This window comes from Streptomyces sp. MJM8645, from assembly GCF_001625365.1.
Lineage (GTDB): Bacteria > Actinomycetota > Actinomycetes > Streptomycetales > Streptomycetaceae > Kitasatospora.
On record NZ_LJJF01000001.1, the window covers coordinates 1,024,558 to 1,255,243 of the forward strand.

188 protein-coding genes, 8 pseudogenes and 1 riboswitch (2 of these 197 running past the window's edge) are annotated in these 230,686 nt (G+C 72.9%); of the genes and pseudogenes, 103 read left to right on the top strand and 93 right to left on the bottom strand.

All coding sequences use genetic code 11. From position 1 onward, the window contains the following. Positions 1-190, top strand: partial view of an NUDIX domain-containing protein gene (locus tag A6F73_RS04075; protein WP_063346495.1) — the 3' portion only. 263 nt of this gene lie to the left of the window's left edge; the window shows 190 of its 453 coding nt (coding positions 264-453); its start codon lies off the left edge, out of view; the stop codon is at positions 188-190. Between the two features lie 58 nt (positions 191-248). Here A6F73_RS04075 and A6F73_RS04080 read toward each other — a convergent pair whose 3' ends face one another. From A6F73_RS04080 to A6F73_RS04090, 3 genes are read right to left on the bottom strand one after another with little or no spacing between them, the layout of a single operon-like run. After that, positions 249-2,489, bottom strand: a complete 2,241-nt coding sequence (locus tag A6F73_RS04080) for an FtsX-like permease family protein (RefSeq protein WP_063346496.1) — start codon at positions 2,487-2,489, stop codon at positions 249-251. Next, entirely contained in the window at positions 2,486-3,202 is a 717-nt protein-coding gene (locus A6F73_RS04085) for an ABC transporter ATP-binding protein (RefSeq protein WP_063346497.1), read from the bottom strand. Before A6F73_RS04085 ends, A6F73_RS04080 begins: the two co-directional genes overlap by 4 nt. Next, the gene (locus A6F73_RS04090; protein ID WP_063346498.1) at positions 3,199-3,723 is read right to left on the bottom strand and encodes a PadR family transcriptional regulator; all 525 of its coding nucleotides are present in this window, start codon (positions 3,721-3,723) and stop codon (positions 3,199-3,201) included. The genes A6F73_RS04085 and A6F73_RS04090 overlap by 4 nt, the downstream gene beginning before the upstream one ends. A gap of 533 nt (positions 3,724-4,256) precedes the next feature. Here A6F73_RS04090 and A6F73_RS04095 point away from each other — a divergent pair. Next, positions 4,257-4,925 carry a hypothetical protein gene (locus A6F73_RS04095; RefSeq protein ID WP_063346499.1) on the top strand — a complete coding sequence of 223 codons (669 nt, stop codon included), beginning with the start codon at positions 4,257-4,259 and terminating at the stop codon, positions 4,923-4,925. A gap of 48 nt (positions 4,926-4,973) precedes the next feature. Here the strand turns inward: A6F73_RS04095 and A6F73_RS04100 are convergent, their stop codons facing one another. From A6F73_RS04100 to A6F73_RS04110, 3 genes are all read right to left on the bottom strand, one after another. After that, complete coding sequence (locus A6F73_RS04100; protein WP_063346500.1) at positions 4,974-5,651, bottom strand: YoaK family protein; 678 nt, start codon at positions 5,649-5,651, stop codon at positions 4,974-4,976. A gap of 59 nt (positions 5,652-5,710) precedes the next feature. Next, positions 5,711-6,445, bottom strand: a complete 735-nt coding sequence (locus tag A6F73_RS04105; protein ID WP_063346501.1) for an MgtC/SapB family protein — start codon at positions 6,443-6,445, stop codon at positions 5,711-5,713. A gap of 111 nt (positions 6,446-6,556) precedes the next feature. Then, positions 6,557-8,197: an NRAMP family divalent metal transporter gene (locus A6F73_RS04110; RefSeq protein ID WP_347878561.1), complete on the bottom strand. Its 1,641-nt coding sequence runs from the start codon at positions 8,195-8,197 to the stop codon at positions 6,557-6,559. A 368-nt stretch (positions 8,198-8,565) separates the two neighbouring features. Further along, positions 8,566-8,743, bottom strand: a riboswitch (M-box (ykoK) riboswitch). Positions 8,744-8,882: 139 nt separating this feature from the next. Here A6F73_RS04110 and A6F73_RS04115 point away from each other — a divergent pair. From A6F73_RS04115 to A6F73_RS04130, 4 genes are all read left to right on the top strand, one after another. Beyond that, the gene (locus A6F73_RS04115) at positions 8,883-9,779 is read left to right on the top strand and encodes an ABC transporter ATP-binding protein (protein ID WP_063346503.1); all 897 of its coding nucleotides are present in this window, start codon (positions 8,883-8,885) and stop codon (positions 9,777-9,779) included. Continuing rightward, the gene (locus A6F73_RS43875; protein ID WP_063346504.1) at positions 9,776-12,526 is read left to right on the top strand and encodes an FtsX-like permease family protein; all 2,751 of its coding nucleotides are present in this window, start codon (positions 9,776-9,778) and stop codon (positions 12,524-12,526) included. Before A6F73_RS04115 ends, A6F73_RS43875 begins: the two co-directional genes overlap by 4 nt. A gap of 146 nt (positions 12,527-12,672) precedes the next feature. Then, complete coding sequence (locus A6F73_RS04125; protein ID WP_063350923.1) at positions 12,673-13,041, top strand: BlaI/MecI/CopY family transcriptional regulator; 369 nt, start codon at positions 12,673-12,675, stop codon at positions 13,039-13,041. Further along, positions 13,038-13,961 carry a M56 family metallopeptidase gene (locus A6F73_RS04130; RefSeq protein WP_063346505.1) on the top strand — a complete coding sequence of 308 codons (924 nt, stop codon included), beginning with the start codon at positions 13,038-13,040 and terminating at the stop codon, positions 13,959-13,961. Before A6F73_RS04125 ends, A6F73_RS04130 begins: the two co-directional genes overlap by 4 nt. A gap of 38 nt (positions 13,962-13,999) precedes the next feature. On the opposite strand, the gene A6F73_RS04135 is transcribed toward A6F73_RS04130, so the two are convergent. Both A6F73_RS04135 and A6F73_RS04140 read right to left on the bottom strand, forming a co-directional pair. Beyond that, positions 14,000-15,019: an acetamidase/formamidase family protein gene (locus A6F73_RS04135; protein WP_063346506.1), complete on the bottom strand. Its 1,020-nt coding sequence runs from the start codon at positions 15,017-15,019 to the stop codon at positions 14,000-14,002. Positions 15,020-15,262: 243 nt separating this feature from the next. Continuing rightward, entirely contained in the window at positions 15,263-16,333 is a 1,071-nt protein-coding gene (locus A6F73_RS04140) for a C40 family peptidase (protein ID WP_063346507.1), read from the bottom strand. Between the two features lie 302 nt (positions 16,334-16,635). Between A6F73_RS04140 and A6F73_RS04145 the strand changes: the two genes are divergently transcribed. Genes A6F73_RS04145 through meaB form a run of 3 tightly spaced genes read left to right on the top strand, consistent with a single transcriptional unit; the run spans position 16,636 to position 21,719 of the window. Continuing rightward, a complete protein-coding gene (locus A6F73_RS04145) occupies positions 16,636-18,504 on the top strand; it encodes a methylmalonyl-CoA mutase family protein (RefSeq protein WP_063346508.1) in 1,869 nt (622 codons plus the stop codon). After that, positions 18,501-20,705 (top strand): methylmalonyl-CoA mutase, encoded by a 2,205-nt coding sequence (gene scpA, locus A6F73_RS04150; RefSeq protein WP_063346509.1) that lies wholly within the window; start codon positions 18,501-18,503, stop codon positions 20,703-20,705. The genes A6F73_RS04145 and scpA overlap by 4 nt, the downstream gene beginning before the upstream one ends. Positions 20,706-20,717: 12 nt before the next feature. Continuing rightward, positions 20,718-21,719: a methylmalonyl Co-A mutase-associated GTPase MeaB gene (meaB, locus tag A6F73_RS04155; RefSeq protein ID WP_063346510.1), complete on the top strand. Its 1,002-nt coding sequence runs from the start codon at positions 20,718-20,720 to the stop codon at positions 21,717-21,719. Positions 21,720-22,017: 298 nt separating this feature from the next. On the opposite strand, the gene A6F73_RS04160 is transcribed toward meaB, so the two are convergent. Both A6F73_RS04160 and A6F73_RS04165 read right to left on the bottom strand, forming a co-directional pair. Continuing rightward, on the bottom strand, positions 22,018-22,491 hold the full coding sequence (locus A6F73_RS04160; RefSeq protein ID WP_063346511.1) for a DIP1984 family protein: 474 nt from the start codon (positions 22,489-22,491) through the stop codon (positions 22,018-22,020). 114 nt (positions 22,492-22,605) lie between these two features. Continuing rightward, positions 22,606-23,433, bottom strand: coding sequence for a hypothetical protein (locus tag A6F73_RS04165; RefSeq protein ID WP_063346512.1), 828 nt, complete (start codon positions 23,431-23,433; stop codon positions 22,606-22,608). Between the two features lie 527 nt (positions 23,434-23,960). Here A6F73_RS04165 and A6F73_RS04170 point away from each other — a divergent pair. Then, positions 23,961-24,197 carry a hypothetical protein gene (locus A6F73_RS04170; RefSeq protein WP_063346513.1) on the top strand — a complete coding sequence of 79 codons (237 nt, stop codon included), beginning with the start codon at positions 23,961-23,963 and terminating at the stop codon, positions 24,195-24,197. 228 nt (positions 24,198-24,425) lie between these two features. Here A6F73_RS04170 and A6F73_RS04175 read toward each other — a convergent pair whose 3' ends face one another. Then, the gene (locus tag A6F73_RS04175) at positions 24,426-24,911 is read right to left on the bottom strand and encodes an ATP-binding protein (RefSeq protein ID WP_159398350.1); all 486 of its coding nucleotides are present in this window, start codon (positions 24,909-24,911) and stop codon (positions 24,426-24,428) included. A 218-nt stretch (positions 24,912-25,129) separates the two neighbouring features. Between A6F73_RS04175 and A6F73_RS04180 the strand changes: the two genes are divergently transcribed. Continuing rightward, the gene (locus tag A6F73_RS04180) at positions 25,130-26,374 is read left to right on the top strand and encodes a helix-turn-helix transcriptional regulator (RefSeq protein WP_107452818.1); all 1,245 of its coding nucleotides are present in this window, start codon (positions 25,130-25,132) and stop codon (positions 26,372-26,374) included. 12 nt (positions 26,375-26,386) lie between these two features. Next, positions 26,387-26,860, top strand: coding sequence for a hypothetical protein (locus A6F73_RS04185; protein ID WP_063346516.1), 474 nt, complete (start codon positions 26,387-26,389; stop codon positions 26,858-26,860). 21 nt (positions 26,861-26,881) lie between these two features. Here A6F73_RS04185 and cyaB read toward each other — a convergent pair whose 3' ends face one another. The 3 genes from cyaB to A6F73_RS04200 all read right to left on the bottom strand — a co-directional run bounded on the left by cyaB (position 26,882) and on the right by A6F73_RS04200 (position 29,271). Beyond that, positions 26,882-27,451, bottom strand: a complete 570-nt coding sequence (gene cyaB / locus A6F73_RS04190) for a class IV adenylate cyclase (protein WP_063346517.1) — start codon at positions 27,449-27,451, stop codon at positions 26,882-26,884. 112 nt (positions 27,452-27,563) lie between these two features. After that, positions 27,564-28,145, bottom strand: a complete 582-nt coding sequence (locus A6F73_RS04195) for an HD domain-containing protein (protein WP_063346518.1) — start codon at positions 28,143-28,145, stop codon at positions 27,564-27,566. Between the two features lie 13 nt (positions 28,146-28,158). Continuing rightward, positions 28,159-29,271: a helix-turn-helix domain-containing protein gene (locus A6F73_RS04200; RefSeq protein ID WP_063346519.1), complete on the bottom strand. Its 1,113-nt coding sequence runs from the start codon at positions 29,269-29,271 to the stop codon at positions 28,159-28,161. A 268-nt stretch (positions 29,272-29,539) separates the two neighbouring features. Between A6F73_RS04200 and A6F73_RS42815 the strand changes: the two genes are divergently transcribed. Together A6F73_RS42815 and A6F73_RS04205 are read left to right on the top strand one after the other, a co-directional pair. Beyond that, positions 29,540-29,716: a hypothetical protein gene (locus A6F73_RS42815; RefSeq protein WP_244293278.1), complete on the top strand. Its 177-nt coding sequence runs from the start codon at positions 29,540-29,542 to the stop codon at positions 29,714-29,716. Then, the gene (locus A6F73_RS04205; protein WP_244293279.1) at positions 29,713-30,900 is read left to right on the top strand and encodes a methyltransferase domain-containing protein; all 1,188 of its coding nucleotides are present in this window, start codon (positions 29,713-29,715) and stop codon (positions 30,898-30,900) included. The genes A6F73_RS42815 and A6F73_RS04205 overlap by 4 nt, the downstream gene beginning before the upstream one ends. Positions 30,901-31,006: 106 nt before the next feature. Here the strand turns inward: A6F73_RS04205 and A6F73_RS41280 are convergent, their stop codons facing one another. Both A6F73_RS41280 and A6F73_RS04210 read right to left on the bottom strand, forming a co-directional pair. Beyond that, the gene (locus A6F73_RS41280) at positions 31,007-31,381 is read right to left on the bottom strand and encodes a hypothetical protein (protein WP_159398351.1); all 375 of its coding nucleotides are present in this window, start codon (positions 31,379-31,381) and stop codon (positions 31,007-31,009) included. A 101-nt stretch (positions 31,382-31,482) separates the two neighbouring features. Continuing rightward, positions 31,483-32,085: a superoxide dismutase gene (locus tag A6F73_RS04210; protein ID WP_063346520.1), complete on the bottom strand. Its 603-nt coding sequence runs from the start codon at positions 32,083-32,085 to the stop codon at positions 31,483-31,485. A gap of 175 nt (positions 32,086-32,260) precedes the next feature. Here A6F73_RS04210 and tsaD point away from each other — a divergent pair, with 175 nt between their 5' ends. After that, positions 32,261-33,313 (top strand): tRNA (adenosine(37)-N6)-threonylcarbamoyltransferase complex transferase subunit TsaD, encoded by a 1,053-nt coding sequence (tsaD, locus tag A6F73_RS04215; protein ID WP_063346521.1) that lies wholly within the window; start codon positions 32,261-32,263, stop codon positions 33,311-33,313. Between the two features lie 211 nt (positions 33,314-33,524). Then, positions 33,525-35,810 (top strand): M9 family metallopeptidase, encoded by a 2,286-nt coding sequence (locus tag A6F73_RS04220; protein WP_063346522.1) that lies wholly within the window; start codon positions 33,525-33,527, stop codon positions 35,808-35,810. 74 nt (positions 35,811-35,884) lie between these two features. Here A6F73_RS04220 and A6F73_RS04225 read toward each other — a convergent pair whose 3' ends face one another. Further along, positions 35,885-36,373, bottom strand: coding sequence for a DUF5990 family protein (locus A6F73_RS04225; RefSeq protein ID WP_063346523.1), 489 nt, complete (start codon positions 36,371-36,373; stop codon positions 35,885-35,887). A 506-nt stretch (positions 36,374-36,879) separates the two neighbouring features. Between A6F73_RS04225 and A6F73_RS04230 the strand changes: the two genes are divergently transcribed. Together A6F73_RS04230 and A6F73_RS04235 are read left to right on the top strand one after the other, a co-directional pair. Beyond that, positions 36,880-37,926 (top strand): cytochrome P450, encoded by a 1,047-nt coding sequence (locus A6F73_RS04230; protein ID WP_063346524.1) that lies wholly within the window; start codon positions 36,880-36,882, stop codon positions 37,924-37,926. A gap of 39 nt (positions 37,927-37,965) precedes the next feature. Then, positions 37,966-38,991: a cupin domain-containing protein gene (locus A6F73_RS04235; RefSeq protein WP_063346525.1), complete on the top strand. Its 1,026-nt coding sequence runs from the start codon at positions 37,966-37,968 to the stop codon at positions 38,989-38,991. 129 nt (positions 38,992-39,120) lie between these two features. Here the strand turns inward: A6F73_RS04235 and A6F73_RS04240 are convergent, their stop codons facing one another. The 3 genes from A6F73_RS04240 to A6F73_RS04250 all read right to left on the bottom strand — a co-directional run bounded on the left by A6F73_RS04240 (position 39,121) and on the right by A6F73_RS04250 (position 45,029). Then, positions 39,121-41,103: an ABC transporter ATP-binding protein gene (locus A6F73_RS04240; protein ID WP_244293280.1), complete on the bottom strand. Its 1,983-nt coding sequence runs from the start codon at positions 41,101-41,103 to the stop codon at positions 39,121-39,123. A gap of 359 nt (positions 41,104-41,462) precedes the next feature. Then, entirely contained in the window at positions 41,463-44,675 is a 3,213-nt protein-coding gene (locus A6F73_RS04245; protein ID WP_063346526.1) for a type 2 lanthipeptide synthetase LanM family protein, read from the bottom strand. 174 nt (positions 44,676-44,849) lie between these two features. Beyond that, positions 44,850-45,029 (bottom strand): hypothetical protein, encoded by a 180-nt coding sequence (locus tag A6F73_RS04250; protein ID WP_063346527.1) that lies wholly within the window; start codon positions 45,027-45,029, stop codon positions 44,850-44,852. 368 nt (positions 45,030-45,397) lie between these two features. Here A6F73_RS04250 and A6F73_RS04255 point away from each other — a divergent pair, with 368 nt between their 5' ends. Next, complete coding sequence (locus A6F73_RS04255) at positions 45,398-45,997, top strand: hypothetical protein (protein WP_063346528.1); 600 nt, start codon at positions 45,398-45,400, stop codon at positions 45,995-45,997. 16 nt (positions 45,998-46,013) lie between these two features. On the opposite strand, the gene A6F73_RS04260 is transcribed toward A6F73_RS04255, so the two are convergent. Then, positions 46,014-48,413, bottom strand: a complete 2,400-nt coding sequence (locus A6F73_RS04260; RefSeq protein WP_063346529.1) for an ABC transporter permease — start codon at positions 48,411-48,413, stop codon at positions 46,014-46,016. Continuing rightward, a complete protein-coding gene (locus A6F73_RS04265) occupies positions 48,410-49,099 on the bottom strand; it encodes an ABC transporter ATP-binding protein (RefSeq protein WP_063346530.1) in 690 nt (229 codons plus the stop codon). The genes A6F73_RS04260 and A6F73_RS04265 overlap by 4 nt, the downstream gene beginning before the upstream one ends. Positions 49,100-49,305: 206 nt before the next feature. Here A6F73_RS04265 and A6F73_RS04270 point away from each other — a divergent pair, with 206 nt between their 5' ends. Together A6F73_RS04270 and A6F73_RS04275 are read left to right on the top strand one after the other, a co-directional pair. Continuing rightward, a complete protein-coding gene (locus A6F73_RS04270; protein ID WP_244293281.1) occupies positions 49,306-50,559 on the top strand; it encodes a histidine kinase in 1,254 nt (417 codons plus the stop codon). After that, the gene (locus tag A6F73_RS04275) at positions 50,556-51,248 is read left to right on the top strand and encodes a response regulator transcription factor (protein ID WP_063346531.1); all 693 of its coding nucleotides are present in this window, start codon (positions 50,556-50,558) and stop codon (positions 51,246-51,248) included. Before A6F73_RS04270 ends, A6F73_RS04275 begins: the two co-directional genes overlap by 4 nt. Before the next feature lie 117 nt (positions 51,249-51,365). On the opposite strand, the gene katG is transcribed toward A6F73_RS04275, so the two are convergent. Beyond that, complete coding sequence (gene katG, locus A6F73_RS04280; protein WP_063346532.1) at positions 51,366-53,600, bottom strand: catalase/peroxidase HPI; 2,235 nt, start codon at positions 53,598-53,600, stop codon at positions 51,366-51,368. A gap of 200 nt (positions 53,601-53,800) precedes the next feature. On the opposite strand from katG, the gene A6F73_RS04285 reads away from it, so the two are divergent. The 7 genes from A6F73_RS04285 (at position 53,801) to A6F73_RS04315 (ending at position 62,446) form a co-directional block, all read left to right on the top strand. Continuing rightward, positions 53,801-54,214 carry a Fur family transcriptional regulator gene (locus A6F73_RS04285; RefSeq protein ID WP_063346533.1) on the top strand — a complete coding sequence of 138 codons (414 nt, stop codon included), beginning with the start codon at positions 53,801-53,803 and terminating at the stop codon, positions 54,212-54,214. A 128-nt stretch (positions 54,215-54,342) separates the two neighbouring features. Further along, a complete protein-coding gene (locus A6F73_RS04290; protein WP_244293282.1) occupies positions 54,343-54,744 on the top strand; it encodes a GNAT family N-acetyltransferase in 402 nt (133 codons plus the stop codon). Between the two features lie 157 nt (positions 54,745-54,901). Next, positions 54,902-55,447, top strand: coding sequence for an SRPBCC family protein (locus A6F73_RS04295; protein ID WP_063346534.1), 546 nt, complete (start codon positions 54,902-54,904; stop codon positions 55,445-55,447). Positions 55,448-55,675: 228 nt separating this feature from the next. Next, positions 55,676-57,247, top strand: a complete 1,572-nt coding sequence (locus A6F73_RS04300) for a class I adenylate-forming enzyme family protein (protein WP_167745846.1) — start codon at positions 55,676-55,678, stop codon at positions 57,245-57,247. Positions 57,248-57,320: 73 nt separating this feature from the next. Beyond that, positions 57,321-59,312, top strand: a complete 1,992-nt coding sequence (locus tag A6F73_RS04305; RefSeq protein WP_063346536.1) for an FAD/NAD(P)-binding protein — start codon at positions 57,321-57,323, stop codon at positions 59,310-59,312. Beyond that, positions 59,309-60,805: an adenylosuccinate lyase family protein gene (locus A6F73_RS04310; protein ID WP_079135420.1), complete on the top strand. Its 1,497-nt coding sequence runs from the start codon at positions 59,309-59,311 to the stop codon at positions 60,803-60,805. Before A6F73_RS04305 ends, A6F73_RS04310 begins: the two co-directional genes overlap by 4 nt. A 72-nt stretch (positions 60,806-60,877) precedes the next feature. Next, on the top strand, positions 60,878-62,446 hold the full coding sequence (locus tag A6F73_RS04315) for a class I adenylate-forming enzyme family protein (RefSeq protein WP_063346537.1): 1,569 nt from the start codon (positions 60,878-60,880) through the stop codon (positions 62,444-62,446). A gap of 76 nt (positions 62,447-62,522) precedes the next feature. On the opposite strand, the gene A6F73_RS04320 is transcribed toward A6F73_RS04315, so the two are convergent. The 6 genes from A6F73_RS04320 to A6F73_RS04345 all read right to left on the bottom strand — a co-directional run bounded on the left by A6F73_RS04320 (position 62,523) and on the right by A6F73_RS04345 (position 69,338). Further along, positions 62,523-63,380: an arylamine N-acetyltransferase gene (locus A6F73_RS04320; RefSeq protein ID WP_063346538.1), complete on the bottom strand. Its 858-nt coding sequence runs from the start codon at positions 63,378-63,380 to the stop codon at positions 62,523-62,525. Between the two features lie 35 nt (positions 63,381-63,415). After that, entirely contained in the window at positions 63,416-65,371 is a 1,956-nt protein-coding gene (locus tag A6F73_RS04325; protein ID WP_079135421.1) for an anthranilate synthase family protein, read from the bottom strand. After that, a complete protein-coding gene (locus tag A6F73_RS04330; RefSeq protein WP_063346539.1) occupies positions 65,368-65,997 on the bottom strand; it encodes an isochorismatase family protein in 630 nt (209 codons plus the stop codon). Before A6F73_RS04330 ends, A6F73_RS04325 begins: the two co-directional genes overlap by 4 nt. A gap of 42 nt (positions 65,998-66,039) precedes the next feature. After that, positions 66,040-66,810 (bottom strand): 2,3-dihydro-2,3-dihydroxybenzoate dehydrogenase, encoded by a 771-nt coding sequence (locus tag A6F73_RS04335; protein ID WP_063346540.1) that lies wholly within the window; start codon positions 66,808-66,810, stop codon positions 66,040-66,042. Positions 66,811-66,920: 110 nt separating this feature from the next. Next, positions 66,921-68,093, bottom strand: coding sequence for a 3-deoxy-7-phosphoheptulonate synthase (locus A6F73_RS04340; RefSeq protein ID WP_063346541.1), 1,173 nt, complete (start codon positions 68,091-68,093; stop codon positions 66,921-66,923). 495 nt (positions 68,094-68,588) lie between these two features. Beyond that, entirely contained in the window at positions 68,589-69,338 is a 750-nt protein-coding gene (locus A6F73_RS04345) for a 50S ribosomal protein L11 methyltransferase (protein WP_063350930.1), read from the bottom strand. A 262-nt stretch (positions 69,339-69,600) separates the two neighbouring features. Between A6F73_RS04345 and A6F73_RS04350 the strand changes: the two genes are divergently transcribed. Beyond that, positions 69,601-71,529 carry a helix-turn-helix domain-containing protein gene (locus tag A6F73_RS04350; RefSeq protein ID WP_063346542.1) on the top strand — a complete coding sequence of 643 codons (1,929 nt, stop codon included), beginning with the start codon at positions 69,601-69,603 and terminating at the stop codon, positions 71,527-71,529. Positions 71,530-71,568: 39 nt separating this feature from the next. On the opposite strand, the gene A6F73_RS04355 is transcribed toward A6F73_RS04350, so the two are convergent. After that, positions 71,569-72,798: a transposase gene (locus A6F73_RS04355; protein ID WP_244293283.1), complete on the bottom strand. Its 1,230-nt coding sequence runs from the start codon at positions 72,796-72,798 to the stop codon at positions 71,569-71,571. Positions 72,799-73,071: 273 nt separating this feature from the next. On the opposite strand from A6F73_RS04355, the gene A6F73_RS04360 reads away from it, so the two are divergent. The 4 genes from A6F73_RS04360 (at position 73,072) to A6F73_RS04375 (ending at position 78,106) form a co-directional block, all read left to right on the top strand. Then, on the top strand, positions 73,072-74,058 hold the full coding sequence (locus tag A6F73_RS04360; protein ID WP_063346543.1) for an NADPH:quinone reductase: 987 nt from the start codon (positions 73,072-73,074) through the stop codon (positions 74,056-74,058). Positions 74,059-74,192: 134 nt separating this feature from the next. Beyond that, positions 74,193-74,672 (top strand): Rrf2 family transcriptional regulator, encoded by a 480-nt coding sequence (locus tag A6F73_RS04365; protein ID WP_063346544.1) that lies wholly within the window; start codon positions 74,193-74,195, stop codon positions 74,670-74,672. 77 nt (positions 74,673-74,749) lie between these two features. Continuing rightward, positions 74,750-75,970: an MFS transporter gene (locus A6F73_RS04370; RefSeq protein ID WP_063346545.1), complete on the top strand. Its 1,221-nt coding sequence runs from the start codon at positions 74,750-74,752 to the stop codon at positions 75,968-75,970. A gap of 258 nt (positions 75,971-76,228) precedes the next feature. Continuing rightward, positions 76,229-78,106 carry an acetolactate synthase large subunit gene (locus tag A6F73_RS04375; protein ID WP_063346546.1) on the top strand — a complete coding sequence of 626 codons (1,878 nt, stop codon included), beginning with the start codon at positions 76,229-76,231 and terminating at the stop codon, positions 78,104-78,106. A 107-nt stretch (positions 78,107-78,213) separates the two neighbouring features. Here the strand turns inward: A6F73_RS04375 and A6F73_RS04380 are convergent, their stop codons facing one another. Beyond that, the gene (locus A6F73_RS04380) at positions 78,214-79,053 is read right to left on the bottom strand and encodes a helix-turn-helix transcriptional regulator (RefSeq protein WP_063346547.1); all 840 of its coding nucleotides are present in this window, start codon (positions 79,051-79,053) and stop codon (positions 78,214-78,216) included. 402 nt (positions 79,054-79,455) lie between these two features. On the opposite strand from A6F73_RS04380, the gene A6F73_RS04385 reads away from it, so the two are divergent. Then, positions 79,456-80,169, top strand: a complete 714-nt coding sequence (locus tag A6F73_RS04385; RefSeq protein WP_279634876.1) for an NAD(P)-binding domain-containing protein — start codon at positions 79,456-79,458, stop codon at positions 80,167-80,169. Between the two features lie 57 nt (positions 80,170-80,226). On the opposite strand, the gene galK is transcribed toward A6F73_RS04385, so the two are convergent. Next, the gene (gene galK / locus A6F73_RS04390; protein WP_244293284.1) at positions 80,227-81,393 is read right to left on the bottom strand and encodes a galactokinase; all 1,167 of its coding nucleotides are present in this window, start codon (positions 81,391-81,393) and stop codon (positions 80,227-80,229) included. Next, on the bottom strand, positions 81,390-82,490 hold the full coding sequence (galT, locus tag A6F73_RS04395) for a galactose-1-phosphate uridylyltransferase (RefSeq protein WP_063346549.1): 1,101 nt from the start codon (positions 82,488-82,490) through the stop codon (positions 81,390-81,392). The genes galK and galT overlap by 4 nt, the downstream gene beginning before the upstream one ends. A 188-nt stretch (positions 82,491-82,678) precedes the next feature. Between galT and A6F73_RS04400 the strand changes: the two genes are divergently transcribed. Continuing rightward, positions 82,679-83,503 (top strand): DeoR/GlpR family DNA-binding transcription regulator, encoded by an 825-nt coding sequence (locus tag A6F73_RS04400; RefSeq protein WP_063346550.1) that lies wholly within the window; start codon positions 82,679-82,681, stop codon positions 83,501-83,503. Between the two features lie 8 nt (positions 83,504-83,511). On the opposite strand, the gene A6F73_RS04405 is transcribed toward A6F73_RS04400, so the two are convergent. The 9 genes from A6F73_RS04405 to A6F73_RS04445 form a co-directional block, all read right to left on the bottom strand. Further along, entirely contained in the window at positions 83,512-84,612 is a 1,101-nt protein-coding gene (locus A6F73_RS04405; protein WP_063346551.1) for a LacI family DNA-binding transcriptional regulator, read from the bottom strand. Positions 84,613-84,669: 57 nt separating this feature from the next. Further along, positions 84,670-86,391, bottom strand: a complete 1,722-nt coding sequence (locus tag A6F73_RS04410; RefSeq protein ID WP_063346552.1) for a glycoside hydrolase family 36 protein — start codon at positions 86,389-86,391, stop codon at positions 84,670-84,672. A gap of 2 nt (positions 86,392-86,393) precedes the next feature. Continuing rightward, a complete protein-coding gene (locus tag A6F73_RS04415; protein WP_244293285.1) occupies positions 86,394-87,299 on the bottom strand; it encodes a carbohydrate ABC transporter permease in 906 nt (301 codons plus the stop codon). Beyond that, positions 87,296-88,216, bottom strand: coding sequence for a sugar ABC transporter permease (locus A6F73_RS04420; protein WP_063346553.1), 921 nt, complete (start codon positions 88,214-88,216; stop codon positions 87,296-87,298). Before A6F73_RS04420 ends, A6F73_RS04415 begins: the two co-directional genes overlap by 4 nt. Next, entirely contained in the window at positions 88,213-89,556 is a 1,344-nt protein-coding gene (locus tag A6F73_RS04425) for an extracellular solute-binding protein (RefSeq protein WP_063346554.1), read from the bottom strand. Before A6F73_RS04425 ends, A6F73_RS04420 begins: the two co-directional genes overlap by 4 nt. Before the next feature lie 201 nt (positions 89,557-89,757). Continuing rightward, positions 89,758-90,984, bottom strand: coding sequence for a radical SAM protein (locus tag A6F73_RS04430; protein ID WP_063346555.1), 1,227 nt, complete (start codon positions 90,982-90,984; stop codon positions 89,758-89,760). Between the two features lie 20 nt (positions 90,985-91,004). Further along, a complete protein-coding gene (locus A6F73_RS04435) occupies positions 91,005-91,739 on the bottom strand; it encodes a hypothetical protein (RefSeq protein ID WP_063346556.1) in 735 nt (244 codons plus the stop codon). Between the two features lie 306 nt (positions 91,740-92,045). Continuing rightward, positions 92,046-92,642 carry an isochorismatase family protein gene (locus A6F73_RS04440; RefSeq protein ID WP_063346557.1) on the bottom strand — a complete coding sequence of 199 codons (597 nt, stop codon included), beginning with the start codon at positions 92,640-92,642 and terminating at the stop codon, positions 92,046-92,048. 110 nt (positions 92,643-92,752) lie between these two features. Further along, the gene (locus A6F73_RS04445) at positions 92,753-93,691 is read right to left on the bottom strand and encodes a MerR family transcriptional regulator (RefSeq protein ID WP_079135422.1); all 939 of its coding nucleotides are present in this window, start codon (positions 93,689-93,691) and stop codon (positions 92,753-92,755) included. Between the two features lie 63 nt (positions 93,692-93,754). Between A6F73_RS04445 and A6F73_RS04450 the strand changes: the two genes are divergently transcribed. Beyond that, the gene (locus A6F73_RS04450; protein ID WP_244293286.1) at positions 93,755-94,522 is read left to right on the top strand and encodes a maleylpyruvate isomerase family mycothiol-dependent enzyme; all 768 of its coding nucleotides are present in this window, start codon (positions 93,755-93,757) and stop codon (positions 94,520-94,522) included. 56 nt (positions 94,523-94,578) lie between these two features. Here the strand turns inward: A6F73_RS04450 and lysA are convergent, their stop codons facing one another. Both lysA and A6F73_RS04460 read right to left on the bottom strand, forming a co-directional pair. Further along, positions 94,579-95,970 carry a diaminopimelate decarboxylase gene (gene lysA / locus A6F73_RS04455; protein WP_079135423.1) on the bottom strand — a complete coding sequence of 464 codons (1,392 nt, stop codon included), beginning with the start codon at positions 95,968-95,970 and terminating at the stop codon, positions 94,579-94,581. A 50-nt stretch (positions 95,971-96,020) separates the two neighbouring features. Further along, on the bottom strand, positions 96,021-96,224 hold the full coding sequence (locus A6F73_RS04460; RefSeq protein WP_063346558.1) for a hypothetical protein: 204 nt from the start codon (positions 96,222-96,224) through the stop codon (positions 96,021-96,023). A 382-nt stretch (positions 96,225-96,606) separates the two neighbouring features. Between A6F73_RS04460 and kdpB the strand changes: the two genes are divergently transcribed. Both kdpB and A6F73_RS04470 read left to right on the top strand, forming a co-directional pair. Then, positions 96,607-98,853 (top strand): potassium-transporting ATPase subunit KdpB, encoded by a 2,247-nt coding sequence (gene kdpB / locus A6F73_RS04465; RefSeq protein WP_079135424.1) that lies wholly within the window; start codon positions 96,607-96,609, stop codon positions 98,851-98,853. A gap of 183 nt (positions 98,854-99,036) precedes the next feature. Then, positions 99,037-99,525 carry a universal stress protein gene (locus A6F73_RS04470; RefSeq protein WP_063346559.1) on the top strand — a complete coding sequence of 163 codons (489 nt, stop codon included), beginning with the start codon at positions 99,037-99,039 and terminating at the stop codon, positions 99,523-99,525. A 71-nt stretch (positions 99,526-99,596) separates the two neighbouring features. Here the strand turns inward: A6F73_RS04470 and A6F73_RS43880 are convergent, their stop codons facing one another. From A6F73_RS43880 to A6F73_RS04490, 4 genes are all read right to left on the bottom strand, one after another. Continuing rightward, positions 99,597-100,955, bottom strand: a complete 1,359-nt coding sequence (locus A6F73_RS43880; RefSeq protein WP_063346560.1) for an ATP-binding cassette domain-containing protein — start codon at positions 100,953-100,955, stop codon at positions 99,597-99,599. Positions 100,956-101,121: 166 nt separating this feature from the next. After that, on the bottom strand, positions 101,122-102,309 hold the full coding sequence (locus A6F73_RS04480) for an alpha/beta hydrolase-fold protein (RefSeq protein WP_063346561.1): 1,188 nt from the start codon (positions 102,307-102,309) through the stop codon (positions 101,122-101,124). Positions 102,310-102,368: 59 nt separating this feature from the next. Further along, positions 102,369-105,104, bottom strand: a complete 2,736-nt coding sequence (locus A6F73_RS04485; RefSeq protein WP_063346562.1) for a molybdopterin-dependent oxidoreductase — start codon at positions 105,102-105,104, stop codon at positions 102,369-102,371. After that, positions 105,101-106,000, bottom strand: a complete 900-nt coding sequence (locus A6F73_RS04490) for an FAD binding domain-containing protein (protein ID WP_079135425.1) — start codon at positions 105,998-106,000, stop codon at positions 105,101-105,103. Before A6F73_RS04490 ends, A6F73_RS04485 begins: the two co-directional genes overlap by 4 nt. Positions 106,001-106,503: 503 nt before the next feature. Here A6F73_RS04490 and A6F73_RS04495 point away from each other — a divergent pair. After that, positions 106,504-106,956: a hypothetical protein gene (locus tag A6F73_RS04495; protein ID WP_063346563.1), complete on the top strand. Its 453-nt coding sequence runs from the start codon at positions 106,504-106,506 to the stop codon at positions 106,954-106,956. Between the two features lie 10 nt (positions 106,957-106,966). Here A6F73_RS04495 and A6F73_RS04500 read toward each other — a convergent pair whose 3' ends face one another. Both A6F73_RS04500 and A6F73_RS42830 read right to left on the bottom strand, forming a co-directional pair. Continuing rightward, a complete protein-coding gene (locus tag A6F73_RS04500) occupies positions 106,967-107,623 on the bottom strand; it encodes a hypothetical protein (protein WP_159398352.1) in 657 nt (218 codons plus the stop codon). A gap of 113 nt (positions 107,624-107,736) precedes the next feature. Next, positions 107,737-107,958, bottom strand: a complete 222-nt coding sequence (locus A6F73_RS42830) for a cupredoxin domain-containing protein (protein WP_244293287.1) — start codon at positions 107,956-107,958, stop codon at positions 107,737-107,739. A 10-nt stretch (positions 107,959-107,968) separates the two neighbouring features. Here A6F73_RS42830 and A6F73_RS42835 point away from each other — a divergent pair, with 10 nt between their 5' ends. After that, positions 107,969-108,196, top strand: coding sequence for a hypothetical protein (locus A6F73_RS42835; RefSeq protein WP_244293288.1), 228 nt, complete (start codon positions 107,969-107,971; stop codon positions 108,194-108,196). Here the strand turns inward: A6F73_RS42835 and A6F73_RS04510 are convergent. From A6F73_RS04510 to A6F73_RS04520, 3 genes are all read right to left on the bottom strand, one after another. Beyond that, the gene (locus A6F73_RS04510; protein ID WP_063346566.1) at positions 108,186-108,653 is read right to left on the bottom strand and encodes a hypothetical protein; all 468 of its coding nucleotides are present in this window, start codon (positions 108,651-108,653) and stop codon (positions 108,186-108,188) included. The genes A6F73_RS42835 and A6F73_RS04510 overlap by 11 nt on opposite strands. Before the next feature lie 432 nt (positions 108,654-109,085). Then, positions 109,086-110,033, bottom strand: a complete 948-nt coding sequence (locus tag A6F73_RS04515) for a hypothetical protein (protein WP_079135426.1) — start codon at positions 110,031-110,033, stop codon at positions 109,086-109,088. A 232-nt stretch (positions 110,034-110,265) separates the two neighbouring features. Next, complete coding sequence (locus tag A6F73_RS04520; RefSeq protein WP_063346567.1) at positions 110,266-111,912, bottom strand: metallophosphoesterase family protein; 1,647 nt, start codon at positions 111,910-111,912, stop codon at positions 110,266-110,268. A 262-nt stretch (positions 111,913-112,174) separates the two neighbouring features. On the opposite strand from A6F73_RS04520, the gene A6F73_RS04525 reads away from it, so the two are divergent. Then, complete coding sequence (locus tag A6F73_RS04525; RefSeq protein ID WP_063346568.1) at positions 112,175-113,293, top strand: NAD-dependent epimerase/dehydratase family protein; 1,119 nt, start codon at positions 112,175-112,177, stop codon at positions 113,291-113,293. A gap of 39 nt (positions 113,294-113,332) precedes the next feature. Then, positions 113,333-114,874, top strand: coding sequence for an AMP-binding protein (locus A6F73_RS04530; RefSeq protein ID WP_244293289.1), 1,542 nt, complete (start codon positions 113,333-113,335; stop codon positions 114,872-114,874). A gap of 95 nt (positions 114,875-114,969) precedes the next feature. Here the strand turns inward: A6F73_RS04530 and A6F73_RS04535 are convergent, their stop codons facing one another. Together A6F73_RS04535 and A6F73_RS04540 are read right to left on the bottom strand one after the other, a co-directional pair. Further along, positions 114,970-116,142 carry a HAMP domain-containing sensor histidine kinase gene (locus A6F73_RS04535; RefSeq protein WP_063346570.1) on the bottom strand — a complete coding sequence of 391 codons (1,173 nt, stop codon included), beginning with the start codon at positions 116,140-116,142 and terminating at the stop codon, positions 114,970-114,972. Beyond that, positions 116,139-116,924, bottom strand: a complete 786-nt coding sequence (locus A6F73_RS04540) for a response regulator transcription factor (RefSeq protein ID WP_244293290.1) — start codon at positions 116,922-116,924, stop codon at positions 116,139-116,141. Before A6F73_RS04540 ends, A6F73_RS04535 begins: the two co-directional genes overlap by 4 nt. Before the next feature lie 239 nt (positions 116,925-117,163). Between A6F73_RS04540 and A6F73_RS42450 the strand changes: the two are divergent. The 3 genes and pseudogenes from A6F73_RS42450 to A6F73_RS04550 form a co-directional block, all read left to right on the top strand. Further along, a pseudogene (locus tag A6F73_RS42450) lies at positions 117,164-117,841 on the top strand (glycosyltransferase family 2 protein); the annotation flags it as partial. Positions 117,842-117,976: 135 nt separating this feature from the next. After that, entirely contained in the window at positions 117,977-118,504 is a 528-nt protein-coding gene (locus tag A6F73_RS42455; protein ID WP_244293582.1) for a DUF2064 domain-containing protein, read from the top strand. After that, positions 118,501-119,157, top strand: a complete 657-nt coding sequence (locus tag A6F73_RS04550; RefSeq protein ID WP_063346571.1) for a class I SAM-dependent methyltransferase — start codon at positions 118,501-118,503, stop codon at positions 119,155-119,157. The genes A6F73_RS42455 and A6F73_RS04550 overlap by 4 nt, the downstream gene beginning before the upstream one ends. Positions 119,158-119,479: 322 nt before the next feature. Here the strand turns inward: A6F73_RS04550 and A6F73_RS04555 are convergent, their stop codons facing one another. Then, positions 119,480-120,088, bottom strand: a complete 609-nt coding sequence (locus A6F73_RS04555) for a cytochrome b/b6 domain-containing protein (protein WP_063346572.1) — start codon at positions 120,086-120,088, stop codon at positions 119,480-119,482. Continuing rightward, on the bottom strand, positions 120,072-120,785 hold the full coding sequence (locus A6F73_RS04560) for a molybdopterin-dependent oxidoreductase (RefSeq protein WP_063346573.1): 714 nt from the start codon (positions 120,783-120,785) through the stop codon (positions 120,072-120,074). Before A6F73_RS04560 ends, A6F73_RS04555 begins: the two co-directional genes overlap by 17 nt. 265 nt (positions 120,786-121,050) lie before the next feature. Here A6F73_RS04560 and A6F73_RS40310 point away from each other — a divergent pair, with 265 nt between their 5' ends. The 3 genes from A6F73_RS40310 (at position 121,051) to A6F73_RS04575 (ending at position 125,579) form a co-directional block, all read left to right on the top strand. After that, a complete protein-coding gene (locus A6F73_RS40310; protein ID WP_244293291.1) occupies positions 121,051-121,524 on the top strand; it encodes a hypothetical protein in 474 nt (157 codons plus the stop codon). Between the two features lie 317 nt (positions 121,525-121,841). Next, on the top strand, positions 121,842-123,068 hold the full coding sequence (locus tag A6F73_RS04570; RefSeq protein WP_079135432.1) for a glycosyltransferase: 1,227 nt from the start codon (positions 121,842-121,844) through the stop codon (positions 123,066-123,068). Positions 123,069-123,158: 90 nt separating this feature from the next. Beyond that, positions 123,159-125,579 carry an ATP-binding domain-containing protein gene (locus A6F73_RS04575; RefSeq protein WP_347878512.1) on the top strand — a complete coding sequence of 807 codons (2,421 nt, stop codon included), beginning with the start codon at positions 123,159-123,161 and terminating at the stop codon, positions 125,577-125,579. Here A6F73_RS04575 and A6F73_RS04580 read toward each other — a convergent pair. Then, positions 125,500-126,945: a glycosyltransferase 87 family protein gene (locus A6F73_RS04580; RefSeq protein ID WP_279634877.1), complete on the bottom strand. Its 1,446-nt coding sequence runs from the start codon at positions 126,943-126,945 to the stop codon at positions 125,500-125,502. The two genes, A6F73_RS04575 and A6F73_RS04580, sit on opposite strands and share 80 nt — an antisense overlap. 113 nt (positions 126,946-127,058) lie before the next feature. Between A6F73_RS04580 and A6F73_RS04585 the strand changes: the two genes are divergently transcribed. After that, entirely contained in the window at positions 127,059-128,162 is a 1,104-nt protein-coding gene (locus tag A6F73_RS04585) for a molybdopterin-dependent oxidoreductase (RefSeq protein WP_063346574.1), read from the top strand. Beyond that, positions 128,162-128,584 (top strand): hypothetical protein, encoded by a 423-nt coding sequence (locus A6F73_RS04590; RefSeq protein WP_063346575.1) that lies wholly within the window; start codon positions 128,162-128,164, stop codon positions 128,582-128,584. The genes A6F73_RS04585 and A6F73_RS04590 overlap by 1 nt, the downstream gene beginning before the upstream one ends. Here A6F73_RS04590 and A6F73_RS04595 read toward each other — a convergent pair. Next, entirely contained in the window at positions 128,559-129,410 is an 852-nt protein-coding gene (locus tag A6F73_RS04595; RefSeq protein WP_063346576.1) for an S-methyl-5'-thioadenosine phosphorylase, read from the bottom strand. The two genes, A6F73_RS04590 and A6F73_RS04595, sit on opposite strands and share 26 nt — an antisense overlap. Before the next feature lie 243 nt (positions 129,411-129,653). Here A6F73_RS04595 and A6F73_RS43885 point away from each other — a divergent pair, with 243 nt between their 5' ends. Continuing rightward, on the top strand, positions 129,654-130,298 hold the full coding sequence (locus tag A6F73_RS43885; RefSeq protein ID WP_063346577.1) for a transglycosylase family protein: 645 nt from the start codon (positions 129,654-129,656) through the stop codon (positions 130,296-130,298). A 76-nt stretch (positions 130,299-130,374) separates the two neighbouring features. Here A6F73_RS43885 and A6F73_RS04605 read toward each other — a convergent pair whose 3' ends face one another. From A6F73_RS04605 to A6F73_RS04615, 3 genes are all read right to left on the bottom strand, one after another. After that, positions 130,375-132,378 carry an APC family permease gene (locus tag A6F73_RS04605; protein WP_063346578.1) on the bottom strand — a complete coding sequence of 668 codons (2,004 nt, stop codon included), beginning with the start codon at positions 132,376-132,378 and terminating at the stop codon, positions 130,375-130,377. A gap of 237 nt (positions 132,379-132,615) precedes the next feature. Next, positions 132,616-134,220 carry a multicopper oxidase family protein gene (locus A6F73_RS04610; protein WP_063346579.1) on the bottom strand — a complete coding sequence of 535 codons (1,605 nt, stop codon included), beginning with the start codon at positions 134,218-134,220 and terminating at the stop codon, positions 132,616-132,618. A 98-nt stretch (positions 134,221-134,318) separates the two neighbouring features. Then, positions 134,319-134,729 carry a DUF6153 family protein gene (locus A6F73_RS04615; protein ID WP_063346580.1) on the bottom strand — a complete coding sequence of 137 codons (411 nt, stop codon included), beginning with the start codon at positions 134,727-134,729 and terminating at the stop codon, positions 134,319-134,321. A 198-nt stretch (positions 134,730-134,927) separates the two neighbouring features. On the opposite strand from A6F73_RS04615, the gene A6F73_RS04620 reads away from it, so the two are divergent. The 4 genes from A6F73_RS04620 (at position 134,928) to A6F73_RS04635 (ending at position 138,144) form a co-directional block, all read left to right on the top strand. Next, positions 134,928-135,329 (top strand): hypothetical protein, encoded by a 402-nt coding sequence (locus tag A6F73_RS04620; protein WP_159398354.1) that lies wholly within the window; start codon positions 134,928-134,930, stop codon positions 135,327-135,329. A 3-nt stretch (positions 135,330-135,332) separates the two neighbouring features. Beyond that, complete coding sequence (locus A6F73_RS04625) at positions 135,333-137,045, top strand: alpha/beta hydrolase (RefSeq protein ID WP_063346582.1); 1,713 nt, start codon at positions 135,333-135,335, stop codon at positions 137,043-137,045. After that, positions 137,042-137,569 (top strand): hypothetical protein, encoded by a 528-nt coding sequence (locus tag A6F73_RS04630; protein WP_063346583.1) that lies wholly within the window; start codon positions 137,042-137,044, stop codon positions 137,567-137,569. The genes A6F73_RS04625 and A6F73_RS04630 overlap by 4 nt, the downstream gene beginning before the upstream one ends. A gap of 173 nt (positions 137,570-137,742) precedes the next feature. Continuing rightward, positions 137,743-138,144, top strand: a complete 402-nt coding sequence (locus A6F73_RS04635; RefSeq protein WP_063346584.1) for a YccF domain-containing protein — start codon at positions 137,743-137,745, stop codon at positions 138,142-138,144. A gap of 115 nt (positions 138,145-138,259) precedes the next feature. On the opposite strand, the gene A6F73_RS04640 is transcribed toward A6F73_RS04635, so the two are convergent. The 7 genes from A6F73_RS04640 to A6F73_RS04670 form a co-directional block, all read right to left on the bottom strand. Beyond that, positions 138,260-139,891: an AMP-binding protein gene (locus A6F73_RS04640; protein WP_063346585.1), complete on the bottom strand. Its 1,632-nt coding sequence runs from the start codon at positions 139,889-139,891 to the stop codon at positions 138,260-138,262. A gap of 138 nt (positions 139,892-140,029) precedes the next feature. Further along, positions 140,030-140,269 carry a chaplin gene (locus A6F73_RS04645; RefSeq protein WP_063346586.1) on the bottom strand — a complete coding sequence of 80 codons (240 nt, stop codon included), beginning with the start codon at positions 140,267-140,269 and terminating at the stop codon, positions 140,030-140,032. Positions 140,270-140,361: 92 nt separating this feature from the next. After that, on the bottom strand, positions 140,362-140,772 hold the full coding sequence (locus tag A6F73_RS04650) for a hypothetical protein (protein ID WP_063346587.1): 411 nt from the start codon (positions 140,770-140,772) through the stop codon (positions 140,362-140,364). Continuing rightward, on the bottom strand, positions 140,769-143,336 hold the full coding sequence (locus A6F73_RS04655; protein ID WP_063346588.1) for an Hsp70 family protein: 2,568 nt from the start codon (positions 143,334-143,336) through the stop codon (positions 140,769-140,771). Before A6F73_RS04655 ends, A6F73_RS04650 begins: the two co-directional genes overlap by 4 nt. 31 nt (positions 143,337-143,367) lie before the next feature. Next, positions 143,368-144,114 (bottom strand): nucleotide exchange factor GrpE, encoded by a 747-nt coding sequence (grpE, locus tag A6F73_RS04660; protein ID WP_063346589.1) that lies wholly within the window; start codon positions 144,112-144,114, stop codon positions 143,368-143,370. Then, positions 144,111-144,536, bottom strand: a complete 426-nt coding sequence (locus A6F73_RS04665; RefSeq protein WP_063346590.1) for a hypothetical protein — start codon at positions 144,534-144,536, stop codon at positions 144,111-144,113. The genes grpE and A6F73_RS04665 overlap by 4 nt, the downstream gene beginning before the upstream one ends. Before the next feature lie 157 nt (positions 144,537-144,693). Continuing rightward, positions 144,694-148,830 (bottom strand): hypothetical protein, encoded by a 4,137-nt coding sequence (locus A6F73_RS04670; protein ID WP_063346591.1) that lies wholly within the window; start codon positions 148,828-148,830, stop codon positions 144,694-144,696. A gap of 242 nt (positions 148,831-149,072) precedes the next feature. On the opposite strand from A6F73_RS04670, the gene A6F73_RS04675 reads away from it, so the two are divergent. Continuing rightward, positions 149,073-150,863 (top strand): protein kinase, encoded by a 1,791-nt coding sequence (locus A6F73_RS04675; protein WP_159398355.1) that lies wholly within the window; start codon positions 149,073-149,075, stop codon positions 150,861-150,863. A gap of 153 nt (positions 150,864-151,016) precedes the next feature. On the opposite strand, the gene A6F73_RS04680 is transcribed toward A6F73_RS04675, so the two are convergent. The 3 genes from A6F73_RS04680 to metF form a co-directional block, all read right to left on the bottom strand. Continuing rightward, positions 151,017-153,266: a heavy metal translocating P-type ATPase gene (locus tag A6F73_RS04680; RefSeq protein ID WP_063346593.1), complete on the bottom strand. Its 2,250-nt coding sequence runs from the start codon at positions 153,264-153,266 to the stop codon at positions 151,017-151,019. Positions 153,267-153,470: 204 nt separating this feature from the next. After that, a complete protein-coding gene (locus tag A6F73_RS04685; protein WP_063346594.1) occupies positions 153,471-154,634 on the bottom strand; it encodes a permease in 1,164 nt (387 codons plus the stop codon). Positions 154,635-154,773: 139 nt separating this feature from the next. Further along, positions 154,774-155,715 carry a methylenetetrahydrofolate reductase [NAD(P)H] gene (metF, locus tag A6F73_RS04690; protein ID WP_079135433.1) on the bottom strand — a complete coding sequence of 314 codons (942 nt, stop codon included), beginning with the start codon at positions 155,713-155,715 and terminating at the stop codon, positions 154,774-154,776. A 252-nt stretch (positions 155,716-155,967) separates the two neighbouring features. On the opposite strand from metF, the gene A6F73_RS04695 reads away from it, so the two are divergent. Further along, positions 155,968-156,315, top strand: a complete 348-nt coding sequence (locus A6F73_RS04695) for a cation transporter (protein WP_063346595.1) — start codon at positions 155,968-155,970, stop codon at positions 156,313-156,315. 249 nt (positions 156,316-156,564) lie between these two features. Then, a complete protein-coding gene (locus tag A6F73_RS04700) occupies positions 156,565-157,776 on the top strand; it encodes a cytochrome P450 (protein WP_063346596.1) in 1,212 nt (403 codons plus the stop codon). 69 nt (positions 157,777-157,845) lie between these two features. Here the strand turns inward: A6F73_RS04700 and A6F73_RS04705 are convergent, their stop codons facing one another. Beyond that, a complete protein-coding gene (locus tag A6F73_RS04705) occupies positions 157,846-159,057 on the bottom strand; it encodes a Dyp-type peroxidase (RefSeq protein WP_063350945.1) in 1,212 nt (403 codons plus the stop codon). A gap of 31 nt (positions 159,058-159,088) precedes the next feature. Here A6F73_RS04705 and A6F73_RS04710 point away from each other — a divergent pair, with 31 nt between their 5' ends. Then, a complete protein-coding gene (locus tag A6F73_RS04710; protein ID WP_244293292.1) occupies positions 159,089-160,453 on the top strand; it encodes a right-handed parallel beta-helix repeat-containing protein in 1,365 nt (454 codons plus the stop codon). A 51-nt stretch (positions 160,454-160,504) separates the two neighbouring features. Here A6F73_RS04710 and A6F73_RS04715 read toward each other — a convergent pair whose 3' ends face one another. Beyond that, positions 160,505-161,269, bottom strand: coding sequence for a hypothetical protein (locus A6F73_RS04715; protein WP_063346597.1), 765 nt, complete (start codon positions 161,267-161,269; stop codon positions 160,505-160,507). A gap of 134 nt (positions 161,270-161,403) precedes the next feature. After that, entirely contained in the window at positions 161,404-164,109 is a 2,706-nt protein-coding gene (locus tag A6F73_RS04720) for an SdrD B-like domain-containing protein (protein ID WP_167745847.1), read from the bottom strand. A 477-nt stretch (positions 164,110-164,586) separates the two neighbouring features. Between A6F73_RS04720 and A6F73_RS04725 the strand changes: the two genes are divergently transcribed. After that, positions 164,587-164,961 carry a helix-turn-helix transcriptional regulator gene (locus A6F73_RS04725; RefSeq protein WP_079135435.1) on the top strand — a complete coding sequence of 125 codons (375 nt, stop codon included), beginning with the start codon at positions 164,587-164,589 and terminating at the stop codon, positions 164,959-164,961. A 59-nt stretch (positions 164,962-165,020) separates the two neighbouring features. Here A6F73_RS04725 and A6F73_RS42130 read toward each other — a convergent pair whose 3' ends face one another. The 3 genes from A6F73_RS42130 to A6F73_RS04735 all read right to left on the bottom strand — a co-directional run bounded on the left by A6F73_RS42130 (position 165,021) and on the right by A6F73_RS04735 (position 166,749). Beyond that, entirely contained in the window at positions 165,021-165,185 is a 165-nt protein-coding gene (locus A6F73_RS42130; protein ID WP_167745848.1) for a hypothetical protein, read from the bottom strand. 39 nt (positions 165,186-165,224) lie between these two features. After that, positions 165,225-165,503 carry a helix-turn-helix transcriptional regulator gene (locus A6F73_RS04730; RefSeq protein ID WP_079136201.1) on the bottom strand — a complete coding sequence of 93 codons (279 nt, stop codon included), beginning with the start codon at positions 165,501-165,503 and terminating at the stop codon, positions 165,225-165,227. Positions 165,504-165,870: 367 nt separating this feature from the next. After that, a complete protein-coding gene (locus A6F73_RS04735) occupies positions 165,871-166,749 on the bottom strand; it encodes a LysR substrate-binding domain-containing protein (RefSeq protein ID WP_063346601.1) in 879 nt (292 codons plus the stop codon). Between the two features lie 124 nt (positions 166,750-166,873). Between A6F73_RS04735 and A6F73_RS04740 the strand changes: the two genes are divergently transcribed. Further along, the gene (locus A6F73_RS04740; protein ID WP_063346602.1) at positions 166,874-167,926 is read left to right on the top strand and encodes a bile acid:sodium symporter family protein; all 1,053 of its coding nucleotides are present in this window, start codon (positions 166,874-166,876) and stop codon (positions 167,924-167,926) included. Positions 167,927-167,942: 16 nt separating this feature from the next. On the opposite strand, the gene A6F73_RS42850 is transcribed toward A6F73_RS04740, so the two are convergent. Continuing rightward, on the bottom strand, positions 167,943-168,146 hold the full coding sequence (locus A6F73_RS42850; protein ID WP_063350947.1) for a cold-shock protein: 204 nt from the start codon (positions 168,144-168,146) through the stop codon (positions 167,943-167,945). A gap of 554 nt (positions 168,147-168,700) precedes the next feature. Here A6F73_RS42850 and A6F73_RS04750 point away from each other — a divergent pair. From A6F73_RS04750 to A6F73_RS04760, 3 genes are all read left to right on the top strand, one after another. Then, complete coding sequence (locus tag A6F73_RS04750) at positions 168,701-169,255, top strand: hypothetical protein (RefSeq protein WP_159398356.1); 555 nt, start codon at positions 168,701-168,703, stop codon at positions 169,253-169,255. Positions 169,256-169,553: 298 nt separating this feature from the next. After that, complete coding sequence (locus tag A6F73_RS04755; protein WP_063346604.1) at positions 169,554-170,927, top strand: radical SAM protein; 1,374 nt, start codon at positions 169,554-169,556, stop codon at positions 170,925-170,927. Beyond that, positions 170,924-172,051 (top strand): arginase family protein, encoded by a 1,128-nt coding sequence (locus A6F73_RS04760; RefSeq protein ID WP_063346605.1) that lies wholly within the window; start codon positions 170,924-170,926, stop codon positions 172,049-172,051. The genes A6F73_RS04755 and A6F73_RS04760 overlap by 4 nt, the downstream gene beginning before the upstream one ends. Before the next feature lie 27 nt (positions 172,052-172,078). Here A6F73_RS04760 and A6F73_RS04765 read toward each other — a convergent pair whose 3' ends face one another. From A6F73_RS04765 to A6F73_RS04775, 3 genes are all read right to left on the bottom strand, one after another. Continuing rightward, complete coding sequence (locus tag A6F73_RS04765; protein WP_063346606.1) at positions 172,079-173,377, bottom strand: MFS transporter; 1,299 nt, start codon at positions 173,375-173,377, stop codon at positions 172,079-172,081. Positions 173,378-173,585: 208 nt separating this feature from the next. Continuing rightward, positions 173,586-174,539 carry a Gfo/Idh/MocA family oxidoreductase gene (locus A6F73_RS04770; protein WP_063346607.1) on the bottom strand — a complete coding sequence of 318 codons (954 nt, stop codon included), beginning with the start codon at positions 174,537-174,539 and terminating at the stop codon, positions 173,586-173,588. A 52-nt stretch (positions 174,540-174,591) separates the two neighbouring features. After that, positions 174,592-177,198 (bottom strand): tetratricopeptide repeat protein, encoded by a 2,607-nt coding sequence (locus A6F73_RS04775; protein WP_063346608.1) that lies wholly within the window; start codon positions 177,196-177,198, stop codon positions 174,592-174,594. 406 nt (positions 177,199-177,604) lie between these two features. On the opposite strand from A6F73_RS04775, the gene A6F73_RS42460 reads away from it, so the two are divergent. Together A6F73_RS42460 and A6F73_RS04780 are read left to right on the top strand one after the other, a co-directional pair. Next, a complete protein-coding gene (locus tag A6F73_RS42460) occupies positions 177,605-177,742 on the top strand; it encodes a hypothetical protein (protein WP_159398357.1) in 138 nt (45 codons plus the stop codon). After that, on the top strand, positions 177,736-180,345 hold the full coding sequence (locus A6F73_RS04780) for an FtsX-like permease family protein (RefSeq protein WP_079135436.1): 2,610 nt from the start codon (positions 177,736-177,738) through the stop codon (positions 180,343-180,345). The genes A6F73_RS42460 and A6F73_RS04780 overlap by 7 nt, the downstream gene beginning before the upstream one ends. A gap of 192 nt (positions 180,346-180,537) precedes the next feature. Here A6F73_RS04780 and A6F73_RS04785 read toward each other — a convergent pair whose 3' ends face one another. Beyond that, positions 180,538-181,353 carry an SAM-dependent methyltransferase gene (locus tag A6F73_RS04785; protein WP_063346609.1) on the bottom strand — a complete coding sequence of 272 codons (816 nt, stop codon included), beginning with the start codon at positions 181,351-181,353 and terminating at the stop codon, positions 180,538-180,540. Positions 181,354-181,794: 441 nt separating this feature from the next. Between A6F73_RS04785 and A6F73_RS04790 the strand changes: the two genes are divergently transcribed. Together A6F73_RS04790 and A6F73_RS04795 are read left to right on the top strand one after the other, a co-directional pair. Continuing rightward, a complete protein-coding gene (locus tag A6F73_RS04790; RefSeq protein WP_063346610.1) occupies positions 181,795-182,355 on the top strand; it encodes a sigma factor-like helix-turn-helix DNA-binding protein in 561 nt (186 codons plus the stop codon). After that, on the top strand, positions 182,352-183,014 hold the full coding sequence (locus A6F73_RS04795) for a hypothetical protein (RefSeq protein WP_244293293.1): 663 nt from the start codon (positions 182,352-182,354) through the stop codon (positions 183,012-183,014). Before A6F73_RS04790 ends, A6F73_RS04795 begins: the two co-directional genes overlap by 4 nt. A gap of 247 nt (positions 183,015-183,261) precedes the next feature. Here A6F73_RS04795 and A6F73_RS04800 read toward each other — a convergent pair whose 3' ends face one another. Then, on the bottom strand, positions 183,262-183,804 hold the full coding sequence (locus A6F73_RS04800; RefSeq protein WP_063346611.1) for a hypothetical protein: 543 nt from the start codon (positions 183,802-183,804) through the stop codon (positions 183,262-183,264). A 249-nt stretch (positions 183,805-184,053) separates the two neighbouring features. Here A6F73_RS04800 and A6F73_RS04805 point away from each other — a divergent pair, with 249 nt between their 5' ends. Together A6F73_RS04805 and A6F73_RS04810 are read left to right on the top strand one after the other, a co-directional pair. Continuing rightward, positions 184,054-184,284 carry a DUF397 domain-containing protein gene (locus A6F73_RS04805; RefSeq protein ID WP_063346612.1) on the top strand — a complete coding sequence of 77 codons (231 nt, stop codon included), beginning with the start codon at positions 184,054-184,056 and terminating at the stop codon, positions 184,282-184,284. 95 nt (positions 184,285-184,379) lie between these two features. Beyond that, positions 184,380-185,315 carry a helix-turn-helix transcriptional regulator gene (locus A6F73_RS04810; RefSeq protein WP_063346613.1) on the top strand — a complete coding sequence of 312 codons (936 nt, stop codon included), beginning with the start codon at positions 184,380-184,382 and terminating at the stop codon, positions 185,313-185,315. On the opposite strand, the gene A6F73_RS04815 is transcribed toward A6F73_RS04810, so the two are convergent. The 4 genes and pseudogenes from A6F73_RS04815 to A6F73_RS39035 form a co-directional block, all read right to left on the bottom strand. Beyond that, entirely contained in the window at positions 185,309-186,151 is an 843-nt protein-coding gene (locus A6F73_RS04815) for an SAM-dependent methyltransferase (protein WP_347878513.1), read from the bottom strand. The genes A6F73_RS04810 and A6F73_RS04815 overlap by 7 nt on opposite strands. A 196-nt stretch (positions 186,152-186,347) precedes the next feature. Further along, positions 186,348-186,794: a hypothetical protein gene (locus A6F73_RS04820; protein WP_159398358.1), complete on the bottom strand. Its 447-nt coding sequence runs from the start codon at positions 186,792-186,794 to the stop codon at positions 186,348-186,350. After that, positions 186,781-187,893, bottom strand: coding sequence for a helix-turn-helix transcriptional regulator (locus A6F73_RS43890; RefSeq protein WP_159398359.1), 1,113 nt, complete (start codon positions 187,891-187,893; stop codon positions 186,781-186,783). Before A6F73_RS43890 ends, A6F73_RS04820 begins: the two co-directional genes overlap by 14 nt. 1,056 nt (positions 187,894-188,949) lie before the next feature. Beyond that, a pseudogene (locus tag A6F73_RS39035) lies at positions 188,950-189,114 on the bottom strand (pirin family protein); the annotation flags it as partial. Between the two features lie 92 nt (positions 189,115-189,206). On the opposite strand from A6F73_RS39035, the gene A6F73_RS04830 reads away from it, so the two are divergent. After that, complete coding sequence (locus tag A6F73_RS04830; RefSeq protein ID WP_244293294.1) at positions 189,207-190,361, top strand: site-specific integrase; 1,155 nt, start codon at positions 189,207-189,209, stop codon at positions 190,359-190,361. Positions 190,362-190,419: 58 nt separating this feature from the next. Here the strand turns inward: A6F73_RS04830 and A6F73_RS04835 are convergent, their stop codons facing one another. Then, positions 190,420-190,611 carry a helix-turn-helix domain-containing protein gene (locus tag A6F73_RS04835; protein WP_063346617.1) on the bottom strand — a complete coding sequence of 64 codons (192 nt, stop codon included), beginning with the start codon at positions 190,609-190,611 and terminating at the stop codon, positions 190,420-190,422. A gap of 428 nt (positions 190,612-191,039) precedes the next feature. Between A6F73_RS04835 and A6F73_RS04840 the strand changes: the two genes are divergently transcribed. The 7 genes and pseudogenes from A6F73_RS04840 to A6F73_RS43900 form a co-directional block, all read left to right on the top strand. After that, positions 191,040-194,009, top strand: a complete 2,970-nt coding sequence (locus tag A6F73_RS04840; RefSeq protein ID WP_159398360.1) for a type I restriction endonuclease subunit R — start codon at positions 191,040-191,042, stop codon at positions 194,007-194,009. A gap of 221 nt (positions 194,010-194,230) precedes the next feature. Beyond that, the gene (locus A6F73_RS04845) at positions 194,231-196,918 is read left to right on the top strand and encodes an N-6 DNA methylase (protein WP_159398361.1); all 2,688 of its coding nucleotides are present in this window, start codon (positions 194,231-194,233) and stop codon (positions 196,916-196,918) included. Between the two features lie 12 nt (positions 196,919-196,930). Then, positions 196,931-198,577 (top strand): AAA family ATPase, encoded by a 1,647-nt coding sequence (locus A6F73_RS04850; protein WP_063346620.1) that lies wholly within the window; start codon positions 196,931-196,933, stop codon positions 198,575-198,577. A gap of 14 nt (positions 198,578-198,591) precedes the next feature. After that, positions 198,592-199,752 carry an HNH endonuclease gene (locus A6F73_RS04855; RefSeq protein WP_159398362.1) on the top strand — a complete coding sequence of 387 codons (1,161 nt, stop codon included), beginning with the start codon at positions 198,592-198,594 and terminating at the stop codon, positions 199,750-199,752. Positions 199,753-199,839: 87 nt separating this feature from the next. Beyond that, positions 199,840-200,211, top strand: a pseudogene (locus A6F73_RS44345) (IS21 family transposase); the annotation flags it as partial. Between the two features lie 53 nt (positions 200,212-200,264). Continuing rightward, a pseudogene (locus A6F73_RS43895) lies at positions 200,265-200,417 on the top strand (ATP-binding protein); the annotation flags it as partial. A gap of 121 nt (positions 200,418-200,538) precedes the next feature. Continuing rightward, a pseudogene (locus A6F73_RS43900) lies at positions 200,539-200,928 on the top strand (ATP-binding protein); the annotation flags it as partial. A gap of 220 nt (positions 200,929-201,148) precedes the next feature. Here A6F73_RS43900 and A6F73_RS04870 read toward each other — a convergent pair. The 3 genes from A6F73_RS04870 to A6F73_RS04880 are packed head-to-tail and all read right to left on the bottom strand — an operon-like array spanning position 201,149 to position 207,026. Continuing rightward, positions 201,149-204,220 carry an HsdR family type I site-specific deoxyribonuclease gene (locus A6F73_RS04870; RefSeq protein ID WP_063346623.1) on the bottom strand — a complete coding sequence of 1,024 codons (3,072 nt, stop codon included), beginning with the start codon at positions 204,218-204,220 and terminating at the stop codon, positions 201,149-201,151. A gap of 3 nt (positions 204,221-204,223) precedes the next feature. Then, a complete protein-coding gene (locus A6F73_RS04875) occupies positions 204,224-205,459 on the bottom strand; it encodes a hypothetical protein (RefSeq protein ID WP_159398363.1) in 1,236 nt (411 codons plus the stop codon). After that, positions 205,452-207,026, bottom strand: a complete 1,575-nt coding sequence (locus tag A6F73_RS04880) for a class I SAM-dependent DNA methyltransferase (protein WP_063346624.1) — start codon at positions 207,024-207,026, stop codon at positions 205,452-205,454. The genes A6F73_RS04875 and A6F73_RS04880 overlap by 8 nt, the downstream gene beginning before the upstream one ends. 316 nt (positions 207,027-207,342) lie before the next feature. On the opposite strand from A6F73_RS04880, the gene A6F73_RS04885 reads away from it, so the two are divergent. Next, entirely contained in the window at positions 207,343-208,290 is a 948-nt protein-coding gene (locus A6F73_RS04885) for a DUF5655 domain-containing protein (protein WP_063346625.1), read from the top strand. A gap of 84 nt (positions 208,291-208,374) precedes the next feature. Here the strand turns inward: A6F73_RS04885 and A6F73_RS04890 are convergent, their stop codons facing one another. After that, positions 208,375-209,121, bottom strand: coding sequence for a site-specific DNA-methyltransferase (locus tag A6F73_RS04890; protein ID WP_063346626.1), 747 nt, complete (start codon positions 209,119-209,121; stop codon positions 208,375-208,377). Between the two features lie 576 nt (positions 209,122-209,697). Here A6F73_RS04890 and A6F73_RS04895 point away from each other — a divergent pair. From A6F73_RS04895 to A6F73_RS42870, 24 genes and pseudogenes are all read left to right on the top strand, one after another. Continuing rightward, positions 209,698-210,879, top strand: a complete 1,182-nt coding sequence (locus A6F73_RS04895; RefSeq protein ID WP_063346627.1) for a C40 family peptidase — start codon at positions 209,698-209,700, stop codon at positions 210,877-210,879. 79 nt (positions 210,880-210,958) lie between these two features. Continuing rightward, a complete protein-coding gene (locus A6F73_RS04900) occupies positions 210,959-211,267 on the top strand; it encodes a DUF6112 family protein (RefSeq protein ID WP_063346628.1) in 309 nt (102 codons plus the stop codon). Beyond that, positions 211,267-211,962 (top strand): hypothetical protein, encoded by a 696-nt coding sequence (locus A6F73_RS04905; RefSeq protein ID WP_063346629.1) that lies wholly within the window; start codon positions 211,267-211,269, stop codon positions 211,960-211,962. The genes A6F73_RS04900 and A6F73_RS04905 overlap by 1 nt, the downstream gene beginning before the upstream one ends. A 15-nt stretch (positions 211,963-211,977) precedes the next feature. After that, positions 211,978-213,429, top strand: a complete 1,452-nt coding sequence (locus A6F73_RS04910; protein ID WP_063346630.1) for a hypothetical protein — start codon at positions 211,978-211,980, stop codon at positions 213,427-213,429. Between the two features lie 143 nt (positions 213,430-213,572). After that, on the top strand, positions 213,573-215,042 hold the full coding sequence (locus A6F73_RS04915) for an SCO6880 family protein (protein WP_063346631.1): 1,470 nt from the start codon (positions 213,573-213,575) through the stop codon (positions 215,040-215,042). Between the two features lie 36 nt (positions 215,043-215,078). Beyond that, entirely contained in the window at positions 215,079-215,528 is a 450-nt protein-coding gene (locus A6F73_RS04920) for a DUF6238 family protein (protein ID WP_063346632.1), read from the top strand. Positions 215,529-215,551: 23 nt separating this feature from the next. Continuing rightward, positions 215,552-217,057 carry a hypothetical protein gene (locus A6F73_RS04925; RefSeq protein ID WP_063346633.1) on the top strand — a complete coding sequence of 502 codons (1,506 nt, stop codon included), beginning with the start codon at positions 215,552-215,554 and terminating at the stop codon, positions 217,055-217,057. 31 nt (positions 217,058-217,088) lie between these two features. Beyond that, positions 217,089-218,363 (top strand): hypothetical protein, encoded by a 1,275-nt coding sequence (locus tag A6F73_RS04930; RefSeq protein ID WP_159398364.1) that lies wholly within the window; start codon positions 217,089-217,091, stop codon positions 218,361-218,363. A gap of 101 nt (positions 218,364-218,464) precedes the next feature. Then, on the top strand, positions 218,465-219,574 hold the full coding sequence (locus tag A6F73_RS04935; RefSeq protein WP_063346635.1) for a hypothetical protein: 1,110 nt from the start codon (positions 218,465-218,467) through the stop codon (positions 219,572-219,574). Positions 219,575-219,669: 95 nt separating this feature from the next. Beyond that, positions 219,670-220,422, top strand: coding sequence for a hypothetical protein (locus A6F73_RS04940; protein WP_063346636.1), 753 nt, complete (start codon positions 219,670-219,672; stop codon positions 220,420-220,422). A 132-nt stretch (positions 220,423-220,554) separates the two neighbouring features. After that, a complete protein-coding gene (locus tag A6F73_RS04945) occupies positions 220,555-221,295 on the top strand; it encodes a hypothetical protein (RefSeq protein ID WP_159398365.1) in 741 nt (246 codons plus the stop codon). Between the two features lie 83 nt (positions 221,296-221,378). Next, a complete protein-coding gene (locus A6F73_RS04950; protein WP_063346638.1) occupies positions 221,379-221,876 on the top strand; it encodes a hypothetical protein in 498 nt (165 codons plus the stop codon). Positions 221,877-221,955: 79 nt separating this feature from the next. Further along, positions 221,956-222,459: a hypothetical protein gene (locus tag A6F73_RS04955; RefSeq protein WP_063346639.1), complete on the top strand. Its 504-nt coding sequence runs from the start codon at positions 221,956-221,958 to the stop codon at positions 222,457-222,459. Between the two features lie 116 nt (positions 222,460-222,575). Continuing rightward, positions 222,576-223,802, top strand: a complete 1,227-nt coding sequence (locus A6F73_RS40320; protein ID WP_107452822.1) for a hypothetical protein — start codon at positions 222,576-222,578, stop codon at positions 223,800-223,802. A 36-nt stretch (positions 223,803-223,838) separates the two neighbouring features. Then, a complete protein-coding gene (locus A6F73_RS04965; RefSeq protein ID WP_063346640.1) occupies positions 223,839-224,495 on the top strand; it encodes a hypothetical protein in 657 nt (218 codons plus the stop codon). A 24-nt stretch (positions 224,496-224,519) separates the two neighbouring features. Beyond that, the gene (locus A6F73_RS04970) at positions 224,520-224,939 is read left to right on the top strand and encodes a hypothetical protein (RefSeq protein WP_063346641.1); all 420 of its coding nucleotides are present in this window, start codon (positions 224,520-224,522) and stop codon (positions 224,937-224,939) included. Positions 224,940-225,039: 100 nt separating this feature from the next. Then, positions 225,040-226,831, top strand: a pseudogene (locus A6F73_RS04975) (TraM recognition domain-containing protein). A gap of 130 nt (positions 226,832-226,961) precedes the next feature. Further along, the gene (locus A6F73_RS39060; RefSeq protein WP_079135442.1) at positions 226,962-227,195 is read left to right on the top strand and encodes a hypothetical protein; all 234 of its coding nucleotides are present in this window, start codon (positions 226,962-226,964) and stop codon (positions 227,193-227,195) included. Beyond that, positions 227,195-228,373, top strand: a complete 1,179-nt coding sequence (locus tag A6F73_RS04980; protein WP_063346643.1) for a DnaB-like helicase N-terminal domain-containing protein — start codon at positions 227,195-227,197, stop codon at positions 228,371-228,373. Before A6F73_RS39060 ends, A6F73_RS04980 begins: the two co-directional genes overlap by 1 nt. Further along, the gene (locus A6F73_RS04985) at positions 228,370-228,960 is read left to right on the top strand and encodes a hypothetical protein (protein WP_063346644.1); all 591 of its coding nucleotides are present in this window, start codon (positions 228,370-228,372) and stop codon (positions 228,958-228,960) included. Before A6F73_RS04980 ends, A6F73_RS04985 begins: the two co-directional genes overlap by 4 nt. Further along, on the top strand, positions 228,957-229,544 hold the full coding sequence (locus A6F73_RS42465; RefSeq protein ID WP_063346645.1) for a hypothetical protein: 588 nt from the start codon (positions 228,957-228,959) through the stop codon (positions 229,542-229,544). Before A6F73_RS04985 ends, A6F73_RS42465 begins: the two co-directional genes overlap by 4 nt. A 5-nt stretch (positions 229,545-229,549) precedes the next feature. Continuing rightward, positions 229,550-229,723 (top strand): annotated as a pseudogene (locus tag A6F73_RS43905) (DNA methyltransferase); the annotation flags it as partial. Next, positions 229,665-230,093: pseudogene (locus A6F73_RS42865) on the top strand (DNA cytosine methyltransferase); the annotation flags it as partial. The pseudogenes A6F73_RS43905 and A6F73_RS42865, both read left to right, overlap by 59 nt. Positions 230,094-230,252: 159 nt before the next feature. Beyond that, on the top strand, positions 230,253-230,686 hold the 5' portion of the coding sequence (locus A6F73_RS42870) for a hypothetical protein (RefSeq protein WP_244293750.1). The gene runs 58 nt beyond the window's last position; only the first 434 of its 492 coding nucleotides appear in the window; its start codon is at positions 230,253-230,255; its stop codon lies beyond the right edge, outside the window.

The window sequence follows — 230,686 nt, forward strand, 5'->3', positions numbered from 1 at the left end:
GCTGGCGCCGCCGAGCCTGGCCGAGGCGGTCGTCACCGAGCCGCACGCCTGCGGCGGCTGGGAGCGCGTCGCGCTGGACGCGCTGCCGGAGCCGATGTTCTACCCGTCCTCGCTGGTCCTCGGCAGCTGGCTGCCGGAACGGCCGTCGGCGGTCCGGGCCGGAACGACCGGGTACCCCGTCACCCGCTGAGGGCGACGGGGTACGCCCGGGCGGCGACGGTCCAGCCCACCCGGGCGGCGGCGGGCCGTCAGCCGTTGCGGGCGGCCTCGGGGCCGGTGATCCGCTTCAGCAGCGGCAGCGTCGAGGCGATGATCCCGACCGAGGCCACCACACCGAGAGCGACGAAGCCGAAGTACACCGCGCCCGGCGACACCAGGTGGTAGTCCATCTGGGAGCTGAGGAACAGGGCCGAGGCGGCGAGGGCCGCGCCGATCGAGATCACCGCCACCGACAGCAGCGGCAGCACGCTCTCCAGCGCGATCACCCGCTGGAGCAGGCGCAGCGGCGAACCGGTGAGCCGCAGCATCGCGAACGGCCGCCTGCGGTCGGAGAGTCCGGCCACCACGCTGACCGCGAGGCTGCACCCGGCGATCGGGAGCGTGGTCAGCAGCACCACGTTCGCCAACTGCCGCCATCCGGCGAGCCGTTGCTGGCCTTCGGTGGCCCAGTCACCGACCGTGTGCGCGTCGTGGTCGGGCCACGCCGCGGTGAACACCGTCCGGACCTGCTCCTTCGCCGCCGTCGATCCGTCGGTCGTGGCGTAGAGCAGTTGGACCGGGAGCTTCGCGACCTCCTCCGCGGAGACCGGGACGGCGGGCCACTCGGCGTCCGGGTGCGAGGTGAGGTTGAGGAACTCGCGCGACGGGACGGCCGCCACGCTCGCCCCGGCCGCGCAGTGGCCGACCACCGGGACCTCGGCGAGGTCCGCGCAGGACACCAGGCCGGGGGTGAGGAGCGGAGCATCCGGGCGGGGACTGACCGGGATCTTCCCGAGGCCGGCCGGGTTGGTGTGGAGCACCGCGAGACCCCGCAGGCCCGGCACGGCCCGCGCCTGTGCCAGGACCTGCTCCGGCACCGCGTCCGTCAGTTGCCTGCCGTCCCGGTAGTCGCCCTGCACCACGGACGCGCGGGACGACTGGTCGCCGTCCAGCGAGCCGCGGTTGGCGTTGATCGTGCCGATGACGCAGACCGTCGACGTGGTGACGAACAGCGCCAGGATCAGGCCGCTGACCGCGCGGAATCCGGCCTTCGGGTCGTCCGCGAGCCGGCGCACCGCGATCAGCGTGGCCGGACGGCTGGTGCGGCGGGCGACCGCACGGGCGGCGACCATGGTCAGCCACGGCCCGGCGATCACCAGGCCGAGCATCACCAGCAGGAACCCGGGCAGGTAGGCCGCCGCCTGTCCGTTCCCGGTGGCCGGGCGGCGGCCGAGGAAGTACAGCAGCTCCGCGAGCCCGGCCAGCAGCGGGACCAGCCGCCAGGCCCGGGGCGGCCGCGGGGTGACCCGGCGGCTGACGCCCAACGGGGAGACGGTGACCCGGCGCAGCGCGAACCGGGCCGCCACCGCCGAGGCGAGCGGCACGGCCAGGACGGTGCCCAGCACCTGGAGGCCGGTCAGGCTCAGGTCGTCGAGGTGGAAGCGGCCGCCGGTGAAGGGCACGTCGGCCACCAGCGGGCGCAGCGCCAGGTAGAGGCCGAATCCGGCGGCCGTACCGGCCACCGCGGCGACGGTGGACTCGACCGCGGCGATCACCGAGATCTGCCGCGGGGTGGCACCGACCAGCCGCATCGCGGCGAACCGCTGCTCCCGGGTGGCGGCGGACAGGCGGGTCGCGGTGCCGATGAAGATCAGCACCGGGAAGATCATCGCACCGCCCACCACCGACAGGATGAGCGTCATCGCGTCACCCCGGATGCCCCGGCTCAGGCAGTCGCCGTTCCCGCACTCGGGCCGGGTGGTGGCGATGGTGGTGACGGCGACGGCGCGGGGCGCGGCCTCGACCTCGCCGACCGTCCGGCCGACGACCACGGCCAGCGTGTCCGGAGAGGGCATCGCCGAGTCGTTCAGGGTGCCGGCCATCCGGCCCGGGAAGCGGTCGCCCAGCTCGACGGCCGGGACGGTGCGCAGCAACGCGGCCAGCGCCGGGGAGGCGTAGTACTCGCCGGGGGCCGGCACCCGGTCGAGCCCCGGCGGGACGGGCGAGGTCGGCCCGGTCGCGGCGACGTCGATCTCGCGGATCTCCGAGCCGTCGTAGTAGTCGTTGTGGGGCTGCCACCACAGCGGGTCGACCTGCGCGCTCTCGGTCCGGCTCCGGGCCCCGGAGTCGAGCCAGACCTGGCGCTGGTTGGCGCGGTCGATCGCGTTCATGCTGGCGAGCGTGGACAGCAGCAGCCCGACCCCGATCGCCACCGCCGCCGCGATCATCAGCAGCCGGGCGAGCGCCTCCCGGCCGCCGCTGACCGCCAGCCGGAGCGAGAACCGGATCACGAGGCCACCGACCCGGCTCCGGCCCCGGCCCCGGCCCCGGCCCCGGCGGAGAGCGTGCGGGCCTGGCCGTCGCGGACGATCGCCTCGCGGTCGGCGTAGGCGGCGACCCGCGGCTCGTGGGTGACCAGGATGACGGTGGTGCCCTGCTCCCGGGCCGAGCCGACCATCAGTTCCATCACCTGCTCGCCGGTCAGCGAGTCCAGCGCGCCGGTCGGCTCGTCGGCGAACAGCACCTGCGGCCGGGCCACCAGGCCCCGGGCCAGCGCCACGCGCTGCGCCTGACCACCGGACAGTTCGCCGGAGCGGCGCCGCTCCATGCCGTCCAGGCCGAGCCGGGCGAACCACGGCCGGGCCTGCGCGAGAGCGTCCGCACGGCGCACGCCGTTCAGCAGCAGCGGCAGCGCCACGTTCTCCTCCGCCGTCAACTCCGGGACGAGCTGGCCGAACTGGAACACGAAGCCGAACTTGTCGCGGCGCAGGGCGCTGCGCCCCGCCTCGTTCAGGGTGTCCAGGCGCTGCCCGTTGAACAGCACCTCGCCCGCGTCGGGCACCAGGATGCCGGCCAGGCAGTGCAGTAACGTCGACTTTCCCGAGCCGCTCGGGCCCATGATAGCGAGCACCTCGCCGGCCTCGACGGACAGGCTCGCCCCGCGCAGGGCGGGGGTTTCACCGAAGGACAGGGCGACGTCGCGGGCCTCGATCACGGCGGTCATGAGCGCACCGCCTCGGCCAGCGCGTCCAGGCGGGCGGCGGTGAGGTCGATCCAGCGCAGGTCGGCGTCCAGGTGGAACAGGCCGTGGTCGGCGAGCAGGGCGTCCACCAGGGCGCCGGTGCGGCGCAGTTCGGTGAGTTCGCGCATCCGGCGCAGGTGGGCGGCGCGCTGGGTGTCCAGGTACTCCTCGGCGTCGCGGCCCAGCATCAGGGCCAGCACCACCTTGGTGAACAGCACGCTCTGCAGGTTGGGTTCGGGCGCGACCGGATCCCGGAGCCAGGTCTCGAACTCCGTCACCCCCGCGTCGGTGATCACGTAGCGCTTGCGTTCGGGTCCGTCGCCGGGCTCCGCCTCGCCCGCGACCACCTTGCCGTCCCGGGCCAGCCGGCCGAGGGTCGCGTACACCTGTCCGTACGGGAGGGGTTTGCCGCGGCCGAAGAGGGAGTCGTAGTCGCGCTTGAGGTCGTAGCCATGGCTCGGCTCCCGCTCCAGCAGCCCCAGCAGGGTCAAAGGAACACTCATGGGGGAGACCATACCCCACGCGTATACTCTGAGTGTATAGCTGGCGAGAATACGGCCCCTGCCTGCGGAAACCCCGTCAGAACCCGGGCGAGACCCGGGCGGAAGCCGGTCGGAACGCGGTCAGAGCGCGGTCAGAACACGGTCAGGGCCCGGGCGGAAACACCGTCACCCGGGTGCGGGCGGGCAGGAGGCAGCCCCACGCTCACCCCCTGCACCGCACCACGGCCCGGCACCCCCACGGTCAACCGGGCCAAGCCGTCCCCTGGCACGAAGGATGCGGCCGGACCCCAGCCTGCCCGCCCGCCCGGCCGCTGCCGAGGGCCGAACGTCCCGGGTGCGCGAAGGGGCGCCGGGCGGCCGCGCACCCGGGCGCGACCCGGAACGCGACCGGCGCGCGGCGGCGCCGTCCGCAGGTCCCGGTGGTACGAGCCCGCACGACTCTTGTGCGCGGGCGGCCACCGGGTGGAAATTGGGTGACGAAGCCTCACGACCTCACCACCGCGCCGCCCCAACCCCCCTGAGGAGCCGTCGACGTGTCCAGCACACCCCGCCCCGCCCGGCCTTCGTCGCGCCCGCCGCGAACCGGCCGCCGGCTGCGGCGGGCCTTCGGTGCCCGGCACGAACCGCTGGTCCGGCCCGTCGACCGGGCCCGCGCCCGCGCCTGGCTGCTGAGCGCCTTCGGGGCCCTGCTCGCCCTCGCCTTCGCCACCGGCAGCTCCCTGCTCGCCTACCACGCCACCGCACCCCAGGCCGACAGCGACCGCCTGCGCCTCCACAAGGTCGACGCCGTGGTGCTCACCCTCCCCGACCACGGCTCCGGCACGGGCACCGGCGCCGGAGGACGCTTCGGCGCCGGCTACAGCACCCGCGTCGACGCCGAGGCCTCCTGGACCTACCCCGACGGCCAGCCGCACACCGGTACCGTCCAGGCCCCCCGTACGGCTGTCACCGGCACCGTCGTCCCCGTCTGGGTCGACCCCGCCGGAGCCCTCTCCTCGCCCCCGACCAACCGCGCCGCCGTCGCCGTCTCCGCCGTCTGCACCGGCGCCGGCGCCCTCCTCGCCCTCCTGGCCCTGCTCACCCTCGCCCTGCGCCTTCGCCTGCACGTCCTCGACCGCCGCGCCGACGAGGCCTGGACCCAGGGCTGGGCCCGCCTCGAACCCCTCTGGAGCGGCCGCGCCGGCCACCGCCAGGACGACTGACCCCTGTGGACGAGCGGGAACCGGCGAGCAGCGGGACGCGGCGCCGGGTCAGAGCGGGTGGGTCCAGTCCGGGGCGGGGTGGGCTCCGGCGGCCCGGTGGGTGAGGGCCGCGACGGCGACGAGGAGAGCCAGGGCGAGGGTCAGGGCGATGGGGACGTCGGCCTGGCGGATGAGGAGGGCGCCGACGAGGGCGCCGACGAACATCCAGACGGCGGAGGCCAGACGGCGGGGGCCGGTGCGGTCGGCGGCGAGGGCCGTGATGGTCATGGTGAGCACCGTGGTGGTCAGGTCGGGGACCTTGAGGGAGCGGACCACCGCGTTCTGGCCGCCCATGGCGAAGGCCAGCAGTCCGATGAGGCCGTAGCGGGCCGGGTCGGAGGTGTAGCCGGCCACGGTGGCCAGGGCGATGCTCGCGGCGACGAACACCGTCTGGGCGACCACCGCTGTGGTCAGCAGCCGCCCGCGGTGGTCGGGCAGCCGTCGGGCGAGGTGGCCGCCGACCAGGGCGCCGAGTACGAAGGCGGCGAGGGCGCTCAGCGAGGCGGTGGCGGAGAGTCCGGCGGCACCGGCCAGGGCGAAGCCGAGGAAGACCACGTTGCCGGTCATGTTGGCGACGAAGACGTGGCCGAGCCGGAGGTAGCTGACGGCGTCCACCAGTCCGGTGACGACGGTGAGCACCAGCAGCATCGGCACCAGCGGCCCGTGCCTGGGGTCGGGGGTGAACATCGGGACCTCCTGGTCGGCCTCGTGACGGTGCCTCCGTTCTACCTCCCCCGGGCCGCGCCCTAGGCGAGCGCCGGGCGGCTCGGGTCGTCGGGTTCGTCGTCGAGGTGCCAGTGCAGGTCGCGGACGCCGGGTTCGAGGGAGAGCCTGCTGACGACCTGTTCGAGGGCCGGGGCGACCTGCCCGGTGATGGCCACCGTGGCGCGCAGGCTGGTGGCGTCGCCGCTGTCGGTGCGGCGGGCGCGCAGGCCGGTGGGGGCGAGGCCGGAGGCGGACAGGGCCTGGAGCAGCAGGGCCCGGATGTGGGTCTCGGCCTTGCGCTCGCATTCCAGGTGGACGGTGGCGCGGACGGTGGAGTCGGGGTCGCTGCCGGACTGCGGGGCCCGGTCGAGCATCCGGCCGGCCGGGCGCAGGATCAGGTGGACGGCGAGGACGCCGAGCGTGCCGAGGACGGCGAATTCGAGCTTCCCGGCGGCGGCGAGCACCCCGACGGCAGCCGAACACCACAGCGTGGCGGCGGTGTTGAGGCCGCGGACGCCGGCGCCGTCGCGCAGGATGACGCCACCGCCGAGGAAGCCGATGCCGGAGACGACGTAGGAGGCGACCCGGGTGGGGCTGGCGGCGTCGCCGACGGCCTCGCTGTACAGCACGAACAGGGTGGCGCCGGCGGCGACCAGGGCGTTGGTGCGCAGGCCGGCCATCCTGGCCCGCCACTGGCGTTCGACGCCGATGAGCGCGCCGCAGGCGACCCCGGTGGCGAGCCGGACGAGGAAGTCGGCGGTGGTCAGGGTGTGCACGACGGCACCTCCTTCACTGGGAGAGCTGGTAGAGCGGGGAGAGCGGGGAGACGGACGGACGGGTGGCGGGCCGCTGCCCACCACCCGTCCGTTCGGGCTGCGGTCTGCGGCTCAGTGGTTGAGCGCGGTCTGGACGATCTTGATGATGACCATCACCATCGCGACCAGCAGGTAGGCGCGCAGGGCGCCCATGCCGACCTTGCGGGCGGTGGACATGACCGGCTTGCCGAGAGTCTCCAGCGGGGGCATCCGCCATTCCTCGCGGCCGGTGCGGTCGATCGGGTCCTCCTTGGTCCCCCGACGGCCGAAGGTGAAGAAGTATCCGGCGACCAGGACGCCCGCCACGCCGCAGCCGGCCATGATCCACAGGATCGCCTGCGAGCTGATGTCGGGCCAGACCACGGCGGCGGTCAGGATCAGCGACAGCATCACCAGGACGCCGACCACGGCGGAGGTGAAGGCGTTGGTCTTGGGCCCGTTGACCCAGGGCCCCAGGACGGCCTTGTCGTTGCACAGCAGCAGCAGGAACACCGTCGCCGAGGGCAGCAGCACACCGGCCAGCACCTGGACGAACTGCGTCATCAGGCCCTGGGTGTAGCCGGTGGACAGCAGCGTGATCGCGGCCGCCGCGACCACCAGGCCCGCGTAGATCGCGTAGAAGCCCTTGGCGCCCTTGACACCCCGGTGCAGCGAGTGCCTGATGCCGAACACGTCGCCGATCGCGTAGGCGGTGGACAGCGACACGGCGAAGGCGCCGATGATCGAGGCGTCCAGCAGCGCGATGGCGAACAGCACACCCACCACGTGCCCGGCCTTGTCCTCAAGGCCCTTGGCGACGGCGGCCGCATCCGAGAACTGGCCGAAGCCGTCGGTGCCGGCGAAGGCCGCGGCGGTGAAGCCCATCATCGCGGCGGCGCCGATGATGACGATGGCGATCCCGATCCACAGGTCGACCTTCTCGTACTTCATGAACCGCGGCGTGATCCGCTTGTCGATGACGTACGACTGCTGGAAGAACAGCTGCCACGGGGCGACGGTGGTGCCCACGATGGAGACGATCACCAGCATCACGGCCGCCAGCTGGCCGGAGCCGCCCGGCATGCTCGGCACCGTGAAGTCGTGCGCCATCTGCGAGGTCTTCGGGTGGACCATGAAGTAGATCGGCACCAGCAGCAGCGAACCCACGCACAGCGTGACGGCGACGCGCTCGAAACGCCGGAACGAGCCGGTGAACGCCGAGGCGATGATCACCACCGCCGCCAGCACCACCGCGGCCACCTTCGGCAGCCCGAGGTATCCGGCCGCCAGGGTGACGCCGATGAACTCCGTGACCAGCGTCAGCGCGTTGAGCAGGAACAGGTCGATGACGCTGAACGCGCCCCAGAACTTCCCGAAGCGCTCCAGGATCAGCCGGGCGTGGCCGACACCGGTGACGGCGCCCAGTCGCAGCACCATCTCCTGGTTCACGTACAGCACCGGGACCAGCATCAGCAGCGTCCACAGCAACTGCGTGCCGTAGTTCTGCCCCGCCTGCCCGTACGTCGAGAACGCGCCCGCGTCGTTGTCGCCGACCATCACGATCAGGCCGGGGCCCACGATCGCCAGCAGGGTCTTGAGCCGCGCGGACAGGCCGTGGCGCGGCGTGGTGTCGTCGAGCCGGATGGTGCCGAGCGCACCCCTGATGTCGCCGACGTGGGCGTCGTCGAGCACGGCGGTGCGGGTGGTGGTGGTGGGGACCTTCGGGTCCAGCATCACGTTGGTCATGGCAGGGCCTCCCTGCCCCCTTCCTTGAGGGGGCGACAGGGGGCACGCAGCAGCGATCCTCCCTGCGAGCGCACGGCGTCGGACCGCACGGCGGCGCTGAGCGGCGGCGGCCGTGAGGGCATGACGGAGCGTCAGACGTTGTGCGTCGGGGCGCGGTTGAGCGCATGACGCAGCGTCAGGTGAACGCGCAGGGAAGGTTGTTACCGCGTGCCAGAGGTGATCGAGAGCATGCGGGGGTAGGGGCGACTATGGCCCGGACTATCGCAGTCCATGTCTCTCGCCTCCTCCCGGTCGGGGGTGCACCGTCTGTGCACCGCATCGCGACACGGCAAGGAGCGGACCAGCCCTACGGGACCGGCACACCCCAACTCGTCAGAGCTTTGGCACTCCACGGCGTGTCCAGCCCGGTCGGGCCGGAAGCCACTTCGGATCAACCCTTAGGTCGGGAAGATCTGTCCTAACCCTGGGCGTCTCTCGACGTCGTCGGATCAGTGGCCTGTGTCCGTGAAGAAGCCTCACCGAACGAGGTGCCTTCTTCAAACCTCGTCAAGCATAGACCCTCCCTTTCACCCGGATAGCGGCGTCTCGACCGAACTTCGACAGCTTTGTAGAAGCTTGACCAAACCCACCCCTCGACGTGCACCCCCATCCGGCATATATAGTTCACCGACATATGCAGCTCAACAGCTCACGAGGGGGAAGTGTGTCCCACAGCGATCCGACCCGATCCGCACCCGTCCTGCACCTGGCCAACGTCACCCGGGTGCACGGGCGGGGCGCCGCCGAGGTACACGCCCTGCGCGGCGTCGAACTGGCCGTCCACCCCGGCGAGTTCGTCGCCGTCATGGGCCCGTCCGGCTCCGGGAAGTCCACCCTGCTGACCCTGGCCGGCGGACTCGACGCGCCCAGCGAGGGCGAGATCCTGGTCGAGGGCGTGGCCCTCGGCGGCCTCAGCCGCGGCCGGCTCGCCGACCTTCGGCGGCGCTCCATCGGGTACGTCTTCCAGGACTACAACCTGATCCCCGCCCTCACCGCCGCCGAGAACATCTCGCTCCCCCGCGAACTCGACGGAGTCTCCGGACGCACCGCCCGCCGCGAGGCGCTCGCCGCCCTGGAGGAACTCGGCATCGGGGAACTCGCCGACCGCTTCCCCGACGACATGTCCGGCGGCCAGCAGCAGCGCGTCGCCATCGCCCGCGCGCTGATCGGCGAGCGCCGGCTCGTCCTCGCCGACGAACCGACCGGCGCCCTCGACTCCGCCACCGGCGAGGCCGTGCTCGCCGTGCTGCGCGCCCGCTGCGACGCCGGGGCCGCCGCGATGATGGTCACCCACGAGGCCGCGCACGCCAGTTGGGCGGACCGGGTGGTCCACCTGAAGGACGGCGCGGTCGACTCCGAGAGCCACGGGCGGCGCACCGGCAAGCGCCGACTGACCGGCGAGCCGCTCAGCGCCCCGGCCGACGGCTACGGCCACGCGGCCGACGGGGCCGGGCACTCGACCACCGGCACCGGCCACACGTCCGGCGACTTCGGCCACGCGGCCGGCGGCTTCGGCGAGGTGACCCGATGAGACTCGGCGCCTGGAAGGTCGCCCTGCGCATCGCCCGCCGCGACGCGCTGCGCGCCAAGGGCCGCAGCGCCCTGATCGTCGCCATGATCGCGCTGCCCGTCCTCGGCGTCACCGGCGCCGACGTCGTCCACCGCAGCGGGCAGCTCACCCCGGCCGAACGGGTCGAACGGGTGCTGGGCGGGGCGGACGCCCTGGTCACGTCGCTCGCCCCCGGCCGGACCGTCGAGCAGGCCCCGGTCGCCGAGGACGGCGCCTTCGCGGTCCAGCCCCGCCCCGGGCAGCCGCCCACGGCCGAGCAGCAGAAGGGCGCCGGCACCGACCCCGTCGCCCTGGTCACCGGGCTGCTGCCACCGGGCAGCGTGCTCACCTCCGCCCGGCAGGGCCCGGAGACCGGCGCGACCTCCCCCGAAGGCCTGGTCCGCGCCCTCACCACCGAGGCCGACCTCGCCGACCCGCTCTGGCACGGCCGGCTCGACCTGGTCGACGGCCACGCCCCGGGCAGCCCGCGCGAACTGGCCGCCACCCGGGCCTTCCTCGACAACTCCGGACTGGCCGTCGGCGGCACCACCACCTTTCCCGGCCTGGAGCGGACCACCTTCACCATCACCGGCGTCGTCGAGCACCCGGACGACCTCCGCCGGGTCGAACTCGTCGCCCAGCCGGGCACGTTGCTGAGCCAGCTCGCCGCCGCCACGCCTCCCGGCAACCCGGCCGCGGCAGCGCCGGAGCCCGAACGCGGCGCCTGGCTGGTCCGGCTCCCCGCCGGGGCCGCCCTGGACTGGGCCAAGGTCCAGGAGTTCAACGCCCACGGCTACACCCTCACCGCCCGCTCGGTCGCGCTCGCCCCGCCGCCGCGCGCCGCCGTCCCCTACTACCGGGACGCCTACCGCTCCTTCGGTCCCTCCGCCGACGACAACACCAAGGTCGTGGTGGCCACCGTCACCGGCATGGGCCTGCTGGAGGTCGCCCTGCTCGCCGGCCCCGCCTTCGCGGTCGGCGCCCGCCGCTCCCGCCGCCAGCTCGCGCTGCTCGGCGCCGCCGGCGGCCGGCGGACGCACGTCGGCGCGGTGGTGCTCGGCGGCGCCCTCGTCCTCGGCACGGCCGGGGCCGTGGTCGGCGTGGTCCTCGGCGGCGGCCTCGTCGCCGGGCTGCGCCCGTGGATCGAACGGGCCGGCGGCGCCCGCTTCGGGCACTTCGCCCTGCCGCCACTGGACCTGCTCGCGATCGGCGGGATCGGCCTGCTCACGGCGCTCCTCGCGGCCGCGCTGCCCGCCCGGCAGGCCGCCCGCAGCAGCGTCACCGCCGGACTCACCGGCCGGGACACCGTCCAGGCCCCGAACCGCTGGGTCACCGTGCTCGGTGTGCTGCTGCTCGCCGCCGGCGCCGCCCTGGCCCTGTACGGCGCGAGCGCGGTGCAACACGGCGGCGTGCCCGTCGTCAGCACCTACGACACCCGCACGCTGACCGTGCTCGGCGGCTCCGTCATCGCCGAACTCGGCCTGCTCGCCTGCACCCCCGCACTCGTCGCCCTGCTCGGCCGGCTCGCCAAGCGGCTGCCGCTCGGCCCCCGACTCGCCCTGCGCGACTCCGCCCGGCACCGCTCGCGCACCGCGCCGGCCGTCGCCGCCGTGATGGCCGCCGTGGCCGGGGCCGTCGCCATCGGCGTCTACAGCACCAGCACCGACGCCGAGAACCGCCGCGACTACCGGCCGCAGGCCCCGTACGGCGCCGTGCAACTCCTCTCCACCGCCGACGGACCGCAACTCGACGGCCTGCGCGCCGAGGTGGGCAAGCAGCTGACCGATCTGGGGCCGCGCGCCGACCTCGGCGAAGCGGTGTACCAGTTCTGCGCCAACTGCTCCAGCACCGTCCAGCTCAAGGGCACCGTGAACTGGCGCACCGCGTCCGGCCCGCCGCACCTGGCCTCCGGGGACGCCGCCATGCTCCGCACCCAGTTCGGCATCCACGACCCGGCCGCCGAACAGGCCCTGGCCGCCGGGAAGATCCTGGTCTTCGACCGCGCCTTCCTCGCCGGCGACGGCCGGGCGGTGCTCCAACTGCGCGGCAGCTCCGGCACGCCGCTCCAGCCCGGCGAGATCCCCAAGCCCGACCTCCAGGAAATCCCGGCCGACGCCGTCCTGGTCGAGAACCCGAACGCCGCCCGCTTCGCCCAGGGCCTGATCCTGCCCTCGGCGCTGCCCAAGCTCCTGCCCGGGCTCGCCGCGAGGCCCACCGGCGCGATCTGGGTGCCCGCCACCCCGCCCGACCGCAAGGCCCAGCAGCGCGCCGAGGCCGCCGTGGTCCGGCTCGACCGGGCCGCCCAGCTGGAGGTCGAGCGCGGCTTCCAGCCCCGCGGCGACGCCCTCACCCTGGCGCTCAGCGGCTTCGCCGGACTGGTCGTCCTCGGCGCCGCCGGCATCGCCACCGGCCTGGCCGCCGCCGACTCCCGCCAGGACCAGGCCACCCTGGCCGCCGTCGGCGCACCACCGCGGATCCGCCGCACCATGGCGGGGCTGCAGTGCGCGATGATCGCCCTGCTCGGGGCGCTGCTCGGGGCGGTCAACGGCTTCGTCCCCGCGGTGGGCCTGCTGAAGTCCCGGGCGAGCGGGTTCGGCGGCCACCCGGCCCTGATCACCGCCCCCTGGGGCCAGCTGCTGCTGGTCGTCCTGGTGCTCCCGGTGCTGGCGGGGCTGCTCGCCGCCCTGCTGACCCGCTCCCGCATCCCGATGGGGCGGCGGCTGTCCTGACCCCCGGCGCACGCCGAAGCCCGCCCTCCGAAATGGAGGGCGGGCTTCGGCGTGCGCGGGCGACCCACACGCGAGAGGGCCGTACCATGGGCGGGTTCTAGCGGGCGAAGGGCGCCGGCGGGTCGGCGAGGGAGAGAACGGCGGTGCTGCGCGGGTTCGGCGACCTGGAGGCCGAGATCATGGACCGGCTGTGGTCCTGGGGTCGGCCCGCCACCGTACGCGAGGTGGTGGACGACCTCCAGCGTCAGCGGCCGGTCGCGTACACCACCGTCACCACGGTGGCCGACATCCTGCACACCAAGGGCTGGCTGCGCCGGGACAAGGTGGGCCGGGCCTGGGCGTACGAGCCGACCTGCACCCGGGAGGCGTACACCGCGCAGCTGATGCGCCAGGCGCTGGAGACCACGCCGGACCGGGCGGGTGCGCTGCTGCACTTCGTCGACGGGATGAGCAGCGACGAGGCGTCCGCGCTGCTGGCGGCGCTGGAACAGGTGAAGGCCCGGGACGCCGAGTGACCCTCGCGCTGCTCGGCCTCCACCTGGCCGTGACCGGGGTCCTGCTGCCGCGCCGGCTGGCCGGCTCGGCCCGGTTGCAGGCGCGCCCGGCGGCGGGCGCCGCGCTCTGGCTGGCCCTGATGGCCTCCTTCCTGGTCGCTCTGCTGCTGGCGGCGCACCACGCGGTGGAGCCGTTCGCCCACGAGCCGGCCGGGCTGGTCGGGCTGTTCCCGCACCCGGAGCCGGTCGGGCCCGTCGCCCCGCACACCCACGACTGGTGGCTGCTGGCCGCCGCCGGGGCCGCGATCGCCACGGTGGTGACGGCCGTCGGCGTCCGGGCCGGGCGGGCGCGCCGGCGGCACCGGGCGATGCTGGACCTGGTCGCCGTCCGGGACGGGCGCTGGGGCGCCCTGATCCTGGAGCACGCCCACCCGACCGTCTACTGCCTGCCCGGCCGCAGCTCCCGGGTGGTCCTGTCGCGCGGGGCGCTGCGGCTGCTGGACGAACGGCAGTTGGCCGCGGCGGTGGCGCACGAGCACGGGCACATCCGCGGCCGCCACCACCTGTTCCGGCTGCCGGCGGACACCTTCGCCCTGCTGTTCGGCCCGCTGCCGCTGGCCCGACACGGGCGGGCGGAGGTGGGGCTGCTGCTGGAGATGGCGGCCGACGACGCCGCGCTGGCGCGGGTGTCGCGCAGCGAACTGGCCTCCGCGCTCTGCGCCCTGGCGACGTCCGGGGCCCCGACGGGCGCCGCGCCGGGCGGGCCACTGGGCCCCGCATCGGGCGGGGCGCTGGCGGTGGCCGCCACCGGGGTGCTGGCCCGGGTCCGCCGACTGGCCCGCCCGGGGCACGGTCGGCGCGGGCGCCAACTGGCCTTCTGGATGGCGGTGTCGGCGCTCCCGCTGCTGCCGTACCTGCTGGCCTGCGCGCCGCACCCGTAGGGCGTCCGCCGCCCCCCGGTCACGATGCCGGGCGGACCCTACCGGTGCCGCAGGTACGCCTCGGCGGTCTCGCGCAGGCGGTCGTGCAGGCCGTCGTAGGCGCGGACCCGCCCGAGCAGGCTCTTCGGCAGCTTGGCGACCATCGTGTAGTTGGTGTCGCAGACGTTGGCGGCCGGCGCCAGCCCGGCCTGGCTGACCAGTTGGTAGGCGTCGAGCTGGTCCAGGCCGAGCAGGTGCCCGGTCCAGCCGACCAGGTCGTGCTGGCTGATCCGGAACGCGTCCTCCAGGGGGCGGGCGGAGCCGGTGCTGATCAGGAAGCGGTCGTCCTCCAGCCGGGGCCAGGCCGGTCCGCCGCCCTTGACCAGGTCGACGATCACGGTGGTGCGCATGGCCGCCTCCACCGCCGTCCCGCACACCTCCCCCTCCCCCTGGCGCGCGTGGCCGTCGCCGATGGCGAGCAGCCCGCCCGGGACGTTGACCCCGAAGTAGGCGGTGGTGCCGGCCCTCATCTCGGGGGTGTCCAGGTTGCCGCCGTGCGCGCCCGGCGTGATCGAGGCCAGCACCTCGCCGGCCGCCGGGGCGACCCCGACGGTGCCGTGCATCGGGTCGAGCGGGAGGTCCACCGTGAAGTCGCTGTTGCGGGCCCGGAATCGGCAGACGCCCGCCTTGAGGTCCAGGTCGTAGACCCAGACCCGCTCCTCCAGCGGCGGGTGCAGCATCGCCGTGCTGTGGGTCGCGGTCAGCGCGCCGAAGTGCGGGAAGGTGCTGGAGACGCCGTAGTCGCGGGCCGGGGTGATCTCCACGAAGTGCACCGCGAGGACGTCGCCGGGCTCCGCGCCCGCCACCGCGATCGGCCCGGTGACCGGGTTGAGGTAGGGGAAGACGCACACCTGGCTGGGCAGGTCGCCGGTGCCGCGCACCTTGCCGCCGAAGCAGTCCTCGGTGGTCAGTTCGACGATGGTGCCGGGCTGCACGGTGACGAGCGGTGCGCGCCCGCCGAAGGTGTAGGCGTAGTCGGCCGGGGCGGGGGCCAGCTGGACGGTCTCGGGCAGGCTCACGGGTTCTCCTCGCGGGTGGTGGGCGCGGGCGTGTCAACCATGGTGCTCTCTCTCCGTGACGACCCTGGGGGTGTGGGGAGACTGCGGAGGCAAGTATGTCCAGATGGCGGCCCCGGAGAACGCGAAGGCCCGCCCCCGCCGAGGCGGGAGCGGGCTGCCGGGCTGCCGGGCTGCCGGGCTGCCGGCCACAGCACACAGCACACAGCACACAGCTGCAGCCACGGACTACGGCTACGGCTACGGCTACGGCCGGACGGCGCCCACGTACGGCATGGCGCTGATCGGGAGGACCTCGACGTTCTTGCCGGTGCGCGGGGCGTGGATCATCTTGCCGTCGCCGATGTAGATGCCCACGTGGTGGATGTCGGGGTAGAAGAAGACCAGGTCGCCGGGCTGGAGGTCGGCGCGCTGGACGCGGGAGCCGGTGTTCCACTGGTCCTGGGACATCCGGGGCAGCTTGACGTTGCCCGCGCGGTAGGCGCCGCCGGTGAGACCGGAGCAGTCGAAGCTGTTGGGGCCGGTCGCGCCCCAGCCGTAGGGCTTGCCGAGCTGGGCGTAGGCGAACTGGAGGACGGCGGCGGCGCGACCGCTGGCGGGCGGCGCCGGGGTGTTCATGTTCGGGCGCTCCGAGGAGCGGGAGGCCCGGTCGGCGGCGGCCGCCGCCTGGGCCTCGGCCTTGGCCTTCTCGGCGTTCTGCTGGGCGTTGATCTTGGCGCGGTCCTCGGCGCTCAGCTTGTTGAGCATGCCCTGCGCCTGGGCGAGCTTGACCTGGATCTGCTTCTTCTTCTCCCCCAGCTCGGTGCCGACGGAGTCGAGCTGGGCCAGGGTGGCGGTGGCCTCGGCGCGGTCCTGGTCGAGCTTGCGCTGCTCGTTCTGGGCCTGCTTGAGCAGGGATATCTGGGAGTCGGCGAGGTGGTTCTGGACCGAGGCGCGCTCCAGGTAGGCGGCCGGGTCGGAGTCGAGCATCAGCTGGAAGGACGGGTCGATGCCGTTGGTGCGGTACTGGTCGGCGGCCACCGCGCCGAGCTGGGAGCGCAGCTCGTTCATCGCCTCCTGCCCGCGGGCGACCTTCTCCTGGATCTTGCTGGCGTCGCCCTGGAGCTTCTGCTGCTTCTCCTGGAAGCCGTTGAACTGCTCGACGGCCTGCTCGGCCTCCTCGTTGAGCTTGTCCACCTGCTCCTTGACGGAGGCCAGGTTGGGGGCGGGCTCGGCGTGGGCGGTGCCGGAGGCGAGGACGGCGCCGCCGGCCATGGCCGTGGTGAGGACCGCCATGCGGGCCCGGCTCGGGGGGCTGGGCTTGCGACGCTTTCCCATGGCGGGGGGCTCTCCTTCGGGGGACGGCAGGGGACGGCGAAGGCGGGCGAGGACCTACGGGGGTTCGGTCCCCGCCCACCTTCTTCGAAGTAACTTAATAGATGAGTGGAGGGGTTCCGCAATCCCCCTGTTCCGGGCCGTTCCGGGCGATCGATCGTGGCCCCCGGCACCGGCGTTGACCTCGGGTGCCACCGTCCGCGGCACTCCTCGCCGCCCGGAGTGCTGAGAACGTGCCAAATCGAGGGAAAGGTCACACGGGCCGCCCCTCCTGCGGGCCTGCGAACGAGCGCTAACCTGCGGTCATGAACGTCCTGCCCGAAGGGCTCCCCCTCGCCGCCGAATTCCCGGCCGCACACCGCGAGCAGTGGCAGCAGCTCGTCGAGGGCGTGCTGCGCAAGTCCGGCGCGCAGCCCGCGGACGGCGCCGCCGCCGAGCGGGCGCTCACCACCGAACTCCCGGACGGGCTGCGCGCCCGCCCGCTGTACACCGCCGAGGACGCCCCGGCCGAAGCCGGCTACCCCGGCTTCCCCCCGTTCGTCCGCGGCGGCCGGCCGCAGGGCGCGGCCGTCGCCGGCTGGGACGTCCGCCAGCGGCACGCCGACCCGGACCGCCGGCGCACCAACGAGGCGGTCCTGGCCGACCTGGAGAACGGCGTCGGCTCGCTCTGGCTGGAGCTCGGCGGCGCGGGCCTGCCCGTCACGGCCCTGCCCGAGACGCTGACCGGCGTGTACCTCGACCTGGCCGCCGTGGCACTCGACGCCGGGCCCGAATTCACCGCCGCCGCCGAGCAGTTGTTCGCCCTGTACGAGGAGCGCGAGGTCTCCCCCGGCGCCGCCGCCGGCAACCTCGGCGCCGACCCGCTGGGCCTCCAGGCCCGCACCGGCGAGACCGGACGCACCGCCGCGCTGCTCGCCGAGGCCACCGCGCTGGCCGCCCGCTGCGCCGCCGAGTACCCCGGCGTCCGGGCGCTGACCGTGGACGCCCTGCCCTACCACGAGGCCGGCGCCTCGCCCGCCCAGGAGCTGGGCTGCTCGCTCGCCACCGGCGTCGCCTACCTGCGGGCGCTCACCGCCGCCGGGCTGTCCGTGGACGCCGCGCTCGGCCAGCTGGAATTCCGCTACGCGGCCGACGCCGACCAGTTCCTCACCATCGCCAAGTTCCGTGCCGCGCGCCGCCTCTGGTCCCGCGTCGCCGAGGTGTCGGGGGCCTCCGCGGCCGCCTCGGCGCAGCGCCAGCACGCCGTCACCTCCCGGGTGATGATGACCGCCCGCGACCCGTGGGTGAACATGCTGCGCACCACCGTCGCCTGCCTCGCCGCCGGCGTGGGCGGCGCCGACGCCGTCACCGTGCTGCCCTTCGACAACGCCCTCGGCCTGCCGGACGCCTTCGCCCGCCGGATCGCCCGCAACACCCAGTCGATCCTGCTGGAGGAGTCCCACCTCGCCCGGGTGATCGACCCGGCCGGCGGCTCCTGGTACGTCGAGCAGCTGGGCGAGGAGCTGGCGGCGGCCGCCTGGGCCTGGTTCCAGGAGATCGAGCGGGCCGGCGGCCAGCAGACGGCGCTCACCGACGGGACGGTCCGCGAGCGGATCGCCGCGACCTGGGCGGAGCGCTCCGTCAAGCTCGCCAAGCGGCGCGAACCCGTCACCGGCGTCAGCGAGTTCCCGCACCTGGAGGAGCGGCCGCTGGTCCGCGAACCGGCCCCGGCCGCACCGGTCGGCGGGCTGCCGCAGGTGCGCCGCTCCGAGGCGTACGAGGCGCTGCGCGACCGCTCGGACGCGCAGCTCGCGGCCACCGGCGAGCGGCCGAAGCTGTTCCTGGCCTCGATCGGCACCGCCTCCGCGCACACCGCGCGCACCACCTTCGCCGCCAACCTGTTCCAGGCCGGCGGCATCGCGACGACCTCGCTGGAGTCCGTCGACCCGGCCGCCTTCGCCGAGGCCTTCACCGCCTCCGGCGCCACCGCCGCCTGCCTGTGCTCCAGCGACGCGCAGTACGGCGAGCACGCCGAGGCCGTCGCCGGCGCGCTGAAGGCGGCCGGAGCGGGGCGGGTGCTGCTGGCCGGTCGACTCGGCGAAGTCCCGGCAGGAGTAGACGAGTTCATCCACGCGGGCGGGGACGCCATCGCCGTCCTCACCTCCCTGCTCGACCAGATCGGAGTGGCACGATGATCCCCGACTTCACCGGAATCGGGCTGAACGGGGATCCCTCCGGGGACGTCACCGACGGCCAGTGGCGGGCCGCCTGGCGGCAGTCCACCGGCAAGGACGTCGACGAACTGGTCTGGGACACCCCCGAGGGCATCGGCGTCAAACCGCTGTACACCACGGCGGACCTGGCCGGCCTGGACTTCCTGGAGACCTACCCGGGCATCGCCCCGTACCTGCGCGGGCCGTACCCGACCATGTACGTCAACCAGCCGTGGACCGTCCGCCAGTACGCGGGCTTCTCCACCGCCGAGGAGTCCAACGCCTTCTACCGCCGCAACCTGGCGGCCGGCCAGAAGGGCCTCTCGGTCGCCTTCGACCTGCCGACCCACCGCGGCTACGACAGCGACCACCCGCGCGTCACCGGCGACGTCGGCATGGCGGGCGTGGCGATCGACTCGATCTACGACATGCGCCAACTCTTCGACGGCATCCCGCTGGACAAGATGTCGGTGTCGATGACCATGAACGGCGCCGTCCTGCCCGTCCTGGCCCTGTACATCGTGGCCGCCGAGGAGCAGGGGGTGGCACCCGAGAAGCTGGCGGGGACCATCCAGAACGACATCCTCAAGGAGTTCATGGTCCGCAACACCTACATCTACCCGCCGCAGCCGTCGATGCGGATCATCTCGGACATCTTCGCGTACACCTCGCAGAAGATGCCCCGGTACAACTCCATCTCCATCTCCGGCTACCACATCCAGGAGGCCGGGGCCACCGCCGACCTGGAGCTGGCCTACACCCTGGCCGACGGGGTGGAGTACCTGCGCGCGGGCCTGGACGTGGGCCTGGACGTGGACGCCTTCGCGCCGCGGCTGTCGTTCTTCTGGGCGATCGGCATGAACTTCTTCATGGAGGTCGCCAAGCTGCGCGCGGCCCGGCTGCTGTGGGCCAAGCTGGTCAAGCAGTTCGACCCGAAGAACGCCAAGTCGCTGTCGCTGCGCACCCATTCGCAGACCTCCGGCTGGTCGCTCACCGCCCAGGACGTGTTCAACAACGTGACCCGCACCTGTGTGGAGGCGATGGCCGCCACCCAGGGCCACACCCAGTCGCTGCACACCAACGCGCTCGACGAGGCGCTGGCCCTGCCCACCGACTTCTCCGCCCGGATCGCCCGCAACACCCAGCTGCTGCTCCAGCAGGAGTCCGGCACCTGCCGGGTCATCGACCCGTGGGGCGGCTCCGCCTACGTCGAGAAGCTCACCCACGACCTGGCACGCCGCGCCTGGCAGCACATCCAGGAGGTCGAGGCGGCCGGCGGCATGGCCAAGGCCATCGACGCGGGCATCCCGAAGATGCGCGTCGAGGAGGCCGCCGCCCGCACCCAGGCCCGGATCGACTCCGGCCGCCAGCCCGTCATCGGCGTCAACAAGTACCGGGTGGACAGCGACGAGCAGATCGACGTGCTCAAGGTCGACAACTCCTCGGTACGCGCCCGCCAGCTCGAAAAGCTGCGCCGGCTCCGGGAGGAGCGCGACGAGGCGGCCTGCCAGGACGCGCTGAACGCGCTCACCCGGGCCGCCGAGGCCGGCCCGCAGCGCGGCGGCTCGCTCGACGGCAACCTGCTGCACCTGGCCGTCAACGCGGCCCGGGCGAAGGCCACCGTCGGCGAGATCTCGGACGCCCTGGAGAAGGTGTACGGCCGGCACAGCGGCCAGATCCGTACCATCTCCGGTGTGTACCGAGACGAAGCGGGCCCCTCGGCCTCCCTCCAGCGCACCCGCGACCTGGTCGAGCGGTTCGAGCGGGCCGAAGGCCGGCGCCCGCGCATCCTGGTCGCCAAGATGGGCCAGGACGGCCACGACCGCGGCCAGAAGGTGATCGCCACCGCCTTCGCCGACCTCGGCTTCACCGTGGACGTCGGCCCGCTCTTCCAGACCCCCGACGAGGTCGCCCGCCAGGCCGTCGAGGCGGACGTGCACATCGTCGGCGTCTCCTCGCTCGCCGCCGGGCACCTCACCCTGGTCCCCGCGCTGCGCACCGCACTCGCCGAGGCCGGCCGGGAGGACATCACCATCGTGGTCGGCGGGGTGATCCCCCCGCAGGACTTCGACGCGCTGTACGAGGCGGGAGCGGCGGCGGTCTTCCCGCCGGGCACCGTCATCCCGGACGCCGCCTACGACCTCCTCACCTCGCTGGCGGCCGACCTCGGCCACGAGCTGTGAGATTTTGATCGTATGCCTCCGCGGACGATCGACCTCGACAGCTATGTGACGGGTGTCCTCGACGGCTCGCGCGCCTGGATCGCGCGCGCCGTCACCCTCGTCGAGTCCACCCGGCCCGACCACCGCGCGCTCGCGCAGCAGTTGCTCCAACGGCTGCTGCCGCACGCGGGCGGCGCCGTCCGGGTGGGCATCACCGGCGTCCCCGGTGTCGGCAAGTCGACCTTCATCGACTCCTTCGGCACCATGCTCACGGGGCTCGGCCACCGGGTCGCCGTGCTCGCCGTCGACCCCACGTCCAGCCGAACCGGCGGCTCCATCCTCGGCGACAAGACCCGGATGGAACGCCTCGCCGTCGACCCGCACGCCTTCGTCCGCCCCTCGCCCACCTCCGGGACGCTGGGCGGCGTCGCCAAGGCCACCCGGGAGTCCATGGTGGTGATGGAGGCCGCCGGCTACGACGTGGTCCTGATCGAGACGGTGGGAGTCGGCCAGTCCGAGACCGCCGTCGCCGGGATGGTCGACACCTTCCTACTGCTCAGCCTCGCCCGCACCGGCGACCAGTTGCAGGGCATCAAGAAGGGCGTCCTGGAGCTGGCCGACGTCATCGCCGTCAACAAGGCCGACGGCCCGCACGAACCCGACGCCCGCGCCGCCGCCCGCGAACTCGCCGGCGCCCTACGGCTGTTGCAGGCCCCCGACGCGGCGTGGACGCCCCCGGTGCTGACCTGCAGCGGCCGCGACGGCGCCGGACTCGACGTGCTGTGGGAACGGCTCCAGCAACACCGCAAGGTCCTCGACGCCACCGGCGCACTGGCCGCGAAACGGCGGGAACAGCAGGTCGAATGGACCTGGACGATGGTCCACGACCAGCTCTACGCGCGGCTGCACGAACACCCCGAAGTGCGGCGGCTCGCGGTCGAGTTGGAGGCCCAGGTGCGCGCCGGCACCATACCGGCGGGGCTGGCCGCGCAGCAGATCCTGGACGCCTTCTTCGGCTTCTTCGGCGCGCCCTGACGGGAGACGCTTCTCGGGTGGCCCTGGGGAGGAAAAGGTGCGAGGGCCGTGCTGGTGTGCACGGCCCTCGCACCGGGTGTGGGGCGCCCCGTTCCCGCCCTCGTCGCCCGGATCTGCACGTGGTGGTGAGCTGTTCGGTGTGCTCTGTCACCTGTACGCGATGCTGAGCTGCATTGTTTGATGAGGAATCGAACCCCCTGCGTTGCTCTTCACGCGCCAAGGACCGGATAAACCGCCGGCCCGCGGTGTGTGCACGCCTCCGTGGCGACTACCTGCTTCCCACACCCAGCTGGTGGGGTCAGTCCTCGATCAGGTCGATCTCCCAGTTGGTGCGCTGGATCAGGGTGTCCACCTCGCGGATCTCCTTCGCCAGGGCGTCCGCCTGGGCGCGGAGCTCGGCGACCGGCAGGGCGGAGAGCATCCTCAGTTCGGACCGCAACTGCCGTACGGCGCCGCGCTGGTCGCGCCCGGAGGCGGCGTCGGCGGCTGCGGTGATCACCGAGTGGCGCAGCCGCAGGACGTCCCGGCGGGCGAGGGCGTCGGTCAGCGTGCCGCCGCCCTCGATGAGCGCGGTGGAGTTGGTCCGGTTGATCTGACGGATCAGCCGCTCCAGCTCGTCCAGCACCTCTCCGGCCTGGGCCAGGACCTCCGCCGCGGGCTCGGCCGGCTCCTCGCCCTCCTGGTAGCGGGCACTGCCGACGACGCGCGCCCGCAACTGCTCCACCCGCCGCACCGCAGCCGCGCGCTGCGCGAGCGCTTCAGCCAGTTTCACCGCGTCATCACCTCTACGTCCTACTGATCGTCCGGCAAGTATGCACGTCAGTGCCTGCCGGCACGGTTCGCGGGGTGGGGTCGGCCAGGCCGACCCGGCAGGCGCCGGGCGGGTTCATGCCTCTCGACGGCGTTCGGCCGCTGCCCGTACGTCCGCCAGCGCCCTCGCCCGGTCGACCGGCGGGGGCGAGAAGCGTCCGGGCGCCGCCAGGACGTGCTCCTCCCAGCGGTCCTGCCAGAACTCCACCGTCCAACCGGGCCATCGCTGCGGCATCTCGTACGCCTCTGCCGACGCCCCGAGCACCCACCAGCCCACCCGCCGACGCAGCGGATCGACGTGGATGCCGGCATCGGCCGACGCCTCGCAGACCCCGTGCTCGGGGCCGCCCGCCAGTCGGTCGAGCAGCGCAGCCCCCTCCCGGACCGGATGGTCGTTGACGTTCGCCAGCACGTAGCAGTGCTCCGTCCCGACCGCCCTGACCGTCACCACCGCAACCATCGGCTCGGGGTCAGCCAGCTCCTCGTCGCCCGGTTCGAGCAGCGGCCCCACCGCATGCCCGCGCCCACGAGCACGGACGTGTTCGGGGTCCAGCCCCAGGTACGTCCGCAGCTCGGCAGGGCCGTCGTACATCCACCGGACGTCCCACCCCACCCATGCCTCCCGCAACAGCTCCAGAGTGGCCGCCCTGTGGCGCATCTCGGCGCTCGGCCCTTCCCAGGCGAACAGCATCAGCACCTTCCGGCCGAGGTCGATCAGCGCCGCACCCTGGCAGTGCACATCGTCCAGCCACCAGTCGACCGCTCTCAGGCGCCGGACCATCGAGAGCGCCTCCGCCGGCCCGGCCAGGAGGTCGAGGTCGATTCCTACCGCCCCGAACCGCGACAGGTACAGCTCGAACTCACCGCTCTCGCGGACAACGACAAAATTCGCACGATCACCCATCCGCCCAGGATGACCACCCCCAGCACCGGGCCGCCACCACATTTGACGCACCCACGTGGGCACGACCCCAGGGCCGTCACTCGATCCACCGGCATCACCTGACAACCGATCAAAATCACTTGCCGAGGATGCTCGGGCGGCTCACCCCACCCCGACGCATTACTCAGTGGACTGACCACCACCGACACCCTCTGAGCCAATCGGGCACAACCGCCAGCACAGGGCCTGACGTCGATGTCTCTGAGCCGGGGCACGATAGGTGGAACTGACGCGGTGTGGTGACCTGGCCGTTTCGACCCGGTGGGACACGTTTGTTGGAACCATCTGGCCATTCTTCTTGCCACCTGCGGTGGATTGCCATTCATGTTGGAACCAGTTCCGAACTACCCGGGCTCGCGGCGTCCGTGGCCGCTCCTCTGAGGGCTTGGAACCGAGCGAGCGCGTACGCAGGACAACTGGAGCGGCGGGGACGACAGCGGTTCAGCCGTTGTAGTCACACCGCGCCGCTTGGGACCTATCCTGAACCAATGCTTCACGAGCTGTGGGACGAAGGCGAGGAGGGAAAGATGTTCTGCCTGGCCGGACCGCGCGGAGACGGGGCTCGTGCGCTCTTGTCCGAAGGTGCCCGGCTCGTGTGGACCGTTGAGGCCGCGAGCTACTTCGACGCGATGACGTTGTACTACCAGCGCATGGGCTGGGGCACCTACACCACAGAACACCCGGAGTGGGACAACCGGACCTACGCCGAGCACGGCTGGGAATGATCAACCCATTTCACGCCTTCAGTCACACACGCCTCACGAACTACAGCTGGAGTAGTAGCCCCAAGAGCGATTCCGGCGCTGGGGCACTCCGCTTCCAACAACCGTGACCAAGTCCCAGCCAACGTGTCCTGGCTCAGTCTCGGCAGCAGCCGAGACACCGACGCACAAGCCGATTCCTTACTGTCAGTCAACAATCCGTCACAGTCGCGAGGCGCCCGACGGTCGCCACTACGCCACCTCGCGCAGAGCGTGAAGGTCCAGCGCCGTGCCCCATCCATGCGTGGGGCACGGCACTTCGGCGACTTCCAGGCACTCGAACCAGACCACCTTGCCCACCCCCGCCGGGCGCCAGCCCCATGCGTGCGCCAGCGCTTCGACGAGCAGGAGGCCACGCCCGCTGGTCGATCCGGCGTCACGCTCGCGCTTCGGGAGTTCCGGGCACCGATCGGCGACCTCCACCCGTACCCGCCCGACACACCACCGGACGGTCACGGCACAGCGCTCCCTGGTGTGCACGAGCGCATTGGCGATCACCTCGCTGGCGCACAGCTCCACCTCCTGAAACCCGTCCGCCGACAGCGGCACACCCCACTCCCGCACGATCGCCCCCACCAACCGTCGCGCCACCGGCACGGCGTCGGCCCCGGGCGGCTCACCCCACTCCAGCGGAACCGGAAACCGCGCATTACTCAGTGGACTGACCACCACGGACACCCTCCAAACCAGCCGGGCACAACTGCCAGCACAGGGCCCGACGTTGGTGTCTCGGCAGCAGCCGAGACACCAACGCACAAGCCGATTCCTTACTGTCAGTCAACAATCCGTCACAGTCGTGAGACCATTGATCATGCGGTGCCCGCATACGGATATGCGAGGAACGCATCGGATTGCACCATGTGACCTGGCAGGCCTCGTAGCGTTGGGATGGGCTGTTGAACTGGAACTCGGCAGCGATCCGGGATGCCTCCCGGACGAGGAACTACGGCAAGATCATCGAGCTGGCTCGAACGTACCAGCGCATGACGCAGGTGCAGTTGGGCGAGGCATGTGGACTCTCACAATCAGCGATCTCACGACTGGAGAAGCGAGGCATCGCCCCCTACGCCATGGACGTGCTACTGCGACTGTCACAGCACCTGGGAATTCCAGCAGCTCTGCTCGGCCTCGCCGAAAATACGGTTCAGACGCGAATCGGAACTGAGAACGTGGAAAGACGTCAATTCCTGGGAGCAGCCGCAGCAATCGCGGCATCCCCCGTATTCACTGCCGCCGCGGGATCCACGGACGAGGCCGAGCAGCAAGCTGTCGCACTCCGAGTTGCCACCACCTCCTACCGTCGACTTGACGGGTCGACGCCCTCACGGGAGCTTGCCGATGTCGTCCACTCCCATCTGCGGTTGATCCAGGGGCTGATTGGCGCGGCACGGACCGATGCTCATCGGATCAGGCTCGCCGCCATCGCGAGCGAGGCGGCGAGCCTGGCCGCTTGGCTGGCGTGGGACATGGGAGACCACGGGTCCGCGCGGTCGTTCTACGGAGCTGCGATCAAAGCCGCGCGGTCAGGAGCACACCCACTGCTTGCCGCGTACCAGTCCGGAAGCCTCGCGCAGTTCGAAGCTCACACCGGCAACGCGGTCCAGGCGCTCAGTCTCACCCAGCGAGCCCGCAGCTTCCTGGAGCCTGCGCTTCCCGCAGTCGCCGACGCGTGGCTTTCATCGGTTGAGGCCCTCGGACATGCAGCCGCAGGCGACCAGCGCAGCGCCGACCGCGCCTTGACACGTAGCCGAGCCGTGCTTCAGGCAGACATCCGGGAAGAACCACCCCCATGGCCCTGGGTGTTCACCTTCGACGAGTCCAAAGTGGCCGCTGCCAGAGTGGCCTGCGGCGCGAAACTCGGACTCTCCAGGTGGGCATCAGAAACGGCGATCCCGGTCCCGGCGACCAGTCATGCGAAGCAACGCGCGCTGCTGTTGCTGGACATTGCAGCAGGCCATCTGGCCGCAGGACGGATCGAGACGGCATTCGCCCTCGCCACGCAAGCTCTGGAGATCGGACTCCAGTACCGTTCAGGTCGAATCGTCGAGAGAGGCCGCGCACTTCGACGGTCGTTCAGCACTTCCTCGCCGTCCAAGGTCGTGAGGGAGTTCGACGAGCGCCTGCACGGTGTCTATCTCTAGGAAGGGATCGCAGTGCGAATCGGAATCACGGGGCACCGGGGGCTGGCGGCCGGGGTGGAGGAGCAGGTTCGACGGCTGCTCGAAGACGCTCTCGCGGGCGAGGACCTGACTGGGCTCACGGTCGTGTCCTGCATCGCGGACGGGCCGGACGCGTGGATCGCGGAGATCGCGCTCGAACGGGGGGCGCGGCTGGAGGTCGTCATTCCGGCGGATCAGTACCGGGATGGGCTGCCGGGCTGGCATCACCCCGTCTACGACCGGCTGTTGAGCAGTGCCGACGCCGTTCACCGAACTGACCGGGTGGAGTCCGACGAAGCCGCCCACATGGCGGGGAGCGAGGTCCTGGTAGCCCAGGTCGACAAGCTCCTCGCCGTCTGGGACGGCCTGCCGGCCCGCGGCCACGGCGGGACGGCGGACGTGGTCGCCTACGCCCGCCAGCGCGGCGTGCCGGTTGAGGTGCTGTGGCCCCAGGGGGCACGCCGGTGAATGCGGAATGAGGTCTATCAGTCAGGCCGGTCGCACCGCCGCGACCGCGTCGGCGTACAGATCGGTGGTCAAGTCGGCGTCGCTGATGCCGAGTTCGGACAGCACCGCACGCACCAGGGCGAGGGCCGGCGCGAGGTCGGCCTCCGTGGCGGCCGTCGTCTCGACCTCGATGAACGTGGCGTCGTCCAACTCGGGAACGCGAACGAGCGTGGCGAGCAGGTGCCTCCCGTCGCGCTGGAAGCCGTAGTTGCGGCACCGCTTCTCGAACGCGATGCGAGGGGTGAAGCCCAGGCCCCGGATGATCTCGTGCGCGGCGTCGGCGTCCTCGACCTTCGTCTCGGACTCCGGCTTCGACCCGGACGCCTCGTCCACCCGGGCCCCCTTGTACGTGAGCACCGTGCGCCTGCCGTCCGGGCTGTGCACGGTACGGATCCGCAACTCGCGATCGGCGCCCATCAGGCTGCCGTCCGGGGCGTCGTAGTACGTGTCGCGGTAGACCTCGGCGCGGCCGGCACCGTGCCGGGCCTCCAGTTGCCTGCGCACGCCTTCCGGGTCGCGCACGACCGCCTTGAGCTCCGCTTCGATCGCCATCCTCGCCCCTCCGTCAGATCACGCGCTCGGCGCCGTCCACCATCACATCGAACTGCCGCCGCAAGACCGATACCGCAAGGTGCCGCCTTCAAGGCACGATCCGCGACCCGTGTCAGCTCGACTTCTCGCCGAGGGCAGCACGGAGCCAGTCGAGGGAGTCGGTTGCCAGGACGGCGTCGGCAAGTGCGTTGGCGGTCTTCGTGATGAGACGGCCACGGCTGTTGTCGATCCAGCGCTGAGCGTTCGCATAGCCCTGAGCCTTGTACTCGACGCCCTGGATCAGGCACTCCAGCTTGTCGGCATCCCGCGCGCAGACCGCCTCCGGAGAGTCCTTCGCTTCGTACTCCGCGACGAGATCCCGGATGGTCGAGGCGAGGATCTCCGGCATTCCGCCGACCTGGTCGGCCGTCACCGCCGCCGGGTCGGCGCCGGGCGCGTACTTCTTCCCCAGATGGTTGACGTCCCCGGTGCGCGTCTCCTGGGAGTCGTGCCAGACCGCGAGGAAGGCGGCCTGCGCCGGGTCCGCGCCTTCGAGCTTGGCAATGATCGAAGCGATCAACGCGGTTCGCCAGGAGTGTTCGGCGACCGATTCGGGATCGCGGACGCCGGCCATCCACCAGCCCGTACGCTTGGTCTGCTTGAGCGTCCCGGCTTCGAACAGGAACCTGGCCACCGGCGTCAGGTCGTCTGTCACTGTCTGGCTCCTCTCACGCCTCGACAAGGCGGATCGCGTAGCGGATGCTGTCGAGTTCGCGTCGCCCGCGCCGCGACAGCTCCCGACCATCCAACAGCACCGGGAGCCGTTCGCGCAGGGCGCGGGCCGCAGTTCCGGAGCGCAGCAGATCCGGCCGGACCTGGAGCAGTGACCACACACTGTGGATGTTCAACTCGGCGTACCCGCACTGCGGGCCGAGGCCCTGAACGAGGTGCGCGAGGAGCTTGTCGCCGGGCCACGGGCCCGGCGACCGGGCAGCGATGAAGTCGTCGGAGAGTTCGAGGTACGGGGCCTCGCCGACCCAGTACGCCCAGTAGTTGAGGTTCGCCATCGCGCCCGCCTCATCGGCGAGGGCCGTTTCGATGAAGTGGCTCATCCGATCCCGGTCACCGTGGCGGGCGGAGACCATGGCGACGGAACGGGAGTTGAGCCAGTGACTCAGCCAGTCGTTCGGCCGCTCGGAACGCTGCTGGTGGGCGAGCCACTCCCGCGTGTCACCCTGTTCGTCGTATCCGGCCAGGTACAGCGCTTGGCGGCGGGCGAGGAACTGGTCCGCTCCACGCGCTTCCTCGGCCGCGCGCCGCAGGTGCGTGTAGAACCGGGTGCGGTCGGGGGCGAGAAGTTCCGGTCCGGCCGGCGCTGGGCCCTTGCGTGGACGCGGCGGGGCCGGGAGGTCGCGAACAGTCTGCGGCGCTGCACCGCTGAGCGGCCACATGAGAATCTCCACGAGGTCGCGCCGTATCACCATCGCCCCGAGGGGGCTCCCGGCAGCCGGCGACTTCTCCTCAACGATGCCGGCGAGCAGGATGTCCGCCTCGAAGGATCGCTCCAGTGTTTGGAGGAGTGCGGGCGCTGCGCCCACCTGCATCAGCCGATGGCGGTAGGTGAACATCTGCCCGACAGGTACGGCCGTGAGCGGGCGCCGACCACTCTCACATCCGGCGATCGTGTCGGTCGACACGGCCAACCGCTCGGCGAACTCGTCCTGGGTGGCCCCACACTGTTCTCGTATCACCCGAAAGACGTACCCGGAGATAGTGCCCACGCGTGGGCGCCGAGGCCTCCCCTGACTATCAGTCAGGGACTGATGCGGGCTTGGCTGCATGAGAGCCCCCCACTTCGGGAGTTCGTGCCAACGTACCTGTACTCGTGGTCACTTCAGGTTCCGACTCCGGGACCCTACCGTCGTAGGCGTCCCCGACCGAGAGCGGTCGGAGACCCGTCGGCAGGTCTCGCTCCCTGCGACGGCGGCCCCGCTCTCATCAAGGAGCCTATCGGCCCGGCGGCACGCCAGTTGGTCGCTGTCACGTCCGTACACCTGGGCAAGCGCTCCACACGACAATCATCGCGAACAGGACAGATAGGAGGCACCCATGGGATGGGGAACCGGCAAGGACGGAAGCTCCGGTGGCGGCAGCGGGGGCAACGACGGCGGGCAGGGCAAGCACGCGAACAAGGACCGGAAGGACTTCGGGAAGGACAAGACGACCCCGGACACCTCGTCCGGGTCGTCGGCCGCCAAGCACCGCAAGGACGGCGACGGGAAGTGACGAGCCCGCAGAACGACCTGGAGCAGGCCGCCACGAAAGGCCTGCTCCGCGCGGTATCCCGCTCCCTCGGCCACGATGTGTCCGATGAGTGGCGAAGGGCCGCAGAGGCGACCCCGCGCCATCGTTTCCTCCCGGACCGGATCTGGCTTGCCGACGGTGACGGCTACCGGCTCTGCGACCGTGAACGTGAACCCGACCGCTGGCTCGCCGCCGCCGGTTCGGACGTTCCCGTGGTGACACAGGTCAACGACGGAGCGGAGCCGATGGACGTAGCCGATGCGTGGCCGTCGTCCTCCGCCTCCGAGCCGTCGATCGTCTTCCAGATGCTCGAACTCCTGGACATCGCACCGGGGATGCAGGTTCTTGAGATCGGCGCGGGCACCGGGTACAACGCAGCCCTGCTCTCCCACCGCCTCGGTGGGGCGAACGTGACGACGATCGAGATCGACGCCGCCGTGGCCCACCGCGCCCGGACCAACCTCGACGCCACCGGCTACGCACCCACCGTCGTCTGCGGCGACGGAAGTCTCGGCTGGAATGCCGCGTCGCCGTTCGACCGGATCATGGCCACCTGCTCCGTGAAGCGCGTTCCGGGCGAGTGGATCAGCCAGACCAGGCCGGGCGGGCAGATCCTCACCCCTTGGTACGACGAGTGGAGCTGCGGCGGGCTCCTCCGCCTGACCGTCACCGGCGACGGTACCGCCACCGGGCGGTACACCGCCGACAGCGCCTTCATGCTGATGCGTACCCAGCGCCGCGACCTCCGCCTCTTTCGGGACGTCGTCATGGACGAGCACGTACCGGACGAGTCCACGACCACGCTCGACCCCTGGGCCGTCGCAGACTCGGAGTTCGAGACCCAGTTCGCCCTCGGGCACCGCCTCGGCGACCTCTGGTACGCCTGGCACCACGACCCCGATCTCGACGACGTCGAGACGCGCCTCTGGGTGGCCACGACCGACGGCGGCTCCTGGGCCGCCGTCGACTGGGACGGCACCGAGAACACCGAGCGGTACACGGTCTGGCAGCACGGCCCGCGCCGCCTGTGGGACGAAGTCGAGGCCGCCCACCGCTGGTGGCTGGACAATGACCGCCCCGGTCCGAGCCGCCTCGGCCTCACCATCGGCCCCGGCGGCCATCAGGCCTGGCTGGACGACCCGACGAATGCGTGGCCCCTGCCGTAGGGGAATGGATCGCCCGTCGCATTCGGCACGGCCCCGGATCGCCGGTCCGGGGCTGCTTGCCTGAATCCGATCGGATGTTCCAGGTGGTCAACAGCCCGACAACTGGTCACGTGGAGAGCGGAATTGGCGTTACCTTGGATCGGGTGTCGAGCTGAGCCGGAGGGGCGTGGTGGATCGCCGGGGATTCGTGGCCGCCTCCAGTGCGTACGCGCTTGCGGCGTTGGGCCTGCCCGACCCTGATGCCATCCTGCGGCGGGTGCAGGGAAAGACTGACAGCACAGTGAAGGTCGGCCGGGGCGAGGTCGCAGCGATCCGCCGGATGACGAAGTCGCTGGGCGACGCGGCCGCCGAGCTCGGTGGCGGCCATGCCCGCCATCTCGCCGTCCGCTACCTGCACGACGACGTCGCGCCCTGGCTGGACGGGACGTGGAGTGAAGCCGTCGGCCGGGAGCTGTTCGCGGCGACCTCCCAACTCGTCCATGCGGCTCGCCTGGCGGCACCGGAAGGCGTTGTTGCAGCTCTCCTGACACAAGGAAGGCCCCGGACCGCCCGACCGGTCCGGGGCCGTTCACCTCGTGCGCGTCAGACGGTCTTGGCGGCCGCGAAGCGGGACGAGACGTCCTGCCAGTTGACGACGTCCCAGAGCTTCTCGACGTAGTCGGGGCGCACGTTGCGGTACTGCAGGTAGTACGCGTGCTCCCAGGCGTCGAAGGCGAGCAGCGGGGTGGTGCCCTGGCCGACGTTGCCGTGGTGGTCGTAGACCTGCTCGACGATCAGGCGCTTGCCGAGGGGCTCCCAGGAGAGGATGCCCCAGCCGGAGCCCTGCACGCCGGTGGTGGCGGTGGTGAGCTGCTTGCGGAAGGCCTCGAAGCTGCCGAAGTGCTCGGTGATGGCGTCGGCCAGCTCGCCCTCGGGGCGGTCGCCGCCCTCCGGGGAGAGGTTCTCCCAGAACAGCGAGTGCAGCACGTGGCCGGACAGGTGGAAGGCGAAGGTCTTCTGCAGGCCGACCAGGCCGCCGAACTGCTCCTTGTCGCGCGCCTCGGCCAGCTGGTCCAGGGTGTCGTTCGCACCCTTGACGTAGGCGGCGTGGTGCTTGGAGTGGTGCAGTTCGAGGATCTCGGGGGACATCGCCCGCTCAAGCGCGGAGTAGTCGTACGGCAGGTCGGGAAGCGAGTAGGTGCCCATGCTGGGACACAGCCCCTTTCGATGAACAGTGATGATCGTGCCGGGACAACACTATTGCGTATGAGTTGCAGGAACGAAGCATGGGCTCCTGCTTATTCCTCACGTCTCGTCGGGCACAATGGTCGCGAGTGCATGTAATGAGTGATGAGGGTGAGTGACTGTGACAGGGTCACCGGTGGTGCTGGGGATCGAGTCCTCCTGCGACGAGACCGGCGCGGGTCTGGTCCGGGACGGCGTACTGCTCGGGCAGGCGGTGGCGTCGTCGATGGACGAGCACGCCCGCTTCGGCGGGGTGGTGCCGGAGATCGCCGCCCGGGCGCACGTCCACGCGATGGCGCCGGTGGTCGGCGAGGCGCTGGCGCGGGCCGGGCTGACGCTCGCCGACATCGGCGCCGTCGCGGTGACGACCGGTCCGGGGCTGGCCGGGGCGCTCCAGGTCGGGGTGGCCGCGGCCAAGGGCTACGCGTTCTCGCTCGGCGTCCCGCTGTACGGGGTGCACCACCTGGCCGGGCACGTCGCCGCCGCGACGCTGGACGGCGGGCCGCTGCCGAACCCCTGCGTGGTGCTGATCGTCTCGGGCGGGCACACCTCGCTGCTGCTGGTGCGCGACCTCGCCCGCGATCCGATCGTCCACCTCGGCGACACCCTGGACGACGCGGCCGGCGAGTGCTTCGACAAGGTCGCCCGGATCCTCGGCCTCCCCTACCCCGGCGGGCCGGCGATCGACCGGGCGGCCCGGGACGGCGACCCGACGGCCGTCCGCCTGCCGCGGCCGCTGACCGGACCGCGGGACGACCCGTACGCGTTCTCGTTCTCCGGGCTCAAGACGGCCGCCGCCCGCTGGGTGGAGGCGCAGCGCTCGGGCGGCTCGGACCCGTACGTCCCGGACGCGGCGGCAGGGTTGCAGGAGGCGATCGCCGACGTGCTGACCCGCAAGGCGGTGCGGGCCTGCACCGATCACGGGATCAACACCCTGGTGGTGGTCGGCGGGGTCGCGGCGAACTCCCGGGTGCGGTCGCTGGCCGAGGAGCGCTGCGCGGCGGCCGGGATCGCGCTGCGGGTGCCGCCGCTGAGGCTCTGTACGGACAACGGGGCGATGGTGGCGGCGATCGGCGATCTGCTGGTCCGCTCCGGCGCCGAGCCGGCTCCGGCGGAGCTGTCGGTGGATCCGTCGGCGCCGCTGGAGTTCGCGGCGTTGACGCCGTTGGCGCGGACTGCCGTGGCCTGACGGCGGGTTGATCCGCCGTCGGGCCGACCTGACGGGGTGCGCCGGCCTGACGCGGCGCGCCGACCTGACAACGGTTCGATCTCGCCCGACGCGAATCCGTTCCCAAGCCTTCCCCCGGCCGCAACAGGTGTGACATTTTACATGTCACACATCAGGAACCGTGTGCCCCCAACCACACGGCAACCCTCAACGGCCCCGGAGGCCCCCACAGATGCGTCCCTCCCGGATAGCGAAGGCCGGCGCGCGCAGACTCCCTGCGCTCGGCGTCGCCTTCTTCCTCGCACTCGGTCTCTTCGCACCCCAGGCCCACGCCGCCGACGCCCCTGCGGCCCACGCCTCGACCACCCCCACCGGCAAGGCGGCCGCACCGCACTCCGTGCCCGTGCCCAAGTCCCCCGACACCCCGAAGGACGCCCGCCCGCTGGCCGCCGACGAGCAGGCCAAGACGAGTGCCCCGACGGCGGCCAGCACCACCGGGGCCGGGGTCGACGCCAAGGCCGACAAGGCCGCCAAGCAGCTCGCGGCCGCCCCCGCCTGCGACGTCTCCGCCTTCACCGGCAACACCGGGGCCGCGCTCGTCCAGCGGGTCAAGGCCGCCGGCCTCGACTGCGTCAACACGCTGTTCACCCTGACCGGCAACGACGCCAAGGCCGCGTTCAACGAGGCCCAGATGGCCACCGTCGCCAACGCCCTGCGGGACGTCTCCGCCACCTACCCCGGCGACGACTCCACCTCCGCCGGCCAGCTGGTCCTGTTCCTGCGCGCCGGCTACTACGTGCAGTGGTACAACCCGGACGTGGTCGGCCCGTACGGCGCCACCCTGCAGACCGCCATCCGCGGCGCCCTCGACGGCCTCTTCGCCGCCCCGCACAGCAAGGACGTCACCGAGGCCAACGGCGCGACCCTCGCCGAGGCCGTCACCCTGATCGACAGCGCCCAGGAGAACGCCCGCTACACCGGCGTCGTCAAGCGCCTGCTCGCCGACTACACCGACGCCTGGACCGGCTCGATGGCCACCGCCGTCGCCAACACCAAGACCGTCATCGAGCGCGGCTTCGACCTCCCCGCCTTCACCGCGGCCCTCCAGGCCGACCCCTCCTTCGCCACCACCATGGCGTCCTTCGTCACCCGCAACAGCTCCCAGCTGAACGGCTCCGACGTGGTCACCTCGATCGGCATCCAGATCGGCAACCTGGTCGCCAACGACGCCACCAGGGCCCAGGGCCGGCCGATCGTCAAGGACCTGGTCAACCGCTACCCGCTGGTCGGCGCCACCGCCCCGCTCACCATGAACCTGGTCTGGTTCGCGGAGAAGAAGGACACCGGCAACTGCGCCTACTACGGCACCTGCGACCTGGCCGCCCGGCTCGTCCCGCTCGTGCTCACCGTCGACCACACCTGCAACGCCAACCTGCGCATCCGCGCCCAGGACATGACCGCGCAGCAGCTCGCCGACACCTGCACCAGCCTGATCAACGAGGACCAGTTCTTCCACCAGGTGGTCAAGGACAACGGCCCGGTCGCCAACGACAACAACACCAGCCTTGAGGTCGTCGTCTTCGACGACTACTACGACTACAGCCTCTACGCCTGGAAGATGTACGACATCGCCGTCGACAACGGCGGCATGTACGAGGAGGGCGACCCGGCCAAGGCCGGCAACCAGGCCCGCTTCATCGCGCACGAGGCCGACTGGCTGCGCCCCGCCTTCCAGATCTGGAACCTCAACCACGAGTACACCCACTACCTCGACGGCCGCTACGACTTCTACGGCGACTTCAACGCCGGCATGACCACCCCGACCGTCTGGTGGGTCGAGGGCCTCGCCGAGTACATCTCGTACAGCTACCGGGGCGTCCACTACGACGCCGCCGTCGCCCAGGCCGGCAAGGGCACCTACGCGCTGAGCACCCTCTTCGACAACACCTACGACAACTCCGACTCCACCAAGGTCTACAACTGGGGCTACCTGGCCGTGCGCTACATGCTCCAGTCGCACCCGCAGGACGTGGACGCGCTCCTCGCCAAGTACCGCGTCGGCGACTGGAACGGCGCCCGCACCCTGCTCAAGACCACCATCGGCACCCGCTACGACGCCGACTTCGCCACCTGGCTCAAGGCCTGCGGCGCCGACAACTGCGGCAGCCTGCCCACCAGCCAGGCCCCGCTGTGCACCGCCGGCGACACCCGGCAGTACGACAAGAACTGCCGCCGCGACGGCGTCGCCGCCACCACCGGCAACTACAGCTACAACTTCCTCAACCTGCCCGCCGGCGTGAAGCAGCTGACCATCACCACCAGCGGCGGCACCGGCAACGCCGACCTCTACTACAACGGGGGTGCGTGGGCCACCACCGGGTCGAACCTGGCCAAGTCCACCAACGCCGGCAACGGCGAGACCCTCACCATCACCAACCCGCCGTCCGGCTGGGTGTACTTCAGCCTCTACGCCCAGCAGGGCTTCGGCGGCGTAACCGTCACCACGACGTACAACTGACCTGCGCATACCGGACATCGAGGAGGGCCCCGCGTGCGGCGGGGCCCTCCTCGCGCGTTCGGACCCCCTCGCACTCAGCCCTCCGCCGACCAGGTCACCACGGGCGGGCGGACGGCGGCGCACAGCGGACGGCCCTTGGCATCCGTCAGGCGCAGCCGGGCCACCAGGACGCCGCGCTCCACCGCCGCCTCGACGACCTCCCGGTCGACCGCCGCCAGCAGCAGCTTGGCCCGGCGGAACAGCGCCCAGCCGTCACCGTTCCTGGTCACCCAGTTCAGGTAGACGAACCGGGCGCCGGGGCCGCCCTGCACGTACCGGCCGGTGAGGTCCGCACCTCCGGCGAGGTCCACTGTGCCGGGGAGGTCCGCGCCGCCCGGCGCCGGCTGCGCCTCGCACTCCAGCGACCAGCGGGCGCGCGGCGCGTCCCCCGGGAACAGGTCGAGCAACTCGGCCGGGCGGCCCCGGCGTTGGACGGCGACGTACAGGTCCCGGTAGCCCGGGAAGCCCGGCGCGGCGGCACACTCACGCCCCGGCAGGTCGGTGGCCTCAATCCTCAGCTCCATACCGATATGGTCCCCCACCGCACGCCTCGGGAAGTTATAACGATCGGCCATCTAATGCACCGCACAATCCGGACCGGCGAGGAGGTCATCCTTTGTCAAAAGAGTGTCAGGAGCCCTAGCTTTCGGTTAAGGTCCGGAGTTAGATGAAAGTCGGTTCGGGGTTCCGATCGGAATACCGAATTTCCGCCAAGCCGCGGGCATCCTTGCTCCACCGTGCCTGCCATCCCGGGAATGGAGAGTACCCATGAAGATGATCAAGGCTATCGTGAAGAAGTTCAAGCGTGACGAGGACCTCGCCGACCACTCGTGGATCGCGCACGTCATCTGACGCATTGTCACCAACGGGGGCCGTGGCCGAGCCACGGCCGGGCCGCGGCCCCCGCCGGCGCTGCAGAGCGCCCCACCTTTCACCTGCCCGGAGTCCTCCCGCCTGCCCGGAGTTCTCCGCCCGCCGGGGGAATCCATTCCATCGCCATTTCATTGGAGGCGGGATTCTCATGGAAGAAATGGCGCCGACAGCCGGGCGCAGCCATTCCATTGTTTACGCCCCGAAGATCCAGGACCTGCTGACCAGGGAAGAAAAGGTATTCCGGATCGACGCCCGCACGGTCGGCGTCTCCGACAGCGAGCTGATGGCCGAAATCGTCGCGGCGCGCCCCGTGCGGTCGGCGGAGCGCTCGGTCTACAAGCCCGCCGCGGGAGCGGACATCCACCACGACAGCGCGACCAGGACGATCCGCGCGCTGGGTCAGGACGTCATGGCGGGCATCAAGGCCCCGCCGCCCCCGGCACGCGGGCTGTCCGGCGCCTGGCCCTACGCGGCCACCTCCTACCTGCGCCGATGGCTCTTCGCGTCCGACCCGCTGCCGGTCTCCCTCCTGTCGAAACGCGGCGTCACCCGCTCCGACCGGCTCTCCCGGATCGTCGACCGCGCCGTCACCGTCTGGCCGGGATCCGCCGCCGAGGGCAGGAGCACCGCACTGGCCGGGCAGATCCGCGACGCCTCCGACACCCGGGAGCGGAGGCAGGCCATCGCGCTGTACCGGCGGTCGACGGCCACCCTCTGCGACGGGGTGGCCGCACTGGCCGGCAACGCCCTGTGGCTGATGGGGCCGGACCGGGAGCGGGAGGGCGCCCGCGCCGACCTCACCGAGGTCCTGTGGGAGACCCTGCGACTGCTCCCGCCCGCGTGGATGCTGTTCCGCAACGACGGCCACGCCTACACCGGCCTGCACCCCGAGATCCGCCCCGAGGACCGCATCGCGCTCTTCCCGCTCCTGATGCACCGCCACCCGGAGCACTGGTCCGACCCGCTGGAGTTCCGGCCCGAACGGTGGGCCGGGGTGGCGGACCCGGAGAAGACGCCCGGGTTCATGCCGTTCGGCTTCGACGGAGCCCGCTGCTGGGCCAAGCACCTGGTCGTACCCCTGGCCGAACGCCTGCTGAACGTCGCCTTCGACCACCGGCTCACCATTCGCGGCCCGCAGCAGGAGACGCACGTCCCCCTGCGCTCCCTGCTCTCCGTACGGTTCGACGCCGCGGCCAGGGTCTGACCCGCGAGCCCCGGACACCCTGACACCACGGGACACACCATGGAATCGCCCACGCTGGCCGACTGGGTCGGCGACGTCCGCAGCTTCACCGGCCACCAGTGGCAGCGCAAGCCCGCCGTCTTCACGCCGGAGAAACTCGCCTCGCCGTTCGACCTGGACGCGTTGGACGCCGCCTTCGACACCGGGCTGCTGCGCACCCCCTACCTGGAGATGGTCCGCTCCACCAAGGTGACCGTCCCGCCCGAGGCCTACACCACGTCACGCACGGTCAACGGCATCACGTACCACGGCTTCGCCGACCGCGCGAAGGTCCTCGCGCTCCTGGGCGTCGGGGCGACGCTGCTGCTGCGCTGCGTCGACCAGTGGCACCACCCGACGGGCGAGCTCGTGGCGCGGCTGTCCGAAGAACTCGACCGGCGCGTGGAGGCGTTCTTCTTCGTCACGCCCGCCGGCGGCCAGGGCCTCGCGGTGCACCGTGACGACGCCGACGTGTTCGTCCTCCAGGCCGCCGGACGCAAGACCTGGTACGTCCACGACGCGCCGACCGCGGCGGATTGGACGCCGGGAGAACTCCCCGACGACGAGCACTCCCCGCGGCTCCTGCACAGCGTCCTCGAACCCGGCAGCGTGCTCTACGTCCCGCGCGGCTTCGCGCACCGCGCGGTCGGCGCCGCCGGCCTCTCCGCCCACCTGTCCCTCACGATCCGCGACATCTCCGTACCGGACCTGCGGGCCGCCCTGGAACAGCGGTTGACGGACGGGCTGGACCTCCCGGCGCGCCCGCTGGGCGAGGCCGCGATCGACGACTCCTGCGCCGCGCTCCTCGACCACGTCCGGACGAGGCTCGACACGATCGAACCGGAGGACCTGCGGCTCGCCGCCCGGGCCGCGCAGGCACGGGCGGCCCAAGCGGAGGCGGCGGCGGAGAACGCGGAGCGCGCGGAGACGTTCGCCGAGGCGGCCCGGACCTGGGAAGGCGGCGGGACCGGCGCCGGGCGGGCCGGGCTGGCGTCCGTCAGCCGCACCTGGCGCAGGCTGCGCGACGCGGCACGCACCACGCACTGACGCACTGGCGCGCTGGCGCAGGGCCGTCAACGAGACCCCGCGCGTCAGGCCGGCACCGCCCGTCCTCCGTACCGCCGTGACGACGACGGTACGGAGGACGGTCAGCACCGGCCTTCGACGGCCGGGGGCCTAGACCCGCTGCGCCGGGACCGTCCGGTCCCGCTGGAGGTCCAGCAGCTCACGGAACAGCCCGTCCGGGCGCGCCGCCAGCTCCGCCCAGGTGCCGGTCTGCACGATCCGGCCCCGGTCCATCACGATCACCCGGTCCGCCACCGCCGCGTTGGCGATGTTGTGCGTCACCAGCAGCGTGATCCGCCCCGGGGCGAGGGCGCGCAGCGCGTGCAGGATGCGGTGCTCGGCGCGCGGGTCCAGGTCCGAGGTCGGCTCGTCCAGGATCAGCAGCCCCGGGCTGCGCACCGTCCGGTACAGCGCCCGGGCCACCGCCGCCCGCTGCCAGCCGCCGCCCGACAACTCGGCGCCGCCCCACCAGCCCTGGGCCAGCAGCGTGCGCCAGCCCGACCGCAGCCGGGCCACGATCTCGTCGAAGCCCGTCCGCGCGGCCGCCCGCTCCACGTCCGCCATCACCTGCTCGGTGAGGTGCCCCAGGTGGACGTTCTCGGCCGCCCCCAGCGGCCAGCGCGCGAACTCCTGCGGCACCCGGGCCACCCGCGACCACATGCCGTCCGCGTCCAGTTCCTGCACCGGCACGCCGTCCCAGCAGATCCGGCCGGACTGCGGCAGGTAGAGGCCGGACAGCAGCTTCAGCAGCGTCGACTTGCCGCTGCCGTTCTGCCCGATCACCGCCACCACCTCCCCGGCCCGCAGCGTCATGCTGACCCCGCACAGCGCCGGCTCCTGCTGCTCGCCGGGGTAGGCGTGCCCGAGGTCCGCGACCTCCACCAGTTGCGGCGCGTCCGGCACGATCCCGCCGCGCCGGATCCGGTGGCCGCCGGCCTCGTCCAGGAAGGTGAAGTAGTCGTCCAGGTACAGGCCCATCCGGTACAGCCGGGCGCCGTTGCCGACCAGGCCCTGCAACCCGGACGAGGCCGTCCGCAGCGCGAACGTCGCCGTACCCGCCGCCGCCAGGTCGATCCGGCCGCTCGCCACCAGGTACAGCAGCGTGCCCCAGACCAGCGCGCTGCCCGCCCCCGTGCCCAGCGAGGCCAGCAGGGAGACCTTCGCCGCCTCCCTGGTCGCCCGGTCCGTCGCCTCGACGATCTTCTCCTCGGCGCGGCGGTACTTGGCCATCAGGAACGGCGTGACCTGGTCCGAACGGACCTGGTCCGCGCGGGTCTTGTCGATCAGGAACCAGCGGTAGACGCGCAGCGCGCCACGGTCCTCGTTGGTGGCCACCGCCGCCAGGTAGTGGATCCGGGCCGTCCGGACGGCCGCCACCCCGGTCGGCACCGAACCCAGCAGCAGCAGCGGCACCAGCCACGGGTGGAGCGTCGCCAGGACGCCCGCCGCAGCCGCCAGCGAGACCGTCGAGGCGATCACGTCCTGGGCGTTGGAGAGCAGGTCCGGCGTGGTCGAGGCACCCCGGTCGGCCGCCTCCCACTGCTCGTTGTACGCGGGCTCGTCGTACGCCCGCAGCTCGGCCGCGCACCCGGCGGCGATCAGCGCCAGCTCCGCCTCCCGGGTGACCCTCGGCGACACCCGGCCGGACAGCCCCACCACCGCGATCCCCAGCACCGCGCGCAGCGCGGCCGAGACGGTCAACAGGAGCAGCGACGGCGCGGCGGTCCGCAGGTGCTCCCCCACCGGGCCCGCCACCAGCAGCGCGCCCAGGGTGCCGGTCGTCGCGTACAGCGCCAACGCCCCAAACACGCCCGCCAGCACCTGGCACACCAGCAGCAGCACGGTGGACGTCCGGTCCGCCGCCCACGCCAGCGCCAGCGCGCGGCGCACCAGGTGCGGGAGGCGGCGCAGCATCGCGTTCGCCGACATCGACGCGCCGGCCTCGGCGCGGCGGTCGCCGGGGAAGCGCAGGCGCAGCTCCTCGTCGTGCCGATCCTGATCCTGGTCATGCTGGCCCTGATCCTGGTCCTGGTCAGGCGGGGTGCGGTCGGGCGGGGTGTGGGGCTTCTCGGGCTTCACGATCTGTTCGGACACAGTGCTCTCTGCTCCCTGGTACGGCGGCCGGTGGCCGCAGCGGATCCGCGCGCGGGCAGCCCTCACCGCTGTGTGGGCGTGTGGGGTCGGCAGCGGTGCCGGAGGGCACTCTGCGAGGGGCTGGCTGCGGTGCGGACCCCGATCCTGGCAGCGGTCCGCCGGGCCGTCCGGCGTGTCCCGGCCGGTCTCACTCGATCCGGGCGATTCCGTGTCGGCGGCGGCGAGTTGGTGGCAATCGATCACCGGGAGGGTCCGCGATGTTCGATTCGGGGGCCGGTCGCGGCACCCTCCAGGCATGCGGTCCGACGATCACACGAACGTCCCGGCCGAGCCCGCGCGGCCCGACCTCGCCGACCGTCTCAGCGGGTCGGCGGGTGGAGCGCGAGGAGGGAGGGGGTGGTGGGGGCGGCGAGGCGGAGCAGGCCGTGGCCGGTGCCGGCGAGGCCGACCATCAGGGAGGGGCTGTGGACGCCGTGCGGGAGGCCGCAGATCCAGCCGCGGGTGTCGAGGTCGTCGAGGGTGGCGTGGGCCTGCCGCAGGGCGGCGGTGCGCCAGCGGTCGCCGGCGAGGAGGAGGGGTTCGAGGTTGCCGAAGTCGCCGTGGCAGAGCGAGAAGTTGTGGCCGAAGCCCTCGCGGAGGACGGTGGTCAGGGCGGTGTCGCGTTCGGTGAGGAGCAACTCGCGGGCTTCGGGGAGGAGTTCGGCGAGTTCGGTGCGGGCGAGCGCGATGCCCGAGGCGCCGTGGCACCAGAGGGACGGGTAGTGGGGCGCGTCGGGGCCGTCGTCCTCGCGGACGTCGCGCCAGTTGGCGGCGGCCGGGTCGAACAGGGTGCGTTCGTACGCGACGGCGGCGAGGGCGAGTTGGGGCAGCCGGGGGTCACCGAGGTGCCGGCCGGCGCGGGCGAGCGCCCAGGCGATGCCGGAGCCGCCGTGCGCGAAGCCGGCCAGCGGGCGCTTGACGGCGCCGGCGAGGGAGGCGGGCAGCCAGCCGGCGCCGCCTTCGGGGTGCGGCGCGGCGGCCCGGACGAGGCGTTCGGCGCAGGCGGCGAGGGCGTCGGTGACGGCGGGGCCGGGGCGGACGGCCGCCCAGGCGAGCAGTCCGCCGATGGTGCCCGCGTTGCCGGCGAGGAGGTCGTGCTGGGCGTCGTCGGCGGCGAGGGCGGCGCTGCGGCGCACCATCTGGGCGGCCAGGGCGTGGAGTTCGGCGTCGGGGTGGTGGGCGGCGAGGTGGGCGAGGGCGTAGAGGACGCCGCCGACGCCGGAGAGGCCGCCGCCTAGGCGGTCGGCGCGTCGCCGAATTTGGTGACGTAGCGTCAGCTCGGCGGCCCGGGCGGTGTTTCGGTGTTCACGATCGCCGGTGACGGTGGCGAGCTGGTGGAGGAAGAGGACGACGCCGGCCGTCCCGCTGTAGAGGTCGGGGCCGAGTTCGGCGGGTGCCCAGCGGCCGGGCGGGGCCCAGTTGGGGCCGGCCCAGGCGAGGTCCGCGCTCCCCCGGTAGGCCTCGCGGAGGAGCTGTTCGCCGGCGTCGACGGCCTTGGCGAGGGCGCGGGAGGCCAGGTCCAGGCCTTCGGTGGGCTTCCCGGGTTGCGCGGGAGGGGACGCGACCGGGCGGCGGCGCGGCTCGCGGGCGCCGTCCGCGGTGGTCACCGACAGGCGCAGCAGCTGGAGTTGGCGGGCCAGGTCCGGTTCGCCGAGGGCGTCCGCCTTGGCGAGGGCGAGGTCGAGTGCGGGCCGGTCGGTGACGCCGGGGATCAGGGCGCCGGTGGAGGAGCGGGCGTCGACGCCGTCGGGGCGGATGGTGAAGACCGGGACGTCCCCGCGCCAGAGGTCGGCGCGCTCGTGGTCGACGTAGGCGAGCGCGTGCTCCTCCCAGGCGGGGAGCGCCCAGAGCCGGTCGAAGTGGCGGTCCTGGTCGAGGCCGTCGCGGAGCAGGTCGGGGTGGCAGGCGGTGGCGAGCAGGCTGCGGTACTCGAAGGTGTCGCGGCGGAGCATCCGGGTCTCGTCGGCGGCGAACGCCCGGATGAGATCCCGGAGTTCGCCCTTGTGGGTGGCGAGCAGCCGGTAGGCCTCGGTGAAGCCGGCTTCGAGTTCGCCGACGTGGTCGGCCAGGCGCAGCGGCCGACCGGGCGGGACGGGCCGGCTGCCGGGCGCCTCGACGGGCATCCGGCGGTACTCCAGGCGGAGCCGGTCGGTGCCCTGGTCGACCAGGACGGGGGCGGGGCGCGGCGGGAGGCTGGCCGGATCCCAGCCGAGGGCGGAGAGGTCGGTGCCGCCGTTGCCCTCGTCCCACATGCGCTCGGGCAGCAGGCCGGAGCGCAGCACCGAGTGTCGGGCCTCGTGGCGGGCGAGCCGTTCGGACTCGGAGAGGTCCTTGGCGGGTTCGGGCAGGTCGGGGTGGAACAGCGCTTCCAGGTCGATCAGGACCGGCTGGTCGCGGACGGCGATCAGGTTCTGGGCGTGGCAGTCGACCGCGTCGAGGGTGTGGAGCAGCGCGGCGAGGGTGCCGGCGCGGTGGTAGAAGTCGCTCAACTCGGCTTCGTCGCGGGCTGGTTCGGCGGTGACGTGGGCGACCCAGCCGTAGCCGTCGCGGGCCAGGTGGGCGAGGTCGTGCAGCGGCAGCCGGAGTCGGGGGTTGAGCCAGCGCAGGAGGTGCTGGAAGTGCGTCTCGGCGCCGAGCGGGCGCGGCTTGTAGACGATCCGGGTGCCGTGCTCGAAGCGCAGGGCGCTGACGGTGGCGCCGCCCCGGTGCGGGTCGCCGAGGCCGGTGGCGAGTTCGGTGAGGCGGCCGAGCGGTCGGCCGTCGGCGAAGGTGCGGGCGAGGGCGGGGAGGTCGGCGGCGAGGCGGCGGTACAGGGTGAGGCAGGTGGCGGTCCACTGTTCGGCGGCGGTGGCCAGCCGGTGCGCCAGCACCGGGTGTTCGGCGAGGAGTCGGACGGCGCGGCCGGGTTCGGTGAGCCGGTCGAGGAAGTTCCGGTACCGCTGCTCGGGGGTGTCTCCGGTCAACTCGCCGGAGAGACGGGCGATGTGGAGTTCGGTGATGACGGTGCGGACGGCTGTGGTGTGCGCGGTCGCGGTGAGTGCGGGCAGGACGAGGGCGGTGAGCTGGTCGGGGGTACCGAGGGTGGCGGGGCCGGGGGTGGCGGCGTCCGCGGTGGCGGGGCCGAGTTCGGCGAGGCCGGTGCGCAGGCGGTCGCGGGCGTCGGCGAGCAGTGGGGCGACGAGCCGGGCGAAGGCGTGCTCCTCGGGGAGGTCGAGGGTGTGCCCGGCCTCGAAGGCGGCGGCGAGGCGTTCGGCCCAGGCGGGGGTGCCGAGGCGGTCCGCGAGGTCGGCCGGGTGTTCGGCGAGCAGGGCGCGCAGCCCGTCCGGGTCGAGGCGGTCGGCGGCGAGGCGGCGCTCGAACCAGTCGTCCCGGTCGAAGGGCGGCTGGGCGCGCCAGCGGTCGAGGATCCGTCCGGCACGGTCGGCCCGTTCAGCCTGTTCGGCGCGCTGGGCGTCCGGGTCGGGCAGCGGACCGCGGGCGGCGAGCGGGACGGCTCGGGCGGCGGCCCGCCGGATTTCGGACGCGTCAACCACGGGCGGTCTCTCCATGCTCGGTTCGTGCGCGACGGTTGCGGTGCTTGGTGCCCGACGGTTGCGGTGCTTGGTGCCCGACGGTTGCGGCACCGGACGTACGCGCCCCGGCCGGGTCGTGCGTCCGCGACACGGGCTCCGGCGGTGCGACCGGGGTCCGCGTCGCGGACGGCGGACTCAGAAGCTGCAGACGTGGGCGCAGCTGCTCCAGCCACCACAGGTGCTGGCCTGCACCGCGGCGGTCACGTAGACCTCGTCCGACAGGTCGCCGGCCGGGTGGACCTGGTGGCCCTGGCCGAGGGTGAGCCGGAAGTCCTCGTCCTTGAGCGCGCGGACCTGCTCTGCCGTGGGCTGCATGGTGCCTCCTTCAGACATTCGGGTCTGGCACGGTCGTGCCGGGTCGGGATCCTGGCACCGCCCCACCCGCCGCACCAGAGGTGTGCCGCGCACCAGGCACAAATTCGGCCAGGGTCGGAATAGGGACGAGGCCTCCCCCGCCCATCCCGCTCCCGCAGGCCGCGCCCGTGCCCCGGCTCGCCCGTCGGACCTCGCATCGCCCTACACCTGTCCGGAATCCAGACCGTGCCGGGGGCCTGAACCGGGCCCCACGTTTGAACGGCCGGGCGCCGGGCAGTCCGCGCCGCCCGTCGCTCCTGTGGCCGGGCCGGGCACTGAAGGTCACGATGGAATCCGGCGACCCCCGCCCCCGGCCCGATCGGAGCGCGATGAGCGAGCAGCACAACGTCGTCCTGCTGACCTTCCCGGACGCCACCGCGTGGCGGGCGGCCTTCGACGAGGCGCAGCACCTGCCGGGCCTGCGGCAGCTGGCGGCCCTGGAGCGCAGCGCCGACGGCCTGTTGGAGATCCAGGACACCTTCACCCGGGGCGCGGGCGTGACCACCGTCAGCTCCGGCGTCCTCGGCGGCCTGGTGGGCCTGGTCGGCGGGCCGATCGGCGTCCTGCTCGGCTTCGCGGCGGGTGCGGCGCTCGGCAACGCCGCCGAGGAGGGCCGGGCGACGGAGGGCGGCGCCGGGCTGATCATGCTCTCGCCCCGCGTCCCGGACGGCGGCGCGCTGCTCGTCCTGGAGCTCCGGGAGTCCTCTCCCGACCGGGCCGACGACCTGGCCTCCCGGCACGGGGCCACGGTCGAGCGGATCGACGCGCAGGCCTTCGCCGAGCAGGTCCGGGCCGCCGAGCACAAGGCGGAGCAGGACACGGCGGAGCAGAACGCGGCGGAGCAGGACACGGCGGAGCAGGATCCGGCCGAGCGGCACACGGCGGAGGAGCCCAAGGCGGAGGGTCACCGGCCCGACAAGGGCGCCTGAACCGCTGCCCGGCCCCTCACTCGGCCCGCAGCGCCTCGACCGTCCGCGCCCGGGCCGCCCGGACGGCGGGCAGCAGCGCCCCGAGCACCGCGATCAGCACGCCGCCGAGCCCGAGCAGCGCCAGCACCGGCGTGCCGAACACGTCGAGGGCCGAGGCAGGGAAGCGGAGCCCGGCGCTGTGCCCCATGGCGGGCACCGTCAGCCGGTGCAGCAGCAGCCCGACCGGGAGGCCGATCGCCCCGCCGAGCGCACCGACCAGGACGACCGGGGCGAGCGCCCCGCCCACGGTCTGCGCCGGGGTCATGCCGAGCGCCTTGGCGACGCCCGTGTCCCGCTTCCGCTCCCGGATCTCCAGGACGACGGTGTTGAACACCCCGAGCCCGGCGACCACGACGAGCAGCGCGGTGAGCGTGGCGGTGAGGGAGTTCAGGGCGGCGATGGAGCCGCTGGAGCCGTGCGACCCGCCGGCCTCGGCCGTCATCCGCACCGGGGCGAGGGCGGCGCCGAGGGCGGTGGCGTAGGCGGCGCGGTCGGTGCCGGGCTTCAGCGCGACGGACCAGGAGTCCGGGTGCGGGGCGGCACCGGGCGGGTAGCCGGCGGCGTCGGTGAACAGTTCGTTGGTCTGCATGTGCGGGTCGAAGACCTCACCGACGATCCGGACGGTGACCGCCCTGCCGTGGGAGGTGAAGGTGACCTGGTCGCCGAGCGCCACCGAGGCCTCGGTGAGGAAGGTGGCCGGGGCGACGGCCTCGCCCGGGGCCCGGAACCAGCGCCCGGAGACCATCCGGTAGCCGGCCCCGGTCGCGTCGCCGTCGAACGCGGTCACCCTGGTGCTCCCCGCGACGCCGGGGACCGTCACGTCCTCGGTGCCGTCGCCGAAGTAGCCGGCCGTGCCCGGCTGGGCGTCCAGGGCGGCGGTGACGGTGGCCGGGTCGGCGGCGACCGGCCTGGCGGGAGGCGTCGCCCCGGGCGGGCCGACGGGCCGCTGCGGGTGCACGACGACGTCCGCGGTGTCGTGGTCCTTCGCCGCCTGCACCCAGGTCATCGTCCCGCCCATGCCCACCGCGAAGACCGCGGCCGCCGTGCCGAACAGCACGGCCGCGAGCATCCCGGCGGCCCGGGCCGGGCGGGCGAAGGGCTGGGCGAGGCCGAGGCTCAGCGGCCGGGGCAGCGGCAGCCGGGCGGCCAGCTCGGCGGCGCGGGCCGCCGCCCGGTCCCGCCGGGTGCCGCCCGCCGTACGGCCGACGGCGAGCGCGTCCACCGTGCGCAGCCGTCCGGCGCGGGCGGCGGCGGCCCAGGCGACCAGGGCGACGGCCGCCAGGGTGCCGCCGGCCACCGCGACGTCCACCCAGGGGGCGATGCCGGAGGTGCTGGTGCCGTAGATCCGCCCGGTGGTGGCGAGCACCGGGAGGGTCAGCAGGTTGCCCGCGACCACCCCGAGCAGCGTGCCGACGGTGGCCGGGATCAGTGCCTGGGCGACGTACGCGCGGACCACCTGGGCGGGCGTGCAGCCGAGCGCCTTGAGCACGCCGATCCGCCGGGTGGCGGTGCCGACGGCTCCGGCCACCACGTTCCCCGCCACCAGGACCGACATCGCCATGCCGAGCAGGCCGAAGGCGACCATGAACGGCAGGAACATCGCGGTGTTGCGGTCGGATCCCTGCTTGGCGGTGAGCCAGGACTGGGCGCCGGTCAGCGCACCGGCGGGTGCGGCGGCGGCGACGGCGGCCCGGTCGGCGGCGAGCGCCTCGGCGGTGGCCGCCTGTGTGAAGCGGTAGAGCATCTCGTAGCCGGGGGTGCTGCCGGGCGCGGTGAGCGCGGCGAGGCCGTCCGGCGTCACCCAGGCGTCGGCGGTGCGGCTGACGGACCGGCCGAAGCCGACGACGGTGAGGGTCGGCGCGCCCGGCAGGCCGGGCAGGCGCAGTGTGCCGCCGACCTCCCGGACGGGGCTGCCGTAGCTCGCGTCGAGCACCACCTCCCCCGGTTTCTTGGGCCAACTTCCGTGCAGTAGCTCGATGTTGTCCACACCGCCGGCGGCGTCGGCGCGGCCCGCGACGGTCATCGGCTCCATCCCCGCCCCGTCCGCGCCGGTCGCACCGCCCGCGCCGGTCGCGCCTGGGCCCGGTTCGGGATCGACGGTGACGGTGCGGAACGGCCCGGCGGCGGCCGTCACCCCGGGGGCGTGCGCGGTGTCGGCGAGTTGGGCGGCGGTGGCCCGGGCGCCGTCGAAGCGCGCGGTGAGGTGGGCGCCGTGCTGGCCGCCGAAGGCCTGGTCGAAGGGCTGCTGCGAGGCGACCAGCAGCGAGCCGCCGAGGACGGAGCAGGTGGTGGCCACCAGGGCGGCCAGCCCGATCGCGACGGACTGCGTGCGGCGCCGGCGGACACCCGCGCGCACCACCCTGCCCAGCGCGGTCATGCCGCCACCGCCGAGTCCGAGACGATCCGGCCGTCCCGCATCCGGACCGTGCGGGTGGCGCAGTCCTCGGCGAGGGTCAGGTCGTGGGTGACGATCAGGATGGTCTGGCCGTCCTCGTGCAGCTCCCGGAACAGCTCCTTGACGTCCTCGCCGGAGGCCGAGTCCAGCGCGCCGGTCGGCTCGTCGGCCAGCAGCAGCGTCGGCCTGTTCATCAACGCCCGTGCCACCGCGACACGTTGGCGCTCACCACCAGAGAGCCGGGCCGGGTGGGCGCGGGCGTGCCGGTCGATGCCGAGCGACTCCAGCAGCTCTGCGGCCCGGCGCCGGGCCTCGGCGCGCGGGACGCCCGCGAGTTCGCCGGCGAGCACCACGTTGTCGGCCACGGTGAGGTCGTCCAGCAGGTTGAAGAACTGGAACACCATGCCGATCGTGCCGCGCCGGTAGCGGGCCGAGCCCGCCTCGCCCAGCCGGTCGACCCGGACCCCGGCCACGGTGACCGTCCCGGCGCTCGGCCGGTCCAGCCCGGCCACCAGGTTGAGCAGGGTGGACTTCCCGCTGCCGGACGGGCCGAGCACCGCCACCGACTCCCCCGCCCGCACGCTCAGCGTGACCTCGTCCAGCGCCGCCCGCGCGCCCTCGTAGTGGCGGCTCACACCGCTCAGTTCGATCACCGGATCGCTGCTCATTCCCCGCTCCTCGTACGTTCCCGCTTGGTGGACGACACGAAGGTACGGACGGGCGGCGCGCACCCGCGTCCGTCGCCCGGGGCAACTTCGCTACCCCGTCCGGGCGACCCGGCGCGGCGTCATCCTTGCGAGGTAGTCGCCGGGTGTAGCGGCCGCCGCCGCCCGAGGGGCTGTCCCCGACGGCTCCCGGCCCCCACAATGTCCCGGTGATCAACCTCCCGACAGCGGCGCGGCTGCGCGCGGCGGCCCGCCTGGCCGAACCCCCGGGCGCCGCGCCACCGCCCCGGCCGACCCGGCGCGGCCAGGCCTTCGACCTGGCCCTGGCCCTGTTCCTCGCCTTCTCCTGCGCCCGCTACGCCACCACCGCGAGCGAGAGTCACGGCACCGACTGGTACGGGCCGATGCTGCTGGTGCCGCTCGTGCCGCTGCCGCTCGTGCTGCGCCGCCGCCTCCCGCTGGCGGTGCTGTGGGCGGTGCTGCCGGCCGCGCTGCTGGTGCGTCACCAGTCGGAGGACATCGCGTACGCGGCCGGCGTGGCCGTCATCGTCGCCGCCTACAGCGCCGCCGCGTACGGGCGCCGCCCGGCGGCGCTGCTGCCGAGCCTGCCGGCGGCCGCCGCGACGCTGGTGGTGCTCTTCGACGACGCCAAGCTGCCGCACTTCCCCAACGCGGTGATCGCGCTGCTGGTCCTGGTGCCGGTGTTCGCGGTCGCCTACGAACTGCGGATGTGGCGCCGCCGGGTGGACGAGGAGCGCGAACGGCTGTCCGCCCTGGAGAGCGGGCGGCTGGCCGCGCTGGAGCACGCGGCGGAGCACGCCGTGGAGCTCGAACGGGCGCGGATCGCCCGGGAGTTGCACGACGTGGTGACGCACAACGTGAGCATGATGACGATCCAGGCCGGGGCAGCCCGCAAGATCCTGGACACCGCCCCGGACAAGGCCCGCGAGGCGATGGCCGCGGTGGAGGCCGGCGGTCGCGCCGCGATGACCGAACTGCGCCAGGTCATGGGCCTGTTGACGATCGACTCGGAGACCGGCGACGACCCGGCCGCGACCGCCGACCTCAGCCCGCAGCCGGGCCTGGGCCGACTGGACGCGCTGGTCGACGGCGTCCGGCGGGCCGGGCTGCCGGTCGAGCTGACCGTCACCGGGGAGCGCCGGGCCGTCCCGCCCGGGGTCGAACTCGCCGCCTACCGCGTGGTCCAGGAGGCGCTCACCAACACCGTCAAGCACGCGGGCGGCGCGGATGCCGCGGTGACCGTCGAGTACGCCCCCGGCCACCTGCGGGTGGAGGTCACCGACACCGGCGGCCGGACCACCGGCGCCGCCGCCACCGGCAACGGACGCGGCCTGATCGGCCTGCGCGAACGCCTCGCCGTCTACGGCGGCACCCTGCACACCGGCCCCCGACCGCGCGGCGGCTACCGCGTCAAGGCCCTGATCCCCCTGGAGAGTTCATGAGCGAGCAGGCGCTGCGCGTGGTGGTGGCCGACGACCAGGCCCTGGTCCGCACCGGGTTCCGGCTGATCCTCGAATCGGAGGGGATCGAGGTGGTCGCCGAGGCCGAGGGCGGCGAGCAGGCCGTCGCCGCCGTCCGCCGCACCCGCCCGGACGTCGTCCTGATGGACATCCGGATGCCCGGCCTGGACGGGCTGGAGGCCACCCGCCGGATCCTCGCCGACGCCGGCCCGGCGGACCACCCGCCGCGGGTGATCATGCTGACCACCTTCGACCTCGACCAGTACGTCTACGCCGCGATGGCGGCCGGGGCGAGCGGCTTCCTGCTCAAGGACGTCACCCCGGAGCACCTGGCCGCCGCCGTCCGGCTGGTCCGCACCGGCGACGCGCTGCTGGCCCCGGCGATCACCCGCCGCCTGGTCGAACGCTTCGCCCGCCCGGACGCCCCCGCCGCCGCCCCGCACCGCGAACTGGCCGCGCTCACCCCGCGCGAGCGGGAGGTGATGGGCCTGCTCGCCCGCGGCCTCAGCAACGCCGAACTCGCCGCCCGGCTCCAGCTCTCCGAGGCGACCGTCAAGACGCACGTGGCCCGGATCCTCGGCAAGCTGAACCTGCGGGACCGGGCCCAGGCGGTGGTCGCCGCCTACGAGACCGGGCTGGTCAGCGTCGGCACGGCGGCGGAACCCCGGTAGCGGTCCGCCATCGGCCCGGAGGCGTGCACCTCCGGGCCGATGGCGGGCTGACGCCAACCCCCGTCGGCCGCCCGGGAACCCGGGATCGGACGATCGCGGGACCAGGCGGACGCGGGGTCAGGCGACGTCGAACCGGTCCAGGTTCATCACCTTGACCCAGGCCGCGACGAAGTCCGCCACGAACTTCTCCTTCGCGTCGTCGCTCGCGTAGACCTCGGCGACGGCGCGCAATTCGGAGTTGGAGCCGAAGACCAGGTCGGCCCGGGTGCCGGTCCACTTGAGCGCGCCGGTGGCCGCGTCCCGGCCCTCGAAGGTGTGCCCGTCCTCCGAGGTGGCCTTCCACTCCGTGCCCAGGTCGAGCAGGTTGACGAAGAAGTCGTTCGTCAGGGCCTCGGGGGTCCCGGTGAGGACGCCGTGCGGGGACTGCTGGTAGTTGGCGCCCAGCACGCGCAGGCCGCCGACCAGCACGGTCAGTTCGGGCGCGCTCAGGGTCAGCAGGTTCGCCTTGTCGAGCAGCAGGTACTCGGCGGCCAGCCGGCTGCCTTTGCCCACGTAGTTGCGGAAGCCGTCCGAGGTCGGCTCCATCGCCGCGAAGGAGTCGACGTCGGTGAGCTCCTGCGTCGCGTCCGCCCGGCCGGGAGTGAACGGCACCACCACGTCGCGGCCGGCCGCCCGGGCGGCCTTCTCCACGCCGACGCCGCCGGCCAGCACCACCACGTCCGCCAGCGAGACCTGCTTGGCGCCGGACCGGGCGTTGAACTCCTGCTGCACGCCCTCCAGGGTGCGCAGCACCGAGGCCAGCCGGTCCGGCTCGTTGACCTCCCAGCCGATCTGCGGCTGGAGCCGGATCCGGCCGCCGTTGGCGCCGCCGCGCTTGTCGCTGCCGCGGAAGGAAGAGGCCGCCGCCCACGCGGTGGACACCAGCTCGGACACCGACAGCCCGGAGGCGGCGATCCGCTCCCGCAGGGCGGCGACGTCCGCGGCGTCGATCTGCTGGTAGTCGACCGCGGGCAGCGGGTCCTGCCACACCAGTTGCTCGGCCGGGACCTCCGCGCCGACGTAGCGGGCGACCGGGCCCATGTCGCGGTGGGTCAGCTTGAACCAGGCGCGGGCGAAGGCGTCCGCGAGCTCCTCGGGGTGCTCCAGGAAGCGCCGGGAGATCGGCTCGTAGACCGGGTCCAGGCGCAGCGACAGGTCGGTGGTCAGCATCGTCGGGGCGTGCCGCTTGGAGGGGTCGTGGGCGTCCGGGACGGTGTCCGCTCCGGCGCCGCCCTTCGGCTTCCACTGGAAGGCGCCGGCCGGGCTCTTGGCCAGCTCCCACTCGTAGCCGAACAGCGTCTCGAAGAAGCTGTTGTCCCAGGTCACCGGGGTGGCCGTCCAGGCGCCCTCCAGGCCGCTGGTGATCGCGTCCCCGCCCTTGCCCGTACGGAAGGTGCTCTTCCAGCCGAGGCCCTGCTGCTCGATCGGGGCGTCCTCGGGGTCGGGGCCGACGTTGTCCGCCGGGCCCGCGCCGTGGGTCTTGCCGAAGGTGTGGCCGCCGGCGATCAGCGCGACGGTCTCCTCGTCGTTCATCGCCATCCGGTAGAAGGTCTCGCGGATGTCGCGGGCGGCGGCGAGCGGGTCCGGGGTGCCGTTGGGGCCCTCGGGGTTGACGTAGATCAGGCCCATCTGGACGGCGGCGAGCGGGCGCTCCAGCTGGCGGTCGCCGGTGTAGCGCTCGTCGCCGAGCCAGGTGGTCTCCGGGCCCCAGTAGACGTCCTCGTCCGGCTCCCACTCGTCCACGCGGCCGCCGCCGAAGCCGAAGGTCTCGAAGCCCATCGACTCCAGGGCGACGTTCCCGGCCAGGATCATCAGGTCGGCCCAGGAGAGGTTGCGGCCGTACTTCTTCTTCACCGGCCACAGCAGGCGGCGGGCCTTGTCCAGGCTGGCGTTGTCGGGCCAGCTGTTCAGCGGGGCGAAGCGCTGCTGCCCGGCGCCGGCGCCGCCGCGGCCGTCGCTGATCCGGTAGGTGCCCGCGCTGTGCCACGCCATCCGGATGATGAAGGGGCCGTAGTGCCCGTAGTCGGCCGGCCACCACGCGTGCGAGGTGGTGAGGGCCGTCTCGATGTCCCGCTTCACGGTCGGAAGGTCGAGGGATCCGAACGCCGCGGCGTAGTCGAAGTCCGCGCCGAGCGGATTCGCCACGGCCGGATTCTTCGCGAGGATCTTCAGATTGAGCCGCTCCGGCCACCACTGGCGGTTTCCGCCGCCCTGGGTGGGGTGCGGCGCGCGCCCGTGGGCCACCGGGCAGCCACCCGTGCCCTCCGCCTGCGGCTCGGGTTCGGTAACGATGGGATCGTGGTTCTCAGACATGGAAATCCTTCCCTACAAGGCGGATCACGGTGTCTTGACTGCTACTTCCTGCTACCCAGGCTATCGCCGGAGCCGATCCTACGATGGACACGATCCACGTCAAGAACGACACCAAAGGCATATCCGATCGGGAACCGGAGCGAAGTCGAAATCACTTGGTAAAATCCTGACCTCCCATTGACCTGAATAGGTGAACCGATATGAGTGACCTGCTGGAGCGACTGCGCGGACGCGGCTGGCGCCTCACCTCCCAGCGGCGTGTCGTGGCGGAGGTCCTGGACGGCGAGCACGTTCACCTCACCGCCGACGAGGTCCACGCCCGAGCCGCCGAACGCCTGCCCGAGATCTCCCGGGCCACCGTCTACAACACCCTCGGCGAACTGGTCACCCTCGGCGAGGTCACCGAGGTCTCCACCGACGGCCGGGCCAAGCGCTACGACCCCAACGCCCACCACCCGCACCAGCACCTCGTCTGCACCCACTGCGGCACCATCCGCGACGTCCACCCCACCGACGACCCCCTCGCCGCCCTCCCCGCCGACCAGCGCTTCGGCTTCACCGTCACCGACGCCGCCGTCACCTACCGCGGCCTCTGCCCGACCTGCGCGGGCTGACCACGGCCTGACCACGGCCTGACCACGGGCCAGGACTCCCGGTCCCGCCCGGACCGAGGACCGGCATTCCCTGCGAAGATCGGGGGATGGAACTGACGATGGTTGACGTCATACCGGGGAACGCCGCCATGGCGACCGATGTCGGGCCGCTGATACGGCAGTTGAGGCCGGCCCTGACCGCCGAGGGGTTCGCCGCCTTCGCCGCCGAGGCGCACGCGCAGGGGCTGGTCTTCACCGCCGCGTACGACGGTCGCGGGCGGTGCGTCGGGGTGGCGACCCACCGGGTGCTGGCGACCAGTCGCGGCCGGCTGCTGTTCGTCGACGACCTGGTGACCGACCGCGCGGTGCGGTCGGCGGGGGTCGGCGGGCGGCTGATGGCGGAGCTGGAGGAGCGGGCCCGGCGGACGGGGTGCGCCCGGATCGAGCTCGACTCGGGGGTGACCAACCACGGCGCGCACCGGTTTTATCACACGGCCCGGATGTCGATCGTCGCCCTGCACTTCGCCCGCGAGATCCGGGCCGGTTCGTAGCGGTTCGAGGGGACGGCCGGTTCACGGCCCGCGGTGCCGGCCGGTTCGCGGCCGTTCGCCGCGGCCCCGGGCCGGAGTTGACACGGAATCACGGAGTTGACGGACCCGCCGGCCTGCCCTTGACCCCCTCCGGGGCCTGGCTGGGACGATCCCCGGCATGGGCGAAACCATCAACGAGAAGCAGCCGATATTCTCCGCCGACGCCGACATTCGCATTTCCGCGACACCGATCGAGGTCTACGCGGTGATCAGCGACCTGCCGCGCAGCGGCGAATGGAGCCCGGAATGCCTGGGCGGTGAATGGACGGTCGGCGAGCCGGCCGCCGTCGGGTCCGTGTTCCGCGGCGACAACCTCCGCGGCGACGACATCGTCGCCTGGGCGCCGGTGGTCCGCGGCCGGTGGACGACCCAGTCCGAGGTGGTCACCGCGGAGCCGGGCCGGACCTTCCGGTGGGCGATACACAACTCGGACGGCCAGAAGCAGGAGAGCATCTGGGGCTTCGACATCGAAGCAGCCGAGGGCGGCGGCAGCCTGCTGACCCACCACTTCCGTATGGACTCGGCCACCCAGGGCATCAAGGGCATCACCGCGGAGATGGACGCGGCCGAGAAGCAGCGCTTCTTCGCGGAGTGGGGCGACAAGATCTCCGGCGATCTGGCCGCCTCCCTGCAGCGCATCAAGGCCGTCATCGAAGAGGCGTGACGCCGGGCGGTATCCGGCCTTTCCGCGATTCGCCCGGAATTCCCGGGCTCGTGCCCGGGCACGCGGCCATTCGGACGCCCGGGCACGCCAATTCACCTCGGACGGTGTCCCTTTCACCGCGGGTGGTGTCCATTCCATTCACGTCAGGCGCCGACGGCGCACAGCCACGGCCCGGGAGGCGTACAGGTGCTTCTTCAACGTATCGGAAACCGGGGAATTCAGCTCGGGATGCTCTTCGAACGCGCCGCGGCCAGACACGGCGCGAACGTCCTCATCCTCGACCACGACCTCGACGCGGCACCGGAGTTGGGCCGCAGGGCGACTGTCGCCGAGGTGTCGGACCTGGTGGACGACCTGGCCTCCCGGCTCTGGGCGGCGGGCGTGCGGCCGAGCCGGCGGGTGGTGGTGTACAAGGCCGACGGCTTCGACATCACGCTGCTCGCGTGCGCGGCGGCGCGGATCGGGGCCGTCCCGGTCCTGCTGTCGCCGGCTCTGGACGGCGCGACGGTCGCCGAGCTGGTCCGCCGCACCGACCGGCCGTTCCTGGTGACCGACCAGGAGAAGCTGGAGAACGTGCTGCCCGAGACGGTCTTCGACCTCGCCGACCGGGTGGTGCTGACCTCCGGCTCGTACCAGGACGCCGTCGAACTGCGGGCGCTGGCCGGGGTGGAGAGGGTCAAACCCGTCATCATGCCGGCCGACCACCCGACCCTGATCACCCACACCTCGGGCACCACCGGGACGCCCAAGCTGGCCGTGCACACCGGGTTCAGCCTGCAGTCCCGCTACCGCCCGCAGGCCTCCGTCATCGCCCCGCTGATCCCGGGCCGGGAGACCATCGCCATCCACGTCTCCTTCGTCCACTCCCGGCTGATCACCGCGCTGGCGATCTCGCTCTACCGCGGCTTCCCGCTGGTCGTGCTGCGCGAGTCGGACCCGAAGCACGTCGGCGACCTGTTCGCGCGGCTGAAGCCGGGCATCCTGGAGGCGCACCCCAACTCCTTCATGGAGTGGGAGGAGTTGGCGCAGGACCCGCGCGGCCCGCTGTCCAACGTCAAGCTGTTCAGCAGCACCTTCGACGCGATCCACCCGCGGACCGTGCACCGGTTGCTGCGCGCCACCCGGCGCCGCTCGCCGCTCTTCGGCCAGTTGTACGGGCAGAGCGAGATCGGCCCGGCCATCGTCCGCGGCTTCACCCGGCGCCGCACCCTGGACGACGACGGCCGCTGCGTCGGCATGCCGTTCCCCGGGATGACCGACGTCCGGGTGGTCAGCCGGAACGGCAACCCGCCGTCCGAGCGGAACCCGGGCTTCATCGAGGTGCGCAGCGACGGACGCATCGTCACCTATCTCGGCGAGCAGGACCGCTACGACGCCCAGGTGTCGGCGGACGGCTGGTGGCGGATGGGCGACGTCGGCTACCGCACCAAGTGGGGCTGCGTGCACCTGCTGGACCGCGAGGTCGACCTGATCGAGGGCTTCGGCAGCACCCTCGCGGCCGAGGACACCCTGTTCGGCCAGTTGCCCGGCCTCGCCGAGGTCATCATCATCCCCGGCCCGGACGGCAGGGCCGTGCCGGTGGTGTGCACCAAGGACGACGAACCACTGGACCTGGCGGCCTGGCGGCGCGCCGCGGCGTCGCTGCCGCCGATGGCCGAGCCGGTCCACCGGCGGCTGGAGGAGCTGCCGAGGACCGCCACCACCAAGATCAAGCGCCTGGAGCTCGCCCGCCTGCTGCTCGCCGAAGCCCCGCAGGGCACCCGGGTGGACGTGGAAGACGTGGAGGACGTGAAGCCGTGAGTGAGCGAACCGAGCTCGTCATCGAGAGGTGCGCGTGGGCGCATGCCCCTGCCGAGCGAAGCGAGGCGGGCGCATGAGCACAGTAGGCAGCAAGGCGGCACTGGAGGTCTGCGTCATCGGGGCCGGCCCGCGCGGCCTGTCCGTTCTGGAACGGCTCTGCGCCAACGAGCGCGCAGCGCCCTCGCACGGCTCCATCACGGTGCACATGGTCGACCCGGCCGCGCCCGGCGCCGGCGCCGTCTGGCGCCAGGACCAGTCACGGCACCTGCTGATGAACACCGTGGCCTCGCAGATCACCGTGTACACCGACGACAGCTCCCGGATCGACGGCCCGATCGAGCCCGGTCCGAGCCTGTGGGAGTGGGCGGTGGAGGTCGCCGAGGCCGGCGCGGCCTCCGGGCAGGACGAGGAGTGCGTGGCCGAGGCCCGCGCCCTGCAAGCCGACAGCTACCCCACCCGGGCGTTCTACGGGCGCTACCTGAACGCGAGCTTCCGCCGGGTGGTGGACGGCGCGCCCGCGCACGTCACCGTCCAGGTGCACCGCTCGCGGGCGGTGGCGATGGCGGACACCCACGGTGTCCCCGGCGGCCCGCAGGGCATCCGCCTGGAGAACGGCAGCCGGCTCAACCACCTGGACGCCATCGTGCTCGCCCAGGGCCACGTCGCGGCCCGGCCGACCCCGCACGAGGAGCGGACGGCGAGCCTGTCCCGGATCCACCACCTCACCTACATCACCCCGGCCAACCCGGCGGACCTCGACCTGAGCGGCATCCTGCCGGGCCAACACGTCCTGTTGCGCGGACTCGGGCTGAACTTCTTCGACCACATGGCCCTGTTCACGGTCGGCCGGGGCGGCGCCTTCGTCCGCGCGGACGGACGGCTGGTGTACCGGCCGTCGGGCCGGGAGCCGAAACTGTTCGCCACTTCGCGCCGCGGCATCCCGTACCACGCCCGCGGCGAGAACGAGAAGGGCGCGTACGGCCGTTACTTCCCCCGGTTGCTGACCGCCGAGTACATCGCCGGGCTGCGCGAGCAGTCCGCGGCCGGTGAGCCGGTGCAGTTCCGCACCGACCTGTGGCCGCTGATCGCGCGCGAGGTGGAGAGCGTCTACTACGGCACGCTGCTCGAAGCGAAGGGCCGCGGCGCCGAGCGGGAGCCCTTCGTCCAGCGGTACCTGACGGTCGCCCACGGCGGCGGCTTCGCGGCCCTGCTCGACGAGCACGGCATCCCCGAGTCGGAGCGTTGGGACTGGGAGCGGCTCTTCCGCCCTTACGGGGACCGGGAGTTCACCGGGCCGGAGGACTTCCGCGACTGGCTGCTCGGGTACCTGGCCGAGGACGTCGAGGCGGCCCGCGCCGGCAACCTCAGCGGCCCGCTCAAGACCGCCCTGGACATCCTGCGCGACCTGCGCAACGAGATCCGCCTCGCGGTGGACCACGGCGGGCTGGAGGGGAACTCGCACCGGGACGACCTGGAGGGCTGGTACACCCCGCTCAACGCTTTCCTGTCGATCGGCCCGCCGGTCTCCCGGATCGAGGAGCTGATCGCCCTGATCGAGGCCGGGGTGGTCGAACTCACCGGCCCGGGCACCGAGATCCGGATCGACACCGAGGCGGCCGCCTACGTGCTCACCTCCCGGGCGGTGCCCCAGCCGCCGGTGCGCGCCACCGTCCTGATCGAGGCCCGGCTGCCCGAACCCGACCTGCGCCGCACCACCGACCCGCTGCTGCAGCACCTGCTGAGCACCGAGCAGGCCACCGCGTACCGGATCCCGGGCACGGGCGGCACCGATTACGAGACCGGCGGCCTGGCCGTCACCAAACGGCCGTACCGGCTGCTGGACACCCGGGGCCGCGCGCACCCGCGGCGCTACGCCTACGGGGTGCCGACCGAGTCGGTGCACTGGGTGACGGCGGCCGGAATCCGGCCCGGCGTGGACTCGGTGACGCTCGGCGACTCGGACGCGATCGCCCGCTCGCTGCTCGCCCTGCCGCCCACCACCCAGCTGCCCTTCGGGGTCCGGCCGGACGCGGCCGTCACCGACCTGACCGGAGTGCTGATATGACCGACCCTGACGAGCCGGTCGCCCCGCACGGACCCGGCGACCCGCACGACGCGCTCGACGCGCAAGGCCCGCACGACGCGCACGACGCGGCCGACATCCTGACCGACTCCGGGCTGCTCTCGCCGGTCCGCGCCGGGACGCCGGTCGAGGCCGCCGTCTGCGACCGGGCCTGGCTGCAGGCCATGCTGGACGCCGAAGCGGCGCTGGCCCGGGCCCAGGCCGGGCTGGGCACCCTGCCGAAGACCGCCGCCGACACCATCACCCGCCTGGCCCGCGCCGAGCTGCTGGACCTGCGGTCCCTCGCGGTCGAGTCCCGGGAGACCGCCAACCCGGTGGTCGGGCTGGTCCGGGCGCTGACCGCGGTGGTGGCGGCCGAGGACCGGGCCGCCGCCGAGTACGTCCACCGCGGCTCCACCAGCCAGGACGTCCTGGACACCGGCGCGATGCTGGTGGCCGCCCAGGCCCTGCGGATCATCCGCGCCGACCTCGCCCGCACCGCGCGGGCCCTGGCCGTCCTCGCCGAACGGCACCGGGACACCGTCCTCCCCGGCCGCACGCTCGCCCTGCAGGCCGTACCGACCACCTTCGGCCTCAAGGCGGCCGGCTGGCGCCGGCTCGTCCTGGACGCCGAGCAGCGGCTCGGGCACGTCGCCGAGCACGGTCTGCCGGTCTCGCTCGGCGGCGCCGCCGGCACCCTCGCCGGGTACCTGGAGTACGCCCGGATCGACGGCGCGGCCGCGAACGGGGCGGCGCCGGACCCGGGCGACTACCTGGACCGGCTGCTCACTGCCTTCGCCGCCGAAACCGGGCTGGCCCGCCCGGTGCTGCCCTGGCACGCGCTGCGCACCCCGATCGCCGACCTCGCCGGAGCGCTGGCCTTCACCGCCGGCGCCCTCGGCAAGATCGCGATCGACGTGCAGTCGCTGACCAGGACGGAGGTCGGCGAGGTGGCCGAGCCCACCGCGGCCGGGCGCGGCAGCTCCTCCGCGATGCCGCACAAGCGCAACCCGGTACTGGCCACCCTGATCCGCAGCGCCGCGCTGCAGGTGCCGGTGATCGCCACCGGGCTCACCCAGTGCCTGCTGGCCGAGGACGAGCGCTCGGGGGGCGCCTGGCACGCCGAGTGGCAGCTGCTGCGCGAGGCGCTGCGGCTGACCGGGGGCGCCGCGCACACTGCGGTGGAGCTCGCCGAGGGGCTGGAGGTCCGGCCCGAACGGATGCGCACCAACCTGGAATTGACTGGTAGTCAGATCGTCTCGGAACGGATCGTCGCCGTCCTGGCGCCCCGGCTCGGCAAGGCGACGGCCAAGCAGCTGCTCACCGAGGCCTCCGGCGAGGCCGACCGCGATGGGCGGCCACTGGAGCAGGTGCTCGCCGAACTGCCTGCTCTCGACGGCATGTTCGGCAGGGCCGAGCTCTCTCGGCTGTGCGATCCGACCTCGTACACCGGGGCGGCCGGCCCCCTCGTCGACCGGGCCCTGCGCGAGCCGTGAGGCCGGCCCGGCGCCGGCGCCCCGGCGCCGGACTCCCGAGCGATCTGCGACCAACCGAAGGGGAAGAGGAGCATGTTCCTGCAACGCGTCGGCAACCGAGGCATCCGACTGGGCACGGTCTTCGACCGCGCGGCCGCCCGTCACCCGGCGAGCCCGGTCTACCTCGACCACGACCTCGACATCGCCCCGGAGCTGGGCCGGCGGGTCACCCTGACCGAACTCGCCGATCTGGTCGACGACTTCGCCGCCCGACTGTGGGCTTCCCAGGTCCGCCCCGGCTCGCACGTGGTGATCCACAAGTCGGACAGCTTCGACATCTCGCTGCTCGCCTACAGCGTCGCCCGGGTCGGCGGGGTCCCGGTGCTGCTGTCCCCGAAGCTGGACGGCACCACCGTCGCCCGTCTGCTGGGGCGGCTGTCCCGGCCGACGCTGCTCACCGACGCGGCGAAGCTGGAGCAGGAACTCCCGTCCGAGGTGTTCGACCTGACCGAGCGGGTACTGGTGGCCACCGGGGAGTTCCCGGGCGCGACCGCGCTGGCCGGGCTGGCCGGGGTCGAGCGGGTGGCGCCCGTGATCATGCCGCAGGACCAGCCGGCCCTGATCACCCACACCTCGGGCACCACCGGCCTGCCCAAGCTCGCCGTCCAGACCGGCATCACGATCCAGGCCCGCTGCCGCCCGCAGTCGGTGCTGCTCGCCCCGGTCGGGCGGCACGAGCCGATCGCCGTACACGTCTCCTTCGCCCACTCGCGGATGATCAGCGGGGCCGCGCTGTTCGCGCTGCGCGGCCACCCCATGATCATCCTGCGGGACGACGAGCCGGAGCACGTCGCGAAGCTGTTCGCCCGGATCCCCCCGGGGGTGATCGAGTCCCACCCCAACACCCTGCTGAGCTGGGAGGTCCTGGCGGACCACCCGGCGAAGCCGCTGGCCAAGGTCCGCTGCTTCAGCAACACCTTCGACGCCATCCACCCCCGCACGGTCGACACCCTGCTGGGCGCGTCCGAGCGCAGCCTGCCGTTCTTCGCCCAGACGTACGGGCAGAGCGAGACCGGCGCCATCGCCGCCCGCACCTACACCCGGCACCGCCGCAGCGGCGCCGACGGCCGCTGCGTCGGGCGGACCTTCCCCGGGATGACCGAGGTCCGGGTGGTCAGCCGGGACAGCCGGCCGGTGACCAAGAACTCCCCCGGCCACATCGAGGTGCGCAGCGGCGGGCAGATCGTCACCTACTTCGGCGAGCGGGAGCGCTTCGAGGGCCAGTTCTCGCGGGACGGCTGGTGGCGGATGGGCGACCTCGGCTACCGCACCCGGTGGGGCTGCCTGCACCTGCTGGACCGCGAGGTCGACGAGATCCCGGGGATCAACAGCACCCTGGACCTGGAGGACAAGCTGTTCACCCGGCTGCCCGAGCTGCTGGAGGTGATCATCGTGCCCGGCGGGGACAAGGCCCCGGTGCCCGTGGTCTGCACCCGGGACGACCAGCCGCTCGACCTCGCCCGCTGGAACCGCGCGGTGGCCGGCCTGCCCACCTTGGCCCCGCCGGTGCAGCGCCGGCTGGACGAGCTGCCGCACACCGCCACGACCAAGGTGAAGCGGCTGGAGCTGGCCAGGGAGCTGGCCACGGCCGAGGAGGCCTGAGCCGACGAAGGCGTCGGCCCCGGCGGTGTCGTGAGACCCGCCGGGGCCGACGTGTGTCAGGAGGGGCCGACGCGTGTCAGGAGGAGTCGATGGCCGGCAGGCTCCGCAGGACGGACCGCAGGTCCCCGGGCCCGAGCCGGACGCCGAAGTCCTCCGCGAGCACGGCGGCGTACCGCTCGTCGGTGAGGTCCGCGGCCTCCGTCGTGCCGTCGGCGCGGCCGACGACCAGCCGCCGGCCGTCGAGGGAGAGCCGGCGCTGCGGCGTGATCCTGGACAGGTAGGCCCGGCCGGTGAACGGGGAGCGCTCGTGGGTGGAGGTGTAGTGGTTCATCACCACGCAGTCGACCTGGTGCAGCGGCAGGCCCGTCTCGAACCGGTAGAGCGGCAACCACCCGTCGGGGCAGAGGAGTTCGAGCACCCAGCAGTCCGGTTCCGAGCCGACCCGGCGGAGCCGGTGAGTCCAGCCGTCGGGCTCGGCCAGGGCGCCGTCGGTCAGCGGCAGCGGCTCCAGCGGCCCCTTGTCGCCGAAGCCGACGTCGGCGAGGAAACGCGCCTGGCCGACCGTCACCAGCAGCACCAGGTGGGTGCGTGGCAGCGGTCGGCCGGCGTTCAGCAGGGCTCGGGCGGCGAGCCTGGTGACCTGGAAGCCCAGGCGTTCCAGCACTGCGGCGAAGAGCAGGTTCTGTTCGAAGCAGTAGCCGCCGCGGCCGCCGGCGACCAGCTTGGCCTGGACGCGGTCCAGGTCGAGCGGGACGCCGCGGCCGAGCGGGATGTCGAGGTTCTCGAACGGGAGGGCCAGCAGGTGGGCGCGGTGCAGCCGGCGCAGCGTCCCGGGTTCGGGGGGCAGCGGACCGGGGACGCCGGTGCGGGCCAGGTAGGCCCCGACGTCGAGCAGTTCCGCTCCCCATTCGCCGGTGGCGCGGTCATCGCCCATCCTGTCGGCCCCTCTCCCGTGCGGTCTCCCGGAGACTACCCGGCAAGGATCGCCCCGGCACGGAGGACCTCGGCGATCAGGCCACCGACGATCCGGGGGCCGTCCTGGGTGAGCACCGACTCGGCATGGAACTGCATGGACGCGAAGTGCGGGCCGCGCAGGGCGTGCACCTCGCCGGTCTCCCGGTCGCGGGCGGCCTCGACGGTGCCGACGCCGTCCACGTCGACCGTGTCGTGCGGGCTGATGGCGGCGAAGGTGTTGTAGAAGCCCACCCGCTCGCGAGCGCCGAACAGGTCGATCTCGCGTTGGACGCCCTGGTTGGGGACGTCCCGGCGGCGCAGCGGCAGGCCGAGCAGGGTGGACAGCACCTGGTGACTGAGACAGACCGCGACGAACGGGCGCCGCCGGGCGAGCAACTCGGCCACCGCGGAGCGCAGACCGGCGATCTTGGGATGGTCGGCCTGCCGCGGGTCTCCCGGCCCCGGGCCCATCACGACCAGGTCGAAGCCGTCGAAGGCGTACTGCTCGTCGAATCGACGGATCGTCACCTCAAGCCCCAGTGACGTGAGTTGGTGGCCGATCATGGCGGTGAAGGTGTCCTCGGCGTCGATCACGAGCACCCGGCGCCCGGCGAATTCGGCGAGCCGCCGGCCGCGGTCCGCGTCCTCGGCCAGCCAGAAGTCCGAGATGCCGGTGTTGCGCCGCTCCAGCGCGGCCAGTACCCGCGGGTGGCCGGCGAAGGTGCGCGGGCCTCCGGCTTCCAGCGCGGCCAGCAGCCCGGCCGCCTTGGCCCTGGTCTCGGCGACCTCGGAGGCCGGGTCGGAGTGGCGCACCAGGGTGGCGCCGACTCCGATCTGGATCCGGCCGGCGGTGTCGATGTCGGCGGTGCGGATCAGGATCGCGGAGTCCATCGTGCGCCCGCCGTGCTCGTCCCGGCCGATCAGCGCGGCCACGCCGCTGTAGTAGCCGCGCCCGGCGGGCTCGTAACGGCGGATGACCCGGGCGGCGCTCTCCAGCGGGCTGCCGGTGACGGTCGGGGCGAACATCGTCTCGCGGAGGATCTCGCGCGGGTCGCGGTCGGTCCGGCCCTCGATGAGGTACTCGGTGTGCGCGAGCCGGGCCATCTCCTTGAGGTACGGGCCGACCACCCGGCCGCCGCCCTCGCAGATCCGGGCCATCATCTTGAGCTCCTCGTCGACCACCATGTAGAGCTCGTCGGCCTCCTTGCGGTCGGCGAGGAAGTCCATCACGCCGGCCAGGGTGGGGCCGGAGGCCGGGTAGCGGTAGGTGCCGCTGATCGGGTTCATCACGGCGACGCCGTCGGCCAGGCTGATGTGCCGCTCGGGGCTGGCGCCGACGAAGGTCCGCTCCCCGGTGTGCACGACGAAGATCCAGTAGGCGCCCGCCTCGCGCTCGGTCAGCCGGCGGAAGAAGGCCAGCGCGGCGTGCAGGGTGTAGTCGCTGATCTCGGCCAGGAAGGTACGGCGGACGACGAAGTTGGCGCCGACGCCCTGCCCGATCTCCTCGGCGACCACCCGGCGGACGATGTCGGCGTACTCCTCGTCGCCGAGGTCGAAGCGGGCGCCGGTCAGCTCGGTGGGCCGGTCCGGGATCAGCGCCAGCGCTTCGTCGAGGTCGACGGTGGCGTGCTCGGTCACCGTCATGGCGAGCAGCGGGGCACCGTCGTCCTGGGCCTCGAAGCCGCGCTCGGCGATCTGCCGGTACGGGACCAGGACCAGGACCTCCGGGCCCGGGCGGCCGGGCTCGGGGCCCAGCGGGACACCGTCCAGCGTGTGCGCGGTGGCGACCTCGCCGAACAGGACGTCCAGCGTGCCCGGGCCGGTGGTCTCGGGCCGGTGCAGGAGGGCGAAGGCGGGCGGCCGCTCCGCGAGCACCCGGCGCAGCAGTTCCTCGGTCGTCCGGTCCGTCGTCCGCTCGCTCGTCCGGTCCGTCGTCGGCTCGCTTGCCCGGTCCGTCGTCCGGTCGGTCATGCGAAGGTCTCCTTGGCGGTGATCAGCATCGCGCAGCGCGCGGCGGCGTACTCCAGGGCGAGCCGGTGGTGGGCGGCGGAGAAGTCCGCGACGGCGTCGGCGACCAGGAACGGCCGGATGTCGTTGGTGAAGGCGTCGACGGCCGTCATCAGTACGCCCACGTGGGCGTACACGCCGCACAGGATCAGCTGGTCGCGGCCCTCCTCGCGCATCCGCTGGAGCAGGTCGGAGCGGAAGAAGGCGCTGTAGCGCCACTTGGTGAGCAGCCAGTCGCCGGGGGCCGGGGCGAGCGACTCGACGACCTCGCGGTCGACCGGGTCCATCCGCATCCCGGGGCCCCAGAAGTCCAGCAGCAGCCCGCGCTGTTCGGTGGTCATGCCGCCCGGCTGGGCGGTGTAGGCGACCGGCACGCCGAGCTCGGCGGCCTGGCGGCGCAGCAGGGCGGCGTTGTGCAGCAGCTCCCGGCCGGGTGCCTCGTCCGCCGGGAAGGGGCGCAGGAAGTAGCGCTGCATGTCGTGCACGAGCAGCACCGCGCGGTCCGGGCGGACGGTCCACGACACGGTGTTGTCGGGCAGCTCGCCCGCGGTCGGCATCGGATAGGGCTCGATGGTCGGAATGCCTGCCATGCGGTGGACTCTCCTGGGGGAGTGGTGAGTTGGGCGAGCCGGTCAGGCGCCGAGGCCGGCGCCGCCGTCGACGGTGAGGTCGTGCAGGGTGATGTGGCCGGCCGCGTCGGAGAGCAGGAAGAGCACGGCGGCGGCGATGTCGGCGGGGCTGGCCAGCTTGTTGAGCGGGATGCCGACCCGGAAGGCGTCCGCGCGACCGTGCAGGGTGCCCTGCGGGCCGGATTCGTCGTGCCACATCGAGGTGAGCATCGGGGTGTCGGTGGATCCGGGGGCGACGAGGTTGCAGCGGATGCCGTACCTGGCGACCTCCAGGCCGAGGCTCTTGGTGAACATCGTCGCGGCGGCCTTGGAGGCGGCGTAGGCGGCCATCTCGGTGCGCGGGGTGCGGGCGGCGTTGGAGGCGACGGTGACGATGGCGCCGCGCCCGCGCGGGATCATCCGGTCGACCACCGCGCGGGAAACGTGGAAGACGCCGTTGACGTTGACCGCGAAGGTGGCCGTCCAGTCCTCGACGGAGAAGTCCCGGACCTCGCCGAGGCGCAGCACCCCGGCGGCGTTGACCAGTTGGTCCACCGGCCCGAGTTCGCGCTCCACCTGGTCGACGAGCAGGTCGACGGCGCGGTGGTCGCTGACGTCCACCGGGTAGGCCTCGACCCGCAGGCCCTCCTCGGCGAGGGCGGCCACGGTCTTGCGCAGGCCCTCCTCGTCGCGGTCCGCCGCGGCCACCGCGGTGCCCTGTTCGGCCAGGGCGCGGACCACGGCCGCGCCGATGCCGCCTGCTGCCCCGGTGACCAGGGCGATCGTGTTCGTCACTGCCGGACCTCCCTCGGGGCCGACGCGTGGCCGGCCCGTCGCTTTCTCGATTGCTCTCTCGGTTGCTCTCTCGGTGTGGCGGTGCGTGGCGCCGTTCCGGGCGCGGCGGGTCAGCCCTCCCAGGCGGAGACCACGGTGATGGCCTGGCCGGGGTTGAGCCGGGGATCGCAGAAGCTGGTGTACTTGTCGCCGACGTGCGCCATCCCGGAGGCGTCGTGGGCGCACTCGGTGACGTCGTCGGGCGTGGTCTCCAGGTGCAGGCCGCCGGCCACGCCGCCCTCGGAGCGGACGGCGTACTGGAAGTGCTGGATCTCCCGGACGACGGTCTCCACGAAGCGGGTCTTCAGCCCACCGGGCGCGGTGACGGTGTTGCCGTGCATCGGGTCGGTGAGCCAGATGACCGGGTGGCCGGCCTCCCGGACGGCCCTGACCAGCGCGGGCAGCCGGTCGGCGACGACCTCGGCGCCCATCCGGGCGATCAGGGTCAGCCGTCCGGGCTCGCGGCGCGGGTCGAGCCGCGCGCACAGCTCCAGCAGTTCCTCGGGCGCCATGCCGGGGCCCACCTTGCACGCGACCGGGTTGGCCACGGACGCGAGCATCGCGACGTGGGCGCCGGCCACGTCGCGGGTCCGCTCGCCGATCCACGGCCAGTGCGTGGACGTCAAGAGGCTTTCGGTGTAACTGATCTGACGGATCATCGGAACTTCGTAGTCGAGCAGCAGCGCCTCGTGGCTGGTCCACACCGGCGGGCTGAGCGGCGAGCGGCGGTCCGGATCCGGCCAGCCGAGGTGGGTCATCGCCTCGGCCGCCGCCCAGTAGCAGTCGAGCAGCCGCCGCGGGTCGGGGCGGCGCAGCTCCGGGTCGGGTTCGGGGCTGTTGACCAGGTGGCCGCGGAAGACCGGGATCTCCAGGCCGCCGACGAACTCGGTCGGCTTGGAGCGGGGCTTGGCGAACTGGCCGGCCATCCGGCCGACCCGGACCACCGGCCGGTGGGTGGCCATCGTGACGATGCCGGCCAGGACGTCCAGCAGCCCGGTCTTGCGGGCGACGTCGCCCGCGGTGCACTCCGCCGGGTCCTCGGCGCAGTCGCCGATCTGTACGACCTGGGCCCGCCCGGCCGCGACCTCGGCGAGCACGGAGCGCAGCCGCCGGACGTCGGCCGGGCCGACCAGCGGCGGCAGACCGGCCAGCCGGTCCTTGATGTCGGGAAGGTGCTCGTGGTCGGCCCAGTCGGGCTGATGGAGTGCGGGCCGGGACAGGAGCGCGGACAGGGCGGTGACCATGGGTGTCTCCCAGGGCGAAGGTGCGCCGGCTCGGCGGCGCGCACGGAAGGGCGTCGTGGCGAGGCTGTGGATGGCACGGGTCGGGGAGGACCGGCGGGCCCGCGGCCCGGGTCCCGGTCCGGCAGCGGTCCGCCGGCCGCCGAACGGCTGAGGCTCTTCCAGATCTTGTGGCGTGCCGCCAGGTGTCGCCAACGCCCGCCCCCGCACTTCGTCAGGTGGCGGATACTCCATCAGGTGGCGGCACACTCCGTCAGATCTCGCCCGGGGGCGACGAAGAACGGTGACGGCAGACCCTCGAAGAGGTCCGCCCGAGGTGGCGGACCGGCGAGATCCGGCCATGGAACGGCTCGGGCGCGCGACCCGCCCGGACGCCGTACGGCACGGCCGGATCCTGGTGGCCCAGGCCTACCCCGGGGGTGGGCGGACCACCGTTCGCCGGCACCTCGCGGCACATGCCGAAGCCGGCGCGGCAGGTCGGGTCGCCGGACCCGGACGTCAGAAGCCGGTACCGGGTGCCGTCTCGTGGCCGGCCCGGCCGCGCGCCACGGTCACCTCGATCAACATGTGCTCGACCTCCTGCTCGCCCTCCGGGAAGACGCCGCCGCGCACCACCCGCAGGGTGCGCCCGCATTCCTCGGCGATCCGGCGCAGCGCCGTCAGGTCGCCGCGCTCGCTGAAGTGCAGCAGCACCGAGCCGCCCGGAGCCAGCCGGCCCGGAGCCTCGACGAGGAAGCGGCGGTGGGCGGCGTAGCCCGGGTCGACGTAGCCGCGCTCGTGCATCGTCCGGTAGCGGTAGTCCTCCGGCGCGAGCACGTAGTTGGAGTGCCAGAAGACGGTGTCGAAGCGCTCCTCGGGCGCGAGCGCGGCGAACAGGTCGCTGTGCACGCTGTGGACGCGGTCGGCGACGCCGTGCCGGTGGGCGTTCATCTCGGTGTTGCGGACGGCGGCCTCGTTGATGTCGCCGGCCACCACCCGGGCATGCCCGGCCAGTGCTGCGGCCACCGCGATGACGCCGCTGCCGCAGCCGATCTCCAGCAGCGAGCCGGAGCGCCCGGCGGCCCGCGGGTCGTCCAGGCCGAGCAGGCGCATGGAGATCTCGGTGGTGGGCGAGTAGACCGGGGCGAAAATCCCTGGCAGCAGGTCCCATTCACGGCCGCAGAGCCGGAAGGTCGCGGGCCGGTGCGCGTGCTCCAGCGCGGCCCTGCTTCGTTCCAGCGAACGGCGGTAGTCCCGTAGCGCGTTCATGCCGTCCGCCTGTGCCCCCACCGCGCCAGCTGGGCGTTGTCGCCCGGACCACCTCCCTGGTGGCCACCACCTCATCCTCCTCAACCGGCACGGGCGGCGGGAAGGTGACCCGGCAACACATCGGGGACCACTCGGCGGTGCCCTCTCCACCGTCCACACCGTGGAATCATCCGAGCTCCACCCAAAGTGACATGATAAACACGTTGTAGCACCTGGCATGTGCCAGGCAAAACGGCTGGTATGTACGGGTGGGGGATAAGAGATGGCCCAACAGGGGGTCCGGAAGCGGCCTGACGCGCTGACCGTACTGACCTTGCTGGTGGCGGAGGCACCACCGGCGCGCATCGAGTCACTGCTCGCCGAGGCCGCCTGTGGCGGCGCCCCCGAGGCCGAGACGGCCGCACTCGAGCGGGCCGTCCGGCTCGGACTGGACATCTGCGCCCAGCGCCGCGGGCGCCAGCAACGCGAAGCGGGCCTGTCCGCGCTGCTCGACACCGCCCGGGACCTCCTCGTCCCCGACACCCTCGACGGGGTGCTCAAGGCCGTCACCCGGCGCTCGCGCCTGCTCCTCGGCGCGGACATGGCGTACGTCAGCTTCCCCGGACCGGAGGACGGCCTGTCCTACATCCGGGCGTCGGACGGCCACACCTCCACCCTCAACGTCGGCCTCCAGCTGACCGGCGGCTCCGGACTCGGCCACGCCGCCGTCGCCAACCTCGCGCCGGTCTGGACCCCGGACTACCTCGACGACAACCGGATCCAGCACAGCACCGACATCGACGAGGTGGTCCGGACCGAAGGGCTGCGCGCGATCATGGCCGTCCCGCTGAGCTACGGCCCGCACCCCTTCGGCGCGCTCTACGTCGCCGACCGCAATGTGCGGCACTACACCCCGGAGGAGATCTCCACCGCGAACCTGCTCGGCGAGCTCGCCGGCCTGGCCGTCCAGCGCACCCTCGTCCTCGACGACGCCAAGGCCACCGTGCAGACCCTGCGCGAGGAGCACGGACGCACCACCGAGTCGCTGCGGGAGCTCAGCGAGCACCGGCGCATCCATCACGAGCTGATCGAACGGGCGCTGACCGACTGCGAACTGCACGGCCTCGCCGAAGCCGTGAGCCGGAACCTGGGTGGCGCGCTGCGGATCCACGCCGCGGACGGCACCGTCCTGACCACCGCCGGCCGGATGCCCGAGACCGGCCCCGCCGCCGCGGAGGTGCACGCCGCCAAACGCCCGGTCCACACCGCGGACGGCCTCTGGGCGGCCCCGGTCACCGCCGGAGGCGAGATACTCGGCACCCTGGTGTTCCGCCCCGAGGACCTCCCCGCGGCCGGCATCGACGAACTGCTGCACCTGGCCGCCCAGGCGGTGGCGGTGCAGCTGCTGCGCACCGGCGACACCACCGTCGTACAGGGCCGCGCCCACGGCGAGCTGTTGGAGGACCTGCTCACCAGCGCCCAGCGCCCGCCGCAGCAGTTGGAGGAGCGCGCCCGCCGGCTCGGCATCAACCTGGCCACGCCGCACGTGGTGGTGGTCGTCCGCCCCGAGGCCCGAGCGGTCGGCCGGGCCTGCGCCCTGGCCACGGGCCTGGCCCAGCGACTGAACGGGCTGCGGGTCGGGCACGGCGGCAACGCCGTGCTGCTGCTGCCCGGCACCGACGCCGGCGCGACGGCCCGGGCCGTCCTGAACGAACTCGCCCCGCTGCTCAGCGAACCGGTCACGGTGGCGGCGGCCGGGCCGGTCGCGGACGCCGCCTCGGTCTTCCACTGCCACCAGGAGGCGCTGCGCTGCCTGGAGGCGATGATCGCCCTCGATGCCACCGGCCGCTCGGCCTCCCCCCGCGAGCTGGGCTTCCTCGGTGTCCTGCTCGCCGACAACCGGGACGTCCGCTCCTTCGTCGACTCGGTCATCGGTCCGGTGCTCGAGTACGACCGGCAGCGGTTCACCGACCTCGGCCGCACCCTGGACGCCTACTTCGAGACCGGAGCCAGCCCCACCCGGGCCGCCCAGAAGCTGCACGTCCACCCGAACACCGTCGCCCGCCGCCTGGAACGCATCGCGGAACTGCTCGGCCCCGACTGGCAGGACCCCGGCCAAGCCCTCGAAGTCCAGCTCGCCCTACGGCTCTCGCGCGTCCGCGACCTCCTCATCAAGGACGGCCCGTCGGCGGGAGTCGGCCAAGGAACCTAGGGCCGTGTCGGGGCGCGGGCGTGATCCGAAGGAGAGCCCCTAGCTCACCCGGCGGAGCGAGCGGCCGCCGGTGTGGGAGAGGGCCACGACCGCGTGTGCGGCCGAGGCGAGGGTGACATGGCGGTGCCAGCCGTTGAAGGAGCGGCCGGTGTAGTCGCGGATACCGGTGCGGTCCGCGATCTCGTCGAAGTCCCGCTCGACCCGGCCGATCCGCAGGCTCAGCCGGAACAGCTGGGCCGGCGTGGCGTCCGGGATGTCGGCCAGCCACAGCTCCTGCGGCCAGCGCCGGCCGGAGCTGCCCGCGCCGAGCAGCAGCAGGTCGCGGTCCGGGCCGTCCGGCCTGCGGTTCACTCCCAGGGGGCGGGCCGCCCCGGGCACCGTCCGCACCCGGACGGCACCGACCAGCGCGGTGCACAGCCCGGCGTCCTGGCCGTGGTCGGTCCAGGTCACCATCCGCCTGCGGTCCCGGCACGCCCCGATGATCCGGTGGGCCGGCATCGCCTCCGCGCCGTGCCCGGCCCCCTCGGCCGGGCGGAGCGGCAGCGTGCTGTTGATCCGCACGAGGAACGGCACCCCCGCCGCGCGCAGCCGCCGCAGCGCCTTCATCCCGTCCAGCTCCCGGACGTCCATCACCACCGGCAGCGTGGGCAGCCGCCAGTCCGAGGTCAGCTCCAGCACCGCCTCGACCGAGCAGTCGCCCAGCGTCCGGGTGTCCACACTCGCCGGGATGGACGCCTGGCTGCGCCGCGGCACGTCGTCCAGCCACGCCCGGGACAGGTGCAGCCGCCAGTTCACCGGCATGCTCACCTCCTCGGACGCCGCCCAGACACCCACCGCCTGCTGCGCGTTGAGCACCTGGCCGAGCGAGGAGATGAACCTGCGATCCACGCCCACCGAGTGCTCCCCGGCCTTCGGGATGACCGTCTGCTGCACCACCCAGGCCTGCGGCGGCGCGACGGACGTCACGTAGTGCGCCAGCGCGGCGCGCACCGGGTCCCACTCCCAGGTGGAGCTGCTGATGAAGTGGTGCAGGTTCTGCTCCGTGGCCTGCCCGCCGATCAGCCGCGCGATGTTGCGCACCGACTTGCGGCCCTCCGCGCCCAGCAGTCCGCGCAGGTACTCCACGCCCTTGCGGCGCTGGTCCGCCCGGGGCAGCGACGCGAACAGCGCCGGGCACAGCTCCGAGAGGACGATGTCGTGGGAACTGCCGACGCCCGGCTTGCGCCCGGGCGTTCGCGTGTCCCTGATGTGCAGGGCGAAGTCGCTCATCGAGATCCCCAACCTCTACATGGCAGACGCATCTTCAGATGGGTCGACGGTATGCAGAGGGCTCGGGCCGGGCCCAGGTGCACCGGACACACGGCTGCACGCGCGGCCTATGGCCGGACCACCGGACAGCGCACGCGGGCAGGCGCGATCGCCCCCGGAGCCGCCCGGCGGGGTGTGCCGGGGCCATCAGGGGCGGGCCGACCGCGCGCGAGTTGACGAACAAACGACTTCCGTGCGGCACCCCGGCGCCGACCGGTGGAAGACTCTCCGAGCATGCGAGCAGCCTTCATCGAGGCCCTCGGGCCGCCCGAGAACATCCGCTACGGCGAACTTCCCTCCCTCCGTCCCGGGCCGACCGACATCCTGGTCGACGTCACGGCCACCACCGTCAACCCGGTGGACACCTTCGTCCGCTCCGGCCTCTTCCGCACCCCGGTCGAGTTCCCGTTCGTGATCGGCCGCGACCTGGTCGGCACCGTGGCCGCGGCCGGGCCGGCCGCCCCCGGCTTCGCCGTCGGCGACCGGGTGTGGACCAACAGCCTCGGCCACGGCGGGCGCCAGGGCGCCGCCTCCGAGCAGGTCGTCGTCCCCGCCGACCGCCTCTACCACCTCCCTGAGGGCGTCCTCCCCGAGGAGGCCGTCGCCGTCGTCCATCCGGCCGCGACCGCCTACCTCGGCCTGTTCACGCACGGCCGCCTGCGGGCCGGTGAGACCGTCCTGGTGGCCGGCGCGGCCGGGAACGTCGGCTCCGCGCTGGTCACCCTCGCCGTCGACGCCGGGGCCCGGGTCGTCGCCACCGCCTCCGCCCGCGACCTGGAACAGTGCCTCGCCCTGGGCGCGGCCGAGGCCCTGGACTACCGCGATCCGGACCTCGCCGAACGGCTCGCCCAGGCCTGCCCCGGCGGCGTCGACCTCCACCTCGACACGTCCGGGGAGAACGACCTGGCCACCGCCGTCGACCTGCTCGCCCCGCGCGGACGGATCGTCCTGCTGGCCGGCGCCCGCTCGCGGCCGATCCTCCCGGTCGGGCCGCTCTACATGAAGGACTGCTCGATCGCCGGCTTCGTGATCTCGCATGCGACCAGCACCGAACTGGCCGAGGCCGCCGTCGCCATCAACCGCCTGCTCGCGGCCGGACGGCTGCGCCCCCTGGCGGTCGAGGCCCTTCCGCTGAGCGCCGCCGCCGAGGTCCACGGCCGAATGGAACGCGGCGAGCTGCACGGCAGAAGGGTGGTCCTCAGGCCCGATTCGCAGGCCTGACCGGACGCCTGCCAACCGTTGTACCGGAGGTCCGGCAGGGCCGCAACGCCCTCGTCGGGCCGCGACTTGACATATTCCGGGCCTCCGGCACGTCCGGCCTGCGACACAGAACCTGGACGTGTATTGTCCTGGTTATGCGAATGGGTGAAGGAGTCGAGTGGGGCCTGCACTGCTGCCTCACCCTGGCATGGCTCGACAGTGACCAACCGGTTCCGACAGCACGGCTGGCGGCCTGGTTCGACCTGCCGCCGGCCTACCTGACCAAGCGCCTACAGGCGCTGGTCCGGGCCGGCATCCTGAGCTCGACGCCGGGCTCCAAGGGCGGCTTCCGGCTGGGCCGACGGCCGGAGAAGATCACTCTGATGGACGTGGTCACCGCCATCGAGGGCCCCGACGACGTGTTCCGTTGCACCGAGATCCGCCAGCGTGCGGACGGTGGTGGCGCCATCGCACGGGAGTTCCGACAGCCGTGCGGGATCGCCACCGCGATGCGCAAGGCCGAACTGGCCTGGCGCCGCGAACTCGCCGGGCAGACGGTGGCCGACCTCATGGCCGCCGCGCCGGGCGGGGCCGCCGACCGCACCCGACGCCACTACGCCCGCATGACCGGCTGACCGCACGCCCGACGGTCCGGCCGCCTCACCGCGCGGCGACACCACAGCACGCGCACCGACCCGCAAGGAGAATCTGGATGTCCAGTGTCTCGATTCCGGCCGACCGGAAAGCTCCGGCCGAACCCGGCTCACCACCCCAGGGCGGCCTGTCCTCCACCCTCGTCCTCGCCTTAGGCACATTCGCCGTCGGCACGGACGCCTTCGTCGTGGCCGGCTTCCTCCCCTCCATGGCCAAGGACCTGCACGTCTCCTCGGCCACGGCCGGCCAGTCGATCACCGTCTTCGCCGCCGCCTACGCCGTCCTCTCCCCCATCCTGGCCACCCTCCTCGCCCGGCTTCCCCGCCGAACCCTGCTGATCACCGCACTGTTCACACTCGGCATCGCCAACCTCGGCTCGGCACTGGCCCCCAACATGGCCGTGCTGATCATCAGCCGCATCATCGCCGCCGCCGGCGCCGCCGCCTACACCCCCAACGCCGGAGCCGTCAGCGCCTCCCTCGTCCGCCCCGAACTGCGGGCCCGCGCCCTCGCCGTGGTCATCGGCGGCCTCACCATCGCCACCGCACTCGGCGTGCCGCTCGGCAACGCCGCCAGCCACTGGCTGGGCTGGCGCACCGCCCTCGGTCTCGTCGCCGGACTCTGCCTGCTCGTCGCCGTGATACTGCGCCTGATCATGCCGTGGCTCCCCGGCAACGTCCGGGTGCCGCTACGCACCCGCCTCGCCGTCCTGCGCCGGCCGGCCGTCCTCGCCGTCCTGCCGCTCACCATCCTCGGCATGGGCGCCAGCTACACCGCGTACGCCTACAGCGTGCCCATGCTGGAAGCCGTCAAGGTGCCCGAGAGTTCCATCCTGTGGATGCTCTTCCTGTACGGCCTCGGCGCCGTCATCGGCAACCTCGCCGCGGGCTACACCACCGACCGCTGGGGCTCCACCAAGGTCCTGATCATCGGCTACACCGCCATGGTCGTCGCCCTCGGGGCCCTCGCCTGGCTCGCCGCCTCCGACTCCGACCTCAAGCCCGTCGTCGGCCTGCTGGTCCTCCTCTGGGGCGCCAGCAGTTGGTGCCAGACACCCCCGCAGCAGCACCGCCTGATCGAGGTCGCCCCCCAGGAGGCCCCGCTGGTGGTCTCCCTCAACTCCTCCTCCATCTACCTCGGCATCGGCCTCGGCACCATCATCGGCGGCTCCACCCTCGGCGCCGGCGCCGCGACCGTGTACGGCCTGGGCGCGGCCATCGCCGCCATCGCCCTGATCTTCCTGCTCTTCACCCGCCACTCGCCCACGAACAAAGGCTGAGGCGCGAGACACCTCCTGCGGGCCGGTCAACTCACTTCCGGCCACCGCTTCCTGACGGTGCGGCGTCGCACCGAGCGCTGAAACACCCCTCAGCACGCGACGACCGACGACCGGCGCGGAGACAGACCCTGCTGCCCCGGTTTCCCCGACACGTCCCTGACCGCCCAACGGCGCCGCGCACCGCAGCGGCCCCGGCCACGGACACCACCCCGCACTCCCCGCGGGACCACCACGTCGACGAAACCGAGAGATTGCCAGATGACCCAGTTGAGCGAGTCCCCCGTGACCACCCACAGCGCCGAGACCACCGAATCGACCCCCGCGCCGGTCACCCCCGACGCACGGACCACGCCCGCGGAGTCCGGGACGACCGGCGCCCAGGCATTGATCCGTGCACTCGAAGAGGTCGGAGTGGACACCGTCTTCGGCATCCCGGGCGGGGCCATCCTTCCCGCGTACGACCCGCTGATGGACTCGGCCAAGGTGCGCCACATCCTGGTCCGCCACGAGCAGGGCGCCGGCCACGCCGCCACCGGATACGCCCAGGCCACCGGCCGGGTCGGGGTCTGCATGGCCACCTCCGGCCCGGGCGCGACCAACCTGGTGACCCCGATCGCCGACGCCTACATGGACTCCGTGCCGATCGTCGCGATCACCGGCCAGGTCCCCTCGACCCTGATCGGAAGGGACGCCTTCCAGGAGGCGGACATCTGCGGCATCACCATGCCGATCACCAAGCACAACTACCTGGTCACCGACCCCGACGAAATCCCCCGGGTGATCGCCGAGGCCTTCCACATCGCCGCCACCGGCCGCCCCGGCCCCGTCCTCGTCGACATCACCAAGGACGCCCTCCAAGGCCTGACAAGGCATCGGCAGATCGAGCCCACGCTGCCCGGCTACCGCCCGGTCACCAAGCCGCACGCCAAGCAGATCCGCGAGGCCGCGAAGATGCTGGTGGGCGCCAAGCGCCCGGTGCTGTACGTCGGCGGCGGCGTGATCAAGGCGCAGGCCACCGCCGAGCTGCGGATCCTCGCCGAGCTGACCGGCGCCCCCGTGGTCACCACCCTGATGGCCCTCGGCGCCTTCCCCGACAGCCACCCGCAGCACCTGGGCATGCCCGGCATGCACGGCTCCGTCCCGGCCGTCACCGCGCTGCAGAAGGCCGACCTGCTGTTCACCCTCGGCGCCCGCTTCGACGACCGCGTCACCGGCAAGCTGGACGGCTTCGCCCCGCACGCCAAGGTCGTCCACGCGGACATCGACCCGGCCGAGATCGGCAAGAACCGCCCCGCCGACGTGCCGATCGTCGGCGACGCCCGCGAGGTGCTGGCCGATCTGATCGTCGCCGTCCAGGCCGAGTTCGACGCCGGCCACAAGGGCGACTACTCGCAGTGGTGGGAGAAGCTCGACGAGTGGAAGAAGACCTACCCGCTGGGCTACGAGCCCGCCCCGGGCGGCCGGCTCTCCCCGCAGCAGGTCATCGAGCGGATCGGCCGGCTGGTCGGCCCCGAAGCGATCTACGCCGCAGGCGTCGGCCAGCACCAGATGTGGAGCTCGCAGTTCATCCGCTTCGAGAAGCCGGGCACCTGGCTCAACTCGGGCGGCGCGGGCACCATGGGCTACGCCGTCCCCGCCGCGATGGGCGCCAAGGCCGGCCGGCCCGACACCGCGGTCTGGGCGATCGACGGCGACGGCTGCTTCCAGATGACCAACCAGGAACTGGCCACCTGCGCCCTGAACGACATCCCGATCAAGGTCGCGGTCATCAACAACGGCTCGCTCGGCATGGTCCGCCAGTGGCAGACGCTGTTCTACAACCAGCGCTACTCCAACACCGTGCTGCACGCCGGCCCCGACCACGACGGCATCGCGCCGCCGGCCCAGGGCACCCGGATCCCCGACTTCGTCCTGCTGTCCGAGGCGATGGGCTGCGTCGGCCTGCGCTGCGAGCGCCCCGAGGACCTGGACGCCGTCATCAAGCAGGCCATGGAGATCAACGACCGCCCGGTCGTCATCGACTTCATCGTCCACCAGGACGCCATGGTCTGGCCGATGGTCGCGGCCGGCACCAGCAACGACGAGATCCAGTTCGCCAAGGGCGTCCGCCCCGACTTCGGCGACGACCTCGACTAGGTCCTGTCACCCCTGAACCCCGGTCGTAGGCCCTCGACCCCCGCGAGGGCCTACGACCGGTCTTATTTCTCGCGCCCTTCAGGCAGACGGCCATCGGAGCAGGCCGCTCAGCGGCTCGCCGCCCAGGAGAGCAGGAGGCGCAGGGCGTCGTCCGACGGGGTGTGCGGGTCGGCGGTGTAGGTGACGAGGGCCTGGTCGGGGTCGTCGGCGGGGCGGAGGGTGTCGTAGGCGAGGTCGAGGGGGCCGGCGATGGGGTGGTGGAAGAGCTTGCGGCCGGAGGTCTTGTCGGCGACCGGGTGTTCGGCCCAGAGGTGACGGAACTCCTCGCTGTGGACGCAGAGTTGGCCGACGAGCTCGGCGAGGAGGGGGTCGTGGGGGCGGCGGCCCGCCTCCAGGTGGAGGAAGGCGACGTTCTCGCGGGCGCAGGCCGTCCAGTCGCCGTAGAGCTCGCGCGAGGCGGGGTCGAGGAAGGTGCAGCGGGCGATGTTGCGGTCCTCGACCGGCAGGGCGCCGTAGTCGCCGAACAGCGCGACGGCCGCGCGGTTCCAGGCCAGGACGTCCATCCGGTGGCCCATCACCAGGGCCGGGACGTGGTCGAGCTGGTCGAGCAGCCGCAGCAGGGAGGGGCGGGGCTGCTGCGGGGCGGTGCGGCGGCGGGGCGCACGGCGGGTGGGGCGGGCGAGGCGGTGGAGGTGGCCGGACTCGTCGGGGGCGAGTTGCAGGGCGCGGGCGACGGCGTCGAGGACGGCTTCGGAGGGGTTGCCGACGCGGCCCTGTTCGAGGCGGGTGTAGTAGTCGACGCTGACCCCGGCGAGGTGGGCGAGCTCCTCGCGGCGGAGCCCGGCGACCCGGCGGCGGCCGCCGTAGTCGGGCAGGTCGACGTCCTCGGGCCGCAGCTGGGCGCGGCGGGTGCGGAGGAACTCGCTCAGGGCACTGGTCGCGTTCATAGGGATGATTCTCACCCAGAGGCGGGCGGCGGTGCCTGGCCCTGCCAGGACCAGGCACCGCCGGCACCGCACGCGGCCGGGGACCAGCCGGGGATCAAGGGGGACGTCAGCCCGCGACGGCCTGGACGGCGGGCAGCCGGTCACCGGCGGCGAGGAGGCGGCGGGCGGTGGCGAGGCCCATGCCGCTGGTGCCGCCGGTGATCAGGACGGTGCGGTCGGCGATTCCCGGGGGTCGACGGAGTCCCGGGGGTCGACGGAGTCCCGGGGGTCGACGGGATCCCGGGTCATGGCGTTGTCGGTCGTGGCACCCACTCTCCCGACGGCCGTGGAGCCAGGACCAGGCCCGGCCCGACCCTGGGTCCGGAAGAACCACCCTGCACCGGGAATCGACGGCGCCACCGGGTGGTTGGGGCAGGACGACAAGCGTGTGACACTCGCGAACAGGGGTCTGACATGAAGATCGGCATCATCGGTGCGGGCAACATCGGCGGCAACCTGACCCGACGGCTGACGGCGCTCGGGCACGACGTCTCGGTGGCCAACTCGCGCGGTCCGCAGTCGCTGGCCGCCCTGGCCGAGGAGACGGGCGCGACGGCCGTGCCGGCCACCGAGGCGGCGCGCGGGGCACAGGTCGTGGTGGTGACGGTGCCGCTGAAGAACGTGCCGGACCTGCCGGCCGGGCTGCTGGACGGCGCGGCCGCGGGCGCGGCGGTGATCGACACCGGCAACTACTACCCGCAGCAGCGCGACGGCCGGATCGACGAGATCGAGGACGACGGCCTGACCGAGAGCCGGTGGACGGAGCGGCACCTCGGCCACCCCGTGGTGAAGGCGTTCAACGGCACCTACGCGCAGGACCTGCTGGAGCGGCCGCGGCCGGAGGGCGATCCCGAGCGGATCGCCGTGCCGGTGGCGGCGGACGACGAGGCGGCCAAGCGCGTGGTGCGGGCGCTGATCGACGAGCTGGGCTTCGACACGGTGGACGCGGGCGGGATCGACGAGTCCTGGCGGCAGCAGCCGGGCACGCCGGTGTACGGGCTGCGCGCCGGGGTGGAGGCCGTCACCCAGGCGCTCGCGGAGGCTTCTCCGGAGCGCCCGGCGGACCACAAGGCGTGACCCCGGGAAGGCGTGCTCCCGGGAAGCCGTGACCCGCGCCGACCCCGACGGGCCCGGTCAGCCCGTGCGGCGGGCCCCCTCGGCCGGGACGGCGGTGAGGGTGCGCGGGGCCGCGTAGCCGGCCGCGCGGAACGCAGTGGTGACGGCGGCGGCAACGGTGTCGGCGGCCGGTGCGTCGACGAGGGCGATCACCGAGCCGCCGAAGCCGCCGCCGGTCATCCGCGCGCCGTGGGCGCCGGCGGCGAGGGCGGCCTCGACGGCGAGGTCCGTCTCGGGGCAGGAGACCCGGTAGTCGTCGCGCAGCGAGGCGTGGCCGGCGGTGAGGATCGGGCCGAGCGCGGCGGGCCGACCGGCGTCCAGGTGGGCGACGGCGGCCGTGACGCGCTCGTTCTCGGTGACCACGTGGCGCACCAACGGCCGCAGCTCCTCAGGGAGTCGGGGCAGGGCGGCCGGCAGGCCGGCGGGCGTCAGCTCGCGCAGCGCGGGCAGTCCGAGCAGCGCGGCCGCCCGCTCGCAGCCGGCCCGCAGGGCGGCGTAGGCGCCGTCGCCGAGGTCGTGCTTGACCCGGGTGTCGAGGACCAGCAGGGCGAGGCCGGCGCCGGCGAGGTCCAGCGGGACCTGTCGCATCGCCAGGTCCCGGCTGTCGAGGTGCAGGGCGGCGCCCGGGTGGCAGCACATCGAGGCCATCTGGTCCATGATCCCGCAGGGGACGCCGACGAAGTCGTTCTCGGCCCGCTGGGCGATCAGGGCGAGTTCGGGCGCGGACAGCCCCAGCCCGTACAGGTCGTTGTACGCGATCGCGACGACGCATTCCAGGGCGGCCGAGGAGGACAGCCCGGCACCACCGGGCACGTCGCTCTCCAGCCGGAACTCGGCGCCGCCGACGGCGTGCCCGGCCTCGCGCAGCGCCCACACCACGGCGGCCGGGAAGGCCGCCCAGCCGGGCACCGAGCCCGGGGCCAGGTCCGCGACGGCCAGGTCGGCGACCACCCCGTCGCCCTGGGCGGACCAGAGCCGCAGCCGGCCGTCGTCGCGGCGCCGGGCCTGGGCGCGGACGGCCTGCGGGAGGGCGATCGGCAGCACGAACCCGAGGTTGTAGTCGGTGTGTTCGCCGATCAGGTTGACCCGGCCGGGGGCGGCCCACTCCCCCTCGGGGGCGTGGCCGTGGAGCTCTTCGAAGGTGTCCGCGGAGATGTTCGCAGTGGCGTTCACGGGCGTGTTCACGGGGCGACCTCCCGCAGCCGGCGGGCCGCGTCCTCGGGGGTGATGTCGTTGACGAAGGCGTCCATGCCGGATTCCACCCCGGCCAGGAACTTGAGCTTGTCGGCGGCGCGCCGGATGGTGAACAGCTCCAGGTGGAGGGCGAGTTCGTCCTCCTGGCCGGCGGGCGCCTGGTGCCAGGCGGAGATGTACGGGGTGCGGCCGGCGCCGAAGAGGCGGTCGAAGCGGCGCAGCAACTCCAGGTAGAGGCGCGGGAATTCGGCGCGCTGCGGCTCGTCCAGGCCGGTCAGGTCGGCGACCCGGCGGTGCGGGTAGAGGTGCACCTCGTACGGCCAGCGGGCGGCGAAGGGGACGAAGGCCGTCCAGTGCTCTCCGGCGAGCACCACCCGGGCGCCGTCGGCGCGTTCGGCGGCGAGCAGGTCGTCGAAGAGGCTGCGGCCGGTGGCGGCGCGGTGTTCGGCCGCGCGCTCGGTCATCCGGGCGGTGCGCGGGGTGGTGAAGGGGAAGGCGTAGATCTGGCCGTGCGGGTGGGCGAGGGTGACGCCGATCTCGGCGCCCCGGTTCTCGAAGCAGTAGACCTGCCGGATGCCGGGGAGGGCGGCGAGTTCGGCGGTGCGGTCGGTCCAGGCGTCGAGGACGAGGCGGGCCCGCCGTTCGTCGAGGTCGGCGAAGGAGGCGTCGTGGTCGGCGGTGAAGCAGACCACCTCGCAGCGCCCGGCGCCGGGGCCGCTGACCCGTAGTCCGTCGGCGCCTTCCAGCGCCGCCGGGGGGCCGGCCAGCGAGGGGAAGCGGTTCTCGAAGACGGCCACCTGGTAGTCGTCGGCGGGGATCTCGCTGTGCCGGCCGTCCCGGGAGGGGCAGAGCGGGCACTCCTCGGCGGGGGGCTGGTAGGTGCGGGCCTGGCGGTGCGCGGCGACGGTGACCCAGGCTCCGGTGGCCGGGTCGAGCCTGACCTCGGAGCCGTGGGCGGGCGGGTCGAGCGGACGCAGGTCGACGGCGTCCCGGGGGACGGCCTCGCCGCTGTCGTAGTAGATCAGCTGTCGCCCGTCCGCGAGTGTGGTCACGGTCTTGGCGGTGGGCTGGGTCAGGGTCCCGGCCATGGCCTTCTTCCCTCTATCCGACACGAAACAACAATATCCAACATTATCCATCAGGTCTGGCTGTCCGGAAGGGGTCCGCGCCTGCCATGATGGCGGTGACCGTGGCCCGCCGGACGGCCAGTCGAACGGCCGGCTGCACGAATGGCCGAACGGTCAAGCGGACCACACCGACCCGAGGAGCACCCCCGATGGCTGACAGCGCCCAACCGCTCGCCGGACAGCGCCGCGTGCTGATCCTGGAGCGGGTCCGCGCGCGCGGCGGCGTCCGGGTGACCGAACTGGTCCGGGACCTCGGGGTGTCCGACATGACCATCCGCCGCGACCTGGACGCGCTGGCCCGCCGCGGGCTGGTGCACAAGGTGCACGGCGGGGCGGTGCGGACGGAGGCGGCGGCCAGCGGCGAGCCCGGGTTCGAGACCAAGGCCAACTGGCAGCTGCCCGCCAAGGAGGCCATCGCCCGGGCCGCCGCCGCCCTGGTGCCGCCCGGCTCGGCGGTCGGACTGGCCGCCGGGACGACCACCTTCGCGGTCGCCCGGCAGCTGCGCGCCGTCGAGGGCCTCACCGTGGTCACCAACTCGCTGCGGATCGCGGAGCTGCTGGAGGAACCCGACGAGGACGGCACCCCCGCCACCGCGACGGTGATCCGCACCGGCGGCGTCCGTACGCCCTCCGACGCGCTGGTCGGGCCGGTGGCCGACCAGGCGATCCGCTCGCTGCACGTCAACGTGCTGGTCATGGGCTGCCACGGCCTCTCGGCCGAGACCGGGCTGACCACCCCGAACCTGGCCGAGGCGGAGACCAACCGGACCTTCCTGCAGTCCGCCCGCCGGGTCGTCGTGGTGGCCGACCACACCAAGTGGAACGCGGTCGGCCTGGCCTCCTTCGCCGCACTGGAGCAACTGGACGTGCTGGTCACCGACGACGCACTGGCGGCCGAACACCGGGCGGCGGCAGCCCAGTTGGTCGGCGAGCTGATCGTCGCGCCGACCGGGGAGCAAGGGCACCAGGCCTGACGGGCCCCCTAAGGACCCGTCTGGGAACTCGCCCGCACCACCAGCTCGGCGGCCAGCTCCAGCCCGCCCGCTGGCGGCGCCTCCCCGCGCACCTGGCCGAGCAGCCGCTCCACCAGGGCGGCGGCGATCGTCCGCAGCGGGAGCCGCACCGAGGTCAGCGCCGGGTGCAGGTGGCGGCAGAGCGGCGTGTCGTGGAAGCCGGTGACCGCCACCCCCGCCGGCCCGACCGCCAATCCCTCCGCCCGGACCGCCTCGTAGACGTCCAGCGCCAGCAGGTCGCTGCCCGCCGCGAAGGCGGTCGGCCGCTCGGGCCCGCGCAGCAGTTCCCGCACGGCCGCGACGTCCGGCCGCGCCGCTGTCACCGCGGACAGGCCCAGCCGGGCCGCCTCGGCGAGGAAGCCCGCCCGCCGGGCGGCCATCCACGGCAGGTCCTCGGCGCGGCCGACGTACCCGATCCGGCGGTGGCCGAGCGCCGCCAGGTGCCGCACCACCACGGCCATCGCCGTGTCGTTGGCGATGTCGACCCAGTGCTGGGGCTGCCCCGGGCCGGTCCGTCCGAAGGTGACGAACGGGAGGCCGGCCCGGACGACGTGCCCGATCCGGGGGTCGTCGCCCAGCACGTCCGCCAGCACCAGCCCGTCGACCTGCCGGGCGGCCACCAGTTCGTCGATGGCCGCCAGCGGGCCGGCCGCGTCCTGAGCCCCGCCCTGAACCGCGTCCTGGGCCGCGTCCTGCGCCAAGCCCTGAACCGCGCCCCCAGCCCGACCGTGCCCCGGACGGAAGAGCAGCACCCGCTGCCCCTGCGCCCCCGCCGCGTCGACCAGCGCCTCCAGGAAGCCGGCCATCAGCGGGTTGGGGTCGAACGGGTCGTCCACCGGGGCGAGGTAGCCGAGAGTGCGCCGGGCGCCGCTGCGCAGCGAGCGCGCCGACTGGTCGGGCTGGTAGCCGAGTTCGCGGATCGCCGCGGTCACCCGGGCCAGCGTGTCCGGGCGGACCCGCTGGGGGGCGTTGAGCGCGTTGGAGACGGTCTGCCGGGACACCCCGGCCGCGCGGGCCACCTCCTCGATGGTGGTGGCGCCGCGGCGCGGTCGGGGTGTTCCCTCGGGCATCGGAGGCTCCAGGACGGCTGCTCGGGTCTGACGGGTGCTCGGTTCTACTGCTCGGCTCTACGGGCGGCGCAGGGTCAGCAGCCCACCGCGCGGCACGGTGATGCCGCCCGCCCGGTCGAGCTCGACATCGCCCTGCCGGACGATACGCCCTCGGGCGTCCTGCACGGTGGCCTCGGCCGTCCCGCCGCCGCCGGTGAGCCGGACATCCGGGTCGGCGTCCGCGTTGGCGACCAGCAGGGTGCGCCAGTGCGCACCGGAGACGTCCACCGGCAGCGCGGCGTAGCGGGCCACCACGACGGTGCCGCCGCCGACGGCGGTGACCATCGGGTAGCCGAGGTCAGGCCGGGCCGGGCGCAGCTCGCCGAGCTGCAGGGTGGCGACGTGCTCGCGGAAGACGCCGAGCCAGAAGGCGATCGCCTCGCGCTGCCCGGGGCTCTGCGCGGCGAGGTCGACGGAGACCTGCGGCACCGAGAACAGCACGTTGATCAGGTGGCAGGCGATCTGCTCGGGCGGCTCGGCCGGGTGCCACATCAGCATGTCGGCGTGGACCGGGACGGGCCCGGCGGCGAGCCGCACGTCGATGGTGCGCTGCCGGTTCTCCTGCGGGCTGAGCGGGCAGTCGGTGGCGCGGACCATGGTGACGTACGGCCACAGGCCGGGGCTGACGTACGGCTGGCGGTGCTCGATCATCGCCCCCGGCTTGACCGCGGTGATCCGGCTGCGGATCGTGGCGAGCAGCCGCTCGACGCCCTCGTCCACGGTGGCGCAGTCGGCCTCGGGCCCGGCCTCCGGCGCGTCGGCGCGGGCGAACCAGTCGACGAAGTCGACCTTCAGCCCGTCCATGCCCCACTCCTCGACGGCGCGGGCGAGCCGGCCGGCGAGGAACGCGCGGACCTCGGGGTAGCGCGGGTCGGCGACGATCGCGCCCATGTGGGCGGCGTCGGCGAGCGCGTAGCGGCCGATCGCCTCGAAGGCGGCGCTGTCCTTGCCGATGAACGGCAGCGCGTACCAGAGCATGTACTGCACGCCGAGGTCGTGGACGCGCTGGACGTGGGCGGCGGTGTCGGGCAGCGAGACCGGTTCCCAGTCGCCGCAGTGCGCGTAGCCGCGGGTGCGGTCGGCGGTCATCCAGCCGTCGTCGACGATGATGACGTCCATGCCGAGCTCCTTGCCGAGCGCGGCCTGCGTCTCGACGGCCTTCGGCGAGACGTCCTGGTGCATCGAGTACCAGGTGGAGTAGGCGGGGCGGCGGGCGGCCTCGGGGATGGCGGGGATGTCGGCCGCACGGCCGGCCCACCACCAGGCGGCGAGGTCGGCCAGGCAGCGCGCGAAGTGCCGGCGGGAGGTGTCGATGCGGACGGTCAGCCGGCCGGCGGCCTGGGCCCAGAAGCGGAACTCGCCGGTCTCCTCCAGCACTCCGGCACCGGCCAGGACGTCGGCGCGCTCGGCGGCGAAGGCGCAGATCGCGAGGTCTCCGGTGCCGATCAGGGCGGCGATCGGGGCGCCGTTGGCCAGTCCGGTGCGGCGCGGGGCGCTCCACGCGGCGGGCAGCCGGCCGGTGCCGCGCGGCTCGGGCGTCCAGAACGCGGTGGCGTCCACGCACGGCACCCGCCACTCGATCCGGACGTCGCCCTCCCCCTCGGCGGTCACCTCGACGATTCCGTCGCCCACCCCGCGGGCGCTCGCGTTCCCGCTGACCCGCAGGTCCAGGCCGTCGGCGTAGAGCGGACGCAGGCCGCCGGCGACGGCGGGGGCGTGCGGTTCCCAGATCTCGGTCATGTTCAGCCCTTCGTGGCGCCGGCCAGCAGGCCGGAGATGAACTGCCGCTGGAGGACCAGGAAGAGGACCATCATCGGCAGGGTGGACAGCGCGGTGCCGGAGAGGATCGCGCCGTAGTCGGTGTTGCTCTTGTTGCCGTGCAGGGTCGCGAGGGCGACGGGCAGGGTGTGCATCGCGGGGCTGCGCAGAGCGATCAGCGGCCAGACGAACTGGTTCCAGGAGCCGAGGAAGAGGAAGATCGAGAGGGCGGCCAGCACGGGCCTCATGACCGGCACCACCACGCTGAACAGCACCCGGAACTCGCCCGCGCCGTCGACCCGGGCGGCGTCCAGGAGTTCGTCCGGCAGGCTGCTCAGCGACTGCCGCATCAGGAAGATCGCGAAGGGCACGCACAGGCCGGGCAGGATCAGCGCCTGGTAGGTGTCCAGCAGGCCGAAGTTCGTCATCATCTTGAACAGCGGTACCAGCGTGACCTGTTCGGGCACCACGAGGGTGGAGAACAGCAGGGCGAACAGCAGGGTCCGGCCGCGGAAGCGGAACTTGGCGAAGGCGTAGCCCGCGAGCAGCGCCACGACGAGGGCGCCCAGCGTCTGGACCCCCGCCACCAGCAGGGAGTTCCCGACCACCCTGAGCAGGCCGATCTTCTGCTCCAGGTGGCTCAGGTTCTCGCCGAGGCTCCCGCCGGGCAGCAGCTTGGGCGGCCAGTCGAAGACCTCGGTGTCCTTGCGGGTGGAGGCGACCACCAGCCAGTAGAAGGGGGCGATCGACAGCCCGGTGATGCCGGCGAGGAGGAAGGTCAGCGGCCAGCCGCGCAGCCTCTTGAGGGGGTTCACGCGCTCGGAGGCCTGACTCTTGGAGGTCTCGCGCTCCGGAGTCTCGCGCTTGGAGGTCTCACTCTTGGAGGTCACTTGTCGCGGTCTCCCATCAGGCGCATCTGGACGGCGCCGAGCACCGTCACGAGCAGGGTGAGCGCGTAGGCGATGGCGGAGGCGTAGCCGAAGTCGTAGTACCGGAAGCCGTTCTGGTACAGGTACATGGAGACGGTCAGGGTGGCGTTGTCCGGCCCGCCACCGGTCAGCACGTACGGCTCGTCGAAGAGCTGGAGCGTGCCGATGGTCGAGAGCACGACCGTGAACAGCAGCACCGGGCGCAGCGCGGGGACGGTGACGGAGGTGAAGCGGCGGATCGGTCCGGCGCCGTCGACCATCGCGGCCTCGTACAACTCCCGTGGAATGGACTGGAGTCCGGCGAGGTAGATGACGGCGTTGTAGCCGGTGTAGTGCCAGGTGAGTACCACGACGACGGCCGTCCGGGCCCAGACGGGCTGGCCCATCCAGTCGACGGAGGGCAGGCCGACGGCGTTCAGCACCCAATTGACCGCGCCGTCGTCGGTCTTGAGCAGGTAGGCGAAGATCACGCCGGTGGCGACCAGGCCGGTGACCGAGGGCATGAAGACGCCGAGCCGCCACACCGTGCGCCAGCGCACCAGCGCGGAGTTGATGCCGACGGCCATCAGCAGGGCCAGTCCGAGCATCAGCGGGACCTGCATGACGAGGATCTCGCCGGTGTTGGACAGGGCCGTCCAGAACAGCGGGTCGTCCAGCAGGCGCCGGTAGTTGGCGAGGCCGGCGTTGCGGGTGGCGGCGCCGGAGCCGGTGGTGAAGGACAGCAGCAGCGACTCGACGACCGGGTAGGCCTTGAACACGCCGAAGGTCAGCAGGGCGGGGGCGAGCAGCAGGTACGGTACGGCGGCGCGACGCCGGCGGGACCGGCGCGGCGCTGCGGATCTCCTGGCGAGGGCGGCGGGCGGGCTGGCGGCACTCATGCGATACCGCGCCCGGTCTGCTGGGCGAGCTGCTTGGCGGCGTCCTGGAGGACGGCGGCCGGGTCGGCGCCCTTGAGGAGGACCTTGACCTGGGCGTCGCTGACGAGCTTGAGGGCGCGGGCGTAGTCACCGGAGTAGTTGGTGGGGTAGCCGCCCTCGATGGCGAGGTCGGCGAAGGTCCTCAGCACCGGCTGCCCGCCGTAGTAGGCGCTCGGCGCGGCGTACAGCGGGTCGGTGTAGGCCTCGGTGAGGGCCGGGAAGACGCCGCCCGCGTTGAACATGGCGTTCACCGAGGCCGGGCGGGTGACCGTGTACTCGACGAACTTCCAGGCGGCGCGGCGGCGTGGGCTGGAGGCGGCGACGGCCAGGTGGGTGGAGTTGACCAGGGCGGTGCGCTTGCCGCCGGGGGTGACCGCCGGGGGCTTGGCGAGACGCCAGTTGCCGCTCTGGTCGGGGATCTTCTTCTCCAGGTAGTGCGCGACCCAGGCGGGCATCGCGGCCACCCCGAGCTTGCCGGCCTTCATCACGGGCGGCCAGCTCTGGACGCCGGGGGTGTCGCCGATCAGCCCGGCCTCGTCCAGCCGCTTGACGATGGTCAGGGCGCGCACGGCCGGCTCCGAGCCGACGGTGATCTTGCCCTGGAGGTCGAAGTAGAAGGCGCCCTGGAGCTGCATCAGGCCCTGGACGAAGTCCAGGTCGGGGGTGGGGTTGGCGGCCCTGTTGATGCCGATCAGGGCGACGCCGGGGTTGGCGGCCTTGAAGCGGTCGGCCACGGCGAGCAGGTCGTCCCAGGTGGCGAGGGACTCGGGGTCGATGCCCGCCTTGTCGAAGTAGTCCTTGCGGTAGAAGAAGCCGAGCGGGTTGACCTCCCAGGGCAGCGCGTAGGCGTGGCCGTCCTTGCCGCTGACGACGGGCCACAGGCCCTTGGCGAACTTGTCCTTGTGCGCGTCGGCGCCGAGCGCGGAGAGGTCGGCCAGGCCGCCGGGGAACTTCTCCAGGTACCCGGGCAGGTAGTCGCAGCCGATGTGCAGCACGTCGCCGAGGCCTTGGCCGCCGGCCGCCAGGCCGACGGTGATCTTGTCCCAGATGGCCGGTTCGCCGATGTCCTGGACGTCGACCTTGATCCCCGGGTTGTCCTTCTCGAAGGCCGGGACGATCCCGCGCAGGGCTTCGGCGGCCGTGGCCCAGGACCAGACGGTGATGTTGCCGCTGTCGGCGTCCCCGCCCGAGGCGCCCCCGGAGCCGGAGTCGCCGCAGGCTGCGAGCGTGCCGCCGGCGGTCAGGGCCAGTAGGCCCGCTCCTGAGGCTCGGAGCAGATCACGACGGGAAAGGTGTGACATTGCATTCCTCTCTGAGGGGTGGCGAGGAAGGGTTGAGGCAGGAAGGGTGTGGCGAGGTAAGAAGGAGGGGGTTTTGAACGTTCAAATACACAAAACAGACCAGAACCAAACAGGTTCGAACGGGCGGGTCACAGCAAACGCCCACCCTCCCCACGCCGTCAAGACCTGGGCGTGGGGAGGGTGGGCTCCGAAACCGTTCTGTTATCCCCGCGCGGCGTCCGGAGCGCCGAACACGGTTCCCGGGGTGACGGGGATCCCCCGCGCCATGGCCTCGAAGTCCAGGATCGGATGGGTCAGGATCTCCTCGACCTCGTCGGTCAGGAGGTTGCCCAGGATGAACTCCTCCTCCGCGCCCGACCCGAAGGTGACCACCTGCCCGCTCGACTGGATCATCCAGTTCAGCAGCTCCCGCTCGCCGCTCTCCGCGAGGTGGATCTCCCGGCCGGGGTGGTCACGCCGGATCCCGTCGACGACCGCGCGGACGTCCTCCACCGCCACGCCGAGCCTGCGCACCGTGGCCGGCGAGGCCCGCCGGCCCCACCACTGGAAGATCACCCACTGGGCGACCGACGGGTGGGACAGCACCTCCGCGGCGAGCTCCGGCAGTTGGTGGAGGTTCTCGGCACTCGCCACCGTGTGCACCCGCACCCGGTCGAAGCCCTCGGCGTCGCACAGGGCGAGGGACTCCAGCAGCGCGTCGAGGAGTCTGTCGTCCGGGCTCCGGCGGAAGGCGCGTTGCACCTCCGGCGTGACGGCGTCCAGCGGCAGCCGCAGCGAGGACAGGCCGTGGAGCCGGGAGAGCTTCTCGGCGGTGAGCGTGTAGCCGGTGGTGTCGAGGCCGACCTTGAGACCGCTGGCGATGGCGTCGTCGACCACGTCGAAGACCGGCGGCCACAGCAGCGGGTCGCCGCCGGCCAGGACCAGGTCGGTGGTCCCGTGCGCGGCCAGCTTCCCGACGATCCGCCTGGCCTGGTCGAGGTCGATCTGCTCCGCCGCGAACGGGTTGTAGCAGCCCTGGCAGGACATCGGACAGCGGTTGTTGATCGACCAGTTGACCCGCCGGACGCGGCGGCCGGTACGCGGCCGGTCGGCCCGGCCGCGGATCCCGGCCACCAGCCGGGCCAGGCGGACGGCCTGCGGGAGGGTGGCGCCGGCGAGCAGTTCCTCGGCGCGTTCGACGGCGGCCGCGGTGGCGTTGTTCTGGAGCAGGAGGAAGGCCAGGCGCCACCGCATGGTCTCGTCCCCCCGGTCCTGGCCCAGCGCCTGTTCGACCCGCTCGGTCAGGGCGCCGAGGTAGCCGGGGGTGAAGTTGGCGGGCTCCAGGCGCCGTTGGAACGCGTCGGCTATCGAGCCTCGTTCCAGGGCCCGGTCGTAGCCGGCCCGCAACGGGTGCGGGGGCAGGATCTCCACGTGCTGCCGGGTGGGCATTCGGTGTTCTCCGGTACGGGTCAGTTCGGGGCGGACGGCAGCATGATGACCATCGAGTCGGCGGACGACAGGCCCATGCCCTCGACGAAGACGGCGTCGCGGACGAGCTGCGCGATGGCGGGGTGGGTGGGGGTCGCGAGGTAGCGGGCGGTCGAGTCGAGCGGGGTGATGTCGTGCTCGGCGATCAAGGTGCGCAGCGAACCCGGCAGGTCGTCGAGGCCCTCGCGCATGTCCTCCAGGTCGAACCGGTCGGCCAGCCGCATCGCCGCCCTGCGGGCCTTGGCGAGGTTGGTCGTCGGGTCCAGGACGGTCGCCTTGGCCAGGTAGTAGGGGACGGGCTGCATCATCCAGGCCAGCGCCGCGCCCGGGTCGTCCTCGTCGCGGCCGGAACGGTCGAAGGCCTCCGACCCGAGCCCGAGGCCGTCGCAGAACCACTCGGGCCGCATGCTGATCCGGTAGTGGGCGTGCCCGGCCAGCCGGAACGCCGGGAGCATGGCTATGACGGACGTCGTCTCGATCCGGAAGGTGTCGGAGATCCGCCGAATCGTCCGCCCCACCACGGCCCGGACCTCCGGCACGTCGGCCCCGTCGGCCACGACGTGGATCAGGTCGAGGTTGGAGACGATGTCACCGGTGGGCCCGGTGCGGTGGTCGCCACGGGCCAACGAACCGGTCGCCGCCACTGACATGCCGGTCACGTCCGCGAACTCGCGGGCCAGCTCCTGGAACAGCCGGGGGACGTCTTCGGGTCTCACGCGCTTCCTCGGGTGTCGGCTACGGACGTGGAGTCGACGCCATCTCTTCCAAGACTGCTCACATCATGGAGAGTTGGCGTTCAGATGGGCACCCTAACAGCGACCCGCCACAAATGGTCGCGTTTGCACCACATATCTCACACACCACAGCTGACGGACCGACACAAACGGTCTCAACCAGTCACTCAAGCGCCGCCCGCCGCACGTAGATCGGGTGGGCATCCAGCCCGACGAACGCCACCGCCCCCACCGCACCGACATCACACTTGCGCGAGAAGTCGGCCCGGCCGACTTCTCGCGCAAACCTCATCCCGCCAGCACGACCGGCGTGCCCGTCAGGTCCACGCCTGCCTGGCGGAGTTCGCCGAGGGCGGTGACCGTGGTCTCGGTGGCCACGCCCGCCGTGTAGTCCAGCAGCACCCTGGTCGCGAACCCGGCCTTCACGGCGTCCAGCGCCGTCGCCTTCACGCAGTGGTCGGTGGCGATCCCGACCACGTCCACCGCGTCCACGCCCTGGCCGCGCAGCCAGTCGGCGAGCCGGGTGCCGTCCGCCGCGAAGCCCTCGAACCCGCTCTTGGACGCCGAGTGCGCGCCCTTGAAGAACACCTCGTCCACCGCGCCCGCGTCGACGGCGGGCGCGAAGGACGGGTGGAACTCGCCGCCCTCGCTGCCGACCACGCAGTGCACCGGGAAGGACTCCCGGAAGTCCGGTTGCGCCGAGAAGTGCGGGCCCGGGTCGATGTGGTGGTCCCGGGTCGCGACCACCCGCGCCCAGCCCTCCCGCTCCGGGCCCTGGACCAACTCGGCGATCGCCCGGGCCCGGTCGGCGCCCCCGCCGACCGGGACGCTCCCTCCCTCACAGAAGTCCTTCTGCACATCCACCACGATCAGCGCGCGAGCCATCGACCGGCCTTTCCTCGGGGGTACGGATTTCGCGGCCAGCTTGACGCCTTCGAGGTGCGTGGACGAAGCAACCCGGGCTGGCGTTCACCCGGACGGGCCTGGCGCGGCGATCAGCACACCCCGGCAGCACCACCAAGGCCCGCAGCGGAGCGTTCGAGGGAGTCGGTCAGCCACAGGTAGGACAGGCCGACCGTGACCGGATCCCCACCTGCCTCGGCCACGAGCCGCCAGTAGCGGCGCATCCGCGGGTCCCGGTCCACAGCCACGTAAGCCAGCAGGCGGCCTCGGAACTTCGGGGTGTCACGGTCGCCGCGGACGGAGGCGTGGGCCGCGACGAACCGGTCGAGTGCGGGGCCCACCCGGGGCGGCTCACCCGCCCGTACCAGGGGCTGGGCCAGCGCGCACGCCTCGCCGATCCCGCTCACCAGCTCGTCCTCGTCGGCGATCAGTGCGGCGCCGGCCCGCGCCCTGGCCAGCAGGCCTCGGCTCAGTTCCCGGTCCCCGGCCAGGGCGAACAGCTCGGCGAACGCGACCACCTGCGGCGGGGTCGGGTCGGCGGGCGGCTCGGGTACGGCGATGGCCACGAACGCGGTGAGCATCGCCTCCGACACCGGGGCGACCATCGCGCGTCTCCAGAAGTCGATCAGCGCGTCCCGGGCGGCTCCCCCGCCTTCCATGGCGGCCAGCAGCTCCAGCCTGGCGGCCCGGTCGGCCGGTCCGGCCTCCTCGACCGCGCGCAGCGAGGCCCGCCGCCAGGCCAGGTCCGCGAGCCGCACGTCGAGCGCGGCCCGCTCGGCGGCGACGACCTCGGCCACGGAGCGTTCGCCGGCGAGCACCTGCCTGATCGAGGGCAGCCCGAGCCCGAGCCTGCGCAGCCGTCGGACCAGGCCGAGCCGCTCCACGGCCACCTGGTCGAACCTGCGGTGCCCGCCCGTGCTGCGCACCGAGTCGACGATGCCCTCGTCGCAGTAGAAGCGGATGGTGCGCACCGGCACGCCGGTCAGCCGGGCCAGCTCGCCGATCCCCAACGTCTCATCGAGCAAAGGCACTTGAACCTCCACCGGACTGGAGTTCCTACCGTACCCAGGTAACCCCGAGAGAGGAGCATCGCGATGGCGATGACGTCGACGCTGGACACCGCACGGCTCATGGAGGGACTGCGGGAGCAGACCCGGCAGTTCGCCCGCACGGTCGCCGGAAGGGACCCGGACACCCCAGTGCCCTCCTGCCCGCAGTGGCCGCTGCGCACCCTCGTCGGGCACCTCGGCCAGGAGCACCGGTGGGCGGCCGAACTCGTCCGTACGCGCGGGCAGTTGCCCGTCCCCGACCCGTGGCAGGCCGACCCCGGCGCCCCGGACGGGTGGGCCCGGTGGCTGCGCGAGGGCGCGGAGGACCTGGTCCGCGCGGTCCAGGAGACCGGCGCGGACACCGAGTTGCCCACGTTCTTCGGGCCACGGCCGGCGGCGTTCTGGCTCCGCAGGCAGCTGAGCGACACCTGCGTCCATCACTACGACGCCGCGTCGGCGACGGGCACCGCGTTCGAGATCGCCGACGACCTCGCGGCCGACGTGATCAGCGAGAACCTCGACCTGCTGTGCACGCCGGCCTTCGAGTCGGTCAGGCCGGCGGCGGCCGGGCTGCGCGGCCGGGGCGAGCGGGTCGGGTTCCGGCCGAGGTCCGGGGAGGGCTGGGTGGTCACCAGGGCGCCCGAGGCGCTGCGGTGGGAGCGCGGGCCGGTCGAGGCCGACGTGGTGGTGTCGGGCGCGGTGGCGGACCTCATGCTGGTGGTCTCCCGCCGCCTCCCGCCGCAGGACGACCGGGTGACGGTGACGGGCGACCGCGCCTTGCTGGACCACTGGCTGACCCACACGGCGTTCTAACCGCCAGAGTTGCGCGAGAAGTCGGCCGGCCCGACTTCTCGCGCGACGGCGTTCGGCTACCGGCCGACCTCGCGGAGGCGGAAGTCCTCGACCGTCTCCCGGCGGATCAGCAGCCGGGCCCGGCCGTCCTTGACGGCGGCCACCGCCGGGCGGCCGACCAGGTTGTAGCCGGAGGCCATCGACAGCTGGTACGCCCCGGCCGCCGGGACGGCCAGCAGGTCCCCCGCGCGCAGGTCGGCGGGGAGTACGGCGTCGCGTACCAGCACGTCGCCGGCCTCGCAGTGCCGGCCGACCACGTCCACCCGGGCCGCGCCCGCCTCCGAGCGGCGGCCCACCAGGCGGACGCTGTACGGCGATCCGTACAGCGCCGGGCGCGGGTTGTCGCTCATCCCGCCGTCCACGGCGGCGAAGCAGTGGCCGTCCGCGGTGTGCTTCACCGACAGCACCCGGTACACGGCGACGGCGGCCGGGCCGGCCAGCGCGCGGCCGGGCTCGACGATCAGCCGCGGCACCTCCAGGCCCGCCTCGGCGCAGCGCACCGCCAGCCGGTCGGTCACCCGGACGGCGAAGTCGGCGACGTCGAACTCGGCGTCCCCCGGCAGGTAGCGGATGCCGTGGCCGCCGCCGAGGTCCAGTTCGGGCAGTTCCACGCCGTGCTGCTTCCGGATCTCCGCGAGCAGCCGCACCAGCGCGTCCACCGCCTGGAGGTAGGGCTCGACCTCGGTGATCTGCGAGCCCAGGTGGCAGTGCAGGCCGGCCAATTCGAGCCCGGGCTGGTCGAGCACCCGGGCGATCGCGTCGGCCGCGTCGCCGCCCTCGATCGGAAAGCCGAACTTCTGCCCGCCCACCCCCGTTTGAACCGCCGTGTGGTGCCCGGCGGCGATCCCCGGGACGACCCGGACGAGTACCCGCTGCGGGGTGTCGGCGGCCACTAGGGCGGCGAGCCGGGCGATCTCCGCCGGGCCGTCGATCACGATCCGCCCGACCCGCAGCCGCCGGGCCAGCCGCAGTTCCTCCGGGGACTTGGCGTTGCCGTGCAGCAGGATCCGCTGCGCCGGGAAGCCGGCCGAGGCGGCCAGCCACAGCTCGCCGGAGGAGCAGACGTCCAGACCCAGGCCCTCCTCGGCCACCCAGTCGGCCATCGCGCTGCACAGGAACGCCTTGGCGGCGTACAGCACCTCGGCGTGCGGCAGCGCCCGCCGGTAGGCCCGGGCGCGGTTGCGCACCTCGGCCTCGTCCAGGACGTACAGCGGGGTGCCGAAGCGCTCGGCCGCCTCCGCCAGCCCCACCCCGCCGACCAGCACGTCGCCGCCGGGGCCGGGCCGCGCCGAGGCCGGCCAGGGGCCGCCGAGCGCGTCGACGGCCGGGGCGTCGGGGCGGGCGGTGGAGGTGCCGGTGGAGGGGGCGGGGACGGTGGAGGGGACGGACGGGGCGGTCAGCTGCGTCATGGCGGTACTCCTACGGGGCGGGGCGGGGTTGCGGCACGCGGTGGGCGGGGTCAGTCCTCGAACTGCATCGCGATCCGGCAGTGCGCCGGGCGGCCGCGGTCGTGGCCGACCGTGGGCGCGGGCGCCGGTTCGGGCGGCTCGGGGCTGTCCTGAAGCTCATGCCGTTCCTGTCGGTCCTGCCGGACACCGGCGGGCACCAGGCGGACCAGGCGGCGCGGCGACTGGTCGACGGCGGTGGCGATCGTGCTGCTCACGGGAGGCTCCTCGGGCTCGGGCGGGCGGGCCGCTGTGTGCGGCCCTCGGTTCCAGTGGATGCCCACCGGACGCCGATCGCACCGGGCCTTGACGCGTGGCCTACGCTCCGCCGGGCGTCCTTGACGCCTTCCTGACATCCGCCGCCACGACCGTCACCCGTACGGCCGCACGCGCCCCCGAACGTCCATGCGAGCCACCGAACGCCCACCCGGTCCGGATGTCAGGGAGCCGTCAAGGACGGCCGCCCACACGCCAAACCCGCGTCAAGAGGCGTGTGGCGGGCGCGGATCCGATGGTGGGCTGGCCGCCGTCCCCGCCGCCACCGAGCCCGCCGCCCCGTTGCCCCGCAGCCCGGGGCGGCCCGGAAGGTCTTCCGAGACGATGCGCCGTTCGGCCCTCACTCCCCCGGACACCACCACGCCCCGAACCGACTGGTTCCGCCGCCCGGAGGGCGTCCGCGAGCAACCCCCGCACGACCGACCGGACGACCGGCCGAACGACCGGCCGGACGACCGACCGCACCAACCGCAGCACCACCCGAGCCACCGGCCGACCGGCCCGGACGGCGGCCGCCGCCGGCTCATCACCCGCCGCCAGCTCACCGAGGCCCTGCCCGCCGCCGTCCGCAAGCTCCACCCGCGCACCATGATGCGCAACCCGGTGATGCTCGTGGTGGAGACCGGCTCCGCGCTCACCACGCTCAGCGCGGTGATCCACCCGAGCGTGTTCGCCTGGGTGATCGGCTTCTGGCTCTGGCTGACGGTGCTGTTCGCCAACCTCGCCGAGGCCGTCGCCGAGAGCCGGGGCAAGGCGCAGGCCGAGTCGCTGCGCCGCACCCAGGCCGGGACGACCGCCCGGCGGCTGCTGCACTGGCGGGTCGGCACCCGCGACCACCGCCACGAGGTGATCCCCGCCGAGCAGTTGATGCTGCACGACGTGGTGCTGGTGCCGGCCGGCGAGGTCGTGCCGCAGGACGGCGAGGTGGTCGAGGGGGTGGCCTCCGTCGACGAGTCGGCGATCACCGGGGAGTCCGCGCCGGTGATCCGCGAGTCCGGCGGCGACCGCACCGGCGTCACCGGCGGCACCAGGGTGCTCTCCGACCACCTGGTCGTCCGGGTCACCTCCCGGCCCGGGCAGAGCTTCGTCGACCGCATGATCGCCCTGGTGGAGGGCGCCAACCGGCAGAAGACCCCGAACGAGATCGCGCTCAACATCCTGCTCGCCTCGCTCACCATCGTCTTCCTGCTCTCGGTGGTCTCGCTCCAGCCCATGGCGATCTACGCGCACGCGCCGCAGACCACCGTGGTGCTGGTCGCCCTGATGGTCGCGCTCATCCCGACCACCATCGGCGCGCTGCTGTCCGCGATCGGCATCGCCGGGATGGACCGGCTGGTCCAGCGCAACGTCGTCGCCCTGTCCGGCCGGGCCGTCGAGGCCGCCGGGGACGTCGACGTGCTGCTGCTCGACAAGACCGGCACCATCACCCACGGCAACCGCCGGGCCGTCGCACTGCACCCGCTGCCCGGCGCGAGCACCGAACAGCTCGCCGAGGCCGCCCAGTTGGCCTCCGTCGCGGACGAGACCCCGGAGGGGCGCTCACTCGTCGAACTGACGAACCGTCAGTACTGGGTGCCGCCCCGCGCCCCCGGCGAACTCGGCGAGCAGCAGCCCGTCCCGTTCACCGCGCACAGCCGGATGAGCGGCGTCGACCTGACCTGGCCCGACGGGACGAACTGCCTGATCCGCAAGGGCGCCGCCGGCGCCGTCGCCCGCTGGGTGGTGGAGTCCGGCGGGCGGATGCCGATGGAGGCCAAGCCGCTGGTGGACCGGATCGCCGAGGCCGGCGGCACCCCGCTGCTGGTCGCCGTCCACGACCGGCACGGCGCCCGCGCGCTGGGCGTGGTCGAACTCAAAGACGTGGTGAAGGAGGGCATCGCCGAGCGCTTCGCCGAACTGCGCAGGATGGGCATCCGCACCGTCATGGTCACCGGCGACAACCCGCTCACCGCCCGTGCCATCGCCGCCGAGGCCGGGGTGGACGACTTCCTCGCCGAGGCCACCCCCGAGGACAAACTCGCCCACCTGCGCCGCGAGCAGGCCGCCGGGAACATGGTCGCGATGACCGGCGACGGCACCAACGACGCCCCCGCGCTCGCCCAGGCCGACGTCGGGGTCGCGATGAACTCCGGCACCCCGGCCGCCAAGGAGGCCGGCAACATGGTCGACCTCGACTCCAACCCGGCGAAGCTGATCGACATCATCCGGGTCGGCAAGCAACTCCTCATCACCCGTGGCGCGTTGACCACCTTCTCGATCACCAACGACGTGGCCAAGTTCTTCGCGATCATCCCCGCGATGTTCGCGAACGCCTACCCCGGGCTGCACCACCTCAACATCATGGAACTGCACAGCCCGACCTCGGCGATCGCCTCCGCGATCATCTTCAACGCGCTGATCATCGTCGCGCTGATCCCGCTGGCCCTGCGCGGCGTCCGCTACCAGCCCGCCTCCGCCACCGACCTGCTCCGCCGCAACCTGCGGGTGTACGGGCTGGGCGGGCTGATCCTGCCGTTCCTCGGCATCAAGGCGATCGACCTGCTGATCCAGTTCGTGCCGGGCCTCGGCTGAGGCGCACGGCGCACCGCGCGCCGCACGCCGGAGCTGTCAGAAGGACGTCAAGAAGTGTGCGACCGGCGTCATGGAGCCATCAGCGGCGGTACGGACGGCCCGGTTCCGGGGTTCACTGGAATCATCCGAACCAAGGAGTACGGAACCGGGAACACCCGACCGGAGAAACGGAGGCGAACGGCCATGACCGGGACCACCCGAGTGATCGTCGGCCTGAGCGGATCACTGAGCAGTCTGGCCGCCCTCTACCACGCCGTCGGCGAGGCGGCCCGCAGCGAGGCCGTGCTGGTGCCGGTGGCCGCGTGGAACGCGGGCGAACGCGACGGCCTGCGCCCGCTGTCCGAACTGGAGCACGCCGCCCGGCGGCGGCTGGACATCGCCTTCGAGCAGGCCTACGGCGGCTACCCGGCCGGCCTGGTCATCCACCCGCTGGTGGTCAAGGCCGAGCCCGGGCCGGCCCTGGTCGGCGCCGTCACCGGGCCGGAGGACCTGCTGGTCCTCGGTGCCGCCACCCGCCGCCGGTTCGACCGGCTGCGGCACGGCTCGGTGGCCCGGCACTGCCGCCACCGCGCGGGCTGCCGGGTGGTCGAGGTGTCGCCCTCCGCGCTGCTGACCCGACTCGAACTCCCCGCCCGCACCGGGGCACCGCTCCCGCTGCTCGGGCGTGCCTAGTCCCGTCCCGCGGATCTCGCCGGACAGGCCCTGACAGCAACTCCCCCGAACCCGCCCGCCGGCTCGACGCGTCACCTCACCCACGCCGAGCCGGCGGGCGCCATCGTGCCCGGGCGCGCCGGACCAGGGCCCCTGGTCAAGGCCCGACCCGGCGACGCCCCCAACTGCACCACCGCGTCCGCGTGTTCACGCACCAGCAGCGGGTCGTGGCCGATGAGTGCCAGCGCCACCCCGCGCTCGGCGCGCAGCCGGCCCAGCAGGGTCATGATGCCCACGGCCGTGTCGGCGTCCAGCCCGGAGGTCACCTCGTCGCACAGCAGGACGTCCGGTTCGGCCGCCAACGCCCGGGCGATGGCGACGCGTTGACGCTGGCCGCCGGACAGCTCGTGCGGGTGCCGGGCGGCCAGGTCGGCGGGGAGGCCGACGGCGGCCAGCAGTTCGGCGACCCGGCCGGGGCACTGCTCGTGCGGGGTGGTGTGGTGCAGCCGCAGCGGCCGGGTGAGGGTGGCGCCGACGGTCCGGGCCGGGTTGAGCGCGCCGAGCGGGTTCTGCGGGACGAGTTGGACGCGGCGGCGCTGCTCGCGGGTACGGGCGTGGTGCGAGCCGGCCAGCGGGGCGCCGTCCAGGGTGAGGGTGCCGCCGGTGGGCGGGTGGAGCCCGGCGAGGACCCGGGCGAGGGTGGTCTTGCCCGCGCCGGAGGGGCCGACGATGCCGGTGCAGCTGCCGGGTGCGAGGTGCAGGTCGACCCCGGTGAGGATCCGGCGCCGCCCGCGCCCGTACCCGACGTGGGCTTCGACGCCGAGCGCGGCCAGCCCGACGGCGGTGCGCGCCGCGACCGGTCCGGACGTGCGGCTCGCCCCGGCCCGGACGGCGCCGGCCCGGATGGCGCCGCCGCCCGCCCCGGGCCGGGCCGGGGTGAGGACGAGCACCTCGTCGGCGCAGCGGGCGACGAAGGCGGCGTCGTGGCTGGCGAGCGCGACGGCGATGCCGTGCCGGCGGGCGAGTTCGCGCAGCAGGTCGGCGATCTCGTCCCGCAGCGCGGGGTCGAGGCCGGCGCCGGGTTCGTCGAGGAGCAGCAGGTCGGGGCGGCGGGCGAGGGCCCGGGCGAGGGCGACGCGACGCTGCCGGCCGCCGGACAGGGCGCCGGGGAAGGCGAGCCGGTGGCGGCGCAACCGGCGCAGTGGTTCGGGGGCGAGGGCGAGGACGTCCTGGCCGAGGACGGTGACCAGCCCGGTGGCCCGGGCGCCCGGGGGCAGGGCGCCGGCGAGGGCGTGCAGCAGGGTGGTCTTGCCCGCGCCGGAGGGGCCGGTGACGGCGTGCACGCGCCCGGGGCGCAGGTCGAGGCTGACCGGGGCGAGCAGCGGGGTGCCGTCCGCGAGGGCGATGGCGAGCCGGTCGACCCGGGCGGTCGGGTTCTCGGTCACAGTCATTCCGCGTGTCCTCCCCCGAACCGAAATCACTTAGGTTTGCCTACCCTGAAGTTGAGCCCCCAGACAACCCTCCTGCCACACAATGGCTCAGGAGTGACCACCCCGCCGACGTTCTCGGCCGCCGTCCGGCCGTCAGCACCAGGGGGCGGCCGGCGCGCGGCCGGCGTCACTGCGGGTCGTGCAGGTGGTCGCTCAACCAGGTCAGCGACGGCGGGAGCAGCCTGGTCCAGGTGGTGAAGTTGTGCCCGCCGGTCTCCACGACGGCCTGGGCGACCACCAGCGGCGGGCGGGCGGCCGCGGCGAAGGCCACGGAGTCGGCGTAGCCGTGGCCGTCCTCCTTGCTGTCGGCGAGGAGGACGGCGAGGGCGGGCATCGGCAGGTGGGCGAGGCGCCAGTTCAGGTCGGCCTCGTCGCGCCGCTGCTGGCTGCCGCCGAAGAGGTCGCCGGTGGTCGCGTCCTCGGCGGCCTTGAAGTAGCCGGACAGCGAGACCGCCACCGGGAAGGTCTCCGGGTGGACCATGCCGAGTTTGACGGCGCAGTAGCCCCCGGTGGAGTCGCCGATCACGCCGAGGCTGCCGGTGCCGTCGAGCACCCGGTAGGAGGCGCGCAGGTCGGCCGGCACGTCGGTGGTGAAGTAGCGCTGGGCCTGCGGGCCGTTCGGGACGTCCTCGCACTCGCTGTCGCGCGGCATCGACGGAGAGGGGCGCACCAGCACCAGGACGGTCGGCTTCATCGTCCCCCGGCGCAGCAGGTCGAGTTCGTACGCCGGGTAGCGCAGCTTGGTGACCAGGTTGGCGGCGTCCCCCGGGAAGCCGGTCATCACCAGGGCGGCCGGGAAGTGCCGGGCCTCGGCGCCGGGCCGGAAGTACTGCGGCGGCAGGTAGACGTACCCGTCGGTGCTGAGCCCGGTGGTGGTGCCGGGCAGCCGGACCCGGTCGAGCCGCCCGATGGTGGCCGGGCTGCGGTCGGCCCCGTCCGCGCCGGTGATCTCGGCGGTGCCGAGCACCTGCACCCCGGCGGGCACTTCGGCCGGGGTGCCGCTGGGGGTGCCGGTCGGAACGACGGACGGGCTTCCGGTCGGGCTTCCGGACGAGCCGCCCGCCTGGATGACGCCCGTCCCGCGGTCGCGTCCGAACAGGTCGGACCAGCTGCTGTAGAACACGAAGTCGTCGTTGACGGCGAGCCCGAGGGTGGCCAGCAGGGTGAACTGGGTGACGGCGATCGTGCCGAGCCGCAGGAACACCGCGGGCCAGCTGCGGACGGCCAGCCGGGGCCAGACCCAGAGCGTGCCGAGCACCGTGAACACCGCGAGCAGTGCCACCAGCGCCAGCAGCTTGTGGCTGGTGAGTCCCATCCGGCCTCCCTGGGCGCGTCCGACAGCGCGACCCAGGGTAGCCAGGTCGGGACCGAACGTCACTCCCGCCGGTCGGCGAGCGCCTGCCAGACCTGGTCGCGCAGGAACGGCGGGTCGGTGAAGCGGATACCGGTGGCGTCGCGCAGGGCGTTGGCGAAGGCGGGGGCGACCGGGTTGAACGAGCTCTCGCTCATCGACTTGGCGCCGAGCGGGCCGATCGCGTCCGAGGTGGTCGAGAAGTGCACCTCGGTGCGCGGCACGTCGGCGTACGCGGGCAGGCGGTAGCGGCGGAAGGCGGCCGTGGTGACCTCGCCCCGGTCGCCCAGCAGCACCCGTTCGAACAGCGTCGCGCCGAGCGCCTGGGCGACCCCGCCCTCGACCTGCCCGCGGCACTGCATCGGGTTCATCACCCGCCCGGCGTCGGCGCCGTGCACGCTGCGCAGGATCCGGATCTCCCCGGTGTCCGGGTCGACGGCGAGGCGGAACCACTGCGAGTTGAACGCCACCGAGCGCGGCGAGCCGCCCCAGTGCCCGGTGCCGACGAGGTCGACGCCGCGTTCGCGCGCCGCCGCGTGCAGTTCCTTCAGCGGGATGCCGCGCCCGTCGCAGTCGACGGCCTCGGCGCCGAGCCGGACCAGGCTGCGCGGGGTCCGTGCGTACTCGGCGGCGAAGTCGGTCAGCCGTTCGGCGAGCGCGTTCGCGGCCCGCATCACCGCCTTGCCCGCGACCACCGTCCCCGCCGAGCCGAAGGCGCCGGTGTCGTGCCGGACGACGTCGGTGTCGGACTGCCGGATCGCGATCCGGTCGACGGTGGTGCCGAGCGCGCCCGCGGTGATCTGCTGGTGCACGGTGGTCGTGCCGTTGCCGAACTCGGCCGTCCCGACGGCGACGTCGTAGCTGCCGTCCTCCAGCAGGGCGACGGCGGCGTCGGCGAAGTGCCCGCCGGGCGGGCCGGTGGCGATCATCGCCATGGCGAAGCCCTGCCCGACCAGCCAGCCCTCGGGGGCGTCCGCCGCGCTGCGGTCGTTCGCGAGCGCGTCGCGGACGACTTGCAGGCACTGGTCGAGGCCGTAGCTGGCGATGTGCAGGTCCTCCTCCTCGCCGCCGGGGCTGAGCAGGTGTTCGCCGGGGCCGATGACGTTGCGCTCGCGGAACTCCAGCGGGTCGATGCCCAGCCGGCGGGCCAGTTCGTCCATCGCCGACTCCACCGCGAAGGTCACCTGCCCGAGCCCGTAGCCCCGGAAGGCGCCGGCCGGCACGCAGTTGGTGTACACCGAGTACGCCTCGACCTTCTTGTGCGGCACCCGGTAGACGCCCATCGACTCGCCGACGCTGTGGAACATCACCGCCGGGCCGTGGTTGCCGTACGCGCCGGTGTTGGACACCACCCGGAAGCTGAGCGCCGTGAGCGTGCCGTCCGCCTTCGCGCCCGCCTTGACGGTGATCGTGAACGGGTGCCGGGTGGTGGCGCCGTAGAACTGCTCGGCCCGGGTGAACTCCAGCTTCACCGGCCGGCGCAGCCGCAGCGCCGCCAGCACCGCGATGTCCTCGGTCAGCATCTCCTGCTTTCCTCCGAAGCCGCCGCCGACCCGGCCCGCCACCACCCGGGCCTCCTCCTCCGGCAGGTCGAACAGGGCGCAGAGCGCGCGCCGGGTGAGGAACGGCACCTGGGTGCTGGAGCGCACCACCAGCCGCTCGCCGGCGCCGTCCTCCCGCTCCTCGAAGGAGACGACGCAGCCGTGCGTCTCCAGGCTGGCGTGCTGCACCCGCTGGGTGCGGAAGGTCTCCTGGTAGACCGCGTCGGCCTCGGCGAAGCCCTGCTCCACGCTGCCGATCTCGCCGTGCACCTCGCCGCACACGTTGTTCTCCGGCCGGGCGATCCGGGCCTGCGGCCCCTTGGCGTGCAGCACCGGCGCGCCGGGTGCCATCGCCTCCTCCGGGTCCAGAACGTACGGGAGTTGCTCGTACTCGACGGCGATCCGGCGGCAGCCCTCCTCGGCGGCCGCCTCGCTGTCGGCGACCACCGCGGCGACCCGCTGGCCGACGAAGCGGACCACGTCGTCCAGCAGCCGGGTGTCGTCCGGGTCCTCGGTCGGGTGCTCGTGCCGGGCCGAGGAGTACAGCCGCTCGGGCGCGTCGTGGTGGGTGAACACCGCGTGCACGCCGGGCACGCGCAGCGCGGCCGCGGTGTCGATGGCGACGATCCGGGCGTGCGGGTGCGGGGAGCGCAGCAGCTTCAGGTGCAGCAGCCCCGGCACCTCCACGTCGAAGGTGTAGCGGGCGGTGCCGGTGACGACCTGCGGCCCGGCGGGCGCGCCGAGGCTGCGGCCGACGGCGCGGCCGGCCTCGGGCTCCTCGGTGTGCCGGACGCCGCGGATCGCGTCCTCGATCGCCCGGTAGCCGGTGCAGCGGCACAGATTGCCCTTCAACGACCTGGGGAGGTCGGCGAGTTGCTCCTCGTCGAGGGCACTGGCGGTCATCAGGAAGCCGGCCGTGCAGAAGCCGCACTGGAAGCCCTGGGCGTCCAGGAACCGCTGCTGCATCGGGTGCAGTTCGCCGTCCTTGGCCAGGCCCTCCACCGTGGTGACGCACCGCCCCTCGGCGCGCGCCGCCGGGTAGAGGCAGCTGTGCACCGGGGTGCCGTCCACCTGCACGGTGCAGGCGCCGCAGTCGCCGGCGTCGCAGCCCTTCTTCACCCCGAACCAGCCGCGCTCGCGCAGGTAGGTGCGCAGGCACTGGCCCGGGCGGGGCTCGGCGTCGAAGTCCCGTTCGTTGACGCGGATCGAGAAGCTCATGCGGCGGCCTCCTCGGCCAGGCCCGGTCCAACCAGGTCCGGGCCGGCCAGGCCCGGTCCGGCCGTACTCGGCGGGGCCGGCCGGGCGGGGTCCAGTTCGCGGCGGATCTGCTCGGCGAACCGGAAGGTCAGGTGCCGCCGCCAGGCGGGCAGCCCGTGGATGTCGTCGACGTACTCCTCGGGCCGGATGCCGTCTCGGACCGCCTCCTCGACGGCGGCCGCGTTCGGCCCCGGCGGGAACCAGAGCCGGATCGGACGGACGGTGGCGGCGGTGACGGTGATGGTCAGCGATCCGTCCACCGGGTCGAGGGTGCCGATCAGCAGCACGCCGGAGCGGCCCAGCCCGTACAGCGAGGCCTGGCGGAACGCCGTCCGGGCGGCCAGCGCCCGGCCCGACAGGGTGATCGAGCGCAGCAGCTCACCCGGCCGCAGGTCCTTGACGCCGGCGCCGGTGACGAACTCCGCCACCGGGACGCGGCGTTGCTCCCCCGACGGGGCCCGCAGCAGGCAGAGCCCGTCCAGGGCGGCGGTCAGCGAGATCATCGGACCGGCGGGCAGGCCGTTGCACAGGTTGCCGCCGACGGTGGCCATGTTCCAGATCTTCCAGGAGGCCAGGAACGCCCGGCAGCACTGCTCGAACAGCGGCGCCGCCGTCCAGGCGGCGGGCTTGAGGTGGCGGGAGAGCTGGGCGACCGTGCAGGTCGCGGCGATCTCCAGGCCGCCGTCCGGGGTCGGGGTGAGCGGCTCCCAGCCCATCCGACCGAGGTCGATCAGCCGGCGGATGTGCGGCTGCGGCTCGGAGAACAGGTACGTCCCGCCGCCGAGCCAGGCGTCCCCGGGCCGCCAGGTGCCTCCCCGGCGGGCGTCGCACAGCTCGGCCACCGTGTTCAGATCCATGTCGCTCCATCGCCCCCGGCCGGTCCCGTTCCTTCGGTACGGCGATTGAAGCGGCGGCGACCGGTCGGGCACGAGTGGGCCCGCACACCAGCCGCACCCGGCCCCACCTGGTCGATCGTCCAACGGCGGGCCCTCGCACCGGCGCCAACTTCGACAAGGGTGTCGAAGTTGGCGTGAGGGCCGGGCTATGCTGTCCCGAAGTCCGAGGATGGCCCCCCTTGCCCCGTCGACGAACGCACCAGCATGGCGCGCCCGACCGGAAGGAGGCGAGACGCATGGACAGCAGCAGTGCGGGCCGCACCACCCGCCCCCACCCCCGCATGCCCCGGTCCGCCTCCGGCAGACGGTGAGCGCGGTCGAGACGGTGAACACACCCGTCGCACAGGCTTTCTGACGTCCCGTCAAGTTTTCCTGACGCCACGTCACCCAAGTCGGCCCTGCCGCCACCGCCGTCCACGGCCCCTTCACCCGCCCCGGTCTCACCTGCCGAGGAGAGGTATCCCATGACGACGTCCCGGCCCTACCCGCGCCCCGCCGAAGCCGCGGTGCTGCTCACCGTCCTCGCCCTCCTCGTCGCCGAGGAACTCGCCCTCGGCCTGGCCGAGGAGGAGGACCGCCCGGTCATCAACGCCATCCTGATCGGCGCCTCAGGCTCCGGCCTCCTGGCTGTCGGCGCGGTGCTGCTCGGGCGCTGGCTCGACACCCGCCGCCCGCTCCCGCTACCCCCGCCCGGCCCCAACGGCCGCGAGTACAGCGCCCGCGCCCTCGAAGACTTCCCGATGGACGCCGTGCGCCCGCTCCTGCTCGCCCACCAGGCCCCGCAGCTGGGCCAGTTGTACTCCGCCTGGATGCTCGCCCGGGCCGGCCGCCCGGCCCCGTGGATCGCCCGCCGACTCGGCATCCCGCTCGACGCCGCCCACCTCCTCGTCGACGCCGCCCGCACCCGCCACGACTGAGCCGGCGGCGTCAGCGGCGCCGGCCGGGCGCCCCCGCACCCGCCTGCGCCAGCAGGAACGGCACCAGGCCGCGCTCCGCCAGCGCCGACCGCCAGGCGTCCCGCGCCAGCCCCAGCTCCCCCAGGACGCCGGCCTCCCCGCCGGACTCCGCCGACCTCGACCGCGAGGCCGCGCCCAACAGCCCCAGCCCGCCCACCAGCAGGCTCACCGCGGCCACCCCGGCCGCCACCCACCCGGCGCCCACCAGCGCGTGCCCCAGCACCTCGGCGTCGTCCGCCAGCCCCAGCGCGTACCCGAGCAGCAGGAGGATCGTGGCCGCCACCCCGGCGATGATCGGCACGATCACCCCCAGCACCCCCCACCACCCGGACACCCGCTGCCGCCCCGGCTCGTCCACCGGCAGCCGCGCCACCGCGTCCTGGTCCGCCCGCAGCGCCGCGTACCGCTCGTACTCGGGCGCCGCCGCCGCCAGCACGAACTCCGCGTTCTCCCGGGCGCACCGCCGCAACCGCTCCACCCCCGGCCCCTCGTCCCCCACGGCCCGCAGGGCCGCCCGCACCTGCGACCCGGCCAGCGCCCTCCCCAGCTCCGTCTCGAAATCGGCCCGATCCTGCTGCGGCAGTCGAAGCGGCCTGTCCATGCCGTGCCCCCGTTCGCTGTTCTCCATGTTCTACAGAACTGTAGAACATGGCAGCGGATAGCAGCAGCCCCGTTCACCTGTGGGCTTGCGATTCAGGAGCAGCCGCACCCGGCACCCGCGCGGCCGACGGACCGGTCGGCTCAGGACACCGTCAGGATCCCCCGCATGAAGTGGTGGAGGGTGCACAGGTACGAGGAGGCGCCCGGCCGGGCCGGCGCGGTGAAGGTCGCGGACGCGCCCGGGGCGATGGTGCCGGTGTCGAAACTGCGGTCCTGGGCGGTGAGGGTGTGGTCGACGGTGTCGGCGTTGCGGACCCTGACGACGGCGCCCGGGCGGACGGTGAAGTTCGCCGGCTCGAACACGAAGTCCCTGATGACCACCGCCCCCGGGGCGGGAGCGGTGGCCGAGGACGGCGAGGCGGCCGGGGCAGCCGGAGTCGCCGGAGCGGACCCGCTCGACCCCGGGCCTGAGGTCGAGCCCGAGTCCGGACCCGAATCCGGGCCTGCGTCCGGGCCGCCCACGCTGACGGAGCAGGCGGCGAGGGCGGCGCCGAGGAGCACGGCGGCCACGGCCCGGGCCCGCGACCGCATCAGGAACTGAAGAGCGGGACCCGCCGGGCATCCGAGGACGCGGGCGGGGTGGCGCCGAGGTCGGAGACCGTGGCGATCAGGACGGCGTCCGCGCCCGGGATCCAGTTGACCGTCTTGGACTGGACGACGAGCTGCCGCTGCCGCGCCGTCCCGTCGCAGATCACGTCCGCCTCGGCCGTCCGGCTGGAGCCGAAGGCCGTCGAGGAGGTGTCCTCCGGGTCCCGCTGCTCGACCGAGACGGTGAGCGACCGGGCCTCCTCCGCGACCCCGCAGACGTACTCGACGTCGACCCGGACCCGGCCGGGGACCTTCGAGTCGATCCGGGCCTCACCGAGAGTGACGCCCGTGGGGGCCGCGTCCCCGTCCCGCACCCGGGCCGGAGCGGCCGCCGAAGCCGCGGCCGGCGCCGGGTCGGCGGCCAGGGCCGGTACCGTGAGCCCGCCGAGGGCCGTGGTGAGGGCCGTCACAATGATCCACCGCTGCACTGCCAACCTCCCATAACTGAAACCGTGTTGCGGCCGACGCTAACCGCCCCGCCAGTGGCCCGCGCGCCGGGGCGGGCACCCGTCGCACGGACAGCCCAGCCACGACGGCGACCCGCCGCCCGACGGCCCAGCGGCGGCGGTGACCCGGCATCGCCAACGGCCCAACCCGCCGCCCGACCGACCGTCACACCGGACCGGCCCGCCGCGACGACCCTCCGTCACCGCGCGGCCCACATGGACCAGCGCCCGCTCGGCCGCCCTCCCCAGGGCCGCCTGAACGGACGAAGGGCCCGCCGCGCGGTACGCGCGACGGGCCCGGGGCGGCACAGTGTTCGGGGTTCAGGCCACGGCGAGCTCACGGCACCGCGAGCTCACGGCACGGCGAGCTCACGGCACCGCGAGCTCAGGACACGCTCAGGACGCGGCGAGCCAGGCGGCCGGGCCGCCGACCTGGGCCCAGTTGGTGCCGCCCAGCCACTTGAAGACGCCGCTGCGGTCCGGGCTGAGCCCGTACACGGTGCCGGCGCCGTCGATGCTGAACTCCGCGCCGGGGCCGCCGATCCGCGACCAGCTGTTGGGCGCCCCGCCGTAGCGGAAGACGTCGCCACTGGTCGGGTCGGTGGCCAGCAGGGTGCGGCCGCCGCCGGCCACGATGCTGCCGGCCGGGCCACCGGCCTGGGCCCAGGTGGCGCCGCCCTGCCACTGGAACACGCCACCGCGGTCCGGGGTGAGCCCGTACACACCGCCCGCGTCGTCGACGGCGAACTGGGCGCCGGGGCCGCCGATCCGCGACCAGCTGTTGGGCGCCCCGCCGTAGCGGAAGACGTCACCGCTGGTGGGGTTGGTGGCGATCAGGGTGTTGCCGCCGGCGACGATGCTGCCGGCCGGACCCCCGATCTGGGTCCAGGTGGCACCGCCCTGCCACTGGTACACGCCGCTGCGGTCCGGGCTGAGCCCGAAGACGTGTCCGCCGCCGTCCACGGCGAACTGGGCACCCGGACCGCCGATCCTCGTCCAGTTGTCGGGGCTCCAGTTGTACGCGTAGAGGTCGCCGGTGGCCGGGCTGGTGGCGACCAGACCGCCACCGCCGGAGACGATGGTGGCGGCCGGGCCGCCGACCTGGGTCCAGGTGGCGCCGTTCCAGTTGAAGACGGCGCCGCGATCGGGGGCGAGCGCGAAGAGGGCGGTCGAGACCGCGATCGGGGCACTCGGCCGCGCGACGGACGCGGCCGCGCTCACCGGTGCGAGTGCGACGGCGGACGCGGTGGTGGCCTGGGCCGGGACCGCCAGCAGCGGGGCGGCTCCGAAGGCGAGCGCCAGGCCGGTGAGGAGGAGTTTGCGGGTCGTGGCACGGAGGTGCATCGCTTCCAACCTTCTGATGGTTTGGGAGTGCGAGTGGCACGTGCTGTTGATCCGAGCGGCTGATCCGAACTGCCTGCAATAGACATGGACATGCCATACGCCAGTCTTGCCTACTGCTCCACGGCCTGTCCTACGACGAACTGCGGATTGTCCGCCGCACCCGGGTGCGGTACAAGGCACCCCCGGGCCCGCCGCGCCCTCCACGCGGCGGGCCCCTCAAGGACGCGAGGCGTCACCGGCGCCCGGCGCCGACCTCGGAGCCGGTGCGCTCGCCCTCGCCCTGGTCCTCGCCCTGGTCCTCGTTCCGGTCGTCGCGCCGGTCGTCGTTCCGGTCCCGGTCGCCCCAGCCGTCGCTGCGGTCGCGGTACAGGGTGAAGCGGTCGAAGAGCACCGGCGTCGGGAACGGGTTGGCCGCGGTGGCGGACGGGGAGTGGTAGTAGCTGACGGTGATGGTGGTGCGGCCGCCCGGCACCGGCCCGGGGTCGACGTCGAAGACCGCGACGCCGTATGGGAAGGCGGTGTCCGGGTCGGTGACCGCGGACCAGTGGGCCTGCTCCTTCGCGTCCGGGTCGGCCTTGAAGGTGAGCCGCTGGGTGCGCACGGAGGCCTGGCGGACGCCGTCCGCGTCGGCGGGCAGGTAGACGTCGTCGTGGCCGGCGGTGCCGCCGCCGCCGAGGATCAGGTGGACGGTGCCCTGCGAGGTGTCGATCCGACGCAGGTCGTCGTCGGCGACGGCCGGGGTGAGCAGGCCGCCCGGCTCGGTGCCGCGGACGGGGTGGGTGCGCTCGTAGTCGTGGTCGTGCCCGGCCAGGACGAGGTCGACGGAGTAACGGTCGAGCAGCGGCAGCAGCTTCTCGCGGATGCCCATGTCGCCGCCGTGGCTGGCGGCCGAGGAGGACATCGCGAACTGGTGCAGGTTGACGACGACCCAGTCCACCGCGCGGCCGCGCCGGGCGCGCGCCAAGGTGCGTTCCAGCCAGCGGAGTTGGGCGCCCTCGCTGTAGTCGCTGATGTAGATGGACTGGCCGGTGGCCGGGTCGAGGCTGGCGTCGTCCTCGACGGCGATCTCGTTGCCGTCGAGGCTCACGAACAGCACCGAACCGACCTGGAAGCTGTACCAGTTGCCGCAGTAGTCGCGGGTGCCGTTGTCGGGCAGTTCGAAGCGCGTCAGATAGGAGGCGTAGCCGAGGTCCCCGCCGCCGGCCTCGACCTCGTGGTTGCCGGGCGCGGGCATCCAGGGCCGGCCGGCGGCCGACTTGGCGAGGTTGTTCATGAACGCGTTCCAGCACTGCGGCTGGCGCTGCGGGTTGTTGTTGGCGTACGCGAGGTCGCCGTTGAGCAGGTGGAACAGCGGCGCGAACTGCTCGACCTGGCGGACGGCGGCGGCGCCGTGGATCGAGGACTTGCTGAACACGTTGTCGCCGGTGCCGAGATCGCCGAAGCTGGTGAAACGGAACGCGGCCCGGCCGCGCGCGGGCGCGGTGCGGAAGGTGCCGCGCACCGGGCCGGAGCCGTCGTGCAGCACCTCGTAGACGTACGTGGTGTCGGGCCGCAGGCCGTCCAGGCGGACGTGGTGGGTGTACGTCTCGACCTTGTTGAGCCCGTCGACGTAGGTGCGGGTCTCGGCGTCCACGGTGTGGCCGGCGCCGCCGCGCGGGGTGCCGATCCGCACCCGGGGGCGGCGCACGGTGGCGGCCGTCGCCCAGGAGACGGTCATCTCGCGGGACGGCTCGTTGCCCCACTGGAGGTGGATCTGCTCCGGTCCGGGGGTGCCCGCCAGGGCCGGCTGCGTCCAGAGGAGGGTGGACGCGGGCAGCGCGGCCAGCGCACCGGCCGCGGTACCCGTCCGAAGGACCGTTCTGCGCGAGGGATGTGACACTGTCGCCTCCAAGGCTCCGGGAAACGCCCAGGAGAGTCCCAGCCGAACCAGGCGCCCGGGCCACCGGCGAAGGTTCTTCCGGCGAACGCCAGTTGAACGCCGGATCGGATCGGGCGGCGATCAACCGTGACACCGGCCAGGCCGGTCACACCGGTTACGCCGGTTACGCCGGTTACGCCGGTTACGCCGGGAGGATTACCGATCCCTGACGGCCGGTCCGTCCACGCCCGATCCGCCGCCCCGCGCGGCTAGCGTCGGCGGCATGGAGATTCTGGTCACCGGCGGAGCCGGGTTCATCGGGTCGGCCGTGGTCCGCGCGCTGGTCGCGGCCGGGCACGGGGTGCGGGTGCTGGACGCACTGCTGCCCGCCGTCCACCCCCCGGGGCGGGCCCCCGAACTGCCCGGGGGCGTGGCCTTCGAGCAGGGGGACGTCCGGGACGCCGCCGCCGTGCGGCGGGCGCTGGCCGGGGTGGACGCGGTCTGCCACCAGGCGGCGATGGTCGGCCTCGGGCTGGACCTCGACGACGCCCCCGCCTACGCGGGCTGCAACGACCTCGGCACGGCCGTCCTGCTCGCCGCGATGGCCCGCGCCGGTGTCCGCCGCCTCGTCCTGGCCGGCTCGATGGTGGTGTACGGGGAGGGCCGCTACCGCTGCCCCGCGCACGGCGACGTCGCCCCGGGCCCGCGCCGCCCGGCCGATCTGGAGGCCGGGCGCTTCGAGCCGCCCTGCCCGGCCTGCGGCCGCGCCCTGAGCCCCGGCCTGGTCGCCGAGGACGCCCCGGCCGACCCGCGCAGCGTGTACGCGGCCACCAAACTCGCCCAGGAGCACTTGGCCTCCGTGTGGGCCCGGGCCAGCCAGGGCGCCGTCCTGACGCTCCGCTACCACAACGTGTACGGGCCGGATATGCCGCGCGACACCCCGTACGCGGGGGTCGCCTCGCTGTTCCGCTCGGCGCTCGCCCGGGGCGAGGCCCCCCGGGTGTTCGAGGACGGCGGCCAGCGCCGGGACTTCGTCCACGTCGAGGACGTCGCCGCGGCCAACCTCGCCACACTGGAGGCCCTTGCCGCCCGCGCGCCGGGCAGCTCCCGCGCCTACAACGTGGGCAGCGGCGAGGTCCGCACGATCGGCGAGCTGGCCGGGGCGCTGGCGGCGGCGTACGGCGGCCCGGCACCGCTGGTGACCGGCGAGTACCGCCTGGGCGACGTCCGGCACATCACCGCCGACTCCTCCCGGCTGCGCGCCGAACTCGGCTGGCGCCCGCAGGTGCCGTTCTCCGCCGGGATGGCCGAGTTCGCGGCGGCGCCGCGGTCCGGCGCCGCACCTGACTGCCCGTCCGATGTCGGCCGGAACTCGCCGGTGAAGAGCGGAGGATGGGGCTAGCCTGGCGGCATGGTTGCAAACTACAAGGGAGATGTGGCCGTGAACGACCAGGAATTCGTCAGCGCACCCGCCCTGATCCTCCGGTCCCTCTCCGCCGACCCCGGCCGGCGGGCCATCGTCACCGCCGACGGCGTCGAGATCACCGCCGGCGACTTCGCCGCCGCCACCTACCGCCTCGCCCACGAGCTCATCGCCCGGGGCGTCACCCGCGGGGACACCGTCACCCTCCTCACCGGCAACACCGCCGAGGCACTCGGCGCCCGCTACGCCGCGGGCCTCGCAGGTGCGCGGGTGGTCACCCTGTACGACGGCATGAGCACCCCGGTCCTGGCCGAGGTCGCGGCAAGCGTCGACGCCACCGTCCTCCTCGTGGACGCCGAACGGTACGCGGAGGCCGCCGAGTTGCTGCCCCTGATCGACGTGCCGACGGTCCTGCGCCTCGGCGCCGGACCGGCGGCCGTCGGCGAGGACGTGATCGCCGCCGCCGCGAACCGCCCCGCCGAGCCGCCCGCCGTCCGGATCGGCCCGGACGACGACCTCGGCATCCGCCACACCGGCGGTACCACCGGGATCCCGAAGGGCATCGTCAGCCTGCACGGCCCCTACCGCGGCGTCTTCGACACCTCGTTCGGCTCCGCCGGCACGGCCGACGAGGCGCCCCGCTTCCTCGCCGCCACCTCGCTCGCCCACCTCGCCGGGATCTTCTCCGACCTGACGCTCCACCACGGCGGCACGGTGGTCCTCCAGCGCACCTTCGACCCCGGCGAGGTCCTGGCCGCCGTCGAGCGCGAGCGCATCACCAGCCTCTGGGCGCTGCCGCCGCTGCTCTACCAGCTGCTCGACCACCCGGCGATCGGCCGCACCGACCTGTCCAGCCTCCGGCAGATCATGTACGGGGGCTGCGCCGCCTCGCCGACCCGGATCCGCGAGGCGCTCAAGGTGTTCGGGCCGGTCCTGGTGGGCATCTACGGGATGTCCGAGGCGCAGCTGATCTCCTTCCTCACCCCGGAGGGGCACGACCGGATCGCGCAGGGCGGCCAGGTCTCGGTCGGCCGGCCCCTCCCGGGCGTCGACGTGGAGATCCGCGCCGAGGACGGCACCGGGCTGCCGACCGGAGAGCAGGGCGAGGTCCACATCCGATCGGCCGGCCTCATGGCCGGGTACTGGAAGCGGCCCGACCTGACCGCCGAGGTGCTGCGCGACGGCTGGCTGAACTCCGGCGACGTCGGCTACTTCGACGCGGACGGCTACCTCTACCTGGCCGACCGGGTCAAGGACCTGATCATCGTGGTCGGCGGGCACGTCTACCCGTCCGAGGTCGAGGACCTCCTCCTCACCCACCCGGCGATCGCCCGCTGCGCGGTCTTCGGCGTGCGCGACGCGCAGGAGGCGGAGCACGTCCACGTCGCCGTCGTTCCCGCTCCGGGGCAGCAGCCCGAGTTGGCGGACGTCCAGGCGTTCGTCACGGCCCGCAAGGGGCGGATCTACGCGCCGGAGGCCCTGCACCTCGTGGACGAGATCCCGCTGACGTCGGTCGGCAAGCCGGACAAGAAGCGGCTGCGCGAGGCCGTGGCCGAGTAGGCCGAGTAGGCCGCGCGCTCGAAACGCGGACCCCGGGACCTGCCTCGTCATTCCCTCCGGGCGCGCGGTGCCGGGCCCGCGACGCCGGACAGACCCTAGCGAGCCTCGGCGCGCGGCGCGGGCAGGGCGATCTCGAAGCAGCAGCCCCCGGCGACGTTGCGCACCTCCGCCCGCCCGGCGTGCGCCTCGACGATGCCGCGCACGATGGCGAGCCCGAGCCCGGCACCGCTCTCGCCGGGCTCGCCGGCGGCCCGGCCGTCGTCGCGGCGCGGCGTGCGGGCGGAGCCGCCGCGCCAGCCCGTCTCGAACACCCGGGGCAGGTCCTGTTCCGGGATGCCGCCGCAGCCGTCGGTCACCGACAGCACCACCTCGTCGGCCTCCCGCCGGGCGGCGACGGCCACCACGCCGTCCGCGGGGGTCGAGCGGATCGCGTTGACCAGCAGGTTGCCGAGCACCCGGGTGATCTCCCCGCTGTCCACCTCGACCGGCTCGGCCGCCGCCGGCTCGTCGGCCACCTGCCGCCCCTCCAACCGGACGCCGCGCCGCCGGGCCAGCGGGTACGCCCCGGCGAGCGCGTCGTCCACCAGGTCGTACACCGAGACCCTGGTGAGCGAGAGGGCGAGCGCGCCCGCCTGGATCCGGGAGAGCTCGAACAGGTCGTCCACCATGCCGGTGAGCCGTTCGACCTCGGTGCCGATCCGCACCAGGTAGCGGTCGGGGTCCTCGGCGACGCCGTCCTCCAGCGCCTCGGCCATCGCCCGCAGGCCGGCCAGCGGGGTGCGCAGGTCGTGCGAGATCCACGCGACCAGCTCCCGGCGGGAGTGCTCCAGGGCCTGCTCGCGCGCCCTGGACTCCGCCAGCCGGGCACTGGTGGCGGCCAACTCCTCGCTCAGCGCGGCGAGTTCCGCGCCGAGCGGATGGTCGGGCGCGGTGAACCCGGCGTCGCTGCCGACCGTCCGGACGGCCTCGGTCAGCGCCCGGCTGCCGGCCACCACCTGGCGGCCGAGCAGCGCGGCGGTGAGCAGCGAGACGACGGCGGCCATGCCGAGCACCGTGATGACCACGCCGAGGTCGTGGGTGGACAGGAACATCGCCTGCGCCACGGCGAACGTCCCGGACGTCACCGCGAGGACGGTCACGACCGCCACGCAGAACAGGGACAGGGCGACGGAGCGGCGGCGCAGCAGCCGGATCGCCGCCCAGCCGAGCAGACCGGCCCCGCCCGCGCCGAGGGCGGCGAACAGGGCGATCAGCAGCAGGTCCTTCACTCCGCACCGCCCTGCGGGTGGTTCGGCATGGAGCGGGCCGAATCGTGAGGCGCCGGATCGTAGCGGTAGCCGACGCCCCAGACGGTGCTGATCAGGGCGGGCACGGCCGGGTCGTCCTCGATCTTCTCGCGCAGCCGCCGGACGTGGACGGTGACGGTGGAGAGGTCGCCGAAGTCCCAGCCCCAGACCCGCCGCATCAGGCTCTGCCGGGAGAACACCGTGCCGGGGTGCCGGAGCAGGAACGCCAGCAGGTCGAACTCCCGCAGGGTGAGGGCGAGTTCGCGCGCGCCCCGGTGGGCACGGCGGGCCTTCGGGTCGAGCGTGACGTCCCCCGAGCGCAGCACCCCGCCGACCGGCCCGTCGGCCGTCCCGTCACCCGGCCCGTCGGCGGCCCCGCTCCCCGCCCGGGCGCGGCGCAGCACCGACTGCACCCGCAGCACCAGTTCGCGCGGGCTGAACGGCTTGGTGACGTAGTCGTCCGCGCCCAGCTCCAAGCCGAGGATGCGGTCCGCCTCGTCGCCCTTGGCGGTGAGCAGCACCACCGGCAGCGCGGCGCCCCCGGCGGAGGCCCGCAGCCGGCGCAGCACCTCCAGCCCGTCAAGGCCGGGCAGCATGAGGTCCAGCACCAGCAGGTCTGGGCGGGTGCGCTCGGCGAGGTCCAGGCCGAGCGCACCGTCGGCGGCCCGGTCCACGTGGTGCCCGGCGCGGGTGAGGTAACCGGCGACGACCTCGGCCACGGTCGGGTCGTCGTCGATCACCAGGATGTGCGAGGTGTCGTTCACCTCGCCGAGGATAGGAGGCCTCGGCGGCGGACGCGGACGGAAGCGGGCCCGCGTTCGCGTTCCGTAAGATCCGCCGCCCACCCGCCGCCCACCCGTCGCCCGCCCCGGCCCGCCCCGGCCCACCCGGTCCACCCGGCCTGCCCGACCCGATCCGCCGGACGGGTCAGCCGCCGAGGCGTCCGACTTCCGTAAGGCTGCGCCGCCGCCGCACCCCGCCGTCCCGCACTTAGCGTGGCCGGGTGACCTCACCCACCTCCCCCGTCTCCCCCGTCGACGTCGTGCTGCCCTGCCTCGACGAGGCCGCCGCGCTGCCCTGGGTGCTGGGGCGGATCCCGGACGGCTGGCGGGCCGTCGTCGTCGACAACGGCTCCCGGGACGGCTCCGCCGACCTCGCCCGCTCGCTCGGCGCGACGGTGGTCGAGGAGCCCCGGCGCGGGTTCGGCGCCGCCTGCCACGCCGGGCTGCGCGCCGCCACCGCCGACCTGGTCTGCTTCCTGGACTGCGACGGCTCCCTCGATCCCGCCCAGCTCCCGCTGGTCACCGGCCCGGTGCTGGCCGGCTCCGCCGACCTGGTGCTGGGCCGCCGCCGCCCGGCCACCGCCGGGGCGTGGCCGCTGCACGCCCGCCTGGCCAACACCGTCCTGGCCCGACGGCTGCGCGCCCGCACCGGCGCGCCGCTGCACGACCTCGGCCCGATGCGGGCCGCCCGCCGGGAACAGCTGCTGGCCCTGGGGCTCGGCGACCGGCGGTCCGGCTACCCGCTGGAGATGGTGCTCGCCGCCTCGGCCGCCGGGCTGCGGATCACCGAGACCCCCGTCGACTACCTGCCGCGCGCGGGCCGCTCCAAGGTCACCGGCACCCTGCGCGGCACCCGCCAGGCCGTCCGCGACATGCGGGCCGTGCTGGCCGCGCCCCCGCCGACCCTGCTGGTGATCGCCAAGTCGCCCGTCCCCGGCCGGGTGAAGACCCGGCTCACCCCGCCGTGCACCCCCGAACAGGCCGCCGCCCTGGCCGAGGCCGCCCTCGCCGACACCCTGCACACCCTGGGCACGATGCCGGCCGGGCGGCGCGTGCTCGTCCTGGACGGCGAACCGGGCGGCTGGCTGCCCCCCGGCTGGGAGGTCGTCGCGCAGACCGGCGGCGGGCTGGACGAACGGCTGGCCGCCGCCTTCGCGCACGCGGCCCGGGTGGCCCCGCGCGCCCCGGCGCTGCTGGTCGGGATGGACACACCGCAGCTGAGCGCCGCCGCGCTGGCCGAGCCGCTGTCGGCCGCACGGCGGGCGGGCACGGACGCCTGGTACGGCCCGGCGGCGGACGGCGGCTTCTGGGCGCTGGGCCTGGCCCGGCCGACCGCCGAACTGGCCGCGCGCCTGCTGCACGGCGTGCCGATGTCCACCGCGAGGACCGGCGCGACACTCCTGGAACGCCTCGCCGCAGCCGACTTGACGATCCATCAGCTTCCATCACTCACCGATGTGGACACCGTCGAGGATGCCCGCCGCGTCGCCGCCGAGGCCCCGGACAGCCGTTTCGCCGCCCAGCTGGTGACGGTCGGCCTGAAGCCGGAGGTGGCGAGTTGACGACCACCACCGCCTGGGTGGACGACCCGTTCGCCGACGCCGTCCGCACCGGGCGCGGCCCGCTCTGGCTGCGCCGCGAGGACGGCCACCGCCTCCGGCTGGAAATCGAACGCTGGTGCGCCCCGGCGGCCGGCGCCGACCACAGCCTGCTCCGGCGCTGCGCCCGCCGTTCCGCGCCCGTCCTCGACCTCGGCTGCGGGCCCGGGCGGCTGGTCGCCGCGCTGCTCGCCCTCGGCGTCCCGGCCCTAGGCGTCGATGTGACCAGGGCGGCCGTCGCCCGCACGGTCGGACTGGGCGGCCCGGCGCTCTGCCGCTCGGTCTTCGACCGGCTGCCCGCCGAGGGCCGCTGGGGCGCCGCGCTCCTCGCCGACGGCAACCTCGGCATCGGCGGCGACCCGGACGCCCTGCTCCAGCGGGGCGCCGAACTCATCGCGCCGGACGGGCTGTTGCTGGTCGAGGTGGAGCCCGTGGAGGTGGACGAGCAGGTCACCGTCCAGGTCGAGGGCCCGGACGGCCGACTCGGGCCGGCCTTCCCCTGGGCCCGGCTCGGCACGGCCGCCGCCCTCAGGCGGGCCCACGCCGCCGCCGGGCTGGTCGAAGCGGAACGCTGGACCTCACACGGCCGCCGCTTCCTCGCCCTGCACAAGCGGTGAGGCGCACACGACCGCTGCTCCGGACGGCCACGGCCGCACCGCCCCCGGCGCGATCCCCGGGACGGCGGTGCGGCTGCAGCGCCGCTCGGACGGCAGGGAGGCCGGAAGGCCGCCCGCGATCGAGATCGACAGGGCGGCGAGGAGGAAGATTGGCGCCGGGGTCCAAGGAGCCTTGCAGGATGCCGGTCGTGCACCACGCGTGCGGCTGTCGCCCAACCGCCTCTTGGCCCCACGGTCAGGGGTGCCCCGGCGGCACCCTTCGAGGCGTCCCGGCCGAGCCTGCCACATGCCCCGGGCCGCGACAAGACGTCCGACCGGCCGCCTACTCCCGGCCCACCGGCCGCCACTGCGGGTGCTCGCGCTCGGCCCACCGGCGCTCCACCAGCCCGGTCCGCATCCCGAGCCGCGCCTGCGGATCCCGCCAGGCCATCCGGACGTGTCCGACCACCACGACGGCGATGGCGGCGGCCAGCCAGTCGTGGACGAAGGTCGCCCCGGTCCGCCAGGAGGGCGGGGCTAGGCGGGGCAGCCACATCAACAGCCCGGTGCCGACGATCACCAGCATCGAGCCGAGCGTCCACTGCGCGTAGAGCTTCTGCCCGGCGTTGAACTTGCCCGCCGGCCGGTGCGGGGTGCGGCGCCGGACGGCGCGCAGCCAGTCCCAGTCCGCCGGGGTGAAGCGGCTCAGCCGGGCGGCGTCCGCGCGCAGCGCCCGCGAGGCGAGCCCGAGCAGCAGCGGCACGGGCAGCGCGAGGCCGCACCACACGTGCACCGTCACCACCAGCCGCCGGTTGCCGACCAGTTCGGCGAGCGGGGCGAGGTAGAGGCAGGCCGCCGTGGCCAGGCAGACGCCGGTCAGCGCGGCGGTCGTCCGGTGCACCCAGCGCTCGGCCCGGGTGAAGCGCAGCAGGAGTTCAGCCGGTGGGCGCATCGTCACGTCCGTTCGACCGGCCGACCCAGGCGTCGACGTCGTACCCGTTGCGCTCCCAGTAGCCCGGCTCCACCGAGCCGGTCACGGTGATCCCGGAGAGCCACTTGGCGGACTTGTAGAAGTACATCGGCGCGACGTACAGCCGCACCGGGCCGCCGTGGGTGTGGGAGATGGGGTTGTCCTGCATCCGCAGCGCGACCAGCACGTCGTCCCGTCGGGCCTGCGCCAGCGTCAGGCTCTCGGTGTACGCGCCGTCGAAGCAGCTGAACCGGACGGCCCCGGCCCCCGGCCGCACGCCCGCGGCGTCCAGCAGGTGCGCGAGCGGCACCCCCTCGAACGGGGTGTCCGGCACCCGCCACCCGGTCACGCACTGCACGTCCCGCACGAGCCGCCGCTGCGGCATCGCCCGCAGGTCCGGCAGGCGGAACGTCGCGGGCCGCTCCACCATCCCGTCGACGCTGAGCGTGTAGTCCGCCACGCTCCGCTCCGGGACGGACGACACCACCGAGTAGTACCGGAATCCGTTGTTGCCCGGCAGCAGCCCGCTCAGTCCGCTCGGGTCCCGTTCGGCCAACCCCGACTCGGCCCGTTGCAGGTACGGCCCCGCCGCCACCCCGACGGCCCCGAGCCCGAGCAGCCCGAGCACCACCCGCCGCCCCACCGGGGTGCCCCTGCCTTCTTCGCCTGTTCTGTCCACGCCCCCGATTGCACCAGCCCGAGCCCGGCCGGCGCGAGGCCCGGCACCGGTCCGTCAGCCTTTCGTCATCTCCGCCAGCAGGGCCCCACGGCCGAGCGGCGGGGCAGCCGAGCGGCGGGAGATCGTTTTCCAGTCAAGTTCGACGATCTTTCGAATCCCGTATTCCCCCAGGTCCGACCGCGCCACTACGGTGCCACGCATCCCCGTTGTTCCCCTCTCCCCGGCCGGCCGCAACCGCCGGGGCTACCGATCGGACCGGTGCGCCGTGACCAGAATCCTCCGTCAGCTGTGGACCCACGCGGGAAGAGCGGCGGCCGTCGTCGCGCTCCTCGCCGCCGCCCTCACCGGCACGGCGGCCGGAACCGCCACCGCCGCCACCCCGGCCGCCCCCGCGGCAACCGCCTCGGTGGGCGGCTGGACCTGCCCCGGAACGCCCGTCCCGGACGGCTACGTCATCACCATGTTCAACTCCAGCGGCTGCAACAACCACGGCGCCTGGTTCCAGGCGCCCGCCCAGAACCGCCTGTGGACCTGCTCCGGCTCGCCGATCGTCTCCGGCTACGTCCTGACCAACTACAACCCCCAGGGGTGCAGCGGCGTCGGCGCCTGGTTCCACGAACTGGTCCGCAACGGCATCTGGACCTGCCCCTACTCGCCGATCCCGGCCGGCTACCGCAGCACCAGCTACGACGCCCGCGGCTGCAACGGCCTCGGCGCCTGGCTCACCATCAAGGCCTGACCCACACCCGGCGGGGCCCGACCGGAACTCCGGTCGGGCCCCGTCCGCGTCGTCAGGTCACCGCGTCGTCAGGTCGTCACGTCGCCATTCCGGGCCGAACACTCCGCACACGCAGCACAGGCAACACGCGCCGCACACACCGTTTCACCAGCAGAAAAGAAGTCCGCCCGCAGCGGACGAGAAAAAAGGCACAGGAGGAAAAACCACTCCCGGCCACTTCTAACTTATAGCGTACGGGGGGCCTTGCGGCAAGGCCCCGGTCGTGCCGCACAATCGTCGACCTGAACCGGAATCCGCGGAAATTTGGGGTCGCGAAAATGCGTGTGCTGTTGTCGACGTACGGGTCCCGCGGGGATGTCGAACCGCTGGTGGGGCTCGCGGCGCGGCTGCGGGAGTCCGGCTCGCAGGTGCGGGTGTGTGCGCCGCCGGACGAGGACTTCGCGCAGCGGTTGGCCCACATCGACGTGCCGCTGGTGCCGGTCGGCCCGTCGGCGCGGGCGCTGACGGCGGCGCCGGCGTCGCCGTCGTCCCTGCCGGAGCGTGCGGCCGCGGTGATCGCCGGGCAGTTGGAGGCGGTCACGGCGGCGGCCGAGGGCTGCGACGTGCTGGTGGCCACCGGCATGCTGCCGGCTGCGGCGGGCGCGCTGTCGGTGGCCGAGAAGCTGGGCATCCGCTCCGTGTCGGTGACCTTCCAGCAGCTGACCCTGCCCTCGCCGGGCCGCCCGCCGCTGGCGTACCCGGGCCGGCCGTTCCCGCCGGAGGTGACCGACAACCGGGTGCTGTGGGGCCTGGACGCCGAGAGCATCAACGCGCTGTTCGGCGCGGCGCTCAACACCAACCGGGCGTCGATCGGCCTGCCGCCGGTGGACGACGTCCGCGACTACGTCATCGGCGACCGGCCGTGGCTGGCGACCGACCCGGTCCTGGACCCGTGGCAGGAACCGGCGGACCTGGACGTCGTGCAGACCGGCGCGTGGATCCTGCCGGACCGACGCCCGCTGCCGGCCGGGTTGGAGGCCTTCCTGGCCGCCGGCGCACCGCCGGTGTACGTGGGCTTCGGCAGCATGCCGATGCTCGCCTCCCAGGACGCCGCCCAGGTGGCCGTCGAGGCGGTCCGCGCGCAGGGCCGCCGCGTGGTCGTGGCCCGCGGCTGGGCCGGCCCTGGACACGGCCTGGCCCCGATCGATGACCGGGGCGACTGCTTCGTCGTCGGCGAGGTCAACCAGCAGGCGCTGTTCGGCCGGGTGGCCGCCGTCGTGCACCACGGCGGGGCGGGCACCACGACGACGGCCACCCGGGCCGGCGCGCCCCAGGTCGTGGTCCCGCAGACCGCGGACCAGCCGTACTGGGCCAGCCGGGTGGCCGAGCTGGGCATCGGCGTGGCACTCGACGGGCCGACCCCGACCACCGAATCCCTGTCGGCCGCGCTCAGGACGGCCCTCGCCCCCGAGACCCGGGTGTGGGCGACCGCCGTGGCCACCATGATCCGCACCGACGGCGCGGCGCTGGCCGCACAACTGCTGCTCGACGCGGCCGGCCGCTGAGGCGTGCCGGATAATTCCACCCGCCGCCACCCCCGATTTCCCGGCCGACCGCCCGAGGAATCGAAAAGCTCAAAGCACCTGGAGCCAGGTTTGTCCCCCATCTCGTCCTCCCCATCCTCCTCATCCGAGTCCTCTTCGTTCTCCTCGTCCTCCTCGTCCGAACCGAATTCGCCCGCCGACGACTGGCGGTCCGGCGAACTGCGGGCGGAGAACGCGTACGTCGGCAGGCTGTACGAGCGCCTCGAAGCGCAGCGCGCACTCGCAGCCGCCCGGCTGCGCCAGGTCCACCTCCAGGAGAAGGGCGGGACGATCCAGGCCCTCCTGGAGCGCGACACCATGGAGATCCACCACACCCGCCGGCTGGCGGCGCTGCACGCCGCCGAGTACGGGCTGTGCTTCGGCCGGATCGACGACGCCGACGGCGAGCGGCAGTACATCGGCCGGATCGCCCTGTCGGACGACGACCACGAGCCGCTGCTCACCGACTGGCGGGCGGCGGCCGCGGAGCCGTTCTACCGGGCGACGCCCGCCGCACCGGGCGGCGTGGTGGCGCGACGGCACCTGCGGACCAAGGGCCGGACCGTCGTCGACTTCGACGACGACGCCTTCGGCGTGGGCGCCCACGCGGGCCGCAGCGACGCCGAGCTCAGCGGGGAGGGCGCCCTGCTCGCCTCGCTGACGGCGGCCCGGACGGGGCGGATGGGCGACATCGTCTCCACCATCCAGGCCGAGCAGGACCGCGTCATCCGCGACGCGCTCGGCGGCGTCCTGGTCGTGCAGGGCGGCCCGGGCACCGGCAAGACCGTCGTCGCCCTGCACCGCGCCGCGTACCTGCTCTACACCCACCGCGACCGGCTGGCCAAGCACGGCGTGCTGGTCATCGGGCCGAACACGACGTTCCTGCGCTACATCGACCAGGTGCTTCCCGCGCTCGGCGAGAGCGAGGTCGTGCTGAGCAGCATCGGCACGCTCTACCCGGGGGTGACGGGGACCGGCGCCGAGACGCCCGAGGCGGCCGCCGTCAAGGGCGACGCCCGGATGGCCCAGGTCCTCGCCGCCGCGCTGGAGGGCCTGCGGCAGCTGCCGGAGGAGTCGTGGACCATCACCGTGGGCAAGACCTCGCCCTACCACCAGGAGCTCCGGATCAGCCGGGCGCTCTGCGAGCGGGCCCATGCCGCCGCGCACCGGAGCGGCAGGCCGCACAACGCGGCCCGGGCCGACCTGGTGGAGCGGCTCTCCTCGGAGCTGGCCCTGCGGATCGCCCGGGACCAGGGCGGGAAGATGGACCTGGACGCCGTGGCGGACCTCGCCGACGCGCTCGTCGACGAGCCCGAGTTCCAGGCCGTGGCCCAGAAGCTGTGGCCGCTGCTGAACCCGGAGCAGGTGCTCACGAGCCTGTTCGGCTCCCCGGAGCTGCTGGCGAGCGCGATGCCGGACTTCACCGAGGCCGAACGCGCCGCACTGCTGCGCGAACTGCCGGTCCCGGAGCGGGAGTCCGCCGCCGAGGCCGCCGTGACCGCCGAGGAGGTCGAGGAGGCCGTGACCGCCGCGACCACCCGGACCACCTGGACCGCCGACGACGTGCCGCTGCTCGACGAGGCCGCCGAACTGCTCGGCCCGCTTCCGGGCGCCGCCGTCGCCCGCCGGGCCGAGGCCGCCGCCGAGGCGGCGGAGTTGGAGTTCGCGAAGATCGTCCTCGACGACTTCGGCGTGGGTCTGGTCGAGATGGACGCGAAGATGCTGGCCCGCCAGTACCGCGGCGAGGAGTCGCTCCGGCCGCTGGCCGAGCGCGCGGCCGAGGACCGGACCTGGGGCTACGGGCACGTGATCGTGGACGAGGCCCAGGAGCTGTCCCCGATGGCCTGGCGGATGCTGGCCCGCCGCTGCCCCGGCCGTTCCATGACGATCGTCGGCGACCTGGCGCAGACCGGCGCGCCCGCCGGGCTGAGCTCCTGGGGCCAGGCCCTCGACACATACACGGCGGGGCGCTGGCGCACGGTGGAACTCACCATCAACTACCGCACCCCGGCCGAGATCATGCAGGTCACCGAGGGCGTCCTGCGGGCGCTCGACCCCTCGCTCGCCGCCCCCACCGCGGTGCGCAGCGGCGGAACCCGCCCGTGGAGTCTGCGGATCCCCGCGGACGGCCGGGCGGCGGCGCTGCGCGGCGCCGTCGAACGGGAGCTCGCAGCGCTGGACGGCGGCCGGCTGGCGGTCATCCACGCGCCTGACGCCCCGACCGAACTGCTCGACGGGATCGCCGAGTTGGCAGGCGTCTGCGTCAACGAAGGCCCGGCGTCGCTGGATTCGCCGGCCGTCCTGCTGACGGCCGCCCAGTCCAAGGGACTTGAGTTCGACGCCGTCCTGGTCGTGGAGCCCACCGAGATCCTCGCGGCGCACGCCCACGGCGTGAACGACCTCTACGTCGCCCTCACCCGCGCGACGAAGTCCCTCGGGGTGCTGCACAGCCGGGACCTGCCGGAGATGCTGCAGGGGCTGGAGCCCCGCTGAGGACGGCGGCCGCTCTCCCGCGCACCAGGACGCCGACCGCGACGCACGCCAACGCGGCGCCGTAGGCGGCCTGTTGGGCCTCGACCCCGCCCGTCAGATAGAGGTACTGCCCGGCGGCGGGGACGGCGAGCCACTCCCCGCGGCCGGTGAGGCCCACCAGGGCCACCACCAGCAGGCCGTACCAGGGGTAGGCGGGCGCGGCGAGGAGCAGGGCCGTACCGGTGACGAACAGGGCGCCGTCCCAGGGGCGGGCGGGGTCGCCGCGCCGGAGCACCCACAGGGCGACGGCGGCCAGGACCGCCCCGGCGGCCCACGGCAGCAGGGCGTCCGGCAGGAGGAGGGCGAGCAGGCCGAAGCGGTCGAGGTGCCCCTGCTCGTACCCCTCCTCCTTCAGGTAGCCGGGCAGGTAGCCGAGCACGCCGGTGCCGGAGGCAGCGAGGTAGGGCAGGTAGGCCAGGGCGAACGCGCCGAGCGAGGCGCCCAGCAGCAGGGCGTTCTCGCGCGGGCGTCGGCGGGCCAGCGCGCCCGGCAGGGCCAGTGCGGGGATCAGCTTGACCGCCACGGCCGCGCCGAGCAGCGCGCCGGCCCACGTCGTCTTCCGCCGGGCTGCGTACCCGAGGCCCACGACCAGCAGCAGCGCCCCGAGGGTGTCCACGTGCGCGTCGTTGACCGACCACACCGTCACGCCGGGGCACCACCCCCACAGCGCGGCCCGCCAGCTGCCCCGCCCGATCACGAGCAGCGCCCCCGTGGTCGCCACCGCGAGCAGGGCGCCGGCGGCCTGCATCCCGCGCACCCCTCCCCCGAAGGGGTGCAGGGCGAGGAACCAGGCCTCCGCGACCGGCGGGTAGATGGTGTGCACGGCGGGCCGGTTGATGCGGGTGCAGTCGCCGGCGGCGGTGCGCCGCTCGTCCCAGCCGTCGCAGGCGCCGCCGACCGGCCACAGGTCGGGGGTGCGCAGCCGGGCGAGCGCCGGGTCGTCCGGCGTGTGCGCGTACGGGGAGGTGCCGGCGGCCTGGACACGGCCGTCCCAGACGTAGCGGTAGGCGTCGTCGCTGGTGCGCGGCGGGGCGAGCAGGCCGACGGCGGCGACGGCGACGCTCCCGGCCAGGACCAGGGGCACGACCTGACGGCCGCCCACCCGGCGTAGCGCCAGCAGGGCGAGCGCGTACAGGGCGGCGTCGACGGCGTACCAGGCGTACAGCGGCGCGCGGTGGCCGAGCGTGCCGCCGCCGGTGACGGTGAGGGCGAGCGCGGCGGTCAGGGCGGCCAGCGCGAGCAGACAGGGCAGCACGCGGGCGGGCCGGGGGCGGGTGGGCGGCACGCGGGCGGGCCTGAGGCGGATGCGCAGGGGGCGGGTGGGCACGCGCCCACCCTGCCACCGGGCGGCGGCGCGCGGCCGCAGCGGCGTGGCGCCGTTCGGATTCCGTAAGCACGTCGTGCCGCCGCGAAACCGGGGCCCGGCGGTTCCATGGACGGGTGACTCCGAACCTCCTTCCGCGATTCCGCTCGGCGCTGCACGAGCCGCGCACCGCCGTGGTGCTCGGCCGCTGGCTGGGCGCCGCGCTGCTGGTGTGCTTTCTGACCGGGCTGGTCAGCCACGCCCTCCAGGACCCGCCCGGCTGGCTGACGCCGTATCTGTTGAGCCGCCCGGTGAACGGCTACCGGGTGACCCAGGGGCTGCACGTGATCAGCGGCCTGGCGGCCGTTCCGTTGCTGGGGGCGAAGCTGTGGACGGTCTACCCGCAGCTGTTCGCGTGGCCGCCGGTGCGCGGCGTGGCGCACGCGCTGGAGCGGCTGGGGATCTTCGTGCTGGTCGCGGCGATGCTGCTGGAGCTGTTCACCGGGCTGTTCGACACCCTGCAGTGGTATCCGTGGCCGTTCCCGTTCCGCCAGACGCACTTCTGGCTGGCCTGGCTGGCCGCCGGCGGCCTGTTCGTCCACCTCGCGGCCAAGGGCCCGCTGATCGCGCGGCACTGGCGCCGCCCGACAACCGGGCTGCCGCAGCGGCGGGCGTTCCTCGCCGCCGTGACGGCCGCGGTGGGCGCGGTCACGCTCACCACGGCCGGGCAGACCGTCCCCTTCCTGCGCGGGCTGGTCCTGCTGGCCCCGCGCCGCCCCGACCCGGGCCCGCAGGGGCTGCCGGTCAACCGGACCGCCGCGCAGGCCGGGACGGTCACCGTGCCGGCCGACTGGCGGCTCCGGGTGGACGGCCCGCAGCCGTACCGGCTCTCCCTCGCCGAGCTGCACCAACTCCCGCAGTACGAGGTCGAGTTGCCGATCGCCTGCGTGGAGGGGTGGAGCTTCTCGGCGCGCTGGACCGGGGTGCGGGTGGCCGATCTGCTGGTCCGGGCGGGCGCCCCGGCCGGCTCGGGCCTGCTGATCACCTCGCTGGAGGCGGACGGCCCGTACCGGGAGATGCGGATGCCCGCCGAGTACGCCGTCGACCCGCTCACCCTGCTCGCGCTGCGGATCAACGGCGAGGTGCTGACGGCGGACCACGGCTTCCCGGCGCGGATCATCGCGCCCAACCGGCCGGGGGTGCTGCAGACCAAGTGGGTCGCGCGCCTGGAGGTGATCTGATGCCCCGGTGGCTGCGCGCGGTGCTGCTGCTCGGCGGGCTTGCCCTGATCGGCTTCGGCCTGTCGGGCCTGCTCACCGACTCCTACATCACCGCCCCGCTCGACGTAGCGGTCTGGGCGGTGGGCGGGGTGCTGCTGCACGACGGGCTGTGGGTGCCGCTGCTCTGCCTGGTCGGCGCGCGACTGGCGCGCGACTGGGCGCTGCGCGGCTGGCTGATCGTCGCGGCGGCGGTGAGCGCGATCGGGCTGCCGGCGGTGCTGCGGGACGGCGAGAACCACGGCAACTCCTCCCTGTTGCCACTGCCGTACCTGCGCAACTGGCTGCTGGTGCTGGCCGCCACCGCCGGGCCGGTGCTGCTGTTCGCACTCGTCCGGTGGTGGCGGCGGCGCCCGCGGGTCAGACGCCCGGCAGACCCGTCGTGAGCCCGTCCAGGGCGTGCGAGCAGACGCAGTCCCGGGCGGCGGGCAGGCTCTCCAGCGCCTTGAACAGCACCGTGCGCAGCCGGTCGACGTTTCCGGCGAAGACCTCCAGCACCTCGGCGTGGGTGACGCCCTCGCCGCTCTCCACGCCCGCGTCGAGGTCGGTGACCAGCGCCAACGAGGTGTAGCAGAGGCCGAGTTCGCGGGCGAGGACGGCCTCCGGGTGGCCGGTCATGCCGACCACGGACCAGCCGTTCGCGGTGAACCAGCGGGACTCGGCGCGGGTGGAGAAGCGCGGGCCCTCGATCACCACCAGGGTGCCGCCGTCCACCGGCTCCCAGGCCGCGCCCCGGGCGGCGTCCAGGGCGGCGCGCCGCCCGTCCGGGCAGTACGGGTCGGCCATCGAGACGTGCACCACCTCGGGCACCGCCCCGCCGGGCAGCGGCAGGCCGTCGTAGTAGGTCTGCACCCGGCCGGAGGTGCGGTCGACGAACTGGTCGGGCACCAGCAGCGTGCCGGGCCCGTACTCCGGGCACAGCCCGCCGACGGCGCACGGTCCGAGCACCTGGCGCACGCCCAGGGAGTGCAGCGCCCACAGGTTGGCCCGGTAGTTGATCCGGTGCGGCGGCAGGCCGTGGCCTCGCCCGTGCCGGGGGAGGAAGGCGACCCGGCGGCCGGCCACCTCGCCCAGGAACAGCGCGTCGCTGGGCGGCCCGTACGGCGTGTCGACGCGCAGTTCGGTCACGTCGTCGAGCAGCGCGTAGAGCCCTGAGCCGCCGATCACGCCCAGTTCGGCGCTCGGAGCACCGGTTCCCTGATCGATCGTCATCGTTCGTACCCTTCCTCGGGGAGGCGTCCCGGCCACTCTAGGGTCCGCGCGGCGCCGCCGGTCCTTACGGTTCCGGGACGGCGGGCGGGGCCGGATGGCCGCGGGCCGACAGGGTGGTCCGGGGCGGCCGAGCGAGTGACTTGCCGGACGTGTCGGCGGCGGCGCACCCCACCCGGCGTGCGTCGGTGGGTGTGCGCCGCCTCCGGGCGGTGCGCGCCCTGTTCCCGAAGTTGAGAGCCGCCGATGCCTCCCACCGTTCGTCTTCGCCGCCTCGTCCCCGCCGCCCTGTGCGCGCTCGCCGTGGCCCTCACCGCTCCCGCGGCCCAGGCCGCTCCCCCGGGCCGCGGCCCGGGCACCGACCCCGGCCGGGGGTACGACGGAGGGAGGTACGACTGGGAGAGCGTGGCGGCCTGCGAGAGCAGCGGCGACTGGCACGTCAACACCGGCAACGGCTACTTCGGCGGCCTCCAGTTCGACACCCCCACCTGGCGCGACAACGGCGGCCTCGCCTACGCCCCGCGCGCCGACCTCGCCAGCCGCGAGGAACAGATCGCGGTGGCCCAGCACCTCGCCGGGCGGCGCGGCCTCGCCCCCTGGCCCGCCTGCGGCGCCCGCGCCACCCGCGGCCACGACCGCGAGCGCGACGCCGCCCTGCCCCCGCCGCCCGCGCCCGCGCCCACACCCGCACCCGCACCCGCACCCGCCGCTGACGGCGCCGAGGCCGGCGACGGCGGGTGGACGGTCCGCGAGGGCGACACCCTGGGCGACCTCGCCGAGACCCTGCGCGTGCCCGGCGGCTGGCCCGCCCTCTACGCGCTCAACCGCGCCGCCATCGGCGACGACCCGGACCTCATCCAGCCGGGCACCGCGCTGCGCCTGCCGTCCTGAACCCGGCTCCCGCACAGCAGTCGGCCCGCCCGGTCGCACAGGACCGGGCGGGCCGACGACGTTGTGCGGCGGAGCGTCAGCCGACGTGGACGCGCGGGCGGCGGCTGCGGTCGGGTTCGGCCTCGCGCAGCACCTCGCGGGTGACCGGGGCCACCTCGCCCTGGCCGAACAGGAAGAACCGCAGGAACTGGGCGAAGGGGTTGCCCTCGGTCCACTCGAAGTAGAGGTGCGGCTGCTGCCCGGTGCGGTCCCGGATGGTGAGGGCCAGCGCGGCGATCGCGTTCGGGATGCTGGAGCTCTCCAGCGTCAGCACCCGGTAGCGGCCGTGCAGCACCTCGCCGCGCACGGTCAGCTCGGTCTCGAAGTCGGAGGCGTCCCGGACGGTCACCTCGACGAAGACCAGGTCGTCCTCACCGGGGATGTCGTTGTCGGCGCGGATCTGGCGGATCTTGTCGCGGTACTCGGCGACGTCGCGGTGGGTCGGCTCGTTGGCGATCAGCCGCAGCGGGCGGTGCGCGTAGTCCCTGACGAAACGTTCCGCCACGTCGTCCAGCACCACGTCGGTGACGCGCAGCTCGAAGGCGCGGCGCAGCCGGGAGAGCAGCGAGACCAGGATGATGCCGGCGATGAAGCAGGCACCGATCTTCAGACCGTCCGGCCGCTCCAGGCAGTTCAGCACGGTGGTGTACAGGAAGATCGCCGCGATGATCGCGAAGGCGGTGGTCCAGCCCCGCTGCTTCGCCTTGTACGCGGCGATGGTGACGGCGATGGCCGCCGAACTGATCAGCACCAGCACACCGGTCGCGTACGCGCCGCCCTGGGCGTCCACATTGGCGTCGAACAGCCAGGTGACCAGGAAGCCGATCAGGGTCAGCACGATCACCATCGGCCGCACCGCGCGGGCCCAGTGCGGGGCCATGCCGTAGCGGGGCAGGTAGCGCGGCAGCAGGTTGAGCATGCCCGCCATGGCGGAGGCGCCGGCGAACCAGAGGATGGCGATGGTGGACAGGTCGTAGACGCTGCCGAAGGTGCCGCCCAGGTACTCGTGGGCCAGGTAGGCGAGGGCGCGGCCGTTCGCGTCGCCGCCGGGCTTGAACTGGTCGGCCGGGATCAGCAGGGTGGTGATGAAGCTGGTGGTGATCAGGAAGCAGCTCATGATCACGGCGGCCGTGGTGAGCAGCTTGCGGGTGCCGCGGATCCGGCCGGTGGGCTTCTCCTCGGTGTCGTCCGGGTCCCCCTCGATGTGCGGCATCACGGCGACACCGGTCTCGAAGCCGGACAGGCCGAGCGCCAGCTTCGGGAAGACCACCAGCGCCACGCCCACCATGATCACCGGGTTGCCGTGCTGGGCGGTCAGCGCACTGGTCCAGTCCGTGACCACGTGCGGCGCCTCGATGATCTTCCAGATGCCGACGGCCACCACGACCACGTTCAGCACCAGGTAGACCGCGACCAGGGCCACCGCCAGGCCGATCGCCTCGCTGAAGCCCTTCAGGAACACCGCGCCGAGCAGCGCGACCAGGATCAGCGTGATCAGCACCTGCTTGCCGCCGAGGACGCTGGTCAGGTGCGGGTTCTCCACCAGGTGCGCGCTCGCGTCGGCGGCCGACAGGGTGATCGTGATGAGGAAGTCCGTCGCCGCGAAGCCGAGCAGCGCCAGGACGAACAGCTTGCCCTTCCAGAACGACAACAGCCGCTCCAGCATCGCGATCGAGCCCTCACCGCGCGGGCTCTCCTGCGCGACCCGCCGGTAGACGGGCAGGGCGCCGAGCAGGGTGACGATCACCAGCACGATCGTCGCGATCGGCGACAGCACGCCCGCGGCCAGCGCGGCGATGCCCGGCTGGTAGCCGAGCGTGGAGAAGTAGTCCAGGCCGGTCAGGCACATCACCCGCCACCAGCGCTGGCCCTTGTGCGCACCGGAGTCCCCCGCCTGCGCGCCGCCCTGCGAACCGTCCTGGCCGGCCTCCCCGGTGGCCGGCTTGTCCGCCGACACGTCCTCCAGCAGCCAGCCGCGCAACCGTATTCGCGCCGACGACGGTTCCGCCGTCGCCGCCTCCGTCGAACCCGACGAAACCACCTTGCACCTCTTGTTAAAGACCCCGTAAAAGCGCCGTCGGGCGACGGCAGTGCGACAGGCTATGCGACCGGCGTTAAGGACGCGTCATCGCCCCGCGTTAAGAAAACGTCATTGCTCCGCAGGTCGCGGCGGGTGGTGCGCCCGGTGGCAGCACGCCCGCGGCCGGGCGCCGACGGGCCGGCCGCGCGGCGCCGGGACAGGGCCGCTCCCCCGCCCCGACGCCGCGTGCCGCGAAGGTCAGGCCCGGTAGCCGAGGACGGTCATCATGCCCGTCTCCGCGTGGTAGACGTTGTGGCAGTGCACCATCCACAGGCCCGGATTGTCGGCGTCGAAGTCGACGGCGAGCGTCGCGCCCGGCAGCACGATCGCGGTGTCCTTGCGGGGCCCGTCACCGGGCAGCGCGAAGGTGTGGCCGTGCAGGTGGACGGGGTGCCACATGCTCGTGGTGTTGCGGAACTCCAGCCGGACCCGCTCCCCCGCCGCCACCGGGTAGCGCTGCGCCGGGTCGTACCGGCGGCCGTTGAACGCCCAGTCGGCCTTCGCCATGCCGCCGGTGAGCTCCAGCCGCACCGTCCGGTCCGGCGCCCTGGCGGGCAGCCGCACGCTCGGGTCGGCCTTGAGCTGTGCCGCGCCGAGCAGCCTGCCGTCCAGCTCCGCCGGGCGCACCGAGGCGTCCGGCGCGGCGCCGCCGCCGGTGCGCAGCAGGGCGAGCGCGGCGGCGTTCTTGCCCTCGGCGAGCGCGGTCAGCGGGAACACGCCGTCCTGGACGGTCACCAGCACGTCGTAGCGCTCGCCCATGCCGAGCAGCAGCGCCTGGGTGGTGGCCGGCTCGACCGGGAAGCCGTCGGTGTGGGTGACGGTCAGCTCGTGGCCGCCCAGCGCGACCCGGTAGGCGGTGTCGCCGCCCGCGTTGATCAGCCGGATCCGGACCCGGTCGCCGGGCTTGGCGGTGAAGGTCTCGGGCGCGGTGGCGAGCCGGCCGTTGACCAGGTGGAACGGGTAGCCGACGTCGCCCGCGTCGCCGCCGAGCAGCGCGCTGCGGGCGCCCATCAGCATCCGGGACGGGCCGGCGGCGGTGGGCGGGGCGGCGCTCGGGGTGCCGGTTGGAGTGCCGCCCATGGCCGCCATGTCGTGGCCGCCCATCGCCGAGTGGTCCATCCCCGCGTGGTCCATCGCGCCCATGCCCCGGGCGAGTTCGGCGAGCACGGCGTCCGGGGTGCTGCCGTCGACCCCGTCCACCCAGTCGTCCAGGACGACGACCCACTCCTTGTCGTAGCGCAGCGGCTCCCTCGGGTCCTCGACGATCAGCGGCGCGTACAGGCCGCGGTCCTGCTGGACACCGGAGTGCGGGTGGAACCAGTACGTCCCCGGGTGGGCGAGCGCGAAGCGGTACTCGAAGCCGGCGCCCGCCCGCACCGCGTCCTGGGTGAGCCCTGGCACCCCGTCCATGTCGTTGCGCAGCGCGAGGCCGTGCCAGTGCAACGAGGTGGGCTGCGGCAGGTGGTTGGCGAGACTGACGGCGAGCGTCTCGCCGACCGTGGCGCGCACCTCCTGGCCGGGCAGGCGGTCGCCGTACGCCCAGCTGCGGACGGTGCGGCCGCCCAGGTCGAGCGTCGTCTCGGTGGCGGTGAGCGCGACCTTGCGCTCCGGCCCGGGCCCGCGCCGCGCCTCGGCGGCGGCGACCTCGGGGCCGCCGGGGGCGACGAAGCCGCCCGGGGTGGTGGGGGCGGCGCCCCCATGGTCCATGCCCTTCATCGGATCGGCGGAACAGGCGGCGAGCAGACCGGTGCCGGCGGCGGCGAGCGCCGCGCCGAGCACGGTACGACGGGTGGGTGTGCGCATGACGGAGTGCACCTCGTGCGGTGGGTGTGGGTGAGCAGGACGTCGCGACGGCCGTCCCGCCCGCGCCGGAGCGCGGACACGGGGCGGCCGGCGCACGCCTACTGACGCAGCACCGACAACCGGGCGAGGAGGATCCGCCCGCCTCCGGGCGGCGGCAGCGCGCGAACGGCCCGCAGCAGCCGGGCCCTCACCTCGGCGGCGGCGTCACCGCTGTACCGCAGCAGGGGGCCGGCGATGAGGAGCAGCAACGTCCAGCCGGCGAGGACGGCCAGACACACCGTCATCGGATCCATGCTGTCGGCCGCTGCGGTGTGCACCGTCTCCTCGGCGCCCGCCGGGTGACCGGCGCTCACGGCGTGCCGCGCCGGCCCGTGGTCTGCCCCGTGCTCCACCCCGTGCCCGCCGGCGGTCGGATGGCCGAGCGTGTGCATCGTCACGATGCCGAGCAGGAGCGCCGCGAGGAGCAGCAGGCGCAGGGCCCGGGGGACGGCCGGACGCGGCTCCGCCATCGTCCACCTCCCGACCGATCCCGCCACCAGTTACCCCCGCAGGGTATCCCGAGTCACAGCCCCCGGCCGCGCCGGGGCAGGTCGCCCGGCCCGTGCCCTCCCCGCCGCCGAAGATCGATCCGTTAGCATCCGTCAGCAGTTTGTCGACACGGACCCGGGCGGCACGCCGGTCCGGGGCTCATCAACGGGGGGAAAGACATGGCAGATCCTGATCTGGCCTTGGAGTTCAAGGTCAACCCAGCCGAACTGGACGGCTGCGGACAGAGCGCTCAGCACATCGGCGGACTCATACCGGGAGAGACCGCGAAGATCACCGACCCGTGCAACCAGGCCGCCGGAGGCCTGAAGGGCTGGCTCACCGCCGCCGCCATCCAGAACTGCGGCACGAACTGGAAGACGCTGCTGGACAAGCTCGGCGGCGACATGGGCGACGTCGGCACCAAACTCACCACGTCCGCCGCCTACTACCGCCAGGTCGAGAAGGACATCCACGGGAGCATGCGGAACCCGGCCGCACCGGTCCCCGACGAACCGGACCCCTTCAACACGACCTTCGTCCCGGGCCCCGTGAAGCCCGCCGACGCGAAGGCGGCCGCGTAAGCGATGGACATCAAGACCCTCCACGACGCCGACCTCATCAACCTCACCACCGCGAAGACCGCCTTCGACACCCTGGCCACCGCCTTCGGCCAGCACGTCGAGAACTGGCAGCACGAGGTCGTCGACCGGCTGAACCACTCCCAGTGGACCGGGAACGCCGCCGGTCACGCCCAAGCCCGGATCCAGCTCCTGGAGAACGAACTCCAAGCCGCCCAACAGGAGGTCGGCCTCGTCAGCAGGGCCCTGTACGACGCGGCCGAGGGCTTCGCCGCCGCCCAGGCGCACCTGATCAACGCCCTCGACGACGCCAGGACCCACAAGCTGACCGTCGCCGCCGACGGCGGGATCACCTGGGACAACGACCCCGGCTCCGCCACCTTCGCCGGCACCGACGCCGAGTCGCAGGCCCGGCAGATCAGCAGCCGGATCACGGCCGCACTCGCCGAGGCCGACCACGCGGACCAGACGATCAGCGCCCGGCTCGCCCACCTGGCCGGCAACGCGAGCGACGGCACCGGACTCGACGCCGCCACGGCGAAGACCGACCTGGCCGCCGCGAACGCGCTCGAACAGGTCCCCGCCGCCGGCACCGACCCGAACAGCGTCAAGGGCTGGTGGAACGGGCTGACCGACGAGCAGCAGCACCGGATGATCCTCAACCACCCCGACCAGGTCGGCGCCCTCGACGGCGTCCCCGCGCTCGCACGGGACCAGGCCAACCGGATCAACCTCCAGCGCGGCAAGCAGGACCTCCAACACCAGCTCGACGGCCTCGGCCCGGAGCCGAAGCACTACCTGTCCGTCGCCGAGACCAACGGCGGGCCCGTCCAGAACCCCGACTACACGGCGTGGAAACAGAAGCGCGACGACCTCGAAGACAAGCTGAAGGGCGTGACGGCCATCGAGAACCGGCTGAACACCCCGGTCAACGCCGAACACCCGCCCACCTTCCTGCTGGGCTTCGACACCAACGGCAAGGGCCACGCGATCATCGCGGCCAACAACCCCGACACCGCCGACAACGTGTCGACCTACGTACCCGGCACCGGCGCCCGGCTCGGCAGCATCGGCAGCGACATCAACCGCTCCGACCTGATGGTCAAGTCGGCCAACGACGCCAACCGGAAGGCGCAAGACCCGAGCACCACCTCGTCGATCACCTGGGTCGGCTACAACGCTCCGCAGACGATCATCCCCGAGGCCGCGGACGACAAGTACGCGAAGAACGCGGAGGACAAGCTGCACGCCTTCGAGACCGGGCTGCACGCCACGCACGAGGGGAAGCTGTCGAACAACACCGTCCTCGCCCACAGCTACGGCACCACGACCGTGGGCTACGCCATGCGTGACAAGGGCCTTCCCGTCGACAACGTCGTCCTCATCGCCAGCCCCGGCTGCGGCGTCGAAAACGCCAAGGACCTGAACATCGACCCGTCCCGCGTGTACGTGGCACAGAGCCCGGCCGACGCGATCGGCTGGGCCGCCGCCACCGACCCCGGCGGGATGGCGGACAACATCGTCGACAACGTCGCCAGCTCGTGGGGCCTCGGCGACGGTGACCACCACCTGATCCACGGCCGACAGACCACCGTCCCCCAGTTCGGCGCGCAGGTCCTGCCCACCAATCCCAACGCGGGGCATTCGGACTACTGGAACGACGATTCGCCCACCCTGACCTCCATGGGCCAGATCATCGCCGGAAAGCGGGTCTCATGAGCACCACCGAGCACACCCCGCTGATCAGACGGGTCACCACCACCGCCGTGCTGGCGGTCGCCGTACTAGCCCTGAACGCCTGCGGCGTGCAGACCTTGAACGAGCGGTCGAAGTCCACGATCACGCTCGACCAGGCCAAGAAGCAGATCGACACCTACCTCGCCGACACCCTGGCCAAGCTGCCGGTCAAACCGACCGCGAGCTCGGGCGATTTCTTCGACATGGAATGCGACGCCAACGACATCGGCCCGCACGGCAGGACGCAGACCCATCGGGGATACGACTTCGGCGACGTCCCGTCCGCGCCCAAGGCCGAGGCGGCGAACGCCTTCCGAACGTTCCTGACCGGCCAGGGCTTCCAACCGGTTCAGGATCCCCCCAATTTCCACAACGACTGGATCAGGCTGAAGAACCCCAAGGACGACTTCCTCGCCACCCTGGACGGGGTCTCCGACGCCAGCCACGACCTCACCCTCCGGGTCAGCTCCCCCTGCGTCTGGCCCGACGGCACGCCACCGGCCTGATCCGAGCCGCCGCACCGGGGCCGCACCCTCCGCAGGGTGCGGCCCCTGCACGTCCGCCCGCGCCGACCCCGGAACAAACCCCGAGGATCGCCCCCTAAGGGCGTAGACGCGCCCGGGCGCGGGCATGGCTGAATCGTGGAACCCCGAGCAGCAGCCGTGAGAAGGTGTCGGCCATGAAGGTGATCGAGTTCGTCCTCAATGTCATTTGGCTGATCTTCTGCGGTATCTGGATGGCTATTGCCTATACCGTCGCCGGAATTATCTGCTGCGTGCTGATCGTGACCATCCCGTTCGGCGTCGCGTCCTTCCGAATTGCCGGCTTCATACTGTGGCCGTTCGGGCGGACGACCGTGGAGAAGCCGGGTGCCGGGGCGGCGTCCTGCGTCGGGAACGTCATCTGGCTGATCTTCGCGGGCTGGTGGCTGGCGATCGCGCACCTGGTGACCAGCATCCCGCTGTTCCTGTCGATCATCGGCATCCCGTTCGGCTGGGCGAACCTCAAGATGATCCCGATCTCCCTCATGCCGCTCGGCCGCGAGGTCGTCCCCACCGACCAGGCCTGGGGCGCCCGGTAGCCGTTTGAGAAGCAGCCGCAGGATAAACGGCCCCGGGCCGGCGGAAGAACCGCCGGCCCGGGGCCGTTCGGTGTGTGCGGACGGGCGGGCTCGGACCGGGCGGCGGTGGGTCAGGTCAGAGGCCGAGCAGGCGCACGGCCTCGGCGCGCATCTCGACCTTGCGGACCTTGCCGGTGACGGTCATCGGGAACTCCTCGACCACGTGCACGTACCGCGGGATCTTGACGTGGGCGAGCCGGCCGGCGCAGTAGGTGCGGACGGTGTCGGCGGTGAGCGGCTCGGCGCCCGCGCGCATGCGGATCCACGCCATCAGCTCCTCGCCGTACCGGGCGTCGGGCACGCCGACGACCTGGACGTCGAGGACGTCGGGGTGGGTGTACAGGAACTCCTCGATCTCGCGCGGGTAGAGGTTCTCGCCGCCGCGGATGACCATGTCCTTGATCCGGCCGGTGATGGCGAGGTAGCCGTCCCGGTCCATGACGGCGAGGTCGCCGGTGTGCATCCAGCGGGCGGCGTCGACGGCCTCGGCGGTGCGCTCGGGCTCGCCCCAGTAGCCGAGCATGACGGAGTAGCCGCGGGTGCAGAGTTCACCGGGCTCGCCGCGCGGGACGGTCCGGCCGGTGGCCGGGTCGATGACCTTGACCTCCAGGTGCGGGCCGACCCGGCCGACGGTGGAGACCCGGCGGTCGACCGTGTCGTCGGCGCGGGTCTGGGTGGAGACGGGCGAGGTCTCGGTCATGCCGTAGCAGATGGCGACCTCGGCCATGCCCATCCGGCCGATGACGTCCTTCATCACCTCGGCCGGGCAGGGGGAGCCCGCCATGATGCCGGTGCGCAGGCTGGTGAGGTCGTGGCGCGCGAAGTCGGGGTCGGCGAGTTCGGCGATGAACATGGTGGGCACCCCGTACAGCGAGGTGCAGCGCTCGGCGGCGACGGCGGCCAGGGTGGCGCCCGGGTCGAAGGAGGGCGCGGGGATCACCGTGCAGGCGCCGTGGGAGATGGCCGCGAGGTTCGCCATCACCATGCCGAAGCAGTGGTAGAACGGCACCGGGACGCAGATCCGGTCCTGCTCGGTGTAGTTGAGCAGTTCTCCGACGAAGTAGCCGTTGTTGAGGATGTTGTGGTGGGACAGGGTCGCACCCTTGGGGAAGCCGGTGGTCCCGGAGGTGTACTGGATGTTGATCGGGTCGTCCGGCGTCAACTCCCGCTGCCGCTGCGCGAGAAGGTTGGGGTCGGCGCGGCGCCCGGCGGCGAGCAGGGCGTCCCAGTCGGGGCTGCCGATCAGCACCCTCCGCTCCAACTCGGGGCACCCGGGCCGTACTTCCTCGATCATTCCGGCGTAGTCGGAGGTCTTGAAGCGCTCGGCCGCGACCAGCAGGCGGATCCCGGCCTGGTTCAGCACGTACGCCAACTCGTGTGAGCGGTACGCCGGGTTGATGGTGACCAGGATCGCGCCGAGCTTGGCGGTGGCGTACTGGGTGAGCGTCCACTCGGCGCAGTTGGGCGCCCAGATGCCGACCCGGTCGCCCTTGGCGATGCCGAGGTCGAGCAGGCCGAGGGCCAACGCGTCGACGTCGGCGGCGAGTTCGGCGTACGTCCAGCGGCGGGCGGTGGCCCGGTCGACCAGGGCCTCCCGTGCGGGGAAGGCGCGCACCGCGCGGTCGAGGTTCTCCCCGATGGTGTCGCCGAGCAGCGGCACGTCCGAGGTGCCGGAGGCGTAGCTGCGCGGGGTCGGCGTGGTCGGCACGTTCTGACTCCTGGGTGGGCGCGTGCGGGTCGGCCCCCATGGTCTCCGCCTCGCGCCCGCGCCACCACCCCCGAACGGGGGTGCGGACACGATGCTGGGGCCGTCCGTCGGGTTCGACGGACGGCCCCAGCAGTCGGGTCAGCCGTTGATGCAGGTGTTACCGAAGGCCGGGTTGAGGATGCTGATGATGCCGATCGAGTTGCCGCAGACGTTGGCCTCGAGGTTGATCGGGATCTGGATCTGGTTGCCGGAGAGCACACCGGGGGAACCGAACGCGACACCGTTCGCGGTCGCGTCGCCCGCGGCAGCGGTGCCGGCACCGGCCAGAACGGCCACAGCGGCGAGTGCGGTGGCGGCGAGGGTGGTACGAATACGCATTGCGTCACTCCTTGTGAGGGCAGCGAACATCCATGTGACGAACACACTCGCACCGATCGAACTCGATGGCAGGCCGGGAACGGCCGAATTGGTCACTCAGAGGGCGTGTCGCCCTCCCACTCCCCCGGCACCGGCCGCACGGACCCGGACGCGCTCACCCATTCCAGCAGGTCCCGGGCCGGTTCGAGCCCCGGTTCGGCCGCCACCGCGCGGTGCAGCAGTCCGAGCGCGAACGCCCTGTCACCTGCCGCCAGTGCGTCCAGCGCCCGGTTGTAGTCGATCCGAGCGGCGTAACGCAGCCGGAACAGCACGCCGAGATCCTCCCGGCAGGACGGACAGCGCAGGCCCTGCGGGTCCGCCGGGACGGTGCACTGCGGGCAGCGCACCTCGATCGGCGGAACCTCGGCGACCTGCCCGCCGATCGGGTGCACGTCGGACGGGTACACCTCGAACGGTGGTACCTCGGACGGAGTCACGTCGGGCGGAGTCACGTCGGAGTTCATCGCGGACCGGCCTCCTCCGGACGGACCGGACCGAGCGACTCCGCGAGCGGCTCGCTGCCCAGCTCCCGCTGCGCCTGCGCGTACAGCGCCAGCAGCGCCGAGCTGTGCTGGTTGGCGGCCTCCATGTTGGCCGACTCCACCGCCTCGTCCAGCCCGCGCAGCTCGGCCATGATCCGCTGGGCCAGCGCCGGCGAGACCATGTTCTGGTTGACGTAGACATTGCACATGGTGAGCATCCGGAAGGTGTGCCCGAGCGAGTCGCACAGTTCGTCGGCCCGCTGGGCGGCGCGCATGGCGCCCTCCCAGTCGGCCGCCTCGCGGCGCAGCCGCAGGTCGGCGGCCACCGAGCGCAGCCGGTCGAGGTCGCTCGGGTCGAGGTGCTTCTCGCAGTAGTGGATGAACAGGCTGAGGTACGCCTCCGAGCCGCGCACCCAGCGCTGGGCCTTCAGCTGGCGCTGGGCCCGCTCCAGCGCCTCGTCCACCGACTGGCCGCGGGTCTGGCCGGCGGCCAGGTCGTCCAGGCTGTCCATGAGGCGTTGCGCCTCGCGCATCTCGGCCTCGGTGAGCTCGCCGCCCCAGCGGTCGGTGAAGGTCTCGATCTGCCGCTGCTGCTCCTCGACCTGGACCTTGAGCTCGGGGTCGAGGGTGACGCGCTCCAGCTTGACGGTCTTCTCGCCGCCGCCCTGGATCCGCACCGACAGGGTGATGGTGCGGTCCCGGTCGAGGCCGAAGGACACCTCCACCGGGGTGCGGCCGCCGAGCCCGGCGGGCAGCCGCAGGGTCAGGTGGCCGATCAGCTCGTTCTGCTGGGCGATCTCGTGCTCGCCCTCGTAGACCGCGATCTCCAGCCGCTGGCGGCCGCTGCCGGAGACCACGAACTCGCGGCTGACCGGCGAACTGGTCGGGTAGCTGGTGTTCTTGGGGATGATGACGGCCAGCCGGCCGTCGTTGAGCTCGATGCCGAGGTTCTTCGGGGTGATGTCGAACGGGTTGGTGACCTGCATCAGCTCGCCGCAGCCCTGGCAGGCCTCGCTGCCCGGCGGGTTGACCACGCCGCAGGCCACGCAGCGCAGGCCGACGTCCTCGGCGGCGGTCGAGGCGACCCTGGTCTGGCCGGGTGCGGCGGAGTTGAGCGCCTCGCCGCACAGTTCGCAGGCGGTGACGCCGGGGGCGGCGGGGGTGCCGCAGCGCGGACAGTTGTCGCTGCGCACGGCGGTGGCCGCCTGGGACTGCGCCGGGATGGCCGCGCCGGCGGCCGAACCACCCAGCTCCTGGCCGCACTTGGGGCAGGCGGCGGCCTCGGCGTCGACCGGGAGGTGGCAGCCGGCGCAGGAGACCCGGGGCCCGCCGAGCAGTGTGGTGGCGCAGTTGGCGCAGTTGGAGGCGGAGAGGTCGCCGGGGGCCCGGCACTCGGGGCACTCCACTTCGCCGACCAGCGCGGACTGCACGGCCGCGCCGAGCGCCACGCACTGCATCGGGTTGACGCCGCGCCGGATCCTGCGCGGCCCGAAGACCTCGCCGAGCCGCCGGGCCACCAGCGGGATCGCGGTGGAGCCGCCGACCAGCACCACCTCGTCGATGTCCCCGACGGTGAGGTTGGCCTGCATGATGGCCTTGTGGGTCAGCTCGATGGTGCGCTCGATCTGGGCCTCGATCAGCTCCTCGAAGCGGGCCCGTTCGAACTCCGTCTCCAGCACCAGCTGGCCGGCGCCGAGGCCGGGCAGGATCACCTCGGAGGCCTCCTGGTGGGAGAGCTCGATCTTGATGGTCTCGGCCGTGGAGGCGATCTTGGGGCGGTCCCGCAGGTCGGGCTGGTAGTCCGCGCCGTACTCCTCGCGGATGTCCTCCAGCAGTGCGGTGGTGATGGCCCGGTCGAAGTCGTCGCCGCCGAGCAGGTTGTCGCCCTCGATGCCGAGCACCGAGACCGAGCCGGGCACCAGCAGCAGGATGGAGATGTCGAAGGTGCCGCCGCCGAGGTCGTAGACCAGGACGGTCCGGCCCTCGTCGCCGGCCTCGGAGGTGATCCCGTAGGCGAGCGCGGCGGCGGTCGGCTCGTTGATGATCCGCAGCACGTGCAGGCCGGCCATCCGGCCCGCCTCCTGGGTGGCGGCGACCTGCCGTTCGCCGAAGTACGCGGGGACGGTGATGACGGCCCGGTGGAAGGGCTCGCCGAAGCGCTGCTCGGCGTCCTCCTTGAGGCGGTGCAGGATGATCGCGGAGATCTCGATCGGGGTGTAGGAGCGGCCGTTGAACCAGACGTTGACGTCGCCGTCGGTGCCGGCCGTGACCTTGTAGTCGACCTCCTTGAGGGCCGCCTGGACCTGCGGGTCCTTGAACTTGCGGCCCATGAAGCGCTTGACCGAGCGGATCACGTTGACGCCGTCGATGGCGACCCGGCTGCGCGCCGTGGAGCCGACCAGCAGTTCGCCCTTGCGGCCGCTGCCGACCACGGAGGGCGTGGCCTCCTGGTTCTGCCGGTTGAAGATGATCTCCGGCTCGCCCCGGCGCAGGTGGGCCACCACCGAGTTGGTGGTGCCCAGGTCGATGCCGAGTGTGCGGTACATGTCGTTCCCCTCTTGCCCCTCGTGGTCCTGGCTACTTCTTCCGCTTGCGCCGGCCGCCCGCGGCCGTTCCCTTCCGGCGGGCCCGGGGCGGGGCCGCCGTGGCCCGGGCGGCGGGGTTCACCGGCGCGGCGGCGGGTTCGGGGCCGCCGTCCGCGTCCTCGGCCTCCGTGGGCCCGGTGTCGTCGCCCCCGGCTTCCGTAGGCTCAAGGTCCGGCGCCGCGGCCCCCTCCGGTACGGGCTCCAGGGCCCACTCGACGTCCTCCGCGAGGACCGGCTCCCCCACCGGGGCGGGCTCGGGCACCGCGGCGACGACGACCTGGGCGCGGCGCAGCACCTCCTCCTCCCAGAAGAACCCGGTGACCACCGTCCGGACGACCGTCTCCGGCGCCACTGCGGGACGCGGCTCGGTGCCGACGATCTCGGTCAGCGCCGGGTCCGCCGCCAGCCCCTCCAGCCGCATCGGGCGCACCCCGGCCTTGGCGAGGCGGCCGAGCAGCCGCCGGCGGGTGGCCTCGATCCCGGTACCGCGTCCGAGCAGCACCAGCTCCCGGTCCAGGCCGAGCGCGGCGAGGGCGTCGTCCACCTCGACCAGGATGCCCAGCAGGTCCCGCTGGGTGGCCCGGGCGGTCTGCGCCTCCTCGGCCCGCAGGCGCTGCAGGAGGGAGGCCCGGTACAGCAGTTGGCTGAACGCCTGGTCGAGGTCGACCTCCAGGGCGCGCTGCGGGACGTCCAGCGGCCGGTGGCCGTCGGGCGCGGGAGCGGTCGGCGTGTCGGTCATTCGGGTACCTCGATCTGCGGCAGCACGGACAGGTCGGCCGCGTAGCGGGCGGGGACGGGCGGTTCGGGGTCGGCGCCGCCGGGGGCGGGTTCGGCGAAGTCGGCCGCCGCCTCGGCCCGGTGCAGCACCAGGAGGGCGGCGGCGGGCGGCAGCGGCGGGCGTTCGACGACCAGCAGCGGTTCGGCGAGGGCGGGCGCCAGCAGGTCGGCGGCCTGGTCGACCGGCTCCGGCGGCAGGGGGCGCTGGAGGTCCAGCTCCAGCCGCCGGTCGGGGTTGCGCAGCAGGGCGGCGGCGTCCTGGATCTGCTGACGGGTGTAGCGGCCGGCCTTCATCGCCGGGCCGACGGCGAGGTTGATCTCGCGCACGCCGGCCGTGAGCGCAACGCCCAGGACCTCGTACGGCGACGGTTCGTGCAGTGGCATGGCGGGCGGCTTCGCTCCTCACGGCTGACGATTACTCAGGGATTGGCTGTGGCTCGTGGATTGGCTGCGGCTCGGGATTGGCTGCGGCTGCGGCTGCGGCTGCGGATCAGGGATGGGCGCATGGGCTACGACGACGGCGGCGGCTCCGCGGTTGCCGTCAGCGCAGTGCGCCGATCCTCCGTTGCAGGGCGCGCAGGTCGCGGTCGTCCGGGTTGTACTCGACGGCCTTGCCGATCAGCGAGCGGGCCTCCCGGAACTGGCGCAGGTTGGCCTGGCCGACGGCGTAGGAGCTGTAGACGACGCTGAGTTCGACGTACAGCTTGGCGACGTCCTCCGGGGTGCGGGAGAGAGCGAGCGCCTCCTCCAGCAGCCGGATCGCGTCGCGGTAGCGGTGGGCCTCGTAGTGGCCGATGGCCTCGCCGCGCCAGACGCTGACCATCAGGCGGCGGATCTCGGCCGAGTCGTCGTAGGACCTGGCCTTCTGGAGCATGGCGGCCTGGGTGGTGAACGGGCTGTCCTGGAGGTTGTCCAGCATGTGGTTGGCCAGCATCACGGCGACCCGGCGCGGGGCCTCCTCCTCGGTGTCGCCGTCCCATTCCGGGTCGGCGCGCAGGGCTTCCGACATCCGGGCGACGGCGAGGGCGCGGTGGTCCGCGAAGGCGGCGATGCGGGAGAGGTGGCGCAGGACGAAGGCGAGGCCGAGCCGGTGGTCCGGGTCGGGGTTGAGCGTGATCAGCTCCCGCCACGCGTCGGCGGCCTCCTCCAGTTCCGCTTCGGGGGCGTCGGGGCGGCTGAGCTGGCCGGCCCGGTTGCCGAGGGCAGCCTCCAGGAAGTGGACGGCGGTCGGGTCGCCGGGGGCGAGTTCCATGCTCTTGCGCAGCAGGACCAGGGCGCGGGGGTAGTCCTTGGCCTCGTTGTTGATCTTGCGGGCCCACTGGGCGTAGGTGGCCCCGAGGTCGCCGCGCACCTCGGGGTGGTCGGGGGCCAGCGCGAGGGCCTTCTCCAGGAGTTCGGTGGCACCCGCCTGGTCGTCGTCGCTGCTCTTGAGCAGGGCGCGGGCGGCCCGGACGCCGCACTCGGCGGCGATCGCGGGCGCGTCGGCGGGCAGGACGGCGCCGGGCACGGCCCGGGCGCGGGTGAGGCAGTCCAGGGCCTCGCGCCAGTCCTGGTTGCGGTGGTGCTCGCGGGCCTCGCTGACCAGGCTCTCGCCGAGCAGGTCCCGCCAGCCCGTTCCGCGTTCGGCCTCGGGCACCGCGTCCAGGGCGCCGACGGCGGCGGCCTGGCGGCCCTGGAGGAGCAGGTAGCGCTGCGGGCCGAGGTCGCCGAACAGGCCGAGGGCCCTGGTCAGCGGGTGCCCGTCGGGGGTCTCCGGTCGCCGCCAGGCCCGTACGGCCTCGTCGAACCCGGCCGCCCAGGCGGCGAGTTCGGGCTCCTGGCGGAGCAGCCCGTCGAGCGCGGGGCCGAGGGCGAGGCGCCGGGCGGGGCGGCCGGGCAGGGTGATCCGGACGTCCTCCTGGGCGAAGGCGTCGGCGCTGTGCGCCTCCATGCCGAGGCGCAGGGTCCAGGCGGTGACCTCGTCGCCGGTGCGGCCGGCGGCCCGGTCCAGGGCGCGCAGGTCCTCGCGGAGGCGGTCGGTGAGCGCGCTGCGGGCGGTGGACATCCGCTGCGGTTCGGCCGGGCGGCCGGTGATCCGGGCGGACTCCGCCCACAGGTCGGACTGGTGCAGGGCGGCGACCAGGCAGCCGAGCGTCCAGGTCCAGATCCGCTCGTCCGGGCCTTCCGAGGCTTCCGGGCCCGCCTGGAGGGAGACCGCGAGCCGGTAGCCGGCCAGGCCGAGCGCGTGCAGCAGCCGGGGGTGGGCCGGATCCTTGAGCAGCAGGGCGTGGTAGCCGTCCCAGGCCTCGCGGTGGCGGCCCTCGACGGCGTGCTGGTGGGCCTCGTGCTCGGCGAGCAGGACGAGCGCGGCGGCGGCCTGCGGCCGGCCCGGGGCGAGGGTGAGGGCCTGGCGCAGGTCGCCGGCCGCGCGTCCGGGCTCGCCGGCGTCGAGGGCGGCGCCGGCCCGGCGGATCAGGACGGCGCCGCGCGCGGCGTCGGCGTCCGCCGGCAGGTCGGCCAACGCCTCGTCCAGTCGGCCGAGTTCAGCCCGCAGCAGGGCGAGGTCCAGCCGTACGGGCGCGGCGGCGGGGCTGTCGCCGAGGGCCTGCGCCCAGGCGGCGAGGACGGGTTCGGCCTGCTCGGGCACCCCGGCCCGGCGGGCGCAGTCCAGGACGGCGCGCAGCGCGGGGCCGGTGCAGCGTACGCAGCGTGGCGAGGCGGCGTCGGCGGGGCGGTGCAGGTGGGCGGCGCAGACCTCCCGGCCGCAGCCGGCGCAGGTGCCGGTGGCGGGGGCGGGGGCGGGGCAGACGGCGCAGTCGGCCGTCGCGGGCGGGGGCTGCGGCGGTTCGGGGGCCTGGCCGGCGGTCAGGAAGTGGCGGTACCAGTCCAGTGCGGCGGCCCAGTTGCCGGCCCGTTCGGCGAGCAGCGCCCGCAGCCGGGCGAGGGCCGGGTCGCCGGCCGGGTCGGGGGCGAGCGGGGCGAGCAGGGCGATGGTCTGGACCGGACGGCCGGTCAGCAGGGCGGCGGCGGCCAGGTGGTAGCGGTCGCACGGCCCGGTGGCGGCGTCGAGCAGGGTGCTCAGCGGTTCGGTGGAGCCTGCGGCCAGGGCGAGGGCGGCGCGCAGCCGGGCCTGCCGGTGGGTGACGGAGCCGGGCAGGGTGTCGGCGAGGGCGAGTGCGGCGGCGGCCCGCTCGCGCGGTTCGGGCCGGTCGCGGCCGGTGATCAGGAGGTGCGCGGCCTCGCGCAGGGCGGCCTCGCGCAGCGCGGCCCGGTAGCCGGGGGCGGCCGGGTGGTCGGCGGCGGCCTGCTGCCAGAGCTCCCGGGCGGCCACCGGGTCGTCGGCCAGCCGGGTGCGGGCGAGCCGGTCGCGGGCCAGGGCCTGGCGTTCGCGCAGGTCCTCGTCGTGCAGCGGCTCCCAGCGGGCCAGAGCGCCGGCCGGGTCGTCGGTGCGGGCGAGGGCCAGACCGTGGTGGAAGGCGGCGATCCGGGCCCAGCGGGAGTCCGGTTCGACGTCGGCCTCGGCGCCGAGGACGGGCGCGGCCTCGGCGGCCTGCCCGGCGGCGAGCAGGGCCGCGCCGAGCCGGACCCGGGCGGGGCGCCAGTCGGGGGCGAGGCCGAGGCCGGTGCGGTAGTCGGCGGCCGCCTCGGCGGGGCGCGCGGCCCGCTCGTGCACCAGGGCGAGGCCGAACCGGGCCGGGGCGAAGGAGGGTTGGACGGTCAGGGCGGCGGTGAACTGGTCCCGGGCCTGCTCGTCGGCGCCGAGCAGCAGGGCGAGCCGGCCGAGGGCGTAGCGGGGGCGGGGGTCGCCGGGGGTCTCGGTGGCGGCGGCCGCGAGGTCGGACCAGGCGGCGTCGGTGGCGCCGAGCCGCTGCCGGGCCAGGCCCCGGAAGAGCAGGCTCTCGGTGCGCAGCGCCGGGCCGCGCCCCCACGGGGAGGGCTCGCCGGGGCCGCGGCGCAGCGCCTCGTCGAAGGCGGCGACGGCGGGTTCGTCCCGGTGCAGGGTGAACAGCTGGGCGCCCCAGCGGAACCAGAGTTCGCCGCTGCCGCCGGGGGCGGACGCGGCGAGCAGGGTCTCGGCCTCGGCGGCGCGGTCGGTGTCGCGCAGCAGGGCGGCCCGGGCCAGGACCGGCCAGTCCCGGCCGGGCAGTGCGGCCAGCGACCGGGTGGTGGCGCTCTCGCGCTGCCCGGGGGAGCCCTCGCGGCAGAGCCGCTGGAGCCAGTCCGTGGCGCGGGCGGCGGCCGCGGCCTCCTCGCCGGGTTCGGCGCCGTCGGCGGTGGCCTGGAGGAAGGCGAGCAGCGGCCCGAGGTCGCCGTCGGGGGCGGATATCCGCTCCTCGGCGAGGCGGTGCAGGCTCCACCGGGGCAGTTGCCGGGCCGGGTCGGCGAGCAGCGGGAAGGCCTCGCGGTGCAGGGCGAGGGTGGCCTGCTGGTCGCCGGTGGGGACGGTGGCCTCGGCCTGGCCGAGCAGGGCGAGGCCGCGTTGCGGGCGTAGTTCCTCGGGGCCGGCGGCGAGCCGTTGGGCGAGGCGCGCGTAGCGGCGCCGGGCCTGCGGGGCCTTGCCGGCGGCGAGCCGTTCGGCGGCCGCGGCCAGGGCCTTGGCCACGGCCTGGGCGTCCAGGCTCCGTCGGCGGCGGGCCAGTACGACGGCTGCCGCACCGGCCAGTGCCACCACGATCAGCAGCACCGCGAGCTGCACCATGCCCCGTCCCCCTGCGCTTGGAAATACGCCGATCGATGATCAACACAAGGTGTGTGATCATGAGTTGACGCCGTTTCGATGTTGATCGGGCGCCCATCAGAATAGGCCCTCCACCGGACAGACGAACAGAATTGAGCACTATCCTGGGCGACGCAGCGGAAGCGGTGTGAGAACCACCGCGCGGGAACCGGCCCGAGGCCGGGTCGGGGCGAACAGGCCAACAGGGTCCAGTCGGGGGATGCGTGTCCGAGTCGCGTTGGGTGCCCGGGCTCCGGTTCGGGCCGGAGTTCGACCCCGAGCAGTACGAGCTCCTGGAATTCCACCACCGGGGCGGCGAGGCCGAGGTGTGGCGGGCGGTGCGGACCGGCCACAGCGGGCTCAAGGAACTCGTCGCCGCGAAGATCATGCTGGAGCGCGACCCCTCCGAGGTGCGGCGCTGGCTCGGCCGCTGGGACGACGTCTCGCACAACGCCCACCGCCTGGGCGTGAACGACCTGGTGGTGCCCAGCTTCCTGCTCGGCCCCTCCCCGCACCGGCCCGGCGCCGCGCCCTCCGCCGGGCTGCTCGGCTACCAGATCTCCCCCTGGGTCGAGGGCGTGCCGCTGCACACCTGGGCCCGCACCCAGCGCGGCGGCCCGGCGGCGGTGGCCGAGGTGCTGGCCCGGCTCTGCCGGATCGTCGACGAACTGCACCGCAAACGCTGGGTGCACCGCGACATCTCCCCCGCCAACGTCCTGGTGGACGCCCAGAACCAGGTCAAGCTGATCGACCTGACCTTCCTGGCCCCGCTCGACCACACCCTCACCGTCGCGGTGTTCACCCCCGGGCACGTCCCGCCGGAGGCCGAGCAGGTCGGCGGCTTCCCCACCACCGCCAAGGACCTGTTCGCGGTCGGCACCCTCGCCCGCACCCTGCTGCTGCCCGACCACGGCCGGCTCGACCACCGGCTCGCCGCCGAACAGGCCCGCGCCGAACTCCTCGCCGCCGGCTACGGCGAGGACCTGGCGCGCTGGGCCTGCGAACCGCTCGCCCGCGAACCGGACCGCCGCCCCTCCCCGCTCGGCCCCTGGGTGGGCCGCGGCCGCGAACTCCTGCGCTCCCGCCGGCCGGTGGCGCGCACCGCGGGCCTGGCCGTCCTGCCCGACCGGGCCGGCCGGCCGCTGCTGGTCACCGGCGGCGCCGACGGCACCGCACTGGCCGGCCCCGGACACCACGGGCAGCGCCTGCCGGCCGGCCAGGGGCCCGGCCCGGTCAGGGAGTTGCTGGCCGGCTGGGCCGGACACCAGGGCGAACTGGTGGTCTGCGCCGAGGACCGCGGCGGGACGCTCTGGGTCGGCACCTCGGCCGGCTGGTGGGAGGCCGCGCGCGGCGTCAGCGGGCTCGCCGGGGCGGTCAACTCCGCCGGGGAGATGACGGTCTGGACGGCGGCCGGCGGCGCCCTGCGCTCCTACCGCTGGGCGCCCGGCCTCACCCTCACCGGCCAGGAGCTGCCCGGCTGCCCGGCCGACCGGGTGCTCGCCGCCCTGGAGGAACGGGCCGGGTCCTGGCTGGTCCTGGTCGAGCACCGGGAGCGGGTGCTGAGCTGGCGACCGGGCTCGGCCGAGCGCCCCGCCCCGCTGGGGCCGCCCGGCGCCCTGCGCGCCGGGGCGCTGGCCCGCACCTCCGCCGGACCGCAGGCCGCCACGCTGCGCCCGGACGGCTCCGTCCAGCTGCACACCCTCGACACGGCCGGCCCGGCCCCCGAGATCGGCGACGGCGAGCCCTCCCTCGGCGTCGCGATGGCCGGCCACCGGGGCGGCCCGACGGTGGCGCTGGCCGGCGCGGGCGGCGTCCGGCTGCGGCTGCCGGCCGGCGGCGCCTCCCGGCGGCCGCGCTGGTGGCGCCCGACGCTGCGCCCGGCCACCCGGATCGCGCTCGCGATGGGCGAGGACTGGCGGCTGTGCCTGGCCGCGGTCGTGGAGGGCGAGTTGCAGTGCTGGCAGGAGGACGCGGCGTACCGGTGGCAGGCGGTGGCGCTGCCCGAGCAGGGCTGAAGCGGGGCTTCGCGGGGCTGAACGGAACGCGCCGTGGCCCCGGAACCAGGTGCGGTTCCGGGGCCACGGCGACTCGGGCGGGTCGAGCAGGGTGGGCGGGCTCAGCGGAGTAGGCGGGCTCAGCGGGGTGGGCGGTTCAGCGTTCGGGCGGGCTCAGCGGAAGCGGCGCAGTCGCAGGCTGTTGCCGACCACGAAGACCGAGGAGAAGGCCATCGCGGCCCCCGCGATCATCGGGTTGAGCATCCCGGCCGCGGCCAGCGGCAGGGCGGCGACGTTGTAGCCGAAGGCCCAGAACAGGTTGCTCTTGATGGTGGCCAGGGTCTTGCGGGAGAGCCGGATGGCGTCGGCCGCCGCCAGCAGGTCGCCGCGGACCAGGGTGAGGTCGCCGGCCTCGATCGCGGCGTCGGTGCCGGTGCCCATGGCCAGGCCCAGGTCGGCCTGGGCGAGGGCGGCCGCGTCGTTGACGCCGTCGCCGACCATCGCCACGACCTTGCCCTCGGCCTGGAGCCGCTTGACGGTGGCGACCTTGTCCTGCGGCATGACCTCGGCGATGACGTGTTCCGGGGCGATGCCGACCTCGGCGGCGACGGCCTCGGCGACCGCCCGGTTGTCGCCGGTCAGCAGCAAGGGGGTCAGGCCCAGGCCGCGCAGCCGGGCGATCGCCTCGGCGCTGGTCGGCTTGACCGCGTCCGCGACCTCCAGGACGGCCCGGGCCTCGCCGTCCCAGCCCACCGCGATCGCGGTCCGCCCGGCCGCCTCGGCGGCGCGCTTGGCCGCGGCCAGGCCCTCCGGCAGGTACTGCGACCAGTCGTTCAGCAGCGCCTCCCGGCCGGCGACCACCGCGTGGCCGTCCACCACGCCCTGGACACCCAGGCCCGGCACGTTCTCGAAGCCCTCGACCGCGGGCAGCTCACCGGCCTCGGCGGCGGCGGTGGCGATCGCCCGGGCGATCGGGTGCTCGGAGGCGTGCTCCAGGGCGCCGGCCAGGCGCAGTGCCTCGGCCTCGGTGACGCCCTCGGCGGTGTGCACGGCGAGCAGGGTCATCCGGCCGGTGGTGACGGTGCCGGTCTTGTCCAGGACGATGGTGTCGACCTTGCGGGTGGACTCCAGCACCTCCGGGCCCTTGATCAGGACGCCCAGTTGGGCGCCGCGGCCGGTGCCGACCAGCAGCGCGGTCGGGGTGGCCAGGCCCAGGGCGCACGGGCAGGCGATGATCAGCACCGCGACCGCTGCCGTGAAGGCGGCGGTCCAGCCCTCGCCGGTGCCCAGCCAGTAGCCGAGGGTGGCCACCGCCAGGACGATCACGATCGGGACGAAGACGGCGGAGATCCGGTCGGCGAGGCGCTGGGCGGCGGCCTTGCCGTTCTGCGCGTCCTCGACCAGCCGGGCCATCCGGGACAGCTGGGTGTCCGCGCCGACCCGGGTGGCCTCGACCACCAGCCGGCCGCCCGCGTTGACGGTGGCGCCGGTGACCTGGTCGCCGACGCCGACCTCGACCGGCACGGACTCGCCGGTGAGCATCGAGGCGTCCACCGCCGAGGCCCCCTCGACCACCACGCCGTCGGTGGCGATCTTCTCGCCCGGCCGCACCACGAACCGGTCGCCCACGGCCAGGCCGCCGACCGGGATCCGGACCTCGGCCCCGCCGCGCAGCACGGTGACGTCCTTGGCGCCCAGTTCCAGCAGCGCCCTGAGCGCGGCGCCCGCGGTGCGCTTGGAGCGGGCCTCGAAGTAGCGGCCGGCCAGGATGAAGGCGGTGACGCCGGCCGCCGCCTCCAGGTAGATGTTCGACGGGCCGTCGCTGCGGGCGATGGTCAGCTCGAAGCCGTGCCGCATGCCCGGCATTCCGGCGTCGCCGAGGAACAGCGCCCACAGGGACCAGAGGAACGCGGCGCCGGTGCCGAGCGAGACCAGGGTGTCCATGGTCGCGGCGCCGTGCTTGAGGTTGGTCCAGGCGGCGCGGTGGAACGGCCAAGCGGCGTAGGTGACCACCGGCGAGGCCAGCACCAGCGACAGCCACTGCCAGTTGTCGAACTGCAGGGCCGGCACCATCGCCATCGCGATCACCGGCACCGCGAGCGCCACGGCCGTGACCAGCCGCTGGCGCAGCGGGGCGAGTTCGTCGACCGGCTCGGCCTGCCCGGCTTGCCCGGTCGGGCCTTCGGCGGCCGGCGGCTTCGGCAGCGCGGCGCTGTAGCCGGTGGCCTCGACGGTGGCGATCAGGTCGGCGACGTCGACGCCCGCGGGGAAGGCGACCTTCGCCTTCTCGGTGGCGTAGTTGACGCTCGCCGAGACGCCGTCCATCCGGTTGAGCTTCTTCTCGATGCGGGCCGCGCACGAGGCGCAGGTCATGCCGCCGATCGAGAGTTCCACCTCCGTGGAGGCGGGTGCCTGGGTGGTCATCGTTGCTCCTCGTGACAGTCGTCGTTCCGGGGACGTACTGAGCGTCTCCGGTCCGACCTTCATACCCTCGGGGGGTATCGGTCGGCGTCGAGTTCCTTTATACCCCCCAGGGGTACCCAGAACAAGCGGATACCCCCAGCAGGTATCTTCCGGGTCGGCGATCCGCCCCGCCCGAAACCCCCGGGAGGTACCCACCGCCGGGCGTCAGTGCCGGTCGTGCCGGTGCCCGTCCCCGGCTGCGGGCTCGCCGCCCATCATCCGGAGCATGGCGCGGCCGCCGGTACGCAGGAAGCGGACGAGCAGGGCGGCGGCGAGGAGCAGGAAGGCGATGTTCAGCCAGGTCGTGTAGTTCCACTCGATGCCCGCCATCGGGATCTCGGCCTCGCGCTGGTCGGGGACCAGGCCGAGCGCGCCGAAGAGGAACTCGACGGTGTAGCCGGCCGCCACCATGGCCGCGTAGAAGGTGCCGAGCAGGAACAGGGCCGTCCGACGCCCGTAGTACTTCCGGTAGATGTTGAGGATCGGCAGGATCAGCAGGTCCGCGAAGATGAACGCGACGACCCCGCCGAAGCTGATCCCGCCCTTCCACAGCACCACCGCGAGCGGCACGTTGCCGATCGAGCAGACGAAGGACGCCATCGCCACCAGCGGGCCGACCAGCGGGCCCCACAGCCGGCCGGCGAGCGGGTGGTCGGCGAAGAAGAACGCCTGCCAGAAGGAGTCCGGCACCCAGGCGGCGATGGCACCGGCGATGAGCAGCCCGAGGACGAGGTCCTTGAGGATCGCCGCCCACTCCATCACGAACACGTGCGACACGGCCGTGACGCCCTGCCGGGACAGCAGCCGCCGGGCGAAGGAGCCCTCCCCCGCGACGGACATGTCCATCGCCGCGTGGCCCTCCATCGAGCCGGCCAGGCCGCGTTCGGCCTGGGCGCGGGCCTCACGCAGCAGCCGGTCGCGCAGCAGCAGCCGGAAGAGCAGGGCGAGGACGAGGATCATCACCGGCCCGCCGACGAACTCGGCCGCCGTGAACTGCCAGCCGAGCAACAGGGCCAGGATGACGCCGAGTTCGACGACCAGGTTGGTCGAGGCGATCTCGAAGGCCATCGCGGCGGTGAAGTCCGCGCCCTTGCGGAACAGCGAGCGGGCGAGGGCCACGGCCGCGTACGAGCAGGAGGAGGAGGCCGCGCCGAGGAGGGCGGCGACGCCGAGGGTGCGAGGGCGGTCGTCGCCGAGCAGCCGGACGACGGTGGACTTGCGGACGACGGCCTGGACGACGGCGGAGAGCAGGAAGCCGAGGATCAGCGCCCAGGCGATCTCCCAGGTCATCGATCCGGCGATGGACAGCGCGTGCAGGATCGCGTGCATGGTGGGTCCGCCTTCCCTGGTGCCCCGGGTTCGCCAGCGCCGAGCACCATATACCCGTACCGGGTATCATCCCTCGCAGCTCGCCGGGGGCCCGGCCGCTCCCCCGCCAGACCCCCGCCAGACCCCTGTCAGACCTCCGTCAGGCCGCCGCCAGCGGGGCCGACGGCTGCGCCGCCCGGTCCAGCCCGAGGTTGCGGTGGATCTCCAGGGCGGCGGTGGAGCGGTTCAGCGTGATGAAGTGCAGGCCGGGCGCACCCTCGCGGAGCAGGCGCTCGGCCATCCGGGTGGCGTGGTCGACGCCGATGCGGTGAGCGGTCGGCCGGTCGCCGCGGGCCGCCTCCAGCCGTGCGGCCAGGCCCGCCGGGAAGGAGGCGCCGCTGAGTTCGGCGAAGCGGGCGATCTGGCGGACGTCGGTGGCCGGCATGATCTCCGGGATGACCGGGGTGTCACAGCCGGCCTCGGCGAGCCGGTCGCGCAGCCGCAGGTAGTGCTCGACGTCGAAGAACATCTGGGTGACGGCGTAGTCGGCGCCCGCCCGGCACTTGGCGACGAAGTGCCGGATGTCGTCCGCCCAGTTCGCCGAGCGCGGGTGGCGCTCCGGGAAGGCCGCCACCCCGACCGTGAACGCGCCGCAGCCCTTGACCAGTTCGACCAGTTCGGCGGCGTGCCGCAGGCCCCGGGGGTGCGGCTCCCAGACGCCGTTCGGGTTGCCGGGCGGGTCGCCGCGCAGGGCGAGGACGTCGCGGATCCCGACGTCCGCGTAGCGCCGCAGGACGGCCTGGAGCTCGGCGGTGGAGTGGCCGACGGCGGTCAGGTGGGCCACCGGCCGCAGCGTGGTCTGGGCGGCGATCCGCTCGGTGGTCTCGATGGTGCGGTCGCGCGAGGAGCCGCCGGCGCCGTAGGTGACGGAGACGAAGGTCGGCGCGACCGCCTCCACCCGCCGGATCGCGGCCCACAGGGAGCGCTCACCGGCGTCGTCCTTGGCGGGGAAGAACTCGAAGGAGTACGTCCGCTCGCCGGCCGCCAGGATCTCGCGCAGTCCGCGCGGGCCGCGCGCTCCGGGTCGGGTGGTGTGGTCCATGGGGTGTCACCTCGGGTGATGGGGGTCGGCCGCCTGCCGGGGCCGGCCGCCGGGATGCGGGCGGCCGCTTCCACCCTGCCGGAAGGGCGCAACGAGATTGCCACAAGGATCAGTTGACGATCGGTCGAGTCCGCTTCACGGCCATCGCGAACGACGCCCTCAGTTACCCCTGGGGGGTATGGTACGTTCTCCAGGCGAAGCGGCCGACCGCACCCGCGGCCGGCGCCGGGCACTGATGACAGGAGCACCCCCATGTCCGAGACCACCGTCACCGTCGAGTCCCCCGCCACCGAGACCGCCGCCTCCTGCTGCGGCTCCTGCGGCACCGGCGCCACCGAGGCCCCCGCCGCCGGAACCGCCGGGCGGGCCGTCTTCCAGGTCAAGGGCATGACCTGCGGCCACTGCGTCACCTCGGTGACCGCCGAACTGCGGAAGATCGACGGCATCACCGACGTCGCCGTGGACCTCGCCACCGGCAAGGTCACCGTCGACAGCACCCTGCCGCTCGCCGACGAGGCCGTCGCCGCCGCCATCGACGAGGCCGTCGCCGCCGCCATCGACGAGGCCGGCTACGACCTGGTCGGCCGCCTCGACGGCTAGGTCCTGTCGCCCGAACGCCCCCGACGGCAGGGCCGCCGGGGGGGGTTCGACTTACGGGGTGGGGGTATGCCCGGCGGGATGCGCCCGGCGGGATGCGCGCCGGACAGGCCCCGGTGAAACCCTGACCGGAGGAGGTGAAATCGCTACCATCGGGACCAACGGGACAAGCAGCAGCGGAATCCAACGATCCACGTAAATACGACAGTTGGATTCTCATCCCGCGCCGGACCGCCGACCCCGAAGGGACCCATGTCCACCGCCGCACCCGCCCTCCCCCCGTTGCACCGACTCCCCGTCACCCCCGCCCAGCCGCCCCACCCCACCACCCTCCCCGACGGCACCCCCGCCTGGCTGGTCACCCGCTACCACGACGTCCGCCAGACCCTCACCGACCCCCGCTTCACCCGCGGCGACCTGGCCACCGTCGGCACCCCCGGCGGCGGCGCCGACGTCTCCAGCAACCCGGCGTCGATGTTCAACCAGGACGGGCCGGAACACCGCCGACTGCGCAGCACCGTCCAACGGGCCTTCACCGCACGCGCCATCGCCGGCTGGCAGCCCTGGGTCGCGGAGGGCGTCCAGCAGGCCGTCGACGCCCTCGCGGCCGGCGGCACCCCCGCCGACCTGGTCACCGCCTTCACCCGGCCGGTGCCCTTCGCCGTCACCAGCCGCCTGATGGGGCTCGACGGCGACGGCCCGGACCGCCTCGACGAGCAACGGCTCCGCCGCTGGACCAGGGCGATCCTCGCCGACGGCACCCCGGCCGACGGCGGCGACGCGACCGACGGCGCCCTGGACCCGGCCGAGGCGCTCGCCGAATACGCCGCCTACACCGGCGAGTTGATCGCCCGCCGGCGCCACCACCCCGGCGAGGACCTGGTCAGCCGCCTCGTCCAGGCCGCCGACCAGGACGGCGACGTCCCCGAGGAGTCACTCGTCTACCTGGTCTGCGGGCTCACCGCCAGCGGCAACGAGAGCGTCACCGGCGCCCTCGGCAACGCCCTCGTCTACCTGCTCGGCGAACGCCCCGAGGACTGGCCCCGCCTCGCCGATCCCGACACCACCGAACGCGTCACCGAACGCCTCCTGCACTTCATCCCGCTCGGCGACGACGAGGCCACCACCCGGCGCGCCACCGAACCGGTCGACCTCGGCGGCGTCCACATCCCCGCCGGCGCCGTCCTCGCCGTCAGCCTCGGCAGTGCCAACCGCGACGCCGCCGTCTTCCCCGACGGCCTCGACGCCGGCCTCGACCACCCCCTGCCCGCCCCGACCCTCGCCTTCAGCGCCGGCCCCCACTACTGCCTCGGCGCCTGGCGGATGCGCCTGGAAATGCGCGAATCCCTCCGCCGCCTCGCCACCGCCCTCCCGGGCCTGCGCCTCACCACCCCCGTCGACCGGCTCACCTGGCAACTCGGCACCACCACCCGCAGCCCCGCCCAGCTGCCGGTCACCTGGTAGCCGGGGGCGCGGGGCCGCCCGCAGCGAGCAGCCCGCGTCGACCCCCGGGCCGTCGCGGGCGAACCGTCCTCAACCCCAGAGCTGCTCGCCCAGCGTGGCGCCCTCGGGGGCGCCGGGCAGGACGTAGGCGACGGCGGAGGCCTGGTGCTGGACGAACGGGTTGAGGGCGTCGCGGGTGGCGAGGCGGGTCTGGACGCGGGTGAACTGGGCGGGGTCGCGCATGAAGGCGCAGAAGAGCAGGCCGCGGTCGTCCGGGCCGTCGTCGTAGCTGTAGCCGCGGCGGAGCATGCGCGCGCCGCCGTCGAGGCGGGGGCTGCTGAGCCGGACGTGGGCGGTGGCGGGGATGACGTAGGAGCCGTCCGGGTTCTTGGCGTAGACGTCCGGTTCGTCGTGTTCGGCGCTGCCGGTGAGCGGGGCGCCGTCGCCCGCGCGGCGGCCGATGGCCAGGTCGCGCCGGTCCGCGGGGAGGGCCGCGAAGGCGGCGACGTCCATCCGGATCCGCCGGTAGACCAGGACGGTGCCGTTCTCGTGCGCGCCCGCCGGGCCCCAGACCCACTGCCGGGCGGTCGGCTCGTCGGGGTTGGCGGTGCCGTCCTTGAAGCCGAACAGGTTGCGGGCGGTGCTGCCCGGGGCGGTGGCGGGCAGGAAGCCGGACTGGGTCCAGCGGGGCGTGGCCCCGGCGGCGCGGGCGGCGGTGGTGGCGAGTTCGGCGACGACGGTCAGCGTCCAGCGGTCGGCGCCGCAGAGTTGGAGGAGGACGTCGCCGCCGCCGCGCGCCGGGTCGAGGCGGTCGCCGGCGAAGGCCGGCAGGTCGGCGAGCGCGGTCGGGACGTTCAGGCCGAGCCGGGCGGCGAGGTCGGGGCCGACGCCCACCAGGCTGGTGAGCCGGGCCGGTTCGGCGCCCTGGAGCCGCAGGTCCGGCGACGTCCCGGCGGTCGCGGCGGCCAGCAGCCGGGTGAGGTCCGCGAGCAGGCCGCGCAGGGCGTCCCGGCCGCCGGCGGTGGTGGCGGGTGCGAGGTCGAAGGCCAGCAGCTGGGTGGCGGGTTGCGGGGGTGTGGTCACGCCGGCCTGGCGGGGGCCGTGGAAGAGGGGCGCCGGGTCGGGCGGCGGGGCCGCCGGGTGCTGCTGCGCGGAGCCGTCGTGGCCGCCGTGCGCCAACGCCTGGACGCCGGCGCCGAGTCCGGCGGCGAGCACCGCTCCGGCCGCGAGCAGCGCCCTCCGCTCGACACCGGGTCCGGCGGCTTCCGTCTGTTTCCGCACTTTTCCGGTTTCGGCATGCATGGGCGACATTGGAGACGATAGAACACCTCTCATGCAAATCCTGATGATGCGTCACCCCACTCGGCGGCCCTCACCTGCACGTGCCCCGAGATCCCTGCGACGGCTGTCCGCGGCGCTGCTCGCCACCACCCTGGCGCTGGCCGGCTGCGCGGCATCGGGCTCCTCCTCCGACGAGGCCCGCCATCCGGCCGGTACGGTCATCCAGGTCCCGGAGGACTTCCCCACCGTGCAGCAGGCCGTGGACGTCGCGCGCGAGGGCGAAACCGTGCTGGTCCACCCGGGCGTGTACCCGGAGAGCGTCCGGATCACCAAGCCGCGCATCGTCCTGCGCGGGACGGACCGCAACACCGTCGTCCTCAACGGCGGGGTGCGGCTCGTCAACGGCATCACCGTCACCGGCGCCGGCTCGGTGGTGGAGAACCTCACCGTGCACGGCTACCTCGCCAACGGCGTCCTGTTCACCGGCGTCACCGACGAGCACCTGCAACGGCACGGCGCCGGCGGCTCCGCGTACGACCCGCTGGACACCAACCGCTTCCCGCCCGTCCAGGGCTTCCGGGCCTCCCGGGTGACGGCGTACGACAACGGCCTGTACGGCATCTACGCCTTCGACGCGCGCGGCGGCGTGATCGAGGACTCCTACGCCTCCGGGCAGGCCGACTCCGGGATCTACGTCGGCCAGTGCAAGCCCTGCGACACCCTCGTGCACGGCAACACCGTGGAGCGCAACGCGGTCGGCATCGAGCTGACCAACGCCTCCGACGGGCTCAGCATCCTCGGCAACCGGGTGGTCGGCAACCGGGTCGGCGTGACGGTGAACTCCAACGACCTGGAGTCCCTCGCCCCGCAGCACGGCGCGGTGATCGCCGGAAACGTGATCACCGACAACAACGCCGCCGACACCCCGGAGCAGGCGGACGGCGGCTTCGGCATCGGCCTCGGGATCGGCGGCGGCACCGCGAACCAGGTGCTGCGCAACCTCGTCCAGGGGAACCGCGCCGCCGGGATCATCGTCACCGACCCGCCCGGACACCCGGCGAGCGGCAACCGCGTCGAGGGCAACCGCGCCACGGGCAACGGCGTCGACCTCGTGCTGGCCTCCACCGACCCCGGCAACTGCTTCACCGGCAACACGCCCGACACCCAGAGCCCGGACCGGTTGGAGGGCCAGGCGGCGTGCGGGGCGCAGGGCCGCGGCCCGCTCCCCGGCGGGCGGCCCGCCACCGTCATGGCGCCGCCCGGCGTGCCGTTCCACCAGGTGCAGGCCCCGGCCGCGCAGCCCTCCCTGCCCGACCCGTCGGCGCCGGGCCGGCCGGCGACGGACCTGCCGGGGCCCGTTGACCCGGACCGCTACGCCCTGCCCACGGACGCCGCCGCCGTGCCGCAACCCCGGTGAGCCCGGGCCCCGGTGAGCCGCGGCCCCGGCGGCCCTAGCGGCCCCGAGGCCTCACCCGGCGGCCCACGGCGCCTCCGGCATCCGCACGCCGTCCTGCCGCCCGGTGAGGTCGACGGTCGTCGGGGTGCCCAGGCCGGGCATCCGCATGGTGACCCGGCGCAGCGAGCCGTCGCCGTCGACCCAGTAGGTGAGCGGCGACGGCCCGCCGTCCGGGGCCGCGCCCTGGGCGCGCGGGCCGGAGAAGCGGTCGTAGTCGCGGCCGTCGATGCGGTCCCGGCCGAGCAGGCGCGCCCCGGACTGGGCGAGCAGCAGCGGGTTGTCCGGCCGGTCGGCGCCGAGGCGGACCAGCAGGCCGAGCCCGGCGTCCAGCGGGTCCGCCGTGTAGGAGCGCGGCGACCAGCCGGAGCGGGGGACGTGCTCGGCCTGCTCCCAGGCGGGGCCGGAGCCGGCCGGCTCCGGGGCCAGCCCGAGGCCGTCGCCGTCCCAGATGATCAGGCCGTGGTCGAGCTGGCCCGAGGCCCCGGAGACCTGGTAGCGGCCCACCCCCCGGCGGGTGCGGTAGTCCACCACCCCCTCCACCCGGATCTGCACACCGCCGCCCTCCGCCGCGGTGAGCGCCACCGCCGCCGGGCTGGCCTGGTACAGCGTCAGCCGGGACAGCGCCAGCCGGGACGCCTCGTCCATGGTCACCGCCCGTTCCTCCGGTTCGCCCCAGGCCGTCACCCCGAGGGCCGTGGCCCCGGCGACCACCACCGCGCCGACCACCCCGACGAGCAGGCCCAGCCGCGCCCTCTTCCCGATCTTCCTACGGGCCATCTGGCAGCCCTCCTCCTGGTCAGCACCGTCGTACTGGTCGTGACCGTCGTACTTGTCGTCACTGTCGTGCGAACGAGCGGCGGGCGGGCCCGTGGCATGACTCGCGCCACGGGCCCGCCCCTCCTCACCGCTTCCTACTGGTGCCGCGCCCTGCGCTTACGGGCGACGAAGACCAGCGCACCGCCGGACGCCACCAGCACCGCGCCGCCGACGATCCCCAGCGGCACCAGGGCGTTGGCCCCGGTGTTGGGCAGCTGTCCCCCGGGCGGGGGCAGCGGGTTCACCGTCGACGGGCTCGGCGACTCCGTCGGCCCCGGCGGCGTGGTCGGCTCCGGCGCGCTCGGCGAACTCGACGGGCTCGGCGGGCTCGACGAGTTGGTCGGCGTCGGGGTCGGCGTCGGGGTGGGCAGCAGCTTGTTGACCGCCGTCACCGAGACACCGTCCGCGAGGTTGTCGGAGGTCAGCGCCAGCGGACCGAACACGGTGGTGTCCGGAGCCGCGTAGCCGTCGGGCGGGCTGAGCTCCTGCCAGTAGTACGTCCCCGGCACCCCGGCGCCCTGGCAGAGGCCGTCGGCGCCGGTCGTGCAGGGCCCGCCCACCGCCGTGTCGGGCTTGTCACCGCCGGTCTGCAACCCGTCGGTGCCGTTGGTGTCGTGCCACAGCTGGAACTTCGCCCCCGCCAGCGGCTTGCCGTCCTGGTCGTGCTTGACCAGGCGCAGCGCGCCCTCCTGCTGCCGGAACCCGAAGTCGAAGGTGTGGTCGTTCTCGCCCGGCCCGCCGGTGGTCAGCGCCCGTTCGGGGAACTTCGCGCCGGGCGGCACCAGGCCCTTGGAATCGATGAAGTGGTTGTCGCCGACGTCCGCGTCGGTGGGCACCCACTGGTAGAGCGGCCCGCCCTTGGCGTAGTCCGCCGGGTTGTCGAGCCGGATCGTGTACTTGGTCCTCGGCTTGAGGCCGCCGGTGACGTCGGAGTCGTCGAAGTAGTACTCGCCGCGCTTCGTCGTCTTCGTCGTGCCGACCAGCTTGCCCGACTCGTCGTAGAGGTGGACGGTCGCGCCCTCGACGGGGCGCTGGCCCGGGTTCTGGATGCCCTTGCGCTCGGGGTCGTACCAGACCCGGTTGCCGATCTGCAACGGAGCCTGGTCGCAGAGCACCTCCAGGTCGCCCATCGAGGCGCCCTTGCCGAACGGCGCGATCACCCCGGCCGGGTTGAGCCGGAAGCCGAACTGCGGGTCCTGCTGGCCGTTCGCCCGCTGGAGGAACGACGTGCCGTACCCGAGGGCGGTGTGGTTGGGGTCGAAGGCGGAGACGGCGACGGTGCTCTCGACCTTGGAGAGCGCCATGCCGGCGAACGCCGTGTTGCGGTGGCCGCCCCAGGTCGTGTCGAAGAACCGGGTGCCCCGGGGAGCGAGCCCGCAGCCGTTGTTGGTGTCCATCACGTACGTGCCGTTCGCCCGGCAGGCCTTGTTCAGGTCACCGCCGGACATGACGACGGCGACGGAGCCCGGCGCCGGGGAGCCCGGCGCGCGGTCGCCGAAGCGGTCGCGGAAGGCCAGCAGCATCGAGCCGTCGGTCTCGAACGTGATCTCGCCCAACTCGGGTTCGGGTTGGGCGATGGTGTAGTTGCCGCACGGCCGACCGTTCTGCGTGGTCGGGTAGGTGCTCGTCCACGGGAACCAGCTCGCACCGTCGCACGGGCCCGAGCCGACGGTGGACTGGCGCGGGTAGTCCAGCGGCTGGTCCAGCACCGGCTTGGCGAACACGCCGGTGGCGAGGTCGAAGGGCAGGACCACCGCGCGCAGGTCGGTGAGCTTGCCGGTGGACTCGCCGGAGCACACTCCGCCGAGGTAGCCGGTGCCGTCCTGGAGGCCGAGGCCGAACGGACGCCAGTCCCCCGCCGCCGGGCAGCCCGGGTCGGGGATCGGGTAGGAGGCCGTCGGGCTCCCGGCGGCCGCCACGGTGGCGTTGTAGCGGTAGAGCTTGCGGTCGTTGAGGTTGACGACGAACAGGTCCTTGCCGTCGTCGGTGATCTTGATGCCGCCGAGGCTCTCCTTGCCCGGTGTGTCGAGGAAGGCGTCGTCGGTGCCGCCGCCGTGGGCCGTCGAGCCCGCGTTCGGGACGGTGGTGAACAGCGTCGTCTTCTTCTGCGCGATGTCGGTGACGTAGATCGCCCCGGCACCGCCCGGACCGTAGTCGGTGGTGCGCTTGGCCACCGCCGAGGAGAACAGCCGCCGGTCGGCCTTGTTCCAGGCGATGCCGTACAGCGTGCCGGTATCGGCGTTGGTGGCGAGGTTCGTGGCGGTCACGCCCTCGCCGTCCTGGCCGCGCGCGCTGTACGGGAAGGAGACCAGCGTGCGCTGGACCCCGCCCTCGCGGTCCATCGGCTGGCAGGCCGTGACCAGCGGGGCGTTCTTCTGGCAGTAGTCACCGGGGTTCCAGAGCCCGGTGGTGTACGCCACGTTCTTGCCGCCCGAGAGGTCGACGAACTCCTCGTTGCTGCTCAGCTGGGTCGGCGCGCCGTCCAGCCCCTGCCGGGAGGCGAACGCCGGGAACAGCACGCCCGGCTTCGGATTCACCACCTGCACCCGGTACTTGCCCCCGGACGGCTTGGCCGCCGCCGGGGCCAGGGTGACCGTCCCGTCGGCCGCCGTCACCCCCTCGATCGCCAGCCCGGCGTCATCCGTGAGCGTCACTTTCACGCCCGCGAGCCCTGGTTCCAGGGCCGGTGTCCACACTCCGCTGGTGTCCACCGCCCGGATCACCCGGACGGTCACCGTCCCGTCGCCGGGCTGTGGAAAGGCCGCCGGCGCCGTCACCAGCGCCGCAGCGGACAATCCCATCGTCAGCGCCGCGACCTGCGCGACGCACCTCGTTCGCTGCCTCGTTCTTCCCAATGTCCCGCTCTCATCATCGACGGGTTATCACACCCGGGCTGATCAGGAGTCATCAGCAGATCGGCAATCTTAGCTCTCCGCAAGGGAATTGACGAAACTTCATGTGCACGCGTGACAAGAGCGCCACACCCACTCCACCACCAGTTCGAATCTGGACCCGTTCGTCCGATACCGGCCGCCATGCTCGAAAACAGCACCTTCAGCCCGATTTCGTCCGAACAAGACGGTGGGGCGCGGGGACAGCCCAGGACGCAGGGACGGGGGTGCGGGAGCGGGCGGGGCGGGGCGAGGCGGGCCGGGGCAGCGGCCGGAGCACGCCGGCGCGCGACCCTGTCAGACCGGGCGGGTAGCGTGGCAGACGTGCCCCAGGTGTCCCGAGTCCCCCTACCCGACCTCGTCCGACTGCGGCGGGCCCGCGACCGGATGGACCGCGACTACGCCCAGCCACTGGACGTGTCGGCGCTGGCACACACCGCGCTGATGTCGCCGGGCCACTTCTCCCGCAGCTTCCGCGCCGCCTTCGGCGAGACCCCGTACGGCTACCTCATGACCCGCCGGATCGAGCGGGCCAAGGCGCTGCTGCGACGCGGCGACCTGAGCGTGACGGAGGTCTGCATGGCGGTCGGCTGCACCTCGCTGGGCTCGTTCAGCTCGCGGTTCACCCAGCTGGTCGGCGAGACCCCCAGCGCGTACCGGGCCCGGGACCACGGCCACGCCGCCGCCCTCCCGGCCTGCGTCGCCAAGGTCCACACCCGGCCGACCAGGACCGGGGAGGCCGGCGACCCCACCGGCCCGTAGCGCGGCGTTCGACCGGGCTCGGCAGGAGCTCCGACCCTAGGGGCGTGTTCAGACACGCCTCAGGGCGTGTCCTCCGGATCCGGCTCCGGGGGCAGGCCCACCTCCTCGCGGTCCTCCTCGGTGCGCTCGTCGAGCTCCTCCTCGTCGGGCCGCCGGGGCAGACCGCGCCCGTGCCCGGTGTCCGGGTCGCCTTCGACGTCCTTGTTGGACTTGTGGTGCGACATGGCGCCTCCTCACCCCCGATTCCGCCGGTACCTTCCCACTCAAACGCGCGCCCCGGGCACCCGCAAGCCGGGGCCGCGATCACGGGGCGCCCCGCCCGGCGCCTCGGGGAACGCCGCCGACTCGAACTGCGCCCGCTGGTCGGCGTCCAGCCGCAGCACGTCCACGAGCAGCCGCACCGTCTCCCGTCGGGGCCGCAGCGCCCCGCCCCGCTCCAGATTGCGCACCGCGCGAACACTCAGCGTGGCGAGGTCGGCCAGTTGCTGCTGGGTCAGGCCCCGGTGCTTCCGGTGTCCGTGCAGCATGTCGCCAAATCGCATCTTTCCCGACCTTTCCCTGTCCGCGTCAGCCGGCTGCTCTAGGGCGTGTTTCATCATTCCCGTCGGATCAGCGCGCGGCGGTGGGCGCCCGGCTGGGCGTGCCGGCGAAGCGTCCTCGTACTGGGCCGTACTTGGACGTTTCGCCGGTGCGGTCAGGCGGGATGCCCGGCGTCGCGCGCCCGGCGGGAATGATGAAACACGCCCTAGCCTTCGTAACGCGACCGGAGAACCGTCGGGTTCAACGGCCGAGCGGTGTGAAGTCCGGCTTCGGCCACCGCCCTTGACTTCCTGTCACCATCGATCGTGGGAACCCGTCGGTCCGCCGCCTCGCCCGCGTCCGGGCAGCCCCCGACCGTCGCCCCCCCCGTCACGGCTCCGCCCGCTCCGGTGCGCGTTGCAGGCGGAACGCGTCCGCGAGGACCGCCTGGGCCAGCACCCGGGCCGGGCCGCGCGCCGTGGTGCGCCCCGTGGTGAGGGCGAACTCGGTGGTACCGAGGTTGGGCAGGCCCGGCTGGTCGGGCAGCACCCGCAGGCCCGACGGGATCAGGCTGCGGGCGTGCGGCACCACCCCGAGGCCGGCCAGCGCGGCGGCCCGGACCCCGGAGAGGCTGGTGCTGGTGCAGGCGATCCGCCAGGGCCGCCCGTCACGCTCGCAGACCTCCAGGGCGCGGACCCGGGTGAAGCTGGGCGGCGGGTAGACGATCAGCGGCAGCGGCTCGGCCGGGTCCGTCCGGAAGTCCTCCGCCGCGATCCACACCAGCTTGTCCTGCCACACCAGTTGGCCCTGCGAGCCACCGCCGGGCGGGCGTTTGCCGAGCACCAGGTCGAGCCGTCCGTCGGCCAGTTGCTCGTAGAGCACGGCGCTGAGGCCGACGGTGAGTTCGAGGTCGACCTGGGGGTTGCTCCGCCGGAAGCTCCGCAGGATCTGCGGCAGCTCGGTGTGGACGAAGTCCTCCGAGGCGCCGAACCGCACCCGCCCGCGCACCTGCGTCTGCGCGAAGTAGCCGAGCGCCTGCTCGTGCGCCTCCAGGATCGTCCGGGCGAAGCCGAGCATGGCCTCGCCCTCGCTGGTGAGCTGCACGGAGTGGGTGTCGCGCAGGAAGAGCTGCCGGTCGGCGGCCGTCTCCAGCCGCCGTACGTGCTGGCTGACCGTCGACTGCCGCAGCCCCAGCCGCTGGGCGGCCCGGGTGAAGCCGCCGGTCTGGGCCACCGCGAGGAAGGACCTCAACTGCACCGGATCGAACACCTGGCCATTCTATCCGCTGATATCACGGATCATGATGACAGTGAGTGCCGCCAGCGGGATTCACAATCACCCCGGCGGACGGCAGGCTGAGGCCATCCCACCCGAACCGCCACCGCGGAGAACCATGCCTCGCCCGAACCGTCCGCTCCGCTCCCACCTGCCCCGGCGCCCCGCCCGCCTCCGGGTCGACCCGTTCATCGCCGCCCTGCTGGGCACCGTGGCAGTGGCCGCCCTGCTCCCCGCCCGCGGCGCCGCCGCACCGGCCTTCTCCGACGCCGCCACCGGCGCGGTCGCCGTCCTGTTCTTCCTCTACGGCGCCCGGCTCTCCGCCCGCGAGGCCTGGGAGGGGCTCAAGCAGTGGCGGCTGCACGGCACCGTGCTCGCGGTCACCTTCGGCCTCTTTCCCCTCCTCGGGGTGGCCGCCCACCTGCTGGTGCCGGCGGTGCTGTCGCCGCAGCTCTACCAGGGCCTGCTGTTCCTGACCCTGCTGCCCTCCACCGTGCAGTCCTCGATCGCCTTCACCTCCATCGCCCGCGGCAACACGGCCGCGGCCGTCTGCAGCGCGACCTTCTCCAGCCTCTTCGGCATCATCCTGACCCCGCTGCTCGCCGCCGTACTCCTGCACACCAAGGGCGGTGTCTCGCCGGGCACCGTGCTGGAGATCGCCGAGCAACTCCTCCTCCCCTTCGCCGCCGGCCAGGTGCTGCGCCGCTGGATCGCCGCCTGGATGGCCCGCCACCGCGCCGTCCTCGGCCTGGTCGACCGCGGCTCGATCCTGCTGGTCGTCTACAGCGCCTTCAGCGCCGCCGTGGTGGGCGGGGTGTGGGGCGCCCTCTCCCTGCCCCGGCTGGCGGCCCTGCTGGGGGCGGAGGCGGCGCTGCTGGCGCTGGTCCTGACCACGACGCTGCTGGTCGGCCGCCGGCTCGGGTTCGGCCGGGGCGACCTGGTCGCGATCGTCTTCTGCGGCTCCAAGAAGAGCCTGGCCAGCGGCGTCCCGATGGCCACCGTCCTCTTCCCGGGCCCGGCGGCCGGGCTGATGGTGCTGCCGCTGATGCTCTTCCACCAGCTGCAACTGATGGTCTGCGCCGTCCTGGCCCGCCGCTGGGGCGCGCAGGCCGAGAGCGCCGGGGCCACGGCGCAGCCGGCGGCCGCACCGGCCCTCGACCACGCGGCCTGACGGGCTCCGCGCGCCCTCAGAGGCCGACGACGTCGACGGCCTGCGGGCCCTTACGGCCCTGCGCGATCTGGAACTCGACCCGCTGCCCCTCCTCCAGGGTCCGGTACCCGAGCCCGACGATGGACGAGAAGTGGACGAAGAGGTCCGGACCGGGGACGTCCGGCACGATGAACCCGAACCCCTTCTCGGCGTTGAACCACTTCACCGTGCCGAAGTTGATCAAGGCGCGCCGGCCCTCCACTGCCCGGTCCTCCACCGCCCGCCCGGCCACCGCCTGCCCCGTGTCCGCCCGCCCCGTGTCCGCCCGCCCGGTGTCCGCCCACGCCGGGGCGCAGACCGCCGCCAGGGCGCCGAGGGCGACGGCCGACGCGCACACCATGGCCGCCACGCGGCCGCGCACAAGGACGAGAGGGGACATCACAAGCCTCCTGGCGGGAGAAGGACCGGGCCGTTCAGCAGGGGCACGCGCGACTGATCGCGTACTCACGGTGTCCGCCGATGCCCCGTCCCGCAAGCCCGGACGACCGACCGGGCGGTCTTCCGTCCCGGCCGCCCTCAGGTCCGCGAGGCCGGGCCCCGGTTCTGGACCATTCGAGGCGCATCGGCGGGGTTCCCAGGATGGCGACGGCCGGGAACCGTCGCGCCGTGTCACCGTCGCCCTTCGACGTCGCCCTTCGACGCCCTTCGGCCCGCCTCGCCCCGCGTGCGGGCCGCCCCCTCCGGTCCGACGAAAGAAAGGGAACCCACGTGTCCGTACGCCGAAGCGTTGTGACCGTGTCCGCCGTCCTCGCCGCGCTGTCCACCGGCGTGACCCCGGCCGCCGACGCCGCCCCGACGGCCGCCGCGGAAATCCTGAACTGCACCGTGAACGCCGCCGTCAACTTCAGCCCGCCGCTCTCGGCCGGCCCAGAGGCCACCACCGTGGCGATCGGCGGGACGGCGAGCAGGTGCAAGGACTCGCTGGACGGCCCGACGGCCGTGACGGGCGGCACCGTCACCGCAACGCTCAGGTTCGGCGCGATCAGCTGCAGCCCGGCGACGCCGCCGGCACTGGCACCGGGCTCCTCGGCGACCTTCACCTGGAACCTGCAGGACGGCACGCAGGCGAGCAGCACCGTCACCGACATCGCCATCGTCGAGGTCGACGGCTCCGGGAGCCTCACCGGCACCGTCACCGCCTCCTCCACCCGCCTGGCCGGGGAGAAGCTGTCCGCGCTCGTGGACGTCACCAGCGACCAGCCGCTCGTGGACAACTGCGTCGACGTCCTACTCGGAACCGGCCGGCCCATCGCCGACTCGACCCTGACCGCCGACCTCTCCTTCAGCTGACACCAGACCGTCCCGATGCGCGCCGGGCCCACCCCCGCAGGTGGCGGACCCGGCGCGCATCAGCGCAACCACGGTACGGCGGCATGGGGTGGATCGCGTCGCCGAGCAGCGTCACCCGGCGCACGCCCCGGGGGCACGAAGGTCCTCCGCGCTCCACGGGGCCGGTACGCGCACCAGTGAGCGTCGTTCACGCCGATGGCGGCGGCCACCGCCCGGGCAGGAGCTCCTCCGGGCGCGACCGATCGGCGCCCTCCCGTGAGCCGGTCGGCGCGAGCACGTCCCCACGTGCGGAGGAATCGTGACCAGGTGCTGCATCGTCCAACTGCCCTTCCCGTCCACCCGCGACCCCGATGACCGGCTGTCCGCCTACTACCAGGACTACGACCGCCGCTTCCGCGCCTTCCTCCCGGAGTACTTCATCCCGTCCGACGGGCTCTGGGAGATTCCGCTCTGGGTCGCGCACCTGACCGCCCTGCTGGACAGCACCGCGATCGACTCCTGCTTCGTCGACCTGTCCCGCACCCCTGCCGACAGCGAGGCCTGCGGCGCCCCGATCCTGGCGGCGACGGCACCCGGCGATCTCGTCCTGTTCTCGCCGCTGGCCCAGAACTTCCGGCTCGCCCTGGACCTCGCGGGCGAACTGGAACGCGCCGGGCGGCGCGTCGTCCTGGGCGGGAACATGGCCCCGCTGGCGCCCGAGGGCTCCGTGCACGCCGTGCACCGCGGGCAGCTCGACACCGGTTTCGCGGCCGTCCTGGTCGAGTTGGCCTCGGGGCGGGGCGGCCGCACGGAGAAGCGGGCCGCCCTCGGGTTGGTGGCCGAGCCCATCACCTGGGCACCGGACTACCGCCATCTGGACGGCTACAGCGGCAAGGTGCCGATGCTGCGGCTCAACGCCAGCCACGGCTGCCTGTACAAGTGCGCCTTCTGCGGGGACGCCTGGAGCAAGCAGCTCACCCTGGTGGGGAGCAGCGCCCTCCGCGCCGAAGTGGACCAGCTCGCCGACCGCTTCCCGGACACCCGGCTCGTCTACGTCGGCGACAAGACCTTCGGGCAGTCGCGGGAGGCGGTCCGCAACCTACTGGAGGTGTTCCGCGACCGCCCCGGCTACAAGTTCATCGTGCAGACCCACGTCCTCCAGGTGAAGGAGTGGGTCATCGAGGCGATGCTCGAACTCGGCGTCGTGGCGGTCGAGCTGGGCTTCGAGTCGGCCGACTCCCAGATGCTCAAACGGCTCGGCAAGCTGTCCCGCGGACTCGACGACTACACCGAACGGATCCACGCGCTGAGCGACGCCGGCCTGAAGGTGGTCCTCAACATGATGGGCGGACTGGACGAGGAGACCGAGGAGTCCCACGCGCAGACCGTCCGGTGGCTGGAGGCGAACCGCCGGGCCCTGTGGCTCTTCAACCTCTACAACTTCGTCCCCTACCCGCTCACCCCCGACTTCCAGCGCCTGCGCGAGCGCATCTTCACCTGGGACTTCGCGCAGTGGCGGGAGGACGCCCCGGTGGTCTACCGGCCCAGCCACCTGACTCCGGAGCGCAGCTGGGAGCTCTTCCAGGAGAAGATCGCCGCCGCCCACCGCATCGTCCGCGCCCCCGCGCCGGCCCTCCCCGGCCATTCCGACCGCTCCGGCCACCCCGACCGCTCCGCAAGGGAGACCGCATGAACCAGCCCCCGTACCAGCTGCCCCACCAACCCCTCAGCCGACTCCCCTCCCAACTCCCCGACTTCGAGGCGCTCCACCGCAGCGTCAAACCCGAGGAGTTCGAGACCGACCCGCTGCCCGGGTGGGCCGGCCTCGCCACCCTGTTCGGTGCCCCCGCCGCGGACCGGGCGCAGGTCGACGTCGGGGAGGACGGCTGGGTGGCGGCCGGTGTCCCGTACGACGCGACCGCCAGCTCCCGTCCGGGCGCGGCCGAAGGGCCGCGCGCGATCCGGCAGGCGAGCCTGGTGTTCTCCAGCTACCTCACCAGCCTGGGCCAGTGGAAGATGCTGGACACCCGCAGCGGCCGGACGTTCCGCTACCGCGCCCCGCGCGTGGCCGACGCGGGGGACCTGCACATCTACCCGACCGACACCATCCGCACCTTCCAGGCGGTCGCCGCCGGGAGCCGGCGGCTGAGCGGATCGGCGCCGCGCCTGGTCTTCCTCAACGGGGACCACTCGACCACCTTCCCCACCTTCGCGGGCTTCCGCGCCGGCCGGCTGGACCGGGGCGCGCGGCGGGTGGGATTCATCAACATCGACCACCACTTCGACTTCGGGAACTGGAGCACCCTGCACGGGCCGCTCTACCACGGGTCGAACTCCCGCCGGATCAGCGAGCTCCCGGGGATGCACCCCGAGGACATCGCCTTCGTGGGCGTCGGCGACGTGACCAGGTACGACCAGTTCCGCGGCCTGCTCGACCGGGGCTTCCACGTGGTGCCCGGATCGCAGATCCTGCGCCAGGGCGCGGCCGCGGCCCTGCGCCCGCTCGTCGAGCAGCTCGGCGAGCGCTGCGACACCGTGTACGTGTCGCTCGACATCGACGTCCTCGACAGCGCCGTGGCGACCGGCACCGGCCACGTGACCATGGGCGGCATCGACACCGGACACCTCCTGGACGTCTACGAGGAGTTGCGCGCCCTGCCCGTGGAGGCCGTGGACATCGCGGAGGTGGCCCCCCGCTACGACCCCTCCGGCAGCACCGCGCAGCTCGCCGCCCGGCTGCTGTTCGAGTTCCTCTTCCGCAGCGAGAGCGCCGCACCCGACCTGGCCCCCTGGACCGACCTTCGCCAGGAGCCGTGATCCGTCCCGTCCCCTTTCAGCGCCTGGTCACGGCATCGAGTAGCGCCCGGTGTCCACCCGCCGCCCCAACGCCAGGTACCCCGCCGCGGCCACCGTGCCGAGGACCGCGCAGCACCCCCAGAGGGCGCCCCGGCCGGCGTGGTCCAGCAGCAGCCCGCCGGCGACCGGCCCGAGGAAGGAGGCCGCCGACCAGGCCAGCGAGTTGACCCCCTGGTAGCGCCCGCGGGTGCTCGTCGCCGAGAGCTCGCTCACCAGGCTCATGCTCGTGGGTGCCTGAATCATCTCGCCGAGCGTCCAGACCCCCACGGTGGCGGCGTAGTAGAGGGCGGAGGAGCCCGCGAACGCGGTGAGGCCGAAGCCCGACCCGGTGAGCAGCGCGCTGACCAGCAGCAGCATCCCCCGGTGCTGTCCCTTCGTCAGGCGGGTCACCGGGATCTGCAACAGGACGATCAGCAGGCCGTTGATCCCGATCACCACTCCGTACTGCGTGCTGGTCAACCCGGCCTTGCCCATGTCCACGGCGAGCGTCGTGTTGCCCTGCTGGAGCATCAGCCCGAAGGCGAAGGTCAGCCCGACCAGCGCCATGAAGCGCCGGTCCCGGAAGACCGTGCCCAGCCCGGCGCTCGGCCCACTCCCCGCTCCTTCCCCCGCTCCTTCCCCCGCTCCTTCCCCCGGCCCTTCCCCCAGCCCGGCGGCGTCCCGCTGCGGCTCGACGGGCCGGGTCTCCGGGACCCTGACGAAGACCACCACGGCGCAGAGCAGCGTGGACAGGGCGTCCACGAGGAACAGCACCCGGTAGTCGTGGGCGGCGACCAGCCCGGCCAGCGCGGCCGATACGCCGAACCCGATGTTGATCGCCCAGTAGTTCAGCGCGAAGGCACGGGCCCGGTCGGCGGCCGGCACCAGGTCCGCGATGATCGCGGACGTCGCCGGACGGGAGGCGTAACTGCTCAGACCGACCAGGAACGCCGTCGAGGCGATCGCCAACTGCCCGTCGGCGAAACCCAGGGCCGCCGTGGTGAGCGCGGTGAGCAGCTGGGCGGCCAGCAGGGTGGGCCGCCGGCCGATCCGGTCCGCCAGCACACCGCCGACCAGCGCGGCGATCGCCGAGCCGAGGCCGATGAGCGAGGCGACCACCCCCGCGTACGAGGCCGAATAGCCACGGTCCGCGGTGAGGTAGAGCGCCAGGAACGTGACCACACCGCCGAGCCGGTTGACCAGGGTCGCGGCCCAGAGCCACCAGAAGGCACCCGGGAGCCCGCCGAGCGACTCGGCGACCGAACGGTGGAACCGGACGATCGGACCGGCAGGGGCAGAAGCGGTCATGGGGCGGCTCCCGAGCGACGAACGCCCGTCAGACGGTGGCGACACCCGCCGGAACAACCACGCACCGAGACGGGGACCCAGGCGGCCAGGCCACCCGAACCGGCCCCATCCTGCCCTGCCCGAGCCACCCCCGCACGTCTCGGCGAGTCGCTCGATTCCCGCCCGCCCCACCGACCCGAACGTCGCAGCGCCCCGCCCGCCCCGGGGACTACTCCGCGCCGGGCGCCGCGTGATGGATCTCGGTGATCCTCGCGGCCGCGTCGAACCCGAGGACCGGGTCGGGGCGGTCGGAGAGCAGGCTCTCGTACAGCGGCCGGTAATGGGCCACCTTCCGGGCCGTCCGACCGTCCGTCCCGAAGGCGGCGAGCAGGTCGCCGTCCCGGGCTGCGAAGCCGGTCATGGAGGTGTGGTCGATCCACACCTCCACACCCGCCCGGCCGAGGACCAGGCTGCTCTCCTTGCTGCTGGAGCCCGTGAGCCAGCTGCTGCGCAGACGTGCGGTACCCGACTCGCCCCGGGACCGGTACTCGGCGGTGCACCACGCGCTGGCGCCGCCGTCCAGCTGCCGGGCGGAGGTGAGCGCCGTGAGGTCGACCAGGCGGGTGAGCAGGCTGAGCTGGTTCACCCCGGAGTCCATCCAGCTGGAGCCGTAGGACTCGTAGGCACCGGCGCCCTTGAGGACGTAGGGATCGTAGAACGCGGAGGTGACGGCCGTGACGGGCCCCCACTCGGGGTGCTCGGCGAGCAGTTCCGCCGCCCAGCCGACCTCCGGCGAGAAGGCGAAGTGGTGCGCGGTGAACAACCGGCCCCGCACGTCGACCGCTTCGTCCAGCGCGCGAAGCCGCCCGAGCGAGGCGAGGTCGTGGACGAGGGGTTTCTCGACCAGCACCTTGGCCGTGGAGAGCCGGAGAGCCTGGGCCGCCAGCTCCGCGTGCGTGTGCGTGGGAGTGGCGAGCACGAGCAGATCGGGTCGGTGCTCCGCGAGCGCGTCGTCCAGGCCGGCGTAGTGACGCGGGGTGGTTCCACGGAACGAGGGCGGTTCCGGCCGGTTCGGATCGACCGTGAACTCGACCAGCACATCGTCCCGTTCGGCCAGAACCGCGAGATGGGTCTGCGCGATGGTGCCGACGCCGACAAGGCCGACGCTTACGAGGTCAGTCATCAGACTCTGCTTTCTCCGGACGACTCGGCCCAGGTGCGGGGGCCGGGGAGCGTCATCGGCGTGTCACCACCGCTGCCCAGCGGCCCAACGACGCGACGGGGCCGTCCACCCAGCCGACGGCGGGCAGGTGCTCCGAGGCGGCGAGGGAGCCGTCGATCCAGGAGGTCGCGATGGGAACCCAGTAGGTGTTGCCGCCGGACGTACGGGTGCGCGCATCGAGCTCGGATCGCGTGCGACGAGCACCCTCGTGGTCACCGGCGAGCACGCCGAGGAGGATATCGGCCACGTCCGCCAGGTTGTGGCCGCCCCGGTAGGCGATCCCGTCCGCAAGGTGCCGGGTGTCTCCCACCGCGGACCGGGCAGCGTCGACGTCGCCGGCCATGGCGTGGGCCACCGCCTCGGCGGACCGGAGCTTGACCAGTTCGACGGGGTTGGGCACCAGGTCGAGCAGTTCCCGGGCCCGGCCCGCCGCGTCGGCGACGGCTGCCGTGTCCCCGGACCAACAGGCGGTCTGCGCCAGGTTGGCGAGTGCCTTCGCCTCTGCGGCGGCCAGTCCCTCGCGCCTCGCCAGGTCGATCGCCTCGTGGTAGACGGAAGTCGCTTCCTCGAAGCGGGCGTTGACCCGCCAGATGTGCCCGGTCAGCCGGAGCCGTTCGCCTTCGTCCTCCGGGCCACGGACCGGTTGTTCGTACAGGGAGGCGAGAGCGGCCGCGAACCGCCCGTTGAGGTAGTCGAAGTCGCTGAGCCAGTAGCGGGCGGCCGCGTCGAACTCGCCCCCCACCAAGCCCCGGTAGATCTCCGCGGCCTGCGTGTAGTCGCCGTGGTTGCGCAGGGCGTGGGCGAGGTGGATGCGGACCAGCTGTACCGTCCGGCCACCGTGCCGCACGCCTCCGGCCGCGCCGCCGAGCACCTCGATCGCCTCCTCGACGCGGCCGGTCCGGCGGAGCTGGACTCCTCGGATGGCGGCCCGGATCGCCCGGTACTCGGGGAGGCCCACCGGGCCGCCGGTAAGACCGGCGCCGAGCTCCGACCACTGGCCGGCCTCGACGAGTCGCTGGGTGGCCAGCGTCATCCAGTCGTCGAAGACACCGTGCTCGGCAGAGAGTTTGAGCCCGGTTTCGAGGGCTTGCGCCGTCGCCACCCGCCCGCCGGAGGGGCCCAGGCGTTCGCCCAGCCAGCTCAGCAGCCGGGCGGCGACCTCACTGCGGTCGCGATCCGACCAGCCGTCCGGAAGCGTCCGGTCCGCCTCGCCGATGGCCTGCCGCAACGCCACGTGCAACGCGTACGGGAACGCATAGGCGTCGTCGTGTGTCAGGAACGGTCGGCGAAGGAACCGTGCCACGCTCCCGTCGGAGACTCCGGGTTGACCGGCGCGCAGCAGCTCTGCGCCCACCCGGTCGGTGAGCGCCGCTGTTCGGACCAGGTCGCGTTCCTCCCGGGGGAGGTCCCTGATCGACCGGGTCGCGACGGCTGTGAACGAGCCGCCGAAGTCCGCCACGGAGGGTTGCCCGCCGCGTGCCAGCAAGGCGGCGCAGTGGGAGACCGACAGGTCCAGGTACAAGGGAAGCCCCTGGCCGCCGGAGATGACGCGTTCCCGGATCTCCGCCGACATCGCGGGCTCACCGCCCCGGACGAGGGCCTCACGGAGATAGCTGTCCGCGTCGGAGTCCGACAGGTACCCCACGAGGTGCTGCCGTGGTTCGGCCGTGTCGTTGCTGAAGTGCAGCTGGGGCCAGCACTCCGGGCCGGTGAAATCCAGCTCGCCGCCCGCGCCCGAGTCGGCCCAGTCGATCCGGTTCCGGCCGGTGATGACGAACAGCACGTTCGGCATCAGATAGGCGCAGCGCTGGACGAACCGTTCCACTGCGCGGTCGGCCTGGCCGTTGACCACCTCGAAGGTGTCGAGGAAGACGCACACCCGGGGCCGCCGGCCCGCCCGACCGCCCCAGGGTTGCCGTTCCAAGTCCCAGGCCAGCAGGTACGGGAAGTACGAGAGCGTCTCGTAGTCGGCGTCCGCCTCGACCAGTTCGGCGAACAGGTCGCAGTCGGCCAGCAACCGGCCCTCCCGCACCCGGTCCCGGACGGCGCGGTACGTGACGAGCGCGGCCCGGTGGGCCAGTCCGGTCAGACCTCCCAGACCACCCGGGTCGACCTGCTTCACGGCCTCCGCGATCTGGTCACCCAGCGCGATGCTCCGCGAGGCGCGCCGCAGCGCCGGCGAGGCGTCCAGGAACTCCTGCAAGGCCTCGCCGGGGTGAGCGCGAGCCCAGTAGGAGGCCAGTGCCAGATCGAAGGCCGGCCAACGGCTCCCCAACTGCCCCAGGGCGGCCCTCAGACGCAGCAACAGGCTCTCGATGTCGCCGGCGCCCTCCTCCGAGAGATCGATCCGCACGGTCACCACGTCGTCGCGCTCCTTCTCCCGCGCTTCGGCGAGGAGGCGGCGCTCCAACTCGTGGGAGAGCGTCGTCTTGCCTATGCCACCCACGCCGTAGAAGGTCAGCACATTGCGGCGGCCCTGCCCGCGGTCCACGACCGGCGAGACCTCGGCCTCGTCCAGCATCCGGTGGAGCTCGTCGACCGACCGGGCGAACGCGGCCACTTCGTCGACCCGGTTGGTGAAGACCTGCTGAGCCGTGACGGTGGACGAAAGGCCGCTCATGAATGCAGCCCTCAGGTTCACCCGTGCCATGCGGCCTCCTGGCGTGCGTCGAGCCCCGGTCGGTTCGGCGGCATCTCCCGCAGCAGGATGCCGTGCTGAAATCTTGTCAGTGATTGATGCGGCGCCACAATCTCGCCCATGGGGTTTTCAGGCGGCCGACCCCGTGCGCTCCTCGGCCACGACGATGGGGCGCGGCGGGGCCTCGGGTAGGCTCCCCGAGCATGTCTCAACCTGCGTGGCGTGCCGCATCCGCCGACTGGTCGATCCGCCGGGGTACGGCGTCGAAGAGTTACGGCACGTCAAGGAGCCTGATACCGGCGCCGGATGCCGTACGCATCGGACTGCATCGTGGCGCCCGCACCCTCGGAATGGGACCGTCCGATTCTGGCAGGAGTGCCTTCCCCGGGTGTGCAGCCCGATGACCACGCTGACCACGCTGACCGTGGAGGAGACCGTCACGCCGCCGCTGCGGCTCGCGGGCGGGCTGCGCCGGCCCGCCTCGGGGCAGGTCGCGGCGCGCATGACGCACCTGGGCGCGTGGTGATCCGCCGCATCCGGAGGCTGGTCCGCCTCGTGGTGCCGGACCGCAGGGACCTGTCGCTGGCGTGGAGCACGATCAAGGGGCGCAGGGGCGGCTTCGTCGGCTCCTTCGTCGCGATCGCCGCGGGCTCGGCGGTGATCACCGCCTGCGGGATCCTGCTGATGTCGGGGCTCAGCACCGGGGTGGCCCCCGAGCGCTACTCGGGCGCGGCGGTGGTCCTCGGCGCGGAGCAGTCGTACTGGCTGGACGAGAGCTCCGAGGTCCGCTACAGCGAGCGCGTGACGCTGCCCGCCGACAAGGTCGCCGCCGTCGCCGCCGTGCCCGGTGTCCGGTCCGCCGTCGGCGATGTCGACGTCGAGGTCGGCGTGCTGGCCCCGGACGGCCGCGCGGTGGGCGGCCCGGACGGCTTCCCCGTGGTCGGGCACGGCTGGTCCGCCGCGGTGCTCGGGCCGTTCGCGGTGCGTGCGGGCAGCGCGCCCGCCGGGCCCGACGAGGTCGTACTCGACGCCGGCCTCGCCGCGCGCGCCCACGTGTCGCCCGGCGCGACGGTGCGGCTCGTGGTCGGCTCGGTCGCGTCGTCGTACCGCGTAGTGGGCGTCGCCGCGCCGGAGGGGGGCGGGTTGGGCCGCCAGTCCGCGGTGTTCTTCACCGACGGCCGGGCGGCCGAGCTGTCCGGCCGTCCGGACCGGGTGGACGCGATCGGTGTGCGGGCCGGGCCCGACGTCACCCCGGAGCAACTGGCCGGCAGGATCACGGCCGCCGTGCCGGGCGTGGTGGCCCACACCGGCGCGGAGCGCGGCGATGTGGAGTTCTTGGACGTGGGCGACGCCCGCAGCCTGGTGGTCGAGACGTCGGCGTCGTTCGGCGGCACCATGGTGCTGATCGTGGTGTTCGTGGTGGCGAGCACCCTCGCACTGTCGGTGCAGCAGCGCAGGCGCGAACTGGCCCTGCTGCGCGCCATCGGCGCGACGCCCCGGCAGATCCACCGGATGATCGGCGCCGAGATGACCCTGGTGTCGTTGGCGGGCGCCCTGGTCGGCGCGATCCCCGGCGTCGTCGTCGCGTTCGTGATGCGCGGCGCGTTCGTCCTCGCGGGCACGATGCCCGCGGACTTCCGAATGGACGTGGGGTGGCTGCCCTTCGTCGCCTCGCTGGCGCTGTGCATGACCAGCGCCCGGCTCGGCGGCTGGCTGGTCGCGCGCCGGGTGTCCGGGACCAGCCCGGTCGAGGCGCTCGGGGACGCCGCCGTCGAGCCCGGGAGGATCGGCCGGGTCCGGTTGGCCGTCGGTTTCCTGCTGATCCCGCTCGGGCTGTTGCTGACCTCGGGCCGGGTGGCGGTGTCGGGCGACTCTGCCGCCGACACCGCGGCGAGCGCGGTCCTGCTGTTCGTCGTGGCGCTGGGCTGTGTCGGCCCGCTGCTGGTCAGAGGCGCCGTCGTGCTGTTCGGCTCGCGCCTGAACCGGCAGTCCACGGCCCCCGGCTTCCTCGCCCAGGCCAACGCGCGGGCCCATGCGCGGCGGCTCGGTTCGGCCGTCACCCCGCTGGCCATGGGCGTGACCTTGGCCGCCGTGCAGGTGTTCGGCGCCTCCACGACGGTCGCGGCGTCGCGGGACCAACTCGACGCCGGCCTGCGGGCCGATCACGTGCTGACCTCGTCGTCCGGCGCCGGGGTGTCCCCGGAGGTCGTGGACGCCGTGCGCGGCGTGCCCGGCGCCGCCGTGGCGACGCCGGTGGCACGGATGCGGGTGCTGCTGACGTTCCCGTCCGAGGACAGCACCGCGACCAAGGTCTTCGCCGCCCAGGGCGTCGCGCCCGAACGGCTCTCCGAGACCATGGACCTCCGGGTGGTCGACGGCGACACCGCGGAACTGCGCGGCGAGACGGTGGCGTTGAGCCGGGTCGTCGCGGACACCGTCCATGCGCGGCGCGGTGGGACGGTCGACCTGCGGCTCGGTGACGGCACGGCGATCAGGCCGCGGGTGGTGGCGGTCTACGAGCGGGGCCTGGGCTTCGGGGACGTCACCCTGCCCAACGACCTCGTCGTCGCGCACAGCACCGCGCGGGTCGACACCGCCGTGCTGATCAGGTCCGCGGACGGGACCGACCCGAAGGCGCTCGCCGACGCGCTGCGCGACGCCGTCGGGCGCTACCCGACGGTCCAGGTGGGCGGCCAGGAGGCGTTCAAGGGCGCGCCCGGGGGCGACGGTTCGGGTGGCTGGGCGCTCAACCTCCTGTTCCAGACCGTGCTGTTGGGCTACATCGCCATCGCCGTGGTGAACACCCTGGTGATGGCGACGGCGGCGCGGGTGCGCGAGTTCGCGATGCTGCGACTCATCGGCGCCAACCGGGCCCAGGTCCGCGCGATGATGAACGGCGAAGCCAGGATCGTGGTCTTCTCGGCGCTGCTGTTCGGTCTGTTGGCGACGATCCCGCCGCTGGTCGGCATCAGCCTCGGGCTGACGAGGTCACCCGTTCCCAGCGTCTCCCCCGTCGGCCTCGTCGCGATCGTGGCGGCCACCGTCGCGCTCTCCTGGGGTTCGATCGCGATGGCCACCCGGGCCGCCCTGCGGCCGGCGCCGGTCGACGCGATCGGCGGGCGCGAGTGAGCCGCCCTGCGAGCGGCTGATGCCGCCCGCGGGGCAGGACTGACAACGGCTCCTGCGGCCTGCGGAGTTGGGCCGGCGGTGAGTGGTTCGCCCGGCGGCCGGAATGCCGATGTACGGGGCTTGAACATCCGGGCTTCGAAGCTGCCAGACTGGAAGCTGCCGGACTGGGAGCTGCCGGACTGGGAGCACGGCTCAGGGGCGGATGGCGACGGCCCCATAACAGGAGGCCGCCGCGTCGGTGATGTGCTCGGTGTCGTCCGCAGGCGCCGGGTGCCAGCGCGGAGTGGCGGCGACGCCCGGCTCCATGAGGTTCCACCCGGTGAAGAACTGCGCGAACTCGTCGCGGGTGCAGGCGGCGACGGGGGTTCCTGCGGCGGTGTAGACCTGGATGAGCCGAGCGGTCTCCTCGGCGGCGAAGTCCTGCGTGAAGTGGCTGATCACCAGCGCGGAACCGTTGGGCAGTTGTGCCTTGAGGCCTTCGGTGATCCGCTGGGCCTCGAACGGCACGAAGTGCAGCAGGGCGTTCATGCTGAGCGCTATCGGCTGGGTGAAGTCCAGGATCGCCCGGGCCGAGTCCAACAGGTCTGCGGGCTCACGCACATCGGCCTGCACGTAGGCGGTGACGCCCTGTTCGGTGCCGTGCAGAAGCGCCTTGGCGTGGAGGAGCACGATCGGGTCGTTGTCGGCGTAGACGACCTTGGCGTCCGGTGCGACCGACTGCGCGACCTCGTGCAGGTTCGGCGAGGTGGGGATCCCGGTGCCGATGTCGAGGAACTGCCGGATGCCGGCCTCGGCGAGCAGGTGCGTCGACCGGCGCATGAAGGCGCGGTTGGCGCGCGCGGCGGAGCGGGCGTAGGGGAAGACCGCCAGGGCCCGGCCGGCGGCCTCACGGTCGGCGGGGAAGTTCGTCGTGCCGCCGAGGTAGTAGTCGTACATCCGCGCGGAGTGCGCCAGGTGTATGTCGAGGTTGACCTCTACGTCGTCGGTCCCGGCGGTGCCGTCCGTCATGCGTTCCCCCTGAGTCATGCGTTCCCCCTGATGCATCATCGACTCGCCCTGTGCAGGACAGGACCGATCCGCGCCCGCGCCACCGTGGCGAGCGGTGGCGAACCCTGGCGCGGCCCCTTCCACTATGCCCACACGCCCGAACGGCCAATCAAGGGCCGTTGCCGGTGACGACGCGACCGTGCAGCAGGACGACCGAATCAGAGCATGTAGTGACCCACTCTGACCATGTTCGAGCACGGTATCTCCATCATCCGCCGCGCCTTGTGTCTGATCTCGAAACACCTTGCTGCGGCTTAACATCTCGGCATCCAATCCGCCTTAATGTTCCTACCAGGGAAGCGAGTTCCCGCTGTGACCGCCGTACGGCCATGGGGTTCCACCACGGTCGGCGGCCCGCACCGGACGGCAGCCGACAGGCGTGCCGCAGGGGAGGAATGGGACGTGACCGAGAGCGACTGGGTGGTCGGAGGCCGGGACCGCCTGACGTTCGACGCGTTCTGCGACACGCACGAGGGGGCGTGGAGCGGGTTCGCCCGCGCGCGCCTTCGCGACGACGACGCCGCACACAGAGCGGTGGAGATCGCGAAGGTCCGCGTGTGGAAGGAGTGGCCGCGCATCCTGCGCGAGCAGATCCCGCCGTTCCACGCCTGGACGATCCTCAAGGAGGAGATCGGCGCCGCCTTGGCGGAACTGATGATGAACGGCGAGCCGCTGCCCACCCAGGCGAGCGTCCCCGGGTGGGTCTACGCGGTGCGGATCGCCGCCGAGCGGGCGCAGCACCTGATGGAGACCGAGGGCAGCCACGAGCAACTGTACGTCGCGATCCGGAGGTTGTCCGAACGGCGGCACGACGTGATCGTGCTGCGGTACCTCCTCGACCTGCCGGACGAGCAGATCGCCGACTGCCTGGGGACGACCGAGGCCAACGTCCGTTCGACCGCGAGCCAGGCCCTCGACCGCCTGGCCGCGGCGCTCGGCGGCCGACGCGGGGAGAGCCGGTGAGCACCGAACACGACCGGGCCCTGCACCCGAACATGGCCGGCATCCACGTGCCCACCCGGGCCCCGCGGCCGCAGCCGGGGGGTACGGGCGTCTCCTGGGAGCGGCTGCTGACCGCCCCGAGTCCGCTGTCCTCCGAGCACAGGCAGGCGGCCCACGAACTCGACCTCGCCGCGTCCCTGGTCCTCTCGATGCCGTCCGCCGCGGCCTCCCTGGGCCTCCTCGTCAACGGCGCGCAGATCCACCCCGAGGGCGCCCTCGTCCTCGGCGCGCTGCTGTACGTCGCGGGCCATCGCGACGGCGCCCAGTTCTGGTGGCAGTTCGCGGCCGGCGGCGGTTCCTACACCTCCGCATCGTTCCTGAGCCTGCTGCACCGCAGCCTCGGGGAGTTCCTGGACGCGGAAGTCTGGCGCCAACAGGCCGAAGCACTGGCCACCAAACCCCGCCCGCCACAGCGCGTCCTGAGCACTCCTCACGCCCTGCTGCCGACCCAGGTGCTCACCGACATCCTCGCCCGGTGCCACTACGGCCTCGACGTGAAACTGCCCCCCCGCCTCGCGGCCGTCATCCACCAACTCCCCGTCGCCGGCGACGACCCCGAGTACGGCGAACTCCCCCAGGTGAGCAGCACCCTCGTCCGCGACCTCACCGACGAACGCTAGCGACCGCACGAACCCCCGCCTCCCCCAGGGGCCGACGGGAAAAGGCCCCCGGCCGGCACGGCACGAGCAGTGCCGGCCACGGCGCCCAGACCGGACCCGGCGGCCGTTGAACCGGATCGACGCAGGACGCCGACGGGGTGCTCGACGAGGCACCCGGGTACCTCGTCGAGCACCTGGCCGATCCGGTCGAGGTGCCGATCGCGGACGACATCACCAGGCCTCGGTACCGGTCTTGATGCAGCCCTCCTCAAGGGCCTCCGCCACTGGTTCTCGCACAGGGTTCACCCGGCCCACTACCTCCTGAGTCGAAAGATGTTCGGCTACCGCTGCGACCTCCGCAGCATGACGGCGGGGCACTGCGGGTGCGGGGGCTGCCGGGGAAGGGGATCCTGGTCCAGTGTTCGGCCGCCGTGCCGGTGGAGGTGGCGTCCGGCATGGCCCGTAATGCGTCGGCAGCTCCTTCGGCGGGTGGCGAGTGGGCCGGGGTGAGGACGAGCAGGAGGGCGTCGGGGGCTTCGACGAGGCTGAGCCATCCCTCTTCGCGCTCGAAGCCGCGCAGCTCGAAGCCGTGCAGGTCGAAGCCGTGCAGCAGGTCCTCGACGGCTTCGTCGAGCGCCTGCGCGGTGACGGGCGTGCGCCAGTGGGCGACGGTCGCCCGGGCGAAGTCGCGGGCCGCCGTGGCGGCGTCCGGGGTGCCGGGCAGGCGTCGGGCCGCCGCCCTGGGCACCCCCAGTCCCAGGGCCAGGTCGCGGTCGAAGCGCGGGTGGGCGTGGTCCTGGGGCCCGATCACGGGTGTCCTCCGGTGCTGGGGTGCGGCGGGTGTCTGCGCAACGTTTCCCGCCCGTCACGGGCCGCAACCGCCCCGGGGGTGGTACGGCGAGGCCCGAAAAACGACACCCGTTTGGAGGACACCGCGTTCGAATCGGCTGCCGCTAGCATTCCCGAGCCGGGCATTTGCAATTGCAAATGGGATTGCAAACGGCCTCGGCCGTCCGCATGTCCGTGCGATGGGAAGGGGAAGAATCGAATGACTGTCGAAATGCCGGAGAACGGGGTCCGCGCCGATTCGCTGGACGTGGAATGGGTGAAGAGCCCGAGCAGTCGCGAGGTGGGGAACTGCATCGAAGTCGGACCGCTGCCGGACGGCGCCGTCGCCTTCCGCAACTCCCGCGACAAGGAAGGGCCCGCCCTGGTCTTCAACCGCGGCGAGGCCGAGGCCTTCGCCTGGGCCATGGAGAACAGGGCTTTCGATCACGTGTTCCACCGCTGATCGGCCCGATTCCGTGGGATCTATAGAACGGCGGGTATGTGGGATGGGCGCCGTGGGATAGTGCTTTCCCGAAACCGCGCCCCCAGGAGTCCCGCATGCCCGCCCACCCGGACCGTCCCACGCCGAGCGACCCGGACGGCGACGAGGTACGCAAGCTCCACTGGAGCGGACCGGTGGGCGCGGCGAAGGTCCTGGGCACGGTGCTGCGGTCGCTGCGGGAGGAGCGGCGGCTGCGTCTGTCGGACGTCGCTCCCCGGATCCGGGCGTCGGCGTCGAAGCTGAGCCGGATGGAGCGCGGGGAGAGCACCCCCTCCAAGAGGGACGTCAACGACCTGATCACGATCTACGGCGTCGGCCCCGAGGTCCGCGCGCACGTCGACGTGCTTCTGGAGCGGGTCGTGGCGGGGCCGTTCGCCGCCGAGTACGCCGACATCACACCCGGCTGGTTCAGGCGCATGATCGGGCTGGAGGTCGAGTCCGCCCGCATCCAGTACTGGGAGGGCGGAGTGGTGCCCGGGCCGCTGCAGACGTGCGCCTACGCGCGGCGGATGATCAAGGCCGGCCTGCCCCGGGCCCCCGCCGAGGAGATCGAGCGCCGGGTGAGCCAGCGCATGGACCGCACCCGGCTGCTGGACGACGCCGACCGCACGGTCGTGGCCCTGCTGGACGAGAGCGTGCTGTACCGCAACACCGGAGGCCCCGAGGTCATGATCGGGCAGCTGGAGCACCTCAAGGAGCTCAGCCGGCGGCCGAACGTGCATGTGGCGATCCTGCCGTTCACCGCGGACCTGACCCCGCCGTCGGGGGCCTTCACCCACCTCGCCTTCGAGTACGGCGGCCCGAGCGACGTCGTCTACGTCGAGGGCCCCGGCATCGGGGCCATCTACCTGAGCAAGGACCCGGACGTCGAGCGTTACGCGGACCTGCTGAACACCCTTTTGTTCCACGTCGCCGACTACGAGGTCGGCCTGGCGCTCATCGACGAGGCGATCGGGATCCACCGGGGCAGGATGCGCCGCCCCGGTCAGTGAGCCCTGGCGACGCCGCCGAACTCCGTCCACTCGTCGCTCGTCTGCGCCGTCCGGGCAGCGGCCGGGTCGGGACGCCACTGCGACACCTCCACCACACCGGGGTCGAGGATCTCCATGCCTTCGAAGTAGCCGACCACGTCCTCTTCCGTACGGACCTCCCCCCAATGGTGCTGGGTGAGGTCGGCCATCAGGTCCGTGATCCGCCGGCGGACGTCGAGATGGGGGCTGACGAGCTGGGAGATGGCCATGTAGGCGGGGGCGTCGGCGGGCAGCCGCTCACGGACCTGGCGCACGAGCCGCGCGGGCGGGACGGATCCCTTCTCCGGGATGCAGTGCAGGACGGAGACGAACAGCGCCGCCGTCGGCACGCGGGGCAGGATCAGGTCCTGCACGGCCTTGCTGGAGAAGATCTTGTCGGTGTCGCGCATGTCGGCGTGGACGACGGCCGTGTTCGGGTTCCCGGCCAACAGGGTTCGGCCGGTGTGCACCACCATCGGGTCGTTGTCGATGTACACGACCCGGCAGCTGTCGTCGATCTCCTGAGCTATCTGGTGCACGTTGCGCTGGGTCGGCAGGCCCGAGCCGTGGTCGATGAACTGCCGCACCCCGTAGTCACGCACCAGCGTCTGCACCGTGCGCACCAGGAACGCCCGGTTGATCGCCGCGACCTCGACGCTGCTCGGTGCGACCTTCAGCAGATCGCGCACCCCGTCACGGTCGGACTGGAAGTGCGCGTGCCCGCCCAGCAGGAGGTCGTACATGCGGGCCACGCTCGGAACGGCCGGATCGTAGGTGACGGGAGAAACGATTTCCGCATCCGGTTCCAACGCGACCACCCCTGGCTCGGCCCCTTGATCGAAGTGCCCATGCTAGAGCGCTACATGACACTGCGCCAGGTTGTTAAAGGGTCTCGGAACCCGTAAGGCTGAACTCCGGGCGGATGTTATGGCGCACCTGAGCGAAGGGGTGGCGCAGGTACGAAATCCCGCGCCACCCCTTTCACTCCACGCCCGCCGGAGCCGCCCCCTTCGGTCACGCCCTTCCGGGGCCGAAGGCGAGTTCGCCGACCAGGGCGCGCGGCAGCCCCCGCTCGGCGGCGAGCACCAGCCCGGCCGCAGCCGCCGGTTCGACGCCCATCAGGTCCGCGGCCTCGGTCAGCCGCATCCCCAGCCGGTAGTGCAGGACGGCGGCGTCGGCCGCCGCGACGGGCAGCAGGCGGTGCAGCACGTCCTCGCCGTCCTGGCCGTACGGCATCCGGCAGTGCAGGGACACCGCCTCGCGCACCAACACCCACGCTCCGGCCGCAGGGCTGCGCTCGCACACCAGCCGAGGCCAGCACGCCACCAGTGCCTCCACGACATGGTCGACGACCTCGCCGGCCGCGGGCGTGCGGCCCAGCCGGGCCACGGCGTACCCCCGGTACAGGCCGCGGCGGCGTTGGACGAACGCGTCCAGGCCCACCGCCTCAGCCCCCGTCACGGTCCTCGCCCCCTTCCGGCGCCGCCGAGCGCGCGAAGCACCCGGACGGTCCGAACTCGTCGGAGTAGACGGCCGCGAGCGCCGCGTAGTGCATGCGTTCCCAGTACGGGCGCAGGTCGCCCGGGTGCCCGCCCAGCGCCGCGGCCAGCTGGCTGACCACCGGCCAGTCCGGCACGGTCTCGCCCGCCAGCACCGATCGCACCAGCTCCGCCGACACCCCCCGGGCGAGGGCGCACACGGCTTCGGCGTCGGGCTGCCCGGCCGCCAGGTGCAGGCCCCGGATCGCCCGCAGCATCTGGTCGGCGGCACCCGCCACCGACACCCGCCCAGGGCGCTCGGCGCCCTGGGCCACCTCCCACAGCAGCCGCAGCTCCTCCGGCACCCCGCCGAAGGCCCGCGCCAGCGTCTGCAGGACCGGCCACGTCGGCACCCGGTCCCCGGCGAGGATGCGCGAGACGTACGACGGCGAGCACCCGGCCAGCTCCGCGGCGGCCTGCGGGCTCACCCTGCTGCGCTCCTGCAGCGCCGTCAGCGCCGCGGCGAGCAGCCCCGCACGGGGCCCCGAATCCGGCTCCGGCTCCCCCGCCGAGGCCGGTGCCGGCGCGGCCGGTGCCGCGCCCGAAGCGGTCCCCGGCGCGGGCGGGGCCTGCCGGTTCGAACGCCGGCTCAGCTGCTGTTCCACCCGCCGCAGGGTCCACCGGCGCCGGGCCGAGTCCGGCTGGACGCCCAGCGCCGACCCGATCTCCCCCCACTCCATCCCGTCGGCCCGTGCGTCGCGGACGACGGCCGCCACATAGTGGTCGGCGTCACCCCGCAGCGCCCGCGCGCACGCCAGCCTCACCGTCAACGGCGCCCGGCGCGCCTGCGCCTCCAGCAGTCGGCCGGCACCCGCGTGCACGTCCTCCGCCACCAGTTGCCCCCAGCCCCCGGCCGCCCGGGCGGGGCGGCGCGCCGCCCCCTTGGCCGCGTCCCGCAGCCTCTGCGCCTGTTTCTGGCACGCCACCCGGTGGTACAGCCGGGGCCGTCCGGCCCTGACCGGCCGCCTGAACACCTCTCCGCACGACGGCAGCGCACACACCACCGTCACCCATCCCGCCATCCTCACCCGCTCTTTTCTCTCTCCCTCGGCGGTATTTCCACCCCCGGGGGCGGGCCGCGGCGCGCGGCGCCCCCGGGGCCGACGGACCGGGGGGCGTCCGCCACGGCGGACGCCCCCCGGCCGCCCTGCTACGGGTGCAGCCGCAGCCGCCGGAACCGGCATCGCGCCTGACCGGCGGCGGTGACCAGAGCGCCGATTCCGGCGAACCGCCACCCCGCCCGTCTGTCGGCACATGCCAGTGGCACAGTCGTGGCCGGGGCGACCGAGCCGAGGGAGACCGAAACTCGCCAGTAATCAAAGCCGGACGGCCTTCGGGCCGGCAGCGGGACACTGGTACGTTCGGTGGTGATCACGGGACGCATCAACCGCCCCGTGAGGGCGTAGCAGTGCATGACACTCCTCCGCTCCGGGCCCCGGCCGACGGTGGACAGACCATGGCCGGGGCTGCGCTTTCTTGACGCTGAAAAAGGTACTCCTCCGTGAAAGCGGTTTGCACCGCAGATGTCTCAACCCGGTACTGCACGTGCCGATGGGAATGGCATTGCCGGTGAGTTCCAGCAGTGCCTGCGGACCTCGCAGCGACACCGGTTCCGCTCTCACCATGGCGTGACGATCGGACAGAATCGGGCATGTGTTGACGCTATCCGGGCTCTACCGATCGGTAATAGCCGATTTCCGGGCCGGTGCACCGCGTGGCGACTACAGGGCCGTAGATGGACGGGCCGGTTTTCGGTATTCATCGAATTGCAGATGCAAGCAATCGGATGATGAGATTCCACAAAAGCCGTGATGCAAGTCACATGATGTGGCGGTCGCGGGCGTCGATCATCGCGCGAGCGCACGGTACGGACAGATCGCCCGGCTCCATTTGCCGTGGCCTCAGGAGGACCCGGCGGGTCCGCTGACAGCTCGTCAGCAAGGGCGGCAAGAGGTCGGCAAAAGGTCAGCATCGGTCCGATTGAAGGCTGCCGCGCCGCCCCGAACGCGCGAGTCGACGTGACATCCCACAGGCCCCCCACCCAACCAGCGCGCGCCTCACGAACGCGTTTCACCAGGTCAGCGCACGCGCCCCCGCGCCTTCAGCGGGAGGGCGGGGAGTTCCGGCGCGCGCAGGCGGTCGCCGGCGTAGCCGTGGACGTCGCCGAAGCGGGCGGTGGACATCCAGTCCTCGCGGGCCCGGGTGATCTCCTCGCCGGTGCGGCCGATGAAGTTCCACCACATACCACGGTTCTGCCGTTTCTTCCCAGCTCAGGGGCTTGATCGACCATCCGGGGTCAGCAAAAGGTCAGCAAGACGCCCGGGAGTCGACAACCATGGCCACCATCAACCTCGTCCGCGGCATGGGCAGCTTCTTCAAGGAGTGCGAGCACCCCGAGAGCCGATGGCCGAGGTGCCCTCACGAGTACAAGATCCGCTACCGCAACGCGGCCGGGAGGCAGACGGAAGAGTCCGGTTTCGCGACCCAGGACAAGGCGAAGGCCCGACTCGCCGAGGTGTACCAGGCCCGGAAGAACTCCCCGCAGAGCCAGCGCAAGGCGGAGCGGATCCAGAAGTACGGCCCGATGCAGTTCCACGAGTACGTCAAGGAGTGGAAGGCCGGCCAGCGTGACCTCGGCCCGGCCTCGCTCCGCCACCTCGACTCGCTCCTCGAACACCACCTCTACCCCGCCTTCCATAGCCGCCGGATGGGCACCTTCGACCACAAGGTCGTCGACGCCTTCATCCAGACCATGGAGCGAAGCGGCGTCGGCCTCGCCACCCAGTCCAACGCCTTCGACAAGCTGAAGTCAATCCTCCTCGACGCCCACCGCCTCGGCCTCTACGACGAGAATCCGCTCGACGGTGTCGCACCGCCCCAGTACGACCCCAAGCGCGCCGTCATCCCTTCTCCCACCCAGCTCCAGGGCATACGGACGGCCGGCGACGACACCTTCCGCCTCATCGCCGACCTCATGAGCGGTTGCGGCCTCCGCAACGGCGAAGCGGCAGCCGTCAACCTCAAGAACCTCGTCGCGGACGACGTCTACCGCGTCACCGAACAGGTCAACCAGACCACCAAGGACTACGCGCCGCTCAAACACCGCAAGGAAGGCGAATACCGCGACGTCCCGCTACCTACCCGCACCCGGCTGAGCATCCTCTCGTACGCGGACACGTACGGCACCGTCGACGGGTACCTCCTCCGCCACCCCCGAGACCTCAGCAAGCCCTACCCATACCACCTGCTGCAGAACCAGTGGCAGCGCGTCGTCAAGAAGTCCGACGTCGACATCCCCGGAGGCATGGTGATCTACGGCCTCCGCCACTTCTTCGCCTCGAACTGTCTCAGCCACAACCTCCCCATCACCGACGTCGCCGAGTGGATGGGCCACAAGAGCATCGACGTCACCTTCAAGATCTACCGCCACCTCATGCCCGGCTCCATAGGCCGCGCCGCCCAGGTCCTCGACCTCGGCCTCGCCTCCTGAACCACGAGAGGCCCTGTCCTGTTGGGACAGGGCCTCCCCCGCGCGTCCGGTGGCGGTATCAGCCGCCAGCCGTCCGCTGCTGCTTCACCCACGCCTGGACCTCGGACACCTTGAACTGAAGCTTCGCGTTCCTCCCGCACCCGAACCTGTACGGGACGAGACCCGCACGCGGCGCTTCGCGGTACACCCACGGAACCGACATGTTCAAGTACTCCGCCGTCTCTTTAACGCTCATGAACTGCTGAGCCACGGAACCTCCTCTGCGACAGCCACCAAGGCGGCACAGAGGTTCACATGCGAACAAATACTTGGCCAAGCCGAAATCTCGTGCTACTAGAGAACGCCTCCCGACAAGCGCTGCCTGGCTGCAAATCACCGGACTAACGCCACTGGGCCCAGAGCCCGAGAGGGGGTGACAGTCCGTCCGCAAAGCCAGTCCGCCACCGCCACGCCATCGGCTCCGGACTCCGTGCCGACCATGGTCGCAGCAACGGCTCTATCCGATCCCAAAGCTCGTCGTCCACCACCCACGGCCTGTTGCTCACACCGTCGCGAACAGACGAATCGTCACATCGGCCACGCTCAACCTGCAGGCATCAACGAGATCGTGTTACGAGCTCTGAGCAGCCCCCGCCGGACGGGCTCGAGACCGGGACCCGAGGCGATAGATTTGGGTGCTTGCTCGACGCCGTGCCACGGTCGCCGGTGACGCTGACAAGGAGTGAAGGGAACATGGTCCGAGTGCACCAGGCCGCCGACGGGGACGCCCTCGCGGAGCTGGCCGCCGCTTCCGCGAACTTCGGCTTCCTGCTGCCGCTGGAGCCACTCCTGCTGCTTCACGGCGCGGGTGCCGAGGCCGACGCACGTGATCGCCCGGACCGGTCCCTCGCCCACGCCCGGCAGTTCGCGGAGGTGCTGACCACGGAGTCCGCCCGGCTGCTCGGCCCAGAGTCCGCAGACGGCGTGGCCGACGGTCCGGTGCACCGCGCACTCACGGAACTGCGACACTCCGGCAACCCCGCGCCCAGCGGCGAGGCTGGACCGGACGACCTGTCCCGTGCCCGGCGTCTCGTACGGCACTGTTTCGACCTGGGCGTCTGGTACTTCCGGCTGCGGACCGGAGTCCGTGACGCACTCTCCTTCGTCCCGCCAGCCGAATGGGACGGCACTCCGGCGGACTCACCACACTGCCAGGTCACCGTGCGGGAGCCGGTGACTGACCTGGCCACCTGGGTCGCCCTGCTCGATGAGTACGTCCCCGCGCTGCGGCGGACCTTCGACCGACAAACGCCTGCCGAGGCGGCCACCCGCGTCACCCTGAAGGCACGGGCGGCCCTCCTGAAGGCGGAGTGGCGCGTCGCGGACCTGCTGACCGAGGCGGGATGGACCGTGCGGGACGATTCAAGCGCGTCTCACCAGCTGCTGGCACGAGGGATCGCGGTACGGGGTACGGCGCAATCGGACGAGGCGGCGGGACCGAACTTCGTGCTCTGCGTCGACGGCCGGCCGGTGGGCGCCGTCGAGGTGCGGCCCCACGGCGGGGATATGCGGGCGGCGATGGCCCGGACCCGTGGGACCGGTACTCCAGCGACGGCGTCTGCAGAGCGGCGGATGCCCTACGCCTACGCCACCGACGGCGTCCGGGTGCTGTTCAGGAACGGGGACGACCCCGAGCCACGCCCCCGGGAGGTCTTCACCTTCCACCAGCCGGAAACGGTGGCGCGCTGGCTACGTGAGGCGGCGGCTGACCCCCAGACGCCGACGTTCGAGAGCCGCGTGCGTCACCGTCTCCCGGACCTTGTCGATGACGGCTATCTCCAGGACTCCCTCCGGTCGGTGCAGTACGACGCGGTACGGGCGTTCGAGAGTTCCCTGCGTCGGGGCGAACGCCGGGCCATGGTCCAGATCGCCGTCGGGGGCGGCCGGACGGTCATGGCCGTCACTGCGGCCCACCGCTTGCTGCGGCACGCCCGGGCCCACCGGATCCTTTTCCTGGTCGACCGGGTGGCGCTCGAAATGCAGGGACTGGCGACCTTCGCGGCGTACTCCGGCCCCGGCGACGACGGCCGGAAGTTCACCGAGCTATACCGGGTAGAGCGGCTGGGCTCGCACATCGTTCCGTCCCACAGGGTCATCGTGAGCACCGTGCAGCGGCTATTCAGCGCCCTGTCCGAGGGCGATCCGACGTCCGGAGTTCGCTACCGGCCCGATCTGCCTCCCGAGTCCTTCGACCTCATCATCGCTGACGAATGCCACCGATCCGTCTCCGCCCAATGGCGTGCGCTGTTCGACTACTTCGACGCCCCAGTACTCGGCCTGACGGCCACTCCGACGGATCGGGCGCTGGAGGTCTTCCATAGCAATGTCGTCAGCTCCTACACGTTCGAGGACGCCGTCGCTGACGACCAAGCCGTGGGCATCACCGTCTACCCCGTCGGAGGCCTCCCTGCACGACCGGAGTGGACGGACACACTGGAGGAGGGGTACGACCCCGACGCCGAGGAGACCCCCAGGCCGCAGCATCGCTCCATGGTGAGCGGCAAGGCGCTCCACTCCGTGCTGACGGCGTTCAAAGAGGGGCTGCCGTCGATGTTCCCCGAGCGGGCGGATCTCGGTTCCGGGGACGTGGCGCTGCCCAAGACCGTCATCTACGCGGCCAACGACCGTCACGCGGACGAGGTGGTCGCGGCAATGCGCACGGTATTCGGGCAGGGATCCGACTTCTGTCGGAAGGTCACTCTTAAGAGCAGATCACCGTACCTGCGGCTTGCGGACTTCCGTAACACAGTCGAACTGCGGGTTGTTGTCGTGGTGGGCCTGGTGCTCGCGGGGTCGGATACCGCCCCCGTCGAATGCGTGCTGTTCCTGAGGGACGTCAAGTCCGTGGACCTCTATTTCCAGATGATCGCGGTCGGGACGCGCCCCATCGCGCCAGCAGAACTGCGGGCAGTCACCCCTGGCGCTTCGGCCAAGACCAAGTGCGTGCTCGTGGATCCGTTCGACGTCACCCGGCATCATGCCGGTCTGTTGTCCACGATGCGGAAGCGTGGGCGGGAGGAGGACGCCTACGAGGACCCGGCATCGGCAACGGTCGATGACGACGCTGAGGTCATGCGTCGCTGGCGGTCCTTTCTCCAGGCGGGCAACGGCCCGGCGCGGGATCTCATCTCCGGCACTCGGATTCTGACTGAGGGGGACATCCGGAGGCTCCGCTCATGGGTAGAGTCCCTGGCGCAGCAGCCGCACGGCCTGACGGCGGAGCGGATCTGGAGCGCCTACGAACGCACCGGTGTCGCCGTGTCGGAATCCCGCCGGCCACAAACTCCGAAGGGTCCCATGGACCTCCTCACCCTCGTCCGGTACGAAGCGAGCCTGGAGCCGCGCCCGCGCCCCTACCGCGACCAGGTCTTCGACCGGCTCGACGTGTGGACTGATCGCCAGGAGCGCCGGGGGCGGCCCTTCGATCCCGATCAGCTCTGGTGGTTGAAGCACATCGCGGACGGCGCGGCGGCCAGCGGATACTTCGCCACCACGTTGCTAGACACTGTTCCTTTCACTCTCCGGGGCGGCACGTCGGGCTTCCTGCGCGCCTTCGGCGAGCAGAGCGGCGTCCGCCTGCTGGACGAGCTGAACGGGGCGCTCGCGTGAGCGCACGACTGCCGTCCGGCTGGACCGACGTACCGTTGGGCGAGTTGCTGCGCGAGCCGTTGGCAGCGGGCCGGTCCGGTGCGGCCGTCCCCGGAGGGGTGCCTGTCCTTCGCCTACCCGCGCTGCGGTCGGCAACGGTCGACCTGTCGGAGTCCCGGGAAGGCCCGTGGGCTTCGACGTCGGAAGCGGCCGACCGTCTGATCCGGCCTGGTGACATCCTGATGAGCCGCGACGGCGGGCCCGGGTCGCGGATCGGGCGGGCAGCCCTGGTCCGGGAGATCACCGGGCCCATGACGTACCCCGCCACCATGGTGCGGGTGCGGGTCGACGAGCGGCTGATCGACCCCGAGTACCTAGTGCTGGCCTGGGAGTCCCGCGCCGTACGCCGCCAGATCGAGTCGTCCATCCGCCAGGGATCCGGCCTGCGCCACATCGCGGCACGGAACCTGGAACGCGTACGGCTGCCGCTGCCCCCACGCGCCGAACAGGAACAGATCAAGACCTCCCTTGCCCTCTGGCTCGCCCGGGTCGATGAGGAGGAAGCCATCGTCCGCACGACGCTGAGGCAGATCGAGGACCTCCGCACTCTCGTGATCGACCGCGGCGTCGTCGGCCGCACCACGCCCGGGCCGCAGGCGGACCCGGAGCCGACCATCGCCACCGCGCACCCCTCCCCCCTGCCCGCCGTCCCTGAGGGATGGCGATGGATTCCCCTCGGCGAGCTGGCCGAGGTAATGCGCGGGCCCACTGTGGACAGCCGGCGCGCCGCCGAACGACACGGGGTCGAGGTGGGCTCCCTGCGCCCGGCCGAGTTCCGGGGTGAGCGATGGGCCCACGAGCGGATGCCGACGGTACGACTGGACGCCGACACGGCGGAGGCGAACCGGCTGAGCCCCGGGGACATCCTGTTCGTGCTGAGTGGCGAGCACGACAGCATCGGCCTCGCCCGGGTGTGGGAGCAGGACTCCCCACACCGCATGTACGTACCGAGCCACCACGTGGCACGGGTCCGCATAGCCGGAGATGCCCTGCACGCTCGACTACTCGCCCTCTACGCGAACGGGCCCGGCCGACGCCGGCTGCGGGACGCCGCACGGGGCACGGCCCACCTGGCTTCCCTCGGGCTTGACCAACTGCGGCGGACCCTTGTCCCCGTGCCTCCACTCGCCGAACAGGGCGCTCTCCTTGCCTCCTTGGAGGCGTGGGACGGCGGACTCTCTTCCGTCACGACCTCGGCCGAAGAAGCCATGGCGATGGCGGACCAACTACGCGACGGCTGCCGGGAGCAAGCCCTTGCGGGCAGACCGCCTCGCGGCGCCGCGCCGAGCAGTGAGAACGACATACGACCCGAGGGAGCAGTGACCGTGCCGCCGCCGACGCCCGCCCGACAGCCGGTCGACCAACCTTTCGAGGTGGAGCGCCAGGCCGAGCAACTCTGGGCCGCCTACCCGCCGCTGAGCGACGACGGCCTCACGACCCTGGAGTACGCCGAGCAGGTGACGTATCTGCTCTTCCTCAAGGCGGCGCAGGAGTTGCGGCACCGGCCCCTCAACCGCGTCGACCTCCTGGGGCGCGACGCCTGGGACGAGCTCGTGCTGCACGAGGGCACGGAACTGACCGGGCACTACGGCGCCCTCCTGGCGGAGCTGGGCAAGCACGGCGGCGTGATCGGTCGGATCTTCCACAAGGCCCACAACCCCCTGCGCCGCCCGGTGCACCTCCAGAACCTGATCCAGCAGGTCAGGGCGGAGCTCTCGTGGTGGGACGAACGGCCGGAGTGGCGCGCCCCGGTCTTCGACGCGTTCCTCGCCCGATGCAGTGGAGACCGCCGCACCGCCGCCGGTCAGTACTTCACCCGCCGGGATCTGATCGACGCCGTCGTCGCGTGCACGCGTCCGACCGTAGAGGACACGATCGTGGACCCGGCGGCGGGCACCGGGGGATTCCTGGTGCGATCCTTCGAGCACATCGCCCGACACCTCCCGCCGGGCGTCCCGCCCGCCCAGCGGGAGCGGCTGTCTCACGGCGCAATCCGGGGAACGGAACTGGTGGACACGGCGGCGCGCCTCGCCAGCATGAACCTGTTCCTGCACGGCGTCGGGCGCCTCGACGGCGACCGGGCGGCCATCGAGGTGCGGGACTCCCTCGCCGAGAGCCCCGGCCACCGGGCCACCCTCGTCCTCGCCGATCCGCCCCTGGGACAGCGGCGCTCGGTGGTCCCATCCGCCAGCACGCCCGGCCTCCACGACGCGGCCGACATCGCCTTCGTCCGGCCGGACTTCTGGGCGGCCACCAGCCACCAGCAGCTCAACTTCCTCCAGCACGTCTACACCCTGTTGGAGATCGGCGGCCGGGCCGCCGTCGTCGTACCGGACGGTGTCCTCTTCACTGGGGGTGCCGGGGAACAGGTACGAAGGCAGCTGCTGAAGCAGTGCGACGTGCACACCTTGCTTCGTCTCCCCTTCGGTTTCTCCGGAGTCTCCTCGGCGGTCAAGCTCAACGTCCTGTTCTTCGAGAAGGCCCCGGCCCGCCCCGACGGATCGCCGGCCACCCGCCGCCTCTGGGTCTACGACCTGCGAACCGAACACGCGACCGCCGCCGATGCCCAGGATTCTCCGAGCTCTGGTCTCGACGCATTCGTCACCGCGTACCGGCCCGGGCACCCGCCCGATACGCGGGCCGCGTCACCGGTGTTCAAGCCCTACCCCGTAGAGGCGCTCCTTGCCGCGCCCGGTGTCAACCTCGACCTCGGCGCCGACCTCCGCGAGGAGGAGCCGGCGGGTGCCCACGAACCGCATCTGATTGCCCAGCAGATCTCCGCGCGGCTGGAGGACGCGTGGCGACGGTTCACCAGGATCGCGGAGGAGCTCACGCCGCCGCGCGATACCCGTACTTTCCGGTCCGGCTGAAGGGGGGATCCGATGCAGCTGCTCCAGCTGAGGCTGCCCGAGTACCGCGGCCTGCGGGACTTTACCCTCGACCTGGAGGGCGCCGTCGACAAGGGGCAGGCCATCGCCGTACTGATCGGCCCCAACGGAGGCGGGAAGTCCCGGGTCCTGCACGCGCTCGCGGAGCTCTTCGGGGCCCTCTACCGCTGCGCCCTCGGCCATTCGGGCCGTACGGACTTCGGCTACGAGGTGCGCTACCGGCTCCGCGACACGACCATCGACATCGTGCAGCCGTCCGCCGAGGCGGAACCGGTCATGTGGGTGACGGACGCCACCGGATCGCGCGACGAGACACCGCGTCACGACTGGCTCCACCACCTTCCCGACCACGTCTTCGGGTACCAGGTGCACGGCCGGGTCCCCTGGGGCTCCGAGTTCGGGCGCCATGTGCACTTCGCCGAGGCGGAGCTGGCCACGTGGCGCGATCAGTGGACGGAGTCCTGGTTCGCCTGGCAGGACCGACCAGAAAACGAGGACGGGGTGTGGTCGGAGCAGCTGGACCTGCCGATCACGTGCCCGCTGTATACCCCGGGATTCCTGTGCACGCCCGACTGGCTCCCGCTGGTCCTGCTCTCCCTGGCTGCCCAGTGGGCGGACGTCTTCGGCGACTACCTGCGGAAACAGGCTCGGGTGGACGGGGTGGTGTCCGCCGTGCTGCACCTCCGGGCCCCCGCGTCGGTGGGGGACGAGCTGTCAGCCCTACCGTACTGGGGGCTGGGCGGGCCGCCGCGTGCCCTGTTCGCCGAGGCGGCGGCGTCCGGCCGGTTCGGACCGGTGCCGGACTCAGACCCGCTGTACAGCGCGGGCACCCCCGACGACGGGTTCGCCCTCACCATGAGCAACCCCGAGGACGTGCTCGCGCTCCGCAACCTCTTCGACAGCGACCTGTCGATGTTCGGACTCCTGTCTACCCTCCAGATCGCCGGCTACCTGACCGTCGACGTGCGCGTGCGCAAGGCGGACGGCACCGTCGTCCGAGCGGACCAACTGAGCTCCGGAGAACAGCAGATCCTCACCGTCCTCGGTTTACTGCGGCTGCAGCGGGGCCAGGAGTCGCTCTTCCTGCTCGACGAACCCGACGCACACTTCCACCCCGAGTGGAGCCGGCGCTGGTACTCCTCGGTCCAGACGATGCTCGGCGACGGACAGCACTCGCAGTTCATCGCCGCCACCCACGAGCCTCTCCTCGTCTCGAACATGCTGCGGCGGCAGATCCGGGTGCTCGACACGGAGGCCGACGGACGGACCACAGCCCTTGTCCCGGACACCGCCCCGCGCGGCCAGGGAGCTGGCGGGCTGCTCACCTCGGACCTGTTCCGCCTCCGGAGCCAACTCGACGAACACACTCAGGGCCTTATCGACACCCAGTACCGGCTCATACCGGTGGCCGAGGATGACCCCGAGGCCCGTCGGGAACTCCAAGAGGTGACCAACCAGCTCGACGATCTAGGCTTCGCCACGGGGCGCCGCGATCCGGTGGTCTCCTCCTTCCTTGCGGAACTGCACCGGCGACGCACTGAACTCATCGAACGGGCTCGAAACGGCGGCACCGTGACAGGTTTGGAGCTCGAAGCGACCGCACGCGTGCTCTTCGACGAGCGCTTCTCCCGGGGGGTCTGATCCCGGTGCGCTATGTGGACAACACCGGACTCACCGCGCCGCAGCACTGGGCGGACCGAGCTGCCAAAGAACTCGAGAAGCTCCACGAGGAAGCAGAGGACGCGGACAAGGAGCTCGCCTTTAGCGAGTTGTGGCGCGAGGACGCGATCCGCGACCGGCTGATCGCCCTCATCGGTCCGAAGTGCTGGTACTGCGAGACCAAGTTCGTCCGCTCGCCGTACCACGTGGACCACTACCGGCCGAAGTCCGCCGTCGTCGGCGAGGCCCAGCACCGCGGGTACTGGTGGCTCGCATACGACCCCGCCAACTATCGCCTCGCCTGCCACCACTGCAACAGCGGTGGTGCCCGCTACGGCAATCAGAGCGCCGGAGCAGGCAAGGGAGCCCGCTTCCCCCTACTCGGGCAACGCGCGTCGGAAGGCGAAGTTCTGGACGGCGAACTACCAGTGCTCCTCGATCCCGTGGTGGCCGAGGACGCCGAGCTCGTGGGATTCGATATGAAGGGCCACGCCAGGAGGAGACCGGAGCAGGCATACTCCGATGACGAATTTTCCAGGGGCCTCTGCCGGGTGGACGAGACTGTCCGCATACTCGCCCTAAATTCCGACCTACTCGTCGACAGCAGGTCCGACTTGATCAAAAGAGTGGACGGACTCGTCCAGCTGTACCTCGCCAGCGGAGACAGCCCTGAAGTAGCGCTTTTTGCCCGCACCGAAATCGACGGCCTGACCCAGACAACCGCCGAGTGGAGCGCTGCAGCGGCAGCGGCCGAACGCTTGGCCTTTCTCGCCCACGATCGCTCGACAATGAACGCACCCCCTGGGGGAAGGGCGAGAAGCGATATCGCTGCAGGCGCGCGCAGCGGAACCGACACCCAAGCGGCCCCGACTGCGGAGCACCACCTCGACCTGAGGACCTTGGTGGCCACCTTGCCCCCCGAAGCGTTCTCGGCGGGCGGGATCGCTTTGACGGGCCGGGGGAAGCGGGGCCCGGCCAGGGCGACGCTGCTGGAGGACGGCAGGATCATCTGCTTCCAGCGGCCCTTGAACACGCCCACGTCCGCGGCACGGATGGCGACCGGCGACGACCAGGTAGACGGGTGGACCTTTTGGTCGTTGACGGTGGACGGCACGACCCGGACGCTCGCCGACCTGCGCGACTCCCTGCTTTCCTAGCGCAACTGACGGGCGGTCGCCCTGGAGGCTCCGAGACTGCCTCATTGCTGCTGACCTCGGACGATTCTTGTCCCATTCGGCCCGATCTGGTGCCGCAGCCAGGCGTCCGAGGTCGGCGACGCCTGCCGGGAGGTGATCGACCTGCTACTGAAGGCCAATGCGCTCTACCGGCTCCGGGCCGCCCAGGAGGGCTCGGGCTGCGGAAGAAGTACGGCGACCAGCGCCTGGAGGCCGCCTGCGCGAAGGTGGTCTCGGTCGGCGATCCGTCCTACCTCACGATCAAGGGCATTCTGGTCGCCGGCACCGAGACCGACCCCGAACCCGACACCGGCGACGGCGGAGCGGCGGCCTTTCTTGCACGGACCGGAGGGCCTGTTCGCCGCCACGATCCCCACCCAGATGCCGGACGAACGCCGCGATGACCAGGGACACGCCGGCGCTGAGGAGGCCGTCCGATGAGCGTGCTGGACACCGCCCTGCGCGAGTCGCTCAAGACGCTGCGGCTGTCGGAGATGCTGGAGACCCTGGATGCCCGCCTCGCCCAGGCCCACGGCGGCGAACTCGGCCACCTCGACTTCCTCCAGGTCCTCTGCCAGGACGGGATCGCCCGCCGCGAGACCGTCGCCTTCGAACGCCGTCTGCGCAAGGCGAAGTTCGAGCAGCAGGTCACGCTGGAAGGCTTCGACTTCAACGCCTCCCCGAAGCTGCCCGCGGCCCAGATCCGCCGTCGCCCAGGCCCTCGGACACCTCGCCCTCCGCCAAGGCGCCAACGTCCGCTTCACCAAGACCAGCCGCGTTCTGGCCGAGCTCGCCGGCGGCCACGCGGACCGCACCTGGGACCGGCGCATGTGCGAACTCGTCCGCCCCGACCTGCTGATCCTCGACGACTTCGCCATGCGCCAGCTCACCGCGGACCAGGCCGATGACCTCTACGAACTCATCTCCGAGCGGCAAGGCCGGTCCGTGATCATCACCAGCAACCGGGCACCCAGCGACTGGTATCCCCTCTTCCCCAACCCGGTCGTCGCCGAGTCCCTCCTCGACCGACTGATCAACGCCAGCCGCCAGGTCATCATGAACGGCCCCAGCTACCGCCCCAACAAGCGGCCGAAGAACCCCACCGAACCCCCCGACCAAGTAGCCTCCGTCAGCCCCAGGGGCTGGGGAATTACGTGAACACACAGCCCCTGGGGAATTACGCCGTCGTCGACAGCGCTCCGGCCTCGATGTGTCGGACCATCACGACGGCGCAGCGGCTTTTCCCCATCTGATCCCACTCCCGGTCTCGCCCAAACCGCTCAGCCTACCCAGGTAATTCAGAGCGTGGGGGTGAACCGAGTGAGCAGCGCGACGAGGCCCGGCAATCGCCACATTTTGCCGGGCCTCCGTGCATTCGTCAGTCAACGAGGTAGTGGGCTTCGATGTAGGCGACGGTGGAGTCATATGGTTCCCCCACCGGCTTCAGCATGTATCGGCGAAAGACCGCGGCGGTGGCGCGGCGGGCGCCTCGGTTGCGAGCGTCGGCGTTGTCCCATGATCGGGCGAGGGTGCGGGTGACTACCTGGTCGATCTCCTCGGCCAGGTTCCTCTCCGTGACTGTGAGGCCGGTCGGTGCGTGGTCGTGGATGATCCGCGACAGGACGCCCACATGGTCGTCGTCCAGCACGACTACGGCATTGTCCGGGTGCTTCTCGGCGTTGACGATAGCGCGGGCGATCCGGAGTGCTTCGGACAGGAACTCCAGAGCGTCTTGGGAGTTCTGGATGATCCGGTCCCGCAGCTGCTTGATCCGCTCTGCGAGGGCGGTGTATTTCGCAGATCCTGGTTCGACGCCCTTGTCGAGGGCGGCCTTGATGCGGTCCAGGATCTCCGCGGCGGACGGCGTCTTGCCCTCGTCGTCCTTGTCGGACTTGGGGCGGACGAGGGCCAGCAGCTCCTTGAGTATGGCGATGCCCTGGGCGTCCAGAACGAGGGCTTCCTCCTGTGAGGCGACCACGTTGAAAGAATGGACGTGGGCGTTGATGATCTCCAGGACCATCGGCCCCAGCTCTGCCAGCCGTTCTTTCCTTTCCTCGTCGGAGGACTTCTTGAACAGGGTCGTGTACACGGACCCGAACAGCCCGAAGCCGTCCCGGTACTTGGTAACCCGCTTGTCGGTGCTGATGAGCGGGTACAGGCGGGCCAGGAGCCGGTAGTCCTTGGCGAACACCTCGGCGGCGCCAGGGTTGGCGTCCAGAAAGACGTTAATGGCTCGCACAGACTCGTATCCGTGGACCGTGAGGTCCAGGCCGTCCACGTCCACGAGAAGGTCTTCGATGCGGGCGAAGGTGGTGCGGAACTCGGCGACCAGCTCGGAGGGGTCGGTGACGAACCCGCCACCCTTGCCGGCTCCCTCCGAGGTGGGGTCGGCGACGGCCCGCTGGACCTCTTCGGCCAGCCCGATGTAGTCCACGACCACGCCGGAGGTCTTCACGAACCCGCTCGGGGACACCCAGGTGCGGTTTGGGCGGGTGATCGTCTGGAACAAGGTGTGGGCCTTCAGCGGCTTGTCCAGGTAGAGGACGCCCTCGTTGGGGGCGTCGAAACCAGTCATCAGCTTCGAGGTCACCACCAGGAAGCACAGCTGGCCGTCCGGGCTGAGGAACCGCCGCTTCTGCTCCTCCTCCTCGGACTCCGAGAGCTGGAACGGCCGCATGGCGGGGTCTTCGTTCTTGGCGTCCGAGACAGAGATGTTCACCTCGGCGGTGATCCGCTCGTGCTTCCCGACCTCGGCGAGCACCTGTGACGCCTCGAAGCCGGCCAGCAGCTCGTTGATCTTATCCGTGTACGCCACGGCCAGCTCACGGTTGTAAGCGACGACCTGGGCCTTAAGGCCGTTACGGTAGGCGCCGGCCAGGTAATGGTCCACGATGTCCTGGCAGACCGCGTGGATGCGGTCAGGGTTGGCGAAGACTGATGTGAGACGCCCGAACTTGCGGGACAGGGCCTCACGGTCGGGGTCGTCGAGGTCGAAGTCGTCGGCAAACTGGTCGAACTCGGCCTGCAACTCTTGGTCGTCTATCTCGAAGAGGACCGGGCGCGGGTCCAGCATGACCGGGACGGTCGCCTCGTCCAGCAGAGACCTGGACACCGAGTACCGGTGCAGCACCCGGCCCGGGTCGCTCTCCTCGCCAAAGAGGGCGAAGGTGTCGGTGGTGAGGTTCCTGACGGGGGTGCCGGTCATGCCGAAGAACTTGGCGTGTGGCAACGCTGCGCGCATCTGCCCGGCCAGGGACTTCTCCTTGGCGGACTGGGTGCGGTGTGCCTCGTCGACCAGCACGATGATGTTGCTCCGGGTCGACAGGTTCTTGCCAGCATCGGCGAACTTGTGGACGGTCGTGGAGATGACGCCGCGCACGTCGTCGGCCAGCAGGGAACGCAACTCATGGCTGCTGGCGGGCTTGTGGAAGTAGGCGTCCCCCATCGCGGAGGTGAACACCCCGGAGGTCTGTCGGACGAGCTGGGTCCGGTCCGAGAGCAGGATGATCGTGGGTGACTCGGTGCGGGTGTCGGCCAGCAGCAGCGAGGCGGCGAACACCATCAACAGCGTCTTCCCGCTGCCTTGGTGGTGCCAGATCAGACCCTTCTGGCCGCCAGTTAGGACTCGCTCATGGATCAGGTGGGCGGCTTCCATCTGCGGGTAGCGGGGCAGGAACTTCTTGTCGACCCCGCCCCCGGAGGTGTCGAACAGGGCGAAGTTCGCCAGCACGTCCAGGACGGTGGCCGGGTTGAGCAGCAGTTCGACGGAGCGCTTCACGTCGTCCTGCCCAGACAGGTTCTCGTCGTCAGCGGTGGACCGGAACGGCTGCCACAGGTTCGTGGGTGCGCCGGCGGCACCGAACCGAATCTTCCGCCCGTCAGAGGCGACGGCGAAGACGTTGGGGGTGAAGAACCACGGGTACTCAGTTGCATACACGTTGTTGATCTCGTGGGCGGCGTCGATCCACCCAGACTCCGCGGTCGGGGACTTCACCTCAACCACTACCAGGGGCAGGCCGTTGACCCAGTACACGAGGTCGAACCGGCGGGAGGTCTTGCCGGGGACGGTTATGGTCACCTCGTCGGACACAACCAGCGTGTTGGCGGTCGGGTGCTCGAGGTCGATGACCTTCAGGGGGTGCCACACCCCGTCGCCGTCCCGGAACTCCTTGCGCCCGCGCAGCAGGCGTAATACCTGCTCGTTGGCCCGCACCAGCCCGCCTTCGACGGCGTTGACCGTGGCGACGATCTCCTCGACCACCCCGTCCACGTCGAACCCGTCGATCACCCCAGGGTTGAACCGGACGATGGCATCCCGCAGCTGGCCGACGATCACCGTCTGTGTCGTCGCACGCGGCAGTGACCTGCCCGCTGTGAAGTCCCAGCCTATCGGAATGGACCACTGGATCATCAGGTTCTGGAACTCACGCTCGCGAATACCCTTCGCCACTGGTCAGACCTCCAACTCGGCGGACTCGATGTTGATGGTGCGGTCCAACAGCCCCGACACCAGGCTTGCGCGGGTTGCTCGGAGACTGTCTGCCTGGCCTCGGAGGGAGTCCAACGTCTCCACGACAACGCCAAGACGCCCCGCCCAGTCCTGCTGGACGGACAACGGGACGTCCGGGATCGGGAACCTGCTGAGGGTCGCGCGGTTGATGGAGGCGATCCCTGTCGTCTGGGTGCCGAATGTCTCGAACCACTTCTGGCCGAAGGTGTTACCCCAAGCCGACACGAAATATGGGTCGAAACGTTGATCGGTGACCCGGACCCTGAAAACGTGGTTCTGGTGGATACAGTCGGGAATCTGGTCCTCCCATACATCTCCCCGACCAAGCTTGTCCTTGTCCCCACCCTCGTTCATCAGAACGTCGCCCGGCTGCAGTCGAAGCTTTTCTGCCTTGGCCTGGGTAGTCTGGATCGTCGCCACCTCAGACAAGTTCAGGTGGTGTCGATGGACATTTGCCACGCGCAGGTACGGCACCTCCACAAGGTCCGGCTGCTCAAGGTCCTTCTTGTTCTTCGTGAGACCTCCCGAGATGTCGCAGAACGACGCCAGTGGGATCGTCGCCTCGCCGGCAACCGCTGCCGCCAGTTCCCGTCCCAGCGCCCACCAAAGCTCATCGAGCACGTTCGCCTCGGCATCGAGTGCGGTGATCTGAGCGTCGACAGCGCCAATGACCTCAACAATCCGCTCCTGTACCGGCAGTGGCGGAATGTCCATGCTGATGTTGAGAAAGTCAGCGGGCTTCACCCGCTCACGCCTTCCCCCCATTCCCTTGGAAGCCCCCTGAAGGGCATTCCACATACGCTGCGTCGTGGTGAGAATGCGAAAGAAGTCAGGGTCCGCATCGAACGAGAAGGCGAAAGTCGGGAACTCCTGTGAAGCGAACGATTCCGGCAGATCGTCGGGCGTGACGGTGATCGCGCCCTCAAACGCCTTGAGCCGACTGTAGACGAGCGCTCTCGGGCCGATCCGGTTGAGCTTCTTGTAGGAGGTCGAACTCCCCGCGACCGGATCGCGATAGAGCAGCCCTCGCCCCCTGTTCAGCACCCCCACGGTTGGGTACGTCTGTTCCGGATCCACGTCCACGGTTTCTACATTCAGTGTGAGGAACCGTGCCAGTGGCGCCCGAACCCAACCCTCCTGCACCTGGGCAGCGTGATCACTGCTCGTCGAGTCACTCATCGAAACCCTCGATCCCGGCGGCGGCGAGCACCGCGAGCATTCGGGCCTCGGTCTTCTGTCGTTCGGCGCGGGCGATGTTGTAGGTGTCGATGAGGGTGCCGAGGTCTTCCTGCTCGGCAGCGGCCTCCTTGATGTACCTGCCGATGTTGAGGTCGTACTCGTTCGCCACGATCTCCGTGGCGGGGACGAATCGCGCCGCGAGTCCACCTTCTCCGCCAGGGTCAATAGGGTTGCCGTCGGCGTCGAATTTCGCGTTGTAGGCGGTCACGACGTCGGCGATGTCAACGTCGGTGAGGATGTTGCGATTCTTGGCCTTGGTGAACCGCTTGGAGGCATCAATGAACAGCACACCATCCTGCCGCTCCAGGTCCTTGGTGCCGCGTGCACGGAACACCAGGATCGCCGTGGGAATGCTGGTGTTGTAGAAGAGGTTGGCAGGCAGGCCGATGACCGCTTCGAGCAGGTCGTCGCCCAGGACGCGCTGACGAATGGCTGCTTCCTGGCCGCCGCGGAAGAGGACGCCGTGCGGTAGGACGACGCCGACTCGACCCTTCTTCGGGTCCATGCTGGCGATCATGTGCTGCACGAACGCCCAGTCCGCAGACGCCTGCGGGGCAACCCCGCCGAGGGCGCGCGGGTCGTCGGTCCAGGGCTTCCACTTCAGGCTGTACGGCGGGTTCGCGAGGATCACATCGAACTGTGCGACGGATCCATCCGGGTTCTTGAGGCGCGGGTCCTTCAAGGTGTCGCCGACCTCGACCTGAAACTGGGTGAGGTTGTGCATGAAGAGGTTCATGCGTGCCACACCCGCAGTGTCCGGTACGGCCTCCTGCCCGTACAGCTTGAGCGTGTAGCCACGCTTGTTGTGGGCCTTCAGGAGGTTCGCGGAGGCGATGAGCATGCCGCCCGACCCACACGTCGGGTCGTACACCGACTCGAAGCCCTTGGGGTCCAGGACCTCGACGATCAGCTCGACGACCTCGCGTGGGGTGAAGAACTGGCCGGCGCGGGTGCCGGACCCGTCCGAGAACCGCTTCAACAAGTACTCGTACGCCCCACCGAGCACGTCGTAGGACATGTTGCCCTCGTGCATCTTCGGGGTGCGGTCCATTGCCTGCATGACCGCCGCCAACACCTCGCCTGACAGTACCTCTTCGGAGGCCCAGGTCATGGACCCGAAGATGCGGGAGAACTTGTCAGGGTTGGCCGTCTCGATGGCTTGGAGGGAGGCACGGACCCGCTGGCCGAGGCCGGGCTGGGTGATGGTGCCGAGGATCGACGTCCAGGAGGCTCGCCGTTCCTGGACGGTGCCGGGGTGGATGAACGGGATATCGAACGACTGGTAGTCGCGGTACTCGATCTCACGGGCTTCCTCGACGGAGAGACCGGCCAGGCCCTCGTTTTCAGCCAGGAACTCCTGGTGACGGTGCTCCCAGGTGTCCGACAGGTACTTCCAGAACATCAGCGGGAAGACGACCGAGGAGTACTGCGCTTCGGGCATCGCCACGCGCAACTCGTCGGCGGCATCCCACAACCGACTCTCGATCTCCTGCTGGGTGACTACCATCAGTCAGGGGTGTCCTTGCTCGTCAAAGGGCGGCGACCCGGAGGTCGTGGTGTTCCTGCTGGTCACCCAATTTCGAGCATGCTCGGCGTGTACAGCCGAGCGTGCCCTGCCGGGTGGACCCAAGCGGGGCGTCGTAGTCCCTACGCGGGCGACTCGCCAACGATATCCCTCTCCTAGGACAAGCAAGCGGCGTGGTCGGCACCGGCCAGACACCCCGCGTCTGGCCTTGAACTGGCGAAGCGCGCCCGCCTTAAAGGGAATACCCGATTCCTCTTTTCGATTGGTCTCTTCGTAGGGTCCTGCGAAGGGGGCGTAGGTGGCCGATCTGAAGGTGTTCCGGCGGGGTGCCGATGGCCGGGATGTCGAGCTGCGGGGTTCGACGGTGGCACGGGAGCGGGAGCTGCAGCGGCGGGTCGAGGGGGCGCTGGAGGCGATGCTGGGGGTGCGGTTCCTGGCTTCGGAGTACGCGACGGGGCCGTGGCATCAGGGGCGGATCGACACATTGGGGCTGGACGAGGACGGCGTGCCGGCGGTCATCGAGTTCAAGCGCGGGCGCGATGCCGGGGTGATCGCCCAGGCCGGGTCCTACCTGGTCTGGCTGCTGGCGCACCGGCACGAGTTCGAGGCGCTGGTGCGCAGACGGCTGGGAGCCGGGGCTGCGGAGGCTGTTGACTGGCGGCGGCCTCGGGTGATCTGCGTCGCGGGCGAGTTCTCGCGCCATGACCGGGCTGCTGCTTCGCTCTACCAGCGGGATCACCGCGTGGACCTGGTGCGCTACCGCGTCTTCGGGCCGGACCTGCTGACACTGCAGCTGGTCGAGACCGTTCCGGGCTTCTCTGCTTCCGGTGCCTCGTCGATGCCGGCTGCTCCGGCCGACGAGGCAAGCGACGAGCCGGAGGTGGTAGCGGTGCCGGCGGGGTCCTCGCAGGTGGAGGTGCCGGAATGCCTGCGGGAGCTGTACGGCGAGCTGGACGAGGCGCTGACCGCAGCGGGTGAGCTGGAGGTGGTGGTGCTCAAGCACTACATCGCCTACAAGCGGCTGCTGAACGTGGCGTCGGTGGTCTTCCGCCCGTCGCCGTCGCATCGGGCGCTGCTGGTGTATCTGCGGCTGGACCCGGACACGGTGGAGCTGGAGCAGGGCTTCACCCGCGACGTGCGCGGCATCGGGCACCTGGGGACGGGGGACCTGGAGGTGCGGATCGCCTCGTCGGCGGACGTGGAGAAGGCGGTGCCGTTGATCCGGCAGGCGGTCGAGGAGTCCTGAGGAGGCGGGAAGGGCGGCTGGAGTCTGGTGCTCCGGCCGCCCTTTCGCGTCTTCGGCCCCTCTGCCGGGTGACGGTTCTCACGCTCACGCCTCCGGTCCGGCAAGGACGAGGTCGTCCTTGGTCAGCTCAGCACGCAGCCGCTGTTCGGCAACGTCGGCGTAGTGCGGGCTGAGTTCGATGCCGACGAAGCGCCGACCTTCACGCAGGGCGGCGACGCCGGTCGAGCCGCTGCCGGTGAACGGGTCGAGGACGGCGCCGTTCTCGGGGCAGATCTGGACGAGCTGCTGCATGATCTCCAGCGGCTTCTGGGTGATGTGAACCCGGTCCTTGCGGGGCTGGGAAGCGGTGAAGTGACCGGGCAGGTAGAGGTCGCGGCTGTTGTCGAGGGTGCCCTTGACGCCCCAGGTGATGAACTCCGCGGACTGCTTGAAGCCGCCCTTGCGGGGTCGGCTGGCGGGCTTGATCCAGGGGATGGTGCCCTGCCAGGTCCAGCCAGCCATCTGCAGCGCGTCGGACGTGGTCGGCTCCTGCCGCCAGTCAGAGAAGACCATGGCGACCGAGTGCTCGGTGCTCGCCCGGTACGCCTCGGTCAGCAGCTCGGTGAGCCAGGAGCGGTAGGAGCGCTGGTCGCGGTTCTCGCCGGGGAAGGTCTTGAGGTCGTGGGCGGAGCCGGTCTGCACGTACTTGGCGCGGGCGTCGCGGCTGGTGCGCTCGGAGCTGGTCCGGCCGCCCGAGTTGTACGGCGGGTCGGTGATGACGGCGTTGACGGACTCGTCAGGGAGGGTCTTCAGCACGGTGAGGGCGTCGCCTCGGTGCAGCTGGTAGCTCATGGGTCTTCCTTCGGGGCATGGTGCTTGGGCCCGCTCCGGGCGGCGCCCGGCGGCAGCCGCCGGGAGCGGGGATGCCGAGGAAGGTAGCCGCGATCGGCGGCCGTACCTAATGAGCGCGACGGGGTGCCGGGCTCGGCCGGGGGTCGTTTGGTGCGGCCGACTTTCGCGTCTACTGTCTCGCCATGCCAACCGGGCAGCAGGCCAAACGGCCCCGGCCCGGCGCGCGTTGATCCGTACCGCCCAGTGCAGGCGCGACCACGTGCGGGCAGCGTCCCCTTCCCCCTGAGTCCCGAGGAGCGCCGTCGTGTTCCGGCTGAGATTACGAGCGCGGCTGGCTGCCGCGCGTGACCCGAGACCGGCGTCCTGGAGCTACCAACTCCCGTGACCCGGGCCCGCTCTGAGCAAGGGCAATTTCACCACCGGCGCGGTGCCGGCGACTTCTTTGCACGAGAGGCCGGCACCGCGTTCTCCTACGAATCCCCGAGGAGCCGCTGCGATGCAGCATGCCCTGGCACACCCATGCCCTCATTCTCTTACGCCGCCCGGTCGGCCGCTGTCCGGTGACCGGGGGCCGTCGTGAAGAAGACGGTCGGCGCACTCGTCGGCGTCGTCGCCTGCGGTCCGCTGGTGCTGGCCTTGCCCGTCGCGATCGTCGGCGCAGGCAGCGCCTCGGCCGCCGCGTCCAGTTCCTGCCCTCCCGGTGGAAATCCGCAGGGTGTGGATTCCTCGGCGGTGGCGGCGCAGGTCGAGGCGATCCTCAAGGGCTCCAGTCCGCTGTCGGCTCCGGCCGTGGCAGGGCTGAGCAAGCCGTCCGAGCAAATCCCCAACGCCCGGACGATCCAGGCCACCGGTGTCGCGATGCACATACCCGTGCGCGGGCAGGTCGTCGCCCTGGCAACGGCCCTACAGGAGAGCGAACTCCGCAACGTCAACAGCGGCGACCGGGACTCGCTCGGCCTCTTCCAGCAGCGGCCCTCGCAGGGCTGGGGCACCCCGGAGCAGATCATGCAGCCGGTGTACGCCTCGACGAAGTTCTACGAGGCGCTGCAGAAGGTCAGCGGCTGGGAGTCGATGACCGTCACCCAGGCCGCCCAGGCGGTGCAGCGCTCCGGCTTCCCGGACGCGTATGCCAAGTGGCAGCCTCTGGCGGAGGCGCTCCAGAAGGCCCTCGCACCGCTCCTCGCCCCCGCTCCCGGCGCGTCGCCCACGGCGAACCCGACGCCGGCACCGACGCCAACGGCCGGCGCGAGCGCCAGTCCGACAGCGGGGGGTGGCTGCGGGACGCCCACGGCGGGCGGTGACGGCAGCGACTTCGGCACGATCCCCGCGGGCTCGCTGCCCAACGGCTACACGATCCCGGCGGATGCGCCGCAGTCGGTGCAGACCGCGATCCGTTGGGCGCTGGGCCAGTTGGGCACCGCCTACCAGTGGGGTGGCACGTGCGCGTCCTCGCACGGGGCGGACCCGATGGGCAGGTGTGACTGCTCGTCGCTGATGCAGATGGCCTACCGCGCGGCCGGCGTCTCGCTGGAGCGGACCACGTACGACCAGGTCAAGCAGGGCACCGCCGTCTCGGCGGACTCGCTCAAGCCGGGCGACCTGCTGTTCACCCGGGGCAGCGCCGCCGTGCCGGAGCACGTCGGCATGTTCATCGGTTCGGGGCTGATCGTGCACGCGCCGAAGACCGGTGACGTGGTCAAGATCTCGACCTTGGCCTCGTGGCGGCCGGAGATCCTCGCCGCCCGCCGGGTCGCCTGACCGGCGCCCTCCCCTCCTCTCCTCTTCTCCCCTTTCTCTGGGCTGCCTTCGCGCGCCCTGAACCGCTCTGGAGCTTCCCTTGTATCTCGCGGACGCAGTCGTACAGCTCGCCTACGACCCCGGCATCACCCCCAACGAGGGCGGCCTGCCCGGCCTTTCGGTCCTCAAGCAGGTGATGGGCAGCCTGAACTTGTTCGGGATCATCGCGGTCGTCGGCGCCCTGGCCGTCAGCGCCGGGGTGTGGGCCTGGGGCCACCACTCCGGCGGCCACCAGGCCGAGGCCAACGGCAAGAAGGGCGTGCTCGTCAGCGCGGGTGCCGCCCTGCTGCTGGGCGCCGCGAACGGCGTCGTCTCGTTCTTCTCGACGCTCGGAAGCCAGGTCAAGTGATGCAGAAACGTTCCCTCTTCTCGGGCCCTCGCCCAGGCGGCTCCGGCGGCGCGCTGGTGCGCCGCCGGGCGCTGCTGGGCTCGCTCGTCCTGGTGGTGCTCGTCGCCGCTGCCGGCGTGCTGGCCTACGTCACCCGGGACGGGCGCGAGGCCACCAACCCGGCTGCTGCGGCTACAGGTTCGACCGCGCCCTCCGCGCCGGTGGCTTCACCGTCGCCGGGCGGGCATGCGAAGTCGCTGCCGGGTCCGCCCTCGACGCACGATCCGATCGCGTTCGCGAAGGCGGCGGCGGTGGCGCTGTGGTCGTACGACACCCGCTCCTCCTCCCAGCCGGAGCTGGTGGCCTCCCTCCACCGGTGGCTGACCGGCGAGGGGCAGTACCTCGACGCCGACTCGGTCGACCGTCTGGTGCCCTCGCCGGTGCTGTGGGGGCGGATGGCCGACTCCGGGCAGTTCGCCACCGCGACCGCGGACGAGGCGCACTTCCCGGACCGGTTCACCAAGGCGCTGCAGGCCGATCCGGGGGCGATCACGCAGGCGTACGTCTACGCCGTGACCGTCTCCGGGAAGCAGTCGATCTCCTGGAACGGCGCCCCGCAGGGCGGGGCCGAGGACCGTTCGGCCACCCTCGCCGTGCAGTGCCGTCCTGACCGCCCGTGTGCCCTGGCCGGTGTGCTGCCGGCCGTGTCGCCCTGACCTGGGGAGTTCCTCGTGGATATCTGCAACCTCCCGATGGTCGCCCAGGTCTGCAACGTCGTCGACGGCATCAACTTCGTCAGCGACCCGGGCAAGAGCATCACGGACGGCATCGGCGCGTGGATCGCCAAGAGCATGGGCGAGCTTGCGGCCAGCGCCGTCGACCTGTGCGCGAAGGCGGTCGACGAGACCACGGCCATCGACCTGTCCGCGCCGTGGTTCAGGGACAACTACCAGCTGATCCTGCCGATCGGGCTGATCCTGACCGTGGGCACCTTCTGCGCCCAGCTGATCCTGGCCGCCTGGCGGCGGGACGAACGGGCACTGGCCAAGGCCGCCTGGGGCACGATGACCGGCGTGCTGTTCGCCTTCGGCGCGATCAGCTTCACGGCGGTCGCGGTCACCGTGGTCGACGCCTTGTCGGCCGGGCTGTTCCAAGCCGCGCACACCAGCGTCGCCGACGCCGTCAGGCGCATGATCAAGGTCAGCCAGTTCGGCCCCATGTTCGCCCTCGGCTGGGCGATCCCCGCCCTGGTCGCGGTCGGCAGCGCGATCGGGGCGTTCCTCTACTGGTGCGTGATGGTCGCCCGCAAGGTCGGCGTGCTGATCCTGGTGGTGCTCGCCGCCTTCGCCGGTGCCGGCGGCGGCTGGGAGGTCGCCCAGCGGTGGCGGCGCGGCTGGATCGAGGCCACCGCCACCCTGATCGTCTCCAAGCTGCTGATGACCGTGGTCTTCCTCGTCGGCGTCTCCGCCCTCGGCAAGACCGACGCCAAGGACGGCGTGGCCGCCCTGTCCGACGCCATGGCCGGTGTCGTGATCATGGTCATGGTGCTGCTATGCCCGTACGCGGTCTACAAGTTCGTCCACTGGGCGACGGACGGCAGCGGCCACGACGACACGCACCGCACCGGCATGGCCGGCATGACGGTCGCGGCCGGGGCGGCGAAGACCGCCGGTTCCCTGGCCATGCAGATGGGCACCGGCGTCCCGGCGCCGCAGGGCCCGGCCCAGGTCCCGGGTGCGGGAGGTGGCGGTGCCGCCTCCGGCATCGACCCGACCGGCCGGATCAGCAAGGAGGGGATCGACGCCGGCACCGCGCAGCAGCCGACGAAGTTCCGCTTCGGCGAGGACCCGAGCGCGGGAGGCGACCGCGGACGCGCCCTGGTCACCCGGCCCGGCATCCCGTCCCTGATCACCCGGGCCTCCCCCGGCAGCGGCGGCAGGCAGCAGTCGGCGTCCGGCAGCGGCCAGGACGGCGTCGCGGCCCAGCCCTCCGCGCCGCCTGTGCCAGGCGTGTCGACGGCCCCGGCCGCGCCCGCGCCCTCGGCGCCCGGCCCGGCCCCGGCGGGCCCCGGTGTCCCGACACCGCCCGCACCGGCGGCCACAGGACCGGCCCCGGCCGGAGCACCAGCTTCGGAACCGGCCCGGTTCGTCTTCCCGAACAATCCCACCCCGCCCGGTTCCTGACCGGCGCCCCCATGCCCTGGGGCGGGCGGCAGCCCGCCACCCGCCCCGGGCCCCGACCACCAGCGAAGGAGCATCCGCGATGACGTCCAGAAGAGCGCCGCGCCCCCGCCCGCCGCCCGCCCGCTCATCCCTCTGGAACACCGATGTCCTCCTCGACGCCCGACGCCACCCCTGCGTCCGTCAAGTTCCCCCACCGCAGCCGCCGAGGCGTGCTGCTCGGCCTGAGCGCCCCGCAGCTCATCACCACCTCGGCCACCGGCCTGCTGCTGCTCGCCGTGCTCGTCACCCGGGGCGTCACCGGCGCCCTGCAGCTCATACCCCTGTGGGCCGGTGTCGCCGCCCTGGTGTTCATCCGCTACCGGGGCCGCACCCTCGCCGACTGGGCGCCCGTCGCCGCCCGCTACGGCCTGCGGCGCCTGCGCGGCCAGCTGCTCTGGCTCACCCGCCCCTCCTCCCGCCCGGTGCGCGAGGGCCTGCTCCACCTGCCCGGCAGCGCGGCCAGCCTGCGCGTGGTCACCGCGCCCGATGGCCGCTACGGCGCCGTCCACGACCCGCACGCCGGCACCCTCACCGCGATCGTCAAGGTCTCCTCCCGCGCCTACGCGCTGCTCGACCCCGGCACCCAGAACGCCAACGTCAACGGGTGGGGGCGCTCCCTGGCCGCGCTCGCCCGCACCGGCCAGGTCGCCCGCATCCAGGTGATCGAGCGGACCGTCCCGGACACCGGTGACGCGTTGCGCCGTTACTGGGAGGAACACGGGCGCCCCGACGCGCCGCTGGCCGGTGAGCTGTACGGGGAGCTGATCCGCGGCGCCGGTCCGGCCGCCGCCCCGCACGAGGCGTACGTCGCCATCGCCCTGGACTTCAAGGGCGCACGGCGGCTGATCTCCCAGGCCGGAGGCGGCCTGACCGGTGGTTTCGCGGTCCTGGCCCAGCTCACCTCCGCGTTCGAGCAGTCCGCCCGCACCGCCGGCCTCACCCCGGCCGGTTGGCTGTCCGCCGGTAAGATCGCCGCCGTCGCCCGCACCGCCTACGACCCCAAGTCCCGTGCCGCGCTGGACCGCTGGTCCGAGGACGGACGCCCGTCCGCCGACCCGGCCGCCGCCGGCCCGGTGGTCGTGGTGGAGAAGGCCGACCACATCTCCACCGACTCCGCCCACCACACCACCTACTGGGTGGAGAACTGGCCGCGCACGCAGGTCAACCCCGGCTTCCTCCACCAGGTGCTGTTCGCCTCCGGCGTGCGCCGCACCGTCTCCCTGGCCTACGAACCCCAGGACCTCGACTCGGCACTGCGCGACGTGCGCCGCAAGAAGGCCAGCGTGATCGCCGACTCCGCCGAGCGCGCCCGCAAGGGCCAGGTCTCCAGCGAGGCCGACTCCGTGGAGTACCAGGACATCCAGAACCGCGAGCGCCAGCTGATCGCCGGCCACGCCGACGTCGCCCTCACCGGACTGCTGACCGTCTCCGCCGACACCGAGGACGAACTGCGCTCCGCCTGCGCCGTGGTGGAGACCGCCGCCGTGGGCGCCCAGCTCGACCTGCGCCCGCTCACCTGGCAGCAGGCCGAGGCGTTCACCGCCTCCGCGCTGCCGTTCGCCCTCGCCGCCTGATGCCGGCCCTCCCGCCTTCCGAAAGAGCACCCCCCGATGCCGGCCACCCCCGCCACCACGCAGGACTTTGTCCCCTACGCGACCGCGGCGATCGACTTCCACCGCGCGCTCAACATCCCCACCGGCCCGCTGGTCGCCTCCCGCGTCGAACTCGACTCGCTCCACGAGCACCTGGTCGCCCTGCACGGCCTCCTCGACGCCCATGCCCAGCGCACCGCGCCGCTGCTGCCGGCCGAGGGCGACCACCTCAAGGCCGCGCGCACCCGCCTGTGGCAGGCCGCCGATCACCTCCACGCCGCTTACCATGCCTCGCCCCGGCCTGGCAGCGGCGAGGTCCCCGGCCCCGACGCCTGCCGCGCCCGCCTGCCCGAGGGCGCGCCTGAGCTGAGCGTCTGCCGCCGCCACCAGGAGACCGCGCAGCTGGTGCGCCGCCGCGCCACCCCCGCCGACCTGCACGCCCCGTTCACCGGCCTCGTCCGTCGCTGACCCTTCACCCCGGATTCGTGATCATGCCCAGGAACCGCGCCACCGCCAGCCCCCTGTTCGTCCCGAGCAAGATCACACGCGCCCAACAGCGCGCCGCCCGTGCCGAGTTCGCCCAGGCCCGCACCAAGGCCCGCCTCGTGCAGCCCGCCGCCGAGCGTCCCCGGAACAGCGGCACCGATGCGGATCTCCAGCCCGTCTACCCGGTGTCAGGCCGGCCTGGTCCCGCCTCCGCCCGCGGCGGCAGGCTCCGACTGCCCAAGCACCGGCTGACCACCGCCACCGCCTCGGGTGCCTACCCGTTCCTCGCGGAGGCCGGCCTCGGCGCCGAGGGGATCTTCATCGGCCGCGACCTCCACGCCGAGGGCAGTTTCTGCTACGACCCCTTCGCGCTCTACAACAGCGGCCGAATAGAGGGGTTCACGAACCCGAACGCGATCCTGTGCGGGGTCATCGGCATGGGCAAGAGCGCCCTCGCCAAGTCCATCGCCACCCGCGCCATCGCCCACGGCTACAAGATCTACGTCCCCTCCGATCCGAAGGGTGAGTGGACCGGGCTGGCCCAGGCCCTCGGCGGGCAGACCATCGCCCTCGGACCCGGCCTCCCTGGGCGCCTCAACCCGCTGGACGCACCGCAGCGACCCGCCGAGGTGAGCAAGGAGGACTGGCGCACCGAGGTCCGCAAGCGCCGCCTCCTGCTGCTGGCCAGCCTCGCGGCCACCGTGCTCAAGCGCGACCTGCTGCCGATGGAGCACACCGGCCTCGACGTCGCCCTGGACCTGGTCGTCGCCGACGCCGACGCGAACGGCACGGCTCCGCTGCTCGGCGACATCGCCCACGTCCTCGGCCGCCCCGACCGCCTCGACGCCGCCCTCGGCGGCCAGGCCGGAAGCCTCGGCCACGCCACCGACGACCTCGCCCACGCCCTGCGCCGCCTGGTCCACGGCGACCTCAGCGGGATGTTCGACGCGCCGTCCACCGTCACGTTCGACCCGGACGCGCCGATGCTCTCCATCGACCTGTCCCGCCTCGGCAGCAGCGGCGATGACACCGCCCTCGTCCTCGCGATGACCTGCGCGAGCGCGTGGATGGAGGCCGCCCTCGCCGACCCCGCTGGTGGCCGCAGGTGGGTGATCTACGACGAGGCATGGCGGATCCTGCGCCACGTCGGCCTGCTGGAGCGCATGCAGCAGCAGTGGAAGCTCAGCCGCGGGCTGGGAATCGCCAACTTGCTGATCCTCCACCGGCTTTCCGACCTGCTGTCCGCGGGCGACGCCGGCTCGCGCGGGCGCGTCCTCGCCGAGGGCCTCCTGGCCGACTGCTCGACCCGGATCATCTACCGCCAGGAACCGGACCAGATCCCCGCCGCCATGGCCCTGCTCGGCCTGACCGGCGTCGAGGCGCAGGCCATCGCCGCCCTCACCCGCGGCCGGGGCCTATGGAAGGTCGCCTCGCTCTCCTTCATCGTTCAGCACCTCCTCCACAGCCGCGAACGAGCTCTGTACGACACCGACTTCCGCATGACCGCCTGATCGGCCGCCCCTTCGAGAATCCTGAACTTTCTTGCCTACCAACGATGTTGAATCGCACCTCGACCACGCCCGTCTCACGACGGCCGACTTCACGGTGTTCGAGCAGCTGCTCGCAGCGCGCCGCGACCGCCTCCCCTACCCGCCGGCCGACTGGCACCTCGTGCTCACCTCCACCAGCATCGGCACCCAGTGGCAGTCCACCTACGCCCTGTTCCGGTCCTGCGATGCCCTCGCCACCACGGAATCCGGGAACGAGACGTACGTGCGGGTGTACTTCGACGAGGACGGCCGGGCCCTGCCCGACCAACCGCACCTCCCCGGGGCCCTCCCGCCGTTCGCCGCCGAGCTGGCGGAGCACCTGCCCGGCTGGTCCGTCCAGCCCTGTCCCCTCAACCCGGGACGGGACCTCGTCGAACTCCAGGACCCGCTCTGGGGTGGCGGCCCACCGCCATGGAACAGCGTCTTCGCCCCGCACACCGCCCTCGCCCTCGCGGGTCCCGGCGGGGAGCGCCTCCTCGCCGTACGGCCGCGTCCCGGTCACGAGCTCGTGGTCCGTGCGGCCCGGCCCGACGACGCTCCCGGCTACCACCCCGACGACGTGAAGCCCCCGGTCCGGCTCGTGTTCCCGGCTGATGCGGCGCCCGCCATGGTGACGGCCGAGGTCAGGGACCGCTTCGCGCCCGGCTATCGGGAAGCCGTCTGGCGCGCGCGGACGAACTCCTTCACCTTCGCCGCCGAGGCCCTGCAGCGCCTGAGCACCGCGTACATCCCCGAACCCGGCTCGCCCTGGGGCCACCTCGGGGAGATCGGCGCCTTCGAGTCCGAGGCCGACCGCAACCGCGCCACCTGGCACTACATCACCACCCTCGCCGAGCAGGGCCCGCACCTGGTGGCCGGCATCCGGGCAGCCATCCACCTTGAGGACCGACTGGACCCCGGCGTCGCTCCCGACCTGGGGCGGCTCGGCGCCGCCGAGTACGCACTCGCCCGGCTCCAAGAGGGCCGGGACGCCTGGCAAGGCGCCATGGCCGCCATCGTCGGCACGAGCCCCGAGGCCGAGCGGCTCCGGGCCCGCGCCGAGGACCTGCGCAACCAGGAGGCGTGGGACTGCGCCGTGCCGCTCACGGCCGGCCCACTCCCCGCGCTCGCCGCGCACGTCGCACCGAGGGTCGCCCTGCCCGTGCCGGGCCGCGAGCAGCAGGTCAAGGCCGCGCTCGCCCGCACCGGCCATCTCCGAAGCCACGGTCCGGCGGAGCCTGCACCGCCCGGCCGGCCGACGCAATCGGCTCCCCACCGGGCGCGGTGACCGCATATCACCGCTTCGCGGCCGGACCAAGCCCCCGGTCCCCGGCATCATCAGCGTCCCACCCACAGCCCCCTGGGGCGCGCACCCCGCAGGAGCACGCCGTGCGACCCGACTATCTGAGCGTCCTGTTCAGCGACAACGGCTTCGGCGTCACCGCCCACGTCTACGGCCCGGACACCACGCCCGACCGCGGCACCACCGGTCCGGACCGGCGCTACGCCCACGTCACCCGTCCCCTCGCGCAGCGGGGCCTTGAGACCGGAGTCGGCTTCGGGGCGGACGACTACGTCGCCGTCGCGCGGCTGCCCGACGAAACCTTCCTGTCGATCTCCCCGCCACCGGAAAGCGCTCGCCCCGAGGTCCCCGGCTTCCCGGACGCATGGCTCGTGACCCGGGACCACCCGGACAACCCCCAGCTGTTCGAAGTCCTCTACGACAGCAGGCCGGACGGGCCCGACGCCCCCAACGGAGGCAACGTGCCCGAGTTGCTCGCCTCCGTCGACAAGCACCTCGACGGCCTCGGCGTGCCGTCCCGCGAGCAGGTCCAGGCCGCTCGGGCAGGGGCCGAGTCCGCTCTCCACCGGGCCGGTTTCATCCCCGTCGTGCGGATTCACGAGACCCATCACCGGCTTCCCGCCGCCATGGTCGATCCCGGCGAGCGCCGCGTCGCCGTCACCCGGGCCGTCGACTACCTGCGCGCCGAGGGCTACCGCTTCACCTGCCCCGTGGACCTGATCGACCACCGCCTCCCGCCGGCGCTGCCCCCGTCCCGCTTGCTGGCCCAGGTCAGTGAGGCCGTCTCGGCGGCCGTGCACACCCGGGAGGTGGTCGACGCACTGAGCGAACTGACTGCTCCCGGCGACGGCGTCCTCGACCAGACCGTCGCGGTCCTGCGTGAAAGCGCCTCCTGGTGGGAGGGGCTGGGCGGTGCTTCCGATCCCCACTACGCGGCCCGCCTGCGCTACATCGCGGATATGGCGGACGGCTACGTGCGGGAGATCCGGGCGATGCGCGGCGACCTCGCCGACCGGCACACCACTCACCCCGACCGCACTCGGCCCGCTGCCCCGGCCGCGGCCGATGGCCTCGACACCCGGGTTCTCGCCGCGCTCGCCACCTCTCCCACCTCCACGCGCACCCTCACCGGTCACCCGGCCGAGGCCGTCCTCGCCGCCCCGGCCGCCGTCCGTGCCGCCGGACCCCGCCGCTGAACCCCGCCCGGGAAGGGGGGCCGCTGTGCCCCGCCGAAACAGACCGCGCCCCGCCTACCGGTCCACCGTCCGAACCAGCGAAGCGGAGCCCCACCGTGCCTGCCGCCGAACCCACCCAGCTGCCCGACGTCGCCATCGGGCACCACCCGAGCCATGGCATCGTCGCCTCCCTGCCCACCCAGTCGCCCGCCGCCGAGTGGATGCTGGAGCGCCTCGACTTCCAGCGCCTGCCCGGCAACCCGAAGCTCTTCACGCTCACCGACCAGCACCGCGAAGCCCCCGAGCGCGCCGCCTGGGCCGCCAAGCTCCTCACCGGCGCCGGCTACCACGTCGACACCGACATGGCCCTGGCCCCGGTGAACACCGGCACGCAGGAACGGACACAGGCGCGAACGGCCGCAGCCGAGCCGACGCCCAGCCACCAGCCGGACACCGGCCCGGACGTCGCATTCGCCGAGCACCCGACCCTGGGCATCGTCGCCGCCGTCAACGACGACCTCCCCTTCAACCCGGGCATCTACCTGGAGACCGACGGCTGGCGCCGCCACCGCGACCTGGACGTCTACTTCCCCCCGGCCGGAACCCGAGCAGAGTCGCTCGACGTCGTGGCACACACCGTCAAGGGACTGCGGCGCGGCAACTTCCAGGTCGCCCTGGAGCCCCGGCTCGCCGAGGACGTCGCCGCTCACCGCGCAGAAGTCCGGCAGGCATTCACCACGCGTAAGTTCCGCGTCGACGAGGCCGCGCTCAAGGGTCCCACCCCCCAGCCCGCTCCTGCCGCCGCACTCGGCGCCAGCAGGCCGCCCGTGGCCGTCGACCCGCGCATCGCGTTCGCCCGCGCGCGCTGACCGACCCCGCTCCACCTGTACCACCTCTAGGAAGCCTCAGTGTCCGCTGCCGCCACCCCGTCCGACGACACCCCGTTCCTCCGCCGTCCCGACCCCTTCCTCGCGCTCCCGCGCCTCCCCCAGCGGCTGGACGTGTCCTTCGCCGTCCACCCCGAGCTGGGCGTCGTCGCCCGCACCTGCCCGCCGCTTCCGGCCGGCACGTTCGCGGCCATCACCGTTCCCCTGGCGAAGCGAGGGGTCGACTTCACCATCGACTTCGAAACAGGCCAACACATCGAGACACGGCTCCCGGACGGCAGCTTCCTCGTCGCCGGCCCCACCTTCGACGACGCCGACCAGGAATTCGAGACGGCGCCGCAGAACGGCTGGTTCGTGGGCCGGCTCGACCCTCGCGCAGGCAAGGTCGAGGTCGAGCCCTTGTACAACAGCCAGTTCGGGGAACTCGACCGGCAGCACGGAACCGATGTCGCGCCGATGCACACCGCTCTCAAAGCGCACCTCGACCGCTGCGAGGTTCCAACCGAGCAGGACGTACAGGACCGGCGGAATCGAGCCGAGTCGCTGCTTCACGGAGCCGGGTTCGTCGCTGTCACCACCGGCTATCAGCAGACCCACCATCGGCTTCCCTTCGCAATGACCGAGTCGACAGAGCGCCGGGCGGCAGTGACCCGGGCGATCGGCTACCTGCAGGCCGAGGGCTTCGCGTACGACTGCCCGGTCGACCTGGTCGACCAAACTGCCGCTTCCGCCGCGCGCGTCAGCGCCGCCCTCGCCACCTCTCCGACTGCCGCGCACACCCGTACCGGGCAGCAGGCACAGACGCCGACACCACCCGTGCCGCCGAACTCCGGCCTCCAGGGCCGGCGCCACTGACTTCAACTGACGCAAACCGGGCCGCCACCGGCCCGTACGCGGCTCTGATGGCCACTCCCCCAATCACCAAGGAACAGAACGACATGGCTGTGAAGAAGGTCTGGCAGATCACCCACTCGTGCGGACACGAGACCGAACGCGACCTCGGCGACCGTCCGGCCGACCGCCGGGCCGGCTTCGCCCAGTGGCTGGCCAAGCAGGAGTGCACCGACTGCTGGCGCGCGGCGAAGGCCGGTGACGAGGCCGAGAAGGCGGCTTGGCTGGAGGCCAAGCGCACCGCCGAGAACGCCGAATCGGAAGCCTGGTCCGAGCAGTTCCGGATGCCGCCGCTGGAGGGCACCGAGAAGGGCATCGCCTGGGGCGTGCGCTGCCGCCACCAGATCCTCGCCGCCGCCTACACCGCCCTGGTCCTCGACTCCGGCACGCCCGAGTCCGAGTGGGAGCGGATCGAAGACCAGGCACGCACGATCACCCGCGCCGGCTGGTGGATCGACCAGCGCGCCAGCGAACCCGGAGACCTTGCCGAGCTGCTGGAAGCGGCCTTGGACACCGACCGACCGACCGAGAACCCCTTCGTCTGACCCGCCGAAGCCCTGCCCCAGGCGCAGGGCACCAGCCCCCAACTTCCTTCCCCTGAACAGCGATTCACGAGGCTCTCCCATGCCCACCTCCCCCCTGCAGTGCACCGTCCGGCGCACCGAAAGCACCCCCGACCTGCTCGCCACGCTGTACGACGACGATCCCGGTTTCGAGTCCTACCTGCTGGCGTCCTGGTCGCCCGGTCCACCCGCCGAGGAGGACATCGTCCTGTCGGATCTGGCGGCGCTGCTGGACGAGCCGGTGGCGCTGCGCAAGCCCCGCACCGGCCACACCCCCTCCCCGCGCCTGACCTGGCACTGCTCGATACGCAGCAGCGGCGCGCTCAGCGACGACCGGTGGTTCGAGCTGACGTGGAAGGTGCTCGACGCCACCGGCATCGAGCCGGACAGCGACCCCGACGCGTGCCAGTGGGTGGCCCTGCGCAACGCCGAGGACCGGCTCGACCTCGTCGCCACCGTGATCCGCCGGGACGGCCGCTGGGCGCGGCTGCACAACGACCAGCGGTTCGCCCGGTGGGCCTGCGAGGACTTCGCCCGTGAACACGGGCTCACCTCCCAGCGCTGACGCGCGCGGGAACGCCTGGCCGGATGGCCGTCTACCACTGCCGTCCGGCCGGGCCAAACCGCCGAATCACCGAATTCTGTCCCCGTCAGCCCGCCCGCCGCCCGAGAGGGGACGCCGTGATCGCCCACCTGCAGCGCGCCACCACCACGGCCGCGCTGATCCCCGCCCTCTACGGCCTGGACGAGCCCCACGGCCGGCTGCGTCCAAGGCTGATCGGCGCCGACTACCGCGGCGCCGACAAGCAGCTGCCCCTGTTCGGCGACCCGCAGGAGGTCCTCGGCGGAGGTGTGCTTGACGCCCCCGCCCTGCGGATCGGCTCCCGGGCGCCCGAGCACCCGGTGTGGATGTGCTCGGTGCGCTCCGACCCCCGCCACCCGGACCTGAGCGACGCCCAGTGGGCCGACGTCGCCCGGCGCCTGGTCACCGCGACCGGGCTCGCCCCCACCGGAGACCCGAACGGCTGCCGGTGGGCCGCGATCCGCAACGACGACCGGTCGGTGCACGTCGTCGCCACCGTCGTACGCGAGGACGGATACCTCCACAGCACCTACCGGGACCCCTTCCACGTGCAGGCCGAGTGCACCCGCATCGCCGCCGAACTCGGCCACCTCACCCGCACCGTCACCACCGCCAAGGACCACCGGATGCCCGCCATCACCATCAGCGCCGAGCCCAGCGGCAGCGTCGTCGCCACCGGCACCAGCGACGACCTGTCGGCCACCCTGCTCCGTCACGCAGGCTTCAAGCAGATCGACGACTGGCACGGCCGCCGACACCGCCTGCCCACCACCACGCCCCGCCCCGACGCGGCCGCCAGCGCCAGCCACGCCGCCGCGATGCTGCGCGCCGCCCGCTACAAGGTCGACCTCGACCCCCGGCTCGACACCGAGCCGCTCAACACCGCAGGCCAGCAGATCCTCCATCTCACCGATGAGCTGCGCGGCAGCACCGACTTCGCCGAACTCGCCGGGGTACTCGACGAGCTGCTCGACCCGGATGACGGGATGCTCGTCCGCCTCCAGGAGGCCCTGGAGATCGCTTCCGAGCAGATCACCGATCTCGACCCCGACCGGTTCGAACTCTCCGACAAGTTCGGCTTCGCATCCGACCAACTCGTCGCTGTCCAGGCCGAACTGGGCGAGGCCGTCGACGAGGTGCAGCTCGCCGTGTCCGGCGGGGCCGGCACCGCCGAGGTCCGAGCCGCCGATGACCTGCGAACCCGCGCCGCCCTCGCCCGTAGCACCACGGCCTCCGCCGCCAGCGCCCCGGGCGTGCCCGCCGTCTCCACTCGGCTGCCGCCCGTACCGGCCGCTGCGGCGGGCCCCGCCGGCCGCGCCCGCTGAAACGTTCCTTCCGGTTAGCCTCCCCCTGGAGTCGTGGTGCCCGAGTACTACTCGTCGATCGGAGAAGCGGTCGGCGCCGCCATGCAGCACAACATCCGCCTGGCCCACGGCGACCGGCTGCCCGCAGCCGACCAGCCGCTCCAGGTCCGTTACATCCCGCCGCCCGCCGCCGACCCCTACTCGCTTCCGGGCATGGTCGTGCGACTGGAGGAGGACGCGAACCCCGGGGACGTGGCGGCGATCCTCGAAGAGACGACCAGCGCCCTGGTCGGCCCGCTGACGCAGCTGACCGAGCTGGTCGCGGCCGGGGCCGACTGGGCCCGCGCCAGGGTGGACTTCGACCTTCCCGGCTACAACCTGTCGTACGACATGTGGACACGCCTGGCCACCGCGCACCAGGCGCTCCTCACCGTCCGGGAGGACCTGGAGGCCGCCACCGAGGGCATCGCCGCCTGCCCCGCCGAACCCAGCCCCTCGCGTCACCCGGACCTGATGCCCGTCCTGCGGACCCGCGAACTCCTGCACGACGTCATGGGCGCCGCACCCGAGCCCGGCCCGGGCGCACCAGGCACCCGCCAGGCCGCAGCCCTCGCCACCTCCCCCCACACCATCGCCCGCCGGGCCGCCCCCGCGCACCCTCCAGCCACCGCGACGGCCACGGTCTCCACCGCCCGCCCCCGGCCCACCCGCTGAGCGAACCGAAGGAAGACCACGAATATGCGCACGCTCGCCGACGCGTTCGGCACCGACGTCGAGATCGTCCGCCGCTCCGACGCGGTGGTCCGGGCCTACTGCCGCACCGGCGCCCCGGAGGAGATCCACGACGTCCTGCGCCAGTGCGGCTTCACTGCCTCCGACCCGCACGGTTCCTGCTGCTACCACCTGCCCGCGGACACTCCCGGCGCCGACCAGCCCGCTGCGGCCTCCACGGCAGCCACCCTGCTGGACGACGCCGGGTACCGGGTCGGAATCGACCCTCACCCGGTCGTCGGGTACGTCGGCCAGAACTGCATCGTCCAGCCCGAGGAGCAGCGGCTCGCCGCCACCCGCCGCACCTCCGCCGCTGCCAAGGCCGCCCCCGCCCAGGCCGGCACACCCGCGGTGGTACCGGTTCGGCCTGGCGCCCGCACCCGCTGAAACGTTCCGCCAGTCCCGCTTCCGGAGGAGAGCACCGTGATCCGTACGAGAGCCGAGCGCGCCCCGCCCGCCGCCCGCTCGCACCCTCCTGGACGCCCACTTGCTTACCCCGCGCACCGGCGCGCCGTCGACCGCCTCCGGCTCGGACGCGCTCCTCTATCTCCTGTTCGCCGTCGTCGGCGCCGCCCTCGCCTTCGGCTCCCTCGCCTGGCTGAGCGGCAACCTCACCAACTACCTCTTTGGGTCCGGTGATTGGGCGCCGTTCCATGCCACCGAAGCCCTCCTTCATCCCGAGCGGCTGTGGCCCCACCTCGACCCGGCCGCCGTCCTGGTCGGCGCCCGCATCGTCCCCGGTGTCCTGACCCTCGCCGCCACCGTCACCGTCCTGGTGCTGTGGCTGCGCCACCGCTCGGGTGCCAGGAGCGGCCTGGCCCGCAAGGCGGACATAGCGCCGCTCCTGGACGCGGAGATCACCAAGAAGGCCCGCAGCCTTCGCCCGAGCCTGAACGACCGGGAGTGTAAAAGAGGTCGAGCCGAACGACCGGGGCATCCTGATCGGCACGCTCTCCCCCGGCAGGTCCGAGGTCCGGGCCTCGTGGGAGGACGTGATGGTCGCCATCATGGCGCCCCGCTCCGGCAAGACCTCCGGCATCGCGATCCCCGCGATCCTCGCCGCCCCCGGACCGGTGCTGCTGACCAGCAACAAGGCGGCGAACGACGCCTTCACCGCCTGTGCCGACGCCCGCGCGAAGGTCGGCACGGTCTGGACGCTCGACCCGCAGCAGATCGCGCACCACCCACGCGAGATGTGGTGGGACATCCTCGCGGACGCCCGCGACCTCGCCGGCGCCAAACGCCTGGCCGGACACTTCGTCACCGCCTCCGTCGACGAGGCCAGCGGCTCCGACTTCTGGTCGACCGCGGCGAGCAACACGTTGGGCTCGCTGTTCCTGGCCGCCGCGAGCCACCGCCGCCCGATCACCGACGTGCTGGCCTGGCTCGCCTCCCCCTCCGACCGCACCCCCGTCGACCTGCTCACAGATGCCGGCCACCACGCCGTCGCCGCCCAGCTCCAGGGCACCGTCACCGGTGCCACCGAGACCAGGGACGGGATCTATGAAACGGCGAGGCAGTACGCGAGCTGCCTGCTGGACCCGGAGATCGCCGCGTGGGTCACCCCCACCAAGGGCCTGGCGGAGTTCAAGCCGTTCGACTTCGCCTCCAGCCGGGACACCTTGTTCCTGCTCAGCAAGGACGGCGGCGGCTCCGCCAGCGCGATCATCGCGGCGGCGGCCGACGCGGTGATGCGCGCGGCCGTCATTGTCGCCGAACGCAGCGGCGGCCGGCTCGACCCGCCCGCGCTGTGCGTCCTCGACGAGGCCGCCAACGTCTGCAAGATCAGCGACTTGCCGGACCTCTACTCCCACCTCGGCAGCCGGGGCGTCATCCCGATCACCATCCTGCAGAGCTACCGCCAGGGCCAGCGCTGCTGGGGCGAGGCCGGCATGGACGCCCTCTGGAGCGCGGCCACCGTCAAGGTCATCGGCAGCGGAATCGACGACGCCGACTTCGCGGACAAGCTCTCCCGCCAGATCGGCGAGCACGACGTACAGACCGTCTCCGTGTCCGACTCCGGCAGCGGCAAGTCGACTTCGGTGTCGATGCGCACCGAGCGCATCCTGCCCCCGGACGAGATCCGCGCGCTCCCCAAGGGCAAGATCCTGCTCTTCGCGACCGGCATGAAGGTGGCGATGCTCGACCTCAAGCCCTGGTACAAGGAGCGATCCGCCAAGGAGATCGGCCCGGCCTCCTCCCGCGCCACCAAGGCCATCACCGAACGCGCCCTCGCCAAGGGCAGCGCCGGCCGCGACGACCTCACTCTCTCGGCCTGACCCACCCCCACCCCGGCGGCGCCGACCGGGAACCCGCCTCTTCTTCGGCCGGCGCCGTCGCCCCCGGCTGGCTCTCTTCCCGTGCCCGCCGCAGCCGCTGAACCACCGCTCACGTACCCAGAAGGTCTTCATGTCCGACTCCAACTCTCCTACTGCCCGCGATCGTTCGACTCCACTGGCCGGGGCGCCAGTCGTTCGCCGGGGTGGCCAGTGGTGGCTGGTCACCTCAGCTGGCTCCCTGCTCGCCACCGATCCGACGTTCACCGGTGAGCTGGACCGCTTCGCCGCCGCGAAGTCCGCCGCCGACCGCGCGGTCGCCCAGCTCCGCGCCGACCGCGGCGCCCGTCGCCGCCGGAGCCGGTGATGGACCCGCTACTCCAGGGCGAGCAGGCTGTACTCGGAGCGGTCCTGCTCGACCCCCGCCAGCTCGGCAACCTCGACTGGCTGGAGCCGCGCGACTTCTACCGGCCCGCGCACCAGGCCCTGTTCGCCGCGCTGCGCAAACTCCGCACGGACGGCCACCCGGCGCTCACCACAGAGGGCCCGGTGCCATTGGCCTGGCTGAACGACACCCTCGCCGAGGCGGGCAAGCATGTCCGCGGGCTCACCGCCTCCTATCCGCATACCCTGGTCGCCGCATGCCCGCGCCCCGCCAACGCCCCGGTCTACGGCCGGATGGTGCTCGAAGGCTCCATCCACCGCACCGTCACCGAGCACGCCATCCGCTTGCTCTCCGTCGCCCAGGCAGACGCTGCGGAGCGCGAGGTCGACGGCACCCTCACCCAGGCCGACGTGCTCGCGGGCGTCCTGGACGAACTCGCGACGCGCTGGGGAACCCAACCCCGAGCCACCGCCCCGAGGACACCCTCTCTCCCTGCCGCTGCCGAACCTCCCGCAGCGGCCCAGGCGGGCGACGAGCAGTTCATGCTGTCCCTGCTCGTCCACCAGAACGGCGCGATCGGCGAGGTCTTCGACTGGCTGCGCCCCCAGGACTTCGCCCATCCTGGCCACGGCCAGCTCTATCGCTGCCTCGGTGCGCTCCACCACCGGGGCGAGCCGATCGACCCGGTCACCACGCTGTGGGAGGTCCAGCGACGCGGTCTGCTCGCCGAAGGCACGATCACTGAGGAGCAGCTGCGGCCGGTGCTGCGCGACGGGGCAACGGGTTCGGCCGAGTGGCTGGGCGATCAGCTCCTGCGTTCCTCCCTCACCCGCGCTGCCGCCGGCGCCGCGCTGCAGATCACCGCCCACGCCGACGACCGGCGCCTCGCCCCCGGACAGCTGATCGGCCACGCGCTCCACGCCCTCGGTCCGCTCGACGAAGTGCGGGCCCGCTGGCGCACGGCGACGTCCCCGTCCGATCCGCGGCAACGACCCGATGTCGGCGAAGCAGAACGCGTCCAGGCGGCGCTCGCCCGCAGCCCCGCACCGCCTCCCGCCCGCAACACCCCGGCACCGGACCGTGTCCGCCCCTTCGGCCCAGCACCGAGCCGGGGCCGTGACCGCGTCACCCCGCACCAGCCCTCCCGGAGCCTCTTGTGAACAATCCCGACGTCGAGGCCCTCTCCCTCCACGAGCATGCGACCACCCTGGAGCAGCAGAGGGACCTGCTGCCCGCCGGCGGCTTCCCCGTCCAAGTGTCGGACCCTGTCGCCCTGAGCCGACAGATCACCCAACTCGGCTCCGTCATCACTGCCTTGGGCACCGAGTTCACCACCCGCATCACCGATCAGTCCGCGCCCGACCATGCGCTCCGTGCCGCCGGGGCGTTTGCCGAAGCGATCGGGCATCTCGGTCAGGCCGCCTGCGACCTCGGGGAGGCCGCCGAGCAGCTCACCTACCTGCGGCGCACGGACGACAAGCGCCACGATCCGAAGGCCCGGGAGCTTCGCCACAACGCCAGGCAGGTCATCGGCTTCGCCTCGGAGGGCGCCCGCGGCGAGCTCCAGCAGGCCGCTGGGACTCTGCGGCAGGCGGCCTCGGTCATCGCGCCGGACGACAACCGGGTGCAGGCCGCCCGCAGCCGCTCGGCCACCGCCGTGGCGACAGGGCCCACACCGAACCCGGCGACACCCCCTGCGCCGCCGCCTCTCACCCCCGCCCGCCCCTCCTCCGGGAACCACCTGTGAACGCCATCCTCGACGAGTCGCTCGCCCTGCACGCCCGGGCGAACTCCCTGCGGCAGCAGGAAGCACGACTTCCCGCCACCGGGCCGGCCAGGATTCCCGACGCCGTGCAGGTCGGCCGACAGATTGCCCAACTCGGTACCCTCATAAGGGAGATGGGAGACGAGTTCTCCGCTCGGGCCGCCGAGCAGCCCGCGCCCGGCCACGCGATCCGCGCCGCCATGGCGTACGCCGAGGCCATCAGCAATCTCGGTGAAGCCTCCGGTGCTCTCGGAGAGGTGGCCCAGCAGCTCGGCTTCCTCGGCGAAACCGCCGAGATCCGCCACCTTCCATGGGCTCGGGAGGCCCGCAAGGACGCGGTCCGGGTCATCGAGTACGCCGTCGAGACCGCCCGCGACGAACTCCGTCACGGCGCCCAGGCCCTGGACCAGGCCGCCCGGCACCTCTCGCCGCCACCCGACGACCTTCGCCGCCGTGCCGCGCTGAGCCGCTCCACCGCCGCAGTTCCGACTTCTCCAGTACACCCGACCGGCCCTGCACCGGCACCGGCGGTGCCTGCCGCTCACTCCGTACGGAGCCAGCGTTGACGCCCGTGCTCCCGGCCGCCGGCCCCGGGCCGCTGGTCGGAAGCCTGTGCAGCGGGTACGGCGGCCTCGACCTGGGGGTCCTGGCCGCTTTCGGCGGACGGGTCGCCTGGCACGCCGAGGTTGACCCGGGCGCCTCGAAGATCCTGGCCCGGCACTGGCCGGACGTGCCGAACCTGGGCGACGTCACCACGGTCAACTGGGCTGACGTTCCGCGGGTGTGCGTCCTCACGGCGGGCTTCCCCTGTCAAAGACGTCTCGGTCGCCGGCCGTCGCGCCGGACTCAACGCCGAAACCCGATCCGGTCTCTGGCTGCACGTGGCGCGTGCGGTCGAGGCCCTGCGTCCGCACCTCCTGGTGGTCGAGAATGTACGAGGACTGCTCACCTCCCCTGCCGTCGCAGCCTCCGCTGGCGACGTGGAACGCTGCCCGTGGTGTCTGGGAGACGACCCAGATCAGTCTGATCTGCGGGCACTTGGCGCCGTACTCGGCACCCTGGCCCAGCTCCGGTACGACGCGCGATGGCTCGTGCTTCGCGCCTCCGACGTCGGCGCACCCCACCACCGGGCCAGGGTCTTCCTCACCGCCTGGCCCGCCGACTACGGCGCTGCTCAAGACCCCCACGTCCAACATCGCGACGAACGGCGGCTCGCAGCACCCCGAGAAGAGGAAGCGCGGGGGCCATGGTCCGAATTTGGCGGACGAGGTGGAGTGGCTGCTGCCGACCCCGAAAGCGTCGGACGGGATCAAGGGTTCACCGAACCAGCGGCACGGCGGCGGGGACCTGACCTTGCCATCGGCGGCGGCCCGGCTTCGGCCCTCCTCACCCCGGCCCCCGGCCTCGCGCGCACCTTGGCGCCCGGCCTCACCGGCCTCGGCGGCGGTCGCCCTGACCTTGTGGGCGGAGGAGGCAGCGGACGACTCGACCCCGAGCGATGGGGGCCGTACGCCGGCGCCGTCGCCCGGTGGGAGACGCTCACCCGCCCGGCGCCGGCGGCCACCGACGAGGGCGGCAAGCTCCGCGCGGAGTTCGTCGAGTGGATGCAAGGGCTCGATCCGGGCTGGGTGACCGCCACCCCGGGACTCGGCCGTCCAGCCCAGCTCACCGCACTCGGCAATGGCGTCATTCCCCAACAGGCCGCCAA

Bases quoted from the DNA above. Each gene is read 5' to 3' on its own strand.
- A6F73_RS04085 (WP_063346497.1), bottom strand. From the start codon at position 3,202: ATGACCGCCGTGATCGAGGCCCGCGACGTCGCCCTGTCCTTCGGTGAA.
- A6F73_RS04090 (WP_063346498.1), bottom strand. From the start codon at position 3,723: ATGAGTGTTCCTTTGACCCTGCTGGGGCTGCTGGAGCGGGAGCCGAGC.
- A6F73_RS04100 (WP_063346500.1), bottom strand. From the start codon at position 5,651: ATGTTCACCCCCGACCCCAGGCACGGGCCGCTGGTGCCGATGCTGCTG.
- A6F73_RS04110 (WP_347878561.1), bottom strand. From the start codon at position 8,197: ATGCTGGACCCGAAGGTCCCCACCACCACCACCCGCACCGCCGTGCTC.
- A6F73_RS04115 (WP_063346503.1), top strand. From the start codon at position 8,883: ATGCAGCTCAACAGCTCACGAGGGGGAAGTGTGTCCCACAGCGATCCG.
- A6F73_RS43875 (WP_063346504.1), top strand. From the start codon at position 9,776: ATGAGACTCGGCGCCTGGAAGGTCGCCCTGCGCATCGCCCGCCGCGAC.
- A6F73_RS04140 (WP_063346507.1), bottom strand. From the start codon at position 16,333: ATGGGAAAGCGTCGCAAGCCCAGCCCCCCGAGCCGGGCCCGCATGGCG.
- A6F73_RS04145 (WP_063346508.1), top strand. From the start codon at position 16,636: ATGAACGTCCTGCCCGAAGGGCTCCCCCTCGCCGCCGAATTCCCGGCC.
- scpA (WP_063346509.1), top strand. From the start codon at position 18,501: ATGATCCCCGACTTCACCGGAATCGGGCTGAACGGGGATCCCTCCGGG.
- meaB (WP_063346510.1), top strand. From the start codon at position 20,718: ATGCCTCCGCGGACGATCGACCTCGACAGCTATGTGACGGGTGTCCTC.
- A6F73_RS04165 (WP_063346512.1), bottom strand. From the start codon at position 23,433: ATGGGTGATCGTGCGAATTTTGTCGTTGTCCGCGAGAGCGGTGAGTTC.
- A6F73_RS04170 (WP_063346513.1), top strand. From the start codon at position 23,961: ATGCTTCACGAGCTGTGGGACGAAGGCGAGGAGGGAAAGATGTTCTGC.
- cyaB (WP_063346517.1), bottom strand. From the start codon at position 27,451: ATGGCGATCGAAGCGGAGCTCAAGGCGGTCGTGCGCGACCCGGAAGGC.
- A6F73_RS04200 (WP_063346519.1), bottom strand. From the start codon at position 29,271: ATGCAGCCAAGCCCGCATCAGTCCCTGACTGATAGTCAGGGGAGGCCT.
- A6F73_RS42815 (WP_244293278.1), top strand. From the start codon at position 29,540: ATGGGATGGGGAACCGGCAAGGACGGAAGCTCCGGTGGCGGCAGCGGG.
- A6F73_RS41280 (WP_159398351.1), bottom strand. From the start codon at position 31,381: ATGGACGAGTTGGGAGGTCGCCGCGAACAGCTCCCGGCCGACGGCTTC.
- A6F73_RS04210 (WP_063346520.1), bottom strand. From the start codon at position 32,085: ATGGGCACCTACTCGCTTCCCGACCTGCCGTACGACTACTCCGCGCTT.
- A6F73_RS04220 (WP_063346522.1), top strand. From the start codon at position 33,525: ATGCGTCCCTCCCGGATAGCGAAGGCCGGCGCGCGCAGACTCCCTGCG.
- A6F73_RS04225 (WP_063346523.1), bottom strand. From the start codon at position 36,373: ATGGAGCTGAGGATTGAGGCCACCGACCTGCCGGGGCGTGAGTGTGCC.
- A6F73_RS04230 (WP_063346524.1), top strand. From the start codon at position 36,880: ATGGCGCCGACAGCCGGGCGCAGCCATTCCATTGTTTACGCCCCGAAG.
- A6F73_RS04235 (WP_063346525.1), top strand. From the start codon at position 37,966: ATGGAATCGCCCACGCTGGCCGACTGGGTCGGCGACGTCCGCAGCTTC.
- A6F73_RS04250 (WP_063346527.1), bottom strand. From the start codon at position 45,029: ATGCAGCCCACGGCAGAGCAGGTCCGCGCGCTCAAGGACGAGGACTTC.
- A6F73_RS04255 (WP_063346528.1), top strand. From the start codon at position 45,398: ATGAGCGAGCAGCACAACGTCGTCCTGCTGACCTTCCCGGACGCCACC.
- A6F73_RS04260 (WP_063346529.1), bottom strand. From the start codon at position 48,413: ATGACCGCGCTGGGCAGGGTGGTGCGCGCGGGTGTCCGCCGGCGCCGC.
- A6F73_RS04265 (WP_063346530.1), bottom strand. From the start codon at position 49,099: ATGAGCAGCGATCCGGTGATCGAACTGAGCGGTGTGAGCCGCCACTAC.
- A6F73_RS04275 (WP_063346531.1), top strand. From the start codon at position 50,556: ATGAGCGAGCAGGCGCTGCGCGTGGTGGTGGCCGACGACCAGGCCCTG.
- katG (WP_063346532.1), bottom strand. From the start codon at position 53,600: ATGTCTGAGAACCACGATCCCATCGTTACCGAACCCGAGCCGCAGGCG.
- A6F73_RS04285 (WP_063346533.1), top strand. From the start codon at position 53,801: ATGAGTGACCTGCTGGAGCGACTGCGCGGACGCGGCTGGCGCCTCACC.
- A6F73_RS04290 (WP_244293282.1), top strand. From the start codon at position 54,343: ATGGCGACCGATGTCGGGCCGCTGATACGGCAGTTGAGGCCGGCCCTG.
- A6F73_RS04295 (WP_063346534.1), top strand. From the start codon at position 54,902: ATGGGCGAAACCATCAACGAGAAGCAGCCGATATTCTCCGCCGACGCC.
- A6F73_RS04300 (WP_167745846.1), top strand. From the start codon at position 55,676: ATGCTCTTCGAACGCGCCGCGGCCAGACACGGCGCGAACGTCCTCATC.
- A6F73_RS04305 (WP_063346536.1), top strand. From the start codon at position 57,321: ATGAGCACAGTAGGCAGCAAGGCGGCACTGGAGGTCTGCGTCATCGGG.
- A6F73_RS04310 (WP_079135420.1), top strand. From the start codon at position 59,309: ATGACCGACCCTGACGAGCCGGTCGCCCCGCACGGACCCGGCGACCCG.
- A6F73_RS04315 (WP_063346537.1), top strand. From the start codon at position 60,878: ATGTTCCTGCAACGCGTCGGCAACCGAGGCATCCGACTGGGCACGGTC.
- A6F73_RS04320 (WP_063346538.1), bottom strand. From the start codon at position 63,380: ATGGGCGATGACCGCGCCACCGGCGAATGGGGAGCGGAACTGCTCGAC.
- A6F73_RS04325 (WP_079135421.1), bottom strand. From the start codon at position 65,371: ATGACCGACCGGACGACGGACCGGGCAAGCGAGCCGACGACGGACCGG.
- A6F73_RS04330 (WP_063346539.1), bottom strand. From the start codon at position 65,997: ATGGCAGGCATTCCGACCATCGAGCCCTATCCGATGCCGACCGCGGGC.
- A6F73_RS04340 (WP_063346541.1), bottom strand. From the start codon at position 68,093: ATGGTCACCGCCCTGTCCGCGCTCCTGTCCCGGCCCGCACTCCATCAG.
- A6F73_RS04345 (WP_063350930.1), bottom strand. From the start codon at position 69,338: ATGAACGCGCTACGGGACTACCGCCGTTCGCTGGAACGAAGCAGGGCC.
- A6F73_RS04350 (WP_063346542.1), top strand. From the start codon at position 69,601: ATGGCCCAACAGGGGGTCCGGAAGCGGCCTGACGCGCTGACCGTACTG.
- A6F73_RS04355 (WP_244293283.1), bottom strand. From the start codon at position 72,798: ATGAGCGACTTCGCCCTGCACATCAGGGACACGCGAACGCCCGGGCGC.
- A6F73_RS04360 (WP_063346543.1), top strand. From the start codon at position 73,072: ATGCGAGCAGCCTTCATCGAGGCCCTCGGGCCGCCCGAGAACATCCGC.
- A6F73_RS04365 (WP_063346544.1), top strand. From the start codon at position 74,193: ATGCGAATGGGTGAAGGAGTCGAGTGGGGCCTGCACTGCTGCCTCACC.
- A6F73_RS04370 (WP_063346545.1), top strand. From the start codon at position 74,750: ATGTCCAGTGTCTCGATTCCGGCCGACCGGAAAGCTCCGGCCGAACCC.
- A6F73_RS04375 (WP_063346546.1), top strand. From the start codon at position 76,229: ATGACCCAGTTGAGCGAGTCCCCCGTGACCACCCACAGCGCCGAGACC.
- A6F73_RS04380 (WP_063346547.1), bottom strand. From the start codon at position 79,053: ATGAACGCGACCAGTGCCCTGAGCGAGTTCCTCCGCACCCGCCGCGCC.
- galT (WP_063346549.1), bottom strand. From the start codon at position 82,490: ATGGCCGGGACCCTGACCCAGCCCACCGCCAAGACCGTGACCACACTC.
- A6F73_RS04400 (WP_063346550.1), top strand. From the start codon at position 82,679: ATGGCTGACAGCGCCCAACCGCTCGCCGGACAGCGCCGCGTGCTGATC.
- A6F73_RS04405 (WP_063346551.1), bottom strand. From the start codon at position 84,612: ATGCCCGAGGGAACACCCCGACCGCGCCGCGGCGCCACCACCATCGAG.
- A6F73_RS04410 (WP_063346552.1), bottom strand. From the start codon at position 86,391: ATGACCGAGATCTGGGAACCGCACGCCCCCGCCGTCGCCGGCGGCCTG.
- A6F73_RS04420 (WP_063346553.1), bottom strand. From the start codon at position 88,216: ATGAGTGCCGCCAGCCCGCCCGCCGCCCTCGCCAGGAGATCCGCAGCG.
- A6F73_RS04425 (WP_063346554.1), bottom strand. From the start codon at position 89,556: ATGTCACACCTTTCCCGTCGTGATCTGCTCCGAGCCTCAGGAGCGGGC.
- A6F73_RS04430 (WP_063346555.1), bottom strand. From the start codon at position 90,984: ATGCCCACCCGGCAGCACGTGGAGATCCTGCCCCCGCACCCGTTGCGG.
- A6F73_RS04440 (WP_063346557.1), bottom strand. From the start codon at position 92,642: ATGGCTCGCGCGCTGATCGTGGTGGATGTGCAGAAGGACTTCTGTGAG.
- A6F73_RS04450 (WP_244293286.1), top strand. From the start codon at position 93,755: ATGGCGATGACGTCGACGCTGGACACCGCACGGCTCATGGAGGGACTG.
- lysA (WP_079135423.1), bottom strand. From the start codon at position 95,970: ATGACGCAGCTGACCGCCCCGTCCGTCCCCTCCACCGTCCCCGCCCCC.
- kdpB (WP_079135424.1), top strand. From the start codon at position 96,607: ATGCGCCGTTCGGCCCTCACTCCCCCGGACACCACCACGCCCCGAACC.
- A6F73_RS04470 (WP_063346559.1), top strand. From the start codon at position 99,037: ATGACCGGGACCACCCGAGTGATCGTCGGCCTGAGCGGATCACTGAGC.
- A6F73_RS43880 (WP_063346560.1), bottom strand. From the start codon at position 100,955: ATGACTGTGACCGAGAACCCGACCGCCCGGGTCGACCGGCTCGCCATC.
- A6F73_RS04480 (WP_063346561.1), bottom strand. From the start codon at position 102,309: ATGGGACTCACCAGCCACAAGCTGCTGGCGCTGGTGGCACTGCTCGCG.
- A6F73_RS04485 (WP_063346562.1), bottom strand. From the start codon at position 105,104: ATGAGCTTCTCGATCCGCGTCAACGAACGGGACTTCGACGCCGAGCCC.
- A6F73_RS04490 (WP_079135425.1), bottom strand. From the start codon at position 106,000: ATGGATCTGAACACGGTGGCCGAGCTGTGCGACGCCCGCCGGGGAGGC.
- A6F73_RS04495 (WP_063346563.1), top strand. From the start codon at position 106,504: ATGACGACGTCCCGGCCCTACCCGCGCCCCGCCGAAGCCGCGGTGCTG.
- A6F73_RS04500 (WP_159398352.1), bottom strand. From the start codon at position 107,623: ATGGAGAACAGCGAACGGGGGCACGGCATGGACAGGCCGCTTCGACTG.
- A6F73_RS42835 (WP_244293288.1), top strand. From the start codon at position 107,969: ATGACCACCGCCCCCGGGGCGGGAGCGGTGGCCGAGGACGGCGAGGCG.
- A6F73_RS04515 (WP_079135426.1), bottom strand. From the start codon at position 110,033: ATGCACCTCCGTGCCACGACCCGCAAACTCCTCCTCACCGGCCTGGCG.
- A6F73_RS04525 (WP_063346568.1), top strand. From the start codon at position 112,175: ATGGAGATTCTGGTCACCGGCGGAGCCGGGTTCATCGGGTCGGCCGTG.
- A6F73_RS42455 (WP_244293582.1), top strand. From the start codon at position 117,977: ATGCCGGCCGGGCGGCGCGTGCTCGTCCTGGACGGCGAACCGGGCGGC.
- A6F73_RS04555 (WP_063346572.1), bottom strand. From the start codon at position 120,088: ATGCGCCCACCGGCTGAACTCCTGCTGCGCTTCACCCGGGCCGAGCGC.
- A6F73_RS04570 (WP_079135432.1), top strand. From the start codon at position 121,842: ATGCGTGTGCTGTTGTCGACGTACGGGTCCCGCGGGGATGTCGAACCG.
- A6F73_RS04590 (WP_063346575.1), top strand. From the start codon at position 128,162: ATGCCCCGGTGGCTGCGCGCGGTGCTGCTGCTCGGCGGGCTTGCCCTG.
- A6F73_RS04595 (WP_063346576.1), bottom strand. From the start codon at position 129,410: ATGACGATCGATCAGGGAACCGGTGCTCCGAGCGCCGAACTGGGCGTG.
- A6F73_RS43885 (WP_063346577.1), top strand. From the start codon at position 129,654: ATGCCTCCCACCGTTCGTCTTCGCCGCCTCGTCCCCGCCGCCCTGTGC.
- A6F73_RS04610 (WP_063346579.1), bottom strand. From the start codon at position 134,220: ATGCGCACACCCACCCGTCGTACCGTGCTCGGCGCGGCGCTCGCCGCC.
- A6F73_RS04615 (WP_063346580.1), bottom strand. From the start codon at position 134,729: ATGGCGGAGCCGCGTCCGGCCGTCCCCCGGGCCCTGCGCCTGCTGCTC.
- A6F73_RS04620 (WP_159398354.1), top strand. From the start codon at position 134,928: ATGGCAGATCCTGATCTGGCCTTGGAGTTCAAGGTCAACCCAGCCGAA.
- A6F73_RS04625 (WP_063346582.1), top strand. From the start codon at position 135,333: ATGGACATCAAGACCCTCCACGACGCCGACCTCATCAACCTCACCACC.
- A6F73_RS04630 (WP_063346583.1), top strand. From the start codon at position 137,042: ATGAGCACCACCGAGCACACCCCGCTGATCAGACGGGTCACCACCACC.
- A6F73_RS04635 (WP_063346584.1), top strand. From the start codon at position 137,743: ATGAAGGTGATCGAGTTCGTCCTCAATGTCATTTGGCTGATCTTCTGC.
- A6F73_RS04645 (WP_063346586.1), bottom strand. From the start codon at position 140,269: ATGCGTATTCGTACCACCCTCGCCGCCACCGCACTCGCCGCTGTGGCC.
- A6F73_RS04650 (WP_063346587.1), bottom strand. From the start codon at position 140,772: ATGAACTCCGACGTGACTCCGCCCGACGTGACTCCGTCCGAGGTACCA.
- A6F73_RS04655 (WP_063346588.1), bottom strand. From the start codon at position 143,336: ATGTACCGCACACTCGGCATCGACCTGGGCACCACCAACTCGGTGGTG.
- grpE (WP_063346589.1), bottom strand. From the start codon at position 144,114: ATGACCGACACGCCGACCGCTCCCGCGCCCGACGGCCACCGGCCGCTG.
- A6F73_RS04665 (WP_063346590.1), bottom strand. From the start codon at position 144,536: ATGCCACTGCACGAACCGTCGCCGTACGAGGTCCTGGGCGTTGCGCTC.
- A6F73_RS04670 (WP_063346591.1), bottom strand. From the start codon at position 148,830: ATGGTGCAGCTCGCGGTGCTGCTGATCGTGGTGGCACTGGCCGGTGCG.
- A6F73_RS04680 (WP_063346593.1), bottom strand. From the start codon at position 153,266: ATGACCACCCAGGCACCCGCCTCCACGGAGGTGGAACTCTCGATCGGC.
- A6F73_RS04685 (WP_063346594.1), bottom strand. From the start codon at position 154,634: ATGCACGCGATCCTGCACGCGCTGTCCATCGCCGGATCGATGACCTGG.
- metF (WP_079135433.1), bottom strand. From the start codon at position 155,715: ATGGACCACACCACCCGACCCGGAGCGCGCGGCCCGCGCGGACTGCGC.
- A6F73_RS04695 (WP_063346595.1), top strand. From the start codon at position 155,968: ATGTCCGAGACCACCGTCACCGTCGAGTCCCCCGCCACCGAGACCGCC.
- A6F73_RS04700 (WP_063346596.1), top strand. From the start codon at position 156,565: ATGTCCACCGCCGCACCCGCCCTCCCCCCGTTGCACCGACTCCCCGTC.
- A6F73_RS04705 (WP_063350945.1), bottom strand. From the start codon at position 159,057: ATGCATGCCGAAACCGGAAAAGTGCGGAAACAGACGGAAGCCGCCGGA.
- A6F73_RS04710 (WP_244293292.1), top strand. From the start codon at position 159,089: ATGCAAATCCTGATGATGCGTCACCCCACTCGGCGGCCCTCACCTGCA.
- A6F73_RS04715 (WP_063346597.1), bottom strand. From the start codon at position 161,269: ATGGCCCGTAGGAAGATCGGGAAGAGGGCGCGGCTGGGCCTGCTCGTC.
- A6F73_RS04720 (WP_167745847.1), bottom strand. From the start codon at position 164,109: ATGGGATTGTCCGCTGCGGCGCTGGTGACGGCGCCGGCGGCCTTTCCA.
- A6F73_RS04725 (WP_079135435.1), top strand. From the start codon at position 164,587: ATGGACCGCGACTACGCCCAGCCACTGGACGTGTCGGCGCTGGCACAC.
- A6F73_RS42130 (WP_167745848.1), bottom strand. From the start codon at position 165,185: ATGTCGCACCACAAGTCCAACAAGGACGTCGAAGGCGACCCGGACACC.
- A6F73_RS04730 (WP_079136201.1), bottom strand. From the start codon at position 165,503: ATGCGATTTGGCGACATGCTGCACGGACACCGGAAGCACCGGGGCCTG.
- A6F73_RS04740 (WP_063346602.1), top strand. From the start codon at position 166,874: ATGCCTCGCCCGAACCGTCCGCTCCGCTCCCACCTGCCCCGGCGCCCC.
- A6F73_RS04760 (WP_063346605.1), top strand. From the start codon at position 170,924: ATGAACCAGCCCCCGTACCAGCTGCCCCACCAACCCCTCAGCCGACTC.
- A6F73_RS04765 (WP_063346606.1), bottom strand. From the start codon at position 173,377: ATGACCGCTTCTGCCCCTGCCGGTCCGATCGTCCGGTTCCACCGTTCG.
- A6F73_RS04770 (WP_063346607.1), bottom strand. From the start codon at position 174,539: ATGACTGACCTCGTAAGCGTCGGCCTTGTCGGCGTCGGCACCATCGCG.
- A6F73_RS04775 (WP_063346608.1), bottom strand. From the start codon at position 177,198: ATGAGCGGCCTTTCGTCCACCGTCACGGCTCAGCAGGTCTTCACCAAC.
- A6F73_RS04785 (WP_063346609.1), bottom strand. From the start codon at position 181,353: ATGACGGACGGCACCGCCGGGACCGACGACGTAGAGGTCAACCTCGAC.
- A6F73_RS04805 (WP_063346612.1), top strand. From the start codon at position 184,054: ATGCCGGAGAACGGGGTCCGCGCCGATTCGCTGGACGTGGAATGGGTG.
- A6F73_RS04810 (WP_063346613.1), top strand. From the start codon at position 184,380: ATGCCCGCCCACCCGGACCGTCCCACGCCGAGCGACCCGGACGGCGAC.
- A6F73_RS43890 (WP_159398359.1), bottom strand. From the start codon at position 187,893: ATGGCGGGATGGGTGACGGTGGTGTGTGCGCTGCCGTCGTGCGGAGAG.
- A6F73_RS04830 (WP_244293294.1), top strand. From the start codon at position 189,207: ATGGCCACCATCAACCTCGTCCGCGGCATGGGCAGCTTCTTCAAGGAG.
- A6F73_RS04845 (WP_159398361.1), top strand. From the start codon at position 194,231: ATGAGCCGCGACGGCGGGCCCGGGTCGCGGATCGGGCGGGCAGCCCTG.
- A6F73_RS04850 (WP_063346620.1), top strand. From the start codon at position 196,931: ATGCAGCTGCTCCAGCTGAGGCTGCCCGAGTACCGCGGCCTGCGGGAC.
- A6F73_RS04875 (WP_159398363.1), bottom strand. From the start codon at position 205,459: ATGAGTGACTCGACGAGCAGTGATCACGCTGCCCAGGTGCAGGAGGGT.
- A6F73_RS04880 (WP_063346624.1), bottom strand. From the start codon at position 207,026: ATGGTAGTCACCCAGCAGGAGATCGAGAGTCGGTTGTGGGATGCCGCC.
- A6F73_RS04890 (WP_063346626.1), bottom strand. From the start codon at position 209,121: ATGAGCTACCAGCTGCACCGAGGCGACGCCCTCACCGTGCTGAAGACC.
- A6F73_RS04905 (WP_063346629.1), top strand. From the start codon at position 211,267: ATGCAGAAACGTTCCCTCTTCTCGGGCCCTCGCCCAGGCGGCTCCGGC.
- A6F73_RS04915 (WP_063346631.1), top strand. From the start codon at position 213,573: ATGTCCTCCTCGACGCCCGACGCCACCCCTGCGTCCGTCAAGTTCCCC.
- A6F73_RS04920 (WP_063346632.1), top strand. From the start codon at position 215,079: ATGCCGGCCACCCCCGCCACCACGCAGGACTTTGTCCCCTACGCGACC.
- A6F73_RS04925 (WP_063346633.1), top strand. From the start codon at position 215,552: ATGCCCAGGAACCGCGCCACCGCCAGCCCCCTGTTCGTCCCGAGCAAG.
- A6F73_RS04950 (WP_063346638.1), top strand. From the start codon at position 221,379: ATGGCTGTGAAGAAGGTCTGGCAGATCACCCACTCGTGCGGACACGAG.
- A6F73_RS04955 (WP_063346639.1), top strand. From the start codon at position 221,956: ATGCCCACCTCCCCCCTGCAGTGCACCGTCCGGCGCACCGAAAGCACC.
- A6F73_RS04970 (WP_063346641.1), top strand. From the start codon at position 224,520: ATGCGCACGCTCGCCGACGCGTTCGGCACCGACGTCGAGATCGTCCGC.
- A6F73_RS39060 (WP_079135442.1), top strand. From the start codon at position 226,962: ATGTCCGACTCCAACTCTCCTACTGCCCGCGATCGTTCGACTCCACTG.
- A6F73_RS04980 (WP_063346643.1), top strand. From the start codon at position 227,195: ATGGACCCGCTACTCCAGGGCGAGCAGGCTGTACTCGGAGCGGTCCTG.